The following is a 227,072-nucleotide window of genomic DNA, read 5'->3' as shown; positions in this document are numbered from 1 at the left end:
TCGGCCAACGAACGCCAGCTGTTCATGAAGCTGCGGCTGCCCTATGCGATGCCGTATATCTTCGCTGGACTGCGTATCGCAACGACGTTGTCGGTGCTCGGTGCGATCGTGGCGGAATGGCTCGCCGCTTCGAACGGCCTCGGCTACCTTGTCCTGTCCGGCAGCTTTAATTTCAACACCGCACGCTCGTTTGTCGCGATCATCGCGCTGGCCGTGATCGGCACCGCCTTCTTTGCCCTGATGTCGTGGATCGAGCGTCTTGTGTCCTGGAAACGGCATGGCGCCAACGACTCGACGACCACCATCTGACCACACGCCAAAACCGCTCGAAGCCGGGCAGCGACGATCATTTGACCTGGGCCAGCCGGCCAGTTGGAGGACGAAATATGTATTCTTTTCGTAACATCATCGTTGCCACGTCGATTGTCTCGGGAGCCATCTCGGGGGCGCAGACCATGGCACTCGCGGCCGACAAGGTCGTGATGCGGCTGAATTTCACGCCGTGGGCGATGCACGCGCAGTATTACGCGGGGATCGCGCAGGGCTTTTACGCCCAGGAAGGCATCGAGCTCGAAATCCGTCCGCCGTCCGGCGGCCAGCAAAACGAAGTGTTCATCGGCACCGGACGCGAGCAGTTCGGCGTCGCCAATGCCGACAGCTTCATCAAGGCGCGTGCCAGCGGGCTGCCGGTGATCGCGGTTATGGCCGACGAGCCCGACACGCCGTTCTCGGTGATCACACTGAAGAAAGATGGCTTCACCGATCCGAAGGAGCTCAAGGGCAAGAAGCTGAGCTGGTTCCAGACCAATGTGAAGGGCCTTCTCGATCCGATGCTGGCCCAGGCCAAGCTGACGCGCGACGATGTCGACTACGTCAATGTCGCGCGCGGCGCCGAAGTGCAGATGCTTGCCGCTGGCCAGGTCAACGCTGTGTTTGGCTACAGCTTCGGCCAGGCTCTGACGCTCGACGAGCGCGGCTTTCCGACCAAGGTGTTCGCGCTGAAGGACTATGGCGTGAAGTTCTACGGCACGGTGATCTACACCAATGAACAGTTGCTGAAGTCCAATCCGGACCTCGTGAAGCGCTACGTCCGCGCCACGCTGACGTCGCTGGCCTGGACGCGCGACAATATGGAGAAGGCCGTCACCGAGATGGTCAAGGTCTCGCCGGACCGCGACGTCAAGCTCGAGACCAAGAAGCTCGCCATCATCTATGAGCTCTATAACACGCCGGACTACGCCGCGCGCTTCGGCCTGATGAACGACGAGAAGTGGAAGTCCTCGATCGATATCCTCGGCGATTCCGGCGATCTGCCGAAGAAGCCCACGGCCGGTGAAATGTACACCAACGCCGTGATCGAGAGCCTCGACGAAGCCAAGACCCTGTCGGCCGCGATTAAGGCGCCCGCCAAGTGAGTCCGGCAGCAATGACAGCCACGGCGACCGGTCCGGCCTCGCGCGCAGTCGACGATGCGGGCGCGATCCGCATCGCCGACATCGGCGTGACCTACGGCGTCGGCGGCGACGAGCCGGTGACGGCACTGACGGACATCAATCTTGATATCCCTGCCGGCTCCTTCGTCTCGCTGGTCGGTCCCTCGGGTTGCGGCAAGTCGACTTTGCTGAAGGTCGTCGGCGACCTGATGAAGCCCACCAAAGGCAAGGTGACGATCGGCGGCGCAGCGCCGGCCACGTTGCGCCAGGAGGGCCGCATCGGCGTAGTGTTCCAGCAGGCCAATCTGATGCCGTGGCTGGACATCACCGCCAACATCGCGCTGTTGCGCGAACTCGTCGCCGGAAACGGCCACAAGCCGTCGGATGCCGGCGCCAATATTGCGGAACTGATCGACGTGGTCGGCCTCAAAGGGTTCGAGAACAAGCATCCGCACCAGCTTTCGGGCGGCATGCAGCAGCGCGCCGCGATCGCCCGCGCGCTGGCGCTCGATCCCGCCACTTTGCTGATGGACGAGCCGTTCTCGGCTCTCGATGAGATCACGCGCGACCGCATGGCGATTGAGCTGATGCGAATCTGGCAGGTCTATCGCAAGACCGTGCTCTTCGTGACCCATAGCCTTTCCGAAGCCGTATTCCTGTCCGACCGCGTCGTGCTGATGAGCGCGCGGCCCGGCCGCATTCATCGCGTCTTCGACATCGACCTGCCGCGCCCGCGCGACCGCGAGACGCGCCTCACCGAGCGCTTTCACCAGATTGTCAGCGAGATCAATCGCGAGCTTTATGTGGTGATGTCTTGATGCAATCTGCCTTTGATCCGACGGGGCTCACGAACAGCGCGCTGCTGCTTGTCGACATGAATCGCTCCCACCTCGATCATTCGATCGGCCACATGCTGGTCGCGAAGCCGGACGCCGACCGGATCATTGCCAATGCGGTGAAGCTGCGCGAGGCCTGGGCGAAGGCCGGTCTGCCGGTCATCTTCGTGCGGACGCATCATCGTCAGGACCCGCGCGACGGCAACATCGTCGACAACAAGAGCCCATTCTGGATGGCGCAGCATGGCGCGGTGGTGCCGGGCCTCGGCAAGCCGCGCAAATCGCTGGCGGTCGAAGGCGCGCCCGTCACCGAAATCGTCGCCGAACTGGCGCCGCGGCCAGGCGACTTCACGGTGTTCAAGCATCGCTACAGCCCGTTCGACAACACCGATCTGGAGCATCTGCTGCGCAATCTTGGCGTCAAGTCGCTGGTGATCGGCGGCGTCAACACCAACAATTGCGTGATGTGCGCCTGTTTCGAGGCCTTCAATCGCGACTATCGCGTGGTGCTGGCCGAAGATTTGTGCGCCTCGATGAACGGTCCTGATTATCACGAAGCCGCCGTCAAGCTGATCGGCGCGGCGCTGGGCTGGGTGGTGCAGTCCGGCGAGATCATACAGGCCTGCCGGCCGGCAACCGCCGGCGGCGTCCACGCTCAGGAAATGGAGACCCACTGATGGCGCAGCCCCCGACGATGATCCGCCGCGGCGGCCAGCAATGGGTCATGGACCAGTTGTTCCGGATCGCCGGTCACGACCTGCTGTTTCCCGGCGCGCTGGGTTTCCGGCTCGAGCGCGGCTATCGCTACGCCGAAGTCGAGCGCACGATGGCCCGCGTTAAGACCTTCCGGCAGAACGCCCGCGAATGGGCGCATACTGCGAGCCAGCTCGAGGACATGGCGAAGGACGCCGAGTCCCGCGGTCACAAGATCTCAGCGCGCGATTTCTACTATCGCGCCTCGATCTATTACGGTCGCGGTCAGTGGTCGATCAACCGCGACACCGACGTCAAGCGTGCGATGTACGACAAGTGCGTCGAATGCTTCGAAGGGTTGATCCGCCATGCGGACGGCTTGATCGAGCGCGTCGTGCTCGATGTCGAGGGCGAGAAGGTCTACGCCGTACTGCATCTGCCGCCGAACCGCATCGGCAAGGTGCCGGCGCTCTTGTTCTTTCCGGGCATGGACATGTTCAAGGAGGAATTCCCGAACGCGGAGAACAACCCGTTCGCGCGCCGCGGCATCGCCATGTTGACGCTCGACGGCCCAGGGCAGGGCGAGACCCGCGTCAAGGGCTGCACCGTCACCGACGAGAAGTACATCAAGGCCGGCAAGGCCGCGCTGGATTATCTCGAAAAGCGTCCGGAGATCGACGCCAGCCGTCTCGGCGTATCGGGCGCCAGCTTCGGTTCCTACTGGGCGCCGCAGCTCGCCGCCAATGACAGCCGCATCAAGGTCAATGCCGGGATCATGGGCATCCTCTATTCGATGAACGCGATCTTCGAGCTGGCGCCGCCGAGCTTCAAATCGACCTACATGTACATGTCCGGCATTTCGGACGAAGCGACATTCGACAAGATGGCGGCGACCATGGGCTTGGCTGGTATCGGCGCCAAGCTGACCTGCCCGACGCTGATCACGCAAGGCGAGAACGACTATCTCTGCCCGGTGGAAGGCGCCGATCGTTTCTACGACGAAGTCGTGGGGCCTAAGGAGATGTGGCTGTTCCACGACGAGTTTCATCCTCTCGGCGGCGTCATGCAGCATCTCATCCCGTGGCTCGCCGACTGGGTGATGGATGCCTTCGACGGCAAATTCGCACCCAGCTATGCCCGTCGCATCGAGCGCGAGGTGATGTAGTCCGCGACATTCAGCCGATACGACGCTGCATCTCCCATCGATGAGGCTTGACCATGCATCCTGAAATTCCAATCCCCCCGCAGCCGATTTCCGAGCGCCCGTTCTCGCAGATGGACAAACCGTTTCCGTGGCCGAACGGCGCGCGCTGCGCCGTCATGCTCACCTTTGATTTCGACGCCGAGACGTTGTGGTTTTCGCGCGATCCGGAAAACGCGCGCCGGCCGGGCATTCTGAGTCAGGGAATCTATGGCGGGCGGGTTGGCGTCCACAAGGTGATGGACCTGATGGCCGAGGAGCAGATCAAGGCAACGTTCTTTACGCCAGGCTGGACCGTGCAGCGCTATCCCGGAGCCGTCGAACGCATTCTCAAAGACGGCCACGAGCTCGGTCATCATGGCTATCTGCATGAATGGATCGACCCCGACTATCCCGACAAAGAGCGCGAGGCGATGGAGAAGGGTCTTGCGGCAATGCAGGAGGTCTCCGGCGTCAAGCCGAAAGGCTATCGATCGCCGGGCGGCGAGACCAGTCCGAACATGATCCGACTTCTGCATGAGAACGGCTTTCTCTACGATTCCACCCTGATGGACGGCATCGTGCCCTATCGCCACGAACTCGCCGACGGCACGCCCGGTCCGATCGAGATTCCGTGGCACTGGTCGATCGACGACGCGCCCTATGCGCTGTTCTCGATCAAAAATCCCCGGCCGATCATGCCCAACAGCCACGTGCTCGAGATCTGGCTCGACGAATTCCGCGAGATCTACCGCTGGGGCGGGCTCGTCGACGTCGTCATGCACCCGCAGATATCCGGGCGGCCTTCGCGCATCGCCGCGCTCCGCCAGTTCATCCACGAGGTGCGCAAATTTCCCAACGTGTGGTTCGCGACCGGCACCGAAGTCGCCGAAGCCTACGCCGCAGCAGAAGCAGGCCTGAAATGATCGACTACGTCATTAGAAATGCCCGCCTCGCCGGCCGGGACGGCTTGGTCGATATCGGTTTTGCCAAGGGGCGCATTCAGGCCGTCGAAGGCGGCCTCGTCTGCGATGCGCCGTCGCATGACGCTGGTGGCTGCCTGTGCTGCGCCGGCTTCATCGAGACCCATATCCATCTCGACAAGTCTCGCATCATCGATCGCTGCGCGCCCGAAACGCGCCGCATGGCGGATGCGGTGGTGCGCGTCAAGGACGTCAAGAAGACCTTTACGGTCGAGGACGTCTACACCCGCGCCAAGGCGACGCTCGAGGCCTGCCTGAAGAACGGCACGACACGGATGCGGACCCATGTCGAGGTCGATCCCGGCGTCGGCATGCGCGGCTTCGAGGGCGTGCAGGCGCTGGTCGAAGAATACAAATGGGCGATCGACATCGAGCTCTGCATATTCCCTCAGGAGGGATTGACCAACAACCCCGGCACCGACGAATTGCTGGTCGAGGGCCTGAAGCGCGGCGCGCGTGCCATCGGCGCGGCGCCCGGCTACGATACCGATCACGCCGGTCAGTTGCGGCGGGTGTTCGAACTCGCCCGCGAATACGATGTCGAAGTCGACATGCATGTCGACTTCGGCAACACGCCCGACGATCCCGACGCGATCCTGATCTGCGAACTGACCAAACAATACGGGCTCGGCGGTCGCGTCGCGATCGGCCATGCCACGAAACTCTCGACCATGCCGCCCGACGAGCAGAAGGCGATGGCCAAGCGCCTCGGCGACGCTGGCGTTGCCGTGACGATCCTGCCGGCGACCGATTTGTTCCTAATGGGCCGCGACCAGGATTACAACGTCAAGCGCGGGCTGGTGGACGCCAACCTGTTCGTCGAACAGGGGTGCAACTGCACGCTCTCGACCAACAACGTCATGAATCCGTTCACCCCGTTCGGCGACGGCTCGTTGCTGCGGATGGCGAACCTGCAGGCCAACGTCCTGCAGATCGGGCAGGCGGAGCGAATTGCGGAATGCTTCGAGATGATCACCAACCGCTCCGCCCGTCTGATGAACCTGAAGGACTACGGCATTGCGGCGGGCAACCCGGCCGATGTCGTCATCATCGACGCCGAGGATACCCGGCACGCCGTCGCCGAACTGCGCCAGCCGCTCGCGGCGTTCAAGAACGGCAAGCGGACACTGACGCGTCTTCGCGCCGAACTACATCATCCGGCCTGAGGACGCACAATGGCAACCAGATCGATCCGCATTCTGATGGACGGCGTCACCGGACGCCTCGGCCAGAACCAGCACCTGATCCGCTCGCTGCTGGCGATCCGCAACGAAGGCGGCCTTTCACTGAAGAACGGTGAACGGCTGGTGCCGGAGCCCGTGCTGCTCGGCCGCAACGCCGACAAGCTCGCGGCGCTTGCGTCGGCGCATGGAGGGCTGCCGTGGTCCACCGACGTCGAGGCCAGCCTGGCCGATCCCGCGGTCGAGATCTATTTCGATGTCGCGGTGACCGCGGGCCGCGTCGAACGGGCCAAGCGCGCCATCGCGGCCGGCAAACATATCTACCTTGAAAAGCCGATCGCCGGGTCTGCCGAGGACGCGCTGGAGCTGTACCGGGCCGCCAATGCGGCGGCTGTTAAGCACGGCGTGGTGCAGGACAAGGTGTTCCTCCCCGGCTTCCACAAGCTGCGCAAGGTGCGCGACGCAGGCTTCTTCGGCCGAATCCTGTCAGTGCGCCTTGAATTTGGCTGGTGGGTGTTCGACGGCGATCTCTATCCGTCGCAGCGTTCGAGCTGGAACTACAAGAAGCGCGAGGGCGGCGGGCTGATCCTCGATATGTTTCCGCACTGGCGCTACATTCTCGAGGGGATCGTCGGCAATATCGAAGCGGTGTCCTGTCGTAAGACCACAAAGATCCCGCGGCGCCGCGACGAGCGCGGCGAAGCATACGACGTCGATGTGGAGGACGAGGTGTTCGCCACCTTCCAGATCGAAGGCGGCATTCTTGCACAGGTGAACAGCTCCTGGGCCTCGCGCGTCCGGCGCGACGACATGCTGACCGTGCAGATCGACGGCACGCAGGGCTCGGCGGTGACGACGTTGCACCGCTGCTTCATCCAGCCGCTGGCGAGCACCCCGAAGCCGCCCTGGAACGTCGACGTGCTGCAAGGGACGGACTTCGACGCGCAGTGGCAGGAAGTGCCCGACGTCGACATCTACAAGAACAGCTATCGTTGCGGCTGGGAGCTGTTTCTTCGACACGTCGTCGAAGGCGCGCCGTTCCCGTCGCCGCTGCTGGCCGGCGCCAAGGGCGTGCAACTCGCGGAAGCCTGCTACCGCAGCGACGCCGAGCGCCGCTGGATCGATCTGCCGACGCTGTCCTGAATCCTTCGGCGCGTCGCCGCATCGGCAGGCGAAAAATTCTCAAATTAGTGAAGGCGCTACGCCATGACCCGCATCATCGACATGCACACCCACACCTTTTCGAAGGCTGCGGAGGAGCTGGTGCACGGCCTCTACGATCCCGTGACCAATCCCTATCGACGCGACATGTCGCCCGAGAGCCGCGAGACCGACGCCGGCAACAAGCTGCGCACCGCCTTGAAGCTCAACAGCGTCGAGCAGCGGCTCGCCGACATGGCGCGGATGCGCGTCGATATGCAGGTGATCGCGCCGGCGCCGGCGCAGCAGCACTATTGGGCGGAGCCGGAACTGCTCACCGCGCTGTCGGTGGCGCAGAACAACCATATCGCCGCGATGGTCGCCGCCGCGCCGGCGCGCTTCGCCGGCATGGGGACGCTGCCGCTGTCGGCGCCGGATCGCGCCGTCGACGAAGCGACGCGCGCCGTCGAGCACCTTGGGCTGCGCGGGTTCCAGATCGACTCCCGGGTCGTTGCTCGCGAGTTGTCGGACGCGGCCTTCGACCCGGTGTGGGCGCGGGTGGCAAAGCTCGGCGTGCCGATGTTCATCCATCCTCTTGGTTTCTCGGATGGCGCGCGGCTTAGCGCGTACTTCATGGTCAATACGGTCGGCCAGCCGCTCGAGGAAGTGATCGCCATCAACCATCTGATCTTCGGCGGCATCCTCGATCGCCATCCCGACCTGAAGGTGATCGTCGCTCATGGCGGCGGCTATTTCCCGTCCTATCTCGGGCGGATCGAGCACGCCTGGAAGGTGCGTCCCGAGGTGCATCGGCTTTGCGCCGACGCGCCATCCAGCTACATGCGGCGCATGTGGTTCGACACGTGCCTGTTCAATCCGGTCGAAGTGCAGGCGCTCGTCGCCCTGGCCGGCGCCGAACGCGTGATGCTCGGCTCGGACTATCCGTTCGACATGGGCGACGAGGATCCCGTCGGGCTGGTCGAGCGTTGCACCGGCCTCGATGCTGCGCGGCGTGATCTCGTTCTGGGCGCGACCGCCGCGCGGATATTTGGTCTGTGATCCATGCGTCTAATTGCTGCTTCAGCGCAGTTGGCGGAGCGACATGGGATGACCGTTTGTGGTGGCGGGTTCAACCGGTCAGCTCGACACTCCAATCTTCTAGCAAGGATGGAGTGTGGGCATGAAACAGAGGCGTCGCATTTATTACTCGGCCGCTCAGCGGTCTGAGATCTGGGATCGCTGGCAGGCCGGCGAGGCGATGAGTTCGATCGGACGCCGGTTTGACCGGGAGTCTTCATCGGTCTTCTCGGTCATTTCGTCAACAGGCGGTATCCGTCCGCCTGATCGACACCGTGCCAAACAAGCGCTCAGCCTCCCTGACCGAGAGGAGATCTCTCGATGGCTCAGCATGCGCCGTTCGTTGCGCTCTATCGCTCACCATCTGGGACGATCGCCGTCAACCATCAGCCGTGAGATACAGCGCAATGGCGGGGCCGATCGCTGTCGGTCTACGGGGGCCGATCAGGCCGCTTGGGATCGGGAGCGGCGCCCGAAGCTTTTTAAGCTGGCTTGCCGTCCGTTCCTGAGGCTCACAGTATCGGCGTTGCTGCGGCGGCAATGGTCACCAGAGCAGATTGCCGGCTGGCTAAAACGCACCTATCCGAAGGAGTCTGAAAAAGCAGGTGTCACACGAGACGATCTATCGCAGCCTGTTCATCCAGGCGCGCGGTATTCTAAAAAAGGAGCTTCTTGATTATCTGAGAGCGAGACGCACAGTCCGCCCCTCCTGTCACGCCACCATGAAACGCAGCGGACTCGGGCAGATCAAGAACGCTATATCCATCAGCGAACGGCCGCCGTCTGTTGAAGACCGTGCGGTCCCTGGCCATTAGGAAGGCGACTTGATCGGCGGGTCAGGGAACAGCTACATCGCAACGCTTAGCGCTCGAAGAGATCTCGACAGTGGCACAATTGATCGGTACAAAGGACGGATTAGCGGGTCGACTAAGCGGTTGAATTTGCTGGATTTACTGCCCTGGACCGACAATCCTTTCCTGGGCACCACACCCATTTCAAACCATTGGTTTGAAAGTAAATAAGCAAGGTCAGGGCCCGGTTCGGCCTGCCATCTGCGGTACTTCCCCGCGAGGCCTCTTGCCAGGCGACCGCCCCGCATCATCCCATCATCCTCTGCTACGACACACCGTTTTGCGGTGCCCCTGCGCTGCCGCGGCTGACATAACGTCCCGACGTGCCGCCCACGAGCGCGCCGTCGCGGACGATGAAGCGGCCGCACAGTAGCGTGGCGACCGGCCAGCCGGTGATCTCGATGCCCTCATAGGGCGTGTAGTCCGCGCCGTGGTGCAGGCCGGCTTGCGACAAAGTCGCCTTGCGCGCCGGATCCCACAGCGCGATGTCGGCGTCATAGCCGATCGCGATCGAGCCCTTGCCGGCGAGGCCATAGGTCCTGGCATGGTTGGTCGAAGTCAGCGCCACGAACTGGTTCAGCGTAATGCGGCCACGGCTGACGCCCTCCGAGAACAGGATCGGCAGCCGCGTCTCGATGCCGGGAATGCCGTTCGGGATCCAGCGGAAGCTGCTGCGCGCGTTCGGCGGCTGCTTGCCCTGGATGTCGTCGTAGCGGAACGGGCAGTGGTCCGACGAGAACAGCGTGAACACGCCCTGCTGCAGCCCCTCCCAGCACGCCTGCTGCGAGGCCAGATCGCGCGGCGGCGGCGAGCAGACATATTTGGCGCCTTCCATGCCGAGGTCTTTCAAATCCTCGGCGGTCAGCACCAGATATTGCGGGCAGGTCTCGCCGACGATTTTCAGCCCGCGTTGCTGCGCGCGGCAGATCTCTTCCATCGATTCGCGGTTCGAGACGTGGACCACCACGATCGGCACGTCGATCAGTTCGGCCAACGAGATCGCGCGGTGGGTGGCCTCGCGCTCCACCGCGATGGGGCGCGACTTCGCATGGAAATACGGCCCGGTATCGCCGGCGCGCTCCAGGCGGTCGGCGAGAAAGCGGATCGCATCATTATTCTCCGCATGGACCTGCACCAGCGCGCCGGTCTCGCGCGCCACTGCGAGCACGTCGAGGATCTGATAGTCGGACAGCGCCAGATCGGCATAGGTCATGAAGATTTTCAGCGACGTATAGCCATCCGCGACCAGCGCCGGCAGTTCCTGGCCGAGCACGGCCTCGGTGGGGTCGGCGATGATGAGGTGGAAGGAATGGTCGACGTAGCAGTTCTGCTCCGCCAGCGCGTGATAGTCCTTCAGCGCCTCGCGCAGGGGCTGTCCCTTGGCCTGCAGGCAATAGGGCATCACGAAAGTGTTGCCGCCGAATGCCGCCGCGCGTCGCGCTTTCGAAATCGTCGGCCATCACGATGCCGGGTCCCGACGGCTGCGAAATGTCGACGTGGCTGTCGATGCCGCCGGACAGCACCAGCAGGCCGCTGGCATCGACGACCTCATCCGCATCGGTGAGCGCCTCGCCGATCGCCACGATGCGGCCGTCGGTGATGCCGACATCCGCCTGGTAGGTGTCGCTGGCGGTGGCGATGGTGCCGTGGCGAATGACGGTGTCGAAGGCGGCCATGCCGGCTTTCTCCGTGAAGGGGAATATCCACCAAGGAGCGCGAAAATTCCGTCGCCTGTCAAATCCAACCGGTTTGACGGCTGCCTGCGTCTTGGGCGATGCGCGCACGCAAAACGTGCTTGGCGGGATTGCGGTCGATGGTCCAAACAGGGGCCCTGCGCCTCCCGCGGTTTTCGGATCGATTCATGCACATTCTGGTTTTCGGCGGCACCGGCTTTGTCGGTCTCAATATCGCAGCCACGATGCTCGCCCGCGGCCATGCCGTCACGCTGTATGACCGCGCCGGGCTGCCGCCGGCGGCGCAGCGCGCCTTTGCCGTCCATGGCGATCGGCTGAGGGTGCTGCAGGGCGACGTGCTCGACCGCGCGGCGGTGGAGGCGGCGATCGGCGCCGCCGTCGATGTGATCGTGATGGGGGCGGCGATCACCGCCAGCGCCGAACGCGATGCGGCCGACCCCGAGACGATTCTGCAGGTCAACCTGCTGGCGCAGGTGCCTATCCTCGTGGCAGCGCGACGTGCCGGCGTGCGGCGCGTCATCAACCTTTCGTCGGCCGGCGCCTATGGCGCAACCGCCTTTCGCCACGCGCTGCTCGACGAAGACATGCCCTGCGATCCCGTGTCGCTCTACGCCATCACGAAATTCGCCTCCGAGCGCGTCGCCGCACGGCTCGCGGCGCTGTGGTCGTTCGACCTCATCAGCGTCCGCCTCAGCGGCGTGTTCGGCCCGTGGGAGCGCGCCACCGGCGTGCGCGATACGCTGAGCCCACAGGTGCAGATTCTCGACGCGCTGCAGCAACGCCGCGAAGCGCTGCTGGCGCGCCCCGGCGTGCGCGACTGGGTCTATGCGCCGGATGTCGCCGACGCGGTGGCGCTGCTGGCCGAAGCGCCGAAGCTGCAGCATGCGCTCTACAATATTTCCAGCGGCCGGGAATGGTCGGCGCTGCAATGGGGCGAGGCGCAGGCGGCGCTGCATCCCGGCTTCATTTGCCGGCTTGCCAGCGACGGCGAGACGCCTACCATTAATCTGCACAGCGACACCGACCGCGCGCCGCTGTCGGTGGCGCGGCTGGCACAGGAATTCGGCTGGCGCGCGAAATTCGGTTGCGCCGATTCCGCCACCGATCTCACGACGTGGTCGGTGACCCATCAGGAAGGAAGCTGACATGAGACTGCAGGGACGCACGGCGATCGTCACCGGCGGCGGCTCCGGCATCGGCCGCGCCAGCGCGCTGTTGTTCGCGCGCGAAGGCGCTGTCGTCGCCGTGGTCGATCGTGACGAGGCGATGTTGCAGGAAACCGTCGCGGAGATCCGCGACGCCGGCGGCACCGCCTCGCTGCATGTCGGCGACGTCGGCGATGGCGATTACGCGCAGGCCACCGTCGATTACGTCGTCGGGCAGCACGGCCGGCTCGACATTCTCATGACTTCGGCCGGCTTCTCGGTCGGCGGCACCGTGCTGACCACCTCGCCGGCAGACTGGGACGCGGTATTCCGCACCAATGTCGGCGGCACCTGGCTGTGGGCGCGCGCGGCGATCCCGCAGATGCAGAAGCAGGGCAAGGGTTCGATCGTCACCGTGGCCTCGCAACTGGCGATCGCCGGCGGCAAGGGCAACGCGGCCTATATTGCCTCCAAGGGCGCGATCATCAGCCTGACCCAGACGATGGCGGTGGATTTTGCGACCGACGGCATTCGCGTCAACGCGATTGCGCCCGGCGCCATCGACACCCCGCTGCTGCGCCGCAGCTTCGCGCGCCACGCCGATCCCGATCCGGTCCGCGAAGCCTCGCGCAATCGCCACGCCATGAAGCGATTCGGCGAGGCGGTGGAAGTCGCCGAGGCCGCGTTGTTCCTGGCGAGCGACGCATCGTCCTTCACCACCGGCACGGTGCTACCCGTCGATGGCGGCTGGCTCGCGGCATGACCGACGCGCTCACCGCCCTCGAAGCACGGGTGCGCGACGATCTGTACAAGACCGCGCATCCCAACATGCCCTGGCTGAAGCCGAAGCAGGGCGCCAACGGCCAGCCCGCGCTCGATGTGCTGGTGGTCGGCGCCGGCCAGTCGGGCCTCGCCATCGGCTTCGGCCTGCTGCGCTCGCAGGTCACCAATTTCGTCGTGCTGGACAAGGCCGAGGAAGGCCAGGAGGGCCCGTGGCTGACTTACGCCCGGATGCCGACGCTGCGTAGCCCGAAGCATTTCACCGGCCCCGATCTGGATATTCCGAGCCTGACCTATCAGTCCTGGCACGAAGCCTCGTTCGGCAGAGCGAATTGGGAGCAACTCGACCGCATCCCGCGCGGCCACTGGTTCGACTATCTCACGTGGTTCAGGCGCATGGTCGATGTCCCGGTGCGCAACGGCTGCGACGTACTCGACATCGCGCCGGCCGAAAACGGGCTGCTCGCGGCCATCGTGCAAAGCGCCAGCGGCACCGAAACGCTTTATGCGCGAAAAATCGTGCTGGCGACCGGGCAGGAGGGCATGGGTAACTGGATCATGCCGGAGCCGCTTCGCCATCTGCCGTCGTCGCTGTGCGTGACCGGCAACCAGCCCGTGGACTTCGCCGCATTGCGTGGCAAGCGTGTGGTCGTGATCGGCGCCGGGGCATCCGCCTTCGACAATGCCGCCACCGCGCTGGAAGCCGGCGCCGAAGTGCATCTGCTGTGCCGGCGTGCCGAAGTGCAGACCGTGCAGCCGTATCACTGGCTGACCTTCCGCGGCTTCCTGCGGCATTTCAGCGATCTCGACGACGCCTGGCGCTGGCGCTTCATGAAGACCGTGCTGGAGATGCGCGAGGGTTTTCCGCAGCCGACCTGGGACCGTTGCGCGCGCCACGCCGGCTTTCATCTGCACGAGGGCTCGCCCGTCGAATCGGCGCGGCAGGTCGGCGACGCGGTTGCGCTGCAAACTCCGACCGGGGTTTACGAGGCAGACTTCGTGATCTGCGGCACCGGCATCGCGATGGATTTCGCCGGGCGGCGCGAGCTGCAGAACTGCGCCGGTAATATCGCCAGATGGAATGATCGCTACCTGCCGCCGGAAGATGAGCGCAACGCGCGCCTCGGTGAATTTCCGTATCTCGCCGACGATTACGCGCTGACCGAACGCGTCAAGGGCGCAACGCCGTGGATCGCCGACATCCATCTGTTCGCAATTGCGTCGAGCATGAGCTTCGGGGCGTCCGGCTCGTCGATCAACGCCATGACCACCGCCGTACCCAAACTGGTCCAAGGCTTGACGCGCGGATTTTTTCGAGCCGATATCGAGGATCACTGGTGCTCGTTTCAGGCCTATGACGTGAAGCAGGCCAAGATGACAAGGCCCGCTTGAAGGAGCTGCAGATTCTGGCGCACTATTTGCTTTAGGTTTCGAATAATTGGCGCGTCAGACCGCGCAATCTTCCGGGATATTTCCATTCAGAGGATCGAGCCATGACACTCTCGTTTTCGAAGCAGATGCTGGGCGCGGCAGCGGCGCTAGCCTTTTTTACGGCCGCCGTCCCGGCGCAGGCGCAGACCCGAGCGGAAACGCTGCGCTACGTGACCGGCGCGTCGGTCAATACGCTCGATCCCAACATTCCCGGCTCGACCCGCGAAGCTTTCGCCGTCAGCCTCTCCACCTATGACCGGCTGGTGTCGTTCGGCCGCAAGCAGCTCAACGGCAAATGGGTGTTCGATCTCGACACCGTCCGCGGCGAGCTCGCCGAATCCTACGACGTCAGCCCTGATGGCCTGAAGATCACCTTCAAGCTGCGCAAGGACGCCAAATTCCAGGACGGAACGCCGGTCACCGCCGACGATGTGAAATGGTCGCTCGACCGCGCCGTCACTGCCAAGATCCTCGGCAAGGCGCAGTTGCTGACGGGCTCGCTGACCGACGCCAGCCAGTTCAAGGTGATCGATCCGCACACATTCGAAGTGACGCTGCCGAAGCCCGACAAGCTGGCGCTGCCGAACCTCGCCACGGTCTATCCGATCATCATCAATTCGAAACTCGCCAAGTCGCACGCGACCGAGGAAGATCCCTGGGCGCAGGCCTGGCTGAAGGACAACACCGCCGGATCGGGCGCCTATATTATCGAGAGCTTCAAGCCCGGCGAGCAGGTCATCCTGAAGCGCAACGATGCCTGGAATCGCGGCGCCGGCGGCAAGCAGGCCGCCTTCAAGCGGCTGATCGTGCAGTCGGTGCCGGAAGCGGCGACCCGCGCCAATCTGGTCGAAAAGGGCGACGTCGATATCGTCATCGACCTGCAGGCCAGCGACGCGCAATCGCTCGAAGCAAAGGGCAAGCTGCAGGTGGTCTCGACGCCGCAGTATAACGCCATCACCTTCATCTCGATGAATAACCAGATGCCGCCCTTCGACAAGGCGGATGTGCGTCGCGCGGTCGCCTATGCGCTGCCCTATGACGATATGTTCAAGGCGGCTCTGTTCGGCCGCGGCGACCTGCTGGCGGGTGCGACCTGGACCGACGGCAAGCCGCCATCAGGCGCGTTCCCGATCAAGCAGCCGATCAAGCTCGATCTCGAAAAGGCCAAGGGTTACCTGAAGGCAGCGGGCTTTCCGGATGGCTTCTCCACCACCTTCAGCTTTAATGTCGGACAATCCGCGACCGCCGAGCCGATGGCCGCGCTGCTGAAGGAATCGCTGGCCAAGATCGGCATCAAGGTCGATATCCAGAAGCTGCCGGACGCGCAGATGTCGACGCAGATCACCGAGAAGAAGCTGCCGTTCTTCACCGAGGGCATCGTCGCCTGGTTGCCATCGACGGACTATTTCTACCGCAACTTCTACACTGGTAACCAGCGCTGGAACTACTCGTCGATCGACAATGCCGAACTGACCGCCATCGCGCAGGAAGCCCGCTTCGAAGCCGACAAGGCCAAGTACGAAGCCGCCGGCGTCAAGCTGAACGCGATCAACTTCGACCAGATTCCGCAGATCCCGCTGTGGCAGCCGAGCCAGGACGCCGTGATGGCGCCGACGCTGACCGGCTACACCTACCAGTTCCACCGTCAGGTCGACTATCGCGATCTCAGCCGGAAGTGATAGGGCTGCAACGGATCGAACCGCCAAGGCGCCGCTCGCGGCGCCTTGGGAATTTAGAGAATTCGCAATGACGGTTGTAGGCATTGCGATTCCATTCCACGCAACAGCTTAAGGCGAACTATTGGTGTTGATGAAGCTGGCCTCGACTGCGAAACGCGCCGCCCGGCGCTTTGCTTCGTCATTGCCGGCGCTGTTCGGTGTGCTGGTCTTTACTTTCCTGCTGATGCGCGTGCTGCCCGGCGATCCCGCGGTGTTCTTCGCCTCCGGCCCCAATGCCGGCAAGGAGGAGATCGAGACGATCCGCAAGCAGATGGGCCTCGACAAGCCGGTGCCGACCCAGCTCGTGCTGTATCTTTACGACGTCGGTCGCGGCAATCTCGGCCGCTCGCTGATGACGGGGCAGGCCGTCACCAAGGATCTGAAAGAGCGGCTGCCGGCCTCTCTGGAGCTCACCTTCTCGGCGCTGCTGATCGCGCTGGTGCTGGCGATCCCGCTCGGCATTCTCGCCGCCTTGCGCCCGGGATCCATGATCGATCACGGCGTGCGAATGTTCTGCGCGCTCGGGGTCTGCGTGCCGACCTTCGTGTCCGGCCTGCTGCTGATCTACGTGTTCTATTATCTGCTCGGCATCGCGCCCGATCCGACCGGTCGCGTCGATATTTTCATGACGCTGCCGCCGTCGCGCACCGGCTTTCTGTTGATCGACTTTGCGCTCGCCGGCGACTTCGACGGCTGGTGGGCGGCGTTCAAGCAATTGATCCTGCCGGCCTGTACCATGGCGCTGTTCGTGATCGCGCCTCTGGCGCGCATCACCCGCGCCTCGATGCTGGCGTCGCTGGGCAGCGATTTCGTCCGCACAGCGCGCTCGGTCGGGCTGTCGTGGTGGCGCATCGTCGTCACCTATGCGCTGCGCAACGCCATCCTGCCCGTCATCACCATCGCCGGCATCGTGTTCTCCACCATGCTCGGCGCCAACGTGCTGGTCGAAAAAGTGTTCTCGTGGCCCGGCGTCGCCTCTTATGCGCTCGATGCGCTGCTGTCGTCGGATTACGCGCCGGTGCAGGGCTTCGTCCTCCTGATGGCGTTCGTGTTCGTCATCGTCAATCTGGTCGTCGATGTGCTCTATGGCATCGCCGACCCCAGGATTTCCATCGGATGAACAGCGCCACCTTGCAACATGCCGCCTTCGTCCTGCGCGGCAATCCGATCACCGGCATCGCCGCCGTGGGCTCGACCCTGCTGATTCTGGTCGGCCTGTTCGCGCCGTGGCTCGCGCCCTACGATCCGATCGCCTCCGACGTCGCCAACGCGCTGCAGGCGCCGAGCGCGGCGCATTGGGCCGGCACCGATCAGCTCGGCCGCGACGTGTTCAGCCGCATTATCGTCGCCACCCAGCTCGATCTGGCGATTGCGGTCTCGGCGGTCAGCATCTCTTTCGTGCTGGGCGCGGTGATCGGCGCGCTGTGCGGCTACACCGGCGGTCGGCTCGACCGCTCGGTCGGCCGCTTCGTCGATGTGCTGATGGCGTTTCCGCTGTTCGTGCTGGCGATGGCCATGGTGGCGGCGCTCGGCAACCGCGTCGAGAACATCGTGATCGCAACCGCGATCATCAATTTGCCGTTCTACATCCGTTTCGCGCGGGCCGAAGTGAACGTCCGCCGAAATCTCGGCTGGGTCGAGGCCGCGCGCGCCAGCGGCGAGAGCCACGTCTCCGTCGTGTTGCGTTTCCTGCTGCCCAACGTGCTGCCGGCGATGGTGGTGCAGATGTCGCTCAATCTCGGCTGGGCGATCATCAACGCTGCCGGGCTTTCCTTCATCGGGCTCGGCGTCAAGCCGCCGACGCCGGAATGGGGTATCATGGTCGCCGAGGGCGCGCGCTTCATCTCCACCGGAAAATGGTGGCTGGTGGCGTTCCCCGGCCTGGCGCTGATGCTGGCCGTGCTGTGCTTCAACCTGCTCGGAGACGGGCTCCGCGACATCCTCGATCCCCGTCAGCGGACGTAAGTCAGCGCACATGACGCAGCCTTTGCTCGACATCGACAATCTGTACGTCACGTTTTCGACCCGGCGCGGCCCGGTCGAGGCGGTGCGCGGCGTCTCGCTCTCGCTCGCTGCGGGAGAAACGCTTGGCATCGTCGGCGAGAGCGGCTCCGGTAAGTCGGTCACCGGCTTTGCGGTGACGCGGCTGCTCGATACGTCCGGCAAGATCACCGCCGGCCGCATCACCTTCCGCGACCGTGACATCACCAAGATGTCCAGCGCCGGGCTGCGCGAGATGCACGGCGCGGCGATGGCGATGATCTTCCAGAACCCGCGCGGCGCGCTGAATCCGATCCGCGCCATCGGCCAGCAGATTGCCGACGCCATCTTGGCGCATCGGAAAATCTCGGCGAACGAAGCGCGTGCCGAAGCGCTCGACCTGTTGCGCGCCGTGCAGATCCGCGATCCGGAAAAGCGCATGAGTGCCTATCCGCATGAACTCTCCGGCGGGATGTGCCAGCGCGTGATGATCGCGATGGCGATCTCCAGCAATCCCGCGCTCCTGATCGCCGACGAGCCGACCACCGGCCTCGACGTCACCACGCAGAAGATCGTGATGGATCTGTTGGCGAGCATCGCCGCCGCCCGCGGCATGGCGACGATCCTGATCACCCACGACCTCGGCCTTGCCGCGCGCTACTGCCGTCGCGTGGTTGTGATGGAGCAGGGCAAGCTGGTCGAGCAGGCGGACGCGCTGACGCTGTTCCGCTCGCCGCAGCATCCGTACACGAAGCGGCTCGTGGCGGCGTCGCCGACCGCCACGTCGCGCGTCGAGGATCTCGTCACCGGCGACGAGAATCTGCTGGCGACCGTGCCGGCGTTGCCGCGCGCCGTGCCGGCGAATGGCGCGCCACCGCTGCTGGAGGTCCGCGATCTCGTCAAGCGTTTCGACGACGGCACCATTGGGCTGAAGAGCTTCTCGATGGTGATGGCCGCCGGCGAGAGCGTCGGGCTGGTCGGCGAGAGCGGCTCCGGCAAGAGCACGACCTCGCGCATGATCTGCCGGCTGCTCGACCAGAGCGAAGGCAGCATCAATTTCAACGGCGAATCGATCAGCCATATCCCGTCGCGCGACTTTCACCGCGCGCCGCAGCGCCGCGATATCCAGATCGTGTTTCAGGATCCCAACGACAGCCTCAATCCGCGCTTCACCGCCTTCGATTGCATCGCGCATCCCCTGATGCGCCTCGCCGGGATGCGTAACGGCGACGCTTTGCGCCAGCGCGTGCAGGAATGCGCGCATCGCGTAGGCCTCCCGGCCCATCTGCTCGAACGCTTCCCGCACCAGCTGTCCGGCGGCCAGAAAGCGCGCATCGGTATCGCTCGCGCGATCGCCTGCGAGCCGCGTCTGTTGGTGCTGGACGAGCCGACCGCCGCACTCGACGTTTCCGTTCAGGCGGTGGTGCTGCAACTGCTCGACAAACTGCGTCGCGAGGACGGGTTGGCCTTCCTGTTCGTCAGCCATGATCTCAACGTGGTTCGCATGATGTGCCAGCGCACCATCGTGCTGCGGCTCGGCGAGATCGTCGAGGAGGGCGAAAGCCACGCGCTGTTCGAAAATCCCCAGACGGCGTACACGCGCGAGCTGGTGGAAGCCGTGCCGAATATCGAGCTGCTCGAGGCGGCAGTCGCCGGTTAGTTGTCCGCACGCGAGCTTCGAAGGGCGATACTTCGTCCAACCATAGATTGTGCGTCAACTACACGCCGAAGTACGTTTGCTAGGCAATTGGCTGCCTCGCGGACGGGGCAGATGCCGGAACATTGATCTTGTAACCAAAGCTATCTTCTTCAGATTATCATCCGACCGCTAAGATAATGATTTCAAAGGGTGGAAGATGATTTCGGTCAATCGATTGACCTGTGTTGCATTGCTGACCGCCCCTTGGCGCGAACCTTGGTCTGGCGCTTCCCGCCGCCGCCGAAAAGACGCTGCGGATAGGCATGACGGCCAGCGACATTCCGAAGACCCACGGCCAGCCCGACCAGGCCTTCGAAGGCAACCGCCTCACCGGGTTGACGCTGTATGATGCGCTGACCGCCTGGGACTACGAGACCGGCACGAGCATCATGCCGATGCTCGCCACCGAATGGGCGGTGGATGCGACCGACAAAACCAAATCGCTGTTCAAGCTGCGCCCCGGCATCACCTTCAAGGACGGCTCGGCGTTCAACGCCGACGCCGTGGTATGGAACGTGCGCAAGGTGCTCGACAAGGCATCGCCGCACTACGATCCGAGCCAGGTGGGCTGGACTGCGCCGCGCATGCCGACGCTGCGCTCGGCGCGCAAGGTCGACGACATGACGGTGGAGTTCACGACCTCGGAGCCGGATTCGTTTCTGGCAATCAACCTCGTCAATCTGTTCATGGCGTCGCCGACACAGTGGCAGGCGAAGTTCGACAGGGTGGCCGGCGAAATCACCGATCCCGCGCAGCGCGCGGCCACGGCCTGGCGCGAGTTCAACGCCGACCCGTCGGGTACCGGCGCCTTCCATCTGGCGAAACTGGTGCCGCGCGGGCGGCTCGAACTGGTGCGCAACGACAAATACTGGGACAGCAAGCGCGTCGCGAAAATCGACCGTCTGGTGATGGTCCCGGTTCCGGAAGTCAACGCGCGCACCGCCGCGTTGCTCACCGGGCAGGTTGACCTCATCGAGGCGCCGGCGCCGGACGCGGTGGCCTCGATCCGCGCCCGCGGCTTCAAGATTGCGACCAGCCAGAGTTCGCATGTCTGGCCGTGGCAGCCGTCGATGCTGGACGGCTCGCCGTGGCAGGGCAAGCGCGTCCGCGAGGCCGCCAATCTGTGCTCCGACCGCAACGACCTCGTGGTGCTGAATGGCGGCCTCGCCGATCCCGCCTTCGGCATGATGCGGCCGAACCACCCCTGGTTCGGCAAGCCTGGCCTTAAGCTGCGCTTCGACGGCGACGAAGGCCGCAAGCTTATGAAGGCGGCCGGCTATTCCGAGCAGAAGCGCGCCACGGTGAAGATCCTGACCACCACGGTCGGCTCTGCGATGATGCAGCCGCTGCCGATGAACGAGACGCTGCAGCAGGCATTGGCTAAGTGCTACTTCGATGCCGAAGCCCGCGACGCGGCACTTGCCAAGGTGCATGAGCGGCTGGTCGACGAATCGATGTTCATCTACATGGTCCACGAAGTCGCCCCGCGGGCGCTGTCGCCGCGCATCAAGGATTTCTCGGCGCCGAACGGCTTCTACGTCGACTGGTCGCGGATCGACATGGCGTCGGACTAGGGGCTACAGCGAAGGCCGATCCGCATGGCGTGCGTCGTCACCTCGTGGCTGAACTCGCGCAGCGAGCAGGCCAGCATCTCGAAGGCCTCGGCGCCGAATTCGGCATGAACCAGATGGGTACTGACGCGGCGGTCGGCGATTCGGCGGCGCAAATGGTCGAGGCGCGCCGTCTGCTCGCTCCATAGCTGGTCGAGCAGCGCCAGCATCAGCGTGCGGAGCGCCTCGGCAAGCGGTACCTCTCCGAAGGCGACGATCTTGCCGGCCATCCATTCGTCCGCGGCCGAAACCAGCCGGCGGCGCAAGCGTGCCTGTTGGACGTCGTCGGCGATCGCTGGCGGAAATTCGATGGCGAGTGTCAGGATCGCGCGGACCTGCAGATCGAGGTTGATGAGATCCGGCGCCTGTCGTCCATTGGCAAATCGCTGCAGCAGGTCGTCGATCGTGTCGTCCCGCAAATCCCGTGCGAGGCCCAGCGGATCGGCGGTATCGCGGATGATGTCGCGCTGGGCGAGCATCGTTGCGCGCTGCTGCTCGACAATGCCGTCGAAGCGCATCAACGCGCGGCGATCGTCGAATTTTCGGCTGCCATTGCGCCGCTGCGCCGCCGCGATGGCGCGGTCGAGGCGCGGCTCGTGCGAGGCAGGCCCGCTCTCGCCGGGCTGGAGGATATCGTCGTCCCATGCGGCGTGCAGCACGGTTCGTCCCGGATCGCCTTGCCGTCCGGCCCGACCCAGCAACTGCCGGTCGAGCCGGCCGGTTTCATGCGGCTGCGTCGCGATGACCAGCAGCCCTCCCGCGGCGATCACCTGCTCGCGCTGCGCGGCGTCGCCGCCCAGCCTGATGTCGGTGCCGCGGCCGGCCATGGCCGTGGCGATGGTGACGGCGCCGGGCGCCCCGGCGCGGGCGATGATGCGCGCTTCGGCTTCGTGGTGCCGGGCGCTCAGGACCGCGAAATGCCGGTCGCCCGGCCGCAGGCTGGCGCGCCATCCGCGGGATTGCAGCGCCGAGGCCAGGCGCTCGGACTGGGCGATATCCGGCACGCCGACCAGAACCGGCTGCCCGCTGCGATGGGCATGCTCGAGCTGCGCGACGATGGCCGACAGCCTGTCGGCCTGTGTCGCATGGTCGACCCGCTCATCGATGCGGCGCGAAGGTCGGTGCGACGGAATCGGCAGCACGGTCAATCCATAGACTTCGCGATATTCTTCCGCATCCTCGACCGCGGTGCCGGTCATGCCGGCCAGCGAATCATATTTGCGAAAGAACGACTGGAAGGTGATGGATGCCAGCGTGCGCGTCTCCTCGCCGATCGCGCAATTCTCCTTGGCCTCCAGCGCCTGGTGCAGGCCATCATCGTAGCGACGACCTTCCAGCAGGCGGCCGGTCAGTTGATCGACAATGACGATGCCGCCGTCCTTGACGACATAGTCCCGGTCGCGAACCAGAATCGTGCGCGCACTCAATGCCTGGACGACGTGGTGCAGCAGGCTGATCGATTGCGGGACATGCAGCGACAGGTCGGGCTTCAGCAGGCCGGCCTGCTTGAGCCCCTCATCGATCCGGTCGTAACCGTGCTCGGTCAGCGCGACGCGGCGCCGTCCGTCGAGCTGGAAATCGCCTGCGGTCAACCGCGCGACATGCGCGTCGATGGTCCGGTAGAAATCAGAATGATCGCCGAGTGGCCCGAACAAAGCGAGCGGCATCGCCGCCTCGTCGATCAGCACCGCGTCCGCTTCGTCGATCAGCGCGAACCAGCGACCGCGCTGCACGGTCTCTGCGACGCCATATTTCATGTTGTCGCGGAGGTAGTCGAAGCCGAACTCGCTGGCCACGCCATAGGTGACGTCGCAGGCATAAGCATGCCGCCGGCCGTCGTCGTCCATCTCCGGATTGACCAGTCCGACGCTGAGACCGAGCGCTTCGTAGACCGGTCGCATCCAGGCGGCGTCACGCGCGCTCAGATAGTCGTTCGGCGACGCGATGTGCACGCCGCGCCCGGTCATGGCCCGCAGCGCGCAGGTCAACGTCGCGGCCAGGGTCTTGCCCTCGCCGGTCGCCAGCTCGGCGATGTAGCCGTCGTGCATCGCGAGGCCGGCTATGAGCTGGGTCGGCGTGTGCAATTCGCCGAGGGTGCGCCGGCTGGCTTCGCGCACCAGCGCAAAGGCGGGCGCGACGATGGCGTCGAGGCCGGTGCCATCGTCGATGTCCTGGCGCAAGGCCCGCGCGCGGTCGCGCAAGGATGCGGCCGGCAACGCGCGGTGCGCGGCCTCCTGGCGAAGGATCGTATCGACGATGTGTTGATAGCGACGTAGCGTCCGCTGGGATCGGGACGTAAACGCGCGCTTGGCGAAACGGAAGATCATCTGTGCTCTGGTGGCGCGCCGTCGGTCCGCTCGCAACGGCGCAGCGCACGGCTCGTCACTATGTCGATGGCGCGGCGTCGAGGGTCAAACAAAAAGTGAAATGCAAAATCTACAATCGATCTAAATCGGCGGCGATAAGCCGGTGCATCGTCCGTCCGGCCTCGCCAAAATAGAAGCTCTATAAACAGCGGCATCCGGCACGCCGGACCGATTGCTCCGTCGCATTCCGAAAGATAGTAACCCGACGGGGCGAGCGCGCGTCGTGTTGCGCCGTTGCGTGGAATGACGATCATGGGAAATATAGCGATGGGCATCAGTGCGGCAGGGTCAGTCGGTCGTAGCAAGGTGTACGGTGTTTCGAAGGCCGCCTGGAGCCGGACGACTGTCGGAATCGCGTCCGCGATGCTGATACCGAGTTCGGCGGATGCGCAGGCCGCGCCGCCGTCCACGCCGCAGGAGCTGCCGCCGGTGCGCATTACGGCCCCGCAGCGGCAGGCCGCCAAGCCTAGGCCTGCGCAGCGCGGTGCCGCATCAACCCTGCCAAGACCGGTGGCGGCCGCCGCTCCCCGAGGCGCTGTTGCATCGCCGATCATCGGTGATGGTGCCGGTATCTCCGGCTACATGACGCCGTCGCAGGCCGGCGTGTCGCGCTACTCGGTGCCGCTGCGCGACGTGCCGCAGACGGTGAATGTCGTCAGCCAGCAGCTGATGCAGGACCAGCGCACGACCTCGGTGGTCGAAGCGCTGCGCAACGTGCCCGGCATCACCTTCACCGCGGGCGAGGGCGGCGTGCAGGGCGACCAGATCAATATCCGCGGCTATACCGCGCGCAACGACATCTACCGCGACGGCATCCGCGACCCCGGCTGGTATGCCCGCGATGCGTTCAGCTTCGACCGCGTCGAAGTCTACAAGGGGCCGTCGTCCTTCGCGTTCGGTCGCGGCTCGACCGGCGGCGTCATCAACATCGTCTCCAAGCTGCCGCAGGCCCGTGACTTCTACGTGGTCGAAGGCACCGGCACCTCGGCGGCCGGTGGCCGCGCCACGGTCGATGTCAACAAGACGCTCGGCGACTGGGCGGTGCGGCTCTCCGCGCTGGCCTATGAGACCGACACCGCCGGTCGCGGCTTCGCTAACACCAAGCGATACGGCTTTGCACCTTCGATTTCGTACCAGATCAACGACAAGGCCAAGAACACGCTCAGCTACATCTACCAGAAGGACGACAACATCGCCGACCGCGGCATCCCGATGCTGCCCGGTTCCTATTTCGGGACCAGCTACCGCCAGCCCGCGCCGGTGCCGCGCAACACCTATTACGGGGTCGCAACGCCCGGCCAGGACGATGTCGAGAAGACCGAGGCGCACAATCTGATCAACAAGTTCGAATATGATGTCGTGCCGGGCCTGAAGTTCACCAACACCACCGGCTATTCCTATGTCGACCGCTTCAACCGCACCCGGCCGGTGCAGCTCAGCAACCTCAATACCGCGACGTCGAATCTGTGGAATGCCCCGAGCGGCGGCACGCAGCTCGCTACTCCGGGCAATCCGCTGACCAGCGCCACACCGCTGAGCAGCATCTGGATCGCCAACACCAATCATTTCCAGAATCAGACCAACAACGAACTGATCAGCAACGTCAGCGATCTCAACGCCAAGTTTGCGACGGGCTTCCTCGAGCATAATGTGCTGGCCGGCGTCGAGGTCAGCCACGAAAACCGCGAGCAGTACCGTTCCGAATTCGGCGACGGCTACCGCGTCAATGTTGCTGCTCCCAAGCCCTACGTTTCTGGCGCGCTGGATCCGAGGACAGGTGCCACGCTTTCCAGATCGGACACGGTGGGTGTCTATATTCAGGATCAGATCAAGGTCACGGAGTGGCTGGAGCTGCTCGGCGGCGTCCGCTTCGATAATTTCGAGGCCAACACCCGGGCCTACTCGTTCGACCGGGGCACGGGCGCCGTTGTTAGCAGCGGAACGTTCGTCAACGGCCGGGCCATTGCCGCCCCGACGAACCTGTCGTCCAACAACAGCTTCGTCACGTACCGCGCCGGCGCCGTTCTGCATCCGACGCCTAATTCGAGCGTCTATTACATGCATGGCACCTCGGCCAACCCGCCGGCCGAATTCCTGACGACCACCAATGGCCAGCAGTCGCTCGCTCCGGTGCTGTCCGAAACCGACGAGATCGGTACCAAGATCGACCTGCTGAACAACCGCCTCAACGTCAATGCGGCCGTGTTTCGCACCAAGAAGACCGGCGATTACGAGTCGGTCAGCACTTCGCCGCCCGCCTATGTCGCGATCGGCGATTCCCAGGTGACCGGCTTCGAAATCGGCGCCTCGGGCAAGCTGACGGACCTGTGGAGCATCTATGGCGGCTATGCCTATCTGAAGTCGGAGCTCGTGAGTTCGCTGACCACGGCCAACATCGGCCACGAACTGGCCAACACGCCGCAAAACTCGTTCTCGATCTGGTCGACTTACGACGTGACTCCGCTGTTCACGCTCGGCGGCGGCGCGGTATTCGTGGACTCGCGCTGGACCAGCGTCGCCAACGATGCCCGCGTTCCCAGCTACTGGCGGTTCGATGCCATGGCTGCCTACAAGGTTACGAAGAACTTCAAGCTGCAGCTCAACATCTACAACCTCACCGACGAGTACTATTTCGACTCGCTGGCGGGCGCTGGCTACGCGATCCCCGGTCAGGGCCGCTACGTTTCGCTGTCGGGCCGCGCGTCGTTCTGACGCCGATCCTGACCGTCGCAGCCGGCGCCGCGAGGCGCCGGCTGTAGTTTTCAAGGAATCCCCATGCTGGTCCATATCCCCGAAGTCTTGACGGCCGAGCAGGTCCGCTATTGCCGCGATCTGATGGCGCGCGCCAATTGGGTGGATGGCCGGATCACGGCCGGGCACCAGTCGGCGCAGGTCAAGCGCAACCTGCAACTGCCCGAGAACACGCCGGAGGCGCAGGAGCTTGCCGAGATCGTGCTCGACGCGCTGGGCCGCCATCCGCTGTTCATGTCGGCGGTTCTGCCGAAGAAGATCTTTCCGCCGCTGTTCAACCGCTACGATGCCGAAGGCGAAATGAACTTCGGCTCGCATGTCGACAACGCTATCCGCACCGTTCCCGGCACGTCGGTGCGGGTGCGGACCGACGTGTCATCGACGCTGTTCCTGTCGTCTCCGGAGGAATATGACGGCGGTGAGCTGATGGTCGAGGATACCTACGGCACCCATGCCGTGAAGCTACCGGCGGGCGACATGATCGTCTATCCCGGCACCAGCCTGCATCACGTCACCAAGGTGACGCGCGGATCGCGGATCGCGTCGTTCTTCTGGACCGAAAGCATGATCTCGGATGTGACGCGGCGGGCGATGATGTTCGATCTCGACATGTCGATCATCCGCCTGAATGGCGATCATCCCGAGCATCCCTCGGTGGTGTCGCTGACCTCGCTGTATCACAACCTGCTGCGGCAGTGGGCCGCGACCTGACTCAGTCCAGCATCGCCTGCAGTGCCGGCGACAGCCGCTCGTCGAGGGCGATCGTGTCGCGATGGAAACGGATGGCGGCGGCGAGCTTGTGCCGCGTGGCAAAGGCGATGCCGGCGTCAAAGCCCATCACCATTAGGGCCGTGGCATAGGCGTCCGCTGCCATGCACGATTGATGCAGCACGGTGGCGGTGACCATGGCGTTGTCGATCGGCACGCCGCTGCGCGGATCAATCGTATGCGACAGATGCCGGCCGGGGCCATCGTAGCCGCGCTCGCAGCCCGACGTGGCGATCGCCAGCCCGTGCAATGCGACGCGCAACGCAGGCACGCCGGACGACGCCGAAGGCCTATCGATATCGACCCACCACGGCGTGCCGTCCGGCTTGAGGCCGGCGCCGGCGAGTTCGCCGCCGATCTCCACCAGTGCATGGTGGATGCCGTGCTGACGCAGCGTCGTCATCGCGAGGTCGACGGCGAAGCCCTTGGCAATGCCGTTGAGGTCGATTCTACAGGCCGAGAGGCGGCGCAGTCGTCGTGATGATGCGTCGAATTCGAGTTGCCGCCAGCCGCAGATGCCGCGCTGCTGCGCGATGTCGGCGGCGGACGGCAAAGCCGGCGGTCGCCCCTGTGGCCCGAAGCCCCAGAGATCGACCAGCGGTCCCATCGTCGGGTCGAACGCGCCGTCGGATTCGCCGGCGATGCGAAGCGCTTCTGCCATCACCGTGGCGAACTCGCGCGGCAGCTCGTGCCACTCGCCCAAAGGTCCGTCGTTAAATTCGCTGAGCGCGGAACCGGCGTCCCACGGGCTCATCTGCATCACGACCCGTTCGAGCACGCCCACGATGGCCCGTCGCAGCGTCTGCGCCGCGGCGGCCGAGCCGACGAATTTCACCGACCATGACGTGCCCATCGTGCGGCCGGCAATATCCTGCAGCGGCGCCAGCAGCGGAGCGGCGCGGGAAAGCTGCAGGGGGATCGCCACCCGGGTCGGTGCCATCGTCGTCACCGCTACAGATCCGACCGCTTTATTGCGGCAGCACTTCGACCGTGGTGGTGTAGGCGGCGCGGCGCTTGGCGTCCTTGATCTTGCTCTTGCTGTCCTCGATGGAGGCATTCATCCAGTACATGCCGGGGCCCGGCCAGGTCACGGTGAAGGTGCCGGACTCGTCGGTGGTGGCCTTGAAGTCGTTCAGCTTGTCGCGATAGCGGATGCCGCCCGGCACGATCTCGATCGGCAGGCCTGCGGCGGGCTGGCCGTCCAGCACCATGCGGAACGTCGCTTTCTCGCCGGCCATCAGATTGTTCGGGTGGGTGACCGGCACCATTTCGAGGCCAACCCCGGTTGGCTTGAACGTGTCGGAAGATGGCTTGCCCGACGTGACGAAGATCTCGATCCGTCCCTGCGTTTCGGAGATTTTCACATCGGTGGCATTGGCCGGTATTTCTGTCGCGACCTGCTCGGCCTTGCCGCGCCAGCGCTTGTTCTGGCCGTCGAGCTTGTAGTTCGCGAACACGCCCTGGTTCAGCACCATCATCTTGTAGGTGCCGGGCTGGTCGAGCTTGACGTCGAACGTGCTGCGGTAGCGCCCCTTGGCCTGGTTCTGCACCGCGGCCGCCTTGCCGTCCGGGGCGAGCACCGAAAGGCCATCAAGCTGCAACGGGAAGTGTTCGAAGTAGAATAGGTCGTTGGACACCGCGCCATCCACAGTGACCCAGGCGTCGGTGCCGGACAGTACCGTGGCGGAGGGCAGCAGCCACTGCCGATGCGCTTGCGCTCCGACGGAGCCGAGCGTGATGGCGGAGGCGAGCAAAGCGAGCTTGAGATAGTTGTTCATGGCGATGTCCCTTGTCGTCGGTTGCTGCAATGTTCGATTCAGGGGGCTGCCGATCAAGGCACCAGTTTCAGCGTCACGACGCCAAGCTCGCTCTCGCCCTTGGCGTCGAGCGTCACCGGCGCCTTCGGCGGCCATTCGAAGGGGACGCGGAGCAGTTCGCGACCGCCGACTTCGCGCGCCGCCTCGACCACCAGGCTGTAGCTCCCCGGCGCCAGTTCGGTGAGCGGCTTGGCGTCGGCCTTGAAGCCGATCCGGTGCGTGCCCGGCGCCCGGGTCGGGCTGCTCAGGCCATCGACGGGCAGCGTCAGTTCGCGGCCCGTGCGCCGCCACCACTGCCGCATGTCCTTCAGCCATTTGCTGCCCTCATTGTCCTTGTGCTTGACGTCGTACCAGACCGCCAGATTGGTGACCTTGCCGCCATCGGCGCCTTCCAGCCAAAAGGCCACGTAGGGCTTGTGATACTCGACCACGTTGAGGCGGGGGATATCGATGCTGATGCTGGCTTCGCTGGCGATGGACGGGCCGGCGGCAAGGGTCGAGATGGCGGCAGTGACGACGAAACGCATCGATAACCTCTAGCGGTGGATGAAGATGACGAGCAGCAAAGCAGGGATCACGAAGCCGAGGCCGACCACCGGCCATGTCGCGGGGCGTTTGGTGGCGTGCAGTTGCAGCAGCAAGAGGCCGGTCAGGCAAAACACGATCGCCGCGCCGGCGAAAAGATCGAGAAACCAGCTCCAGACGCCCCCGGTATGGCGGCCCTTGTGCAGATCGTTGAGATAGGCGATCCAGCCGCGATCGGTGCGCTCATAGGCGATTGTGCCGTCATCGCGATCGATGCTCATCCAGGCATCGCCGCCAGGCCGTGGAAGCGCCACATAGACTTCCCTGGCCGACCATTCGGTGTCGCGGTCCGCCACGTTGATCCTCATGTCGCGCCGGATCCAGGTCGCGACCGATGCCGGAAGCGGCGCCTTGGCGACAGCGGGCTGCTGGCGAAGCGCGTACAGACCCTCCGCGGGCAACCGGCCTTCGCGCGTCACGACCGATGGAGACGATTCCATCTGTCCGGCATGATTGAGCGTGATCCCCGTCACGGCGAACAGCACCATTCCAATCAGGCACAATCCGGAGCTGATCCAGTGCCACTGATAGAGTTGCCTCAGAAAGAAAGCGCGCTGCTTCTTCTTGAAGGCGCTCGGCCGCCCATCCATCGACACAGTCCGCGATATTGATTCCGGTGAGCGGGACGCCTGGAGCGCAAGCCACTTCAAAAAATGTCTAACGGTAAAGACCAGGCTGCGCCACGGAAACAGTTTAGGTTAGTTCTAAATGCCGGGCGTCTGTTATCACGCCGCAACCATGTCCCATTCGACATGCCATGGGCTTGGATAATCGCGGGGCCGGCTTTGTTTGACAGGCGACAGGGCTCGCGGCGGCGGCGCGTCGCGCGCTCATGGGGTGAAGATCGCATCGCGAGTTCGATCGTTTCGGTCGGATGCCTCCCGTTGCAGGAAGACAATCAGGTACCCGCCGGGGCGCCGTCACGTCGGTGAACGGGGTGATCGCCCGCGACCCACGCTCCCTGAAGGCCCCACGAAAATGTGTACACGGATACCCCGCCACCGTCAGGTGGTATCGCGCGCTGCTTAGAAACGGGTTTCGTGGCCATGCTGCAGATGCGTCGAAATGGCCTCGAACCATCCACGGTCCTTCGCGTTGAGTGCCCTGTAAAGCGGACGGACTTGCCGTTTTCCGTCAACAGAGGTGTTTACCCATGGAGAAACCCGGTGACCTATCCATTTCACGGCGGGACCTTTTGATCGTGGCCGGGGCATCGGTCGCGGCAGGCGCGGCTCCGTCATCCGCACAGGCGCAGGGCAGCGCGCCGGCGGCAGCGACGGCGGGACCGACGTCCAAGGTGTCATTCAACGTCAACGGCGCGGCTCAGAATCTCGACGTCGATACGCGCACCACGCTGCTTGATGCCCTGCGCGAGCATCTGCATCTGACCGGCACCAAGAAGGGCTGCGACCACGGTCAGTGCGGCGCCTGCACGGTGATGGTCAACGGCCAGCGCATCAATTCCTGCCTCAGCCTCGCAGTGATGCACGAAGGCGACAAGGTCATCACCATCGAAGGGCTCGGCACGCCGGATAAACTGCATCCGATGCAGGCCGCCTTCATCAAGCATGACGGCTACCAGTGCGGCTATTGCACGCCAGGCCAGATCTGTTCGGCGGTCGCGGTTCTCGACGAAATCAAGGCGGGCCAGCCCAGCCATGTCAGCGCCGATCTGATGGAGCCGATGCAAGCGACCAACGAGGAAATGCGCGAACGCATGAGCGGCAACATCTGCCGTTGCGGCGCCTATTCCAATATCGCCGAAGCGATGACCGAAGTGTCCGGGAGGCCCGCATGAGACCGTTTACATACGAACGCGCGGCGTCACCGGCGGCTGCCGCCAAGGCCTCTGCCGGCAATGAAGCCGCCAAATTCATCGCCGGGGGCACGAATCTCCTCGACCTGATGAAGCTCGAGATCGAAACGCCGACGCATCTGATCGACGTCAATGGTCTCGGCTTCGACAAGATCGAACCGACCCCCGAAGGCGGTCTGCGCGTCGGCGCATTGGTGCGCAACACGGCGCTGGCGTCGGACGAGCGCGTGCGTCGCGATTACGGCCTGCTGTCGCGCGCACTTCTCGCCGGCGCGTCCGGTCAGCTGCGCAACAAGGCGACGACCGCCGGCAATCTGCTGCAGCGGACGCGATGCCCGTATTTTTATGACACCAATCTGCCGTGCAACAAGCGCACGCCGGGTAGCGGATGCTCGGCGATCGGGGGCGTCAGCCGGCAACTCGCCGTGGTCGGTTCCAGCGACGCCTGCATCGCGACACATCCGAGCGACATGGCGATCGCCATGCGCGCCCTCGATGCGACGGTGGAGACAGTGAAGCCGGATGGCCGGACCCGTGCGATTCCGATCGCCGACTTCCATCGCCTGCCGGGCGACACGCCGCATATCGAAACGACGCTGCAGCCGGGCGAGCTGATCACGGCCGTGATGCTGCCGAAGCCGGTCGGCGGCACGCATATCTATCGCAAGGTGCGCGACCGCGCGTCCTACGCCTTTGCGCTGATCTCGGTCGGCGCCATCGTGCAGAAGGACGGCAGCGGCCGGGTCGCCGTCGGCGGCGTGGCGCACAAGCCGTGGCGTGTCGAGGCCGCCGAGGCTGCCATGCCGAAGGGCGCCAAGGCTGTCGCGTCACGGCTTTTGGCCGATGCCAAGCCGACCCACGACAACGCATTCAAGCTTACGCTGGTCGAACGCACGCTGGCGTCGGTCCTCGCCGAAGCGAAAGGCTGAGCCATGAAATTCGACACACCCGCCACGACCAACCCGATCGACCAGCTCAAGGTGATCGGACATCCCGCTGACCGTATCGACGGTCCGCTGAAGACCACCGGCACGGCGCCTTATGCCTATGAGCGGCACGACGACGTACCCAACGCGGCCTATGGCTATGTCGTCGGATCGGCCATCGCCAAGGGCAAGATCATTTCGATGGATATCGCCCGGGCCAAGGCCGCGCCGGGGGTTCTGGCCATTGTCACGGCCGAGAACGCCGGCAAGCTCGGCAAGGGTAAGATGAACGTTGCGACGCTGCTCGGCGGCCCGGCCATCGAGCATTATCATCAGGCGGTCGCCGTTGTGGTCGCCGAGACCTTCGAGCAGGCCCGCGCCGCGGCGCAGCTGGTCAAGGTCAGCTACAGCCAGGAAAAAGGCTCCTACGATCTTGCCGCCGGCAAGGCCGGCGCCACCAAGCCGAAGGGCGAAGGTGAAGAGGCACCGGACTCGTCGTTCGGCGATTTCGCAGGCGAGTTTGCATCCGCGCCGGTCAGACTAGATACGACCTATTCGACGCCCGATCAGAGCCACGCGATGATGGAGCCACACGCGTCGACCGCGAAATGGGACGGCGACCGGCTGACGCTGTGGACGTCGAACCAGATGATCGCCTGGGGCGTCGGCGACGTCGCCAAGAACCTCGGCATCCCCAAGGAGAACGTACGCCTGATCTCGCCCTATATTGGCGGTGGTTTCGGCGGCAAGTTGTTCGTGCGCTCCGATGCGGTGCTCGCGGCACTCGGCGCGCGCGCGGCCGGCCGGCCCGTCAAGCTGACGCTGCAGCGGCCGTTGATCGCCAACAATACCACGCACCGTCCGGCGACCATCCAGCGCATCCGGATCGGCGCCGAGCGGGACGGCAAGATCACGGCGATCGCCCATGAAAGCTGGTCGGGCAATCTGCCGGGCGGCGACCCGGAAACGGCCGTGTTTCAGACGAGGCTGCTTTATGCCGGCGCGAACCGGATGACGGCGATGCGGCTTGCCGAGCTCGATCTGCCGGAAGGTAATGCGATGCGCGCACCGGGCGAAGCGCCGGGCCTGATGGCGCTGGAAATCGCGATGGATGAAATGGCCGAGCGTATCGGCATGGACCCGGTCGCGTTCCGCGCGCTCAATGATACGCAGGTGACGCCGGAGAAGCCGGAGCGGAAGTTTTCGCAGCGCCAGCTTAACGAGTGCATGAGGATCGGCGCCGAAAAATTCGGCTGGAGCGAACGCAACAAGGAGCCGGGACAGCGCCGTGACGGGCGCTGGCTGATTGGCACGGGCGTTGCCGCCGCCTTCCGCAACAATATGCTGATGAAATCCGGCGCGCGCGTGCGGCTCGATGGCAAGGGCATCGTCACCGTCGAGACGGACATGACCGATATCGGCACCGGCTCCTATACGATCATTGCGCAGACCGCCGCCGAGATGATGGGCGTCACGCTCGACAAGGTCGTGGTCAAGCTCGGCGATTCGTCGTTCCCGGTGTCCGCCGGATCGGGCGGGCAGTGGGGCGGCAATAACTCGACGTCCGGCGTCTATGCGGCCTGCGTGAAGCTGCGACAGGCCGTGGCGCAGAAACTCGGGTTCAATTCGGCCGATGCCACGTTCAGCGACGGCAAGGTGTCATCTGGCAACCGCAGCGCGCCGCTCGGACAGGCGGCATCTGATGCCGAAATCGTCGCGGAAGATTCCATCGAATACGGCGATCTTTCCAAGAAGGAGCAGCAATCAACCTTCGGCGCGCATTTCGTTGAAGTCGGCGTCGATATCGCGACGGCGGAGATTCGCGTCCGCCGCATGCTCGCGGTGTGCGCGGCCGGCCGCATCCTCAACCCGAAGACCGCACGTAGCCAGGTGATCGGCGCGATGACCATGGGCGTCGGTGCGGCCCTGATGGAAGAACTCTTCATCGACAAGCGGTACGGCATGTTCATCAATCATGATCTGGTAGGCTATGAGGTGCCCGTGCATGCCGATATCCCGCATCAGGAGGTGATCTTTCTCGACGAGACCGATCCGATGTCGTCGCCGATGAAAGCCAAGGGCGTCGGCGAACTCGGCATCTGCGGCGTCGCCGCCGCGGTGGCCAACGCCATCCATAATGCGACCGGCGTGCGGGTGCGGAATTATCCGATCACGCTGGACAAGCTGATCGATCAGATGCCCGCAGTGGGCTGATACGCAACGCGTTCAAAACGAGCCGGCGGCATGACATCCATGCCGCCAGCTTTTTCGTTTACGGCACAGCCAGTGCTGACTGACGCTCCAGCCACTGCGTGGCAACCGTCAGGTGCCGCGAGATCGTAACGCTTGCGGGCCTTGAGCGCGAAGTCCGCCAGCTCGTTGGCGCGACGGCGAACGTCGTCTTCGTCGAACACGCCCTCAGCAAGCCTGCGAAAGAAGCGCGGCATGCCGTGTTCCAGCACCTTGCCGCGCACCGACAGCAGCGATGCTCCCGGTGCGACCGCCTGGCCGAGCGGCAGCAGATCGTTCTCGTCGCCGCCGGTGCCGTGCAACAGCAGCAGGGGTGCAGCCTCGCGCCGGTTGCCCGGGGCGATGCGATGGATGTGGGACAGCTCGTTGCTCATGCGCGCTCCCTTTCCAGCGACGGCAATACCTTCTCGATTTCCGCGCGGTACTTCTCGAGGAAGGCCGGCAGCTTCAGGTGCTCGCCGAGCGATTCGACGGGCTCGTCCACATTGAACCCGGGGACATCGGTGGCGATCTCGAACAGGATGCCGCCAGGTTCGCGGAAGTACACCGAGCGGAAGTAGTTGCGGTCCTTCTGCTCGGTCGGATGCTGGCCGTGCGTCTCGATCAGCTTGCGCGACATCTCGGCCTGGTCGGCATCATCCACCGCGCGAAACGCGACGTGATGCACCGAGCCCGCGCCCTGACGTCCCGGCAGGAAGCCGCCGGCCTCGTAGATGTCGACGATGCCGCCATTCACCGCATCCGCCTTGAGCCGGATGATCGAGCCCTCGCGGCCGGTTTCCTCGAAGCCGAACACGTCGGTGAGGATCGCGCTGGTCTTCTCGGCCTTGTCGATCAGCAGCGTCACGCCGTGAAAGCCGCGGATCGCGTGTTCCGGCGGCACGTCGCCATTGCTCCAGCCGGCCTCGTCTTCCGCGCCGGGAACGCCGACCAGCGCCAGGCTCATGCCGTCCGGATCGGTGAACGGCAGCACGGATTCGCCAAAACGCTTCTCCAGCGCCTCATGCGCGATGCCCTTCTCGATGAAGCGGTGGGTCCAGTAGCCGAGCGAACGGGCCGGGACGCGAAACGCGGTCTGCTGGGTCTGGCCGACGCCGCCGCGGCCGGGCGCGGCATTCTCCCACGGGAAGAAGGTGAGGATGGTACCGGGGCTTCCGGCCTCGTCGCCGTAATAGAAGTGATAGGTGCCGGGATCGTCGAAATTGACGGTCTTCTTGACGAAGCGCAGGCCCAGGGCGCGGGTGTAAAAGTCGAAGTTCCGCAACGCGTTACCGGCGATCGCGGTGACATGATGGATACCTGACATGGTCGTTCTCCTGTTCGGCAGAGGCAGCTCGCCTTCCGTTGCAGGGATAATTGTGCAGGCGCCGAAATAAGACAATCCGGCCTTTCATGGCATCATTGTCTATGATTGGATGACAATCATGGACAAACTCAGCAGCCTCCGTGCCTTCGTCAAAGTGGTCGAGCTCGGCAGCTTCTCCGAGGCCGGGCGGCAATTGCGGCTGTCGCGCTCGGCGATCTCCAAATATGTCGGCGAACTCGAGCAGAGCCTCGGCGTGCAGCTGCTCAACCGCACCACGCGGCACGCCGCCCCGACCGAGAACGGCCAGGCCTATTTCGAACGCGCGCTGTCGGTGCTGGCCGATCTCGACGCCGCCGACCAGGCGGTGGCGCAGGCCCAGTCAACGCCGCGCGGGCTGCTGCGCGTGAACGCGCCGATGTCCTTTGGGACGCTGCAGCTCGGACCCGCGATTGCGGACTTCATGGCGCAATATCCCGAACTGCAGATCCATCTGGTGCTGTCGGACGACCAGGTCGACCCGACCCAGGGCGGCCATGACGTCACGCTGCGCATTGCCGACCTGGAATCGTCGAGTTTAATCGCGCGACGGATCGTCGGCATCGACCGCGTGATCTGCGCCGCGCCGGACTATCTCGCCCGGCATGGCACGCCCGCGACGCCCGCCGAACTGCGAAAACATTCGCTGCTGACTTATGGCTTCCTGCTCACCGGCAACCAGTGGAAGCTGACCGGCGCCGATGGCGATCACTGGATCCAGCCGAGCTGGAATCTGTGCGCCAACAATGCCGAAGTGCTGTGCGATGCCGCTGTCAAAGGTCGGGGCATCGCGTTGCTGCCGACCTTTATCGCCGGCCGCGCGATGCGTGACGGCTGGCTGCAAGCGTTTCTCGCCGACTACAAGGCGCCATCGCTGGCGCTCTATGCGATCTATCCGCCGACCCGCCATTTGGCGGTCAAGGTACGGCTGTTCATTGATTTCCTGGTGGCGCGCTTTGCTGCACAACAGGACTGGTGAAGCGGACGAGGTGATGCGGAGGCGGGCTAGCGCCGGCGTCGCGCCTGTCGCGAGGTCGGGTTGAGCGGATCCTCGGTCTGCTTCACCTTGACGTGTTCGCATTTCGGGCAGGCGAAGGTTTGTTTCTCCGTGCCGTTCGGCTGCGGCTCGCGCTTCTTCAGCACCATGCGGCCACGGCACATGGCGCAGCGTGGCGGCTTGATCTCGGTGGCATCGGCGGGGTCGGACATGGATCACCATCGGCGTGAACGTCGGCATAGCGCCGCTGAACGCTGCAACTCAAGTCAAACTTTCAGCCGCGCCCACAGCGCCTCCGCGGCGCGGCCCTGATGGGCGTGCGGACGGTACAGCCGGATCTCCACCGCGATGCGCGAGGCCCGGCCGCCGGCGGCGACCAGCCGGCCGTGATCGATGTCGTCCTGCGCGAGCGATTGCGGCAGCCACGCAATGCCGCGTCGCGCCAGCGCGAGCGAATGCAGCGTCGCCGCCAGCTGCGAGGTAAACACGTTGTCGAGCGCGCGCCGCTTCCTCGCCTTGTGGGCGGCGACGATGCGGCCAAGGCCGGATTCGGCGCTATAGGCGAGATATGGGATCGGCGCTTTCGTGGCCTCGTCGAGTGACCACAGCGCGCCGCCGTCCGGAGCCGGTGCGGCCAGCGGGATCAGCACGTCATGGCCGACCACCGCGCTGTCAAAGCCGTCGGCGTCGAGCCGGTTCGGGCTGTTGCGATGCGCGTGGCAGAGCAGGAACTGGGCGCGGCCGCGTTGCATGATCTGCTCGCAGGCCGCCATTGAGTCGGAGATCAGATTCAGCGTGCCGAGCGGCGCGGCGCGTTCCTGCTCGCGAATCCATTTCGGAAAGAAGGTGAAGGACAGCGCGTGGGTCGCGGTAAACGACAGCGCCGCGGTCTCGCGGCCGGCGACGTCGAGCGCTTCCGAGCGCAATTGCCGGATGTCGCGCGCCATCGCATCGGCCCGCGAGCGCAGATGCAAACCTGCCGCCGTCAGCGTCACGCCATGCGTGGAGCGGGCGAACAACGGCGTGCCGATCCATGATTCCAGCGCCTGGATGCGGCGGCTGAACGCCGGCTGGGTGACGTGGCGCGCCTCTGCCGCGCGGGAAAAATTCAGCCGCTCGGATAGCTCGATGAAGTCGTCCAGCCACGCCAGTTCCATGCTTATGCCGATCGTGCATGACAAGCCTCGATCATGGCATTGGCGCTTGGCTGCGTCCAGCCGTAGGAGTAGGGCAACTTCAGGAGAACATCATGCAGATCGTCGACGTCCGCGAAATCACCCAGCCGATCGCCTCGCCGATTCGCAATGCCTATATCGACTTCTCGAAGATGACGACCAGCCTGGTCGCCGTCGTCACCGACGTGATCAGGGACGGCCGCCGCGTGGTCGGCTACGGCTTCAATTCCAACGGCCGCTACGGTCAGGGCGGGTTGATCCGCGAGCGCTTCCAGAACCGCATCCTCGAGGCCGATCCGAAGAGCCTCATCAACGCCGCCGGCGACAATCTCGATCCGCACCGGATCTGGGCCGCGATGATGTCGAATGAGAAGCCGGGCGGCCATGGCGAGCGATCGGTGGCGGTCGGCACGCTGGACATGGCGATCTGGGACGCGACCGCAAAAATCGCCGGCAAGCCGCTGTTTCGCATGCTGGCCGAGAGCAAGGGCCGCGAGGCCGATCCGCGCGTGTTCGTCTATGCCGCCGGCGGCTATTACTATCCGGGCAAGGACGACTCGGCGCTGCAGGCGGAGATGCGCAGCTATCTCAACCGCGGTTACAATGTCGTCAAAATGAAGATCGGCGGGGCGCCGATCGACGAAGACCGCCGCCGCATCGAGGCGGTGCTGAAGGAAATCGGTTCTGAGGCGCGGCTCGCGGTCGACGCGAACGGCCGGCTCGATCTGGAGACCGCGATCGCTTATGCCAAGATGCTGCGCGACTATCCGCTGTTCTGGTACGAGGAAGTCGGCGACCCCCTTGATTATGCGCTACAGGCATCGCTGAGCGAATTCTATCCCGGCCCGATGGCGACCGGCGAGAATCTGTTCTCGCACCAGGACGCCCGCAACCTGCTGCGCTACGGCGGCATGCGCCCGGACCGCGACTGGCTGCAGTTCGACTGCGCGCTGTCCTATGGCCTGGTGGAATATCTGCGCACGCTCGACGTGCTCGAACAGTTCGGCTGGTCGCCGACGCGCTGCATTCCGCATGGCGGCCACCAGATGTCGCTCAACATTGCGGCCGGCCTGGGCCTTGGCGGCAACGAGAGCTATCCCGACCTGTTCCAGCCCTATGGCGGCTTTCCGGACAGCGTCAAGGTGATCGACGGCCACATCACCATGCCCGAACTGCCGGGCATCGGCTTCGAGGGCAAGTCGGACCTGATCAAGGTGATGCGGGAACTGGCGGAGTAATGTAGGAGGGTGGCGAGATGCAAAGCGGCTCTCGTCACCCCGGACAATCGGCGCTAAACCTCCTTTGAAACCCACGAATCGTGGCTACGAAGAGGTTGCCAACCCCATGACCATCCGCCTGCACCGCGGCGATCTGCCGGATTTGAGCCGCTATACCGATTCGGTGGCGATCGACACCGAGACCATGGGGCTCAATCCGCACCGCGACCGGCTTTGCGTGGTGCAGCTGTCGCCCGGCGACGGCAGCGCCGACGTGGTGCAGATCCCGGTCGGGCACACCGACGCGCCGAACCTGAAGAAGCTGCTCGGCGATCCCACGGTGACCAAGATCTTCCATTTCGCCCGCTTCGATCTCGCCGCACTCTATAACGGCCTCGGCGTGATGCCGTCTCCGGTCTATTGCACCAAGATCGCCTCGCGGCTGTGCCGCACCTATACCGACCGCCACGGCCTCAAGGATCTGGTCCGAGAAGTGCTGAATGTCGATCTGTCGAAGCAGCAGCAGTCCAGCGACTGGGGCCAGTCCAAGCTCAGCGATGCGCAATTGTCCTATGCCGCTTCCGACGTGCTGCATCTGCATGCCCTGCGCGAGCGGCTTAACGTCATGCTGGCGCGCGAGGGGCGTACCGAACTGGCGCAGGCCTGCTTCGACTTCCTGCCGACGCGGTCGAAACTCGACCTGTCGGGCTGGTCCGAACAGGATATCTTCGCGCATTCCTGATCGAAACCGGCGGCAGTGACCTCTCGACGCAGCAAGCGACGGGCTTCGCCCCGTTTCGGTCATAGTACTCGTTCTGGTGAGGGCTGCATTTCGGCGCATTTGGGCGTAGAATGCGCCTGCCAGGCCGGCGCGTTGGAGCAGCGGTGAATTCGGTTCAGATCCCGACCTATCAAGCCGGAATGGACGTCCGGTTCAGGGCCGCTGCACGCCATTCCAGGCTTGTGCGGCTGCTGCGCGTCGCCGTGCCGGCAGCCGTCGTGCTGTCGATGGCCATGATCGTCGGTATTTCGATCTTCAACCCGTTCCGGATGATCCTGTCGCGGCTGCCGGTCGACATGAGCAACCTGGTCGTGTCCGGCACCAAGATCACGATGGAAACGCCGCATCTGGCCGGCTTCTCGCCGGACGGTCGGCCCTATGAATTATGGGCCAAGACCGCCACGCAGGACCTCACCGACCCCGACAATGTCGAGCTCAATGTGCTGCGCGCCAAGGTGCTGATGGAAGACAAGTCGACCATGACGATGGACGCCCGCACCGGCTTCTTCAATTCCAAGACCCAGTTGCTCAAGCTGTACAAAGACATTTTCATGCAGACCTCGACCGGCTACGAAGCCCGTCTCAGCCAGGCCGTGATCGACATCGCGGCGGGGACGGTGACGTCCGACGAGCCGGTCGATGTGAAATTGCTGAACGGGACGCTGGTCGGCAAGCGGTTGCGGATTACCGAGAATGGCGAGTTGGTGCGCTTCGAGGGCGGTGTGGTGATGAATCTGGTGATGGACCAGCCGCCCGCTGTACCGGAGGCTGCGCCTGAGCCGGACGCCGTGCCCGCGCCGGCCCCTGCCAAGGCCAAGGCCTCCAAAGACAAGCGCGCCAACGCGAAATGAAATCGATGATGATGTCCCGCTTCAGTCTTCCTGACCGTGTTGCTGCGGCCTGCGCCGTGGTCGTGGTGCTGGCCGGTGCCGGCGCCGCGCTGGCGCAGAGCGCGGTGCAGGGCGTGCCCAATGCCATGCAGGGTTTTTCGCAGAACCGCGACCAGCCGATCCAGATCGAGGCCGCCTCGCTGGAAATGCGCGACAAGAAGAAGGAAGCCACCTTCACCGGCGATGTGAAGGTGGTGCAGGGCGACACCACGATGAAGTCGAAGAGCCTGGTGGTGTTCTATGACGGCGGCGGCGCGGCGACGCCGGCGCCCGGCGCCCCCGCTGCAAAGGGAGCGAAAGCGCCGATCAAGGCGGCGCAGCCCGGCCCGGGCGGCAGTTCGTCGATCCGGCGGCTCGAGGCGCGCGGCAGCGTCGTCGTCACCCAGAAGGACCAGGTCGTCACCGGCGAGACCGCGGTATTCGACACCAAGACCAACCTCGTCACCATGCTGGGCGGCGTTGTGCTGACACAGGGCAAGAACGTGCTGCGCGGCGACCGCCTTGTCGTGGACATGACAACGGGCACGTCACGGGTGGAATCCGACACCGGACGCGTGCAGGGCCTGTTTCAATCGTCGCCATCCACCCCGCCGGCCCCGGGCGGCGCCAAGCCGAAGTGACGATTCCGCCGCCGGCCCCGCCTTGGTTGAACTGCATCGCACAACCCGTTATCGCCATTGTTGTACCGTAGCGACGGGTATCCCGGCATTGGGCCGGGCAGGGATTATTGACATCTTCATGCTATTGATCCGGCACATCCAGCAGGCCGCGGGTTTGGCGCGGGCGGCAATCCAGGCTGAGCGAAACGCACATGGTTGATGTCCTCGGCATGTTCCGCCGGCGCGCCCCCAAGCGCGGCCCGAAAGGCTTCGCGCGCGCGGAGCCGGACATCACGGCGCTGTCCGGTGAGATGGGAGAGCTGTTGGCGCCGGTCCGTGAGGCGCCCGAGCTGCCGCGATCGGCCGCCCCGGTTGCCGTTACGCCCCGGCAGGAAGCGCCTGCACAGCCCCCCCGGCGCGCCGAAAAACAGGCCCGCCGCAAGGCGACCGCGCCGCAGATGGCCACCCATGCCGGTTATCTTGCCGTGCACAGCGTGGAAAAGAGCTTCGGCTCTCGCCAGGTGGTGCGCGGCGTCAGCATCTATGTGCGGCGCGGCGAGGCGGTCGGCCTGCTCGGCCCCAACGGCGCCGGCAAGACCACGGTGTTCTACATGATCACCGGTCTGATCAAGCCCGACCGTGGCGCCATCGAGCTCGACGGCCACGACGTCACCCGGCTGCCGATGTACCAGCGCGCCCGGCTCGGCATCGGCTATCTGCCGCAGGAAGCCTCGATTTTCCGGGGGCTTACGGTCGAGCAGAACATCCGCGCGGTGCTCGAGGTGATCGAGCCCAGCAAGAAGAAGCGCGAATACGAACTCGACGCCCTGCTCGACGAATTCAACGTGCAGAAACTGCGAAAATCGCCGTCGATCGCATTGTCCGGCGGCGAGCGTCGCCGCGTCGAGATCGCGCGCGCGCTGGCGACCCGGCCGAATTACATGCTGCTCGACGAACCGTTCGCCGGCATCGACCCGATCGCCGTGGGCGACATCCAGGATCTGGTGCGCCATCTCACCAACCGGGGTATCGGTGTACTCATCACCGACCACAACGTCCGCGAGACATTGGGGCTGACAGATCGCGCCTACATCGTCTATGCTGGTGAGATCCTGACCGAGGGATCTCCCGAGGAGATCGTGGCCAATCCGGATGTCCGCCGCCTGTATCTCGGCGAGGAATTCCGCCTCTAGTCCTAAATTACAATTCGTCAAGCCGTGTACATCGTCCCGCAAAAGGGATAAGCAAGAAACGGACCAACTTTTGGATCGGTTTTTGCCGCCATGGCGCTGACGCAGAGACTAGAGTTTCGTCAATCCCAGTCGCTGGTGATGACGCCGCAGCTGATGCAGGCGATCAAGCTGCTGCAGCTCTCTAACCTCGACCTCTCGACCTTTGTCGAGGATGAACTGGAGCGCAATCCGCTGCTGGAGCGCGCGAGCGATGGCAGCGAGCCCGCGATCGCCGGCGAGGCCGGGCCCGAGCGCGCCGAATTTACCGACCACGCTCGCGACGACAGCTTTTCCGGCCAGGAAGGCTCAGGCGATTCCTCAGATTTTTCCGACCGCGGCATCAGCGACGGCTTCGATGCTCCCGCGCCCGACGAGTGGATGAACAGGGAACTCGGCAGCCGCGCCGAGATCGAGCAGACCCTCGACACCGGCCTCGAGAACGTGTTTTCGGAGGAGCCGTCGGAAGCCGCGGCCCGCAATGCGCAGGATTCCGCACCGACTTCCTATACCGAATGGGGCGGCGGCGCCTCTTCCGACGACAGCTACAACCTGGAAGCCTTTGTCGCGGCCGAAGTGACGCTGGGCAGCCATCTCGCCGAGCAACTGGCGGTCGCCTTCACGTCGCCGCAGCTGCGCATGATCGGGCAATATCTGATCGATCTGGTTGATGAGGCCGGTTACCTGCCGCCGGACCTCGGTGACGTCGGCGAGCGGCTCGGCGCGTCGGCAGCTGATGTCGAGACCGTGATCGGCGTGCTGCAGAAATTCGATCCGCCCGGCGTTTGCGCGCGGAGCCTGAGCGAGTGCCTCGCCATCCAGTTGCGCGAACAGGACCGCTATGATCCCGCGATGCAGGCGCTGGTCGAGCATCTGGATCTGCTGGCCAAGCGGGACATCGCCAGCCTGCGCAAGATCTGCGGCGTCGACGACGCGGATCTGGCCGACATGATCGGCGAGATCCGGAGGCTCGATCCGAAGCCCGGCCTCAAATACGGCTCGGCGCGGACCCAGACCGTGGTGCCCGATGTCTATGTGCGGCCCGGCCCCGACGGCGGCTGGCATGTCGAGCTTAACAGCGACACGCTGCCGCGCGTGCTGGTCAACCAGGTGTATTATTCCGAACTGTCGAAGACGATCCGCAAGGACGGCGACAAGTCATACTTCACCGATTGCCTGCAGAACGCCACATGGCTGGTGCGCGCGCTCGACCAGCGCGCCCGCACCATTCTGAAAGTCGCGACCGAAATCGTCCGCCAGCAGGATGGTTTCTTCACGCAGGGCGTGGCGCATCTGCGGCCGCTGAATCTGAAAGCGGTGGCCGACGCGATCCAGATGCACGAATCGACGGTGTCGCGCGTTACCGCCAATAAATATATGGCGACCAATCGTGGCAGTTTTGAATTGAAATATTTCTTCACCGCCTCGATCGCCTCCGCCGACGGCGGCGAAGCGCATTCGGCGGAAGCCGTGCGGCATCACATCAAGCAATTGATCGATAATGAAAGCCCATCGGTCATCCTGTCGGATGATACCATCGTGGAGCGGCTGCGTGAGGTGGGCATCGATATTGCGCGCCGCACTGTGGCGAAATACCGCGAGGCGATGCGGATCCCTTCATCGGTGCAACGCCGGCGCGACAAGCAAAGCATGCTGGGAAATGCCCTGACGGCGCCTGCCTCCTCCTCTTCCGACCGTTCCCGCGACACCGCACCAGCTTGATTGCACTCGCGCGAAATCGGCATACTGTCTCAGTCGTACTCACGTCGAATCGAGGCATCAACATGACCCTCCGCATCTCGGGAAAAAGCATCAGTGTCGGCGACGCCTTGCGTGGCCGGGTTCATGAGCGAACCGACGAAGTGCTGCGAAAGTATTTCGATGGCAATTATTCCGGCCACATCACACTGAGCAAGGACGGCTTCGGCTTTCGTACCGATTGCGCGTTGCATCTGGATTCCGGAATTACGCTCGAGGCCGATTCGAATGCCGCAGATGCCTATGCCAGCGCCGACCAGGCGTTGCTGCAGATCGAGAAGCGCCTGCGCCGCTACAAGAGCCGGCTGAAGGATCGCTCGGCCCGCAAGACGCATGCCGAAGCTGTCGCCATCGCCGAACTGACGACGCCGACCTTGCACGCGCCGAGCTACGTCATCGAGGCGCCCGCCGGGGAAGACGAGCACGACGAGACCGGTTACGATCCGGTGATCATCGCCGAAGCCACAACCTCGCTGAAGCGGTTTTCGGTCAGCGAGGCGGTGATGGAACTGGACTTCACCGGCGCCGCCGTCGTGGTGTTCCTGCATGGCTCGAGCGGGCGCGTGAACATCGTGTATCGTCGCGCCGACGGCAATGTGGGTTGGGTTGACCCGCCGGTGGTTCAGACCTCCTGACGGCATTGACGGCCCGTTAGACCGAACCTATGGTCCGCCGCCTTCGATAGGCCGGGATTAGAAACCCGCCTATCGAAGCATTTCGCATGGGGCATTCCGGTGCTAGGATACTTCTGGGCGCACGCGCTTGGCGGTCTCTGACACAGGACGTCCCTTCCATTTTCTGACGCTGCCGGTCTACCCCTGTTTCACCTGCTGACGGTCAACATCCTCGGAACGATCCATGACGATTACCGATCTGGTGGCGCCCGAGGCGATTCTCTCGGCGTTGAAGGTCAACAGCAAGAAGCAGGCGCTGCAGGAATTATCCGCGCGCGCCGCGGTGCTGACCGGCCAAACCGAGCGTGCCATCTTCGAGGTGCTGCTGCAGCGTGAAAAGCTCGGCACCACTGCCGTCGGCTACGGCGTCGCCATTCCGCACGGCAAGCTGCCGACGCTGAACAAATTGTTCGGCATGTTTGCGCGGCTGGAGCGCCCGATCGATTTCGAGGCGATGGATGGTCAGCCGGTCGATCTCGTGTTCCTGCTGCTCGCCCCGGAAGGCGCCGGCGCCGATCATCTGAAGGCGCTGGCGCGAATAGCCCGGCTGCTGCGTGATCAGGACGTCGCCAAGAAGCTGCGCGCCTCGCGCGATGCCCAGGCGATCTACTCGGTACTGGCGCTGCCGCCGGCGACGGCCGCCTGACTCTCGGGACTGCGGCAGGCCGGCCATTCGGACAGCAAAATACGCGGGATGCTGCCCGCGTACTTCAACACCTCAGGCGGTCGTCGCGTTAGTGAACGCTGACGGCCTGCAATTCCTGGCTCCACGCATTGGCAATCGCGGCTTCCCTGCTGTCGGTCAGCATGATCGGCGTGCCATCGGCGGCGTGCAGGGCGAACAGCTTCAATCCGGGCGCAATATGCGGCGCCTGCGGAAACAGGCCCGGCACGTCCTCGGAGCGGATCTGCTTCACATAGGCGATCAGCCCATCGCCCAGATGAGCCAGCGTTTCGGCGGAGACATCCGCGACGTCAACAATATTCACTTCACTCATGGTCTCGACTCCTTACGGTTGACCAAGCGGTCGAGTCCGCTACTAGTTCCATTATTCGTGCTCATTGATAGCGATTGTCTTAACGACCCTTTCAGGCTCCGGCCTGGTGAGGTCGATCGACAACAACCCGTTCTTCAGATCCGCTCCCAATACCTGCATCCCCTCCGCCAGCACGAAGGTGCGCTGGAAGTGGCGTGCCGCAATACCGCGGTGGATGTACTGCCGGGACTTGTCGTCCTGCTGGCGACCCCGAATGACGAGCTGGTTTTCCTCGGTGGTGACATCGAGTTGATCGCGGGTGAACCCCGCCACCGCCAGCGTGATGCGCAGGCGTTCGGGCTGACCGCTGTTACGGTCGCACCGCTCGATATTGTACGGAGGATAGCCGTCGGCGCCTTTGACAACGCGGTCGAGCGCACGCTCGATCTCGTCGAAGCCCAACAGGAACGGACTGGATAACGAAGGAACACGAGACATAGATACAAAGCCCTCTCGAAGCGACTTTGGGTATCAGGGCCCTGACGGCGCCCTCTTCACCGACAGGCTGAGTGCCTGCCGATGCGTCCAATATGGGCATAGTACCGCCGGGTTCAAGAACCCCGGAATCGCCCGGTCTGCTTGGTCGCGCGTTGATTTCGGTCAGGTATCGATCCGGCTGCGGCCGTCGGCGCTGAACAGATGCAATTTGTCGCGGGGCGCGATGGCCCGGATTCGCTCGCCCACGGCGGGCGCAATCTGGCCGGGCACGCGGACGATGACTTCGCCCGCCGGCAATTCGCCCGGCGTGGTGCTGATGCCGTGCGCGCCGTCGCGGGCACCGTAGACGAAGGTTTCCGGGCCGACCCGCTCGATGGCTTCCACGGTCAGGTCCAGCGCGATGCCGCCGGTGGCGACCGCGTCGGGGGAGATCGTCAGGTCCTCGGGCCGGACGCCGAGAATGCCGGTTTCGGCCTGGCTACGGCTGTCGCCGGCGAATTGAAGGCCGATCTCGCCTGATCGCATCGGGATCAGGTTCATCGGCGGCGCGCCGATGAAGGAGGCGACGAAGGTGGTGGCGGGCTTGCGGTAGATTTCCAGCGGATTGCCGATCTGCTCGACCTCGCCGCCATTCATCACCACCAGGATATCGGCCAGCGTCATCGCCTCGAGCTGGTCGTGGGTGACGTAGATCGAGGTGGTCTTCAACCGGCGCTGCAATTTGCGGATCTCGACCCGCATCGCCACGCGCAGCTTGGCGTCGAGATTGGACAGCGGCTCGTCGAACAGAAACACTTTTGGCTGCCGCACGATGGCGCGGCCCATCGCGACGCGCTGGCGCTGGCCGCCGGAGAGTTGCCGCGGCTTGCGATCGAGCATGGCGCCGATTTCGAGAATCTTCGCGGCCTCGCGGACGCGGGCGTCGATCTCGGGCTCCTTCATGCCGCGATTGCGCAGGCCGTAGGCCATGTTGTTGTAGACGCTCATATGCGGATACAGTGCGTAGTTCTGGAACACCATCGCGATGTCGCGATCCGCCGGCTCGACCTCGTTGACGACGCGGCCGCCGATGTCGATCTCGCCTGAGGTAATGGTTTCCAGCCCCGCCACCATGCGCAGCAAGGTCGACTTGCCGCAGCCGGAGGGGCCGACCAGCACACAGAACTGCCCGTCAGCGATTTCGAAATTGACGCCCTTGATGGCCTCGAAGCCGCCGGGATAGGTCTTGCGCACATGGCGCAGCGAGACGTTCGACATGAAATTCCTACTTCTCGGTCTCGACCAGGCCGCGCACGAACAGGCGCTGCATGAACACAACCACCGCGACCGGCGGCAGCATCGCCAGCACCGCCGTGGCCATCGCGAGCTGCCATTCGGCAAGTTCGTCGGTGGTCGTCAGCATCTTCTTGATGCCGGTGACGATGGTCTGCATGGATTCCTGCGTGGTGATCAGCAGCGGCCACAAATATTGATTCCAGCCATAGATGAACTGGATCACGAACAGGGCCGCCATCGTGGTCACCGACAGCGGCAGCAGCGTATCCTTGAAGAACCGGAACGGCCCCGCGCCATCGATCCGCGACGCCTCCAGCAATTCGTCGGGAATCGTCATGAAGAACTGCCGGAACAGCAACGTGCCGGTGGCGGACGCGATGAGCGGCAGGATCAGCCCCGCATAGGTGTCCAGCATATGCAGATCGGCGATCACCTTGTAGGTCGGATAGATGCGCACCTCGACCGGCAGCATCAGGGTGACGAAGATGATCCAGAACGCCGTCTGGCGGAACGGAAAGCGGAAATAAACCACCGCATAGGCCGACAATACCGAAATGAAGATCTTGCCGATCGCGATGCCCGCCGCCGAGATGAAGGAATTCAGCAGCATCTGTCCGACCGGCTCGCGGCTCGCGCGCGCGCCGCCGACAAAAATCGCGCGGTAGTAATTCTCCAGGCCGTGTCCGCCCGGCAGCATCGGCATGTTGCCGTTGACCACCGTGGCCGCATCATGGGTCGAGGCGATGATTGCGACATAGACCGGAAACACGACGATGAACACGCCGAAGATCAGGATCGCGTAGGCCAGAATGTCGTTCCAGCGGCGGTGCTCGACCATCAGTACTGCACCTTGCGCTCGACATAGCGGAACTGGATCGCCGTCAGCGCGATCACGATGACCATCAGCACGACGGATTGCGCCGCCGAACTGCCGAGATCGCCGCCGAGCCGGCCGTCGGCATAGACCTTGTAGACCATCGTCGTCGTCGAGCCGGCCGGGCCGCCGCCCGTCACGGCGTCGATGATGCCGAATGTGTCGAAGAACACGTAGACGACGTTCACCACCAGCAGGAAGAACGTGGTCGGCGACAGCAGCGGGAAGGTGATGGTCCAGAACCGCCGCAGCGGCCCGGCGCCATCGATGGCGCCGGCCTCCAGCACGCTGCGCGGGATCGATTGCAACCCTGCAAGGAAGAACAGGAAGTTATAGGCGATCTGCTTCCACACGGCGGCCATCACGACCAGCGTCATCGCATGGTTGCCGTTGAGTAGCGGATTCCAGTTGAAGCCCATCAGGCGCAGCGGCCGCGCCATGGTGCCGAGCGTGGGATGGAAGATGAACAGCCACAGCACGCCGGCCACCGCCGGCGCCACCGCGTAGGGCCACAGCATCAGCATCTTGAATGCGGGCGCTGCCTTCAGATTCTTGTCGGCCTGGGTCGCGAACAGCAAAGCGATCGCCAGCGACAGCCCGGCCACCAGCGACGAGAACACCAGCGTCGTCAACATCGCCTTGTAGTATTCAGGCTGCGTGAACAGCGCCTGATAGTTCTCTAACCCGATGAATTCCGAGTTCAGGCCGAAGGCGTCCTCGCGCAGGAAGGATTGCCAGACGGCCTGCAGCGCGGGCCAGTAGAAAAAAACAGCCGTGATGACCAGCTGCGGCACCAGCAGCAGATAGGGCAGCAACCTGCCTTTGAAGACGGCGGACTTTTCCATCGCTTGTTATCGCGCCTCACGGCAGGGGCGTTCTGCCCCCTCCCCCGCAAGGGGGAGGGAACATGTCTGCCGTGCCTCGCCATGATGCGCTACGACGATCATGTTACTTCACCGTCTTCTCGAACGTTCGCAACATCGCGTTGCCGCGCGAGACCGCGGTGTCGAGCGCCTGCTGCGCAGTCTTCTGCCCGCCCAAAGCGGATTCCATCTCCTCCGCCCAGATGTCGCGTAGCTGCACCATGTTGCCGAAGCGCAGGCCGCGCGAGTTTTCGGTCGGCTCCTTGTTGGTGAGCTCCTTCAACGGCGTCTGCAGGATCGGATTCTTTTCATAAAAACCGTCGGCCTTGGTCTTTTCGTACGCTGCCTTGGTGATCGGCAGGTAGCCGGATTCCTGGTGCAGTTTGGCCTGGCGGTCGGTGTCGGACAGGAACGTGAAAAACTTGGCGATGCCCTTGTATTCGTCCGGCTTCTTGCCGCCCATCACCCACAGCGAGGCGCCGCCAATGATCGAGTTCTGCGGCGCGCCGGCCACGTCCGGGTAATACGGCATCGGCGCCGAGGTGAAGGCGAACTTCGCGGTGCCCTTGGCGGTCGCATAATAGCCCGACGATGTCAGGAATAGCGGGCACTCGCCGGAGCCGAACCGGCTCTCGCTGGCATTGGCGCGGCCGGAATAATCGTAGGTCTTGTCCTTCTGCAGTTCGATCAGCGTCTGCAGATGCTTGACCTGGAGCGGCGCGTTGAACTTGAGCTCGGTATCGAAGCCGTCCAGCCCGTTGGCCTTGGTGCCGATCGGCACGTTGTGCCACGCGGAGAACTGTTCGATGTGCGCCCACGTCGCCCAAGCATTGGAAAAGCCGCAGGTCGCATAGCCGGCGGCCTTGAGCTTCTTGGCGTCCTCGAAAACTTCCGGCCAGGTCTTCGGGATTTCCGCGATGTTCGCCTTCTTCAGCGCGTCGAGATTGACCCACATCACCATCGAGGACGAGTTGAACGGGAACGACAGCATCTCGCCCTTGGAGGTCGAGTAATAGCCGGTGATGGCGGGTAGATAATTGTTGGCGTCGAACGGCTCGCCCGCGTCCTTCATCAACTGGTACACCGGCTTGACGGCGCCCTTGGCGCTCATCATGGTTGCGGTGCCGACCTCGAAGACCTGCAGGATGTGCGGTGCGGTGCCGGCACGGAACGCAGCGATGCCGGCGTTCATCGTGTCGGGATAGGCGCCCTTGAAGGTCGTGACCACCTTGTAGTCGGACTGGCTGGCGTTGAAGTCGGCCGCGAGCTTGTTGACGATGTCGTTGTTGCCGCCGGTCATCGCGTGCCACCACTGGATCTCGGTCACCGCATAGGCCGGCGACGCGAGCACGAGGGTCGAGGCGAGCAGGGTGGCAAGGCGCAGTGGTCGGTTCATTCCAAGGTCTCCCGGTGGCCGTCATCATCGTTGCTGCGCCGGTAACAGCGCGGGATGACATTGGGATGACGGTATAGTCGAGCCGACGCCCGCGCGAAAGCGCGGATCATGGCAGCTGGAAGTTTAGTGAGGTCCGGGATGGGACCGCATCCCTGACCTTGCTGCTAGCGCTAGCGCTAGCGCTTGCGCTCCGGGCCGCTGACCGTGCCCCGGGCGACGAGATCGCCGATCTCTTCCGCCGAATAGCCGAACTCCTCGAGCACCTCGGTGGCATGCTCGCTGAACTTCGGCGGGACGTGGCGCAGGCTTGCTGGGGTGCGGTCGAAGCGCACCGGTGAAGCGACGCCCTTGTACCAGTCCTTCTCGATGATATCGCCGCGCGCAATCGTGTGTGGGTTGGCGAGCGCCTTGTCGATCGACTGCACCGGGCCTGCGGGCAGGCCGGCGGCGAGCAGGCGGCGGCATAGCGGTTCGCCGTCTTCCTGCGTGAGGATCGCTTCCAGCTCGGCGCGCAATTCGTCGCGGTTGACGACGCGGTCGCGGTTGCGGGCAAAGCGCGTGTCGGTGCCAAGCTCGGGCTTGCCGAGCTCCTTGCACAGCTTGCGATAGGTCGCGTCATTGCCGACGCCGACGAAGATGTCGCCATCGCGCGCCGCGAACACGGCATAGGGATACAGGTTGGGATGCTCGTTCCCGGTGCGCGCCGGCGGCTTGCCGCCATTCATGAAGTAGTTGGCGGTGTGCGGGTGCATGATCGCGAGACCCGTTTCGTACAAAGTCGCTTCCACGAACTGGCCAAGGCCGGATCTGGCGCGCTCCGCCAGCGCCATCAGAATGCCGACGCAGGCATACAGCCCGGTCGACATATCGACGAGGGCGACGCCAATCCGGGTCGGGCCGCTGTCCGCCGTGCCGGTGGCGGCCATCAGGCCGACCATCGACTGGATCACGGCGTCATAGCCGGGATGGCCGCCATGCGGGCCGTCGCCGCCGAAGCCGGAAATCCGGCAATGGATCAGTTTCGGAAATTTTGCGCGCAGCACATCATTGCCGATGCCCCATTTGTCGAGCGTGCCCGGCTTGAAGTTCTCGATCATCACGTCGGCGTCTTCGAGCATCCGCATCAACACGACGCGGCCGGCTTCCGAGGCGAGGTCGAGGCCGATCGAGCGCTTGTTGCGATTCGCGCCGATGAAATAGGCGGCGTCGTCCTCATGGAAGGGAGGTCCCCAGTCGCGGGTTTCGTCGCCGGCGGGCGGCTCGACCTTGACGACGTCGGCGCCGTGGTCGGCGAGGATCTGCGTGCAGTAGGGGCCACCGAGCACGCGCGACAGGTCGATCACGCGCAGTCCGGCGATGGCGCCGGGAGCAATATTGGGGATCATGAGGCGTTTCTGATGCTTTTGTTGTTGGTCGTGCGACCCATAAACCATCCAAACCGCGTCTTCGCAAACGCTGGCCGCCATGCGATTTCGGGTGTTGTCCCGAGGCAGCCAGCGTGGCTGGCCGATGCCCGCCCGCCACAGGCTGGCAGGCGGGCATCGGCGTTCGATCAGACGATCGCCGAGCGGACGTCGATATTGCCGCGGGTCGCATTGGAATACGGACAGATCTGGTGCGCCTTCTCCACCAGCGTTTCGGCCTCGTCCCGGGCCAGGCCCGGCAGCGACACCGCGAGTTCGACGTCGAGTCCGAAACCGCCTTCCGAGCGCGGGCCGATTCCCACCGTTGCCGTCACCGCAACATCGGACGGCACCTTCGGGCCGCCCTGCGACGCCACGAATTTCATCGCACCGATGAAGCAGGCCGCGTAACCCGCCGCGAACAGCTGCTCCGGATTGTTGCCCTCGCCACCCGCACCGCCGAGCTCCTTCGGGGTGGTGAGCTTGACGTCGAGCGTGCCGTCGAGGGTCGCGGCATGGCCGTCGCGGCCGCCGGTAGCCTTGGCACTGGTCTTGTAGAGGACGTTGACGGACATGACTGCTCTCCTGCGTGAAGCGATGTCGTCTATATGGCGTCCAATTAGATTGTGCACAATAAAAAATGAGGGTCGGACAATTCGATTGCGCTCAATTGATTGTGAGGCCGGAAGGCCCCACATGGCATCCTGACCGACCGGTCAGGTCCGAAAGGTGTGCGATGCCACGGAAGCATGCGGCGTATTCGCCGCTCAAGCTCGAGAACCAGATCTGCTTCGCGGTGTACTCCACCGCGCATGCCTTCAATCGGATCTACAAGCCGTTGCTGGACAGGCTTGGCCTGACCTATCCGCAATATCTGGTGATGCTGGTGCTGTGGGAGCGCGACGACGTTCCGGTGAAAGCGATCGGCGAGCGACTGTTTCTCGATTCGGGCACGCTGACGCCGCTGTTGAAGCGCCTCGAAGTGGCCGGGTTGATTCGCCGCACCCGCAGTGCTGCGGACGAGCGCCAGATGCTGATCGCGCTGACGCCGCGGGGGCATGATCTGCGCGAAAAGGCGAGAGCGGTGCCGCACGGCGTGCTGGCGGCCTCGGCGTGTTCGGTGGATGAGCTGGTATCGATGAAGAATGAGCTGGTCGCGCTGCGGGACAGGCTGAATGCGGCGCTGGGGGAGTAGGGCGCGGCTCAGGCGTTAGAGGCGTTTTTTCGCGAAGGCCCGGCCGGAGCCAGACTTCAAATATCTTTCGAAAGCGAAGGCCTGCTTTTCATCGCTGAAGGCAATGTAGGTTTTGATTCGCCACGGTCGATATTTCGACGTGTGTGTCACTTCGCCTGCGTTATGTTTCACAAGCCGCGCGCGGAGATCATCGGCGATGCCGATGTAGAAATGTTCGGTATCAAGGCTTTCAAGGATGTAGACATATTTCATGGCCTTGCGGATCCATGATGAGCGACCGTTACAAGCTGAGTAAAATTTAGTTGAGCATCGGCGGTCCGCCTACGCCCTTCGGGCTACGGCGTGACATCCTTCGCTCGCTTCGCCCCGATAGTCTGGCGTGGCTTGCCGAGCCGAAGCTCGCGAAGCGAGCGAAGGATGGTGGAGCCAGGCGGGATCGAACCGCCGACCTCTTGCATGCCATGCAAGCGCTCTCCCAGCTGAGCTATGGCCCCTTAACCTGGTAGTCCGACCTATCCGAAAAACTCAAATCGATTTCCGGGGCCGTACGAACCGCGCGCTGACTGGTCGTTAGCGCGCGGTGCATCTCAAAACACAGTTCGTGGCGAAGCTCAAGTCTCTTCGTCGCCGGAAACGTCACCAATGATGTCGGTGACGTCGTCATCACCATCTTCTTCATCGGCGATGAAGGTCGAATCATCGTCCTCATCGTCGTCGATGGTGTCATCGGCGTCGATATCGTCCTCGGATTCCAGCACGGCGGCCTTCTTGCCGGTGCCTTCCTCGGCGTCGGCTTCCTCGAGCGGAACCAATTCGTCCTCGGCATCCGCCACTTCCGGCTGTTCGGCCGCGGAAGCGGCAGCCGAAGCGGCTGCGGCGCGCGAGGCGGCGTCGGCGCGGGTGCGCGGCGGCGGGATCGGCGCAATCGGCACCACTTCGCCCGTATAGGGCGAAATCACCGGGGTCTTGCCGAGGTCGTAGAATTTTTTACCCGTCGTGGGGCAAATGCGCTTGGTTCCGAGATCGGATTTGGCCACGTGTGAATCCTAGGGATTTTTTTGAAAAACGGTGCTTCACTTGGCTAGTTGCCACGCTGCTGTCAATAGCTCTCTGCGCGTGGCGTGACGCGGTGCCGGCCATATGGTACGAGCCTGCCGCGCAAAGGAACACAATCTTGACTCATTCAGACGCCGCTTCCGACACCCCCGCGACCGTGCCCACGCCGCTCTCGGCGCACAAGAGCGCTGCGCTCGAGGGTCGCGAGCGCGTGCCCGGCGACAAGTCGATTTCGCACCGCGCCCTGATTCTTGGCGCGCTCGCGGTGGGTCAGACCCGCATCACCGGCCTCCTGGAGGGCGAGGACGTCCTCAATACCGCAAAAGCGATGCAGGCGCTGGGCGCGCAGGTCGAACGCACCGGCGAATTCGCCTGGACCGTGCGCGGCGTCGGCGTCGGCGGCTTCAAGGCGCCGCAGCAGCCGCTGGATTTCGGCAATTCCGGCACCGGCTGCCGGCTGGTGATGGGCGCGGTCGCCGGCTGCCCGATCGAGGCGACGTTCGATGGCGATGCGTCGTTGCGCAGCCGCCCGATGCGCCGCATCGTCGATCCGCTGGAATTGATGGGCGCCCGCGTCACCGCCAGCCAGGATGGTGGCCGGCTGCCGCTGACGCTGCAGGGCGCGCGCGACCCGCTGCCGATCGTCTACCGCACCCCAGTCGCCTCCGCCCAGATCAAGTCAGCGGTGCTGCTGGCGGGGCTGTCCGCCCCCGGCACGACCACCGTGATCGAGGCCGAAGCCAGCCGCGACCATACCGAACTGATGCTGAAGCATTTTGGCGCGCAGATCGTCTCCGAGAAGGAAGGCGTTCACGGCCGCAAGATCACGCTGACCGGCCAGCCGGAGCTGCGCGGCGCCGATGTCGTGGTGCCGGCCGATCCGTCCTCGGCCGCGTTCCCGATCGTTGCCGCGTTGATCGTGCCGGGATCCGACATCGTGCTGACCGACGTGATGACCAATCCGCTGCGCACCGGGCTGTTCACGACCTTGCGCGAGATGGGTGCCTCCATTGAGGAAAGCGACATCCGTGGCGACGCCGGCGAGCCGATGGCCGCGTTCCGTATCCGGGCGTCGAAGCTTGTTGGCGTCGAAGTACCGCCCGAGCGCGCGCCCTCGATGATCGACGAATATCTGGTGCTGGCAGTGGCGGCGTCGTTCGCGCAGGGCACCACCGTCATGCGCGGGCTGCAGGAATTGCGCGTCAAGGAATCCGACCGGCTGGAGGCGACGGCTTCGATGCTGCGCGTCAACGGCGTGAATGTTGAAATCGTGGGCGACGACCTGATCGTCCACGGCACCGGAAGCGTGTCCGGCGGCGGCCTCGTCGCCACCCATATGGACCACCGCATCGCGATGTCGGCGTTGGTGATGGGCCTGGCGTCGGAACAGCCGGTGACCATCGACGACACCACCTTCATCGCCACCAGTTTCCCGGATTTCATCCCGATGATGCAGCGGCTCGGCGCGGAGTTCGCATAGGCCGATCCGGCGTGGATATTTGGCATTCCGGGTGCTAAGCCGCGCCGAACCGAACGTAGACGAGTAGCTCCAAGCGCATGATTATCGCCATCGACGGACCGGCCGCATCCGGAAAAGGCACGCTGGGCAAGCGTCTGGCCCGGCATTACGGCTACCGTCATCTCGATACCGGCGTGATCTACCGCGCCGTTGCCTTTGCGTTGCTGGATTCCGGCATCGACCTGACGAACGAGGAAATGGCGGTCGCCACCGCGCTGGAGCTCGATCCCGAGAAATTCGGCAATCCGGCGCTCAAAACCCAGCAGATCGGCGACGCCGCCTCGGTGGTGTCGGCCTTTCCGCGGGTCCGCGAGGCGCTCTTGAGCTTCCAGCGTCGCTTCACCGAGGATCCGCCGGGCGCCGTGCTGGACGGTCGCGACATCGGCACGGTGATCTGCCCGGATGCCGACGTCAAAATCTTCGTCGTTGCCGATCCCGTCGTGCGGGCCCGGCGCCGGACGCTGGAGGCCAAGGCGCGCGGCGAGGTGGCCGACGAGGCCGCCGTGCTGGCCGACATCCTGCGCCGCGACGAACGCGACCAGAACCGCGTCACCGCGCCCTTGAAGCCAGCCGCAGATGCATACTTGCTGGATAACTCCAATTTGGACATCGAAGGCGGTGTCCAGGCCGCCATCGACATTGTCGAAGCCGTCCGGGCGGGCCGGATCAAGGCTTGAACTTCGGAGTTGAGGGCGTAATCTTTATCCCATGGCAGAACACGCGCAGATTGAACGCCTCACCCGGGAGATCGTCGATGCCAATACGGCACCGGGGAGCGTCGTGTCGGTTTCTGCCCGGGATTCGCTGGACTGGACCGGAGATCCCATCGTCAAGGTCAGCATCGTCATAAGCGACGAAAGTGCTCGAAAACTCCGTAATAAGGTGCCGCTTGATATATTGTCACAGTTGATGAATGGCTTGCAGGCCGCCGGGGAGACCCGGTTTCCGATCCTCGACTATGCGACGCCAGCAGAACTTTCTGCGGAAGTTTCGGCGACCTCAGATCATGGCGATTATTAATCCGTGGCAACTTTTCGATCAGGCAGACCGACTAATTGCCGAAGCCGGCGGACAACAAGTCGACCTCCGGCGCGCGGTCTCGGCTGCCTATTACGGCCTTTTTCATAGTGCGACCATCGCGGCTAGCGATTTTATCGTAAGTAAGAGCCGTAGGAATCATCGCGAATGGTCGCTTGTCAGTCGCAGTATTGACCACAAGGACCTCCGCGAACTGTGTAAAGCGCTTGATCAGCCGCCTGGAAAATACCGGCCGTTTATCCCTGCCATGGGATTCAGTGCCGAATTGAAGGATTATGCCAGAGCAGTTGTGGAGCTTCAGCAAAAGCGTCATGACGCTGATTACGACCCAATAGCGACTTTCCGGGTCTCCGATTGCAAGAGCCTCGTGGCTTCAGCTCGAAATGCGGCTACCCAGTTCAAGAGCATCAGCGTGGACGCTGACGAGTGGAGAATATTCATCTGCCTCCTCTTGTTCCCGCCGCGCTGACCGTGACGCAGATGCATACTTGCTGGATAACTCCAATTTGGATATAGAAGGCGGCGTCCGGGCCGCCATCGACATTGTCGAGGCCGTCCGAGCGGGCCGGCAACGGGTTTGAATTATCAGACTAAACCGTTGCCGTCATTGGAGGAAAGCCCGCTCCTGGTCTTGAACGTCGGCCTCGAGCCGACTGCCTTGGCACCGGATCATCAACGTCTCATGCGTGCAGTCATGCTGCCGGCCCGTTCCTGTGATTTCCCGCAGGGCGGTCGTTAGGGGTTGCGGACCCCCGACACTACGCGTTTGAGGCGCCCCTTCACCCGACTGCCGGCATACCCGCACCTGGAGAACAAATGGCTTCGACCGATACTTACAATCCTTCACGCGACGATTTCGCCGCGATGCTCGACGAGTCCTTCGCAGGTGGCAACCTGCAGGAAAGCTCCGTCATCAAGGGCATTGTCGTCGCGATTGAAAAGGACATGGCCGTCATCGACGTCGGCCTGAAGACGGAAGGCCGCGTGGCGCTGCGTGAATTCGCCGTGCCCGGCCGCGAAAACGAACTCAAGGTTGGCGACGAGGTCGAAGTATTCCTCGACCGGATCGAAAACGCACTGGGCGAAGCCGTGCTGTCGCGCGACAAGGCGCGCCGCGAAGAGAGCTGGGGCAAGCTCGAGAAGGCCTTCAACAACAACGAGAAGGTTCACGGCGTCATCTTCAACCAGGTCAAGGGTGGCTTCACCGTCGATCTGGATGGCGCAGTCGCCTTCCTGCCGCGTTCGCAGGTCGACATCCGCCCGATCCGCGACGTTGCTCCGCTGATGAACAACTCGCAGCCGTTCCAGATCCTCAAGATGGATCGCCGCCGCGGCAACATCGTCGTGTCGCGCCGCACGGTTCTCGAAGAGACCCGCGCCGAACAGCGCCAGGAACTGGTCCAGAACCTCGAAGAGGGTCAGGTCATTGACGGCGTCGTCAAGAACATCACCGACTACGGTGCGTTCGTGGATCTCGGCGGCATCGACGGCCTGCTGCATGTCACCGACATCGCATGGCGCCGCGTCAACCACCCGACCGAAGTGCTGACCATCGGTCAGACCGTCAAGGTCAAGATCATCAAGATCAACCACGAGACCCACCGTATCTCGCTCGGCATGAAGCAGCTGCTCGACGATCCGTGGCAGGGCATCGAGGCCAAGTACCCGCTGAACGCGCGCTTCTCGGGTCGCGTCACCAACATCACGGACTACGGCGCCTTCGTCGAACTGGAGCCGGGCATCGAAGGCCTGATCCACGTCTCGGAGATGTCCTGGACCAAGAAGAACATGCACCCCGGCAAGATCGTTTCGACCTCGCAGGAAGTCGACGTGCAGGTTCTCGAAGTCGATTCCGTCAAGCGCCGCATTTCGCTCGGTCTCAAGCAGACCATGCGCAATCCGTGGGAAGTGTTCGTCGAGAAGTATCCGGTCGGTGCCACCGTCGAAGGCGAAGTCAAGAACAAGACCGAGTTCGGCCTGTTCCTGGGTCTCGACGGCGAAGTGGACGGCATGGTCCATCTCTCCGACCTCGACTGGAAGCAGCCGGGTGAGCAGGTCATCGACAACTTCAAGAAGGGCGACATGGTCAAGGCCATCGTCCTCGATGTGGATGTCGAGAAGGAGCGCATCTCGCTCGGCGTCAAGCAGCTCGAAGGCGACCCCTTCGCCGAGCCGGGCGACGTCAAGAAGGGCGCTGTCGTTACCTGCGTCGTTCTCGAAGTGAAGGAATCCGGCATCGACGTGCAGATCGTCGACACCGATTTCACCAGCTTCATTAAGCGTTCGGAACTCGCGCGTGAGCGCGCCGACCAGCGCGCCGAACGTTTCGCCGTCGGCGAAAAGGTCGACGCCCGGGTGATCCAGTTCGACAAGAAGGCCCGCAAGGTCCAGGTGTCGATCAAGGCGCTCGAAGTCGCGGAAGAGAAGGAAGCCATCGAGCAGTACGGGTCTTCGAACTCGGGTGCGACGCTCGGCGACATTCTCGGCACCGCGCTCAAGCAGCGCACCGACAAGTAAGCTCAAGGCTTATTCGTCATATCAATTGGGGCCCCGGGAAACCGGGGCCCTTTTTGTTGGGAGAACCGTAGCCCGGATGCAGCGAAGCGAAATCCGGGGGAGCCGCTTCGGCGCATTGGCCGGCCCCGGATTGCGCTGCGCTGCATCCGGGCTACGCATTTGCGGCTGCGACCTTGTTTTCTTCATATTGCGTGGCAATTGATGTAATTCAGTGACGCGATGGCAAGCTTGCGTCCGCAAATACCATCCGCTGACTTATCGACGACCAGAGCCGTCCCGGGAGATTTTCGATGTCGCTTGATACCGATGTGATCGTCGATCGCCGCAGGATGCGGCGCAAGCTGACGTTCTGGCGCGCCCTCGCCGTGCTGGTGGCGATGGCCGCAGTGGTCAGCGTCGGCATCGTCGCCAACCGCTCGGGGACCAGCGCGCTGGCCTTCACCGGGTCGATCGCCCGAATCCATATCGATGGCCTGATCCGCAGCGACAATGATCGTGTCGAGGCCCTGGAGCGGCTGGAGAAATCCAATGCCGCCGCCGTGGTCGTCCATATCAATTCGCCGGGCGGCACCACCGCCGGCTCCGAGCAGCTCTACGACGCCTTGATGCGCTTGAAGGCGAAGAAGCCCATGGTCGTGGTCGTCGAGGGCCTCGCGGCCTCCGGTGGCTACATCGCGGCGATCGCGTCGGATCATATTGTGGCGCAGCAAAGTTCGCTGGTCGGGTCGATCGGCGTACTGTTCCAGTTTCCCAATTTCAGCGGGTTGATGAAGACCGTCGGCGTGCAGGTCGAGGAAGTGAAATCCTCGCCCTTGAAAGCCTCGCCGAACGGCTTCGAGCCGACCAGCCCGGAAGCCCGCGCCGCGCTGGAATCGCTGGTGAAGGATTCCTACGCCTGGTTTCGCGGCATGGTGCAGACCCGCCGCGGCATGGATGGCGCGCTGCTGGAGAAGGTCGCCGACGGCCGCGTCTTCACCGGCCGTCAGGCGGTCGATCTCAAGCTGGTCGACCAGCTCGGCGACGAGAAGACCGCGGTGGCCTGGCTGGTGGCCGAAAAGAAGGTCAAGAGCGACCTGCCGGTGCACGATTTCAAGCTGACGCCGAAATTCGGCGACCTCACTTTCTTGCGCGCGGCGGCGTCCGTCACGCTGCAGGCCGCGGGCCTGCATGGCATCGCGCAGCAGCTTGGCATGGGGGTGGCGCTGGAGCAGTTCAACCTCGACGGTATGCTGGCGCTGTGGCGGCCGGCCGGTTCGAATTGAGTTCAAGTCGGGAACGATGTGCGGTTGTCATCCGGCGAGCAGGCATGAAATATTTTTCCGGGCATTTGTTACGTAGTTTAGCGGGCCCGCGATTTGATTTAGCGTCTTGACAGATCACGCCTTTTTCACGGAAATGGTCCCCCCCGCACAGAGTCCAGCATCTCGATGATCAAATCCGAACTCGTCCAGCGCATCGCCGAGCACAATCCGCATTTGTACCAGCGGGATGTGGAGAACATCGTCAATGCGATCCTCGATGAGATCGTGGCGGCGCTGGCGCGCGGCGACCGGGTCGAATTGCGGGGCTTCGGGGCGTTTTCGGTGAAGCACCGTCCGGCCCGCGCCGGCCGTAACCCGCGTACCGGCGCGCATGTGCCGGTCGACCAGAAGAGCGTGCCGTTTTTCAAGACCGGCAAGGAAATGCGCGAGCGGCTGAACAAGGACTCCGGGACTTCCGAAGCCAGCGCGTGAAGCCGGTGCTGTCGCGCTGAAGCGAGAGACGATGATGCGCAAATTTTTCGCAGGCCTGATCCTGATCCCGCTCGCGGTGGTCTTTGTCGTCTTTGCGGTCGCGAACCGCCATGTGGTGACGGTGTCGTTCGACCCGTTCAACTCCGCCAATCCTTCGGTCGGCGCCAGCCTGCCGCTGTTCGTGATCATCATCGCGGTGGCGATGATGGGCGTCGTCGCAGGCAGTCTGGCGACCTGGATCCGGCAGGGCCATTGGCGACGCGCCGCCCGCCTGCACGAGGCCGAGGCGCGCCGCACCCGCGTCGAACTGTCCGACCTGCGCATTCACACGGCGAACGTCGCCCGAAACGCGCCGCCGCGTATGGTAGCACCGGTTCCCGCCCGTCTCGGCTTTGACACCTCGGAGCGAGACAAGACCGGCGCGACGTTGTAGAACCCGGCCAATTGCGCTCCTTATCCTGTGTCCGCCATCGGTCATTTGCACCATGTCCCTGATCGTCAAAATCTGTGGCCTTTCCACTCCGGCGACGCTCGACGCCGCGCTGGCGGCTGGCTCGGACATGGTCGGCTTCGTGTTCTTTCCAGCCTCGCCGCGCCATGTCGACCTCGATACCGCGCGCATCCTGGGCCGGCAGGCCAAGGGCCGTGCCGTCAAGGTGGCGTTGTCGGTCGATGCCGACGACGCGCTGCTCGCCAACAGCATCGACGCGCTGCAACCGCAGATCCTGCAGTTGCACGGCCAGGAGAGCGTGGCGCGTATCCGCGATATCAAGCAGAAGTTCGGCCTGCCGGTGATGAAGGCGCTTGCGGTGGCAACCAAAGCCGACCTGGCGACGTTGCCCGGCTACGCGGCGGTATGTGACCGCATCCTGTTCGATGCCAAGCCGCCGAAGGATGCGTCCCGTCCGGGCGGGCTCGGCGAGCCGTTCGACTGGCACTTGCTGGAAGGTCTGAATCTTGCTTTGCCCTTCCTGGTGTCCGGCGGTCTCGATGCCTCCAACGTCGCCGAAGCGTTGCGCATCACGCGCGCCGGTGGCGTCGATATCTCTTCCGGCGTGGAAAGTACGCCCGGTATCAAGGATCCCGACATGATCCGCGACTTCATCCGCGCTGCGCGCGTCACCGAAGAATTGATGACCTGATGAACCAGAACGCTCTGCCCAACTCCTATCGCACCGGTCCCGATGAAGGCGGCCATTTCGGCATTTTCGGCGGCCGCTTCGTGGCCGAAACGCTGATGCCGCTGATCCTCGATCTGCAGCAGGCCTATGACGACGCCAAGGCCGATCCGGCCTTCCAGGCCGAGATGAACGGCTATCTCAAGGATTATGTCGGCCGTCCGTCGCCGCTGTATTTTGCTGAACGCCTGACCGACCATCTCGGCGGCGCCAAGATCTATTTCAAGCGCGAGGAGCTGAACCACACCGGCTCGCACAAGGTCAATAACGTGCTTGGCCAGATCATGGTTGCGCGCCGCATGGGCAAGAAGCGCATCATCGCCGAGACCGGCGCCGGCCAGCATGGCGTTGCCACCGCGACGCTGTGCGCCCGGTTCGGGCTGGAATGCATCGTGTTCATGGGCGCGGTCGACGTCGCGCGCCAGCAGCCCAACGTGATCCGAATGGAGATGCTCGGCGCGACGGTGGTGCCGGTGCAGGCCGGCGCGCGCACGCTGAAGGACGCGATGAACGAGGCGATGCGCGACTGGGTGACCAATGTCAGCGACACCTTCTATTGCATCGGCACCGTGGCGGGCCCGCATCCCTATCCAATGATGGTGCGCGATTTCCAGTCGATCATCGGTACCGAGACCAAGGCGCAGATGCTGGAGGTGGAAGGCCGGCTGCCGGATTCGCTGATCGCCTGCATCGGCGGCGGCTCCAACGCGATGGGGTTGTTTCATCCCTTCCTCGATGATCCCACGGTCAAGATTTTCGGCGTCGAAGCCGCCGGCCACGGCCTTACCCAGCTGCACGCCGCCTCGATCGCCGGTGGCCGCCCCGGCGTGCTGCACGGCAACCGTACCTATCTGCTGATGGATAAGGACGGCCAGATCCAGGAAGGCCATTCGATCTCCGCGGGCCTCGATTACCCCGGCATCGGGCCGGAGCATTCCTGGCTGCACGAGAGCGGTCGCGTCACCTATCTCTCGGCCACCGACGACGAGGCCTTGGCCGCGTTCCAGCTTTTGTCGAAGCTCGAGGGCATCATCCCGGCGCTGGAGCCGGCGCATGCCATCGCCAAGGTGATGGATCTCGCGCCGACGCTGCCGAAGGATCATCTGATGGTCGTCAACATGTCCGGCCGCGGCGACAAGGACATCCCGCAGGTCGCGGAAATTCTGCGCGGAGTGAAGCTATGACCACCCGCATCGATACCCGTTTTGTTGCGCTGAAGGCCGAGGGACGCGCCGCGTTCGTCACCTTCCTGATGGCCGGCGACCCCGATCTCGACACCTCGCTCAAGCTGATCAAGGCGCTGCCCGCGGCCGGCGCCGATATCATCGAGATAGGCATGCCGTTCACCGATCCGATGGCCGACGGCCCGGTGATCCAGGCCGCCGGCCTGCGTGCGCTGAAAGCCGGCACCACGCTGCGCAAGACGCTGGCGATGATCCGCGAATTCCGCAACGGCGACGACGTCACGCCGATCGTGCTGATGGGCTACTACAATCCGATCTACATCTATGGCGTCGACAAGTTCCTGGTCGATGCCAAGGTCGCCGGAGTCGATGGCCTGATCATCGTCGACCTGCCGCCGGAGGAAGATGCCGAACTCTGTCTGCCGGCGATGAAGGCCGGGCTGAATTTCATTCGCCTGGCCACGCCGACCACCGACGACAAGCGGCTGCCGGCGGTGCTCGCGAATACGTCGGGCTTCGTCTATTATGTCTCCGTCACCGGCATCACCGGCGCAGCGAGCGCGGATGCTTCGGTGGTTGGTGCCGCCGTCGCGCGAATCAAGCGCTACACGGATCTGCCGGTCTGCGTCGGCTTCGGCATCCGCACCCCGCAGGCGGCACACGACATCGCGCAGCACGCCAATGGCGCGGTGGTCGGCTCGGCGCTGGTCGATGTGTTGAACGACACGCTGGACGCCGAGGGTCGGGCCACCGCCACCACGGTCAGCGCGGTCACCGATCTCGTCGCCGCGCTCGCCGAGGGCGTCCACGGCGCCAGACAGGCCGCAGAATAAGCCCAATTCGGCGACATAGACCCGCACGGCGGTTGCCGGTCCCGGCCCGCGCCGCCATATCAAGACCCTAGCGACGCCCCCTGAGCGACGCGGAGAACAAGATGAACTGGCTTACCAACGTCGTCCGGCCGAAGATTCGCAGCATTTTGCGCCGCGAAACGCCGGAAAATTTGTGGATCAAGTGCCCCGACACCGGGCAATTGGTGTTCTACAAGGACGTCGAACAGAACCAGTTCGTGATTCCCGGCTCGAACTATCACATGCGGATGGGCGCCGTGGCGCGGCTGAAGTCGATATTCGACAACGAGACCTGGTTCGACATCGCGGTGCCCGAAGTGACCGCCGATCCGCTGAAATTCCGCGACGAGCGGAAATATGCCGATCGCATCAAGGATGCGCGCGCCAAGACCAGCATGAAGGATTCGGTGAAGGTCGGTTACGGCAAGATCGAGGGCGCCGGCGCCGTCGTCGCCGTGCAAGATTTCGACTTCATGGGCGGCTCGCTCGGCATGGCGGCTGGCGAAGCGCTGGTGCGGGCGTTCGAGCTCGCCGTCGAAAAGAAAGCGCCGTGCATCGTGTTTGCGGCCTCCGGCGGCGCGCGGATGCAGGAAGGCATCCTGTCGCTGATGCAATTGCCGCGCTCGACCGTCGGCGTGCAGATGCTGCGCGATGCCGGGCTGCCCTACATCGTGGTGCTGACCAACCCGACCACCGGCGGTGTCACCGCCTCTTACGCGATGCTGGGCGACGTGCAGATCGCCGAGCCCGGCGCGCTGATCGGCTTTGCCGGCGCCCGCGTGATCGAGCAGACCATCCGCGAAAAGCTGCCGGAGGGCTTCCAGCGTGCGGAGTATCTCAAGGAGCACGGCATGATCGACATGGTCGTGCACCGCCACGACCTGAAGCCGACGCTGGCCCGGCTGTGCCGCATCCTGACGAAGTCGCCAGCGATCGACCTCGTGCCGCGCGTCGCGCCGGTCGATGAGCCTGCCGAGATCGAAATCAGCGCGGAAACGCCGGCCGCTCACGCGTGACCATGAACGCCGCGTCGCCGTCGCCGCTCGGTGACATCCTGACGCGGCTGTCGGCGCTGCACCCCCGCGCCATCGACCTGTCGCTCGACCGCATGACGCGGCTGCTGGCGCAACTCGATTACCCCGAACGACATCTGCCGCCGGTCATCCATGTCGCCGGCACCAATGGCAAGGGCTCGACCATCGCGTATCTGCGCGCGATCGCCGAGGCCGCCGGTCTGCGCGTCCATGTCTACGCCTCGCCGCCTCTGGTCCGCCTCAACGAGATGATTCGCCTGGCCGGCACGCTGGTCGGCGACGACGAATTGCTGGCGACGCTGCAGCAGGTCGAGCGCATCAATGCCGGCGCGCCGATCACGTTGTTCGAAGTCGAAACCGCCGCGGCGTTCCTGCTGTTTGCGAAACATCCTGCCGACGTCGTGCTGCTGGAGACCGGTCTCGGCGGAAGGCTGGACGCGACCAACGTCATCGACAGGCCTGCCGCCTGCGTGTTGACGCCGATTGGCATCGACCACACCGATTTTCTCGGGGACACGCTCGTGAAGATAGCGGCCGAGAAGGCCGGCATCCTCAAGCGCCGGGTGCCGGTGATCTCCGCCGAGCAGTTACCGGAAGCCGCCGCCGTGATCGAGCAGACCGCGCGACAACTGCACGCGCCGACGCATTTTGCCGGGCAGGAGTGGCATGTCAGCATCGAGCGCGGGCGTCTCGTCTATCAGGACGATCGCGGGTTGATGGATCTCGCCGCGCCAAAACTGTTCGGCCGCCACCAGTTCGGCAATGCCGGGCTGGCGATCGCGACCTTGCGCGCGATCGATCTGTTCAGGATCGACCATGCCGCGTTCGAGGCGGGTGTGGCGCGCGCCGAATGGCCGGCGCGGATGCAGCGGCTGTCAATGGGCCGGCTGGTGGAGATGGCGCCGCCGGACTCCGAAATCTGGCTGGACGGCGGCCACAATGTCGATGGCGGCCGCGTCGTCGCAGCAGCGCTCGGCGATCTCGAAGAGCGGGTGCCGCGCCCGCTGGTGGTGATCACCGGCATGATGGCCAACAAGGATGCGGCGGGCTTTCTCGGCAATTTCGCCGGGCTCACCCGGCATATCATCGCGGTGCCGATTCCCGAGCGCAGCGGCGCCATGACTCCGCAGGCGCTGGCCGATGCCGCGCGCAGCCTCGGCATGCGGGTCGAGATCGCAGCCGATGTGGCGTCGGCGCTGCACGCGCTGACCAGGCTTGCCTATGAGGTACCGCCGCGTATCCTGATTGCCGGCTCGCTGTATCTGGCCGGCCACGTGCTCGCCGACAACGGCACGCCGCCCACGTAAACTCAGGAGTACCGATGCGCTTTGCTGCGATCGCCGACGTGCACGGCAACTATCTCGCATTGGAAGCCGTGCTGGCGGATATCAAGGCGCAGGGCATCACCGACATCGTCAATCTCGGCGACATGGCGAGCGGCCCGCTCGACGCAAAACGCACCATCGACATCATGATGGCGATGGACGCGCCCTGCGTGCGCGGCAACCATGATCGCTATCTAACCGACTATGCGCTCGACGACATGTATCCGTCGGATCGCTTCTCACATGGCCAGCTCGAAGAAAAGCATCTCGACTGGCTGCGCGCGCTGCCGTTCAGCGTCGTGTATCGCGACGCCGTCTATCTGTGTCACGCCACGCCGGCCGACGACAACACCTACTGGCTGGAAGCGGTGACGCCGGACGGCGTGGTACACATGGCGGCGATCGAGGCGATCGAGGCAAAGGCCCACGGCATCGCGCAGTCGCTGATCCTGTGCGCGCATTCGCATATCCCGCGCACGGTGAAACTTCGCGACGGAAGGATGATCGTCAATCCCGGCAGCGTCGGCGGCCCCGGCTATCGCGACATAGCACCGTATCCGCATGCGGTGGAGACCGGCACGCCGGACGCGGCTTACGCGATCCTCGAGCAGCGCGGCGACGCCTGGCAGGTGACGTATCGTCAGGTGCCGTATGTCAACCAGGCGATGGCCGATCTCGCTTGCGCCAACGGCCGCGACGACTGGGCCAGCGCGCTGGCGACGGGTTGGATCAGATAGGGGCGGCGGCGCGCTGTTCACCTCTCCCGTAGGGAGAGGTCGGATGTGCGAGCGCAGCGAGTACATCCGGGTGAGGGGTTCCGGACTATCTGTGGAGCATAGCCCCGTCACCCGCCCGGCTTCGCCGGTCGACCTCTCCCCCGCGCGAAGCGAAGCTTCGCTAGAGGGGAGAGGTGAACAAACAAAACGGCCGGTGACATGGTCACCGGCCGTTAAAATCACGATCCAACCGAACGCATCAGGTTGCGGCGGTGATCCACTGTTGCAGCTTCTGCTTCGGCGCGGCGCCGACCTGGCGCGAGGCCATCTCGCCGTCCTTGAAGATCATCAGCGTCGGGATCGACATCACGCCATACTTCGAGGCGGTCTTCGGGTTCTCGTCGACATTCAGCTTCAGGATGGTGACCTTGTCGCCCAAAGCGGTGGAAATCTCGTCCAGCGCCGGCGCGATCATGCGGCAGGGGCCGCACCATTCGGCCCAGAAATCGACGACCACCGGGCCGGTCGCCTTGAGCACTTCCGCTTCGAAATCGGCGTCTGAAACCTTGCCAACGGCCATGATGGTCCTCGTGATGTCTGGAGAAAGCGCCGAAAGAATCGCGCTGGGACGATGCCATCCAACCTATGAACGCACCCCGGCCGGGTCAAGGCGCGCTCACTGCGAGATGATGCCGGCCAGCGCTGCGTCCAGCGCAGGTGCGGAAAGTTCCATGATTTCAGGGGTTTCGGTCCAGAGCAGCGCGGCGCGGACGGGCTTTGCCTTGTATAATTTCGCCAGCACCGCGCGATATAGCCCGAGCTGCCGGACATAGGCGTCCGGCGCCTCGTCCGCCCGCCGCGGCGGGGCGTGGTTGGTCTTGTAGTCGACGATCCAGACCTCTTTGGGCGTCACCACCAGCCGGTCGATCTGGCCGGACACGGTGACCGGCTCGCCGTGGCGCGTCAGCCGGCCGACGATCGAGACCTCGGCGCGGCTGCCGGGCGCAAAGAGGTCGGCAAAGCGGGGATCGCCGATCAGCCCCAGCACCCGCGCGGCCAGCGCGTCGCGGTCGGCATCGCTCCAGGTGCCGGCGTTGCGGGCCAGATAGCGCGCCGCCGCCTCCAGCCGGCGTTCGGCTACGAGATCGGGCAGCGATTGCAGCAGCCGGTGCACCAGCGTGCCGCGCTGCCGCGCACGGGCGCGGTCGGCGTCCGATTCGCCGGGGCGCATGCCATGGTCGTCGTCGGCGGGATCGGATGGCCGCAGAAAGTTTTGCCGGCGCGGTGACGCGGGCACCGACAGCCGTAGCCAAGGCGGCAACGCGACCGGCGCGACCGCTTCGGGCGTTGAGGCCACAGCCGCTTCCGGCACGCCGTCCTCAAGCCTCGTATAGCGCTTCACCACGCCGTCCGGCGGCGGCACGTTCTGCATCTGCAGGCCGGAATTCTCCAGCCCCTTGAGGATCAGGTCGTACCAACTGAGCGGCCGGACCTCGTTGCGATTGCCGGGCATGCAGCCGCCGACGATCAGCCGGTCGGCGGCGCGGGTCATCGCGACATAGAGCAGGCGGCGATATTCATCCTCGGTCTCGCCGACCATTTTGGCGCGCGCCTCGGCGACAACGGGCGGATCGTCGCCCTTGCGACCGGCCCATACCACCACGCCCGGCCCCTGCGGCGCCGCGTTGCCCTGTGGCAAATGGATCAGATTGAGCCGCTGGGTGTCGGAGGGCGACGATGTCGTATCGACCAGGAACACGACCGGCGCTTCCAGTCCCTTGGCGCCGTGCACGGTCATCACGCGGACTTCGTCGCGCGTGATCTCCATGTCGCGCTTCACCTCGGTATCGGCGGCGCGCAGCCAGGCGATGAAGCCCTGCAAGGACGCCGGCGCCTTCTGCTCAAAGCCCAGCGCCAGTTCGAGGAATTCGTCGAGCGCGTCATTGGCCTCATGGCCGAGCCGGCGCAGCATGTGCGCGCGGCCGCCATCGCCGCCAAGCAGCCAGGCGTAGAAGGCGAACGGCGTCTCGGCAAAGACGCGGCGCTCGCATTCCTGCAGCCGCGTCAGCGCGCCGGTGAGTTTCGCATCGCCCTCGGCCTGTTTATCCAGCGCGGCGCGAAGCGTGCTCTGGCGCTGGTAAGCCAGCTTGAACAGATCGTCATCGTCGAGCCCGAACAGCGGGCTCTTCAGCGCTACCGCGAGCGCCAGATCGTCCTGCGGCAGCAGCAGCGCGTCGGCGAGATGCATCAGGTCGATGATCGCGATGTGCTCGGTGAGCTTCAGCCGGTCCGCGCCGGCGACCGGAATGCCGGCGTGTTTCAGCGCCTGGATGATGGCGTTGAACGCCTTGCCGCGGCGCCGCACCAGCACCAGCACGTCGCCATAGCGCAACGCGCGACGCCGGCCCTTCGGGCCGGTCGGCGTACCGTCGGCGATCAGTGTTTTGATCTCGGCCTGTACGCGTCGCGCGAGCTGAACTTCGGGGCTGGTCTCGGCGACGTTGTCGAACGGCGCCTGCCAGCCCTCGATCGCGTCGCGCTTTTCCGGCTCCTGCAATTCCCACAGGTCGATCAGGCTCGGGCCGGCATCGTCCAAGGATTGGTGCACTGGATAGGCGCCGACATTGTGGATGCTGCGATAGATCGTTTCGTCGCGAAAGACGTGGTCGACCGATTGCAGGATCGCCGCCCCGGAGCGGAACGAATAGGTGAAGGCGACGGGATCGAAAGTGTGGCCGGCGCCCTTGAAGCGGCTCTCCAGCGCGCGGCGGCGCTCGTCGAATTCGCGGGGGGCGGCGCCCTGGAACGAGAAGATCGACTGCTTCTCGTCGCCGACCGCGAAGATGGTGCGCTTGGTGCCGTCGCGCGCGCCTTCGCCGGAGGTGAATTCCGAGATCAGATGGGTGACGATGTCCCACTGCCGCGGGCTGGTGTCCTGCGCCTCGTCGATCAGCACATGGTCGACGCCGCGGTCGAGCTTGTAATGCACCCAGGCGGACGAGACGTTGTCGAGCATGGACAGCGTCTTGTCGATCAGGTCGTCGTAATCGAGCAGGCCGCGCTCCTGTTTTTCGCGCGCGTAGCTGGCGGCGACGCCACCGGCGATCACCAGCAGCGCTCGCGTACGGTCGCGCATCAGCACGGCGCGGCGGCGCGCCAGCAGCGCGCTCAAGCGCTCGCATTCGCTCTTCAAGGAATATGTGAGGCCGGGATGGGCTTCGACGATCTTCTTGGTCGCCAGCGCCTTGCGCGGCTCCATCGTGCCGGTGAAGAACACCTGCAGGTACTTGTCGACCTGCGTGCTGCCGTTGAGGTCCAGCGCCTCGCGCAGCCGGTCGGCCTGGTCATTGTCGGTCTTGGTACCGGTGGCGAAAACCTCCGCCGCTTCCTTCCAGCGCCGCTGCGGCAGATGCGGGCCGTCGACCATTTCGAGCTCGATCGCCGCGGACGTGTCATTCGGCGTGACGCCGAGCGCGGCGGAGAGCTGCGCCATCGCGGCCTCCGTGCTGCCGGCGCGTCCCGTCCAGGCCAAAAACTGGTCGCGGTTCAAGGACGCCTCGCGCACCACGTCGCGGAAGGTGACGTCGGCGGCGGACGTCATGGCCAGCGCGAGAGCGCGGCCCTCCGCACTGTCGGGATCGGCGGCGGCCTTCAGCAGTACCGCCAGCGAGCCCCTTTCCATCATTTCGTTCTGGTCGCGGTCGTCGAGCACGCTGAACCGTGCCGGCACATTGGCCTCAAACGGAAACTGCTGCAGCAGCCGCGTGCACAGCGCATGGATGGTCTGCACCTTCAGTCCGCCCGGCGTCTCCAGCGCGCAGGCAAACAATTCGCGCGCCCGCATCCGCAATTTTTCATTCGGGTTCGGGATGCCGGCGTTGCGGATCGCGGTGTCGAGTTCGTCGTCTTTCAGCGTCACCCAGTGGCCGAGCGTGGTGAACACGCGCTCGGCCATGTTGGCGGCTGCGGCCTTGGTGAAGGTGACGCAGAGTATCTTTTCCGGCGGCACGTTGGCGAGCAGCAGCCGGATCACGCGGTTGACCAGCACATAGGTCTTGCCGGAGCCGGCATTCGCCGAAACGAACACCGAAGCGGTGGGATCGGACGCGCGGGTCTGCTTCAGTCGCGCTTCGTCGGGAATGAGGCGTGGGCCGCTCATGATTCCGCTCCCGCATCGCCGGCGGCCGACCATTCCTTGATCCGCGCCAGATCGTCATAGCTGCCGTAGCGGTTCGACCACATCGAGAGACTTAGCGAATTGTATGGCGTGGTCTCGTCCTCGAATTTCAGGATCAGCGTTTCCAGCTTCTGCCGCGCCTCGATTGCGGCGTCGTCGGGAAATTGCGCCTCGTCCTTGCGCTCGATCTTCAACTCAAGAATCTTCTCTTCGCCGGGCGGATTGTTGCCGCTGAGCCGCACGTAAGTGAGTTCGCTCACCGAGGATCCGGCCGGAATGGTATCGAAGCCGCCCTCGCGCAGGATCGCGGCTTCCAGCGTCAGCTGCGGCGACAGGCCCATGCGGACCTGCTTGCCGGTCGGCGGCTGGCCGGTCTTGTAGTCGAGGATCGCAAAGGTGCGGTCGGCGCGACGCTCGATGCGGTCGGCGCGCGCCGAGAGTTCGAAGATCCGGCCGCTGTCGAGCGGGATCTGGATCTTGCCTTGCTGCTCGGCGATGATGCCGGAGACGTCGCCGCGCCGCTCGATTTCCCAGTTGGCGAACCAGTCGGCAATGCGCAGGAAACGCGGCCACCAGAGCGCCTGCGCCTCCGGCCGCGTCATCAGCGGCAAAAAGTGCTTGCGGCCGATCTCGCGCAATTCGCGCGCGGGATGCTCGGGCAAAGCGGCACTGAATCTTTCCGTGAAATCGCCGAGCGCATTGTGGATCGCCGATCCCCTGTCGGCGGCCGACAGGGGCATGTCGACGGGGTCGAGCGGCGCCAGCCGCAAGATGTATTTCGCGTAGATCGTATAGGGATCGCGCAGCCAGTCCTCGATCGCTGTGACCGACAGCTTCAGCGGCCGTGCCGCGCGCGGCGGCCTTGGCGAAGGCTGCGCAATCGGCGTGACGGTCGCCGGGCGGTCGAGCTCATTGGCGTGGTCGATATATTTCTCACCGGCTTTCACCGCGGCGTCCCAGCGGTGCTGGCCGGCGACGGCTTCCAGCCGGTGCAGGAAGCGCGACGCCACCGCCGGCGCGCCGCCGACCTTGGCGGCATGGCTGAGGATCACGTCGTTTGCGCCGAGCAATTGCGCGAAGTCATGCGCGGACAGGCCGATGCGGCGCTCCGGCAGATCGAGCTTGAGTTCGTGACGCATCGGCCGGCTCAGCCACGGGTCGATCCGCGGCGCCGGCGGCCAGATGCCTTCGACGAGCCCGCCGATAATGATGCGGTCGTTCTGCGTCAGCCGCGCTTCGAGCGGGCCGTAGATCCGCAGTCTTGCGTGGGCGACTTCCGGCCGCCGCACGGTCTTGTCGCCGAACGCGGTGTGGAACACTTCGGCGTAGTCGTTGAGCGGCACCATCAGGCCGCTCTGCGTGATCTTGTCGTCGGCGCGATCGCCGAGCAGTTCGTCGAAGGCGCGGGTCAGGGCGATGCCCTGATGGCCGTCGAACGCGACGGCGAGTTCGGCGTCGATGCGCGACAGCGTCGCGATCACGGCCTGATGCCGAGCGGCAAGCTCGGCAAAGTCGTGCGGCTTGAAGCGGTCGAGGTTTTCCAGCGGCGCCAGCGCGGCCCGCAACTGCGCGATCAACTGCTGCGCGTCGTCGAGTCGCTGGTCATTGAGTCTGGCGCGCGGCTCGGACGGGTGCAGCGCGGAGGGACGACCGCCTTTCAACTCGGCGAGTTCATGACGATAGCGCGCAAAATCCTGCGCCAGGCCTGCGCTCTGCGCTTCCGGGCGGGTGCCGCGCAGCAGCGCCATTTCCAGCGTCTGGATCTCGTGGCGCCAGCCATCGGCGGCCCGGCCGAGCCGCAGCAGCGGATGCTTCAGCAGCGCCAGCAGGGTCGCGGGCTGCAGCCCTTCGGCGGCGGCTTCCGCGGCGAGGCGCGCGAAAATGCCATGCGGCGTATCCATCAGGGCGTCGCCGCCGGAATCGTCGAACTCCAGATTCCAGCGCCCGAGTGCGGCCATCACGCGGCGCGCCAGCGCGCGATCGGGCGTCACCAGCGCGGCGGAAAGGTCGAGTTCGCGCGCCTCGCGCATCGCCACCGCGATCGCCAGTGCTTCCATTTCGGGGTTGGCGGCGGCGATCACCGCGAGCCTCGTCATGCCGCTGTCGATCGCCTGCGCGACGGCCGGTTCGGCGAGCCGCTTGTGCCATTGTGCGGTCGCATTGGATGGCCGCATCAGTTCGGAGGCCAGCAACTCTCGGCCGGATGCAGCGCCGAGAATTTCGACGTCGCTCCGCTTGATACCGAAGCGGACGAGCAGGCCGTGCATCGCGAATTGCGGATGATTCGACGAGGGCGGCGCGTCGTCGGAGCCGCCGATCAACTGCCACGCGGCATCATCTAGATCGGTGTCCAGCCCCGGTAGCACCACGGCGCCGTTCGGCAGGTCGGCGATGGCGCGCAGAAACTTGGCGGTCGCCGGCATCGAGCCGGTCGAGCCGGCGGCGATCACCGGCCCCTGATGATGCGCCGTCAACCGCGCGGCTTCCGCTTCGATCAGGATGTCGCGCCGCGCTGCGGGCTCGATCTTGCCGTCGGCCTTCAGGATGTCCGGCCAGACTTCGCGGGCGATGTTGAGGAACTGCAGCGTCAGCTGCCAGTAGCGGTCGAGCGCGTCGGGCACGAGGCCGTCGAGCGCCGCCCAGTCGACCTTGCGCGTCACCATGTCGTCCATCAGCCGCGCGAGATCATCGGCGAGCTTCAGCGTCGAGGCCGGGCCGCCGACCACCAGCGGCGCCTGTGCGGGATTGTCGGGCGTGATGCGCTTCGCCCAGGCCGCGATTAGCTGCGCCAGCAGCAGGCGGCGCGGCAGGCCGTCGAGCGCGGGCAGCGCGTCGAGTTCGGCGAACCGGGTCTGCGGCGCTTCCTGCGCGAATTCGATCTCGTCTTCGTCGATGTCGTTGAAGGTGACGATGCGCGGCAGCACCACGGCGTCGGTGTCGAGCACGTCGAGAAAGATCTCGCGCGCCATGCGCCCGGCGCGGCGCGTGGGTAGATACAGCGTGGCACCAGCCAGCAGTTCCGGCTGCGCGCGCGGGGCAAAGCCATCGACCAGCCGGCCATCGACCAGCGCGGTGATCAGCGTGCGCAGGAACGGGCTTGAGGCGGGAATGGTGAATACGCGCATGAAACCCCTGATTCGCGGTCAGGCTGTATCATGACACGGGTAGCAGGGTGACGGGAGTTCTTACCTCTCCCCGGTGGGGAGAGGTGTCAGCGCGTCGTCGATCGAGTCGAGTTCGGGTTAGCTCTTCACGCCACGCTGGCCAAAAACGCTTCTTCAGCGGCCTGTACCGCATCCGGCGTGCCGACGTGCATCCACAAACCGTCCATGCGCAGGCCGAACAGGCGTTCCTGCTCGTTGGCGCGGTCGAACAGTTTGGTCAGCGAGAATTCCCCGGCGGGCGCGTCCACGAACAGTGCCGGCGACAGGATCGCGACGCCGGCATAGACGAACGGCACCACCTGGGCTTCCTTGCGGCGGCGCAGCGCGCCGTTCGGCAGCATCGCGTAGTCGCCGGTGCCGCCATAGCCGATGCTGTCGGCGGTCGGCGCCATCAGCAGCAATGCGTCCATGGTTTCGGGATCGAACGCCTCGGCGAGGCGCGAAAGGTTCGGCCGCACGCCGTCGATCCACATCGTATCGGCGTTGAGGTGATAGAACGGCGCCTGGCCCAGCAGAGGCAGCGCCTTGACGACAGCCCCGCCGGTGCCGAGCACCTGGTCGCGCTCGTCGGAAATCGTCACCTTCGGCTGTGAGCGTGCCGCGACATGGTCGATGATCTGCTCGCCGAGATAGTGCACGTTGACGACCGCATTCGTCACGCCGGCGTCGGCCAGCTTGTCGAGCACATGGTCGAGCAGGGCTGATCCCGCGACCTTCACCAGCGGCTTGGGCATGTGATCGGTGAGCGGTCGCATCCGCAGGCCGAGGCCGGCGGCAAGGACCATCGCTTGGGTGGGGGTCACGGGCATAATGAAACGGTCTCGGCGGGATAATCGGGTTCAAACATCAGCGAATCTAGCACAGGGCGGGCACGATGGCCTAAACGATCCAGCCATAGGGTTCTGGCATGACAAAGGCGCGACGCGCTTGTTCCCTCCCGCCGCTTTCAGACGGCGTCCTGGTTCTCCGGCCGTCGCGCGGCCATCTTCTTTTTCTCGGAAGGTTTCAGGAAATTGACGCCGATCTGGTCGCCATTGACCCAGGCCAGTTCGCAACGCCGATAGGCCAAGCCAGTCGAGGACAGCAGCAGGAAAAATTCTTTCAGATGCAGGCCTTCGACCGAGCTTGCCACCGTCAGTTTGGCGCCGGTTTCGGAGATGTCTTCCATGATGCAGGCGCGGCGCCAGGTGCCGTCGATGCCCATTATATGCGCGGGAAAGCCGCGCTCGAACACCACCCGTTCGCCTTTGCGCCGTTCCACCGCCATTGCCGCTGACCATCCCGATACAAAGCCGCCCGCTTGGCAGGCTGGTACCGTCAAACTACGGCCGCCTTGGCTAACGAATGGTAAAAGGAAGGGCTCAGCCCTGCGGCGGCGGCACATGGGCCGCGTACCAGCCGCGAAACGGCGCCAGCGTCGGATGCGCCAGCGAGCGGTTGAGGTAGGTCCACAGCCGCGGCTGGTGCTTCAGATAATGCGGCTTTCCGTCGCGGCGGTTGAGCCGCGCGAAGGTGCCGAGCAGCCGCGTGTTGCGCTGCGCCGACATGATGGCATAGAGCTCGGCAAAGCCGGCGGGGTCGAAGCCGGGCTCGGCTGCCAGCCGCGCCTTGATGTAGCGCGTCAGCATAGCGAGCTCGAGCGGCTCCGGCACGTCGATGCGGGCATCCTGCAGCAGCGACACGAGATCATAGGCGGCGGGACCGAGCACGGTGTCCTGGAAGTCGATCACCCCGACCCGGCGAGTGCCGTCGCGGTCCTCCAGCCAGATCAGGTTCGGCGAATGGAAGTCGCGCAGCACCCAGGTCCGCGGCGCCGCGGCGGGCTTCGCCAGCAGTTCGCGCCACATCGCGAAGAATTCGTCGCGCAATGCCGGCGTCGGCACCGCGTCGCGATCCGGCAGATACCATTCCGGCATCAGCCCGACCTCGATCAGCAGCGCCTCGGTATCGAATACCGGGATCGCGTAGTCCTGATGCGGCAGCAGCGGCAGCGTCTCCGGCAGTGGCTGCATGTGCAGTGCCGCCAGCATGTCGGTAGCGGCCTGGTAGCGCTCCGGGATGGGCGCCGGCGGCGTGCCCTCGATGAAGGCCGCGGTGCCGAAATCCTCGGTAATCAGGAAGCCCGTATCGAGATCTGCATGGTGGATCGCAGGCGCGGAAATGCCGTGCGCGCGCAGGCCGTTGGCGATCGCGACGAAGGGGCGGACGTCCTCCGCCAGATGCACCGCCGCGCTGTAGGATTTTCCGGCATAGATCGCGGCGCCATCCGGCCGCTTCGGCGCGTTCATCAGGATGAAGACGCCGTCGTCGCGGATCAGCCGCGCATAAGAGCGCGTCGAGGCGTCGCCGGCCATCCGCACGCGGCGATCGTCGAGATGGCGGGCGCCATCGAGAAATTCGCGTAAGCCCTGCAACCGCGCCACCACGGCAGCACCGGTGCCATAGCCGGTGATCTCGGCGGCGCGGGCGGAGGATCCCAGCGCCGGACGGTGGCTGAGCGCGATGTCGATGCGGTCTTCCGGCATCAGGGCGCTCGCGCGCTCCGGCCATTCGATCAGCACGACGACACCATCGGGCAGCGGCGACAGGCCGATCTCCTCGAGCTCACTGGGATCGTTGATGCGATAGAGGTCGGCATGCACCAGCGGGAACGACGGCAGCTCGTAGCTCTGCGCCAGCGTGAAGGTCGGGCTCGGCACTTCCAGCTCGTCGTCGCCGGCGAGGTAGCGGATCATCGCGCGCGCTGCCGCGGTCTTGCCGGCGCCGAGATCGCCCGACAGCGTGATGACGTCGCCGGCGCCGATCAGCAGCGCGAGATCGGCCATCAGATGCGCGGTGGCGGTCTCGTCGGCCAGCGCGACCAAAAAGGAGACGGGGGCGTTCATTCGGCAGCGTTGCGATGCGCGGTCTGGTCGAGCGGGAAGTCGCAGGTCACCGTGGTCCCTTTGCCGACGACCGAGTCGACGCGAACCTTGCCGCCGTGCAGTTCGACGAAGGAGCGCACCAGCGACAGGCCGAGACCGGCGCCGCGATGCCGCGAGCCGTTGGCGTGGCTCTCGAACCAGTCGAACACCTTGTCCTTGACCTCGGGCGGGATGCCGGGGCCGCGGTCGGTCACCATGAAGCGAACATTATGTTCGGTGCGCTCCGCCGTCAGCGTGATCACCGAATCCTGCGGCGAGAAGCCGACCGCATTGGCCAGCAGATTGTATAGCACCTGTACGACGCGGCGTTCGTCGCCGGTGAAGTTGCCGATGGTCGAATCGGCATTGACCTGCAGCGCGATGCGGTCGCGCGCCAGCCGGTCCTGAATGCCTTCGGCGGCGTCCTCGATGGTCTTGCGGATGTCGATCGGGCCCAGATTCAGCGTCATCGCGCCGGCGTCGATGGTGGCGAGATCGAGAATGTTATTGATGATCGCCAGCAGCGCGCCGGTCGAGGTGGTGATGTATTCGAGGTATTCCGCCTGCTTCGGCATCAAGGGGCCGGTGATCGGATCGCTCAAGAGATGAGCGAAGCCGATGATCGTAGTGAGCGGCGAGCGCAGTTCGTAGGAGACGTGGTGGACGAAATCCACCTTCATCTGGTCTGCGGCTTCCAGCGCCTCGTTGCGTTCGCGCAGCGCGCGCTCGACATTCTCGGCGTCCGAGATGTCCTGGAACGTCAGCATGGTGGCGCCGTCGGGCAGTGGCATGGTCATGCAGTCGAGCACGCTGCCGTCCTTGCGCTCCAGCTTGAGCGGCACCGCGACGCGGTTCTCGATCCCGGTGATGGCGCCGCGCAGCGCCTGCCAAGTCGGACCGTCGTCGAACAGCGGCCGGCACCAGGATTCAACCAGTTCGATATGCGGATGCTGCTGCATCGCCTCGTCGGACAATTTCCACATCCGTGCAAAGGCCGGATTGAACAATTGCGCGCGGCCGTTGCTGCCGAACACCGCGACGGCTTCGGCGAGGTTGTCGAGCGTCTCGCGCTGCACGCGGATCAGGCCGTCGAAGCGGCGCGCCAGTTCCAGGCTCTCGGTGACGTCGTCGAACAGATAGGTGACGCCGCCTTCGGGATTCGGCGTGGTGACGATGCTGAGGGCGCGGCCGTCCGGCAGGTACCAGATGTCCTTGGCCGGTTCGACGGCGCGATAGGCTTCGTGCAGCCGCGCCTTCCACTCGCGAAAATTCGGCTGTTCGGGAAGTTTTCGCGCGGCGCGCAGGCGATCCAGCACGCTGGAATCGTCCGGGTTGTTGTCGAGGAAGACACGGTCGAGGTCCCACAGCCGACGATAGGAGTCGTTGTAGAACGACAGCCGCCGCTGCGCGTCGAACACGGCTACGCCGGACGATAGCTGGTCGAGCGTGCGGCGATGCGCTTCCGCCATCCGCACCAGTGCAGCCGACAGCGCGGCGGCCTCGGAAGCGTCGATCGCCATGCCGGCGCTGGCGCCGGAGATGTTCAGTGCATGGACGTCATAGATCCGGCGCTCGCCGAAAATCACGATCGGCACGCGCGCCGAAAACGGCTGGTTGTCGTTCAGCGCGCGCGCGAGGTTGTTGCGGTCGTCGCTGTCGAGCAGTTCGAGATTGCGTTCGATGGCATCGCGCGGGCTGCTGGCCTCGGTGGCGCGGGCATAGGCGGCGTTGGCGAAGGTCAGCGTGCCTGCGCGCCTCGTCCAGATCGGCCAGGGGGCGGCGTTGGCGAAGCCGCGCAGCGTGTCGGTCTCCTCGGCCAGTTCCTTGTGGCGCAACGTCATCTCGGCGAGTTCGCGGCGCAGCCCGCTCAATTCGCGGATTCGCACGATGGCCTGGCCGCCGATTGCGCGGCCGACCGCCTCGATGGCCCGGCCGGTGGAGGTGGTGAGGTTGAGCAGGAAGCCCTCGCCGGCATCGAGCAGCGCATTGACGGCGTTGTCGAGCTGCAGCGCCGGTTCCGGCGGCAGCCAGGTTCCGAAAGCCAGGATGCGCTGCGGCTGATGGTTCTGCGGATCCTGCGACATCACCAGCGAGGAATCGCCGGATATTTCCGGCCGGCTGTCGCCGGCGGCCCAGGATATCAACACCTGCGGCTCGGCAAATAATAGCGCGCGAAAACGGTCGGCCTCCACCTGCAGCGTATGCAATTCGGTGCGTAATGTCGCTTCGGTGCGCGCCGCGCGAATCCGCGTCCGCATCAAGAGGATGGTGGCAAGAACGGAAAAGGCGAGAATGGCCGGCGCCAGCGTCAGCGCGGCGATTTCCTGGCGGTCGAGGTCGAGCAGCGCCGCCAGCGCGCCTTGCTGTTCCGCGGCGGCGGCCGTCGTGACCAGCAAGGCGGACGCGGACAGGCCCACGAGCCCGTCGCGTACCAGCGAGGTACATGACAGCAAAGTCCGACGCATCGCCGCGATCACGCCTGACATCAATAGCCCCAAACTACGTCTTCCCGATCGGCGCCCACCCACCGCGAATCGCCTGACCATAGCTGGTTCGGGAGTCGAGGGGTAAGAGTCCAGACCGTGAACGCAAAACGGCCGGGCTAAAAAACTGGAAGGTGTTTCAGATAGCGCTCGAACACCTCTCCCATAGGGAGAGGTCGGATGTGTGAGCGAAGCGAGGACATCCGGGTGAGGGGTCAGGAACATCTCGACGGAGCGCGGCCCCTCACCCGCCCGGCTTCGCTGCGCTACGCCGGTCGACCTCTCCCCGGTGGGGAGAGGTGACGGAGCGTCGCTGCCGCGCTCAAGCGTCGGCGATGCCTTCAGCCGATCACGCTATCTTCCCGTGGAGCCAAAGCCGCCGGCGCCGCGGTCGGTTTCGCCGAGCACGGTAACGGGCACCAGTTCCGCGCGCACGACGGCGGCGATCACCATCTGTGCGATGCGTTCGCCACGCTGGATCGTGAAGGCAGCGGGGCCGTGATTGATCAAGAGCACGCCGATCTCGCCGCGATAGTCGGCGTCGATCGTGCCGGGCGCATTCAGTACCGTGACGCCATGCTTGGCGGCGAGGCCGGAGCGCGGCCGGACCTGCGCCTCATAGCCTGCCGGCAAGGCAATCGTCAGCGCGGTCGGCACCATCGCGTACTTGCCGGATTCGAGTACCAGCGGCGCATTCTCCGGCACGGCGGCGAGCAGGTCGAGGCCGGCGGCCTGTGCGGTCTGGTAGGCGGGCAGTGCGAGGCCATGGCCATGCGGCAGCTGCTGGACGTCAAGGGTGATGGCACTCATGATCGGGCTTTCTCGAAGTGTTGGGTAATCCGCGCCACCAGCGCGGCTGCGACGCCGTCCTTGCTCATCGGCTGCCAGGATTCGACATCGATCTCGACGGCGATCTCCTGATCGTGGCGCGTCAGGAGATGCACGGTGTTGCTGTCGCCGCCCATGATGCCGGTGGAAGGCGAGACGTCGTTGGCGACGATCCAGTCGCAGCCCTTGCGCGCGATCTTGGCTTTCGCGTTGTCGATCAGGTGCTCGGTTTCGGCGGCGAAGCCGATCACCAGCGCCGGGCGATGCTCGGCGCGTTTCGAAATCGTCGCGAGGATGTCGGGATTTTCGGTGAGCTGCAGCGGCGGCAGCGCGCGGCCGTCCTTCTTCAATTTCTGCGCGCCCTCGCTGACGACGCGCCAGTCCGCCACCGCTGCGGCGAAGATCGCGATATCAACGGGCAGCGCCGCCTCGACCGCGGCCAGCATGTCGCGCGCGGCTTCGACGCGCTTCACGGTGACGCCTGGCGGATCTTTCAATTCGACCGGACCCGAGATGAGAATGACCTCTGCGCCGGCCGCCGCGGCTGCAGCGGCAATGGCAAAGCCCTGCTTGCCCGAGGAGCGGTTGGCGATATAGCGCACCGGATCGATCGGCTCGTGCGTCGGTCCGGCCGTGATCAGCACTCGCTTGCCGGCCAAGGATCGCCTCTGCGGCGCGCGCAGCAGGCCGAGCGCTGCGACCGCGATTTCGGTCGGCTCGGCCATGCGGCCGGTGCCGGCCTCGTTGCGCTCCGCCATCTCGCCGGCATTCGGACCGATCATCGCGACGCCGTCGCGTGCGAGCTGCGCGACGTTGCGGCGGGTGGCCGCGTTGTTCCACATCAGCGGGTTCATTGCCGGCGCGATGAGAATCGGTTTGTCCGACGCGAGAAGCACTGCGGTGGCCAGATCGTCGGCATGGCCGCCGGCCATCTTGGCCATCAGGTCGGCGGTGGCGGGGGCGACCACGATCAGGTCGCACTGCCGCGCTAGCCTGATATGGCCGGCGTCGAATTCGCTCTGCGGGTCGAACAGGTCGGTGTAGCAGCGCTCATTCGCCAGCGCGGACGCCGCCAGCGGCGTGACGAACTGCGTGGCGGCGCGGGTCAGCACGACGCGCACATGGACGCCGCGCTCCTTCAGGCGCCGGATCAGGTCGAGCGCCTTGTAGGCCGCAATGCCGCCGCCGATGATCAGCGTGACGCGCGGCTGGCCGGTGATGGCGTGAAGCGTTTCCCGCGGCACGTCGTCGGTCGGCGTCGCCGGCGAGACATCGGCCGAGGGTCGGTCGGGCCTCGAGGCCTCGCGTAAAATGGTGCGGACCTCGTCCTCGACCGAGCGGCCGTGGCGCGCGGCGCGCAGCCGCAATTCGTCGCGGATGGCGTCATCGAGCTTGCGGATCGTCAGGCTGGCCATGTCAGGCTCCGTCGAGGTGTGATTGCAATGCTAGCACATCATGCATGCATTGCAATCATGGCGTCATCGGACCGACAGCAGGATCCCGATGAAGGTCAGCGCGATCACCCAGATGCCGATGGTGCGCCAGCGCGATTGCCGGGCGCGGGCGCGTGCGATGGCGTCGATGGTCTGGGGATCCAGCCGGAGCCCGTTGCGGCTCATCTCCTCCAATTGCTCCAGCGCGGCCACCGCGCGCGTAGCAATCGCCGGCAGGCCGGAGACGATGCGGCCGAGTTCGCCGGCGCCGGAAAGCGCGCCTTGGATCTTGCCCAGCGGCCCGAGATTGCGCTCGATCCATTCGCGCACCACGGGCTCGGCGACCTTCCAGATGTCCAGCCTGGGATCGAACGAGCGCGCGACGCCCTCGACCACCACCATGGTCTTCTGCAGCAGGATCAGCTCCGGCCGGGTCCGCATGTCGAACAGGCCGGTGACCTCGAGCAGCAGCGTCAGCAGCTTGGCCATCGAGATTTCTTCGGCCGTGCGGTTGTGGATCGGCTCGCCGATCGCGCGGATCGCCTGCGCGAAATTTTCCACCGAATGATGCGCCGGGACGTAGCCCGCCTCGAAATGCACCTCGGCCACGCGGCGATAGTCGCGGGTGATGAAGCCGAGCAGGATTTCCGCCAGGAAGCGTCGCTCGTTGAGCCCGAGCCGGCCCATGATGCCGAAATCGACCGCGACGAGACGCCCGCTGTCGTCCAGGAACAGGTTGCCGGGGTGCATGTCGGCGTGGAAGAAGCCATCGCGCAGCGCGTGGCGCAGGAAGCTCTGGATCACCTTGCGGCCGAGATCGGGCAGGTCGACCTGCGCTTCGGCAAGGCGCTTGTGGTCGTTCAGCGCGATGCCGTCGATCCACTCCATCGTCAGCACATTGTGCGAGGTGCGGTCCCAGTCGACCTTGGGGACGCGGAAGTCCGGATCGTTCTGGATGTTCTCTGCCATCTCAGACAGCGCGGCGGCCTCAAGCCGCAGATCCATCTCCATCGCCACCGAGCGCGACATGATGTCGATGATCTCGATCACGCGGAGACGGCGGGCCTCGGCGGAGTATTGTTCGGCGTGAGCCGCGACGAACATGAAATCGCCGAGGTCGCGGCGGAACTGCGCGGAGACGTTGGGGCGCAGCACCTTGACGGCGACTTCGGTGCGCACGCCGTTTTTCTCGACTTCGGCGCGGTGTACCTGAGCGATCGAGGCGGCGGCGACCGGCGGGCTGAAGCTGGTATAAAGCTGCGCCATCGGGCGTTCCAGCGAGGCGGCGACGACGTCTTCCGCCTCGGTCATGGAGAACGGCGGCAGCCGGTCCTGCAGGCTTTCGAGATCGCGGGCCATCGCCACGCCGACCACGTCCGGCCGCGTCGCCAGGAACTGGCCGAGCTTGAGATAGGCGGGGCCAAGCCGCGTCAGCGCGGCCGACAGCCGCGCGCCGGACTTCACGCCGGGCCGTTCGATCAGCCGCGCCAGCCGCATCGCCAACTGGCCGCCGGGCGGCACCAAAGAGGGATCGACGACGCCGAACACGCCCTCGCGGGCAAACACGAAGCCGGCGCGGGCAAGCCGCGCCATGTGAGTAAGTGCTGAAATCACAAACGCCAGCCCGAATGCAGCGCGACGATGCCGCCGGTGAGCACCTGATGACTGACGCGCGAGAAGCCGGCGTCGCGGATCATGTCGGAGAACACCGCGGGGTTCGGAAACTGGCGGATCGATTCCACCAGATACTGGTAGGATTCGGCATCGCCGGTGACGGCCTTGCCCATCGGCGGGATCAGCCTGAACGAGAACGTATCGTAGATCTTGTCGAGACCGGGGACGTCCACCGTGGAGAATTCCAGGCACAGGAAGCGGCTGCCCGGTCTTAGCACGCGGTAGGCCTCGCTGAGCGCGCGGTCGATGCGCGGCACGTTGCGGATGCCGAAGGCGATGGTGTAGGCGTCGAAGCTCTTGTCGGCGAATTGCAGCGCCTCGGCATTGCCCTCGACGAAATCGACGCGGTCCTCGAGCTGGTGCTTGATGGCGCGTTCGCGGCCGACTTCCATCATGCCGGTGTTGATATCGCAGACGGTGGCGTGAAAGCCGTAGCCCGACGCTTTCGCCGCGCGGAACGAAATGTCGCCGGTACCGCCGGCGACGTCGAGTAGCGCGAACGGCGTATCCGCGCGCGGCGGGTTCAGCGCCTGGATCATGATCTCTTTCCAGACCCGGTGCAGACCCATCGACATCAGGTCGTTCATCAGGTCGTAGCGCTTGGCCACGCTGTGGAAGACGTCGTTGACCAGCGTCTGCTTGTCGTCGACGGGCACGTCCCGATAGCCGAAATGCGTGGTTTCGCCGGCCTGATCCATCGTTTTCATCTAAAAAACCTCTTCGGGCGGACCATAGCGTGGCCGCCGCAATGGCGCTATCACGTCAGCGCCTCAAGGTGAATGACATAGCACATGCCGGAACTGCCCGAAGTCGAGACCGTGCGCCGCGGATTGCAGCCGGCGATGGAGGGCGCCACCATTTTGCGCGCCGAAGCCCGCCGCCCGGACCTGCGTTTCCCGCTGCAGCCGGACTTTCTGGCGAGGCTGGACGGCCAGGTGGTCACCAGCCTGTCGCGGCGCGCAAAATATGTGCTAGCCGATCTCGGTTCCGGTGACGTTTTGTTGATGCATCTGGGGATGTCCGGCTCGTTCCGTGTGGTGTCCGACGGCACCGCGGCGATGCCCGGCGCCTTCCACCATCCGCGCAGTGACGACCGCACCCATGACCATGTCGTGTTCCACATGTCGTCGGGCACGAGCGTGATCTACAACGACCCGCGCCGCTTCGGCTTCATGAAGATCTTTGCCCGCGCCGATATCGACCACGAGCCGTTCCTGAAAGACATCGGCCCGGAGCCGCTCGGCAATGCCTTCGATGCCGCCTTGCTGGCGGGTGCGCTGGCCGGCAAGAAGACCAGCCTGAAGGCGGCGCTTCTCGACCAGCGCAATGTGGCGGGGCTCGGCAACATCTACGTTTGCGAGGCCCTGTTTCGGTCGCAGCTGTCGCCGCGAAGATTGGCGGCGACGTTGTCGACCAAGAAGGGCGAGCCGACCGACCGCGCCACGCGGCTGGTCGGCGCGATCCACGACGTGCTAAACCTTGCCATCAAGGCCGGCGGCTCGTCGCTGCGCGATCATCGCCAGACCGACGGCGAACTCGGCTACTTCCAGCATTCGTTTCAGGTCTATGACCGCGAGGGCGAGCCCTGCAAGACCGACGGCTGCGAGGGCGTCGTGAAACGCTTCGTGCAGAACGGGCGATCGACGTTCTGGTGTCCGAAGTGCCAAAGGTGAGGGGGCTTTCTTCCTTCTCCCCTTGTGGGAGAAGGTGGCGCGGCGCAGCCGCGACGGATGAAGGGTGGTCGCGGGGCTCAGAGTCTGTGGCGCCCCCTCACCTGTCTCGAACCGCTGCGCGGTTCGATCCACCCTCTCCCACCTAGCGAAGCGAAGCTTCGCGCGGGGGAGAGGGAAGAAAAAGCGCGCGCTGCCATCTGCAGTTATCTCACAGCCAGCCGTAGTGCCGAAACCGCAGATACAGAAATCCGCACACCGACGCGATGGTGCCGATCACCACGTAGTAGCCGTATTCCCATTTCAGCTCCGGCATGTGTTCGAAATTCATGCCGTAGATGCCGGCCAGGGCGGTCGGCACGGCGAGGATCGCCGCCCAGGCCGCCAGCTTCCTGGTGATCTCGTTCTGTTGCGACTGGCCCGACATCAGGCTGGCCTCGAACGCGAAGGCCAGCACTTCGCGCAGCGAATCGATATCCTCCAGCGCGCGCTTGATGTGATCGAGCACGTCGCGAAACAGCGGCCGCATCTCGGCATCGATCGGCAGCACCGCGGAGTGCTCCAGCCGGTTGCAGACGTCGACCAGGGGGCCTGCGGCGCGGCGCAGCTTGAGCAATTCGCGGCGCAGCTTGTAGAGCCGCTCGACCTCGTCATGATGCAGCACCCGCCGCAGCACGCGGTCCTCGAGCTGCTCGACCTCGGTTTGGATCACCTCGATCACGGGCAAATAGTTATCGACGATAAAATCGAGGATGGCATAGAGGATGTAGTCCTCGCCATTGGTCAGCACCGTCGGGCACGCCTCGCAGCGCGCGCGCACCGCGGCATAGGAGGCCGAGGCGCCGTGGCGCACCGAGACGACATAACCGCGGCCGACGAAGATGTGCGTCTCACCGAAGGCGATCGCGCCGTCGACCATCTGCGCGGTGCGCGCGACGACGAACAGCGCCTCGCCATATTGTTCGACCTTGGGGTGCTGGTGCGCCTTGCCGGCATCCTCGATCGCGAGGGGATGCAGGTCGAATTGGGCGCGCACGCGCTCCAGCAACTCGGCGCTGGGCTCAAACAGGCCGATCCACACGACATGGCCCGGCCTGGCGGCCCATTCCCGCGCCTCCTCGATCCCGACATCGGCGACCCGCCGGCCGCCGGCATAGACGCTGGAGGCGACGATGCCGCTCTCCAGCGGGATGGCTTCACGTAACTTGCTGCCGTGCACGGCTCACCTCGACCAAACGCGCGCGGTGGCGCGCTGCGATCAATAGACGCACCGGCCGCCAAAAAGTTGCGCCGCCGAGCCGTGCGATGTCAGCGAAACATCGAAGGCACACCGGGCAGCGGCGTGGCCCGGAATAGCACGCGGTCGGTATCGGGCGCCACCGGGCCGAGCTTGTTCGATACCCATTGCCACAGCCCGCGGATTTCATCGGCGGATTTTCCGCCAGGGGCATATTCGGTGACGGACAGGCCGATGCCGAGCGCGTCCTGATGATCGTTGCGCATCACGATGAAGGGCAATGCGACGTCGCCGCCGGCCTCGAAGGCTTCGCCTTCGCCGAGCGCCGTGGAGGCGTTGTCGATCCGCTGGCCGCGGACCGGAGTCTGGTTCAGCACGAAGCCGAACGCCGTATGGCAGGATCGCACAAGACTGAGCGTCGGGGCGGCGGCTTCGATGTCGGCGAGGCTCGGCCGTACCGGGATCAGGCACAGGTCGGCGGCGCGGATCGCCGCGGTGGTGACGGCGCTGGTGCCGCCGGCGGTGTCGATTACCGTCAGCGTCACGCCGTTGCGGCCGAAGATCTCGAGCCGCTGCTCGATCTCGCCGACGCCATCGACCGGCTCGACGCTGGGTTCGGCGTCATTGCGCCGCCGCTTCCAGTTCGACAGCGTGCCCTGCGGATCGGTCTCGATCAGCCTAACGGTATGGCCGTCCTGCATCGCCGCCAGAGCGAGCCCGATCGCGAGCGTGCTCTTGCCGCTGCCGCCTTTCTGGGTGGCGAGTACGATGGTTTGCATGATGTATTCCTGTCTGTTGCCGATGCGATGACCTTGGTCGCCAGTGCGATTCGACGCCGCTTGGTGCGGCGGACTATTCTTGGCTGGACGCATCGGTCGCGATCGGCAGGACAGTGCGGGATCGCAGCACGTCCGAATCAGCATTGCGGCAATCATGGGCCTATTGCGCGTGCAATGCCATTATTTGCGCCGGAGCGAACGCAATTACCGGGGGCAATGTGTAGTTCAACTTGAAAGTGTAGTTGCGCTGATGGGGCATGTGTTTTTGATGATGCCGCCGGTTACCGGTGATCTGATGTAGCAGCCTGTCGTCCCGGCAAGCTCGCGCGTCAGCGTGAGCGCAAGCCGGTACCCATACATGCTGGCGATCTGTTTTGGGCTGCTCTCGAAGCCGGCGTGTTAGCCGCGAGCGCGGAGGGTATCGGTCCCGGATCGGCGTTCGCTGCGCGAACTTGTCCGGGACGACATGAGCTACTTCCGCACGCAGATCACGCGCACGATAGACGCTTTCGCGTCGGTCGTGGCGTCGGAGGCGACCACGCCGTTGGCTTTCAGGAAATCTCGCGCGCTGTCGATCGGCAGCAGGGATGGTTGCAGCGTTGATGCCGCGGTTGGCAGGACGGCGACGATTTCCTTCAGTCGCAAAATGCCAAGCAGCTTGGCGTCTCCGCTGAAGAAGCCTGCGCCGGTGAAGCCCGTGCCGGGCGCCGGCGATAATACGAACTCGCCGCCCGCGCCGGTCGTCACTGCCGCCTTGACGACGCTGACGGCGGTCCCGCCATTCTGGCTCTGCGGATCGCTGATGCCAACCATGTCGCCGCTCTTCGGCGTACTGCTGCCAAGCCCCGCCGGCTTCAACCCGCGCGCGCCGTAGACGCGCAGCAGCGCGAGGTCGTGCATCTTGTCTTCGGCAGCCTTGTCGGCGTTGCCGTGGCCGGCGACCACGATGGACATGCAGCCATCGACTGCCTGGCGGTCGGTGACGATCGCGCCGTCGTCGCTGACGACGATGCCCGAGGCATATTCGACCTTCTTGCGCGGCGGCGGGCCTGCGGCCTGCGCCCCGGCGGGAAACGGATTGAACGCCGACGACATCGCGATCACCGCCGGCTCCATGGTGCCTTCCGTGGCCTGGTCGTAGAGGATGGTGAGGATACGCACCTCGTCGTCGCGGAAGGCGCCGCGGACGTAGAATTTCTTCAGTCCCTGCATGCCCGACAGCACGAAGAAATCCGGCTTGACCACGCTGTAATCGATGCGGCGGCCGGGCGGCTCCTTCTTCTCCTGATCGGCGAGCTTGGCGGTTGAGGGGGCGGCCTCTTTGCGGCGCGCGAGCTGAATCTGGATCGTGCCGCTGGCCGAACTCCATTTGCTGCCATTGGCGTCGCTGGCCTGTTGCGGCACCAGTTTCGTGGGCAGGCCGAGCCGGGCGCCGGTCACCATGTCGGTGACGATCTTCCAGCCGGCATTTTCCTGCCGCTTTTTCGCCGCCGCTCGCAGCAGCTCGCGTTCCTGTGGATTGAGCACGCCGGTCTGCTTGGCATTGTTGTATTTCTGGAACGTCTTGATTGCGCCGACCATGCGCTCCGAGACCTCGCCATTGATGGCGCCGTTATATTCGCCGGCCCAGGCGAGGTCCGACTGGATCGCCAGCCGCTCGGCCTGCGCCATCGCATTGGCGGTGTCGGCGGGGGTTTGCAGCGCCGGCCGGACCGGCACGGTGGCGACCGGCTTCGGCTTTGCGGCGGTTGCGGCGGGCGGCGCGGTCTGTGCCTGGGCCGCGGAGGCCGCCGCGATCATCCATGTTGCCGTCAGCCACGATCTCATGACATGTCCCAGGGAGATTGATCCGGCAGAATTGAAGCACATCTGCTGGGTCGGCAACAGCCGCGCGATGGTTCAACCCCCGTCATTGCGAGGAGCCCTTGCGACGAAGCAATCCAGTTCTTGCCGAGCTTGTGGCTTTCTGGATTGCCGCGTCGCTTCGCTAAGGGGAAAGCCAATTGGCTTTCCTTGACCTCGCAATGACGGCGGAGACGGCGGTGAGGAACATAAGGACGCAAGACACCATGTTGAGTGCCGACGAACTCGAACGCTATGCCCGCCACATCGTGTTGCGCGAGATCGGCGGCCAGGGCCAGGCCGCCTTGCAGCAGGCCAAGGTGCTGGTGATCGGCGCCGGCGGGCTAGGCGCGCCGGTGCTGATGTATCTGGCCGCGGCCGGTGTCGGCACGCTCGGCGTGGTCGATGACGACATTGTGTCGCTGTCCAACCTGCAGCGCCAGATCATCCACGCCACGCCGGATATCGGCGCCCGCAAGGTCGACAGCGCGGCGGCAAAAATTCATGCGCTCAATCCGAACGTGACATTCGTCGGCCACGGCGTCCGGCTCGATGCCGCCAATGCGATGGAGCTGCTGTCAGCCTACGATCTGATTCTCGATGGCTCGGACAATTTCGCGACGCGCTATCTGGCGTCGGATGCCTGCTATCTGGCGAAGAAGCCGCTGATCTCGGCGGCGCTCGGCACCTTCGACGGCTCGCTGACCACGCTTCGGCCGCACGAGACGAACGCGAGTGGCGTGCCGAATCCGACCTATCGCTGCCTGTTTCCCGAAGCGCCGCCTGATGGCACCGTGCCGAGCTGCCAGGAGGCCGGCGTGATGGGCGCGCTGGCCGGCGTGCTCGGCTCGATGATGGCGCTGGAGGCGATCCGCGAGATCACCGGGTTCGGCGAAGGGCTCGTCGGCCGCCTCCTGATGATGGACGCCCGCGCGATGCGGTTCGAGACGCTGCGCTACGCCCGCGATCCCGCCAATCCCCTCAATGGTGATTCGCCGACGATTCTTGATTTGAGCGCGTATCGCTGAGATCGCGTACGCGGTTCATACGCAGCCCTTCACCACGTCGCCCAATGCGGCAAAGTCGGCTTTCCGCGGCGAGGTCTTGCGGAACACCAGGCCGATGCTGCGGCCGGGCTGCGGGTTCTCCATGCGCAAAAATTTCACGCGCTCGTCGCGCTGCTCGACGTCGGCGGCGATCTGCGGGATCAGCGTGACGCCGTAGCCGGACGCCACCATCTGCATCACGGTCGAGAGGCTCGACGCCGCGAACGCCATGCCGGCCGCGCTGTTGCCGCTACCGCGCGCGGCCGTGGCGCAGAACGCCAGCGCCTGGTCGCGCAGGCAGTGACCGTCTTCCAGCAGGATCAGTCGGCCTTGGTCGATGTCGGCGGCCTTGATGCGGCGGTCGGCCGGGCGCGGATCGTCCGCCGGCACCGCCAGCAGGAACAGGTCGTCGAACAGTTTCAGCGTCTCGATCTCGGGCTCGCCGAGCGGCAGCGCCAGTATCGCCGCGTCCAGCCGGCCGCTCTTGATGTCGTCGATCAATTGCTTCGTCTGCGTCTCGCGTAATTCCAGCCGCAATTCGGGAAACTGTTTCTGCAGCACCGGCAGGATGCGCGGCAGCAGGTACGGCGCCAGCGACGGGATTACGCCGAGCGTCAGCCGCCCGGTCAGCACGCCGCCGCGGTGCCTCGCAAAATCCACCAGATCGCGCGACGCCGCCAGCACGTCCTCGCCGCGCCGCGCCACTTCGCGGCCGACATCGGTCAGCATCACGTCGCCGGGGCGACGCTCCACCACCTTGACCCCCAGCGTGCGCTCCAGATCCCGTATCTGCATCGAAAGCGCCGGCTGGGTGACGGCGCAGGCCTCCGCCGCACGGCCGAAATGGCCGTGTTTGGCGAGCGCGGCGAGGTAGCGAAGCTGGCGAAGCGTGATCATGTACGATAAGATAAACTGATCGAAGGTCGGAGACAAATCGACTGGACCTGATGTTAGATTTGTTCCAAGTTAATGTCACGAGCTCCGGCTAGGGTGACCATACGGTCTGCCCCCAATAGTTCGCTGCAAATTGCAAACACAGAGTTTTTGGACATCTGGCGTTGTCGTTACGGAGACGCGGCCTGCCGCCGTCGCCCGACAGTGCTTCCGCTTCAAATCGCCCGAAGGAGAGAACCATGGACCAGAAAACAGACGACGCCGGCAAGTGCCCGGTACCGCACGGCGCCGCGAGCAAGGGACCGAAGAGCAAGGCCTATCGCAACATGGACTGGTGGCCGGAGCATCTCGATATCGGCGTGCTGCACGCCATCCATCCGTCCGCCGATCCGCTCGGCGGCAACTTCAACTACGCCGAGGCATTCAAGACCCTCGACCTCGACGCCGTCATCAAGGACCTGCATGCCCTGATGACCGATTCGAAGGAGTGGTGGCCGGCCGATTTCGGTCACTACGGCGGGCTGTTCATTCGTCTGGCCTGGCACAGCGCCGGCACCTATCGCACCACCGACGGCCGTGGCGGCGCCGGTGGCGGCCAGCAGCGCTTCGCACCGCTGAATTCGTGGCCTGACAACGTCAATCTCGACAAGGCGCGTCGCCTGTTGTGGCCGATCAAGCAGAAGTACGGTAACAAGCTATCCTGGGCCGATCTGTTCGTGCTGGTCGGCAACGTCTCGCTGGAATCGATGGGCTTCAAGACCTTCGGCTTCGCCGGCGGCCGCGCCGACACCTGGGAGCCGGAAGAGCTGTACTGGGGTCCCGAAGGCAGCTGGCTCGGCGACGAGCGCTACAGCGGCGAGCGCGAACTGGCGGAGCCGCTCGGCGCCGTGCAGATGGGCCTGATCTACGTCAATCCGGAAGGCCCGAACGGCAATCCCGATGCGCTGGCGTCGGCCAAGGACATCCGCGAGACCTTCGCCCGCATGGCGATGAACGATGAAGAGACCGTGGCGCTGGTTGCCGGCGGCCACACCTTCGGCAAGACCCACGGCGCGGGCGATCCGTCCTTCGTCGGCGTCGATCCGGAATCCGGCGCGCTTGAGGATCAGGGCCTTGGCTGGAAGAGCAGCCATGGCACCGGCGTGGGCGCCGACGCCATCGGCAGCGCCCTGGAAGTGACCTGGACGCAGACCCCGACGCAGTGGAGCAACCACTACTTCGACAACCTGTTCAAATTCGAATGGGAGCTGACCAAGAGCCCCGGCGGCGCGCATCAGTGGGTGGCGAAGAATGCTGTTGCGGACATTCCGGATGCCTTCGATCCGTCGAAGAAGCATCTGCCGACCATGCTGACCTCGGATCTCGCGCTGCGCGTCGATCCGATCTACGAGAAGATCTCGCGCCGCTTCTACGAGAACCCCGACCAGTTCGCCGATGCCTTTGCGCGGGCCTGGTTCAAGCTGACCCATCGCGACATGGGCCCGGTCGCGCGTTATCTCGGCCCGCTGGTGCCCAAGGAAGTGCTGATCTGGCAGGACCCGATCCCGGCCGTCGATCATGAGCTGATCAACGACGCGGACATTGCGGATCTGAAGGCGAAGATCCTCGCCTCCGGCCTCAGCGTGCCGCAGCTCGTTTCGACCGCCTGGGCCTCGGCCTCGACGTTCCGCGGCTCCGACAAGCGCGGCGGCGCCAATGGCGCGCGCATCCGCCTCGCTCCGCAGAAGGACTGGGAGGTCAATCAGCCGGCCCAGCTCGCCACCGTGCTCGCCAAGCTGGAAGAGATCCAGAAGGCGTTCGGCAAGAAGGTGTCGCTGGCCGATCTGATCGTGCTCGGCGGCTCTGCCGCGATCGAGAAGGCCGCAAAGGATGCCGGCCAGAGCGTGACCGTGCCGTTCACGCCGGGCCGCATGGATGCGTCTGCGGAGCACACCGACGCGGCGTCGTTCGCGCCGCTCGAGCCGCGCGCCGATGCGTTCCGCAACTACGTCCACAGCAGCAAGAAGCAGTTCATGAAGCCTGAAGAGGCCATGATCGACCGTGCCCAGCTGATGAAGCTGACGGCGCCGGAAATGACGGTGCTGATCGGCGGGTTGCGCGTGCTCGGCGCCAATGCGGCGGATGCCAAACACGGCGTGTTCACCGGCAAGCCCGGCGTGTTGAGCAACGACTTCTTCGCCAACCTGCTCGACATCGACACCGTGTGGGCGAAGGCTGCCGGCCAGGACGGCATCTACGAAGGCAAGAAGCGCAACAGCAGCGAGGTCAAGTGGACGGCGACTGCCGTCGACCTGATCTTCGGCGCGCATTCGCAGCTCCGCGCGCTGGCCGAAGTCTATGCTTCGAGCGACGCCAAGGCGAAGTTCGTCAAGGACTTCGTCAAGGCCTGGACCAAGGTGATGAATGCCGATCGCTTCGAAGTGAAGGCAGAGCCGATGCTGCAGGCGGCGGAGTAGTTTTTTCTGCTGCTTGAGCGATGAGTGAAAAGCCCCCGCGAGAAATCGCGGGGGCTTTTTTCTTTTTCTTCCTTCTCCCCTTGTGGGAGAAGGTGGCCGCGCGAAGCGCGGTCGGATGAGGGGTAGTCAAGAGCTCGGAGCTTGCGGCACCCCCTCACCCGTCTCGACCGCTTCGCTGACCTTCTTCCCTCTCCCACAAGGGGAGAGGGAAGAAGGTCAGCGCGCGACCGCATCCCCGCCTTGCACCTCCCCCCGAATCTCCGCACAACTACGCCAGACCTCACCGGAGCCTTGCCATGATGAAACTCTACTGGTCGCCGCGCTCGCGCTCCTTCACCGCGCTGTGGCTGATGGAAGAAACCGGTGTGCCGTACGAGCGCGTGCTGACCGACATCTCCACCGGTGCACAGCGTTCGCTGGAATTTCTCACCGTCAATCCGATGGGCAAGGTGCCGGCACTGCAGGACGGCGAGGCGACGATGGCGGAAGCCGCGGCGATCTGTACTTACGTCGCGGAGCGCTATCCCGAGGCTAATCTCGCCCCGCCGCTTGGCGACATCCATCGCGCGAAATATCTCTACTGGCTGTTTTTCGCGCCGAGCTGCATCGAGCCGGCGATCGCGCAGCTCGCGGCCAAGTTCGAGATGAACTCGGTCGCCGCCGGCTGGGGCGACGCCAAGCGGGTGTTCGACGTGCTGGAAGCGGCCCTCGAGGAGGGACCGTGGATCCTCGGCGAAAAATTTTCCGCGGCCGACATCGCCATCGGATCCAGCCTCAGTTTCGCGGTGCGCCAGTTCAAGATGATCCAGCCACGGCCGTCGTTCGACCGCTATCTCGATCGCTGCGAGGCACGTCCAGCATTCCAAAGGGCGCAGGAATTTGCGTCGGGGCAGAAGCTGTAATTGCTCTTCCTTCCTTCTCCCCTTGTGGGAGAAGGTGGCGCGGACGAAGTCCGCGTCGGATGAGGGAGTACTGGGCGACGGCGTTTGTGGCACCCCTCACCCGTCCGCGCTGACGCGCGGCCACCCTCTCCCACCTAGCGAAGCTTCGCTTCGCGCGGGGGAGAGGGAAAGAAACAGCGTACCTACTCCGTCACATCCGCCTTCAGCGCGTCGGGATGCGGCATCGAGATGATATTGTAGCCGGAATCCACATAATGGATTTCGCCGGTGACGCCGCCGGACAGTTCCGAGAGCAGATACAGCGCGGTGCCGCCGAGCTCGTCCAGCGTGACGCCGCGGCCGAGCGGCGAGTGCTTCTGCTGGAACGCGAACATCGCGCGGGAATCGCCGATGCCGGAGCCGGCCAGCGTGCGGACCGGGCCCGCCGAGATCGCATTGACGCGGATGCCCTGGTGGCCGAAATCGACGGCGAGATAGCGCGTCGCGGCTTCCAGTGCTGCTTTCGCCACGCCCATCACATTGTAGTTCGGCATCACGCGGGTTGAGCCGCCAAATGTCAGCGTGATCATCGCGCCGCCCGGCTTCATCATCTCGGAGGCGCGCTTGGCGACTTCGGTGAAGGAGAAGCAGGAGATCACCATGGTGCGCGAGAAATTCGCGCGCGTGGTGTCGGCGTAGCGGCCCTTCAACTCGTTCTTGTCGGAGAAGCCGATCGCGTGGACGATGAAGTCGAGTTCGCCCCACTTTTCCTTCAGGGTGGCGAACACGGCGTCCACGCTGTCGATGTCCTCGACGTCGCAGGGCAGCACCAGTTCGGACTTCAGGGATTCCGCGAGCGGCCGCACGCGCTTGCCGAGGCCTTCGCCCTGATAGGTGAAGGCGAGCTCGGCGCCGTGGGCGTGCAGCGTTTTCGCAATGCCCCATGCGATCGAATGATCGTTGGCGACGCCCATGATGAGCCCGCGCTTGCCCTGCATTAGATTCGACATGTTGGCTACCGGCTCCGCGCCTTGCGCTGTAGGCCACCTCGCCCCGCGCTTGCGGGGGGAGGGTGGGGGTGAGGGGCTCTTCGAGCCGAAATATCAAAACCGTGAGGTGGGCATCGTGCCTCGCCCCTCACCCGGCACGCCGCTGGCGCGGCATGCTGACCTCTCCCCGCAAAGCGTGGGGAGAGGTCAGCGATCACGCATCGACGTGTTTGAAGACCAGCGTGGCGTTGGTGCCGCCGAAGCCGAACGAGTTCGACAGCACAGCGCCGAGTTTCGCATTGTCGATCCGCTTGCGCACGATCGGCATGTCGGCGAACACCGGATCCAGCTCGGTGATGTTGCCGCTCTCGCAGATGAAGCCGTTCTGCATCATCAGGAGCGAATAGATCGCCTCCTGGACGCTGGTGGCGCCCAGCGAGTGGCCGGTCAGCGCCTTGGTGGCGGAGATCGGTGGGCAGGCGTCACCGACGCCGAACACCTTGCGGATGGCCTGGATCTCCGGCGGATCGCCGGCCGGCGTCGAAGTGGCGTGCGGGTTGATATAGTCGATCTTGATGCCGCCGGTGGTGGCCAGCGCCATCTTCATGCAGCGCTCCGCGCCTTCGCCCGAGGGCGCGACCATGTCGTAGCCGTCCGAGGTCGCGCCGTAGCCGATGATCTCGCCGTAGATTTTCGCGCCGCGCGCTTTCGCGTGCTCGTATTCTTCCAGAACGATCACGCCGGCGCCGCCGGCGATGACGAAGCCGTCGCGGCTGATGTCATAGGGGCGTGAAGCGGTGGAGGGGGTGTCGTTATATTTCGACGACATCGCGCCCATCGCGTCGAACAAGACCGACAGCGACCAGTCGAGCTCCTCGCAGCCGCCGGCGAACACGATGTCCTGCTTGCCCCACTGGATCATCTCGTAGCCATTGCCGATGCAATGGTTGGAGGTCGCGCAGGCCGAGGAGATCGAATAGTTGACGCCCTTGATCTTGAACCAGGTGGCGAGCGTGGCGGAGGCCGTCGACGACATCGCCTTCGGCACCGCGAACGGGCCGACGCGCTTCGGCCCCTTGGTGCGGGTGATGTCGGCGGCTTCGACGATGGTGCGGGCGGAGGGACCCCCCGAGCCCATGATGATGCCGGTGCGCTCGTTGGAGACGTCAGAGGCTTCGAGGCCGGAATCCAGAATCGCCTGTTCCATCGCGACGTGATTCCACGCCGCGCCCTCACCGAGGAAACGCATTGCGCGGCGATCGATCATCTCCGACGCATTCAGCGTCGGCGCGCCCTGCACCTGCGAGCGGAAACCGAGCTCCGCGTACTTGTCGGCGCGCGTGATGCCCGACTTTGCCTCATGGAGGCTCGCAAGCACTTCCTGAGTGTTGTTTCCGATAGATGAGACAATGCCCATCCCCGTGACGACAACCCGCCTCATGATCGTCCCGCCCTCTAAAATCCGTGTTGTTGACTGGCCGTCGCCGATCGGTGACGGCCGTTGTGCAGCGCTGACTAGACTACGTTCCCGGCTGCAATGCGGCAGCAGCCTCCTGCTTGAACAGGCCGACCTTCAGGTCCTTGGCACGATAGATAATCTCGCCATCTGCCGAAAGCGAGCCATCGGCAATGCCCAACCACAATTTTGAGCGCATCACCCGCTTGACGTCGATGGTGTAGACCACCTTCTTGACGTTCGGGAGAACCTGGCCGGAAAACTTCAGCTCGCCGAGGCCGAGCGCGCGGCCGGGGCCGATGCCGCCGGACCAGCCGAGGAAAAAGCCGACCATCTGCCACATCGCGTCGAGACCGAGGCAGCCCGGCATTACCGGGTCGCCCTTGAAGTGGCAGGCAAAGAACCAGAGTTCCGGCGTGACGTCGAGTTCGGCGCGGATCAGGCCCTTGCCGAATTCGCCGCCATTGTCGTTGATCTCGGTGATGCGGTCGAACATCAGCATCGGTGGCAGCGGCAGTTGCGCATTGCCGGGGCCGAACAATTCGCCACGGCCGCAGGCCAGCAGATCCTCGTACTCGTAACTGCTGCGCTTGTCCTGAATCATGCCTTGGCTTTCCAACGTCGGTATCTGCATCCTGCGAACCCGCCGGGGTGGCCGGGACACGCAGAACTGGTTCAAATCAGGCAGTTATCGCCGGACCTGTCGCGCGCTCTCTATCATAGGCTTGGGGGGCGGCAAAGCGGCGGTTTCGGCGGCCGGATGGTACTGGCGGGGCGGGCCGACCCGATCGAGCTTCCCGGTCAGCGCATGGCTCCAGTTGCGAAAACCTTGCATCTGACGGCAGCCGGGCCTATAGAGAGAGGGCAGAGTGCGTGTTGGGCGCCGCAACGGCAGGGATCACCGACGTGGACATGAGTGACATTGCTTCGAACGGCAATACGTCGAGCGTCAGCAGTGACGCTGCTGCGGTTGCGGAAATCAACCGCGGTCGCCAGCCGGCGCTGACCGGCTGCCCTTGGCATGACGTCAATGAGATGCTGCAGTCGGTGGGCTTGCGCCCGACCCGCCAGCGCATGGCGCTGGGCTGGCTGTTGTTCGGCAAGGGCGCCCGCCATCTGACCGCGGAAATGCTCTACGAGGAAGCCTCCCTCGCCAAGGTCCCGGTATCGCTCGCCACGGTTTACAACACGCTGAACCAGCTCACCGATTCCGGCCTGCTCCGGCAGGTCAGCGTGGACGGCACCAAGACCTACTTCGACACCAACGTCACCGCGCATCACCATTATTACCTCGAGAACAACCACGAGCTGGTCGACATTCCCGATCCGCACATGGTGCTGCAGAAAATGCCCGACGTTCCCGAGGGCTACGAGATCAGCCGCATCGACATGGTCGTCCGGCTGCGCAAGAAGCGCTGAGCATCTCTGTCGTCCCGGCGAACGCCGGGACCCATAGACACCGTGATCTGTAATTTGAAGCGCCGTTAGCCGCGGCGCCTGTGCGCGTCTTTTTTCCTTCCTTCTCCCCTTGTGGGAGAAGGTGGCGCCGACGAAGTCGGCGACGGATGAGGGGTTTCTGGGCGACGGAGCTTGCGGCTACCCCTCACCCGTCTCGAACGCTTCGCGTTCGATCCACCCTCTCCCACAAGGGGAGAGGGAAGATCAGAGCCTGCTAAGTTCCCTCAATCGACCTTCTCGTCGGCATAGACGCCCCATAGCCGCTGCTGTTCGATCCAGCCGTCGAAGCCGGCGCCCATCACGCGGCACCAGCTGTTCTTGCAGCGCTTGACCTGTGCCACCACGCCGGCCTGCAGCCTGGCGGCCACCGGGCTGGTGGCATCCGGACTGTCATAGATCGAGGCAAGGTCATCCTTGTTCTTCATCGTCACCACCGCGGTGCGGCGGCCCGACAGCAGCGAGTGGTAGACCCAGCCCTCGGCGCCTTCAGAATCGCGCACCCGGCGCCAGTTCTCATATTCGGCGGTGATCTCCACCGGCAGGCCGGATTTGGTATAGACCCAGGCCACGTCATTGTCCTTGGTCGGGCCGGCGCGGACGTTCACATGGTCGGACTTCAGGCTGACATAGCGCGGCACCGGCAGCCCGCTGCCGCCCACCGGCACGTTGTTGGCCGCGTCCCGGGCGGCATCCCGCGCCGCCGAACCCGGTTGCACCGAAAGGCCGAGGCAAGCTGCCCCCAGCAACGCCGCACCCACCACACGCCTGAACGCCATTCGCCAACCTCAACCGATTCTATCCGCGTCGCCTCGTCATTGTCCTGGGTTCTTGTTTTGGCTCGGCCTTCTGCTAGAGAGGTCGAACGCCCAAGATGAAGCCCGGGACGCCAGAAGGCGTCCGGGGAACCCGGAGGAAACGGTGAGATCGCGCGGTCTCGGCAGTTTCGATCAACCGGGTTAATGCGGACTGAACAGCCGGGCCAAAGCGCGAGTGAGCAGCACATGTCGGTCAAGAAAAAACCCCTGGTCGTGGTCACCCGCAAGCTGCCGGACAGCATCGAGACGCGGATGCGCGAACTGTTCGACGCCCGCATCAATCTCGACGACACGCCGCTGACGGAAGCGCAATTGCTCGACGCGATGCGAACTGCCGACGTGCTGGTCCCGACCGTCACCGACGAGATCACCAAGGAACTGCTCGAACAGCCCGACCTCAAGGTCAAGCTGATCGCCAATTTCGGCAATGGCGTCGATAATATCGACGTCATCGCGGCGCAGGCGCGCGGCATCATCGTCACCAATACGCCGAAGGTGCTGACCGAAGACACCGCGGACATGACGATGGGCCTGATCCTCGCGGTGCCGCGGCGCCTGATCGAGGGCGCCTCGATCCTCACCGAAGGCAAGGACTGGCCGGGCTGGTCGCCGACCTGGATGCTCGGCCGCAGGCTCGGCGGCAAGCGGCTGGGGATCATCGGCATGGGCCGGATCGGCCAGGCGGTGGCGCGCCGCGCCCGCGCCTTCGGGCTGCAGATCCACTACCACAACCGCAAGCCGGTGGCCCCGGTGATCGCCGACGAGCTCGGCGCGACCTACTGGGATTCGCTCGACCAGATGCTGGCGCGAATGGACATCATCTCGGTGAACTGCCCGCACACGCCGGCCACCTTCCATCTGCTGTCGGCGCGACGCCTCAAGCTAGTGCGCAAGGACGCCTATATCGTCAACACTGCGCGCGGCGAGGTAATCGACGAGGAGACGCTGACCAAGCTGATCGAGTCGGGCGACATTGCAGGCGCCGGCCTCGACGTGTTCGAGCACGAGCCCGCGGTCAATCCGAAGCTGCTGCGGCTGGCGAAAGCCGGCAAGGTCGTGCTGCTGCCGCATATGGGATCGGCCACGATCGAGGGCCGCGTCGAGATGGGCGAGAAGGTCATCATCAACATCCGCGCGTTCCTCGACGGCCACAAGCCACGGGACCGGGTGTTTCCGGCGATGTTGTAGCTTTCAGTTGACGCAGCGACGCTGCAGCTCCTCCCGTTCGGCAAGGAGCTGCAGGTCCTTAAGTTGTTGCGACGTCAGACGCCCAGCGTGCCGGCCTTGGCCATCGCATAGCGATCGCCGATCACCTTCCAGTTCACCGTGTTCCACCACGCCTTGAGATAGTCGGCGCGGCGGTTCTGGTAGTTCAGGTAATAAGCGTGCTCCCAGACGTCGTTGCCCATCAAGGCGCGCTTGCCGTCCATCGCCGGATTGTCCTGGTTGGGACGGTTCTCGATCGCGAGCTTGCCGGCCTTGTCGACGGTCACGAACACCCAGCCCGAACCGAACTGGCGGCCGCCGGCGGCGTTGAAGTCGGTCTGGAATTTCTCCATGCCGCCGAGGTCGCGTTCGATCGCGGCGAGCACTTCACCTTCCGGCTTGCCGCCGTTCGGTCCCATGATCTGCCAGAACATGGTGTGGTTGGCGTGGCCGCCAAGATTGTTGCGGACGCCGGTGCGGATCGCTTCCGGCACGTCGCCGAGCTTGCCGAGCACATCGACGATGGGCGTTGATGCGATCTGCGGCGCGTCCTTGGCAAACGCGTTCATATTCGCGACGTAGGCGGCGTGGTGCTTGTCGTGATGGATCTCCATGGTCTTCGCATCGATATGCGGTTCCAGGGCGGCGACCGGATAGGTCAGCGGCGGCAGCACGAAAGGGGTTGCAGCGGCGGGCGCTGCGGCCTGGGCGAAGGCAAAGCGCGGCGCTGCGGCAATGGCGGCGGCGCCGGCGGCGGCCAGCATCAGATGGCGGCGGGACATCATGGTCATCGGAATTCTCCGTGGTGATTAAGTCGAATCGGCCAAACGCGACGATGCTAGCCGGACTGAGTGGCAATAGTGCGAACAACTACGCAACGCCGTGGCGGCTGGTTTCGCGAAAGGCATTGTGACGCAGCGGCGCGATCGCGCTGCGGGACCGCTGGTTTCCTTTCCCTCCCCGCCGCGCGAAGCTTCGCTTCGCTCGGGGTGAGGGATATCGCTCGGCCGTCGCAAAACATTCTCAAACAAAAAGGGCGGCCTTTCGGCCGCCCTTTCCGCATTCGCGAATTGCGAAATTTACTCTGCCGCAGCGGTGCCTTCTTCGGCCTTCTGCTTGGCTTCGAGGTCTTCGCCGGTGGTCTGGTCGACGACCTTCATCGACAGGCGGGTCTTGCCGCGATCGTCGAAGCCGAGCAGCTTGACCTTGACCTTGTCGCCTTCCTTGACGACGTCGGAGGTCTTCTGCACGCGGCCGGACGCGAGCTGGCTGATGTGAACCAGGCCGTCCTTGGCGCCGAAGAAGTTCACGAACGCACCGAACTCCATGACCTTGACGACGGTGCCGTCATAGATCGCGTTGAGTTCCGGGTCGCTTGCGATCGACTTGATCCACTTGATCGCGGCCTTGATCGACTCGCCATCGGAGGACGCCACCTTGACGGTGCCGTCATCGTCGATGTTCACCTTGGCGCCGGTCTTTTCCACGATCTCGCGGATCACCTTGCCGCCGGTGCCGATCACTTCACGGATCTTGTCGGTCGGGATCTTGAACGTCTCGATGCGCGGCGCGTATTCGCCGAGCTCGGCACGGGCATTGTTGAGCGCCTTCGACATCTCACCGAGAATGTGAATGCGGCCTTCCTTGGCCTGGCCGAGCGCGACCTTCATGATCTCTTCGGTGATGCCGGCGATCTTGATGTCCATCTGCAGCGAGGTGATGCCGGCGTCGGTGCCGGCGACCTTGAAGTCCATGTCGCCGAGATGATCTTCATCACCCAGGATGTCCGACAGGACCGCAAAGCGCTCGCCCTCGAGAATGAGGCCCATCGCGATACCCGCGGTCGGCCGCTTCAGGGGGACGCCCGCATCCATCAGCGCGAGAGACGCGCCGCAGACCGAAGCCATCGAGGACGAGCCGTTCGACTCGGTGATCTCCGACACCACGCGGATGGTGTAGGGGAATTCGTGATGACCCGGCAGCACCGGATGCACCGCGCGCCAGGCAAGCTTGCCGTGGCCGATTTCGCGACGCTTGGTGCCGCCCATGCGGCCGGTTTCGCCGACCGAGTAGGGAGGAAAGTTGTAGTGCAGCAGGAACGTCTCTTTGTACGTGCCCGACAGCGAGTCGATGTACTGCTCGTCTTCGCCGGTGCCGAGGGTGGTGACGACGAGAGCCTGCGTTTCACCGCGGGTGAACAGCGCCGAACCGTGCGCACGCGGCAGCACGCCGACTTCGCAGACGATCGGACGGACCGTGGTCAGGTCGCGGCCGTCGATGCGCTTCTTGGTGTCGAGGATGTTCCAGCGAACGATCTTCGATTCCAGTTCCTTGAACACGCCGGCAATGCGCAGCTTGTCGTATTTGGGCTCTTCGCCTTCCGGGAAGTAGTGCGCCATCGCCTTCTTCTTGACGGCGCCGACGGCAGCGTAACGCTCCTGCTTGATCGGCAGCGAGTAGGCCGAGCGCAGCTCGGTCTCGACCATGCCGAGCATTTCCTTTTCGAGCGCGCTGTCGTCGATGGTGACGACTTCGCGCGGCTCCTTGGCGGCCTTCTCGGCGAGCTCGATGATCGCCTTGATAACCGGCTGGAAGTGGCGGTGACCGAACATCACGGCGCCGAGCATGACGTCTTCGTTGAGTTCCTTGGCTTCCGATTCGACCATCAGGACGGCGTCCTGGGTGCCGGCGACGACCAGGTCGAGCTGGGTGTCGGCCATTTCGTCGAGCGTCGGGTTGAGCACGAATTCATCGTTGATGAAGCCGACGCGGGCCGCACCGATCGGGCCCTGGAACGGGGCGCCGGAAATCGTCAGGGCAGCCGAGGTGGCGATCAGCGCCAGGATGTCCGGATCGTTTTCCATGTCGTGCGACAGCACGGTGACGACGACCTGGGTCTCGTTGCGCCAGCCGTCGACGAACAGCGGGCGGATCGGACGGTCGATCAGGCGGGAGACCAGGGTCTCCTTCTCGGTCGGACGGCCTTCGCGCTTGAAGTAGCCACCCGGGATGCGGCCGGCGGCGTAGGTCTTCTCGATGTAGTCGACGGTCAAGGGCAGGAAGTCGATGCCATCCTTGGCGGTCTTGGCGGCGACCACGGTGGCGATGACGACGGTCTCGCCATAGGTGGCGATGACGGCGCCGTCGGCTTGACGGGCGACCTTGCCGGTTTCGAGCTTGAGCGGACGACCGCCCCAATCGATTTCGACGGTATGAATATTAAACATGGACGTTTTCTTTCATGGGTTCACGAAAGCATGGCGCTGAAAACACGAAAGCCAGAACCTGAAAGTCCCGTGCAAGACGGCAAGAGGCTGTTCGCGATATCCGCGAAACCAGCGTCCGGCGATCCTGCCGAGTCTTCCAGAATCCTGGCTCGAGCATTCTGAATGGCGTCCATCCTTCCGATGGTCGCGGGGGTCCCGATGGACCTTGCCGCGCGACGGGCACCTTGCCCGTCATCGTCCAGCCGCCGGAGTGCTGCTGGACGTTATCGTGCGGCCCGTGGTGGCCCGCACTACGTGAATACAAAAACGCGCGCAGGAATATGCGCGCGTGATTTGTTAGCGACGGATGTTGTGCTTTTCGAGCATCGCCTTGTAGCGCGGCTCGTCCTTGCGCTTGATGTAATCAAGCAGCGAACGACGCGTCGAGACGAGCTTCAGCAGGCCACGGCGGGAGTGGTTGTCCTTGACGTGGGTCTTGAAGTGCGCGGTCAGGTTGGTGATCCGCTCGGTGAGGATCGCGATCTGAACCTCCGGCGAGCCGGTATCGGTGGCCTTGTTGGCGTTGGTCTTGATGACTTCCGCTTTGCGTTCTGCGGTAATCGACATCGTCAGTTACTTTCTTTGCGTGCCGAACTGGTGAGTCCGGTCAGGTTGAACACGCGCTTGGGGATGAGTTCGCCATTGGCAATCTCGGCGAGGGCCAGAAGTCGGCCTGCCACCGTGACATAAACTGTGCCGCTACTATCGGGCGCATCCCGTCCGCGCAACAAAACGGCCTGGCCCCGGTGGAGCCTTGCCGCATCCGCCCGTGTGACGGCCAGTGCCGGGATGTCGTCCAGCGCGGTCTCAACGGGCAGTAACGCGTCGGCGAGGTTGCCCTCACCAGACGCGGCTCTATCGCACAAAGCCTCCAACTGTTCCAGCGGAATCATGTCGGCTTCGGCAAATGGGCCGACCAGCGTGCGGCGCAGCGCACTGATATGGCCGTAGCAACCGAGCAGACGGCCCATGTCGCGGGCCAGCGCCCGGACGTAGGTACCCTTGCCGCATTCGGCCTCGAACACCGAATGACCGCCATCCTGTTGTTCGACCAGCACAAAATCGTGAATCACGACGGGCCGGGGAACCAGCGGCACGACCTCGCCGTCGCGCGCCAGGTCATAGGCGCGCTCGCCGGCGATCTTGATCGCGGAATATTGCGGCGGAGTCTGCTCGATATTGCCGATGAACTGCGGCAGCAGGGCACGGATCTGCTCAGGCGTAGGCCGGGCCTCGCTGGTGAACGTCACCTTGCCCTCGGTGTCGTCGGTATCGCGCTCCTCACCCCAGGTGACGGTGAAGCGGTAGCGCTTGCGGCCGTCCATCACGAAGGGAACCGTCTTGGTGGCCTCGCCCATCGCGATCGGCAGGCCGCCGGAGGCCAAGGGGTCCAGCGTACCGGCGTGGCCGGCGCGCTTGGCCTGGAACAGCCGCTTCACCACGGCGACGGCATGCGTCGAGGTCATGCCGATCGGCTTGTCGAGCACCACCCAGCCGTGGACGTCGCGCTTGTCGCGCCGCACTTGGCCCTGCTGGCGCGACTGCTTGCCGCGCGGATCGTTGTTGCCGCGCGGATGCTGCGCCGGCGCAAACTCCGCGCCGCCGACATGGGTGGTCGGCAATTCATCGCCAGCTTCATTGGGCGCGATCGGTGCAAATTTTTTTTCATCCGCGGCGTTCGATTCATCGATTCGCGAATCGATCGCGCGGTTGGCGGAGGTGTCGGTCATTCTTTTTCGTCCGAATCTTGTTGCAGGTCGCGCTGTACCGCGGGTGTTCTCAGTAGCTTCTCGATACGTTCCGCTTCGTCGAATCGCTCATCGATGCGGAAGCGAAGATCAGGTGCGAATTTCAGATTAACGCGGCGCGCCGCCTCGGTGCGCAGGAAGCCCTTGTTGGCGGCGAGCGCCTTCAGCACCAGCTCGGTGTTCTTGCCGCCGAGCGGCATCACATAGACGGTCGCCAGTTTCAGGTCCGGCGACATCTTCACTTCCGGCACCGTGATGAGGTTGGTCTCGAGCACCGGATCGTGCACGCCGCCTTGCGAAAGAATGTCGGCGATCGCGTGCCGCATGATTTCGCCGACGCGGAGCTGGCGCTGCGCGCCTGATGCGGACGAACCTTTTTGGTGATGCTTGGGCATCGTTGATTTCCCGATGGATCACGGATCAGGACGCGCAGAAACAGACTGCGCTCCCGCCATGATGGTTCCAAAAAAGGCCTTCGGCGTGAGGCGGCTGAAAACGCCGGCTCACGCCATCAGGCAGACAGAACGCGCTGCAAGACTTGGACTTACAACGATATCTGGACTTACAACGAGCGCTGGATGGTTTCGACGCGATAACACTCGATAACATCGCCGGCGCGCATGTCGCCGTAGGTTTCGAACGCCATGCCGCATTCCTGACCGGATGCGACTTCCTTCACTTCGTCCTTGAAGCGCTTCAGGGTCGACAGCTTGCCTTCGTGCACGACGACGTTGTCGCGGATCAGACGCACATTGGCGCCGCGTTCCACGGTGCCGTCGGTGACGCGGCAACCCGCGACCTTGCCGACCTTGGAGATGTTGAACACTTCCAGGATCAGGGCATTGCCGAGCATGGTTTCGCGCAAGGTCGGCGCGAGCAGGCCGGACATCGCCTTCTTCACGTCATCCACGAGGTCGTAGATGATGTTGTAGTAGCGGATCTCGATGCCGTTGCGCTTGGCGGCCGCGGTGGCTTCCTTGTTGGCACGGACCGAGAAGCCGATGATGGCGGCGTTGAAGCCTTCCGCCAGCGTGACGTCGGATTCCGAGATGCCGCCGACGCCTGCATGCAGGATGCGTGCGGTGACTTCGTCGGTGCCGAGCTTCTCCAGCGAGCCCAGGATCGCTTCGAGCGAGCCCTGCACGTCGGCCTTGATGATCAGCGGGAAGTCCTTGCGACCCGTCGTCTTCAGCTGGCTCATCATCTGCTCGAGCGAGCCGCGCATGCCGGAGATGGCGGAGGCGGACTTCTCGCGCTTCTGATGCGCGCGGTAGCTGGTGACTTCGCGGGCACGGGCTTCGTTCTCGACCACGGCGACGCGATCGCCGGCTTCCGGCGGACCGTTGAAGCCGAGCACTTCGACCGGCACCGAGGGGCCGGCTTCGGTGACGGTTTCGCCCTGATCGTTGATCAGCGCGCGGACGCGGCCCATTTCGGCGCCGGCGACGATGATGTCGCCCACGCGCAGCGTGCCGCGCTGAACCAGCACGGTGGCAACCGGACCCCGGCCGCGATCGAGCTTGGCTTCGATCACGGTACCTTCGGCCGGACGGTCGGTGTTGGTCTTGAGGTCGAGCAGGTCGGCCTGCAGCGCCACCATTTCCAGGAGCTTGTCGAGGTTGGTCTTGTTCTTGGCGGACACTTCGACGTCGACGACGTCGCCGCCGAAGGATTCGACCTGCACTTCGTACTGCAACAGTTCGGTGCGGACGCGCTCGGCCTTGGCGTCGGGCTTGTCCATCTTGTTGATCGCCACGATCATCGGCACCTTGGCCGCCTTGGCGTGGTTGATCGCCTCGATGGTCTGCGGCATCACGCCGTCATCGGCGGCGACGACCAGGATCACGATGTCCGTGACCTTGGCGCCGCGGGCGCGCATCGCGGTGAACGCGGCGTGGCCCGGCGTATCGATGAAGGTGATCTTCTTGCCGCTTTCGGGCGAGGTGACCTGATAGGCGCCGATATGCTGGGTGATGCCGCCGGCTTCGCCGGACACCACGTTGGCATGGCGGAGCGCGTCGAGCAGCGAGGTCTTGCCGTGATCGACGTGGCCCATGACGGTGACGACGGGCGAGCGCGGCTCGACGTCGGCGGCATCTTCCACCTTGTCGAACAGACCTTCTTCCACGTCGGATTCCGCCACGCGCTTGACGGTGTGGCCGAGTTCTTCGGCGATCAGCTGGGCGGTGTCGGCGTCGATCACGTCGGTGATCTTGACCATCTGGCCCTGCTTCATCAGCATCCGGATCACGTCCACGGCGCGCTCGGCCATGCGGTTGGCGAGCTCCTGGATGGTGATCGCTTCCGGAATGACGACTTCGCGGATGAGCTTTTCCTTCGGCTCGTTCGACTGGTGACCCTTGAGGCGCTGGGTACGGCGACGGAACGAGGCGATCGAACGCTCGCGGACGTCGCCGGCGGACAGAGCGGTGACCAGCGTCAGGCGGCCGCGCTGCTTGGCAGGGGCCGGCTTGGCGGTGGTTTTCGGCGGAACGACGGGGCGCGCAGCGCCGCCGGGACCGCGGCGGATCTGGCGCGGACCTTCATCCTCGTCGGTGGCGTCGGCGGCAACGCCCGGCGCACGCGGCGGCGGCAGGCCGGCGGCCTTGGCGGTCGCGGCGGCAGCCGCAGCATTCTTGGCCTCGGCCTCGCCAAAACGCTTCTTGGCTTCGCGCTCGGCCTTGGCCTTGACCTCTTCCTCGATCCGGTGACGCTCGTCCTCGGCCTTCTTGCGGGCTTCGGCGGCTTCACGCTCGGCCTGGGCAATACCTTCCTTGGAATTGCGGCGGGCCAGTTCGATTTCGGCGAGGCGGCGCTCCTCGGCATCGCGCACGCGCGCATCGGCCAGCGCCGAGGCGCGGGCGTTGCGCTCTTCTTCGGTCAGGGTGCGCAGCACGACGCCGGAACCGCTGCGGGTCTGCGGCGATGACGAGCGCATCGGCGCGCGCGCCGGCGGCGCCGGCGGGGCGTGGCGGGTTGGCGGCGCGGAGGACCGGCCGGAGGATGGCGACGCCGGGCGCGGTGCCGGACGCGGTGCTGCAGGGGTCGGCGCGGCGGCAATGGGCGCCGGCGGCTTCGGGGCGGCCACGGCGGCCACGGCGGGCGCGGGCGCAGCCGCTGCAACCGGCGTCGGCGCCGCGGCCGGCTTGGGAGCCGCGGGGGTCGGTGCAGGAGCGGCAGCCGCCGGCTGGGCGGCTACGGGAGCCGGGGTCGGCGCAGGCGCTGGCGTCGGCGCGGGGCTCAGCGCGACGGGCGCGGTCGGCACATCAGCGGCCACCCGGCGCTTGCCGCGCTTTTCCACCACGACGACGTTGGTACGTCCGTGGCTGAAGCTCTGGCGCACGGTGCCCTGCTCGACGCGTGGCTTCAGCGTCAAGGTCTTGGAGGGAACACTCAGTGTCTTGTCGCCAGGCGATTTCGTATCAACCATTCAGCAGTCCTAATCCTGTTGCGTGGTGCGCGTCCGCACCGTCTCTTCAAGCGAATTCTTGTTCACTGCCGTTGCCGGCACATCCTGTGGCGTCGAAGCCAGATCCTGTTTCGGCGAAACTTTGGCGCTGGCGTTGTCGTCGTCGTCAGCCATCCGGTATCGGACCAGGGTCTGGCTGCGTGACAGGAACGTTTTGCCCGCCGGGCCTGTAAGCACGGCAGCATGTATCACATTTGACCGGCCTAATGCCAAATCCAATTCATCGCAGCTCAAAACCGTAATAATCGGCAAAAGCTGCGGATTGTCGCCGAATTCGGCATTCTGGCGGGCAATGCCGTCCAGTTTGCGGATTCCGTCGGCCGCGCCGTCGGAAGCGTGCAGCAGGGCCATCGCATTCTGGCGCTTCAGCACATCCTCGACCTTGGTGAAGCCGGACACCACGGCGCCGGCCTTGGCGGTCATCGCCAGGGCTTCGATGCAGCCTCGCACCATCAATTTGTCGGTGTCGTCGGCCAGCGTCGGCGATGCCTTGATGGTTTTCTTGAAGCCCCTGGCGAAAACATTGCGCCTGACGGCCTCCGCCACGGTCTTGCGGTTGGCCGTGACCCACAGGCCGCGGCCGGGAAGCTTGCGCTTCAGATCGGGGATTGCCTCGCCCGTGGGCGCGACGACAAAGCGGATCAGTTCATCGATCGGGCGCACAGCCCGCGTGACCGCGCACATCCGCTCGGTCCCGGATTTGGTGCTCCGGGGTCCCTTGTCGAGATCTGCTTGGTCAGCAATGGCGAGCATGCGCGTGACACGTTCCTTACGCTTCTTCGGAGGCGTCGGCTTCGGCGCCCTTGTCGAGGTCGGCCTGGGTGATCCAGCCGGCGATAACGCGTGCCTGCATGATCAGCGCCTCGGCGTCCTCGCGCGAAACTTCGCTGGCATCGAGCACGCCAGGGTGTTTGACCGGCTCGGAGCCTTCCTTGCGTTCGGTCCAGCCGACCAGATCGTCGGTCGCGCAGCCGGCCAGGTCTTCGACGGTCTTGATCTCGTTTTCGCCGAACTTGACCATCATCTTGAGGGTCACGCCGGGCACCGTCTTCAATGCGTCTTCCACGCCTAGTTCCTTACGTTTGTTTTCCAGCTCCGATTCGAGCTGTTCCAGATATTCCCGCGCCCGGCTTTGCAGCTCGGCGGCGGTCTCGTCGTCAAAACCTTCGATGGAAGCCAGTTCCTGCCCGTCGACCATTGCCAGTTCTTCAACCGACGTGAAGCCTTCGGTCGCCAGCAACTGCCCGACCACTTCGTCGACGTTCAGCGCTTCCATGAACACGCGGGTGGAATTCTCGAAGTCGGCCTGACGGCGCTCGGATTCTTCCGTCTCGGTGAGGATGTCGATATCCCAGCCGGTCAGCTGCGAGGCCAGACGCACGTTCTGGCCGCGACGGCCGATCGCAAGGGATAGCTGGTTATTCGTATCGGGAACGACAACCTCGATTCGCTCACGATCTTCATCAATCACGACTTTCGAGACTTCCGCCGGCGCCAGCGCATTGACGACGAAGGTCGCGATATCCGGCGACCACGGGATGATGTCGATCTTCTCGCCCTGCAGCTCGTTGACCACGGCCTGCACGCGCGAACCGCGCATGCCGACGCAGGCGCCGACCGGATCCACCGAGGAATCCCGCGAAATCACGCCGATTTTCGCGCGCGATCCGGGATCGCGGGCGACCGCTTTGATCTCGACGATGCCGTCGTAGATTTCCGGCACTTCCTGCGCGAACAATTTCACCATGAACTGCGGATGGGTGCGCGACAGGAAGATCTGCGGCCCGCGGGTCTCGCGGCGAACGTCGAAGATGTAGGCGCGGACGCGGTCGCCGTTGCGGAACACTTCGCGCGGCAGCATCTCGTCGCGGCGCACGATGGCTTCGCCGCGGCCGAGATCGACGATCACCGAGCCGTATTCGACGCGCTTGACGATGCCGTTGACGATGTCGCCGATGCGGTCCTTGAATTCCTGGAACTGGCGGTCACGCTCGGCTTCGCGCACCTTCTGCACGATCACCTGCTTGGCGGACTGTGCGGCGATGCGGCCGTATTCCAGCGGCGGCAGGGTGTCGGCAATGGTGTCGCCGATCTGCGCACCCGGATTGGCGCGTTCGGCATCGAACAGCGAAATCTGGTTGGACGAATTCTCGACGTCCTCGACCACCAGCATGTGGCGGGTGAGCTGCAGCTGGCCGGTCTTCGGATTGATCTCGGCGTGCACGTCGGTTTCGGAGCCGTAGCGCGCCCGCGCCGCCTTCGCGATCGCGTCTTCCATCGCCTCGATCACGATCGAGCGGTCGATCGATTTCTCCCGTGCAACCGCATCCGCAATCTGAAGCAATTCGAGTTTATTGGCGCTGACAGCGGCCATGTCTCAGTCTCCTTCGGTGGGGTCGAGGCCCAGACGCTGTCTTTCAGCGGCGAGGCGGTGTTCCTTGGTATTCTTCGGGGCAGGCTTCGCAGCCGCCTTCTTGGCCGCCTTGAGCTTCGGCTTGGGCGCAAAGCTCTTGGTGGGATCGCTGCGCTTGGCGTGCGGCGGCGGCGCCGGCCGGACGCCGAGCTCCTGCTTCATGTCGCGCTCGGCCTGCTTGCCGCGGCGCATCGATTCGGCGATCAACTCGTCGGTCAGCACCAGATTGGCGTTGGAAATGTCGTCCAGCGGCAAGCGGGTAATGGGATCTTCGCCGTCGCGGGCACCTTCCCGATCGATCAGCACGACGTCGCCCTCGATGGCGCCGAGCAGGCCGCGAAACCGCTTGCGGCCGCCGACCGGTACCGCCATCTCGATCTTGACCAGATAGCCTTGGTAGCGCTCGAAATCGGTGCGGCGGACCAGCGGCCGGTCGATGCCGGGCGACGACACTTCCAGGCGGTAGGCGCGCTCGATCGGGTCGGACACGTCCAGCACCGGCGACAGTGCGTGCGAAATCGCCTCGCAATCCTCGACCAGCATGGTGCCGTCCGGCCGCTCGGCCATGATCTGCACGGTGCAGCCGAGTTCGCCGGAAATCTTGATGCGGACCAGCCGGTAGCCCATGCCCTGCAGCACCGGACCGGCGATTGCGGATACGCGCGCGGCAGCACCCGGTTCAATGACCAGGCGAGGCTCGGAGAGCAGTTCGAGATCCACGGGTTCTGTGGTCGGTTCGGTCATCGTGAGGGTCAATTTGGTCGGCTGACGGGATGGGGTCGGGCTTCAGCCCGGCCGTTGGACCCGGACAAACCCCGCCGTGTCGGCAGCCGGGGCCCATTCAGGTAATAAAAAAGAGCGGGTCCCGAGGGGCCCACTCTCAAACGCGATCGTATGAGAAACCATAAGTTATCGCGGATATAGCCGTTTTGCGACGGCCCGGCAAGGCCCGCGAGCCGCCGCTGTCTAAATTTCGCCGGCGGAAATCCGTGTCAGGCCGGCTAACCCTTCTTTCACGAACCCAACCTAGGGTGCGGAGGCCGGTATAGGGCAAAGTATGAGAGTTTTCGATGGCGGTGATGGATTCCTTGATTCCCGGGCTCGAGGAGATTGTCCAGCATGGCGATCCCCGTCGACGCAGCGATGCCGTGCGAAAAATCTCCGAATTGTTTCTGGCCGGCGCCTCGCAATTCCAGCCGGCCCATATCGATCTGTTCGACGGCATCCTCACCAGCCTGGTTCCGCAGACCGAAATTGAAGCGCGCAGCGCGCTTTCCGAGCAGCTTTCCGCGCTGACCAACGCGCCGCCGCAATTGGTGGCGCTGCTGGTGCGCGACGACGAAATCATGATCGCCGGCCCATTGTTGCGCCGGTCGCCTGTCATCGACGAGATCACACTGGTCGAACTGGCCAGGCTCAAGGGCCAGCCGCATCTGATGGCGATCTCGGACCGGTCGATGCTGTCGCCTCCGATCACCGACGTTATCGTGCGCCGCGGTGACCGCGACGTGGTGCGCCGGGTCGCCGGCAATGCCGGCGCCAATTTCTCCCATCTCGGCTATGCCGGTCTGATCCGCCGCGCCGGCGATGACGGCGTGCTGGCCGTCACGGTCGGCCAGCGCCGCGACCTGTCGCCGCCGCAGCTCAAAGACCTCCTGGCCCGTTCGGTCGAAGTGGTGCGCCGCCGCCTGTTCGAGGCCGTGCCGGAGACACAGCGCGCCGCGATCAGCCGGGCGATAGCGGAAATCTCGGGCACGCCGAAACATCTGGCGATCACCAGTGATTTCGCCGCGGCGCAGCGCATGGTGCAGAAGCTGCACCATGCCGACGAACTCAACGAAGGCGCGCTGCTGCGCTTTGCCAGGGCGCATCAGTATGAGGAAACCGTGGCGGCACTGTCGGCGATGTCCGGCGTCCGCATCGCCACCGTCGACCTGCTGCTGAAGGGCGACCGCGACGATCCGATCCTGATACTCGGCAAGTCGATCGGGATTTCCTGGGCGACGGTCCGCGCCCTGATGGCGCTGCGCCTTGGTCCCGGCCGCACCGCGGCTGCGTTGGACGTCGAGGAGGCCCGGCATAATTTCGAGCGCCTGGTGCCGGCGACCGCGCAGCGCGTGCTGACCTTCTGGCAGACCCGCGAGCCCACCGCGCCGATGCCGGTGTAGCTGTAGCCCGGATGACAATCCGGGGCCTGCCTGTCCACACTATCGGCCTCCCCGGATTACGTCGCCGCCGCTACGCGCCGCCGACTTCGTCCGGGCTACGAGATTTTCTTTGAAATGATATACGCCGCCTGGCGGCCTTCCCGCGTGGCTTTGCGGCCATAGCGGGTCATGGTGTAGTTCGGCCATGGCAGCCGCCAGTCGTCGGCGCGCTCCGCGGTCCAGGCAAAATGCGGCGAGCGCATCAGGTGCCACAGCGTCCAGGCCACGTAGTCCGGGATGTCGTGCACGAATCGGAATTCACCGGACGGTACCAGCACCCGCGCCATCTCGGCCAGCGTCGCATCCTGCACGAAGCGTCGCTTCCAGTGCCGGCGCTTCGGCCAGGGGTCGGGATGGATCAGGTCGATCCGCGTAAAGGACGCCGCCGGCGCCCAGGCCAGCAATTCGGCGGCGTCGCCGGCATAGAGCCGGATGTTGCCGACGCCGCTGTCCTCGATGTCCGTCAGGATCTTGGCCATGCCGTTGATGTAGGGCTCGCAGCCGATAAATCCGATGTGCGGAAAAGCCAGCGCCTCCGCCACCAGATGCTCGCCGCTGCCGAAGCCGATCTCGACGCGGACGGCCTCGACGGCTGGCGCAAACAGCGTGCGCAGATCCGCCGGCGCTTTCGCCTTGATGTCGAACGACAGCCGCGGCAGCAGCGTCTTGAACAACTCGGCCTGGTTCAGCTTCAGCTTGTGGCCCTTGCGGCGTCCGAAGAACGAGCCGCGATAAAAGCCGTCATCGGCCGGCGCGGCGGCGTCATCGCGCGCTGCAAGTGTGTCGTCGGAATGTGGATCGGGCTGGTTCATGGCGCGCGAGTGATACAGCCAGAATTGCCCGGGCGCTACCGATCGCGAAGGAATTCAGCGTTCGTCCGGCGCCTCGCGGGCGGCGATCTGCTCGACCATGTCGACGATGCTGCGGCGAAGCTTGGCATCGGTGATGCGGGTGAAGGCGCGGGTCAGCGCCAAGCCCTCGGAGGTGGCGAGGAAATCCGACACGTAGGCCGGCGAGGAGGCTTCGCTGAACCCGTCGGCGTGCAGGATGGCGCCGGGGCCACCTTCGAACAGGAACGACACCGGCACCTGCAGGATTTCGGAAATCTGCTGCAGCCGGCTGGCGCCGACGCGGTTGGTGCCCTTCTCGTATTTCTGCACCTGCTGGAAGGTGAGGCCGAGCGCTTCGCCAAGTTTTTCCTGGCTCATGCCGAGCATGATGCGCCGCATCCGCACACGGCTGCCAACATATTTGTCAACCGGATTGGGCGTTTTGGCCGACATTCCAATTCACTCCCAGTTTAGTTCAGATTGCCTGCTCGGAAGATGTTCAACATGCGACCCAAGCCGATCCGTCGCATGCCCGGGTTTGCGGCAACCGAGCCCGCAAATCGAACGTGATTATACTGTTCCCGCAGATCTTCCTAAGCGAAAAGTTTGTACAGCAGGCCGGGCTTTTCTCAGAAGGTGAGAAAGCAGCCGTCGAAACATGCTCAAATATTATCCGGCCGGCGCAGGCGGGCTCCGCGACGCAGGTCTATGCCCGCGCCGCCGTGCGCCGTCGCACTGCAACGAGGATGCCGAGAGCTACAAATATCAAAGCTGGAATATCTCTCATCCGCGCGTAAAGCGTCGGTGCGATGGCAGCCGGCAGACCAGCGTCGAGCACGCCTTCGACACCGAGGTCGAGTTTCGCTGTGATGCGGCCGACCGGATCGATCACCGCCGAGATGCCGGTGTTCGCTGCTCGAACGATCGGCAGGCCTTCTTCGACCGCGCGCATCCGCGTCTGTTGCAGATGCTGATAGGGGCCTGTGGAAATGCCGAACCAGCCGTCATTGGTGAGGTTGACGATCCAGCCCGGGCGGTCGTCGGGCGAGGTGATATCATTGGGGAAGATCGCTTCGTAGCAGATCAGCGGCAGCATGCGCGGGGCGCCGGGAATCTCGAGGGATCGCCGGCGCGTGCCGGGGATGAATCCGCCGACCTGCTTGGTGAGTTGCTGGAGACCGATCTTTTCGGCAAATTCCTGAAACGGCAGATATTCGCCGAACGGCACCAGATGTAGTTTGTCATAGGCCGAAACGATGCTGCCTTCGTCATCGATCACGAAGATCGAATTATAGGCCCGCGTCACCCTTGTGCCGGGCGGCTGGTCGGGCGGGCGCACGGCGCCGGTGACCAGCGTGGTGCCTTTCGGCAGCAAGGCTGCGATCTGTGCCATCGCGTCCGCCTCGCGCGTGAGGAAGAACGGAAAGGCCGATTCCGGCCAGATCAGGATGCTGGCGTCGCCGACGCCGCTGGAATCCGGCCCGGTGGCGCGGTCCGACAGCGCGAGATATTGCTTCATCACCTCCGCCTTGGCGGCATAGTTGAAGCGGACGTCCTGCGCGAGATTCGGTTGCATGATGCGCAGCTTGACGCCCGCGACCAGTTGCGTCGGCGTGCGCGACAGCCGGATCACGCCGAACGTGCCCATCCCGACCAGCAGCGCCACGGCGAGCGCCAGCGGCAGCCAGGGCCGCGCCGTCCGCGAGGGGCCGTCGATCAGGATCGCGGGTGCGGCGAAGATCGCCACTGCTACAAACGTCATGCCCCACAGCCCGATCAGCGACGCGATCTGCGCCAGCGCCAGCGGTTCGCTGAGGGCATAGCCGAAACTGTTCCAGGGGAAGCCGGTCAGCACATGGCCACGCAGCCATTCACCAATGGTCAGGCTGGCGGCCAGCGCCAGCACGCGGGTGGCATCTTTCGTCCACAACAGCCGCGCCAATGCAAAACCTGCCGCGGTGAACAGCGCGAGATAAGCGGGCAGGCCGCCGATGGCCGCCGGCAGCAGCCAGGCGAAGGTGTCGGCATCGACCAGGAAGGCGTAGCCGATCCAGTACAGGCCGGGCACGAAATAACCGAAGCCGAACCACCAGCCGGCCATCGCCGCGGCGGGAACGCCCTGCATCCGGCCGGCGGCGGAGCCGTCGATCAGCCAGACCACGATCGGGAACGTCAAGAACAGCACCGGCCAGGCGTTGAACGGCGCCATTGCCAGCGACGACACGATGCCGGCGAGAAGCGCAATGCCGGCGCGCTTCCAGCCCCAGGCCAGGATGATCGACAGAGCGAGGTTGCGCAGCGGACGGGGGATCACGGTGAACCCGCGCTGTCGCCCGGCCGCGCTGTGGAATTGTCATTGGCCTGCGGCGGGCTCGCTGCGTCATTGCCGCTGTCGCGACGACCCCGCGGCCGCACCACCGGGCGCTCCTTGCGCGGCCCGATACGCAGCTTCTTGACGCGGCGCGGATCGGCGTCGAGCACTTCGATCTCGAAATTGCCGGGCCCGGAGATCACCTCGCCGCGCACCGGCAGCCGGCCGACATGGGTGACCAGGTAGCCGCCCAGCGTATCGACCTCCTCGCCGGCTTCGCCGGTGTCGAAATCCTCGCCGACCATGGCGACGACGTCCTCGAGGCTGGCGCGCGCGTCGGCGATGAAGCTGTCGCCCTGTTTGACGATCGAGGGGGGCTCGTCGCTGTCGTGCTCGTCGTCGATCTCGCCGACGATCTGCTCGACGATGTCCTCGATCGAGACCAGGCCGTCGGTGCCGCCATATTCATCGACCACCAGCGCCAGATGAATCCGCGCCGCCTGCATCTGGGCCAGAAGATCGATCGCACGCATCGACGGCGGCACGTAGAGCAATTTGCGGATGATGCCGGTTTCGGAAACCTTCTGCGCCAGATCGATCGAGCGCAGGTCGAGCCCCGCGGTCGTCGGCTTCTTGCGCTTGGCCGTCGAGGGCACGACCGTGCGCGCCTTCTCGGTCATGAAGGCCAAGAGGTCGCGGATGTGGACGATGCCGACGGGGTCGTCGAGCGTCTCGTCATAGACCACGAGGCGCGAATGCGCGGCGCTCTCGAACAGGCCCATCAATTCGCCGAGCGGAATGTCCTGCTTCACGGCGACGATGTCGGCGCGATGAATCATGACGTCGGCGATGCGGCGTTCGTGCAGGCCGAGGATGTTGCGCAGCATGGTGCGCTCGATGGTCGAGAAGCCGGTCTCGTCGGGCGTCGAGGCATCGAGCACCACCTGCAGGTCGTCGCGCACCGAGCCGGGCTTCCAGCCGAACAGCGAGCGGATCGCGCGGGTCAGCCAGCCTTCGGCGGAGGGGCGCATCACCTCGCCGGTGTGGATCACCGCAGGCAGATTGCTGATGATCGTGGTGTCGCTACTGTCGCCGTCGGGCATCTCAGGTCACCCGGTCCTGGCTGGCAACGGGCTCCCGATCCGCATAGGGATCGGCAATGCCGAGTTGCGCCAGGATCTCGCGCTCCAGCGCTTCCATCGCCTCGGCTTGATCGTCGTTCTCGTGATCGTAGCCGATCAGATGCAGGAAGCCGTGCACGGCGAGATGGCTGAGGTGATGCTCGAACGTCTTTTCTTCCCCGTCGGCTTCGCGCCGCGTCGTCTCATAGGCGATCGCGATGTCGCCGAGCATGCGCGGCGTGTCGGTGTCATCCGGCTCGACGCCGGACGGCGGCTGCACCGCCGGGAAAGAGAGCACGTTGGTCGGCTTGTCGATGCCGCGCCAGTTCTTGTTCAGCGTCTGGATGCCGGCGTCGTCGGTCAGCATGATGGCCAGTTCGGCGTCGCCGGTTTCGGCGTCGACATGAGCGGCCGCGGCTTCGATCGCGCGAAAGATCACCGCTTCGGCGTCGGCCTCGGCGTTCCAGCAATCGGCGACGATCATGACTTCGGTCGCGGGCAGTGTGGGGGTCGTCATCGGTAGTAAACTTCTTTCGCAGGCCAACCCGACATCGGGTCGGCCCATTCTGTTATAGGGCATCAGGCCTTCTTGGGTACCGCGGGCTTTTGCGGAATTCCCTCATAGGCAGCGACGATCCGCGCCACCAGTTCGTGGCGGATCACGTCTTCGGCGGAGAATTTGACCTGCGCGATGCCCTGCACGCCGTCGAGCAGCCGCGCGGCCTCCGCCAGGCCCGAGGTCTGGCCGGGCGGCAGATCGACCTGGCTGGGATCGCCGGTAATGATCATGCGGCTGTTTTCGCCAAGCCGGGTCAGAAACATCTTCATCTGCATCGAGGTGGTATTCTGTGCCTCGTCGAGAATGATCGCTGCATTGGTCAGCGTGCGCCCGCGCATGAAGGCGAGCGGCGCGATCTCGATCTCGCCGGTCTGCAACGCGCGCTCGACGATGCGCGAATCCATCAGGTCATAGAGCGCGTCGTAGATCGGGCGCAGATAGGGATCGACCTTTTCGCGGAGATCGCCCGGCAAAAAGCCGAGCCGTTCGCCGGCTTCCACCGCCGGGCGCGACAGGATGATGCGGTCGACTTCCTTGCGCTCGAACAGCGCGGCGGCCTGCGCCACCGCGAGCCAGGTCTTGCCGGTGCCGGCAGGGCCGATGCCGAACACCAGCTCATGGCTCTTCAGCGCCTGGATGTACGTATCCTGCGCGGCCGTGCGGGCGCGCACCGGGCGCTTGCGCAGATTGATGGCCTCGAAGGTCGAGGCCTTGGCCTTCGGGTCGAAGGCGAACAGCGAGCCCTGCGCCAGCGTGGCGCGGATTGCACCTTCGACTTCGCCCGGCGCGAGGTCGTGGCCCTGCACCGCCTGGGCGTACAGCGTCTCGAGCACGCGGCGGGCGGCATCGCAGGCATCGCGCGTGCCGGTCAGGGTGATGTGGTTGCCGCGGGAATCCACCACGACGTTCAGTCGTCGTTCGACGATGGCGAGGTTCTGGCCGTAGGGCCCGACCAGCGAGGAGGCCGCGCGGTTGTCGTCGAAGTCGATGACGACCTGCGTCTCGGGCTGGGGCAGCGTTTCAATCTTGCGGGCGGCGAGCGAGGGCAGATCCGATGCGCTTTTGGCCAAGAATTCAGGCTCCCATAACGGTGTGAGGCAAAACGGACAACGCTTGGACTGGAGATGTGGCGAGGTGGCCGAGCAGGCTGTAGCGCTCGAGGCTGGTGACGGTGACGGGCAAAACCTTGCCGATAATGTCCTCGGAGGCCATCACATGGGCCGGCTGCAGCCAGGGCGTGCGGCCAACGATCTGGCCGGGATTGCGCGCGGCGCGTTCGAACAGCACGTCAACGGTCTGGCCAATCGTCGCCGCGTTGAAGGCCGACTGCTGGCTGTCGATCAGTTCCTGAAGTCGCACCAAGCGCTCATCCATCACTGCCGCTGACACCGTTCCCGGCATTTCCGCAGCGGGCGTGCCCGGCCGCGGTGAATACTTGAACGAATAGGCACCAGCGTAACCGATTTGCGTGACAAGCGCGAGCGTCGCCTGGAAATCTTCCTCGGTTTCGCCGGGAAAGCCGACGATGAAATCGGAAGTAAAAGCAATGTCTTGGCGCGCGCCGCGAAAACGTTCGATGACTTCCAGATAATCTTTGGCAGTGTGCTTACGATTCATCAGGCCGAGAATGCGGTCGGAGCCCGACTGCACCGGCAGATGCACATAGGGCATCAGCTCCGGCAAATCGCGGTGCGCCTCGATCAGGCTGTCCTCGACGTCGCGCGGATGGCTGGTGGAATAGCGCAGGCGCACGATGCCCGGAATCTCGGCCAGCCGGCGAAGCAGCGTGCCAAGCGGCCACGGTCGTCCGTCCGGGCCTTCGCCGTGATAGCCGTTGACGTTCTGGCCGATCAGCGTGATTTCGCAGACGCCATTGTCGGCGAGGCGCATGACGTCATCGACGATCTTGCCGACGGGGCGCGAGACTTCGGCGCCGCGCGTATAGGGCACCACGCAGAACGTGCAGAACTTGTCGCAGCCTTCCTGCACGGTGACGAATGAGGAAATGCCGCGCGCGCGGATCGCCGCCGGCTTCGGCGCCGGCAGGAAGCCGAACTTGTCATCGATGGGGAATTCGGTGTCCAGCGCGCGGCCGCCGGCCTTTGCCTTGGCCAGTAGTTGCGGCAGGTTGTGATAGCTCTGCGGCCCCACCACCACGTCGACCACCGGCGCGCGACGGATGATCTCCTGGCCCTCGGCCTGCGCGACGCAGCCGGCGACGACAATGTTCATCTGCCGTCCGCCCTGTGCGGCGGCGTCCTTGGCGACGCGCAGCCGTCCGAGTTCGGAATAAACCTTCTCGGAGGCCTTCTCGCGGATGTGGCAGGTATTGAGAATCACGAGATCGGCGTCATCGACGCTCGATGTCTCGACAAAGCCTTCGGGCGCCAGCGTATCGACCATGCGCTGGGCATCGTAGACGTTCATCTGGCAGCCGTAGGACTTGATATGCAGCTTGCGCGGCGCGGTCATGGAACCTGAATGTTCGAAGCTAGCAGCGCAGGCTGCGCAGCGCTCAATATGCAGCGCTCAATATAGTGTATTGCCCGGGAAATCCAGCACGGGTAGGAAATGTCAGGTTTAACAGAGGCTTAACCGGGCATATCCGCTTCGGCGCGGGCCTGCAGCCCGGCAATCAGTGCCGGCAACAGCCGCATGTCGTCGAATGTCGCCGTCGCGCCCGCTTCCGTCAGCGTTGCCGCGGTGTCCGGGCCGCAATGGGCGCCGCCGTGGAAGCCGAGCACGGCCATGCCGGCGGCGCGCGCCGCTTTGACGCCGGGCAGGCTGTCCTCGATCACCAGGCAGCGCGATGGCGCCACGGCCATCTGCGCGGCGGCGAACATAAACAGGTCCGGCGCCGGCTTGCCGCGCTCGACCTGGCTCGCGGAAAACAGGTGGGGCGCGAAGCGGTCGATCAGGCCGGTGGTGGTGAGACTGCTGACGATACGCGTCGGCGTGCCCGAAGAGGCCACGCAGACGCGCTGGGTCAGTTTCGACAGCGTCGCGGCGATATGCGGGACCGGGGTGAGTTGCTCGCCGAACACCTGGTCGATCGTCGCCTTCAATTGCACCGTATATTCATCGGGCAGCACGCGGCCCATTTCGGTCTCGACCTCGAACCGCGCCTCGCGCGACGAGCGGCCGAGGAAGCGTTCATGCACCTGCTCCGGCGTGATCGCATAGCCATGCGCCGTAAGCACCTCGGCATGGACCACGCAGGCCAGTGCCTCGCTGTCCACCAGCACGCCGTCGCAATCGAAAATGACGAGATCGAAATTCACGATGTCGATTTGTCGTCGTCGAGCGGCACGCAATACAGTTCCAGGCGGTGATCGACCAGTCTGTAGCCGAGCCGGGCAGCGACCTCGGCTTGCAGCTTCTCGATTTCCTCGGAGGTGAACTCGATCACGGTGCCGTCGCGCAAATTGATCAGGTGATCGTGGTGGCTGTCGCGCATCTGCTCGTAGCGCGCACGGCCCTCGCGAAAATCATGGCGCTCGATGATGCCGGCGTCCTCGAACAATTTGACGGTGCGATACACCGTCGAGATCGAGATCTTGTCATCGACCGCGATGCAGCGGCGATACAATTCCTCGACGTCGGGATGATCCAGCGAATCGGCCAATACGCGGGCGATGACGCGGCGCTGTTCGGTCATCCGCATGCCGGTCGCGGCGCAACGCGCCTCGATTCCGGTGGCCTTCGGCGAAGGCGATGTCTTGAAGGCGGTCATGATTGAGGTTCCGGTAGCGAGCCGTCTTTTGCCACTCCGCGCCGGTCAGGACAAGTCGCGGCGCATCACCAGGGCGTTCAATTCGACCCCGCCGGCCTCCTTGTAATAACGCTCGCGGCGTCCGGCGACGGCGAATCCGGCGCGTTCGTACAATTTTCGCGCCGGCTGATTGTTCTCCTCGACCTCGAGGAACACGGTGTGCACCCCGCGTCCCGCCAGATGGCCGAGATGGGTCAGGAACAGGTCGCGTGACAGTCCGCGGCCGCGATGGCTCGGTGCCACGGCGATCGAGAGAATTTCCGCCTCGTCGGCGGCAAGCCGCGACACCGCAAAGCCGATCACGCGGCCACCCTGCCGGAGCCGGTGCAGCAATGTGTTTTGCTCGCGCAGCATCTGCTCGAATTCGCCTTCGCCCCAGCCGCGGTGGAAGGACGCCGCATGCAGTTGCGCCAGCCGACGGACATCGCGCAACGTGGCGGGTTCGACGACCGGCGTGCCGCCGCCGAACCAGCGCGCCCACCAGCCGGTCATGGTGCGGCAGCTTCGTTCGGCACAACGGCGTGCGGCACCGCGCCAAGCTGCGGCTTGGCGTCGGGCGCGCGAAGGTAATAGGGCCGTGCCAGCGCGGTCTCGGGATCGACGGCGACGCCAAGCCAGGCCAGCCAGTCAATCTCTGGCGCAGGCTGGGTATCGATCTGCACCGGTGGTGGCGTATCGGCCGGCCAGCGCGCGGCCAGAATGCCGGCGGCATTGCCGACGATGTGCGGCGCTCCGAATTGCGCAGCTTCCAGCGCCTCGTCGATCGGGGCGACCCTCGGCGGCACCAGCGAGCCGCCGTCGCTGCTCACCACCTGGTAATAGACATGGTCGTGCCGCGCATCGATCGCGGAGATCACGGGATGGCCGGCGTCGCGGCTCACGACGGGGGCGGCAAAGGCCGTCAGGGTCGTCACGCCGACGACGGGCTTGCCGGCGGCAAGGCCAATGCCGCGGGCGGCAGCCAGGCCGACGCGCAGCCCGGTGAAGCTGCCGGGGCCGGTGGTCACTGCAACGCGGTCGAGATCGGCAAAGCCGATGCCGGAGCTGGCCATCACCCGCGCGATCAGCGGCATCAAGGCTTCGGCATGGCCGCGCTTCATCGCAAGCGATTCGTGCGCGATCAGCCGGCTGGAGCGGGTGTCGAGGATGCCGGCGGCGCAGGCGTCGAGGGCGGTGTCGATGGCGAGAATGAACATGCGCAAGTTCTACCATGGCCGGGCGTCGAATGGGTACCGTCAGGGCCGGTCGGTTGCAGCCATCCTGGCGTGCATGCTGGCCGGATTCGAGCTTTCGTCACCGCCGTTGAATCCAGCATGATCCGAAGCAAGGTGTGTACACTTCGGCCCTAAAGTCCGGTAACAGACCGTCCCGTTAAGCTGTTGATTCGGCTGCAAAGCGTTATCGAGACACAACGATTCCGCGTGGTACCTGGGAACTCCCGTACCACTACGGATCATCCGCTTAACAAATATTTGTCGGCCGCCGCCCATTCTGCATCCAGTCGAGCATGTTCCTGGATCGGGCATGTATTTCATGACGGGCATCTGATCCAAGCAAATTCTCCCGCAATTCCAAGTTTGGATATTCAAGCATGTTCAGTCGCCGCCCCGCCCAATTTGAGCGCGCCAGATTTATGGCGATGGATGCCCTGACCGCCAGCGTGATGGTCGTGGATGCCGGTTTCAAGATCGTCTACCTCAACGAGGCGATCATGAGTCTCTTGCGGGCGGCCGAAGCCGATATCGCCAAAGAGCTGCCGGGCTTCAATGTGGCGGGGCTGATCGGCAGCAGGATCGATGTGTTCCAGAAAAATCCTGCGCATCAGCGCGAGATGATCGAAAGCCTGACCAAGACGCGTCGGACCTTGATCCATGTCGGCGGGCAATCCTTCGACCTCGTCGCCACCCCCCTCAAGGACAAGGACGCCAAAGCAGCAGGATCGACCATCGAATGGTCGGACGCGACGCTGCGGCTGCAAAACCTGGAGTCCATGGCGAAGGTTGTCGCCATCGGCAGGGCGCAGGCGGTGATCGAATTCGATATGGACGGGACGATCCTCACCGCCAACGATAATTTCCTCAAGGCGCTCGGATATTCGCTGTCGGAGATCCAAGGCCAGAAACATAGCATGTTCGTTGAACCGGCGATGCGCGACAGCGCCGCCTATCGCGAGTTCTGGGCCGGCCTCAAGCGCGGCGAGTTTCTGGTTGCCGAGTACAAGCGGATCGCCAAGGGCGGCCGCGAAGTCTGGATCCAGGCCACCTACAATCCGATCCTCGACAGCAACGGCAAGCCGATCAAAGTGGTCAAGTTCGCAACGGACGTAACCCAACAGAAACTCACCACTGCCGATCTCGCCGGCCAGATCGCAGCGATCGGAAAATCGCAGGCGGTGATCGAATTCGACATGAGCGGCCGTGTGCTCACGGCCAACAACAATCTCCTGCATGCGATGGGTTATTCGCTGGGCGAGATCCAGGGCAAGCACCACAGCCTGTTCGTGCAGCCCTCCGAGCGCGACAGCGCGGCCTATCGCGAATTCTGGGCCAGCCTCAAGCGCGGCGAATATCAGGCAGCCGAGTACAAGCGGATCGGCAAGGGCGGTCGCGAAGTCTGGATCCAGGCATCCTACAATCCGATTCTCGATCTCAACGGCAAGCCGTTCAAGGTGGTCAAATATGCGACGGTCACCACCGATCAGGTAATCGCCCGCATGAAGAGCGAGCGCGTCCGCGGCATGATGGAATCCGTCGCGGCCGGCGCCGAAGAGTTGAACGCATCGGTGCGCGAGATCTCCGAGGCGATGATGAAGTCCAAGAACACGGCGCTCTCCGCGGTGCAGAAGGTCGAACAGGCCGACGAGCAGGCGCAGCGACTGAACGCCGCCGCGCAGGCGATGAGCGGCATCGTCGAACTGATCGGAAACATCACCGGCCAGATCAACCTGCTGGCGCTCAACGCGACCATCGAATCGGCGCGCGCCGGCGAGGCGGGCCGCGGCTTTGCGGTGGTGGCGTCGGAGGTTAAAAACCTGGCCAACCAGGCCAAGCAGGCGACCGACAAGATCGGTGCCGAGATCGGCAGCCTCAATGGCATTTCCGGCGACGTGGTCGCAGCGCTGGAAGCCATCAAGCAGGAGATCCAGAACGTCAGCGAATACGTCACGGCGACGGCCGCGGCAATCGAGGAGCAGAACACGGTGACGAATGAAATGTCATCGAGCATGCAGCGCGCGGCGGAAGAAGCCTCCAGCATTGGCCAGGCGGCATAGCTGTAGAGTGGGCAAAAGCGCTCTTCGCGCTGTGCCCACCACCTACTACTGCATCACGCGTTGGTGAGCGCACCCCGCCGCGCTTTGCGCGGCCGGGGCTTTTACCCACCCTGCGATGGTTAGATCGGGCGGACTTCGACGACTCCCGGAACGAAGTGCTTGAGCAGGTTCTGGATGCCGTGCTGCAGCGTTGCGGTAGAGGACGGGCAGCCGGAGCAGGCGCCCTTCATGGCGAGATAGACGATGCCGTCCTTGAAGCCGCGGAAGGTGATGTCGCCGCCGTCGGCGGCCACCGCGGGGCGCACCCTCGTCTCGATCAGGTCCTTGATGATGTCGACGGTCTCGGCGTCGGTCTCGGCGAAGAATTCCTCGTCGCCTTCCTCCATCACGTCGCCCTTGACGCTGCCGTCGGCCATCAACGGCGCGCCGGACATGTAGTGCTCCATGATCGCGCCGAGGATCGCCGGCTTCATGTGCTGCCAGTCGCTGTCGTTCTTGGTCACGGTGACGAAGTCGGAGCCGTAGAACACGCCGGTGACGCCGGGCACGTCGAACAGCTTTTCGGCGAGCGGCGATTTCGCGGCGGCGTCGCGGCTGGTGAATTCCATCGTGCCGGAATCGAGCACGTCGCGGCCGGGAATGAATTTCAGGGTGGCGGGATTGGGGGTGGCTTCGGTCTGGATGAACATGGCTTTCTCCGTCGTCGCCGGTTCAAGGCCGGCGCGTGGGGTATTCCTAGCAGATGGCGACGGCAAACGCACGATCAAGGGACGAACTGACTGTCGTTCCGGGGTGAGAGCGCGTCAGCGCGAGCGAACCTCAGCCGCTCCGCTTGGAGCGGCGGGGAACCTCGATATGTTCATCGTCCCACCTCGAGATTCCGGGTTCGCGCCCGGCTGGCGCCGTCCGCGCCCCGGAATGACAGTTTTGGCCCTACGACAGCGCGTCGATATCGGCGTCCGTCAGGGCGCCCGAGACGATGGTCACCGGGATCGGGAAGGTGCCGACCAGCTTGGCCATCGTGGTGACGATCGGACCCGGTCCTTCCGGCCCGCCGGAGGCGGCCAGCACCAGCATCGCGATGTCCTCGTCCTTGTCGATCACGTCGAGGATCTGCTCGGTCGGGTCGCCCTCGCGGATCACCCGTTCCGGGGTGATCGCGGCAAGCCCGTTGGCGCGGCCGGAGGCGCGGTCGAGCGCCAGATTGGCGCCTTCCTCGGCCTCGGCACGCATGATGTCAGCGACGCCCAGCCATTGCTGGTTGTGGTCCTCGGTCTCGATCACGCGCAGCATCACCACGCCGCCGCCGACCCGGACCGCCCAGCGGCTGGCATAATACACCGCGCGGTCCCATTCCTCGCTGTCGTCGACCACGACCAGGCATTTCGGCTTGTGGCCGCTCTCATAGCTTCTTCGCTGGGTGCTCATGGATGTCCCGATACCGAGCCGCGCGACCGAACGCAACCATGCTGCCATGCGGCGGCCGGTTCCGACAAGGGCGCGGCGTCAATCGCGCGACAGCGCCGCCAGCGGATCGAGGAACGAGGCGTGCCGGGCCGGCAGATAGCCGAAGATGATCCCAATCCCTGTCGAACAGAGGAAGGCGGCAACGACCGAGGTCATGGAGAAGCCGAGCTGGAACGCCGGAACCAGCGCGTTGAACAGCGCCGCCAGGCCAAACGCGAGACTGACGCCGAGCGCGCCGCCGATCACGCAGACCATCACCGCCTCGATCAGGAACTGCTGCAGGATGTCGCTGCGCCGCGCGCCGACCGCCATTCGCACGCCGATCTCGCCGATCCGCTCGGACACCGATACCAGCATGATGTTCATCACGCCGATGCCGCCCACCACCAGCGAGATCACCGCGATGGCGGCGATCATCAGCGTCAGCGTCTCGGTGGTGCGGGTGATGGTCTTGCGGATGTCGTCGGTGTTGAGAATGACGAAATCCTTGATCCGGTGGCGCTGCGTCAGGAACCGCGTCACGTCGCGCTCCGCCGCGTCGGTGGCGGTGTCGTCATTGACCCGCAAGAGGATGCTGCGCAGCGAGGCGTTGCCGAGGAAGCGTGCCTGCACGGTGGTGTAGGGCAGATAGACCGACAGGTTTTGGCTGGAGCCGAAGCCGCCCTGCTGCTGCTGCGTGACGCCGATGATCCGGCACGGCACGCGCCCGACCAGGATCACCTTGCCGATCGGCCCATCTGGCTCGTTGCTGAAAAACGTCTGCCGGGTCTTTTCGTCGATCACCACGTCCTGCTGCCGGTCGCGCAAGCCCGCCGCATCGAAGAAGGTGCCGGCCGACAGCTTGGTGCCCTTGACGGCGAAATACTGCTCGCCGACGCCATTGACCAGCGCGGTGGCTTCCAGCGGGCCGTAGCGCAGCGTGCTTGAAGTCGACACCGTCGGCGTCACGCCGTCGATATAAGGCTGCTGCTGCAGCGCGCGGGCGTCGGCGATCACCAGCGTCTTGATTTTGGACGAGCGGATATCGCCGAGATCCTTGCCGGGAAAGATCTCGATCGTGTTGGTGCCGAGCGTGCTGATATCGGCCAGCACCTTGCGCTTGGCGGCGTCGCCGAGCGCCACCACGGACACTACCGAGGCGATCCCGATGATGATGCCGAGCATGGTAAGGAACGTGCGCAGCCGGTGCGCCGCCATCGCCAGCATCGCCATGCGGAACGCCTCGCGGGTGCGGTCCAGCAGGCTCTGCCAGCGCCACCGCGACGTCTCCGGCCGCGCCGTCGCTGCAGACGCAGCCGCGCCGGCGGTCGTATCGGTTCTGCGGTCGGAAACGACCACGCCGTCGCTCAGCTCGATGATGCGGCGGGCGCGGGCCGCCACGCCGGCATCATGGGTGACGATGATGACCGTCTTGCCCTCTTCGTGCAGCTCGTCGAGAATCCGCAGCACCTCGTCGCCGCTGCGGCGGTCGAGCGCGCCGGTCGGCTCGTCGGCGAGGATGACGTTGGCGCCGTTCATCAGCGCGCGGGCGATCGAGACGCGCTGCTGCTGCCCGCCGGACAACTGGTTCGGCCGGTGGCCGGCGCGGTCGGCGATGCCGAGCCGCTGCAGCAGCGCATAAGCGCGGGCGCGGCGCTGCTCGCGCGGCTGGCCGGCATAGATCGCGGGGATCTCCACATTGCCGGCGGCGGACAGCTCCGGCAGCAGATGATAGCGCTGGAAGATGAAGCCGAAATGCTCGCGGCGTAGGGCAGCGAGGTCGTCGGCGGCGATGGTCGCGGCCTCGCGGCCGTCGATCAGGTAGCTCCCCGAACTCGGCCGGTCGAGGCAGCCGAGGATGTTCATCAGCGTGGATTTGCCGGAGCCCGACGTGCCCATGATGGCGACCATCTCGCCGGCCTCGATGGTCAAATCGAGGTCGTCGAGCGCCACCACCGTGCCCTCGCCGGAAGGAAACTCGCGGCGCAATTTTCGTAACACGATCATCGGGCCGGCCATCGCTACGTTCCCGGCGGTGGCGGACCGGACGGCGCGCCGGCCTCAGCGATGCCCTTGCGCACCACCACCTGCTCGCCCTCGGTGAGGCCGGACAATACCTGCGCGGTGAGCTTGTTGTTGATGCCGATTTTCACCGGGCGCGACGACAGCGCGCCGGCGGCGTCGGCCACCTGCACCGGATAGCTGCCGTCACCCTGGCGCTGCCCGAGTGCTGCGGAGGGAATCGTCAGCGTGTCCTTTGCTTCGGCGACCACGACATGGACTTCCGCGGTCATGTAGGTCAGCAGCCGCCCGTCGGCATTCGGCGCGCTGAAGGTGCCGTTATAATAGATCGCCGAACTCGTGGCCGAGGACGACGTACTGCTCGAACTGACGGTCGAGGAGCTGAAGCTGCTGTCGCTCTTGATCGATTCCGGGGCCGGCTCGATCGAGACGAGCGACGCCGTGTAGCGACGGTCGGGATCGCCGAGGATATTGAAATAGACGTTCTGGCCGGGGCGGACCTTGATGACGTCGACTTCGGAGATTTCGGCGCGGATCGCCATTATCGCGAGCTGGCCGAGGATCACGATGGTCGGCGCCGACTGCACCGCATTGACGGTCTGGCCTTCCTGCGTGACCACCGCCAGCACGGTGCCGTCGATCGGTGCCGTGATCCTGGTGTAATCGAGATTGACGCGGGCGGTATCGACCGAGACCTGCGCCTGCATGATCTGCGCGTCGAGCGCGGAGATCTGCGCGCGGGTCTGTTTGACGGTGGCGTCCGCGGTCTCGAAGTCGGCGCGCGACGAGGCCTTTTGCGCGAAGGTGACCTGCTGTCGGCTCAGTGCGGCTTCCGCCAGCGCCAGGGTCGCTTCTTTCTCGGCGCGCTGCGCGCGGCTGTTCTGCAACGCGGCTTCCGCGGTGCGCAGGTCGTTCTGCCGGGTGACCGGATCGATCTGGGCGATCAGGTCGCCTCGTTTGACGATGTTGCCGACACTGACCTTGAGCGAGGTCACCCGTCCGGACACCTGCGCGCCGACCGCGACCATCTTGATCGGCTTCAGGGTGCCCGAGGCCAGCACGGTCTCCTCGATATCGCCGCGCTTCACCGGCGCCGTCACGGCGCTCGGCGCCTTGGCCGGAAACAGCCTGTTCTTGAGCGCCCAGCCGGCAATGGCGACAACGATCACGGTGCCGATCACCGCGAGGCGTCGAAGGTTGGTCATGGGGGTTTGGTCCGAACCGGATGAAGGATGCGTCCGCACCTTTCACGGGATGAGCATCCGGCTGTCAACCATCAGCGTGTTTGCCGCGATGTCCGCGACAACAAACCGCCACAATGCAAGGCGGCGCGGCTACCGCTTGCGCACCATGCCGACGATGTCCTTCACCGCGTCGATCGTCTCGGACGCGATTGCATGCGCCCGCTCGCCGCCGTCGATCAGTACCTGATCGACATAGCCCTCGTCCGCAGTCAGCCGCTTCATCTCGGCCGCGATCGGCGCCAGCTTGCTGACGGCGAGTTCGGCGAGGCTGGATTTGAAGCCGGAGAACTGCGCGCCGCCGAACTCGCGCAGCACCTCGGATTTCGGCTTGTCGGCGAGTGCGGCATAGATGCCGACCAGATTGTCGGCTTCGGGGCGCGGCTTCAGGCCCTCTTCTTCCGACGGCAGCGGCTCCGGATCGGTCTTGGCGCGCTTGATCTTCTGCGCGATGGTGTCGGCGTCGTCGGTGAGATTGATGCGCGAATTGTCGGAGGCGTCCGATTTCGACATCTTCTTGGTGCCGTCGCGCAGGCTCATCACCCGCGTCGCGGGACCGGTGGTCACCGGCTCCGGCATCGGGAAGTAGTTCCCGTCATGGCCCTGGGCGGCGATCGATTCCGAGAAATCGTTGTTGAATTTCTGCGCGATGTCGCGGCACAGCTCGAGATGCTGCTTCTGGTCCTCTCCGACCGGCACATGGGTGGCGCGGTAGAGCAAAATGTCGGCGGCCATCAGCACCGGATAGTCGTACAGGCCGACGGACGCGTTCTCGCGATCCTTGCCGGCCTTTTCCTTGAACTGCGTCATGCGGTTCAGCCAGCCGAGGCGGGCGACGCAATTGAAGATCCAGGCGAGCTCGGCATGGCCCGGCACCTGGCTCTGGTTGAAGATGATCTGTTTCTTGGGGTCGATGCCGGAGGCGATGAAGGCCGCGGTGACCTCGCGGGTGTTGCGACGCAGCTCGTCGGGGCCGCCCCACACGTTGATGGGAACGGTGATCGCGTGCATGTCGACCACGCAATACAGGCAGTTATGCGTCTCCTGCAGTTTGACGAAATTGACGATGGCGCCGAGGTAGTTGCCGAGGTGCAGATTGCCGGTCGGCTGGACGCCTGAAAAAACCCGTTCCGTGATCGCCATGTTCGTTTTCCTGCTGCGTGCCGATATGGACTCGGCGCTATGCGGGGGTGCTTGCCATGCGAGGCCTAGCCGCGCAAGTCGCCGCTATGGGATTGCTGGATGGCGCGCCTGATATCGGCCGGGGTGACGACGCCGAAAATCGCCAGCAGGGCGGCGTAGATCAGCAGCCCGCCGGCGATCAGCAGGCCGAGCAGGGCCGCCTGCGCCATCCCGTGCGCCTGCGCCGCCCACGGCCATACGAAACCTGCCTTCAGCCACAGCAGCGCGCCCATCGCGAAAGCGGCAAGGACGATCCGCGGCAGCCGCCGCCGGGCATTGCCGTCGAGCGAAAAGCCGAACGTGGCCGTGCTCCGCGCGATCAGCACGGCCGCGCTGCTCCACGCCGCCAGCGCGATCGCCGCGGCGATCCCGGCGGCGCCGAACCGCCGGAGTGCCAGGGCTGCGACGATCGCCACGGCGAGCCCGATGAGCGTTGCCCACAGCGGGGTCATGGTGTCGTCGCGGGCGAAGAACGCCGGCGACAGCGCCTTGACCAGCACATGGGCGGGCAGGCCGAGCGCCAGCCAGAGCAGGGCCTGCGCCGTAGCGGCGGTATCGGTGGCGTCGAACGCGCCGTGCTCGAACAAAAGCTGCACGATCGGCTGGCTCAGCACCATCAGCCCGAGCGTCGCCGGCAGCGCCAGGCCGACCGCCAGTTCGAGGCCGCGCGATTCCGCGTGGCCGATGGCGGCGTTGTCGTCGGATCGCACCGCGCGAGTCAGCTCCGGCACCAGCACGGTGCCCATCGCGGTGCCGACGATACCGAGCGGCAGTTCGATCAGCCGGTTGGCGAAATACAACCACGACACCACCGAAGGCGAATGCGAGGCGATCACGGCGCCGGCGACGATCAAAAGCTGCGGCCCGGAACTGGCGACCATGCCGGGCAGCGCCTGGCGCAGGAAGCCGCGCATCTCGGCATCGAACACGACGCGCAGCGGCGTCGCCAAATCCGGGCCGCGGCGCAGCAGCATCGCGAGTTGCAGCAGTCCGGCGATGCCGACGGTGGCGGCGATCAGCAGTGCTGCGGTGGCCGCGTCCTGTCGCCACGCCAGCAGCGAAGTCATCACGGCGATCAGCGCGATGTTGAACAGCAGCGGAGAGAAGGCGGTGAGCGCAAAGCGGTGCTGCGCATTGAGCAGCCCCATCATCACCGTCACCGGTCCGGCGAAAGCCAGATAGGGCAGCATCAAGCGGGCGTCATCGACGGCCATCTGCAGCGTGGCTTCGCCGACAAAGCCCGGCGCCAGCAGCGCGATCACCACCGGCATCGCAAAGCCGATCAATAACGTCACGGCGACCAGCGCGACGCTGATCGTGCCGAGCACGCGTCCGGCAAAGGCCGCGGCCGCGATCTCGCCTTGCGCGGCGCGCACCCTCAGCCAGCCGGGGATCAGCGCCGCGTTCAACGCGCCCTCGGTGAGCAGCCGGCGGATCACATTGACCATCTGGAACGCGACCAGGAAGGCGTCCGCCACGGGGCCAGCGCCCAGCAGGGCTGCGACCATCGCGTCGCGGGCAAAGCCGAGCAGCCGCGAGGCTAGCGTGCCGGTCGAGACGGTCAGGAGCGCACGGATCATACAGGCATCTTCAAGCGGCGTCCTTGCTGGCCCGGCCGGGATCATGATAGGTCGCTGCACCTTTCAAGGCGCAGCAGAAACCCCGAGTTGAATCGGATTTGCCGCGCCCTCGCAATCGCCGCAACGGGAAAATCTTCATGACCTCAGTCAAATACGACGTGCTCGGCATCGGCAACGCGATCTACGACGTGCTGGTGCAGACCGACGAGGCGTTTCTGGTGTCGCATGGCATGGTCAAGGGCGGCATGGCGCTGATCGACGAGGCCCGCGCCACGGCGATCTACACCAATATGGGGTCGGCCACGGAAATGTCCGGCGGCTCGGCCGCCAATACCATCGTCGGCCTGGCCTCGCTCGGCGCGCGCGCCGCTTACGTCGGCAAGGTCCGCAGCGACACCATCGGCAACAAATATACCCACGACATCCGGGCCGCCGGCGTCGCTTTCGACACGGCGCCCGCTGCGTCCGGTCCGGCCACCGGCTGCTCCTACATTCTGGTGACGCCGGACGGCGAGCGCACCATGAACACCTATCTCGGCGCCGCGCAGGATCTCACCCCGGCCGACATCGACGAGGCGGCGGTAGCCGCTTCCGGCTTCGTCTATCTCGAGGGCTATCTGTGGGATCCCGTCAGCGCCAAGGAAGCCTTCGTCAAGGCCTCGAAGATCGCGCACGGCGCCGGCCGCCAGGTGGCGCTGACGCTGTCGGATGCGTTCTGCGTCAGCCGCTATCGCGATGAATTCCTGCAATTGATGCGCGACGGCACCTGCGACCTGGTGTTCGCCAATGAGTCCGAGCTGCACGCGCTGTACGAGACCGCCGACACCGACACCGCGCTTGGCCAGCTCCGCAAGGATGTCGCGCTCGGCGTCGTCACCCGTTCCGAGAAGGGCTGCATGATCGCCTCGCGCTCCGGTGTGATCGAGGTGCCGGCCTTCCCGATCGACACGCTGATCGACACCACCGGCGCCGGCGATCTGTTCGCCGCGGGCTTCCTGTTCGGCCTGGTGCGCGGCGTCGATCACAAGGTCTGCGGCCAGCTCGCCGCGCTGGCGGCGGCCGAAGTGATCCAGCACATCGGCGCCCGGCCGCAGGTGTCGCTGAAAGAACTGGCGCAGAAGCACGGCCTGCCGGTCTAGGCGTATTGACGACTGTCTCTTTGACCCTCCCCTTTTGAGGGGGAGGGTCGTCGTGCAGCATGCGAAGCATGATGCGCGGCGGGGTGGCGTGACAGCGCCCGTGGAGACCCTGTACTGCGCCATGAGCGCCGTCACCCCACCCCGACCGCGCCGATGGCGCAGTCGGCCCTCCCCCTCAAAAGGGGAGGGTGAAGCTAAGCGCCTCGCTTTGAACCTGACACTCTCCATCCGCGACGAACCATCACGCCGCCGGAAACGTGATCGCAGTACCGGGCGATTCGGCAGCAATGGCTCGGTCCAGACGGGCAATGCCGCCACCGGCGACCTAGATGGTCAATCGTGGCACCGCTTCGCAGTGCGTTGTGGATTCGGAACGATTCGCCGGTGTTCGGGTTCAATTGCAGTGTGCCGCTAAGTGCATTCATTTATCGATGAAATTTATACAGCCTGGGGCTGTGGAGAAAGACGATGACGACCGGCTGGAGCGACTGGAAACATTATCCGCGGGTGGCACGCGGCGAGACCATCGAAGCGCCGATCGGTCCCGGCATTTTCGAAGTTCGTCATGCGGCCTCCGGCGCGCTGTTTGCCTTCGATGCCGCCGATAGCCTGGTTCAGGCGCTGGCCAAACTCTCGACCCCGAAATCGCTGGTGTCGTGGTTCGGCAAGCGCGCCCCGGTCAATCTCCCGGGTCTGGAATATCGCACTCTCTCGACCACCACGCCCGCCAATGCCCGCATTGCCGCGGCGCGGATGATCGACCGCCGCGAAACCTATCTGCGCGGCGCGGCGTAATGCCTCTGCCGCGATAGCAGCCATTCGCATCAGGATAGTGCCAAAACGCCAATAATCTCCTACAAGTCGCCCGACACTTGAGGAGAATGCCATGACCCCGACCGCTGCTGCCCGCCCGACCTCTGCACCCTCGCTGCGCGACCGCCTCAAGGATCCGTCCTTGCTGCGCGAGCAATGCTATATCGACGGCGCCTGGACCGGCACCGGCGCGACCGCGGTCACCAACCCCGTCAATGACGTCCAGCTCGGCTCCGTGCCGAACATGGGCGCCAGGGAAACCACCCAGGCGGTCGAAGCCGCCGAGCGCGCCTTTCCGCTGTGGGCCAAGTTCACCGCCAAGCAGCGCTCCAACATCTTGCGAAAATGGTTCGAGCTGATCATCGCCAATCGCGAGGATCTGGCGCTGATCCTGACCACCGAGCAGGGCAAGCCGCTGGCCGAAGCGCTCGGCGAAGTCGATATCGGCGCGGCCTATATCGAGTTCTTCGCCGAGGAAGCCCGCCGGGTCTATGGCGAGACGATCCCGACCCAGCGCGCCGACGCGCGCCTGCTCGCCATCAAGCAGCCGATCGGCGTCTGCGGCGCGATTACGCCGTGGAATTTTCCCAATTCGATGATTACGCGAAAGGTGTCGCCGGCGCTGGCCGCGGGCTGCACCGTGGTGCTGAAGCCGGCCAACGAGACGCCGTTCTCTGCGCTGGCGCTCGCCGAACTCGCCGAGCGCGCCGGCGTGCCGAAGGGCGTGCTCAACATCGTCACCGGCGATGCCGCCGCGATCGGCCTGGTGCTGTGCGAACATCCGGCGGTGCGCTTCGTCGGCTTCACCGGCTCCACCGCGGTCGGCAAGATTCTCTACAAGCAGGCCTCGGTCGGCGTGAAGCGGCTCGGGCTCGAGCTCGGCGGCAATGCGCCGTTCGTGGTGTTCGACGATGCCGATATCGATGCCGCCGTCGATGGCGCGATGGTCTCGAAATATCGCAACATGGGCCAGACCTGTGTCTGCGCCAACCGGCTCTACGCGCAGGACGGCATCTACGACCAGTTCGTCGAGAAGCTGGCCAGGAAAGTGTCGGCGATGAAGATCGGCGACGGCACCGAGGCCGGCGTGACGCAGGGGCCGCTGATCAACGAGAAGGCCGTCGAGAAGGTCGAGCGCCACATCGCGGATGCGGTAACGGGCGGCGCCAGGATCGTCACCGGCGGCAAGCGCCATGCGCTCGGTGGCACCTTCTTCGAGCCGACCGTGCTGTCGAATGTGAGTCCGGATGCGCTGGTCTCGCAGGAAGAGACCTTCGGCCCGCTGGCGGCGGTGTTCCGCTTCAAGGACGAGGCCGACGTGATCGCGATGTGCAATGCCTCGCCGTTCGGGCTGGCGTCGTACTTCTATTCGCGCGATCTTGGCCGCGTCTGGCGCGTCGCCGAGGCGCTGGAATCCGGCATGGTCGGCGTCAACACCGGCCTGATCACCACCGAAGTGGCGCCGTTCGGCGGCGTCAAGGAGAGCGGCTTGGGACGCGAGGGATCGCATCACGGCATGGAAGAATATGTCGAGATCAAATACATCATGATGTCAGGGATCTGAGATTCTCGTTTCTTCCCTCTCCCCTTGTGGGAGAGGGTGGACGCGCGATAGCGCGGCCGGGTGAGGGGTGGCCACAAACTCCGAGCCCAGAGCTACTCTTCATCCGACGCGGCTGCGACGCGCCACCGTCCCCCACAAGGGGAGAAGGAAAAGGAGCGCTCGGGTCTGCTGCCTCCGAGCAATTTGACCTGCCTCAATACCACGGCAACACAAGCGTGATCTGCTGGTGCCATGGCGGGATATATCAGGTCCTTTCTCGAAATCGGTCTGGGCGACGTCGCATCGGTCGGCGGCAAGACCGCGTCGTTAGGTGAACTTTATTCGGTGCTCGCAGCCGAAGGAGTTGCCGTCCCAGATGGGTTTGCGATCACGGCTGACGCTTATCGCACTGCACTATCGCAGGGCGATGTCGCGGACCATCTGCACCGGCTGCTTGACGGCATCGACAAGAGCAACATCCGGCAGCTTGCCAGCAAGGCCGCCAAGGCCCGTGCGATCGTCTACGCGGCTATGGACACGGCGCCGCTCCGCGCGCAGATCATGGAAGCGTATCGTCGGCTCGAACAGCAGGCGGGGCCCGGCGTCGCGGTGGCGGTGCGAAGCTCCGCGACCGCAGAGGATCTGCCGACGGCGAGTTTCGCCGGCCAGCACGAGAGCTTTCTAAATGTGCGCGGCGCCAACGATCTGTTCGAAGCGTGCCGGCGCTGCTTTGCTTCCATCTTCACCGATCGCGCGATCTCTTATCGGATCGACAATGGTTTCGATCATTTCAAGGTGGCACTGTCCGTCGCCGTAATGAAGATGGTGCGCTCCGATCTCGCGGCCAGCGGCGTGATCTTTACCCTCGATACCGAATCCGGGTTTCGCGACGTGGTGTTCGTCACCGGATGCTACGGCCTCGGCGAAACCATCGTGCAGGGCCAGGTCGATCCCGACGAGTTCTATGTCCACAAGCCGACGCTGGCGCTGGGATTTCGCCGCGTGCTGCGGCGCAAGCTGGGCGCCAAACAGGTTCGCATGATCTACGGCAAACGCGGCGGAACCCATGCGACGCTGACCCGCAATGTGCCGGCTGCCGAGCGGCAAAAATTCTGCATTTCCGATGCCGAGGTGCTCAGCCTCGCGGACAATGCGGTGCGCATCGAGGCGCATTATTCGAAACATGCCGGCGGCGCGATGCCGATGGACATCGAATGGGCCAAGGACGGCGCCGACGGCAAGCTCTACATCATTCAGGCGCGGCCCGAGACGGTTGCCTCGCAGCGCTCGGCAGACTTTTACGAAAGCTACAGCCTGACGGGGCGCGGCGAGGCCATCGTTACTGGGCGCGCGGTCGGCGAGAAGATCGCCACCGGGCGCGTGCGCCGCATCGCGACGGCGCGCGATCTGTCGGCGTTCAAGCCGGGTGAGATCCTGGTGGCGCCGGCCACCAGCCCCGACTGGGAGCCGGTGATGAAAATTGCCGCCGGCATCGTCACCGATAAGGGCGGCCGGACCTGCCACGCGGCCATTGTCGCGCGGGAGCTCGGTATTCCGGCGGTGGTCGGCGCCACGCACGCGACCGACAGGCTGAAGACCGGGGCAAGCGTCACCGTCTGCTGCGCCGAAGGCGATGTCGGCAGCGTCTATCCGGGAATCGTGCCGTTCGACGTGACGCGAACGCCGCTAAGCGACCTCACGCCGCCGCGTACCGCCATCATGGTGAATGTCGGCACCCCCGAAATGGCGTTTCGGACGGCGATGCAGCCGCAGTCCGGTGTTGGCCTTGCGCGCATGGAGTTCATCATCAGCGAACATATTGGCGTGCACCCCATGGCGCTGCTCCAGCCTGACAGGATTGCGTCCGCCAGGGAGCGGACCGCGATCGCCCGCCTGGTCAAAGACTACCAAAGCCCGTCCGAGTTCTTTGTCCAGAAATTGTCGGAAGGCGTTGGCACCATCGCCGCGGCGTTCTACCCCAAGCCGGTGATCGTACGGCTCTCCGACTTCAAGACCAACGAATATGCCAGCCTGCTGGGCGGCCAGGCGTTCGAGTCGAAGGAGGAAAACCCGATGCTGGGATTCCGCGGCGCCTCCCGCTACAGCCATCCGGCTTACGCCGAGGGTTTTGCGCTGGAGTGCGCGGCGTTGCGTCGGGTGCGCGATGACATGGGACTGTCCAATCTGCGCGTCATGGTGCCGTTCTGCCGGACCGTTGCGGAGGGCCGGCGAGTGATCGCGACCATGGCGGCCAACGGGCTGACCCGCGGCGAAGGTGGTCTTGAAGTCTATGTCATGTGCGAGATCCCGAACAACGTGATCCAGATCGACGCGTTTGCCGAACTGTTCGACGGCTTCTCGATCGGCTCCAACGACCTCACCCAGCTGACCCTGGGTGTCGACCGGGACTCGGATATCGTTGCTTTCGATTTCGATGAACGCGATCCTGGTATGCTGGAGATGTTCCGGCAGGCGGTGGCCGGCGCCAAGCGCAGCGGTCGACATGTCGGCATTTGCGGCGAGGCGCCTGCGAACTATCCGGAGATCGCGCGCTATCTGACCGGTCTCGGCATCGACTCCATCAGCGTCAATCCGGGCAGCGTGTTTCGCACCATGGAAGTGGTGCGTGCGGCCGAAGCCGACAGGGCCGCACAGAAGCCCTGACGCCGCCGACGGCGAAGGTCAGATGTCCGCGGGCACGGCCGTTGCGTGGATCTGCTCGGCGGCGGCGTTGATCCTGGTCATCGTATCGGTCAATTCGGTATACACCTCGTCCTCGATGGTCACCGTTCCGAAATTCGAATTCTCGCCATCGAAGCGCCCTTCGGCCGGCTGATCGGCATGTTCGAACCAGTGATAGCCCACGATTGAAGGCTTGCTTAAAGCCGCCGTCACGTAGCGCTCGAAACATCGCGCGCGCTCGGTCTGGCTGGCCACACGCGGCCCGGCGCCGCGGGTATTGGGCAGGCCCGAATCGTCGCCGCGGAAGGCGAATTCGGAAATCAGGCATGGTTTTCCGGCAGCAACAGCATAGGCGTCGATCACCGCACTGGCATCGACGTCGTAGCAATTGAAGGACACCACATCGAGGTGCCGTCCGGCGGCGGCGATCACATGGGTTTGCGGCTGATAGCCGAACCGCGACCCGATCACTAGGTGGTTCGGATCGACGGCCCTGATCGCCGAGGCGCATAATTCGAAATAGATGTCGGCGACGACCGCGCTGAAGGCATCGCAGTCTGCGGAAAATTGTGCGCGAACAGGATTGTCGCGATTGGCCTTCGCCTCCAGCGCATCGTTGAGCCCGCCGGGCGGCATCCGGAAGAACGGCGCGTCGATATGGGAAATCCGGCCAAGCTGCTCCCATGATTGCGCCGGCGTGCGCCAGATCGCATTGAACTGGGAAAACTCCCGATAATGATGCTGCATGCGCGCTATGGCGGCGACGCGGCCGGGGCGATGCGAGGGCAGGTTGAGAAAGATGGTCAGCAGTTCGTCGGCGCCCCGCCAGTCCGGCGACCAGTACAATTCATTGTCGATGAACGTGCCGAGCAGGCCCGGATCGTCGCGCCATCTCGTGCAGCGATCCCTGGCGCTTTTACGGATATGCGCGGCGAATCCGGCGTCGAAGACATCGGGAAAAATCTGGTCGCGGCGGTGCAGCCGGAATGTGGCGCCGAGCGCCGTGGTCGGCGTCATCGCGAGCCGTTGCGATCCCGCATCCGCCACAAGCTCGTCGGACCAGCAGCCGACGGTATTGAAATTCCAGCTCGCAAGACGGTCGGATATTGCCGCGCGCCAGACATTCTCATTGCCGTATTTGCTCCGGCAGGCGTCGGCATAGGGCGCGCGGTCGGTGCCGATGATGCGGTCCTGGTCGAAGCGCACATTGTTGACACCCTTGGAGATGAAGCGGCCGCCATCCGGATCCACAAGCCAGGACACGCCGAGATGTTCGGCGACACGGAAGAAGCCGCTGCCCTGGAAGCAGTCGTCGGCGATTCCACCCCATTTTGTTCTTCGCAACAGAATCTCCGGCGACCGAACAGCGCGATATCCTTGTCACATCGCTCAAGTCGACCATTCTTGATCTGGCTCAAGTGCGGCCGTCGTCGGCCTGACTATGGCTATCAACGGTCAGATCGTCCGGCCGGGATCGTAACGTTCGAACCTGGCTGGACGGACTGCGAAATCAGGGTGGTCAACCATGGCGACGCCGGAGCTTCCTGACATCGCCAGCCTTCGGCCGGATCTCATCTGGGGGGTCTCGACGTCGAGCTTCCAGATCGAAGGTGCGACGCAGGAGGGTGGTCGCGGCCCGAGCGTCTGGGACGTCTATGGTCACACCGATGAACTCAAGAATCGCGACAGCGGCGATGTCGCCTGCGATCACTACCATCGTTATCCCGAGGATGTCGCCTTGATGAAGGCGCTGGGCGTTCAGGCGTACCGGTTCTCGGTGGCCTGGCCGCGCGTACTGCCGCAGGGTCGCGGGTCGGCAAATGAAGCGGGCCTCGCGTTCTACGACCGGTTGCTCGATGAATTGCTGGCCGCCGGTATCGAACCCTGGCTGTGCCTGTATCACTGGGATCTGCCGCAGGCGCTGGAGGATTCCGGCGGCTGGCTGAATCGTGAGTCGGTGGCATGGTTCACCGACTACACGACACTCGTCGCCGGACGTTACGGCGATCGCGTCAAGCGCTTCGCGACCTTCAACGAACCTTCGATCTTCAGCCTGTTCAGCCGTTCGCTCGGGCAGAAAGGCCGCAGCGCTGAGGACGATCTGCATCGCATGATTCACCACGTCAATCTGGCGCACGGCGCCGCGGTGGATGTGTTGCGCGACAAGGTTCGTAATGTATCGATCGGATGCATCCACAACTATCAGCCATGCAGGCCTTCGAGCGATCGCGCAGCCGATGCCGTGGCGGCTGCGCACTTGAGCACGTACTGGAATAATGCCTTCCCGGATCCGCAATGCCTGGGCGAGTATCCCGCCGCAATGCGTTCTGCCGTGGCGCCGCACGTCGAGGCGGGTGATCTTGCGCGGATCTGTCGTCCGCTCGACTGGTTCGGGCTCAACCACTACAGCCCGGTCTATGTCGCCGCCAAGCCCGGAGCGTTGCTGGGCTACGATTTCGGCGACAAGCCGTCCGGCTGCGCCCTGACGCCGATCGGATGGCCGATCGAGCCCGCAGCCTTTGCAGACACGCTGCGTATCGTCCACGCGCGCTATGCTTTGCCCGTCTATGTCATGGAAAATGGCTACGGCGATGCCATGCAGCCCGACGAAACCGGCGCGGTGATCGATAGCGGGCGGATGGCGTTCCTGCGGGCCTATATCGAGGCGATGAATGCCGCCGCTGCCGATGGCGTCGACATTCGCGGCTATTTCATCTGGTCGCTGCTCGACAATTTCGAATGGGACTCCGGCTACAGCAAGAGGTTCGGCCTGACCTACATCGACTACGCGTCGCAGCGGCGAATTCCGAAAGCGTCGTTCGACTGGTACGCAAGGCTGATCAGGGCGGCACGCCAGCCATGAAAGCCCGCGCCTCGCACCCCCCGCATCCCGTGCTGCTCGCCGACATCGGCGGCACCAATGCGCGGTTTGCCGTCCTCGCCGATGGCGCAATGAGTGCGGTGGCTCACATGGCCGTCAGCGACTACGGTGATTTCAACGCAGCGCTGGCCGCCTATCTCGGTGGTCTGGCCGACGCCGGAAGCATCCGGTCCGCGATCCTGGCGGCGTCCGGTGCGGTCCGGGACAACCGCTGTGCGCTGACCAACAACGACTGGGTGATCGATGCTGCGGCGTTGCGATCGGCGTACGGATTATCCAGCGTCCGTCTGATCAATGATTTCGAGGCGGTGGCGTGGTCGCTGCGCCGTCTGTCGCCGGACAGGCTGCTCGCGCTGGGCGGTCAGGTGCCGTCGGCGGAAGCGCCGTGTGCGGCACTCGGCCCCGGCACCGGTCTCGGCATGGCGGTCAGCATTCCGCACGCGGCCGGCCAGATCGTGCTGTCGAGCGAGGGCGGCCATGCCAGCATAGCCGGCGACTCGCTGCGCGAGGATGCCGTCATCGCGCATCTGCGGCAGCGATACGGACATATGTCGGCGGAACGCGTGTTGTCGGGCCGCGGGCTCGAAAATCTTTACGCCGCTCTCGCCGCGCTGGACGGCGTCGCTGTACCGGAACGCCGCGCCGCCGATGTCATGCAGACCGGAATCGAGGGGAGTTGCGCGGTGAGCCGCGCGGCTGTCGACATGTTCTGTGCGATGCTGGGCTCGGTTGCCGGCAATCTGGCGCTTACCTTTGGTGCCAAGGGCGGCGTCTATATCGGCGGGGGCATTTTGCGTCGCGTCCCCGACTATCTGGCCCGCTCCGAATTCCGGGAGCGCTTCGAAGACAAAGGGCGGTTCAGAAAATATCTCGCGCCGATACCGGCGTGGCTCATTCTCGACGAGGATGCCGCGTTCGTCGGGCTCCGCGCTCTGGCTGAGGTCGAAGCCGTTGGCTGACATGGCCGCGCCTGGGATCGTCACCCTCACCATCAATCCGGCCGTCGACATTTCGACGTCGGTGAAGGAAATGTTGCCTTTCACCAAGATGCGTTGCGCGCCGCCACATCGCGATCCGGGCGGCGGCGGCATCAACGTCGCAAGGGTTCTGAAGCGGCTCGGCGTCGAAGCGACCGCGGTCTATCCCGCCGGCGGCGCCACCGGGCAAACCCTGGCCGCATTGCTCGAAGGCGAAGGCGTGCCGAGCCTCGTGATCCCGACCCTGAACGACACACGGGAGGACATCACCATCCATGACGAATCAAGCCGGGAGCAGTTTCGGCTGGTGTTCCCGGGCGCCGTTCTGAGCGAGTTTGAATGGCAGCAATCCATCGATGCCATTGCGCGCCTGGCGCCGGAGGCGGCTTTTGTCATTGCCAGCGGCAGCCTGCCCGCCGGCGTACCTGCCGACTTCTACGGCAGGGTTGTTCGGGCAGCCCACGGAGCCGGCAAGGTCATCGTGGATACGTCCGGTGCCTCCCTCAGATCGGCCCTGGAGGAGGGCGTTTATCTGATCAAGCCGAACCTGCACGAATTTCAGGACCTTGCAGGCGTGTCATCCGCTGACGATGCGTCGCTCGTTGCAGCAGGCCGCCACCTGTTCGGTCGCTACCGCATCGAAGTCATCGCGCTGTCCATGGGAGCCGAAGGCGCCCTGCTCATGACGCGCGACGCTATATTGCGCGCGAACGGTTTTCCTATCGAGCCAGCCAGCGTGTCCGGCGCCGGCGACAGTTTCCTGGGGGCGATGGTCTGGAGCCTGACCCGCGATGGCAGTCTTGAATCGGCTCTACGCTATGGGGTGGCCGGCGGGTCGGCAGCACTGCTCAATCCCGGCACCGAGCTTTGCCGCGCCGCCGACGTCCATCGGCTTGCGGCGGAGGTGACCATCAGGTCGCTCGTCGAGGGGGGTGGCTAGTCTTGCCGGCTTGACGCAGGTCAAGCCGGCTCTGTTCGAGGTTGCCTAACGTCGACTAGATTACAGTCTGACGGAGCCATTTTGCGCCGCCGCATGGCAAGTGCCTGACATATCAGCATGCTGAAGCCCGCTTATCTTGCGCCCGACGAGAGGCACCTGCTGGCCCGGTTCTGGCGGAGCGCGTCGGGATTCTGGCGCGGACCACAGGCGTGGCGGGCCTGGTTGCTGGCGGTGCTGCTGGTGGCGACGATGCTGCTGCAACTGGTTACCCAATACGGGCTGAATTTCTGGAACCGCGATTTCTTCAATGCGATCGGGCGCAAGGACGGTGCGGAGCTTGTCGCCCAGGCGCTGCGTTTCATCCCGCTGGCTGCCGCGAGCCTGTCTCTCACCGTGCTGTCGGTGTGGGCCCGCATGACCATGCAACGCACCTGGCGTGCCTGGCTAAGCAATCACCTGTACGATTACTGGCTGGATAACGATCGCTATACCCGGCTGCGGTTCGTGATCGGCGACCACGAGGCACCGGAGTTTCGCATTGCCGAGGATGCCAGGCTGGCGACCGACCTGCCGGTCGATCTCGCCCTCGGGCTGCTCAATTCGCTGCTCACGGTGATCACCTTCATTGGCGTGCTGTGGTCGGTGGGCGACAGCCTTGCGATCCAGATCGACGGCGTCAGCCTGATCGTTCCCGGTTACCTGGTCATCGCGGTGATCGCCTATTCGCTGCTGCTGTCGGCGACGACGATCCTGATCGCTAGTCATCTGACGAGGGTGATGCAGGAAAACAAGCGCGCCGAAGCCGAGCTGCGCACGATCGGCACCCATCTGCGCGAGAGCGGCGAGGGCCTTGCGCAGCCCGATCTCCGCAAGAGCGGGCGGCATACGATCGGCGCGGCCCTGAAGGCGGTAATCGCCATCTGGCGCATCTACTGCTGGCAGCTTATGCGCCTCACTTTGGTGACCTATACCAGCCTGCTGGTGACCCCGGTCATCGGCCTACTGCTGTGTTTGCCGAAATATCTTGCGGGCACGATGACGCTGGGGGAGGTGGTGCAGGCCGCGGCGGCCTTTGTCGTGGTGCAGAGCGCCTTCAACTGGTTCACCGAAAATTACGCGAAGCTGGCCGAGTGGGCGTCCTCCGCCAACCGCGTTGCCTCACTGCTGCTGGCGCTGGACGCGGTCGATGCATCCGGGCCGGCATCGGATCACGACAGCTCCGTGGCGGCACATGGCTCGAATGAGCCGCCCCGGATCGCAGGCCAGACGTCTGGCGCGGATCAGCCGACGACCAGCTCCTCGCCGGTCAGCCGCCGATAGGCCTCAAGATAGCGCTTGCTGGTGGCGTCGATGACGTCCGCAGGCAGCGGCGGCGGCGGGGCTTCGCCGTTCCAGCGGCCGGCGCGGCGTTCGATGTCGAGATAGTCGCGCAGCGGCTGCTTGTCGAACGAGGGTTGCGGCTGGCCGGGTGTGTAGACGTCGGCGGCCCAGAACCGCGAACTGTCGGGCGTCATCACCTCGTCGATCAGGATGATGCGGCCGTCGGCGTCGCGGCCGAATTCGAACTTGGTATCGGCGATGATGATGCCCTGCTCGCGGGCGATCTCTTCGCCCTGGGTGTAGACGGCGCGGGTCATGCTCTCGAGCGTAAAAGTGTCCTCCTCGCCGAGGATCTCGCGCATCCGTGCGATCGTGATGTTCTCGTCATGGCCGGTCGCGGCCTTGGTCGCGGGGCTGAAGATCGCGGGTTCGAGCTTGTCGCTTTCCTTCAGGCCCGCATCCAGCTTCTCGCCGGCCAGCGTGCCCGACGCGGCATATTCCTTCCATGCCGACCCCGACAGATAGCCGCGCACCACGCATTCGATCGGAAACACCGTGGTGCGCTTGCACAGCATCGCGCGACCGGCGAGCGAGGCGCGGTGCGCTGCCAGTTCGGGCACCTCGGCAATGATCGCATCGGCGTCGGCGGCGATCATGTGGTGCGGCACCACGCCGCCGAGCTGGTTGAACCACCAGGCGCTGATCTGCGTCAGCACCGCGCCCTTCATCGGGATGGTCTCGTTCATCACCACGTCGAACGCGCTGATGCGGTCGGTGGTCAGCAGCAGCACGCGGTCGTCACCGACGGCATAGACCTCGCGCACCTTGCCGCGGGCGAGCAGAGGAAGCGGCAGGTCGCTGGCGGACATCGGGGTGGTCGTCATGAGTGTCTTTCTTGATTTAAGCAACTAGGTTTCAGCCGTCATTGCGAGGTCAAGGAAAGCCGATTGGCTTTGCCCTAAGCGAAGCGACGCGGCAATCCAGAAAGCCACAAGCAAAGACTGGATTGCTTCGTCGCAACGGCTCCTCGCAATGACGTAGGAGGAGACGGTGCATTATTCCGGCAGCGGGATGAATTCGTGTTCCTCGGGGACGTGGGCAAAACGGCCGGTCTTCCAGTCTTGCTTGGCCTGCTCGATGCGCTCCTTGCTGGAGGACACGAAATTCCACCACAGGTGCCGCGGCCCTTCCAGCGCGTCGCCGCCGAGGAACATCATGCGGGTGTTCTGCAGCGCCTTGACGGTGATCGCGTCGCCGGGGCGGAAGATCAGCAGCTTGGGGCCTTCGTGGCGGTCGCCGGCGATCTCGATCTCGCCATCGACGACATAGATCGCGCGTTCCTCATGGTCGGGATCGAGCGGCACGCTTGTGCCGGCCTCTACCGATACTTCGGCATAGAACCACGGCGACACCATCGCCACCGGGGACGCCGCGCCAAAAGCGGAGCCCGCGATGATGCGCGCGGTGAAGCCGGCGTCCTGAATGACCGGCAGGCTGTCGGCGCCGTAATGCTGGAACGACGGCGCGATCTCCTCGGAGCCCTTGGGCAGCGCGATCCAGCTCTGCAGCCCGAGCATCTTCTGCCCATTGGCGCGCGGCACGTCCGGCGTGCGCTCGGAATGCGCGATGCCGCGGCCGGCGGTCATCAGGTTCATCGCGCCGGGCTGGATCTCGCGGACATTGCCCTCGCTGTCGCGGTGCATGATCGAGCCGTCGAACAGATAGGTGACGGTGGCCAGGCCGATATGCGGATGCGGGCGCACATCCATGCCGTGGCCGGCGATGAACTGCATCGGCCCGAAATGGTCGAAGAAGATGAAGGGGCCTACCATCTGCCGCTTGCCGTGCGGCAGCGCCCGGCGGACCATGAAGCCGTCGCCGATGTCGCGCGTGCGCGGCACGATCGCCAATTCCAGCGCGTCGCAGGAGGCGGCGTCGCCGAGGATCGGATCGTTGCTAGGCTGCCAGCTCATGGGGTCTCCGTGTGTTCGGAGACAGTCTAGCAGCCCGCTCCGGAGCCGTCATCCCGACTGGCCCGCGTCGCCCGGATGGAGCGAAGCGTAATCCGGGGAAAGTCGGACCGGTTGCGCCGCCGGCCCCTGATTCCGCTTCGCTCCATCCGGGCTACAGAGCCTCGGAGCCTACAGCGGCTTGATCTGCACCTTGCGGAATTTGACCACGCCGGAGCCGTATTGCAGGGCGATCGGGCCGTCGGCGAACTTGCTGTCTTCGATATCGGCGGTCTTTTCACCGTTCAGGATCACGGTGAGTTTCGGCCCCTTGGCGGTGATCTCATAGGTGTTCCACTTGCCCGCGGCCTTGGGCATCGGGTTGACCTTGGCGAAATCCACGATCGCGCCCGTGCCGTAGGACGGGTCGGGCCGTTTGTCGAAGATGTTGACCTCGTAGCAGGTATTGGCGCCGATCACCTTCGGGTTGGCGCAGCGGATGAAGATGCCGGAGTTGGCCGCTTCATCCGTCCAGAACTCGGCGCGGATCTGGAAATCCTTGTACGACGTCTTGCTGACGAGGTAAGCGGGATCCTTGCCGGCGAGCTTGTCGGCGACCAGGGCGCCGTCCTTCATCTCCCAATTGGCATCGGCGACGCGGTCCCAGTCGCCCATCTTGCTGCTGTCGAGCAGCGTGACCCAGCCGTCCGATTGGCTCAGGGCCGGCTGGATGAAAGCCGCTAGCCCAAGAAAAATTCCGGCCGCAATCGTTGTCTGCCGCATCGTCGTCTCCCCCTGTTGTTTGTTACCGTGATGATAGTCATGGGAGGAAGGGCGTGTAAACGATCTGGCGCAAGGATTTATGGTTGCAGTGCGGTCATCGTCCCAGGGCCGTCGCCACCCCATCGAATCATTGCCGTGACAGGATCGCGTCCGCGGCGACCGACACGCTGCGCGCTATGCCTTGCGCTTGGTCGGCGTGCGGCCGGTCGCGCGTGAAGCCCGCAGCACCTGCTGCAGCGCCAGGACATTCGGCGACGCGGCGCCCTTGCGCCAGATCAGCACGGTCTCGGCGCGATTTTCGCCGGCCGGCAACCGGTGCACAAGGAGCCTCTCGCTTTCGGGAAACGTCGACAACACGCTTTCCGGCAACAGCGCAACGCCCATGCCGGCGACGACGCAGCCGAGCATGGCGTGATAGGAGCCGAGCTCGATGGTGCGCTCGGGCAGCTCGCCACGCTTCGCATACCAGTCTTCCAGCCGCTTGCGATGCGGGCAGCCGTTCTCGAACACCAGCACCGCGCGCGGCGCGCTGCCCTTGCGACCGATCGGTGGGTGGCTGGCGGACGACACGATCACCGGGACCTCATCGAAAGCATGCACGCGATCGAACGGTGCGGCGGCGATCGGTTCGGCGACGAAGGCCGCGTCGAGGTCGCCGGCGAGAATTCCCTGCGCCAGCGTCTGCGGATTGCCGATGCGCAATTCGAGCTGCACGTCGGGATGGCGTCGGTGAAATTCGTGGAGCGGGCCGGGCAGCCGCACCGCAGCGGTGCTTTCCATGGCGCCGAGGCGCAGCACGCCGCGCGGCCGCGGATCCTGCACCGCGTCGCGCGCCTCGTCGGCCAAAGCCAGCAGTCGGTCGGCATAGCCGAGCAACGTCTGGCCCACCGGCGTCAAATGCAGCCGCTTGCCTTCGCGGACGAATAGCTGTGTGCCGAGATCGTCCTCGAGCTGGCGCACGCGCGTCGTCACGTTGGACTGCACGCGGTGCAGGCGCTCGGCGGCGCGCGTGATCCCGCCCTCGCGCACCACGGCGCGGAAGATGCGCAGTTCAGCCAGGTCCATGCATCTCTCCGGAAGATCGTAATGATCTCGATTATTCATTTTATAGGATGAATCAGCGCGGGTAAACCACAAGCAGCGGGCATGGGCCGGACAGCAGGGGCGGAAGATGGCGGACGAATTCCTTCCCCGCATTGGTGATGAACGCCGCCTCACGGCGTCGCAATGGACGGCGCTTCGGCAGGCCATCACGCGCAGCGTTCATATCGAGCGCGGCCGGATGATCCGTTCCGCCGTCGCGGCTGGCCTTGCGGCGGTTGGGGCAGGCTGGCGTCGCTTGTGCGAGCGGCAGCAGGCCCGCGCCGCGCTGCAAGCCATGCGCGACGTCGAATTGCGCGATATCGGCGTCACCCGCGCCGGCATCGAGGCCGCGATCCGCTGCCGCGACACCACGGCGTAACCCGCGCCGCATGATCTCATCACAACTGGAGAACTACCATGTCGAAAGCCTACTGGATCGTCCGCGTCTCGGTGCGCGATGAAGCGCGTTATCCCGACTATCTCGCCGCGGCGAAGCCGGCATTCGAAAAATTTGGAGCGAAGTTCATCGTTCGCGGCGGCGCCTTCGAGGCGATAGAAGGCAACGCGCGCGATCGCAACGTCGTGGTCGAATTCGCCGACCGCGCCACCGCGACGGCGTGCTATCGCAGTCCCGAATATGACGCCGCCAAGGCGATCCGGCAGAAATACGCCGAGGCCGACTTCATAATCATCGACGGCGCCTAGCCGCCGTCAGCGCCCCAGCGCCGTGGCTGTACTGACGCGGTCATAACGCTCCAGCGACAGGATGGCGTCGGCAAATCTCTCGGCGCCGCCGTTCAGCACCGGCCGCGCCAACTGCAGGAACTTCTGCGCCATCGCCTGTGCGTCGGGAAACGACGACGGCTCGCCGGACGGGTCCGCATAGATCCGCTCGTGCACGCCGTCCTCGGTGGTGATCGAGACGCGGCCTCCGAACGGATGGCGCTGGCCCTCCAGCCGTTCGTCCTGGACGACATCGAAGCGGTCGGCCAGCGCGTCGATAGCGGCATCGCCGAGCCGCTTGTAGTCGTCCCAGCCGAAACTGCCCTGGTCGAGCGCCAGCGCGCCGGTAAAGAACATCGAGAACTGGCCGCCGACGATCGAGGTCGGGTGACGCTTGGTGGCGGCGTCGCCGGTCAGCGTGATGCCGTTGCGGTGCAGCCCGATCTCGACGCGTGTGACCTGATCCGGCGTCAGATTGTGCTCGCGGCGCATCGCGATAATGGCGTCGATCGCGGCATGGGTATAGCGGCAGCTCGGATACGGCTTCACGCCGATCTTCATGGTCTCATAGACCGTGCCGAGTCCGGCGGTGGCCTTTTCCGGATGGGCGTCGTCGCTGTAGCCGACCAGCAGGCCGTGTTTGCCCTCGACCGATTCGGTGGCGCCAAGAAAATCGTTTTTGGCCAGCGTCGCGGCGATCACGCCGTTCATCGCGGCGGCACCCACCTGGTAACGCTTGTTCCAGGCGCCGTTGACGAGAAACTGCAGCGAGCCGGCGGCCTGGCTGCCGGACACGCCGAACGCCGAGATCAACTGCTCCTTCGACAGGCCGAGCAATTTGCCGGCCGCGGCGGCGGCGCCATAGGTCCCCGCGGTTGCGGTCGGATGGAATCCCCGCGCGTAATGCGAGGTCGGGTCGAGCGCATTGCCGAGCCGGCAGCACACTTCATAGCCGGCGACGATCGCGGTCAGCACCTGTTCGCCGGAGGCGCCGACCATCTCGCCGACAGCGAAGGCGGCGGGCACCACCGGGGCGCTCGGATGCAGCGAGGAATCGGCATGGGTATCGTCGAAATCCAGCGAATGGCCGAGCGCGCCGTTGAGCAGGGCCGCGACCGCTGGTGTCCACTTCTTGCTGTCGCCGAATACGGTGGCTTCGCCGGCGCCGTCGAGCGACAGCGCCTGCAGCATGTTCAGCAGAGCCGGCGTCGATTCAGCTTCCTGACGCGCGCGGATCGTGCTGCCGAGGTAATCTAGCGTCAGAACCTTGGCGCGCTCCCGCACGTCCTGTGGGATGTCGTCAAACTTCAAATCCGCTACATAGGCAGCAAGCGTCGCGGTCTCGTTGGCCATTGTGTTTCCTCACTCTTGTTGAAAACAGCGTAAGCGGGCTGAATCGGCGTTTCAAGCGCGTCCCGCGCACGCAGCCATGCGCCGCGACGCTGCCTGCAACAGATGGATCACATGATTGCATTGCTGAAACGGATCTGGGCCTTCCTTGTCACGCACAAGGTCGAATTGGGGCTCGGCGTCCGCGTCACCGTGGCGGCGATGAGCGCGCTGGCGATTGCGACGGCCTTCGGGCTCAAGCTGCCGCTATGGGCGGTGCTGACCGCGATCATCGTCACCCAGATGAGCGTCGGCCGCTCGCTGAAGGCGACGCGGGATTACCTGGTCGGCACGATCGGCGGCGCCATCTATGGCGGCGCGGTGGCGATCCTGATCCCGCACACGGGCGAGGGCGCGCTGCTCGGCGTGCTGGTGCTGGCGGTGCTTCCCCTGTCCTTCATTGCCGCGATCAATCCCAGCCTGAATGTCGCAACCGTCACCGCCATTATCGTGCTGCTGCTGCCGACCATGAACCACGTCACGCCGCTGGAATCGGCCATCGATCGCGTGCTCGAGGTTGCGGTGGGTGCCATCACCGGACTGCTGGTGTCGTTTCTGGTGTTGCCCTCGCGCGCGCACTCCCACATTCGCGCCGGTGCGGTGAAGGCGCTCGAACTGATCGCCTCGGCGCTCGGCGAACTCTTGGCGGCAGCCACCCGCGGCCGTGACAATGACGAGTTGCACCGGCTGCAGCACGGCATCGGCGCGGCCCTGACCGGGCTCGACGTCACCGGCGCGGAGGCCGAGCGCGAGCGCGCCGCGCATCTGTCCTCGGGGCCGGATACCGGACCGTTGCTGCGCACCATCCTGCGGCTGCGGCACGATCTGGTGATGATCGGCCGCGCCACCGTGGTGCCGCTGCCGGCCGAATTGCAGAAGCGGCTGGCCGGGCCGCTGGCGCGGGTCAGCGCCGCGATCGTCTCTTATCTGCGGGCCATCGCCGAAGCCTTGCGCAGCGGCACCGGCGCGCCGGCGATCTGGCCGGTGCAGGTGGCGCTGCAGGCCTATAGCGCCGAAGTCGCCGCCTTGCGCAGCGAAGGATTGACGCGCGGGATGCCCAGCGATGTCACCGAACGTTTTTTCGCGATCGGCTTTTCGCTCGAGCAGATGCGACAGAATCTGCGGGATCTGGAGCGCTGCGTCGCCGAGTGGGCCGACAAGGTGCCGGAATTGCCGACAAAGGCAGAGCTCCCGTAGCCCGGATGCCAATCCGGGGCCGGTCGATCCCCCATCGCTGCCCCCGGATTGCGTCGCCGCTGGCTACGCCAGCGCCGGCTTCATCCGGGCTACGGGTCAGCGTGTTTTCAACGCCTCCATCGCGTGCAGATGCAGCTTTTCCGGATCGCGTTCGCCGCGCGACGCCGCGTCGAGGATGCTGGTGGACAGCAATTTCAGCGCGTCGGAGGGAATGCGCAGCGGCAGCACGTCGAGGCAGCGCTCCAGCGCCGCCGTCATCGCCGCCACCGTTTCCGGCGTAAAGGCATGACCGCCCTCATCCTGCCAGGGTTGCTGCGCCAGCTCGGGAGTTGGCTCCTTGCCGGGCTGCCGGCTCAGCCGGGCGGCGGCGCTGAGTACCCGGAGATAGATCAGCCCGGCCTCGCCGAGCGCGTCCTCGTCGGTCTGGCCGGATTTCGCCAGGGTCACGATGCGCGACGCCAGCCGGCGCCGGTTCTCGATTGTATCGGCGGCCTCGCCCTCCGCGGCGATGAAAGGCTGCCAGGCATTGTCGAAAGCCCGCGCAAGCGCGGCCTTGGATTCGTCGCTGGTCGGATTGATTTCAGAAAATGTCACGCCGGGTAACCGGCATGGCCAGTCGAAGTTCCCGCCGGCCCGGCAAATTCAGTTTTCAGTCCGGCGGGCACTCTGAGCTAAATCAACTCCATGGCGCAGAAGTTCTGTAGGGTCGCGGCAGAAAAACCACAGCGGGAGATCAGGGAATGGCGATCACGGATGTATTGCTGGTATTGCGGACCTATCCCGAGCCCACGCCGCTGCAGGTCGTCGAGGATGCGGACGCCATCGCCGGCTTGCTGGGCGCGCATCTGGCCGCCGTCGCCTGCGAGACGATCGTCGATGTCCCCGGCAGCATGTTGCCGACGTTGCTCATCAGTATTCCCGGGCTGATCGCCGACGAGGCGCGCAAGAGCCGGAAAAACGCCGAGGATCTGCTGGCAGCCTGCGAGGCCGCTGCCGGCCGGCGACAAGGCGCGTCCGTGGAGATCATCTTGGGGCGTGGCATCGCCGCCGAGGTGCCTGAAATCATGGTGCAGCATGCGCGGCTGCGCGACCTCACCATCGTGTCCGTGCCGGACAGCGATGATCCCTGGTATGCGGAAGCACTCATCTTCGGCTCGGGCCGACCGACTTTGGTGCTGCCGGAGCGACCGCGGACCCGACCCCTCGCGCTGGACACCATCCTGGTGGCGTGGGATTTCAGCCGCGCTGCGGCGCGCGCCGTTGCGGATGCGCTTCCGATCCTCGAAAAGGCCAAGCAGGTCCGCATCGTCACCGTCGGTGACGAGAAGCCGATCGACACCCCTCACTCGGCATCCGAACTGGCCAGAAACCTGGCGCGCCACGGCATCGACGTGGTGCTGGACGAGGTCAGTGCGGCCGATCGGGCCATCGGCGACGTTCTCGCCGCGCACGCGCAGTCGTGCTCGGCGGACATGATGGTGATGGGGGCCTACGGTCATTCGCGGTTCCGCCAGTTTATCCTCGGCGGCGCCACCCTGAGCATGCTCGCAGGCCCGCCGCTGCCGATCCTGTTCTCGCATTGACGCGCCTTTTGCATCATCGCGGGTGTGCCTCGGGCATTTTGTCGGCATAGTAGGGCGGACTCACACGGGAGATCTGCCTTGTCCTATGACCGTTCCACCGTCGAGACGGTGATCCAGCACTATTTCGACGGCCTCTATGAAGGCGACGCCGACAAGCTCGCCGCGATCTTTCATCCCACGGCGGATCTGCGCTGGGTGTCGAAGGGGCAGTTGCAGGTGCTGACGGTGCCGGACTGGATGGCGCTGGTGAAGCAGCGCGCCTCCGCCAAGTCGGAAGGCAAAGCGCGTGAGGATTTCATCGTCACGGTGGATCGCTCCGACGAGAACACCGCCTTCGTCAAGGTGCGCTGTCAGCTCCCGCCGCGCTATTTCACCGATTATCTGGTGGCGATGAAGCTCAGCGACGGCTGGCAGATCGTCTCCAAGGCCTATCGTTGCGATACGAGGGAATAGCTACGCTACGTGGCCTCGGCGAAAGCCGTTATACATCGCGGTGGCGGCGCCTGAGGTCAGCACCGGAAGATAGCGCGTGTCCTGGTAATTGCCGTTCAGCGAGACCCGCGGCAGCGCGGTGATCTGTTCGGCGTTGTCGGCGAAGATCACCCCGGGGCGCGTCGTCACCGCCGTGGCATAGCCAGCCTGCTGCGCCAGCGCGAATTCGCGCGGGCCCGCGGCGCAGCGATCGCCATAGGGATAGGCCAGATGAACCGCGGGGCGCTGCAACTCGGCCTCGATCCGGGTGCGGCTGCCGATCAGCTCATGCAGCGCATCGGGCTGGCTCTGCTTGGCGAGGTTGCCATGGCTGACGCTGTGGCCTCCGATCGTCACCAAGGGGTCGGCGGCAAACGGCTTCAACTCGTCCCACGACATGCACAATTCGCCGCTGATGGCGTCCTCATTGACGCCATGGGCGGCGCATAATGCCGTCATCTGGCGGCGAAGCTCCGGATCGCTCAATCCGCGCAACCAGCCATGCAGCCGGTCGAACGCCATTTCCTTGCCCGGCAGCGTCGAGGTGTCGAGCCGGACCATGTCGCCATCGATCGGCGCCTCGATGGCGGAAGCCCCGGCGATCACCCGTTCCAGGGCGATCCACCACAGCCGGCCGGTGCCCTGCGCGAAGTCGCTGGTGACGTAGACCGCAAGCGGGGCATCGAAATCCTGCATCGCCGGCAGCGCGAAATCGCGGTTGTCGCGGTAGCCGTCATCGCAGGTGAAGCAGGCGAAGCGACGCGAAAAGTCCTGTTCCGCCAGCCGTCGCTGCAATTCGTCGGGCGTGACGATGTCGATGTCGGAAGCCCGGATATAAGCCAGCGTCGCGCGCAGGAAGTCGGGGGTGATCTCGAGATGGCGGTTCGGCTGGAACAGGCCGGCATGCGCCGGGCGGACATGATGCAGCATGAAAATGTTGCCGACGCCGCCGAAGATCGGCTTCAGGACCCGATGGGCGCCACTGAAATACAGCGCGTCCAGACCGGCGCGGATCATCGTATTCCGGATCTGCTTCATCATATGACCGAGCAATTGATGCTATCCAGTGACACAAACAGAAACAATTGAATAAAGCGTTATCCCGGTACCCCTTATCCTACCCTCGACCGCGCGGGAATACAGTTTGACAGTCGCGCAAGGGTTTGTTTTCACTCTGTTTCCAGACCCCCCACAGGACTTCGAATGCACGGACTTTTCAAGTGGAGCAACAAATGGTGGCCTGGCCTGGTTCCGCTTGCCGTTCTGTGGGTTGCGGCAGCCTGGGTTAGCACAGTTCTGCTGGAAGCCGACATCGCCGCGCGCAGCACGGTGGCGCTGAAAAACACCGTCCTCGACAAGACCCGGATCGCGGTGGCCGGCCGCGACGTTTCGCTGGCGGCCGAGGCGTTTTCCGAAGATGGCCGCCGCAGCGCGCTGTCGTCCGTCGAGGCCGCACCGATGGTCAGGCTGGTCAATGACGGAACCCGGCTGGTCCAGCAGGCCAAGCCCTTCGTCTGGGTAGCCGAACGCGACAATGTCCGGGTGACGCTGTGGGGGACCGCCCCGCTGCCCGCCAGCAAGGCGCGCATCGCCGAGGCTGCCCGCGCCGCATTGTCCGGCACCGAAGTGTCCGATCGCATGGGGTTGGCGCGCGGCGCGCCTTCGCGCTTCGATGCCGCGGTGTTGCTGCTGATCGACCAGATCGCCAAGCTGAAGGACGGCAAGATCGTGGTGTCCGACAACAGTGTCAGCCTGTCCGGCATGGCCCGCGATCTCGGCGGCCGCGAGGCGATCGCGGCGGCGCTGAAGAACCTGCCGGAGGGCTTCTCGGTCGCCACCAACGACGTCAAGGCTCCGCCTTACATCTTCCAGGCTAACAAGGACCCGGTCGCGGTAACGCTGACGTTGAGCGGTTATGTGCCGGACAACAATGTGCACGCCGTGCTGGCCGCGACCGCGGGCCGCAAATTCGCCAATGAGAAGATCATCGACAATCTGAAGGCCAGCATCGGCGCGCCCAGCGGCTTTTCGGCCGCGGTCACCTCGGCGCTGGCCGCGCTGTCGCGGCTGTCCACCGGCACGCTGGTGGTGTCCGACCGCGAGGTCCGCCTGTCCGGCGACGCGCTGTTCGAAATTGCGGCCAGCCAGATCCGCTCCGGGCTGGCGCAGGAACTGCCGCAGGGCTGGACGGTCAAGCCGGAAGTCTCGGTCAAGCCGGCGGCGTCGCCGGTGGATTCGACGGTGTGCCAGCAATTGTTCACCCAGAACCTGACCAAGGGCCGGATCCGGTTCGAGGCCTCCAGCGCCAGCATCAACGCCGATTCGGCGGGGCTGCTGGACCGCCTGATTGAAACCGCGATGCGTTGTCCGGCGGCCAATATCGACATCATCGGCCACACCGATGGCGACGGCGACCCCGGCTTCAACCAGACCCTGTCCGAAAAGCGGGCCGCGGCGGTGCGGGACTATCTGGTCCGTGCCGGCCTGCCGGCGGAGCGTTTCACCACCCAGGGCTACGGCGCGAGCCAGCCGATCGCGGTCAACAATACCGAGCAAGGCAAGTCGCAGAACCGCCGTATCGAATTCATGGTGAAACAATAATGATCGATCTGGCATATTTTCTGTGGGGCTGGCTGCTCGGCGCCGCAGCGCTCGGTTTCTGCATGGGCTGGATTGCCGTCATCACCCGCACCCGGCCGGTGCCGCGGCGCTGGGTGCAGGGCCTGGCGGTGCTCGCGGTGGTGATCGTCGGTATCGCGCTGGCCAGGCTGCTGCCGGGCCGGTTCGGCTATTGGCTCGATCTAGGCCTGGCGCTGTTCGCCTGCTATCTGGTCGGCTGCGCGATCGGTTCGTGGCTGCGCGATGGCGTCGTGGCCCGGCAGATGCGGGCATCCTCGGCGTAGCGATGAGCCTCCTTGCCCATTACCGGATGTTCGGGCGGTACAACGCCTGGGCCAATGCCCGGCTCTATCAGGCCGTGGCGTTGCTCGGTGCCGAACAGTTCAGCGCCGACCGGGGCGCCTTCTTCAAATCGGTCAAGGGAACGCTCAACCATCTGCTGGTGACCGACCGGATCTGGCAGCAGCGCTTCACCGGCGAAGGCGACGCGCCGGACCGGCTCGATGCCATCCTGTTCGAGCGTTTCGACGAGCTGCGGGCGGCACGGAGCGCCGAAGACGCCCGCATCGTCCGCTATGTCGATGGTCTCGACGAGGATCGCCTGGCCGGCGTCATCCGTTATCGGCGGGTATCGTCGCCTGAAACGTTCGAACAGCCGCTCGCCCCCGCGCTGGCGCACTGGTTCAACCACCAGACCCACCATCGCGGTCAGGCCCACGCGGTGCTGACGGGGCTGATCGGGGCGGCCCCCGAACTCGATCTGTTGTTTTACCAGCGTCTTGCCGACAAACCGGCGGGATAGAACTACGAAAGCTTCACGGCCGCATGCGTGGTCGTTGTGCTGCGATCGGCCGGTCGTCAATATGCCGCAGCGACTTGCGCAAATTCCGTCTGGGGTTTGGTAATTCGTACCTAATATATTGATGCAGCGGGTTTTTTGTTCAATTCCACTTTGCCGCAAAACACGCTAGGACAGGTTGTCCCGGCAGCGACGGCGGCAACGCCGAGGTTTGCCTGATTTCCCGGACGCGGGATCGCATTCGAGGTTGAGATGCTGGAAGCAATACGCAGGGCGATCTCGTTTCTGCGCCACAAGCAGATCCTGAAGAAGCTCGGTGTCCTGTTAAGCGTCGCGGTGATCGTGTTCGCCTGCTACATGCTCTATCACGAGCTGCGCAACATCAATATGGCCGCCGTCTACGAGGCGATGATCGGCACGGAACCGCGGCTGATCGGCCTCGCCGCGCTGTCGGTGGCGGCCGGCTATTTCACGCTGACATTCTATGACTGGTTCGCCGTGCGGGCGATCGGCCACGGCCATATCCCGTACCGCATCAACGCGCTTGCCGCCTTCTCCAGCTATGCGATCGGTCACAATGTCGGCGCCAGCGTCTTCACGGGCGGAGCGGTGCGCTACCGCATCTATTCGGCCTGGGGGCTGAACGCGGTCGACGTCGCCAAGATCTGCTTTCTCGCCGGGCTTACGTTCTGGCTCGGCAACGCCGCCGTGCTCGGCATGGGCATTGCCTATCATCCGGAGGCCGCCTCGGCGATCGACCAGCTACCGCCCTGGGTCAACCGCGTGATGGCCTTCGTACTGCTCGGCGGTCTTGCCGGGTACGTCGCGTGGGTCTGGGTCAAGCCGCGCAGCGTCGGCCACGGCACCTGGTCGGTACAGTTGCCGGGCGGACCGCTGACGCTGCTGCAGATCGCGATCGGGATCATCGATCTCGGTTTCTGCGCGCTGGCGATGTACATGCTGGTGCCGGACGAGCCCAACCTCGGCTTCGTCGTGGTGGCGGTGATTTTCGTCTCCGCCACCCTGCTTGGTTTTGCCAGCCATTCGCCGGGCGGGCTGGGCGTGTTCGATGCCGCGATGCTGGTCGGGCTGTGGCAGATGGACAAGGAAGAGCTGCTGGCCGGCATGCTGCTGTTTCGCGTGCTGTATTATCTGGCGCCGTTTTTTATCTCTGTCATCCTGCTGACGTGCCGTGAAATTATCATGGGCGCGCGCTCGAAGCGTTTATTGTCTCTTGAGACAGACGCGCCCGCGGTCCCCGTCGGACGACCGCTCAAGGAACATGGCGGCTCCGGCGCCTGAACTTCAATCCGGAGCAGGAAAAGAACCCGCCAGATGGTTGTTGAAGCTTCGCCCCCGAGCGTGTTTTCGCCGTGGCCAGACCGGTTGCGGCATGCCGCGATCATCCTGCTTGTGGCCGGGCTGGCGCTCGTGGCTCTCGTGCTGTTCGGCGAATTGTCGGCGCAGCGCGCGGTGATTGCCTTCGTCTGCATCACCGGCGCGGCGCTGGTGCCGTGGCGGCTGCACGACAAGACCACCTCGCGCGAAGAGGTACTGAGCGTCAATCCGGTGGAAGCGCCGGCGGTGCGCGCCATCGTCGCCGGCATGCCCGATCCGGCCGTGCTGCTCGATCGCGCCGGGCGCGTGTTGCATTTCAATTCCGCGGCCGGGCAATTGGCACCGGCCCTGCGCCGCAATGAGCTCGCACAATTCGCGCTGCGCTCGCCCGAGATCGTCACCGCTTTGCGCGAAGCCATCGCCACCACCGAGCCGCGCCGCGCCACCTATCTCGACCACGTCCCGGTGGACCGCTGGATGGAACTGCTGATCACCCCGGTTCCGGTGCCGACGCATTTCGGCGGCACCGACACCTGCATGCTGATGACGTTTCATGACCAGACGCCGTTGCGCCGGGTCGAGGAAATGCGCGCCGACTTCGTCGCCAATGCCAGCCATGAGCTGCGCACGCCGCTGGCCGCTCTGTCCGGCTTCATCGAAACGCTGCAGGGCCCCGCCAAGGACGACGCCAAAGCGCGCGAGCGTTTCCTCGGCATCATGCATACGCAGGCGAAGCGGATGGCGCGGCTGATCGACGATCTGCTGTCATTGTCGCGTGTCGAACTCACCGCGCATGTGCGGCCCGACATGCTGGTCGATATCCTGCCGATCATCCGCCAGGTCGGCGACGGTCTCGAACCGCTGGCGGCCGAACGCCAGGTCCGGATCGAGATGGAATTGCCGGATGCGCCGGTCATGATCGCCGGCGACCGCGAGGAACTGCTGCGCCTGTTCGAAAACCTGATCGAAAACGCGCTGAAGTACGGCGCCTCCGGCGGGCGCGTGCAGGTGTCGCTTGCGGCGTCGAACAATCTGGAAGGGGCCCCGGAAATCCGCGTCGCGGTACGCGATTTCGGTCCCGGCATTGCGCCGGAACATCTGCCGCGCTTGACCGAACGCTTCTACCGCGTCGATGTCGGCGACAGCCGCGCGCAGGGCGGTACCGGGCTCGGGCTTTCCCTGGTGAAACACATCCTCAACCGCCACCGCGGCCGGCTGCTGATCGAAAGCGTGCCGAAGAACGGCGCGACGTTCACGGCGGCATTCCCGCAACTGAAGGCGCCGCAGGCTTAGAGCCGAACTGTGTTGTGAGTTTGTCGCCATCTCCCCCGTCATCTTGAGGTGCCGTCGCTCTTGCGACGGCCTTGAAGGATGGACGTGGGCTGCGGCGCCTGTGGTCGCATCCTTCGAGGCTCGCCCAATGGGCGAGCGCCTCAGGATGACGGCGGTGGAATGCACGGAGAGATTATCCGGGCGCTGCGGGTCGCCGCAACGCCTTCACGTCAGCGCAGCGGCTTCGGTGCCTGACGGCGGCGGTCGCTGGCCGGCTGGTAGGCGATACGCGAGTGATGCGCGCAATAGGGCAGGCTCTGCAGGGCCTTGCCGCCGCAGAAGTAGAATTCCGAGCTCGACGGATCGCCGATCGGCCAATGGCAGGTCGCCTCGTTCAGCTCGACCAGCGTCAGACGCTGGCTCATCGGCACCACGTTGTCATAGGTGACCGGATCCGGTTCCATCTCGACTTCGTAATTCTGCGCCAGAGCGGTGTTGCCGCGCGCCACCGGGCGCGACATCCGCACCATCTGCTGGGCGACGGGGCGCGTCTTGCGCGGGCGCGGCGCGGCCGAAGACGGGCTCTTGGCACGACCGGACAGGCCGAGGCGATGCACCTTGCCGATCACGGCATTGCGCGTCACATTGCCGAGCTCGGCTGCGATCTGGCTGGCGGACAAGCCGCCTTCCCAGAGTTTTTTCAATTGCTCGACGCGGTCGTCGGTCCATGTCATTACCGTCATCGCAAATTCCCTTCGTGTCGCGCCGGGCCGATTAGGCTCGGCGCTGCGACTCCAGACTCAAAAACCCCTGCTGTCAGAATCCCTTAGCGCTCGCCGGGCGCAGAATTTTGCGACCAGGCGTTTTACGCCGCGTACAAGACTAAAGGATCAACCGCCGCACGAGATGTCGTATCCGACAGCGCAAAAGCTACAATATGCCGTGACTCGCGCGCAAGAGTCCGCCGAGGCGCGTCCACATGCTTCTGCCAGTAAAGCAGCAAAATCGGCTTTTTTGACGACTTCGGGTGGCCTCTGGACACCACTGCCAGGTTGACAGTCATCATGGCACACATAGAATAATGCACACGTGCCGCCTGCGAAAGGCGGCACGTTTCGTTTTGGGGTCCGTTGTCGGTCTCGGCGCCTTGGCCACCGACCACACCTTGAGCTTTTTCGATCGGACTGGTTATGACCAACAGCGCACCGTCTCATCTGCTTCCCGTATTCGCCAGGGCGGACGTCGCCTTCGAGCGCGGAGAAGGTGCATGGCTGATCTCGACCGAAGGCGAGCGCTATCTCGATTTCACCAGCGGCGTTGCGGTCAATGCGCTCGGCCACTGCCACCCGCATCTGGTGACGGCGCTGCAGGAGCAGGCGACGAAGCTCTGGCACATGTCGAACCTGTTCAAGAGCCCGGACGGCGAGCGTCTCGCAGCCAGGCTCTGCGAGCAGAGCTTCGCGGATTACGTGTTCTTCGCCAATTCGGGCGCCGAGGCGATGGAATGCGCGCTCAAAGTGACGCGGCACTATCACTTCTCCAAGGGGCATCCCGAGCGCAGCCGCATCATCACCTTTGAAGGCGCGTTCCATGGCCGCACGCTCGGCACGCTGGCCGCGACCGGCGCCGCCAAATATCTCGAAGGCTATGGCGAGCCGCTCTCCGGTTTCGACCAGGTTCCGCTCGGCGATATCGATGCCGTCAAGAACGCGATCGGCCTGAACACCGCCGGCATCCTGATTGAGCCGCTACAGGGCGAGGGCGGCGTGCGGGCGCCGTCGAACGCATTCTTTGGCCAGTTGCGCGACCTGTGCGACGAGCACGACATCCTCCTGGTTTTCGACGAAGTGCAAACCGGCATGGGCCGCACCGGCGAGTTGTTCGCCTATCAGCGCATCGGCGTCACGCCGGATGTGATGTCGCTGGCCAAGGCGCTCGGCGGCGGCTTCCCTATCGGTGCTTGCCTGGTGTCCGCGGAAGCGGCCAAGGGCATGGCGCCGGGCTCGCACGGCTCGACCTTCGGCGGCAATCCGCTGGCGATCGCGGCCGCGGGCGCGGTGCTCGACGTGATGTTGAAGCCGGGTTTCTTCGACCATGTAAAGAAAATGTCGCTGCTCCTGAAGCAGAAGCTGGCCTCGGCGGTCGATCGCTATCCGTCGGTGCTCAGCGAGGTGCGTGGCGAGGGCCTGTTGATCGGTCTCAAGGCCGTGGTGCCATCGGGCAATCTGGTCGCCGCGCTGCGCGATGCCAAACTGCTCAGCGTCGGCGCCGGCGACAATGTCGTACGCTTCCTGCCGCCCCTGATCGTCACCGAAGCGGAGATCGAGGAATCCGTGCAACGGCTGGAGCAGGCTTGCCTCGCGCTGTCGCCGGAACGCAAGCAGGGAGCCGCGTGATGAGCACCGCCCTGCGCCACTTCCTCGACCTCAATCTGATGCCGGCGGCCGAACTGCGCGGCATTCTCGACGCCAGCGTCGTGATGAAGAAGAAGCTGAAAGCCCATGCGAAGCCGGACCGGCCGCTGGAAAACAAGACGCTGGCGATGATCTTCGAGAAGCCCTCGACGCGCACCCGCGTCTCGTTCGAGGTCGGCATGCGCCAGCTCGGCGGCGAGGTCGTGATGCTGACCGGCGCCGAGATGCAGCTCGGCCGCGGCGAGACCATCGCGGACACCGCGCGCGTGCTGTCGCGCTTCGTCGATGCGATCATGATCCGCATCCTCAACCATGAATCGCTGATGGAGCTGGCAGCGAACGCCACGGTGCCTGTCATCAATGGCCTGACGCGGATCTCGCATCCGTGCCAGGTGATGGCCGACGTGATGACCTTCGAGGAACATCGCGGTCCGATCAAGGGCCGCACGGTGGCCTGGACCGGCGACGACAACAATGTGCTGATGTCATGGGCGCACGCCGCCGAGCGCTTCCAGTTCAAGCTCAACGTCGCGACGCCGCCGGAGCTGGCGCCGAAGAAATCGTTCCGCGACTGGATCAAGGCCAGCAACGCGCCGATCGTGCTTGGCACCGATGCCGATGCTGCGGTGCGCGATGCCGATTGCGTGGTCACCGACACCTGGTTCTCGATGGGCGACAAGGACGGCGAGACCCGGCACAATCTGCTGAAACCGTATCAGGTCAATGCCAGGCTGATGGGCCTGGCGCGACCCGACGCGCTGTTCATGCACTGCCTGCCGGCACATCGCGGCGACGAGGTTACCGACGAGGTGATCGACGGCCCGCAGTCGGTGGTGTTCGACGAGGCCGAAAACCGCCTGCACGCGCAGAAGGGGATTCTCGCCTGGTGCTTCGACGCGGTGGCGTAAAATCGACGCGACGCGCGGAAGCTGATGGATGCCCTCCCCCTTGCGGGGAGGGTAGGCCGAACGAGTGATGATGCGATAGCATCATCGGGCGTGGAGGCCGGGGTGGGGGTAGCCACAAACTCCGACGCTTGTGGTTACCCCCACCCGACCCGGCTTCGCTGCGCTACGCCGGGCCACCCATGGCGGACGAATTCGTCCGCCCGCCCCCGCAAGGGGGAGGGGAAGCAAGAGCCGCACTTTTCCCTCACCCCGGCCTTTCGGTTTCCGCCCGCCGCCCCCAGATAGGTCCGCATGACCACACATTTTCCAGATCCCGACGTTCCGCCCGATCTCCCCATCCGCGCGCCCTCGGCGGTGCCGATCGATGACGCCGTGCTGCCGTTCGAGGTGTCGCCGCTCGACCTGCGCGGACGGCTGACGAGGCTTGGCCCCGCACTCGACGAACTGCTCGACAAGCACGATTACCCCGCGCCGGTCGCCAAGCTGCTCGGCGAAGCGATCGTGCTGACAACGCTGCTCGGTTCCGCGCTGAAATTCGACGGCCGCTTCATCCTGCAGACCCAGACCGATGGTCCGGTGTCGCTGATGATCGTCGATTTCCAGGCGCCCGACCGCATGCGCGCCTATGCGCGCTTCGACGCCGAGAAACTCACGCCCGGCCTCACCACCGCGCAGTTGCTCGGCCGCGGCCACATGGCGATGACCGTGGACCAGGGTCCGGACATGAGCCGCTACCAGGGCCTCGTGGCGCTGGACGGTGGCAATCTGGAAGACGCCGCGCATGAATATTTTGCGCGCTCGGAGCAGATCCCGACCCGCGTGCGGCTCGCCGTCGGCGAGGAATGGCGCACAAGCGAGAACGGCCCGCAGCATCGCTGGCGCGCCGGCGGCATGCTGCTGCAATTCCTGCCCAAGGCGCCGGAGCGCGCGCAGCGCGACATCTCGGGCGGTGACGCGCCGGAGGGCGTCGAGCTCGACGTGCCGCCGGAAGACGACGCCTGGCTGGAAGGCCAGTCGCTGATCGCGACGGTGGAAGACCTAGAGCTGATCGATCCCGACCTGTCCGGCGAGCGATTGTTGTTCCGGCTATTCAACGAACGCGGCGTGCGGGTGTTCTCGTCGCTGCCGTTGCAGGCGAAATGCTCCTGCTCGCGCGAGGCGGTCTCGGCGATGCTAAACAATTTCGCCGCGCAGGACCGCGCCGACATGGTCAAGGACGACAAGGTCGAAGTCACCTGCGAGTTCTGCAGCTCGGTCTACGAGTTCACGCCGCAAGAGGCCGGCGTCGAATAGCGCGGCGCCACACTCTCCGCCGTCATTGCGAGGAGCCCTTTGCGACGAAGCAATCCAGTCTTCAGCTGCGGCCCTTTGGATTGCAGCGTCGCTTCGCTCCTCGCAATGACGGGGATGGGACGCAGCCCAGCCAAGTGCCAGGGTCTGTTTACATTCGCAGCGTTTCCGCTTTTGCTTGCGGAAAAGCTCCGGAGGAAACATGACCACTGTCCCTGCAGGCCCGTCCCACGCCGCGGAATTCGACTACGTCATCGTCGGCGCGGGCTCCGCCGGCTGCGTGCTGGCGAACCGGCTCAGTGCCTCGGGCAAGCATTCCGTGCTGCTGCTGGAGGCAGGTCCCAAGGATCGCAACATCTGGATCCATGTGCCGCTCGGCTACGGCAAATTATTCAAGGCGAAGGCCGTCAACTGGATGTACCAGACCGAGCCGGAGCCCGGGCTCGACGGACGCAGCATCTTCCAGCCGCGCGGCAAGACGCTCGGCGGCTCCTCCTCGATCAACGGCCTGCTCTATGTGCGCGGTCAGCACGAGGATTACGATCGCTGGCGCCAGCTCGGCAATACCGGCTGGGGCTTTGATGACGTGCTGCCCTATTTCAAGAAAGCCGAGGACCAGCAGCGCGGCGGCGACGACTATCACGGCAGCGGCGGCCCGTTGCCGGTGTCCGACACGCGACATCCCGATCCACTTTCCGATGCGTTCATTGCCGCGGCGGTCGAGAGCGGGCTGCCGTTCAATCCGGATTTCAACGGTGCCGCGCAGGAAGGCGTCGGCCTGTTCCAGACCACGACGCGGCACGGCCGCCGCGCCTCCACGGCGGTGGCGTACCTGCGCCCGGCCTTGCGGCGCGGACAGGTGCGCGTCGAGACGGCGGCGCTGGCGCAGCGCGTATTGTTCGAGGGCCGTCGAGCCATCGGCGTCGAATACAAGCAGCATGGCGTCACCCATGTTGCGCGCGCCCGCCGCGAAGTGCTGGTCTGCAGCGGCGCCTTCAACACCCCGCAACTGCTGCAACTGTCCGGCATCGGCCCGGCCGCGCTGCTGCAGCAGCACGGCGTCGATCTGGTTATGGATGCGCCTGGCGTCGGAAACGACCTGCAGGACCACATGCAGGTCCGCATCGTGATGCGCTGCGCCCAGAAAATCACGCTGAACGACATCGTCAACCATCCCGTTCGCAAGGCGATGATGGCGCTGCAATATGCGGCGTTCCGCACCGGCCCGCTGACGATCGCGGCCGGCACCGCGGGGGCGTTCTTCAGGACCGATCCGCGGCTGGCGACGCCGGATATCCAGGTGCACTTCCTGCCGTTCTCAACGGACAAGATGGGGGAAGCGCTACATTCTTATTCCGGGTTCTCGGCCTCTGTGTGCCAGCTGCGCCCGGAGAGCCGCGGCTCGCTGCGCATTCGCAGCGCCGATCCTTCGGTGCCGCCGGAAATCCGCGTCAACTATCTTGCCACGCAGACCGACCGCACAGCGAATATCGAAGGATTGAAAATCCTGCGCAAGATGCTGAATGCGCCGGCGCTAAAGCCGTTCGTGGTGGAGGAGCTTGAGCCAGGCCTGAAGGTGGCAAGCGATGCGGATCTCTTGGCCTACTGCCGGCAGCGCGGCAGCACGATCTATCATCCGACCTCGACCTGCCGGATGGGCAATGATGCGATGGCCGTGGTCGACCAGCGCCTGCGCGTGCGCGGTATCGACGGCCTGCGCGTGGTCGATGGCTCGGTGATGCCGGATCTGGTGTCGGGCAATACCAACGCGCCGATAATCATGATTGCGGAGAAGGCGTCGGAGATGATCCTGCAGGATGCGAGGTAAGAAAAAGTCGGGCTGCGTCCTCACAGCTGTCGTCCCCGCGAACGCGGGACCCATAACCTCCGACATCGTAGTTCAAACGCAGAACGACGTTGCTCGCGCTTCACCTATCTCTCCAGCATGTATGGGTCCCCGTTTTCGCGGGGACGACGTGGAGAAAGTGGCGCGTCACACCACCTTCTTCACCCACACCTTGTTGTCGTGAAACGCCGCGCCGCCGTAGGGTGCTACGGCTTCTCCGCCGGTGAGCATGTTGATGCCCTGGCTGCCGATGTGGGACTTGTTGGGGTGCACTGATTCCGCGATTAGTACGCCGCGGCGCAGCCCCGGGAAGATCCGCGCGGTCAGCGTGGTCTCGCCGCGCGGATTGCCCAGCGTGACGGCGTCGCCATCGACAATTGAGAGGCCGGCCGCGTCGTCCGGATGCATCATCACGCAGGGCGCGCCCTCGCGGGCCTGCGACGACGGCGTCTCGTTGAAGCTGGTGTTGAGGAAGCTGCGCGACGGGCTGGTGGCGAGGCGAAACGGATGCGCATCGTCGGCCGCTTCCGTCACCGCCCAGTGGTCCGGAAAAGACGGCATCGCATCCCAGGCGCCCATCAGCCCGGCATTGGGCATCGGCACCGCGCTCCAGTCGGCCTTGAAGTGGAATTTGCCATCGGCGTGCGCGAAGCCGTCGAGATAATGCGAGGCGCGGAAGTCCGGCTGGATGTCGCGCCACAGCTCGGCCTGCAAGGCATCGATGCTGCCGCGGCCGCTGACCACAAGCGTCTCGTCGATGATCTCGCGCGGCGTCATGTCGAACGCGCGGTGGTTGGCGCCTAGCCGTGACGCCAGCCCTTGCAGCACCGCGTGGTTGGAGCGGCATTCGCCGGGCGCGTCGATCAGCTTCGCGCCGACCGAGATGTGCTGGTGACCACCGCCGTAATAGAGGTCGTCATGCTCCATGAACATCGTCGCGGGCAGCACGATGTCGGCCATCAGCGCCGTCTCGGTCATGAACTGCTCGTGCACCGCGACGAACAGGTCTTCGCGGGCAAAGCCTTCGCGCACCTTGGCCTGCTCAGGCGCTACCGTCATCGGATTGGTGTTCTGGATCAGCATCGCCTTCACCGGCGGGCCGTTCTTCAGCGCTTCTGCGTCGCCCGTCAGGATGCGGCCGATCTTCGACTGGTCGAGTCGGCGCGTCGCGGGGTCGAGCACGTCGAGACCCTCGATCAGCGTCTTGTCGAACTTCCAGATCGCGGCATTGTTGAAGAACGCGCCGCCGCCCTCATATTGCCAGGCGCCGGTGATGGTCGGGATACACAACGCCGCGTGCATCTGCGCGGCGCCATTGCGGCTGCGGGTGAAGCCGTAGCCGAGCCGGAAATACGAGCGCGGGGTTTCGCCCACCAGTCTGGCAAAGGCCTCGATCTCCGCGACGGGCACGCCACAGATGTCGGAAGCCCATTGCGGCGTGCGCGACGAAAGATGCGCTTCCAGTTCCGGCGAGGCATCGGTGTACTTCGCCAGATAGGCGCGGTCGGCCAACCCGTCGCGGAACAGCACATGCATCACGCCGGCCGCAAAGGCGCCGTCGGTGCCGGGCCGAAGCAGGATCTTGATGTCGGCCTGCTTCATGGTGTCGTTGTCGTAGATATCGACAACGGCGAGTTTGGCGCCGTGGTCCTTGCGGGCGCGGGCGACGTGGGTCATCACGTTGACCTGGGTGTTGACCGGGTTGGTGCCCCACACCACGATCAGATCGGACTTCGCCATCTCGCGCGGATCGACGCCGGCAACGCGGCCGGTGCCGGCCGAGAAGCCCGCCCAGGCGATGGTCGCGCAGATCGTGCTGTAGAAACGCGAGTATTTCTTTACATTGGCAAGGCGGTTGATGCCGTCGCGCATCACCAGCCCCATCGTGCCGGCGTAGAAATAGGGCCAAACCGATTCCGCGCCGAACGCGCGTTCGGCCTCACTGAACTTCGCGGCGATCTCGTCGAGCGCCTCGTCCCAGGAGATTTGCGCGAACTGCCCGGAGCCTTTCGGACCCGTGCGGCGCATCGGATGCATCAGCCGTTCGGGATGATGGATGCGCTCGGCATAGCGCGCGACCTTGGCGCAGATCACGCCGGCGGTGTAGCTCTGCTGTTTGGAGCCGCGCACCCGGCCGATCGTGGTGCCTCCGACCACCTCGATGTCGAGGGCGCAGGCGGAGGGACAGTCATGCGGGCAGGTCGAGTGCCGGATGTCGATTCTTGTATCGTCGGTGGCGTCGATCGCGGTCTGGATGTTCATGCCGCGAGATTATCATGGCGCAGCGCCATGGGAAGTCGTGGTTTGGCGTATTCGCGCGGCACGATACCGCCTGCATGGGCATGCAGGCGGCCCGATGCTATTTTTTCAAGGCGTCGCGCTGCGCGGTCAGCTTGTCAAGTTCCTCGTTCTGCTGGGTCAGACGATCGGCAATGCGTGACTCGGTCTGTTCGCCGGAAGCCGCCGCGGCCTGCTCGATCAATTGCCGGATGTTGTCACGCAGCACGGCAATACGATCGTCGAGTTCGGCGGCGGAAAAGGTAGGGTCCATGGTCGTCATGCTCCTGGCCCGAGGCGGGCGTTGCCACAGGACTCTACCGCGGGCGACGGCACCTTCCTACCGAATAATCGCGGGTCCCCCGGCGTCATCCGGCAGACGCGGCCTGTTGCCCTGTCGCAGGTTTCGTCGTACGCGAACCCGCATGAATGGTGAGATCAAGCCCACCCCGTCCGCCGAAAATAGCCCGCCGCGCGTCGGCATCGCTTTGATCGCCGCTATGGTGATCCTTACCTGCGGGCATGTGCTGTCGAACCTGCTGCGTACCACGCCGGCGGTGGCGATCGACGTGATGGCGGCCGACCTGCATTCCACCGCGCAGCGGCTGGCGGCGCTGACCGCGGCCTATCATTTCTCCTTCGCGTTGTTCCAGATTCCGATCGGCGTGGCGCTCGATCGTTACAGCATCCGCAACGTGTCGCTGGTGCTGTTCGGCGCCACGCTGCTCGGTGCGTGCATCGCGGCATTATCGCAGGGGCCGGCGAGCTTCCTGCTGGCGCAGATCATCATGGGGATGGCGACGTCGGGCATGCTGCTATGCCCGATGGCGCTGGCGGCCAAGCGGCTGTCGCCGGTGCAGTTCGGCCTGTGGTCCGGGCTGATCCTGTCGCTCGGCAATGGCGGCATGCTGCTGTCATCGGCGCCGCTGGCGTGGGTGGTCGAGCATTGGGGCTGGCGCAGCGGCTTCTGGCTGAGCGCCGCCGCCGCCTGCGTGGTGGCGCTGCTGGTGCTGCTGTTCGTGCCTAACGACAAGCCGTCGGCATCGACGCGCCGCGCGCTGCTGACCGAGATGATCACGGTGCTGCGGCTCGGCCTGTCACCGGCGTTGCGCGGCATCGTGATCCTGGCCTTCGTGTCGCTGGCAGTACAGCTCGTGTTGCGCGGGCTGTGGGCCGGGCCGTGGCTGATGGATATCAAGGGCCTGTCGCGGATCGCGGCCGGCAATGTGCTGCTGCTGTTCACGCTGGCATTGGTGCTGGCACCGACGCTGAGCGGCGTGGTCGATCGCCGGCTCGGCCATCGCCGCGGTCTGCTGCTCGGCTCGCAATTGCTCGCCGCCGCCCTGTTCGTGCTGATGGCGTGGGGCGGACCCGGCCAGCCGCTGTCCTCGCTGTTCGGCGTCGCGGTGATGCCGGTGTCGTTCGATATCGGCGCGCTGGTGCTGATCGGCCTCTTGGTCTGCGTGCAGCCGCTGATCTATGCGATGACGCGGCAGATGGTGCCGTCGGAGCATGTCGGCAAGGCGCTGTCGGCGGTTAACCTGTCATTCTTCCTCGGCACCGCCGTGATGCAGTCGGCGACCAGCCCGATCGCCGCGGCCTTTGGCCTGCCGGTAGTGCTGATGGCGATGGCTGGCATGCTAACGTGCGGTACGATGCTGTTCTTCGTCCTGACCCGCCCTGTTGCCCGCGCAAGCGCATGATAGTACCCGCGAGATCACGTCGGCAAGTTGCTGGAATTCGGCGCACGCCTGTGATCTGATGTGCATAACGACGCAATGCAAAATATCGCGCGCCGTTCTTGCAAGGAGACCATCGAATGCCTTTTCTCGTCAAAGGGACCGATACGTCGGGAATGATATCGCTCCGCCGCGACAGCGCCGAAGCGGCCTTGAAGAAAGCCCGCGAACTCACCGAAGATGGCTGCTGGGACGTCGAGATCACCGGGCCGGATGGTCAGACGCAAGACGCCGCGGCGTTCGAAGCGAATTACAGCGTGACGGCGGATCGCACGGGTTGAGCTTTGCTGCATTAGCTTCTGCATCCACATCCGGCTGATCTGCACCATCATCGGCGCGCTTGGCGTGTCGCCATGTCACCGCTACTCTCCTACCGCGTCGGCAGTACGGCCGGGCGGCAAGGAGGCGTCATGGTCTATCTGCTCGGATTGCCAATGGGCATTGTCGCCGGCCTGCGCGCGATGATGCCGGCGGCCGCTCTGAGCTGGGCTGCTTATCTAGGGCTGCTGAAACTCGACGGCACCTGGCTTTGGTTTCTCGGCTCCATCTGGACCGTCATCCTCTTCACCATCCTCGCCATCGGCGAATTGATCACCGACCAGTTGCTGTCGACGCCGAGCCGCAAGGTTCCGCCGCAATTTGGCGGTCGCGTCGTAATCGGCGCCCTGGCCGGCGTCGCCATCGCCGGGCCGGCGAACTGGATGCCAGGTGCACTGGCCGGCATCGTCGGCGCGGTGATCGGCACGCTCGGCGGCGCTGAACTGCGCGGCCGGCTCGCGGCGCATTTCGGCCGTGATCAGCCCGCTGCCTTCATCGAAGACGCCATCGCCATCGTCGGCGCGGCGCTGATCGTGCTGGCGCTGAAATGACCCGCGCATTCGATGCCATCATCGTCGGCGCCGGGCAGGCCGGCCCCGCGCTTGCCGGCCGGCTGACCGCCGCCGGCATGAAGGTGGCCATCGTCGAGCGCCATCTGTTCGGCGGCACCTGCGTCAATACCGGCTGCAAGCCGACCAAGACGCTGGTCGCCAGCGCCTATGCCGCGCATCTGGCGCGCCGCGGCGCCGAGTACGGCGTGATGATCGACGCGGTGCGTATCGACATGGCCCGTGTCAAGGCGCGCGCCGACAAGGTGACGCTGGATTCACGGGAAGGTGTCGAGCACTGGCTGCGCGGCATGAAGAACTGCACGGTGATCGACGGCCACGCGCGCTTCGAATCGCCCACCACGCTGCGCGTCGGCGCCGAGCTGCTGAGTGCACCGAAGATCTTCCTAAATGTGGGTGGTCGCGCCGCGCTGCCGGATATGCCGGGCATCCACGACATCACCTATCTCACTAACACCGGCATGCTGCAGCTCGATCGCGTGCCGAAGCATCTGGTGGTGATCGGCGGCAGCTATATCGGGCTGGAATTCGCGCAGATGTTCCGCCGCTTCGGCGCCGAGGTGACGGTGGTGGAGAAAAGCGCGCATCTGGTGGCGCGTGAGGATGTGGAAATCTCGGAAGCCATTCGCGAGATCCTGCTCGCGGAGGGGATCAACGTCCGCACCGGCGCGGAATGTATCAGTTTTCATCGGCATGCCGATGGTGTGGGAGTCGGCGTCGAATGCCGTGAGGGCGAACCGCAGATCGTCGGCTCCGACGTGCTGCTGGCTGTCGGCCGCCGTCCCAACACCGACGATCTCTGCCTCGACACAGCGGGCGTCGAACTGGATGCGCGCGGCTACATCAAGGTTGATGACGGCCTCGAGACCAACGTGTCCGGCATCTTCGCGATGGGCGACTGCAATGGCCGTGGTGCCTTTACGCACACCGCCTATAATGATTTCGAGATTATCGCCGCCAACCTGCTCGATGGCGCCAGCCGCAAGGTCAGCGACCGCATTGCCGGCTACGCGCTTTATATCGATCCGCCGCTCGGCCGCGTCGGCCTGACGCTGACGCAGGCGCGCGCCACCGGAAAGAAGCTGCTGGTCGGCTCCAGGCCGATGACCCATGTCGGGCGTGCCGTGGAGAAGGGCGAGACCGCGGGCCTGATGCAGGTGGTGGTGGATGCCGAAACGAAAAAGATCCTGGGCGCTGCAATCCTCGGCACGTCCGGTGACGAGGCCATCCACGGCCTGCTCGACGCCATGAATCTCGGCGCGGAATATACCAGGCTGCAATGGGTGGTGCCGATCCATCCCACGGTGTCGGAACTGATCCCGACACTGCTGGCTGGCATGAAGCCGGATAAAAGCTAGAAGCGCTTCACGATCATCAGCGTCAGCAAAATCGTGCCGCAGGTCGCCATCACCACCGCCATGTTGAGCAGGTTGCGCGCGGCGACCGCGACGGCGGAGGTCGGATAGACCGCCTGCGCAGCCTTGGCCCGCTTGCGCGGGGCGGATTGTTTCTTGCTGGTCATGTGGTCTCCAAAGAGGAGGGCCAGACCGCTGTGCGGCCCGGCCCTGACGCCTTCCCTGCCGGGGTTCGCCCCCGATCGATGAACCACCATCGCATGAACCGCGGCTGGATTGCTTAAGCGGAATAGTGAATCGAATCCGACCGGTATCGATGGTTTACGAAACGATGCCGCCTGATACGGGCCGGCCGCGGAGTCGACCGCGACATCCCGGCCGCTGTGCGGGCTGTTCTGGTTCGCCGGACCGTTGATTGCCGTTAGTGCGGCGTTAACCGCACCCTATAATACCGCAAGCCTATTCACATACCTTAACCGGTTCCCGCCTAGAATTTGTTCCATGTTCGCCCTGCATCCCATGAAGATCTCCGAAGATGTTGCTGTGGCCGCGACCGGGGACACGTCTCTGCAGTCGCGGATACGGGGCGACCAGTTGCTCGCGGTGCGTCGCACCGTGCTGATGTCGATCCCGGTGAATGTCATGCTCGGGATTGCGTCGGTGCTGGTGGCCTGGCATGCCGGCCTCGGCGCGGAAGGCCTGGCCTGGTTCGCCGCCTCCAGTTCCGTCAACCTGCTGCGCGCGGTCCTGGCGCGGATGCCATTGCCATCAGAGCTCGACGGGCGAGGCTGGTCGGTCGATCAGCACCTGCTGGCGCACTGGGTGATGGCGCTGTCGGGCGGATCGGTCTGGGCGCTGATTGCGATCCTGTGCGACGGCTACACCTCGCCGCAGACCCTGTTCTATATCGCGATCCAGTGCGGCATCACCGCCGGCTCCGTGACCCATGGCTTTGCCTATTCGCCGATTCCGATCTCCTTCATCACGCCACCCTTGCTGGGCGCCATCGGCGGCCTGCTTTATGCCGGCGGCTTCGATCGCAACTGTCTCGCCGCCACGATACTCTTGTATCTGTTCGCGCTGATCCGCTCGTCGCGCGACAGCGAGACGGCCTTTATCGAAAACAGCCGGCTGAAGAATCAGGCGACGGCGATTTCACGTTCGCTGGAGATCGCCAATGACCAGGCGACCGGCGTCGCCGAAGAGATGCGCCACCGCGCCTCGCACGATGCGTTGACCGGCTTGCTCAATCGCAGCGGTTTTCTCGACGAGGCGCGCGGCTGCACCCACGACAATGCGCTAGGCTTCTGTTTGATGCTGCTCGATCTCGATGGCTTCAAGTCGATCAACGATGCCTTCGGCCATCGCGCCGGCGACAATTTGCTGATCGAGGTCGCAGCCAGGCTGCGCCAGGATCTGTCGGCCCGCTTCCTGGTGGCGCGACTCGGCGGCGATGAATTTGCGATGTTGTTTCCGATCGCGGTTGCCGATGAGGCGGAGGCGCTGGCGGCCCGGCTGATCGGCATCATTGCCGGCCCGTTCTCGGCGCTCGACAAGGGGCGCGTTGGAATCAGCATCGGGCTCTGTGCGCAGCCGCGCGTCGATATCGACGAGATGCTGGTATGCGCCGACGCGGCGCTCTATGCCGCCAAGAGCGGTGGACGCAACCGCTACCATGTGTTCGACGACGGGCTGCGTGCCCGTCTGGACATGCGCCGCGACGTCGAACGGGATCTCGGCAAGGCGTTGGCGGACGACGCGCTCGAGGTCTGGTATCAGCCGATTCTCGGCGATGGGGGCCGCAGTCTGAACAGTTTCGAGGCGCTGGTGCGCTGGAAACATCCCAAGCTGGGCTGGATTCCGCCGCAGGAAATCGTCGCGGTCGCCTCGCTGGCGGGGCTGTCCGAGCCGCTGATTCGCTTCATCCTGAAAGAGGTCTGCGGCATGATGCGAGCCTTGCAGGCGATGGGATTGCCCCATGTCCGGCTGGCGATGAACGTCTCGCCCCGCGAAATGCTGCAGGTGGATATCGACGAACTGGTGCTGGCGAAACTCAGCAAGGACGAGCTGCCGCCGGCGATGCTGGAGATCGAGATTACCGAAGAGACCGCCATGAACGTCCAGGCCGTACAAGGCAAGCTCGGTGCACTGTCCGCCGCCGGCGTGCAGATTACGATCGACGATTTCGGCGTCGGCTATTCCTCGCTCGGTGCCCTCAGGCAGTTGCACGTCAATCGCGTCAAGATCGACCGCGGCTTCGTGACCGGCATTTCCGGCTCTGCGGAAAACCAGGCGCTGGTGCAGGCGGTGCTCAATCTCGCGCAGTCGTTCAAGTTCGAGGTGGTGGCGGAAGGCATCGAGAGCGCGGAAGACCTGCGCAAGCTGCAGGACCTTGGCTGCCCGTTGATGCAGGGCTACTTCCTCAGCCGTCCGATGGCCGCGCACGACGCCATCGAATGGATCGGCCTGACGCAGCCGGCGGCCGTCACCGCGCGCACGGCTGGCTTCGCGGGTCGGCCATTGATCGAGGAAGCCCGGTTGACGCTGCAATAGGATGCCGCGCCGGAACCATCCGCGATCCCGGCGATTCATCCGCTCCAGGAGGAGCCGATCAGATGCCGAGCCCTGCAAAAAACACCGCGAAGTCGTCCGTCAAACCCGTCGGCCGCAAGCCTGCTCCCAGGAAGGCGGGACAGCCCGAATCACCGGATGTCTGGGCAACCCGCATCCTGCTGCACAGCCACGCCATTTCGCCGTGCGCCGAGCACGGCTTCATGCGATTGCGATTTCACCATGCCGCGATCGACTATGCCCACGCGCTGGCCGCCGCCGATCCGCTGCTCGGCAAGAGCAAGGCAAAATCCGTCGAAGCGCTGGATGAATTTCTCGATGGCCTCAACGACGACTGCCCGGCGTGTTGATGGCGGGATTTGTTGCGCAGCATCGTCGGATCGACAGGAAGTTTTAACCTCTCGACCTCACGAAAATACCGTCCCCTGTTCGTTCCGGAAGAACAAAGCAGCATTCTTCGGCACGGCGTCGAGCTTTGCCGTCATGCGGGATTGGGGCTGCCCCGTAGCCCTGGGCAGCAATGCAAGGTTGGCTCTCGGGCGACCGGCCGCCTAGTTCAGCGTGCGCCTGCTGTCCGGGCCGTCCAGTGAAAACGCGGGGACGTCAATATTGAAGGGTTCGCCGCTATCGGTGACCATCTGGTAGGTGCCCTCCATGAAGCCGGAGGCGGTCGGCAGCGGCACGCCGGAGGTGTATTCGAAGCGTTCGCCGGGGGCCAGCACGGGCTGTTCGCCCACCACGCCTTCGCCGCGGATCTCCTGCATCCGGCCGGCGGCATCGGTGATCAGCCAGTGCCGGGTCTTGAGCTGCACAGTCTCGGCGCCGGAATTGGTGATGACCACCGTGTAGGACCAGAAAAACTGACGCTTCTCCAGCGACGAACGTTCCGGCAGGAAGTTCGGCTCGACGGTGACTTCGATGTGGCGGGTTATGGCGCGGTACATGGCAATGTCTTCGTCCAGATGATTGGCGGATCAGATCATGCCCCGCGGCGTGGTGTAGCTTCTTGATGGCCACCCCGATTGCCGGCCACGGCCGGGCTGGTCAGGTTGCCACTGCGGGCAGCCCGACGATCGGATTATCGCTGATCGGGGCGATGGTTTCCAGCGTCATGTAGCGGGCACGCTGAACCGCCCATTCATCGTTTTGTTCAAGCAGGATGGCACCGACGAGACGTCGGATGGCAGCCTCGTTGGGGAAGATGCCGACGACCTCGGTGCGGCGCTTGATCTCGCCATTGAGGCGCTCGATCGGATTGGTGGAGTGCAGCTTGGCGCGATGCGTCGCCGGAAAGCCCATGAAGGCCAGCACGTCGGGCTCGGCCTCGTGCATCAGTCTGGCCAGCTTCGGGATGGTCGGCTGCAACTGGTCGGCGACCTTGCGCCATTGCACCCTTGCGGCTTCGGCGTCGTCCTGGGCGAAGGCGGTGGCAATGAAGGCGGAGACCACGCGCCGCCCGCTCTTGCCGGCATGGGCCAGCGCATTGCGCATGAAGTGGACGCGGCAGCGCTGCCAGCTGGCGGTCAGCACCTTCGACACCGTGGCCTTGATGCCCTCGTGGGCGTCGGAGATGACCAGCTTGACGCCGCGCAATCCGCGGCGGGCGAGCTTGCGCACGAACGCGGTCCAGAATGTTTCGGCCTCGGAGGGCCCAATGTCCATGCCGAGAATCTCGCGCCGGCCGTCATTGTTGACGCCGACCGCGATGATCGCCGCTACCGGGACGATGCGGCCATTCTGCCGGACCTTCACATAGGTGGCGTCGATCCACAGATACGGCCAGTCGCCCTCGATCGGCCGCTCCAGGAATGCATTGACGCGTTCGTCAATCTCCTCGCACAGCCGCGACACCTGGCTCTTGGAGACGCAGCTCATTCCCATCGCCTTGACCAGGTCATCGACGGAGCGGGTCGAGATGCCCTGGATGTAGGCCTCTTGAATCACCGCAGTAAGCGCCTTCTCGGCCATCCGGCGCGGCTCCAGAAAGCCCGGAAAATATGAGCCCTTGCGCAGCTTCGGGATCCGCAGCTCGACCGTGCCGGCCCGGGTCTCCCAGTCGCGTTCGCGGTAGCCGTTGCGCTGCACCAGCCGCTCCGCGCTCTTCTCGCCGTGGCCGGCACCGGTCAACGCGGCCACCTCCAGTTCCATCAGCCGCTCGGCGGCGAAGCCGATCATCTGGCGCAAAATATCCGCGTCGGGGGTCTTCTCCACGAGCGCACGAAGGTTCATCATCTCGCTGGTCATCGGTGGTTCCTCGGTTGCATTGCGTGTTGCAACCCGATCCTACCGGCGAACCGCCGGTGACCAACACATGCCGCTCGCTCGCTACAGCGCCATTTGAAAGCGCGCTTCGCGAGCGGCATAAGATCAGAAACCTACACCACCACGCGGGACACGATCGCGGATCATAGCGAAAACCAAGGGCCGCGCCAAATCGACCGCATCCGGCATCGCCGTTTTAACATAGTTCGACAATACCGTGTCTTGCTGCGCGAAAGAGCGGAGGCAGCCTTACCGCGCGAGTAATTGACTTGCATACTGCGGTCCTGCCTTCCAGTGATGACCAACGCCAAAGCGAGTCGAACCCGTTGAGCCCTGCCTGATGACCTCTATTGCCGAGCCTATCGCCGCGGAACCGGCGCGGACTTCCGAAACGGTCAAACATCGTGCAGACGCGGTGTCTTTCCCGGTCGCCGGCGAACGCGAGCTTCGGCTCGATTTGTTCCGCGGGCTGGCGCTGTGGCTGATTTTCATCGACCATCTGCCGCCGAACATCCTGACCTGGTTCACGATCCGCAATTACGGCTTCTCGGACGCCACCGAGATCTTCATCTTCATCTCCGGCTACACCGCGGCCTTCGTCTATGGCCGCGCGATGCTGGAGCAGGGCACGGTGGTGGCCTCGGCGCGGATCCTGAAGCGGGTCTGGCAGATCTATGTCGCGCACGTCTTTCTGTTCACGATCTTCCTGGCCGAGATCTCCTACGTCGCGACCCACTTCGAGAACCCGCTTTATTCCGAGGAAATGGGCATTCTCGACTTCCTCAAGCAGCCGGATGTGACCATCGTTCAGGCGCTGCTGCTGAAATTTCGTCCGGTGAACATGGACGTATTGCCGCTATATATCGTGTTGATGCTGTTCCTGCCGCCCATTTTATGGCTGATGCAGCGCCGGGCGGACCTCACGCTGGCGCTCTCGGTGGTGCTGTATGCCTTGACCTGGGAGTTCGACCTCTATCTGTCGGCCTATCCGAACGGGGTGTGGGCGTTCAACCCGTTCGCCTGGCAGCTTTTGTTCGTGTTCGGCGCCTGGTGCGCGCTCGGCGGCGCCAGGCGGATGTCCAGAATTCTGTCCTCGCAGGTCACGCTGTGGATATGCGTCGCCTATCTGCTGGCGGCATTCTGGGTGACGTTGACCTGGTACATCCCGCAGATCCATCATCTGCTGCCCCGTTTCATCGAGCGGTGGATGTACCCGATCAACAAGACCGACCTCGACGTGCTCCGCTTCGCACACTTCCTGGCGCTCGCAGCCATTACCGTTCGCTTCCTGAAGAAGGACTGGCCGGGGCTGAAATCGCGCTGGCTGCGGCCGATGGTATTGTGCGGGCAGCATTCGCTGGAGATTTTTTGCATCGGCGTGTTCCTAGCCTTTGCGGGCCACTTCGTGCTCGCCGAGGTTGCGGGAGGTCCCTGGATGCATCTGATGGTCAGTATTCTCGGCATTGTCATCATGTCGGGCGCTGCCTGGGTGTTTTCGTGGTACAAGCACGTTGCAGGCAAGGGCGGAAAGCGCGCGAAAAGCGCCGACGCGGATTTTGCGGGAGGCGGCGCATGAGGCCGATCTGGCTTACGATGCTGGCCGGCCTATTGGCCGCAGCCCCCCTGCGCGCCGAAGATGCGGCCCCGGCGGCGCCTTCCTGCGACGTGCCCGCCTATCTTCTGACCTCGGAAAGCGGTCTGCCGAAAGTCGCCAGCGCGATCAAGCCCGGCGGCCGGCTGAATATTCTGGTGGTCGGTAGCCGCTCCTCGGTGGTGGGTGCGACGGATGCCGCCGCAGGCTATCCGGGCCGGCTGCAGGTGGCTCTGCGCGAAAGGCTGCCGAGCGTCGAAACCAATGTCACGCTGGAACTGCAAGTCAAGAAAACCGCCGAGGAACTGGCGCCGACGCTGGGTCCCCTCGTTGCAAAGCGCAAGCCGGATCTGGTGGTCTGGCAGACCGGTACCTATGACGCGATGCGCTCGGTCGACGCCGAAGACTTCCGCAACGCCCTCGACGAAGGGGTGGCGGCGATCAGGGCTGCCGGAGCCGACGTTGTTTTAATGAATTTGCAGTACAGTCCACGGACCGAGACGATGATTTCCGGCTCGGCGTACCTAGATAATATGAGGGTGGTGGCGCAGCAGCACGACACTCCGCTGTTCGATCGCTTCGCCATCATGCGGCAATGGAACGAGTCGGGTGATTTTGATCTGTTCAGCGCGTCGCCCGGCCTCGCAATGGCCAAACGTGTCCATGAATGCCTGGCGCGCGCGCTATCGACCTTTGTGATCGAGGCTGCCCAGATCAAGCCAGCGGAGTTGAGGATTCAGCGTTAATGTTTGAGTTAGGCCATTTTCCCCGTCACGCGATTGCCCCTCTCGTCGTGTTCTCGCTTTTGCTGTCGACCCCGCTGTCGCCCGTGCTGGCCGAAGGCGCGTCCGCGGCGACGATCGCGTCCAATGAGCCCGACGCAGTAAAAAAAGGCATCGCGGCCAAAGCGGTCGACAAGGTCAAGAAAGTCGCAAAGTCGGCGACCGACATATTCAGCCGTGTGCCCTGCCGCGCGCCGAAGGGCGGGGCGCAGGCCATAGGCGCGCTGCCGCATGTCGCCGGCAAGCTGGCGTTTGGCGAGCCGGTGGTGATCGTGGCCTTCGGCTCGTCCTCCACCGAGGGCTATGGCTCGACGGCGCCGGAATTTACCTATCCGAACCGGCTGGCGGCGCAGTTGAAGCGCGCCTATCCCGACGCCGACATCACGGTGCTGAATCGCGGCAAGGGCGGCGAAGACGCACCCGAGATGATGGCGCGGCTGCAGGCCGAGGTCATCAATGCCAAGCCGGACCTGGTGATCTGGCAGGTCGGGACCAATGCGGTGCTGCGCAATCTCGATCCCGGCGAGACCGCCAAGATGATCGAGGACGGCATCGGCCGCATCCAGGCCAGCGGCGCCGATCTGGTGCTGGTTGACCCGCAATACTCACCGGCGGTGAATGCCAAGCCGGAAAGCGCCAGCAAGATGATCGCGCTGCTCAACAAGGTGGCCGCGCTTCGCCATGTCGGCGTCTTCCCGCGGTTCGAGGTGATGCGCGAATGGCATGAAGGCCAGTCGATGGCGTTCGACAGCTTCGTCATCGCCGACGGGCTGCACATGAACGACTGGGGCTATGCCTGCTTTGCGCAGTTGCTCGGCGACAACATCATCAAGTCCGTCGGCCAGATCAAGTACGGCGTCAATGTACCCGCCAACACCCAGCAGGCGCAGAAGCCGCTGTAGTTATCCTCGTTGTCGTCCCGGCTCGGCGTTCGCGTTGCTCGCTTGGCCGGGATGACAGAGTGTTGCCGCCTCACGCCTTCTTGAGCGCAGCTTCCATGTCTTCGAGCAGATCGTCCTTGTGCTCGAGCCCCGTCGAGAATCGCACGAACCCTTCGCTGATCCCCAGTTCGGCGCGCGCCTCGATCGGCAGCCGCTGATGCGTGGTGGTGGCGGGGTGCGTGATCAGGCTCTTGGCATCGCCGAGATTGTTGGAAATCCGCGTCAGCTTCAGCTCGTTGAGAAAGCGGAACGCCGCCGCCTTGCCGCCGTCGATTTCGAAACCTATCAGCGTCGAGCCGGCGCGCATCTGCTTCTTCACCGAAGCGGCCTGCGGATGATCGGCGCGGCCGGGATAGATCAGCCGGGTGATTTTCGGATGCGCAACCAGCGCATCGGCGAGGGCGCCTGCGGTCTCGGTCTGCTGCCTGACGCGGATCGACAGCGTCTCCAGCCCCTTCACCAGTACCCAGGCGTTGAACGGCGACATCGAGGGGCCGGTCTGGCGCAGGTAGTTGTGGATGTGCTCGGCGATGAAGTCCTTCGAGCCGAGGATGATGCCGCCGAGGCATCTTCCCTGGCCGTCGATGTGCTTGGTCGCGGAATACACCACGACATCGGCGCCGAGCGACAGCGGGCTCTGCCAGATCGGCGTCGCGAACACGTTGTCGACGATCAGCCGCGCGCCACCGGCATGCGCTATCGCGGCAATGGCGGGAATGTCGAGCACGTCGAGCGTCGGATTGGTCGGGCTCTCAAGAAAACAGGTCTTGGTATTCGGGCGCATCGCCTTTTGCCAGGCGTCGAGGTCGAGCCCGTCGACCAGCGTGAACTCGATGCCGTAGCGCGGCAGCAGGTCCTCGATGACGTAGCGGCACGAGCCGAACAGCTGCTTCGAGGCGACGACGTGATCGCCGATGCGCAGTGGCGCGAGAACGGCCGCCGTGACCGCGGCCATGCCGGTGGCGGTGGCGCGGGCGGCCTCGGCGCCCTCCAGGTCGATCATGCGACTCTCGAACATCGAGATGTTCGGGTTGGAAAACCGCGCATAGATGAAGCCGGGCTCCTCGCCCTTGAAGCGCGCCTCGCATTGTTCGGCGGTGTCGTAGACGAAGCCCTGGGTCAGGAACAGCGCTTCTGAGGTCTCGCCGAATTGCGAACGCAGCATGCCGGCATGGACCAGCCGGGTCTCTGGGCGATAAGCGGGCGATTTCGTCTCAGACATGTGACCTCCAGTTATGGCCGTGAAAACAGCCACAAAAAAACCGGCCTGGACAAAGGTCCAACGGCCGGGATCACATGTTAACAAGGACATGGGTCCCCGGCCTGTTTAGCGACTTGTTTAACGTGGCTGCAAGCCGGCCGGCTCAAATCACCACGGGATAATCTTGCTGATATTCCGGTCGGCCCTTTCCGTCAAGCCGGGGGTGGGATAACCGATGAAATTGCGTTTTTCTCTGCGTTCCCCATCGCGATGCGACAAGGATGAGTTCTGTGCCCTTCACGCTGCCTGTTGATGCCGACGGTATTCTGCCCGACCGCATGATCGCGGCGATGGCCGATGCCGGCCTGATCCTGCCGGCGTATCCGTTCGTGGAAAGCCAGATCCAGCCGGCCTCGCTCGACCTGCGGCTCGGCGACATTGCCTACCGCGTCCGTGCCAGCTTTCTGCCGGGGCCGAATACCACCGTTGCGCAGCGCATCGACGAATTGAAGCTGCACGAGATCGACCTGTCCGACGGCGCGGTACTGGAAACCAACTGCGTCTACATCGTGCCGCTGATCGAGAGCCTGGCGCTGCCGCCTTCGATCTTCGCCTCGGCCAATCCGAAGAGCTCGACCGGCCGCCTCGATGTCTTCACCCGCGTGATTGCGGATGGCACCCGCCGCTTCGACGTGATCGGCGCCGGCTATCACGGTCCGCTATACGCCGAGATCAGCCCGAAGACTTTCCCGGTGCTGCTGCGCGAGGGTTCGCGGCTGTCGCAGGTCCGCTTTCGCGTCGGCGACGCGCTGCTCGACAACGAGGCGCTGGAAGACCTCCATGCGATGGAGCCGCTGGTGGACAGCGAGGACGCCGACCTCAACAACGGTGTGGCGCTCTCGGTCGATCTGTCCGGCGACAACGAGACCGGCTTCGTGGGCTACCGCGCCAAGCGCCACACCGGCGTGGTCGATATCGACCGTCGTGCCGGCTATGCGGCGAACGAGTTCTGGGAGCCGATCGCGGCGCGGCCCGACGGCACGCTGATCCTCGATCCCGGCGAGTTCTACATCCTCGCCTCCAAGGAAGCCGTCCAGGTGCCGCCGGACTATGCCGCTGAGATGGTGCCGTTCGATCCCTTGGTCGGCGAGTTCCGCGTGCATTACGCAGGCTTCTTCGATCCCGGCTTCGGCCATGACGGCGCCGGGGGCAAGGGCTCGCGCGCCGTGCTGGAAGTGCGTTCGCGCGAGGTGCCGTTCATCCTGGAGCACGGCCAGATCGTCGGCCGTCTGGTCTATGAGCGGATGCTGTCGCGCCCCGACGCGCTCTATGGCCAGCGCATCGGCTCGAACTATCAGGGCCAGAGCCTGAAACTGTCGAAGCATTTCAAGGTCTAGCCGCCGGGTGCTTGCCGACCGCTTTGCCACCGTCAGGCCCGATGTCATCGAAACATGAGGGCAAACCGCGCTCCAATTTTGCTTCGTCCTTGAGAGTGTGTGGACCGGTTCCATTTTAATTTGAACCGCGACCGGTCTCGCGCGTTACACCCGCACAACCTCATTCAAGGAATTCGATATGACCGGCACCGCAGGCATCAAAGAGCACATGGAAGTAATCGGCGCCGACGGCGTTCACGTCGGCACCGTGGATCATTTCGAGGGCGGCCGCATCAAGCTGACCAGGAAGGACAGCGGCGAAGGCCACCACAAGGGTCATCATCACTTCATCGACGGCAGCCTGGTGGCCGAGGTCGAGGGCGACAAGGTCCGCCTGTCCGCCAATGCCGATGTGGCCGTGACCATGGAACAAGAGAAGTAAGCTTCGCTTATTGTGCGATCTGAAACGCGGCGGACCGAAAGGTTCGCCGCGTTTGCGTTATGAGGCGCTTATCGGCCTTCTCCGTCGTGCCATAGCGCTGCCAGTCCATCGCGATAGCTCGGAAAGGCGAGTTCCACGCCCAGCTCCTGCTTCATCCTGATATTCGAGACCCGGTTATTGGTGGCGTAGAAGCTGCGCGCCATCGGGCTCATCTCCGCGTCGTCGAACGCCAGTCCCGGCGGCGGAACAATCCCCATCAGCTCGGCAGCATAGGCAATGACATCCTGCGGCGGGCCCGGCTGGTCGTCGCAGACGTTCCAGATCCCGGCCTGATCCTTCGCGAACGCCGCATCGATGGCGCGCGCAATATCCTCGACATGAATGCGGTTGAACACCTGGCCGGGCTTGACGATGCGCCGCGCGGTGCCGGCCTTGAGGTTGAGCAGCGCATTGCGGCCGGGACCGTAGATGCCGGCGAGCCGCAGCGACGTGGTTGGTGCGCCCGGCTGAGCCAGCCACGCCGCCTCGGCGTCGATCCGCTGCCGCCGCCGCCCGTCGCCGGACATCGCCGCGCTCTCGTCGATCCAGTCGCCGCCATGGTCGGCATAGACGCCGATAGTCGAGAGATAGACGACCCGTTGCAAGCTGCTTGCTGCAATCTGCGGGCCGTAGGCGGCAAGCACCGGGTCGCCGGATGCGCCGGGCGGCACGGAAACCAGTAGAGCATCGGCAGCGGCGAGGTGTTCGGCAATGGCCGGATCGGCATGGTCGCCGCTGAACAGCAGCGGCGTGCAGCGTGAGCCGCGCAGCGCATCCCGCTTTTCCGCCGTCCGAACCGTGCCCGAAATCGTCGTGAAACGCTGTGCGTGACGATCGATGAAATGCTGCACGCTGTAGCCAAGTCCGAACACGAAAAGACGCACGTCAACTCCTGATATTCGCCTTGCGATGGCACGATGTCGTCCCCGGCAGCATACAGCGAGCTGCCGGGTGCAAAAAGGCCCTCCAGAACGTGAAGGGCCTCGATGGATGTCGAGCCTTGATGCTTTACTCCGCCGACGCCGCTTTGGCGGCTGTCGGCGTCACCCGCCACACCACATTGCCGACGTCGTCAGCGACCAGCAGCGCGCCCTTGCCGTCGAGCCTGAGGCCGACCGGGCGGCCCTGCGCCTCGCCCTCTTTATTGACGAAGCCGGTCAGCACGTCCTGCGGCTTGCCGGCAGGCTTGCCGTTTTCGAACGGCACGAAGATCACCTTGTAGCCGCTGCGCGGCTTGCGATTCCATGAGCCGTGCTGGCCGATGAAGGCGCCGTTCTTCATGCTGGCGGGAAAGATGTCGCTGGTGTTGAACGCCAGGCCCAGAGACGCGGTATGCGCGCCCAGCGCATAGTCCGGCACGATCGCCTTGGCGACCAGATCGGGTCGCTGCTCCTTGACGCGGACATCGACGTGCTGGCCATACCAGCTATAGGGCCAGCCGTAGAATCCGCCATCCTTCACCGAAGTCATGTAGTCCGGCACCATGTCGCTGCCGATCTCGTCACGCTCGTTGACGACGACCCATAATTCGCCGGTCTGCGGCTGCCAGGCGGGACCGTTCGGATTGCGCAAGCCGGAGGCGAACACGCGCGATTGGCCGGTAACGCGGTCGATCTCCAGAATGCCGGCGCGGTCCTTCTCCGCCTCCATGCCGTTTTCCGCAACATTGCTGTTGGAGCCGACGGTGGCATAGAGCTTGCGGCCGTCCGGGCTGGCGATGAGGTCCTTGGTCCAGTGGTGGTTGAGCGGGCCGCCCGGCAGGTCGGCGACCTTTACGGCTGGCGCGGGGATCCTGGTGTCGCCCGTCTTGTATGGGAATTTCACGACCGCGTCGGCGTTGGCGACGAAGAACTCATCGCCAACCAGCGCCATGCCGAACGGCGAATTCAAACCTTCGAGAAATGCCGTTTTGGTTTCTGCCACGCCGTCGCCATCGGTGTCGCGCAACAGCGAGATGCGGTTGGCGCTGGGCACGCCGGCGCCGGCGCGCTTCATGATCATCCCTGCCACCCAGCCTTTGATGCTCATGCTGCCCGCCGGCTTCGGCGGCGCGTTGGTCTCCGTGACCAGCACGTCGCCATTCGGTAGCGTGTAGAGCGTGCGGGGATGATCGAGCCCGGTGGCGAAGGCGTTGACGGTCATCCCGCTGGCGGCGGCAGGCTTGGCGCCCTGCGGCCAGCCGGTTGCGGTGGCGATACTGACCGTCGGGACCAGCGACTTGACCGGTTCGACGAGTTTTGGCGCAGCGCCAAAATCCTCGCCAGCCGTCTGGGTGGCTTGCTCGCAGGCCGCCAACGGCAGCGCCAGAGCGACCAGACAGGCGGATAGAACGTATTTGTTGCGCATCGGGTTCCCTCTGATCGCGCTGAGAAAATGCGGCACCTGCGAGATCGTTCAGATCGCATCATGAACTTGGCGTGAGCCAGAATTCTGTCGGCGCGCGGAATGCGCTGGTCGCGGCCGGCCCATGCGCGGCGCAGGCATGGCATCGGTCCCGATCGATGCTAGGAACAGGTGCGCTCGGCCGTCAAGCGCGGGTCGCACGGGGAAACGCATGTCCGAGATCGCCGTTGCCGGTTTGGCCGTGCCGGGCGCTGAAGCGCCGTTGTCAGACCTCGCGGCGCCTGCCAGAAATCCGCTGCTCGGTCACGCGATCCTGCCGACCTTGCTGCGTCTGTCATGGCCTAATGTCGTGGCGCTGTCGGCCGGCACGCTCGTGGTGATCGCCGAGACCTCCTATATCGGCCGTCTCGGCACCGAGGCGCTGGCCGCGATGGCGCTGGTATTTCCGTTCGTGATCCTGACCATGACGATGTCCGGCGGCGCGATGGGCGGCGGCGTATCGTCGGCGATTGCGCGCGCGCTGGGCGCTGGCGACCGTGACCGGGCCTCGACGCTGGCGGCGCATGCGCTGCTGATCGGAATCAGCCTTGGCCTGGTCTTCACCGTCGGCATGCTCACCTTTGGCACGACGTTGCTGGAGCTGCTCGGCGGTCGCGGGCAGGTGCTGTCGCAGGCCGCGGGCTATATCGCGATCTTCTTTGCCGGCGGCGTGATCCCGTGGCTGATGAATACCTTTGCCGCCATCCTGCGCGGCACCGGCAACATGAAGCTGCCCTCGGCCATCACGCTGAACTCCGCAGTGCTGCAGATCATCCTCGGCGGCGTGCTGGGTCTCGGCCTCGGACCGGTGCCGTCGTTCGGCATGCCGGGCGTCGCCGCGGGCTCGCTGATCGCCTACAGCATCGGCGCCGTCATCATGGGCTGGTACGTGTTCTCCGGCCGCGCGCGGGTGCGGCCGCAGCTCGCGGGCTTCCGCATCCAGCGCGGCATGTTCTTCGACATCCTGAAAGTCGGCGCCATCGCCTGCTTCTCGCCGCTGCAGTCGGTGCTGACGATCACGATCTTCACCCACATGCTGGCGCGCTACGGCACCGAGGTGCTGGCCGGCTACGGCGTCGGCGCGCGACTGGAATTTCTGCTGGTGACGCTGGCCTTCGCGGTCGGTGTCGCGTCGGTGCCGATGATCGGCATGGCGATCGGCGCCGGTCGCGTGGCCCGCGCGCGCCGCGTCGCCTGGACCGCGGCGGCGATCTCGTTCGCCGCCGTCGGCGGCCTCGGCACGCTGATCGCGATCTTTCCGGACCTCTGGGTCAATTTGTTCACGCGCGACGCCGCCGTCCGCGCCGCCAGCCAGCAATATCTCGCCATTGCCGCGCCGATGTACGCCTTCATCGGCCTGGCGACCGCAACCTACTTCTCCTCGCAGGGCGCCGCAAAAGTGCTCGGCCCGGTGCTGGCGCAGACCGCGCGGCTGGTCTTCATCGCTGTCGGCGGCTGGTACCTGCTGTTGATCGACGCCGGCAGTCTCGGCCTGTTCTGGCTGGCGGCGGCCTCGATGGTGCTGCTCGGCGTGCTGTCCGCGCTCAGCGTGCTGCTGACGCCGTGGGGGCCGAAGCCGGGTCCGCTGCCCGAGGTGCGCCCGGTTGTGTCGTAAAGTTAGCCCGGCGCGCGCGGCGGCGCGGCGCTCAGCAGTGCGTCGAACAGGTTCGGACGGCGATCGTCCAGCGCACCCTCGATGCCGAGCAGCCGCGACCGCGTGACGATGCCGGCATTGCCGGCGAAGCCCGAGGTATGGCCGGCGGTGACCAGCGTGCGGTGGCACGGCACCAGGATGGCGAACGGGTTGCGGTTGATCGCCTGGCCGACCGCATGCACGGCACTGCCGGCGCCGAGCCGTGCCGCCAGTTCGGCAAAGGTACGGGTCTGGCCGAACGGGATCAGCCGGACGGTGTCGTAGACCCGGCGATGGAATGGCGACACGCCGGCCATGTCGAGCGGTGCGTCGGAGAGGTCGCAGGGCGTGCCGGCGAGCAGCGTGGCGATGCCCTCGATGGCCTGCTCTATATCCTCCGGTGGCCGGGTCTCGCGGACCTCGGGAAACTGCAGCAGCAGCAGCCGCCGTGTCTCGATCTCGCGGACTTCGGGCAGGCGCACGCCGACAATCCCGATCCGGCCCCATGCGATCCCGCAGCGGCCCACCGACGTGTCAAAGATACTGTATGCGCGCGCTGCCATTCCAAGATCGATGCTAGAGCATCGGTAAGGCTGTCGTCATCTGGAATCTGGCGGTCCGGTTAACCGGTGTTGCCGCTGTCCACCCCTCTCTCGGCCGTCATGGCGAGGAGCCCTTACGACGAAGCAATCCAGCTCTTTTCGCGCGTGCGGCCGTCCCACCATCAAGTGACTTGGCGGATCGTCCGGTCTCGGCTAGATCATGGGACGCGAGATGCGGGCGTAGTTCAATGGTAGAACGGCAGCTTCCCAAGCTGCATACGAGGGTTCGATTCCCTCCGTCCGCTCCAGCACTTAGCTAAATTCATCGAGACAGTTTTGCCGGTGGTTTTGCAGGTTCTGTTCGCCGTTTGGCCTCCATTTTCTCGATTCTAGCGTTGATAGCCGCACCCCGGCCAACGTACCGGCGGATGATTTTTTCGACGGACTCCTCCTCCCATGCCAACGTCTCTGCGATCTCACGCATGGTAAATCCGGCGATGTAAAACTTCGTCGCTGCCGTTCCTCTCAGGTCGTTGAAATTAAGATCACGGTCAGATAGGCCAGCGTCGATCTTCGCAGTGTTAAACGAGCTGCCAAAACCGTTTGAGGTCCATGGTCGTCTTCGGCTGCTCGTAAGGACCGTAGTCGAATGTTTCGGAATACGGGCGAGGAGGTCTCGGAGTTCGCTGTATAGAGGGATCATTGCCTCTCGACGATGTCGGCTTTTACCCGTTGAAATGATGATCGCATCTACGCCAACGTGGGACCACGCAAGCCGAAGCAGATCGCTTAGTCGCAACCCAGTGTACCTGGCAAGGTCGATGGCATTGGAAATTTCCGCAGAACAATTCCTTTGGATATGCGTCACGTCAGCATCAGTCCAAATAATTTCCGAGCGGTCATTTTCGTATAGCCGTCTGATACCCTCGCAAGGGTTGCGTGCAACCAACCCAGCATCGACAGCGTGAGCAATGACACGAGAAAGTACCTGCATTCCATAGTCCGCAGTTCGTGGCTTCCCTTGCCATTTGTTGCGCCAGTTTCTGATGATAGGCCGGATTTTATCTAGCCGATCAAATTGCGCTATGCGTAGGTCTCCGAAATGATCGCTGATCTGATCAAGCCATTTGCCCCACCGGTAACGGGTAGAATCGGCTAATTTTTTATAATCACCACTTGCCTTGTAGTTGACCACGACAAAGCGAAAACACTTCTTGTCGGGTGAACGGTGTGCTTCCACCGCCTCATTATAGGACGCCACAAACTCCGGCGTGCCTGGAAGTCCACGCAAGCGAGGGCCACCACGCCAGGCGTAATGATACGTTTTGCCTTTGGCTCGTACCGTCGCAATCCCCTTCAGCTCAAATTTCACAATGCTTCTCCGTGAACATCTTTAGTTCTGCATCGAGTTCGTAGTCGGTTGCGCTGAGTGAAAGGGGTGTCGCTGCCGACTCGATCACGACCGAGCCGTTCGGATGATAAACTATGCGTGGCGAGATGCCCTGCTCGGTGAAGAACCGGAGAGCAAAGTTGAAGTTAGATTGATTCGGGCGGCTTTTTCGGCGGGACATTGCAAGACTCATGCTTCAGCGACGCCCCAACAAGCAACGAGCCGGGGTAGTTGTCAATCGGCAGAAATGCGAGAAGTGCCTGTGCCACAGGGCTAACTTGTTTTCAAAACAAATCGGATCTCTGAACGAAACTTTGAAATAACGATTTTGGCGCTCAGCCAAAATGCATTTCGATCAATGTTTGCAGGCATATTTAGAAACGTGACGAAACGTCCAAAACGCACTTATTTTGATAACAATCGCTGTATCTCAAAATAATGCCAATCAAGCTGCCTGAAAAATATTTTCAGGGCGTGGACGGCCCAGCGCAAACGCCCGCATCAGGACAATGTCAACCAAAGTCTTGACAAATGCTCCGATATACTGTAGTATCTTGATCATCAGCCGAACCGCTAGTTCTTGTATCCGCATTTAGCGGAGCTGACACCGCTCGTCTTTTCTGGACGATGCCAAAGTCGCCTCACATCGCAATCGATGCCTGGCGCAAATCACCCAAGCTGCACCAAACCGATAGTCATCATCATCATCATCATCATTTCAAGGAGACATCTATGTTAAATGCCGAATCGTCGCTCAATCAAGGGGCAACAACAGAATGAGCGTAATCAGCTTTCGTGACTTGCCGCTGTCCCATGAAGTGACTCACCGGATGGCAGCGATCTATCAGTCGAAATTGCAAAACCCAGAACAGGGATCGGCTCTGCTTTCTCTTCTGCGGTCGGTCGCCGTCGATAAGAGCCGGGGTATCTATTGTGCGATGTCGGATAGTGTCGAAATTCCCAAGAAGCTGCCGTTCAGACTGATCGATAAATCGAGTGCCGGTGATGATACGGCGGCTTATTGCTATTTCCTGAATCCGCTACTGATGCCTGAAAAACTAGGCAGTGCCGAGTTCAATATCGGCAGCGCAACAAAAGCTAACTTGCGGCGGACGAACGGTGGATTTCTCGTCGTCACGATTGAACAGGACTGCGCAAGACCCGAACAACTCGATGCGATCATCAGGTTTACGAAGCCAGGAGATACTATCACCAAATTGGACGATTCCCTGCGAATTTTCAAGGATTATAGAGGATGCACGGCTGTCTTTAGCGGTAACAGGTCCGTACATTTTCATTTCGTCTTTGACACACGCCACCTGCTAAATGTTCCCCATGACCATGTATGGATGCAAAGGCTTGCAGATCATCCGGTTCAATCGGCGTTCATGGCGAACGTTCATAATATTTATTGGGACCTGGTAGCCAAAACCTTCTCTGAGGTCGCAAGCATCGAGGTAGAGGTCGATAAAGAACTGCGGAATTTCTCTCAATGGCGTCGTGGCCCTTGGGGACTCAGGCTCGTTGATTCGAGTGAGAATCTTCTCCGGCTGGAGATCGGTCAGCATGTTCCGCAGATCGTTCTATTTGAGAAACTGCGGACAGTCCGTGCCCCTAAAGGCAGCGGATCGTTTGCTGTTGATCCGTCATACGCCCTGCCCCTCAGTCCGACATCAAGCCGCAAATTGGTTTCTCATGTTCCGTCATTCTTCACTGATGATGTGGTACAAAAACTGCTCCCAGAATTTACCGAACGGTGCAGGTCTGAATGGGGCCGTGATTATCCCATGCCAGTATCGCTTGGTCAGGATAACGGGGAATGGATTTTCAACTTCAAGAACCACGAAGGCGATCTAAATCCGTCAACGGTCGTTCGGGGCAACCACTCACGGCTGCTAATCCAAGGCGGAGTTCTTGATGGTACGTTCATTCTACCCGGATCGCTGACGGCTCAGGAAACCGCAAATGACCTTGCTTTGCGGTTCGGCCTCATTTCAGAAAGCCTCAAAATGCCAGACGACACGGGGTTGGTGGAACCCCTGACTCTTCAGCAAAAACTGAAGCGGGGCGTGCCGATGAAGGATCAAATCGAGTCGATAGCAGCCAAATCAATGCTGATCCCGGTCTCAACACGGCCCGTTGACGAATTGAAGTTGCTTTATCGTAATAATTTAAACCATGCCCTTGCACGTGTGGCGGGACTGGACAGAGATGAGCTGGTGGTATCAGGCGAAGGCATCGGGAAGAGTTCATATATTGCTCGGCAGTTCGCCAATGACGCTCTTGATACGGCGATGAGTTTCACGGACGAACGACAAAGGTTCTTTTGCTTTGCATACCGCAGCGTCGCCCAAGCGCAAGAGAAGGCAGCAGATTTCAGCAGCCCGACACGTTTTGCAATCGTCATTCAGTCGTTCTGGAAGCATTACAGGGCGGCATGTGCACAATGCGGCGTTGATCCGTTACAGGCGGATAAATTTGATCGGCCGTCAGACATCAACTCCGTGCTACGCACGATTCTGCATCAGAAGAAGGACGTGTACGATACGCTAGAAAGTGTGCGGCAAAACTTGTGGATGCGAGACGGGGTACTTCGGTTTGATGCTGGAAAAACATTCATCTTCACGTCGCATCAGACCGTGAAAACGTGGACGACATCACGTCTAACAAAGACTTGGTACCATCCGGAGTTTAGGTCGCTTGATGACACCCAAGATAATGAGGCGTTGCGCAGAGAGATGTTACTACAACACGTCGCTTACGACGATCCCGAAGCCACCGATTTGTTGCACGTCATTCCCGGTGCGTTGTTTGACCACCTGCGCTCTTCCGAAGGAAGCGCATGGCGCAATTTATCGACGGTCCAAAAGAGGAGCCAATATCGAAGCGCCGTCCGCAAGAACATTTTAACTGACGAGACGTTTAAGACCTACGACGGGCTGCGGCATCTGAACTTGGCGGGCTTCGATCAATACGCTGTCGATTACGAGGCTATGCCCTTCGGTCACGAAAACTCGCCTGAGTCAATTTACAGGGGCCAACACGGCGAGCGGTATTTTATTCGAACGCAGGATTGGGCGTTCAACTCTCGGGTCCAGTGGACGTTTTTGACCACGGAACCGTTGGTGGCCGAAATGATCTCGGCGGCATACCGCAAGCGTAACAGGACGTTGATGCGTTTTCAGTTGGACAATCTGCCCGGTGTCTATCCACTCCGCATCCCGCTGTCCTACGATAACCGTGCCAAAGCAACGTCGGTCACTGAGCTGGCGGCTGAGATCAACGAGCGTGATCCTAATGCGGTCGTTATCGCTGATGGCCTTGGCAAAATGAAGGGTGCGAGAGCGATGTCGTTCCAAGCGATGAAGGGGCTCAATAGCCTCGCACATAACAATATCGCAGTTATCGTGCAGCACTTGGCTCCGGAGGTGTAGCGCGTCAATCTGGATGGGAAGCGCGACAATCAGGATGGCAATTTAGCGGTCGCGGCGTGGGGATGATTGTCGCGGCCTGACGATAACGCAAGTGATAATTGCGTGTCGTGGAGTTGATTGTCGTGGAGCGACAATCAGGATGACGCTTTGATTGTCGCGCGCGTTGGCGGCCTTCCGGCTCCGCGGGCTTTGTCGACAGCCTCTTTTCGGCGATAGCTGTCGACATTCATTTCGAGGATCGTGGCGTGGTGGACGAGGCGGTCGATCGCCGCCAGCGTCATGGCTTGGTCCGGGAAGATTTTTCCCCATTCACCGAATGGCTGATTGGCGGTGATGAGCATTGAGCGGCGTTCGTAGCGGGCGCTGATCAGTTCGAACAGAACGCTGGTCTCGGCTTGATCTTTGGTCACATAGGCGAGATCGTCGAGGATCAGCAGATGATATTTGTCGAGCTTGGCTATCGCGGCTTCGAGCGTGAGGTCGCGGCGCGCGATCTGGAGCTTTTGCACGAGATCGGTGGTTCTGGTGAACAACACGCGCCAACCCTTTTCGATCAGGGACATGCCGAGCGCCGCTGCCAGATGCGATTTGCCGCCGCCAGGCGGGCCAAAACACAACAGATTGGCGCCCCTGTCGAGCCACGCGTCACCGGCGGCGAGAGCCTGCACCTGCGCCTTTGAGATCATCGGCACTGCATCGAAGTCGAATGCAGCGAGGGTCTTGCCCGGCGGCAGGCGGGCTTCATCCAGATGACGTTCGAAGCGACGACGGTTTCGCTCCACCATCTCCTGTTCAGCCAGGGCCGCCAGGAAGCGGGCGGCGGGCCAGCCTTCCTTATCGGCGGTTTCCGCCAGGGCGGCCCAGATCAGCTTGATGCCGGGCAGACGCAGTTCGCTGAGCAGCAATTCGACACGGGCGGCGTCGATCTTGACGGTCGCGTTCATGCGGCTTCTCCCACAGCCGCGGCAATCTGGTCGTAGATAGCGAGCGAGGGCAGCGTGACGACGACGACCGGTAGTGCCATGCCCTTCGGTCGGAAGCGTTCGATCAGCGCCTTGAGATCCGGCAGGATGCCGTCGTCGAGCGTGGCTTGCAGCACGGCACCGAGCTCCGCCTCGCAGGCCCGTTCATGTGCGAGCGCCAGAAGCCCGACCATGGCACGGCAGGCTGGTCTTTCGCCAATGCCGGCGAGCAAGGCGTCGAACGCACGGGCGTAGACGCGGCGGGGGAACAACTGGTCGCGATAGACCAGATTGAGCAGCGCCATCGGTTTGCGGCGCAGCGAATGGATGACATGGCGATAGTCGATGACGTGGCCGTGTTTGCCGTTGGGCTGGGTTCGCCCGCGTCGCAAGGTGATGATGTGCGTGGCGCCCTGGAAGCATTCGAGCCGGTCGTCATAAAGACGTACGCGCAGCCGGTGACCGATCAGGCGGGATGGGACCGAGTAAAACACCTTGCGCAACGTGAAGGCGCTGGAGGTCGTGACGTCGACGTTGACCTCCTCATAATCGGCGGTCTTGCGCACCGGCAGTTTCTTCAGCGCCGTCCGCTCCTGATCGATACGCTTGGCATTGCGCGCGTTGCCGCGGCCAACGATCTCGTCGACAAAACCCCGCCAGGCCGCAAGATCGTCGAAGTCGCGTGAGGCACGCAGCAGCAGGGCATCGGCCAGCGCTCTCTTGAGATGGCCATGCGCACTTTCGATCGAGCCGTTCTCATGCGATACGCCGGGATTGTTGCGGGTCGGCGTCATGCCGTAATGGCCGCAGAACGCCTCATAGCGCGTCGTCAAATCCTCCTTGGCATCGGCTCCGAGATTGCGGAACGCGGCCGACAGGCTGTCGCTGCGGTGCTGCTCCGGAACCCCGCCCAGCGACCACAGCGCGTTCTGCAAGCCTTCCGCCAGCGCGACAAAGCTTTCGCCACCGAGCACGACGTGGGCGTGTTCGAAGCCGGAGAAAGGCAGCCGGAAGTGATAGAGCCGGCAGTCCAGCAACTGGCCCGCAATGGTGACGCCGAGATCGGCGACCTCGGTGAAGTCCGACAACCCCATGCGACCCGGCGGATGTTCCTGACGGAAGATCACCTCCCGATCCGGCCCGTTCACCGCCCGCCATGCCCGAATGCGCCGCTCGAGCGTCCGCCGCGTTCCAGAACCCAGTTCCGGATGCCGCCGGCATAGTTCCTCGAACACGGCGATCGGCCGCAATCCGGGGGCGGCCCTCAGTATCGGCAGAACTTCGTTCTCCCAAACGTCGATGAACGGATCAGCGCGGCGGCGTTCGCGGGGCGACTTCTTCTGGGTGGGAAGTCGGGGATCCTTTTCGAACCGGTAGGCGGCGGAGGTGCTGAAACCAGCCTTTGCAGCGGCGACGGCTGGCGAATGGTTGCGACGCAAGCTCATGAAAAGCCTCATTTGTTGATCGGTGACATGCCGGCCGGCCAAAGAATTGGTCCTCTCAAAGGAGAAACCCGATCTTTGACCAGCCGCCGTTACCGCCAAATGAGGCCCGTTCGGGCGACACGCCGCTGCTGGGCTGCCTCCGGTCGGGCTACGCCCTCCCTTCGTCACCCCAGCAGCGGCGCATTCTCATCCTGATTGTCGCGGGATTCTCATCCTGATTGTCGCGCTACACCGGAGGTGTACGCCAAGCTGAATGTTCTTGGGCAATGGGCCGAGCAACCGTATGCAATCGCCATGCATTATGCAGGCATTATGAATCAGGCGGTCGGACGAAATGCGGGATTCCGGCAGAAAGACGGGACTAAAACCGTTATGTTTGCCACGACCGGACTGATAAACCTGATCGGCTCGGATTTGGAAGCCGTCAATCACCGGATGATCCTTTATCCCACCGCAGAAAAGTATTGGTGATCCGGTAGCGGCTCGGCGCAACACCCGTTCACGCCCCCCCCCCTCCTGATAAGGTTGAGTCCTTATATCTTATTAAGCGGAAGCCTTATGGGTGGGGGGTATGGGATCGGGTGACTTCATGTTGCGCCGGACAGCGTCCGCCCGGTGACGGATCGGGCGGTCCCAGACACCGGGACCGAGGCTGGGACGGAAAACACGCTACGGCAGCTTGCAGGCCAATGTGGACGCTACCCCGTCCAAGCGCGCCTCAGAGAGTTCTACGGCCTCCTACGTGGCTCCTAGGCCGTCCCAGGCTGCATTAAAATCGAAAAAACGGAATGCAGCCCGTTGTTGCGAACCCATCTAACCTGACGGCGTAAAAATTTCTGGCTCATTGAGACTTCGAAAAGCTGTCGGCCTACTCGGCAACTCGTGTTAGACGACTCACTACCCTAATACCTCTTTTGGGCCGACCATCTTGATTGAGGTCCGAGCCTTAGAATCATATTACGGAAGACTTTCAGCGGGCCGTTTGGCAAGCCGATGAGCGCAGCGTCCGACCATCTCCTGACGGCGCAACCAGTTTCGTCGTCAGAACTCCGATGGAACTCGCCGACTTATCAATTGTTATTGAGCGTTGGAACAACATCAGGAGGAAGCAATGATTTCGAAGGTACTAGGGTCCGGACCCAATAACTGGATTCCCATGATCGTTCGTTCGTGATTCACTGCCTCATCGAGGAGGCAATGAGATGGCGGATTTCTTTTGGTTTTCCGATACGCAGTGGGCTCGGATCGAGCCGCTGCTTCCAACCGACGTGCGCGGTAAGCCCCGGGTAGATGATCGTCGTGTGCTGAGTGGCATCGTCCATGCCCTTCGCTGCGGCGGCCGTTGGGTCGATTGCGCCGACGTCTATGGTCCGAAGAAAACGCTCTATAACCGGTTCGTCCGCTGGTCAGAACGCGGCATTTGGGAAGGCATATTCAGCGCGTTGGCGGGAGCGGCAGATGTGCCGGGCCGGCTGTTCATCGACAGCAGTTGTATCAAGGTCCACCGCTGTGCGGGCGGCGGAAAAGGGGGGCCTTGGCTCATGGTATCGGCCGCACGAAAGGCGGACGAAACACGAAGCTCCATGCCGTCTGCGACGAGAAGGGCCGCCCCTGCGTCCTGCTCCTGACGCCCGGAAACGTGCACGATTGCAAGGTCGCGCAGCTCTGCATCGGAGCGATGCCACCCTCTGCGGAACTCGTCGCTGACAAGGGGTACGATAGCCAGGCACTGCGGGAATGGCTGGCCGAGCGTGGCACCGAGCCCGTCATTCCGCCCCGCAAGAACCGCAAGATCCAATACGAATATGACCGCGCGATCTACAAGCAGCGCAACGTCGTCGAGCGCATGTTCTGCCGCTTCAAAGATTGGCGACGCATCGCAACCCGCTTCGATCGGAACATCAAAAACTTCATGGGAGCCATCAGTCTCGCCGCCGCAGTCATCTGGTGGCTGTAGTGAGTCCGGACCCTAGCAAGTGCATTGCTCGGAACGGTCCTTTTTACCTCCGCTGCCGGTGCGCAAACCGTAAATAAAGATCAGTCAGACAAGACAGTCTCATCCCATAAGGACGGAGAGTGGCGCTCTTCGAAAGTCATCGGCCTGAACGTATATAATGACGCCAAGGAAAAGGTTGGCGAGATCGAGGAAATCATCATCGACAAATCCGGTCGTGTGGCGAACGTGGTCCTGGGCGTCGGTGGCTTTCTTGGGATGGGCGAGCATTATGTCGCCGTCCCGATGGACAAACTGAAATGGGTGAACGAGGCGGTTAGCAACACCAACACGGCCGCCACTTCCACAGTTGCGGAAAACAAGCCGACCGTCGGGACGACCGACAAGGGTACGGTCACGGGCGAGGTCAACCGTTCCAACCGGCCGATGCGGGCCGGAAACGAAATGTGGTACCCAGATCATGCTATTTACAATGTGAGCAAGGACGAACTGAAAAAGATGCCCCAGTTCAAGTACAACTAACGAAGGACGCCCTACTTAATGTAGGGCGTTTCCTTTATGGCTATGTTCTGGGAACGATAGGATCAGGCCAAGGGCAAGTTCACGTTGGTTGGCGGAATAATGAATTCGATGCTGCAACGTTTCAGGGATTGGCTGACGACGCTCAGCCCTTATCAATCGCTGGTCGCAGTATCCCTGCCGCTCATGATTGTCTAGCCGCTGAAAATCGTCGCACTGATCTTGCGGGAAAAGGTCACTGGTTGGTGGGAACTGCCATCATGATCAGCATGCACGGAGCGAGTCTCTTCGTTGTTGATAGGCTCTTTAATGTCGTGAAGCCTCAATTGCTCTGCCTGAAATGGCTTGCCATACTTTGGGAAAGGTGGCTTGCCGTTCGCCAATGGATCATTTCTGTCGCAAGTACGTCTCGTTAAGACCCCCTCGGCGCACCTCGTGTAGAATGATGGCTCATCAACAAAATGTCATTATCATCCCATGCTCTCTGGGCACCCCTTTCGTTCTGACCGAACGAGTAGGCTCGGGCACTATGAAACGGCATGAGCGTTGCGTGGCCGGACGTGGGGATAATTTCGGATGGGGTTATCTTCGTGTCTATTCTGCTCAAATTCCGCATATACCGAGCATGTCGAACAAAGCTAGAAAAAATCCCCCGGTTATTGGCCCGGGGGATTCTTATTATCTGCTAGGCCGGTACGTATTCGATCCAAACATCCGTGACAATGACATCTGTTGCTGGATACCAGTAGTAGATCACTTCTGTACCCGTATCGAACCCATAGCCATAATAGTAGACATCAACCTGTGCGACCTGAAAGTCCCCGTTCGCCGCAAGCTTCACGTTTCCGCTTTCGAGACCAGCCATTTTCTTTTTTGTTTTTACTTTTTGGACGGGCAAGCTCCCTGCACTCATGTTCACAACTTTTCCGTTGTTGACCTCTGCGATGGCAGTTTCTTTGCCGACCTTTCCAACCTCGTGCTTTCCGTTTTGCTTCAGTTTGGCCCCTAGCGCATCGTGCGCATTGACGTGCTTATGCGGGCCTTTCGCTATCGCAACGCCCCCAATTGCTAGGACACCAACGACCGCAAGAACTGACATAAGTGTGCGACGACTGAACATTTTATTCTCCCAATACCGAATCAGCAGCGGCTTCTGCTGTTGAGGGGTAATCCGAAAATTGGCTATTATTGAGGCTCCAAAAGGCGGAGGCGCTCTGACCGGCTGACCGGCGTTCGTTCTCAAGGAATCTAGGGCGACCGATTGTCGTCGCTGGTCCCCGTTTGGATATGCGTTGATAAAATTCCGACAATGGATGCTCGGGAGCATTGCGGCCATCGACACTTTCTCGAAAGCTGCAATCCAGGGTAAAGGCTCTGACAGCTAGAAGTCGAGCGTTCACTTCGTGATTGGCCCGTGTCCACTTTCCGGATACAATTTAAATATGGAACAAACCCGTCCGATTTCTGGGCTTTTAGCTACCCTTGGCCTCGTAACGAGTGCTGGGGCGGTGTTTGCCGCCTCGTGCTGTGTGTTGCCGCTGGTCCTGGGCAGTCTCGGCGCTTCGGCCAGCATATTCACGGCGCTGGAGGTGCTGACCGATTACCGAAAGCCGGTCCTTTTTTTGGGGGCCAGCCTAGTCGCTCTTGCGTGGGTTATCTATTTTCGAAGGAGCGGAGCTAAAGCAACAGCGATTGCTCTGACCAGTGCATCTCTTCTGATTGCAACGGCGGCAAGCTGGGACTTCATAGAACGCCCTCTGCTCAAGATCGTCAGGACGTATCGCTAATGCAGCTAGAAAGCCAGATCAGTTGTCCTATTTGCGGTCACCAGGCGACAGAGATAATGCCGACGGATGCCTGCCAATTTTTTTACGACTGTAAGGGCTGCGGCGAGCGACTCAAACCTAGGTCGGGCGATTGCTGCGTTTTCTGTTCTTACGGCACTGTGCCTTGCCCGCCGATACAGGCTGGGCACACGTGCTGCGATTGAGTTGAATCGACTGATGGTCAAACCTTGACGAGCTTATCTTAGAAGCAGCGGGCTCCCAGGCCCTGACTTTCGAAAGCCTTCGTCGGCGATCTATTGCTGGCGCAGCATACAGCCACCTGAGCTTTTACGCTTTTCGGCAGCGCCATATTCGCAGCGCCTAACCGAAGACGCCGGAGCTTCCTTTGACCGATCCGTTGTGCTGCATATGCACGCAAGTGGTATGAGGAAGTAAAGCTGAGGCACGGGATGGCCGGATTGCACGATCATTGATCTCGGAAGGCAATGCCAATTCGGTTTTCTTTTCTCCAAACAATTCGACACCGCTGAGGACAGCGAGCCCCGCCCATGATCAGGTTGAATTTCGACGGGATACCGACGACGCTCTGAACCGAAAGTGCAGCGCCAGTTTCGGAAAAGTTGCGCACTGTGCAATCTATTGCGCCGCCGCCGAACTCGATCACTCCCCCTTTGAGGACACGCCTGCGCAATGGTGATCGATTTTCATCCATAGGCGGCTTTATACGTGTCGGCCGTTAAAGTGTTCTTACGCACTCGAAATCATCCAAACGGATGAGTTTCGACGGCCCGTCACAGTGTCGATCCGTCTAGACTACCACGCAAAACATCGGACTATCAGATACCTCCAAGGCTGGCCGCAGGAGGTGTCGCAAGGCGGCCAGCCTGCGGAGTCACTGTGATGCCTCACCGTTTATCGGCGAGGCCATAGTCTCGGCCTGTATAAGTCCCTATCCATCTATCCGATTTTATGCGAGCGACATGCTGCCGAGAGCGACGTTAGTTTGCAGATATGCATACTGGCTACAATGTAATCTGCGTTCCAACTTCGACAGCTCGGCCAGACGGAATATGAAAATATCGGCTCGCATCGTCGGCAGACCGAGCAAGACTTATAAAAAGATTATCTTGCCACATAGGCATTACGGAATTTTCCGAAGGGCGAAGTGACCGTCGTGAAAGAAAAAACGACGTGCTCATCACATCAAATTTCAGACCAAGCCGCCGACATGCCACGAGTTCTTTTGGTATGTTCGGGCTTTCCATATAACCAAAACGCAAGGTAATCCTCGTGAAACGATCTGACACCGCTTCAAAAGCAATCCGATCATTGATGTCTGCCCGAGGTGTGTCTTGCGTAATGACATTCAAGATCAAGTTGTGTTCGTGGAGGACCTTATTGTGTTTTAAGTTGTGAAGCAAAGCTGTCGGAGTCGAGTCCGGATGCCCAGTGAGGAATACGGCTAAGCCGGGCACTCTCGCAACAGAGGTTGAGTTTACAATTCTCTGAATGAAACTTTTAAGCGGCACCTCGTCTCTTCTCGTTTTATCGCTGAGTACAGACGTTCCTTTTCGCCACGTTATCATGACGATCATCAGGATTGAACCGATTGCTAATGGAATCCATCCACCATCTGCAATCTTCAACATATTTGCCAACAGGAAGACGGCTTCAACAAGAATGAAGGGCGTAATGATGAGAGCCGCTGTGAGGGGCCTCCATTTCCAGCATTTCCACATTACGAAAAATGCCATTACGCTCGTGATCACCATAGTTCCGGTTACGGCGATGCCATATGCTGACGCTAATGCGCTTGATGTTTTAAAGGCGAATACCAGGTAAAGAACGGCTATCAGCAGAAGCCAGTTTACCCTCGGGATGTAAATCTGCCCCTTTTCAGTTTCCGACGTTTTCCTGATTTCCATTCGAGGCAACAAGCCGAGCTGTATTGCTTGTTGCGTGAGAGAAAAGGCCCCGGAAATTACTGCCTGACTCGCAATAATTGTAGCCATTGTTGCCAACACCACCATTGGCAGTAATGCCCAATCCGGGAATAGCAGGAAGAACGGATTTTCCAGCTTTTCTGGATGCAAAAGTAGCAGGGCACCTTGCCCGAGATAGTTTAGTATCAAGGCCGGGAAAACCACAAAAAGCCAAGCCATTTGGATCGGCTTTCTGCCAAAGTGACCCATGTCAGCATAGAGTGCTTCAGCGCCTGTCACGGTTAAGAAGACGGCACCCAGTGCTAGTAGCCCGGCATGACCATGGTTCAATAAGAAATTAAAACCATAGAGCGGATTGAGTGCCGCTAAGACGCTGAGATCATCTAACAGATTTATTGAACCGCCGATTGCTATTACGATAAACCATATGAGAGTTATCGGCCCGAACCAAGCTGCTACAACTGCGGTCCCTCGGCTCTGAGCTAAAAATAAGCCGACCAGAATAGTCATGCTGAGCGGGAGTATGAATGCGTCAAATCCAGGCGCAACCAGTTTAAGCCCTTCTACCGCCGAGAGCACAGATATTGCCGGCGTGATAATTGCGTCTCCATAGAATAAAGCTGCCCCGGCCATTCCCATAAACGATATGATCAGAAAATTGCGCCCCATAACGCCTTGCAGAAGCGCCATCAACGTAAGGGTGCCACCCTCTCCGTGATTGTCAGCCCGCATGATGATCAAGACATATTTGAGCGTCACGATGACCGTCAGCGCCCAAAGCATAAGGGATAGGACTCCTAAAATCATCTCAGGAGTTGCTGTGCCTCCTGCGGCGGCTGCTGTCAGGCTCTCCTTTAAAGCATAAAGCGGACTTGTTCCGATATCACCATAAACAACACCAATTGAACCAAGGGATAAGGTCCAAAAAGCATTTTGGTGGGGAGGATGCGCAGCATCCGGCGTGATATCGGACAAAGATAATATCCCTTTATTTAAACGCTGTGGGCCTAGCCGCTGATAATCAGACGAAAAACGCTAGATTGTTTTTGGGCCTTTGACGGAGTTATAATCGATAGAACCACTTCCGTTTCGGTCAATGCGGGATCAAAGATCAGCGTGGCTGTTTAGGCTGCGAAGAAATGGCGGTGGAGTTTTCATTTTGTAATGTAAGCTCATGATGAGCTACAGAGAGAATTACTGAAGAGCAAGTATGCAGCTTTTAGCAAGCAAGTTCATAATCGGCTCGTTCGAGTTTCAATATTGGATGCCTGTATTTTTGGGGATCGTAATCGTAGCGGTAATTTTGACCCACTGGCTTAACCGAACGCACTGATGTTGCGTTTCGGGGTGATTGATCAGCTCGCATACAATGTAAGCGTGTCTTAGGACTGGGCCTCATTTGGGTATACCGTTGCGAAGCACACGCATGAGACACAATTATTGTCTCAATAGGGTTTACTTATAGATTGCGAGACGTTATGGATCGATAGTCTAGACTCTAATGAGACGCAACGAGGCCAATCGTGACCATTATCGGATACGCCCGTGTCAGCACCGTAGATCAAGACCTTTCGATTCAGGTGGCTGCCCTCAAGGCGGCAGGCTGTGAGGTCGTCCGCTCCGAGAAACGCTCAGGGACGACCACCAAGGGCCGCCAGGAGCTAGAAACAATCCTGGCGTTCCTGGGGGCCGGTGACGTGCTGATCGTGACACGTATTGATCGGCTCGCCCGCTCTATCGGCGATCTTCAAGACATAGTGCGGGCTGTTCGAGCCAAGGGCGCAAGTCTGAAAGCCACCGAGCAGCCAATTGATACAACCACAGCGGCAGGCAAAGCTTTTCTCGACATGCTGGGCGTGTTCGCAGAATTCGAAACAAACCTCCGCAAGGAACGCCAGATGGAGGGAATCGCCAAGGCGAAAGCCGAAGGCGTCTACAAGGGTCGGAAGCCAAGCATTGATCGAGCTGTGGTTCTCGAACTGAAAGCTAAGGGCTTGGGGCCATCGGCAATTGCTAAACAGCTCAAAATCGGACGTGCATCCGTCTACAGGGCGTTCGGCGCTGTGAGCTAGATAAGTACACGATGCTACCGACTACTTCCACGTAATTCATACGTGAAAACCTTTATGAAATCATTTTGAGCGAGGGAATAAGGTGCTTCGGGCCAACGTTTGCCGTAACTACACTGCCAACGACAATGCGGTTCCGACCAGAATTCTTTGCTGCATACAATGCTTGATCGGCTTGCCAGAGTAGGTCTTCTGAGGAAAGTTCTTCCAAGGGGACCTCCGTGACTACGCCAATGCTCACAGTCACATAGGGGTCTGTTTCTGCTCCACCGTGGCAAAGCTTACGTTGCGCCAGTGCGCTGCGCAGCCGATCCGCAACCAACCGAGCCCCTTCGTGGTCGGTCTCCGGCAGTATTATAGCGAATTCTTCACCGCCATAGCGAGCAGCCAAATCCGCAGGACGAAGAGCAATCTGCTCCATGAGGGACGCAACAGTACGAAGACATTCATCCCCTTGTTGATGGCCGTGGAGGTCATTGTACAATTTGAAATGATCGACATCAGCGAAAATGAGTGACAATGGTTTCTTAGTCCGCATGCCCCGAGACCATTCCATAGCAAGCGTCTGATCGAAGCAACGTCGATTTGCCAGCCCAGTTAGTCCGTCGCTGGACGCCAATGTCCTCAAAGCGATCTCAGCCCGCTTGTGATCAGTCATGTCACGTAATGTTTCGACCACGGCTACCAGGTTGCCGTGATCGTCGTGAATTGGCCCAGCATCAATAGCCAGATAAAGCTGGTTGCCCAATCGAGGCATCACGCACCAGTTCTCAGCACTGAAACCAGAGCCTCCTTCAGACACAGTATGTTCGGGATAATGACTGGCCAATTCATCGGGACGCCCAAGAGCCACTAGGTCGGCGAGACAATATCGTGAGGCATCGTAAAATGCTCGCCAGTGTTCTTTGGTACCCAGAACATCTTTGGCTGCTACCCCTGTTAGGCGCTCACACGCACGGTTCCAAATAACGACCTCACGCTTCGGATTTAGTACGAAAGTCGGGACAACGAGATGCTGCATCAGCCGCACGGCATAGGCTTGTGCGATATCCATACTCTTTGGAACCATAGCGGCGTTCCTCAATACCCTTATTCGCAGAAGGTGAAACCTAACCTACAAAGACAATACAGGCGGTTTAGAGGTTTGGTTAAAAGAGGGTAAGGACGTATCTTCGACAATGCATTCCTTTGGTCGCACCGAACCATGCGCCAACAGTTCCCGGCGCTCGAGCCTTTCCTATACCACCAACATAAAGCTAAGGGCGGGAATGATCACGCCCCAGCCCGTAGTCAATTTATTGACGGGAAGGAATAACTAGAATCCAAAGAAGTGCTAAGGAAGAGGAGTTGTATTAGTCAGGTTATTTATTGGCCCTGGCTGTACCTTCCAGAAAAACCACCGGCGTCCCTTTACTGGCCATCGCAGCCAGCCGTTCGACATCCCAATTCGTCAAACGGACACAGCCATGAGATTCGGTCTTGCTAACCTTTGATGGCTCTGGCGTCCCATGAATCCCGTAGCCTTGAGCATTTAGACCGATCCATTCGATTCCAACAGGATTGTTCGGTCCGGGACCGATAACGAACGGCTTCTTCGATTTTACCCCCTTGAATTTGTAATCAGGATTATATCGGTACGTAGGGTTCCGATCTATCGAAACGACTTTCAAGGTGCCGGAGGGTGTTGGCTTTTCGTCACTCCCCACCGTTGCCGGATAGAACGCAACGACGGCACCAGCCTTGTCGAGAGCCTTCACCGTCTGTGCGTCCTTATCAACTTCGATACGGGATATCCTTTCCTTTTTTCCGTCGTTGGTCGACCTTAAGACATTTGCCACCACAAGTTTCTGACCGGCACTATCAAACTTCGTGTCCGGATTGAGGACAACTAGTAATCCCTCACTCATATGAAATCGTTCTGCGATTTCCTCTCGGACGTTTCGATAACTTAGGGCCTTCAGACCCTTCATATCGTCCAATTTTGCGGGGATCTTTTCGAGGAAGGGGCCTTGGACATCTTTGTCCGTCAAGACGTAGTCCGTCAAAACAGGCTGCGTATCGGATAATAGCTTTGCCCAAAGGTCAGCAGTTAGCTCCTTTCCAACCGGAAGATTCCGTGAAGCGGAGTAGGCCGTTAGCGCCTTTTCCAAATTTTCTCCAAGCTTGCCATCAATCTCACCGGGAGAAAATTTAGCCCTATCGAGAAAGACCTGAACCTTTACTGCGATGGGGTCGACCGTATCAGTCGGAGCAAGCTTCTTGGTGAACTGAGCGTTTTCAATAGTAATGGCATCAATACGTTCTGAGGCAAACGAAGACCTAATCGGCCCGATGATTAGCAGGATGACAAGCCCGGCATTTCGAAAGGTACAATTATTCATGGGATTCCCGCAGAGCGGGTGTGGTCACCTGAGAGGTCTCATAGACCGTCAATGCTTCGGACCCGCCAACATTTTAAACATGTCATTCGAATGCTGCCCAATAAGGCGTCCTTGTTCTTTGTAAAATTCGCTCGCTGCTACGATGATATCTTGAGGTGTTTTTGCCGTCGAACAATGTTTGGCGAAATTTGAAGCGCAGATCGTATTCGCTTGGGCGATTTCAAAAAGCTTTGCAGAAAAATCCCACAGTGTCGGATTGGCCGACAGTCCCCCATAAGACGCTGGCTCTGGTGCATCCGCACAAGCGGCACCTGGCACGGACGGGGCCATACACTCTTGTGCAATCTTTTCTGGAATCGCCGCTACGGCCTCAAGGGGATCAGGATCGGAAACAGTGCCCGTCGTCGAAACAGAAGTAACAAAAATGGTTTCGGGGTGCGTCTGCTTCTTCGAAATAACTTCGGCCGGGGTATCCGTAGGCCGAGACAACATTGTCGACCTTTTCAAACCAGATGATTTAGATCGTTTGCTCATTTAGATGTTCGCTCTGAGTCAATGATGTCGTCGCTACCAATTCAACGTTTCGCCATTAGTTCCATGATTCGCTGTTCAGTTATTCCTGCGAGCGGCAGACAGACCCACAGCGCCGTGGTTTATCTGTGCATGTGTCGTATCTCAGGTAAGCCCTGGCATGGGCTTACCTTCATCTCGTTTTTCTACGATAATAACCGGTTTTCTCGTTCGATGCAGCCGTCTTTGCCGAGGCCATCATGTCGCCGCCCAATTGTTTCATTTGCTCCTGAGCAGTCGTGAACTGCGTTTTCAGATAATCACTCTGAATCTGCATGAAGTGTTGAAGATCAGTTGCGTGAAGTAGGTTGCGGGCGTGATCGAACGCCGTCTTCATGTTTTGCTCCGTCAATGACAGCGTCTTCTTTGAGATATCTGTTGCCGGGTGGGGGACCATATCGACCGACTTGTGCGCCGCTTCGATAAACGTGGTGAAGGCTTTCTCGGCCTGTTCGACGGTGCTTTCAGCCAGCTCTTTTACTTGTGCAGGCACTTGCATCTTCATATATTCGCTCAAGGTAGCTCTCTTTTGTTCGAGATTTATTCTTATAACACGAGCTTCGAATTAATAGCGGCATTATCAGGGTGTCCGATGAGAGGCATAGAGCATCGGTACTTGATCCGTTCGAGATATTTATAAGCCGTTCACCCTTCGAAGCTGCGGACTCACGAACTCTGACAAGAATTTTGCACGCCTGTAGAGCAGAGAAGGTAAGGGCGTCGCTGCAACTGATCCTTTGGATTCTGGAAAACATCTGGTTTAATAAACCCTAGGCTGCATGAAACAGAGATTTTGCTGAGGACGCAGACGATGAATCAAGAGAAGCGCAGCGTCCGTCATTTAGCTGCTATAGTTGCTGCCGATGTAGCAGGCTACTCTCGGTTAACAAGCTTAAATGAGACTCTTACCTTGCGGACATTGGCCGCACATCGCAAGATATTCGATAAGGCAATCCTCAAGTTCGGCGGACGAATTGCTAACACGGCTGGTGACAGCGTCCTCGCAGAATTCCCAAGCGTCGTGGATGCGCTTGATTGCTGCATTCAGGTGCAGCGTCAATTAGAAAAAGCCACAGAGGGTCAGTCTGAAGAAGAGGCCGTTAGATTTCGGATCGGCATCCATATTGGAGATGTCGTCGTCAACGGCACTGATCTCTTGGGCGATGCGGTAAACATTGCAGCGAGACTTGAAAGCGTCGCCGATCCGGGCGGAATTTGCGTCTCAAGTTCTGTAGTCGATCAGGCTGATGGAAAGATAGAGTTGCAATTCGAGCCTAGGGGACTTCAGAAGTTTAAAAACATCAACAGGCTCGTGGATGTACACGCAGTTGCGCTGGCGATGTCCAAAAAAGCAAGCGTGTCGGATCGAGGATCATCAGGCCAGGTAACCCAGACCATTCGATATTGTCGATCAGCAGATGACGTTCGGCTTGCCTATTCTGTCGTGGGGTCAGGACCACCACTGGTGAAAACTGCTAATTGGCTCAATCATCTTGAACTAGACTGGGAGCTGCCGCTTATAGCCCATTGGCTTTTTGGGCTGTCAAAGCACAATAGCCTTTTGCGATATGATGCTCGTGGCAACGGACTATCTGATTGGGATGTGAAAGACGTTTCCCTCGATGCTTGGGTCAACGACTTAGAAGCCGTGGTGAATGCGGCTAACATCGATCGATTTCCTTTACTTGGCCTTTCTCAAGGCTGTGCCGTCTCAATCGCATTTGCGGTTAGGCACCCGGAACGGGTGTCTCGTTTGATCTTATTTGGTGGATTTGCGCAGGGACGACTGAAAAGGGTCTCATTAACGCAAGATGGCAGAGCCCGAATTGAAGCCGTGGGCACTCTCATGAGGCTAGGATGGGGCAACGACGATCCCACCTTTCGTCAACTGATGACATCTCAGCTAATGCCGACAGCGTCAACCGAACAGAACAAAGCTTTCAATGAACTCCAGCGACGAAGCGCATCGCCTGATTGCGCAGTCCGCTATTGGAATGCCGTCAATAATTTCGACGTGCTCGATCTTTTGCCGATGGTGAAAGTGCCGACTTTGGTCATTCACTTCCGTGACGATTTGATGGTACCTGCGTCTAATGGACGCCTTCTTGCCGACACCATTCCGGGAGCGAAATTTGTCTCATTGCCTGGTCGTAATCATGTCCCATTGGAGCACGATCCAGGGATGCCTCAATTCTTCGAAGAGGTAGCAGCATTCCTGCATCCTGCTCATTAGCTTTGACTAAAGTTTTGTTTGTCTAACGTAACCTGTTGATGCAACTGGAGACCGACGCAGCGGTTTTGTAGCTAACCTATTGACAAATCCTGGAAACTAACAGCTTCCCAAGCTGCATACGAGGGTTCGATTCCCTCCGTCCGCTCCAGTTTTTGCGCGCGGTTATCCCACCGCCTTCGCCGCCGCACGTCCCGCATTGCGGCCCGAGAACAAACATCCTCCCAGAAACGTGCCTTCCAGCGAACGGTAGCCGTGCATGCCGCCGCCGAAGCCTGAGGCTTCGCCGGCCGCGTACAGCCCCGGCATGATCTCGCCTTGCTGGCCGAACACGCGGCCGTCGAGATCGGTCTCGAAACCGCCCAGCGTCTTGCGGGTGAGGATGTTGAGGCGCACCGCGATCAGCGGGCCGTGCGCGGGGTCGAGGATGCGGTGCGGCCTGGCGGTGCGGATCAGGCGGTCGCCGATATATTTTCGCGCGTTGTGGATGTTCATCATCTGCGTGTCCTTGACGTAAGGGTTCGCCATGCTGCGGTCGCGCGCCTCGATCTGCGTGCGGATCTCGCGGACGTCGAGCAGGTGATCGCCGGTCAGGCCGTTCATCGCCGCGACGAGGTCGTCGAGATTGTCGCGCACGATGAAGTCGACGCCGTTGTCCTTGAACGCCTCGACCGGCGCCGGGGCGCCCTTGTTGATGGCGCGGCGCGCCGTCATCAGCCAGTCCTTGCCGGTGAGGTCGGGGTTCTGCTCGGAGCCCGACAGCGCGAACTCCTTCTTGATGATCGCCTGCGTCAGGATGAACCAGGAATAGTCATGGCCGGTAGACTGGATGTACTGCAGCTGGCCGAGCGTGTCGGAGCCCGGGAACAGCGGCGACGGCAGCCGCCGGCCGGTGGCGTCGAACCACATCGACGACGGCCCCGGCAGGATGCGGATGCCATGCATCGGCCAGATCGGATTCCAGTTCTCGATGCCCTCGACATAATGCCACATCCGGTCGCGGTTGATCAGCCGCGCGCCGGCCGCCTCGGTGATGCCGATCATGCGGCCGTCGACATGTTCGGGCACGCCGGAGATCATCCGCTTCGGCGGGGGGCCGAGCCGCTCCGGCCAGTTCTGCCGCACCAACGCGTGGTTTCCGCCGATGCCGCCGGACGCGATCAGGATCGCGCCCGCCTGCAGCGCGAACTCGCCAACGCCATGGCGCGAACTGCTGACGCCGCGAGCCACCTCCGTTGGCTCCAGGATCGCACCGCTGACGCCATGCACCGTGCCGCCGGTGACGCAGAGGGCATCGACGCGGTGGCGGAATTTAAAGGTCAGCAATCTCCGCGCTTCGGCCTCGCGGGCGCGGCGTACGAACGGCTCCAGCAGGCCGGGCCCGGTGCCCCAGGTGACATGGAAGCGCGGCACCGAATTGCCGTGGCCAATCGCGCGCAGCCAGTCGCGCTTTTCGCCGGCGGCGAAGCCGACATAGGCTTCGGCCCAGCGCCGCGGCCAGTGATCGTCGGCGCGGTCGAAGCCGGCGGCGCCGCTCCAGTCCTGCATCGCGAGGTCATAGGAGTCCCTGATGCCGAGCCGGCGCTGCTCCGGCGAATCGACCAGGAACAATCCGCCGAACGACCAGAACGCCTGGCCGCCGAGGTTCTGTTCACCCTCTTGGTCGAGCACGATGACGCGCTTTCCCGCGTCGGCGATTTCGGTGGCGGCGACCAGCCCGGCCAGCCCGCCGCCGACCACGATGACATCGGCATCGTCAGCCATTCGCTTCCCCCAATTTATTAATGGAGATTGAAGCCCGCGGCGGTTCCGATCGTCAAATGGTATTGCGCGCGACAATGTGATGTTCCCGTTCGGGACCTCGCGATGCGAAGTGCATCTTGCGTGCAACACTCGATCTGAATTGAGTGGCGGGCGCCCCGCCCATCTGGACAAAAAACCGATCTGGCAACACGCTGACGATGGTCTGCTTCGCTTGGCAGGACAGGATCAGATTGTCGAACTGGGGCTGGTCATGAAGTTCGTTACGGGGGTGCTCGCGGCCGTCCTGTTGCTCGCCGGCGTGGGGGCCAGCCACGCCGTGGTCCGGATCTCGGACGACCGCGGCGGCCGCATCGGAACCTATGTCGACAAGTATCAGGGGCTGCGCAGCTCCGGCGAGACCGTGGTGATCGACGGGCTGTGCGCTTCGGCCTGCACCATCGTGCTCGGCGCCGTGCCGCATGACCGGATCTGCGTCACCTCCAACGCCAATCTCGGGTTCCATGCGGCCTGGGATGTCGGCCGCAACGGCCGCGCCGTCACCAATCGCGAGGCGACGCAGATGCTCTACGCGATGTATCCGACCGCGATCAAACGCTGGATCTCGAACCGCGGCGGCCTGACGCCGAACATGATCTTCCTGCGCGGTCGCCAGCTGATGGGCATGTACAAGCCCTGCTATATGAACGCCGAGGCGTCCGCCACGCGCTGAGCGCGTCCCCCGATCATGCCGAAATGATCGCGGCCCCGGCTGTGGCGCTTGCTCGTCTCTGCATATAGCCCTATCTGACGGGCAGGGCACGGGGCTCTGGCCGGGAACATTTGATGTCGGATCGTTTGACAAGACCGCTGGTCGTGATCGCGGCGTTCGCCGGGAGTCTCGCGGCAGGCTTGCTGGTGGTGCTGTGGCTCACGGGCGGCTTTCGTGGCGCCACCGTTGCGGCCTCGATCGGCGGCGCGTTCCAGCTCACCGACCAGTCCGGCCAGACCGTCACCGAGAAGGATCTCAAGGGCAAGCCGACGCTGATCTTCTTCGGCTTCACGCATTGCCCGGACATCTGCCCGACATCGCTGTTCGAGATTTCCGAAGTGCTGCGCGCAATGGGCAAGGACGCCGACCGCGTCAATGCCTGGTTCGTCTCCGTCGATCCCGAACGCGACACTGCTGCCGCGATGAAGGACTATCTGTCGAGCTTCGATCCGCATCTGAAGGGCCTCACCGGTGACCAGGCTTCGGTGGCCAAGGTGATTTCCAGCTTCCGGGTCTACGCCAAGAAGGTCTCGCTCAAGGACGGCGACTATACGATGGACCATACCGCGCTGATCTATCTGATGGACCGCGACGGCAATTTCATCGCGCCGTTCAACCTGAAGCGCAAGCCGGAACAGGCGGCCGAGGACCTCAAGCGCTATCTGTGAGGCTGGCGCTGCGATCGCCGAGCGGACAGGCGCGGCGCCGGGTCGGTTGTGCGTCGCGTTGCGAGACCGTGTTCGGTCTTTTCCCAGTGATACGGCTTCCAGATAAACTGCCACACCGCACGCCACGCGGCGGTGGACAGGCAAATCCAGTACAGCGGTGTCAGCCCCAGGATCCATCCGTCCCGCAGCCTTCGCCTTCGCATCATGCCGAGCCCGCCCAGCGCGACGGTCGAGATACATCCGGCGGCGAAGGCCGCGACATGTAATGCGGTTGCCCAGTCGATCGACCGCTCCGACCGGCTGAACACCATGTGATCGATTACCGCATACAGCATGATCGGGTAGGCCAGCGCAGTGACCACATTGCCCCCGGCGACGATGTTCAGCGTGAAGAAAGCGCGACCGCCGGCCTCGCGCCATAGCCGCACGGGGTGGCACATATGGACGCACCAGGTTTGCAGCCAGCCCTTCATCCAGCGCGAGCGCTGCCGCAGCCAGGCGTCGAGATGGAGCGGCGCTTCCTCGAAGGTCGTCGACGGGAACGCAACCGAGCGATAGCCGAAGCGGGCGAGGCGAAACCCGAGGTCGGCGTCTTCCGTCACGTTGTAGGCATCCCAGGCCCCAACCGTGCGCAGCATCGCCGTTCGAAAATGGTTCGACGAGCCGCCGAGCGGCAGCGGCAGACCCATCGCCGTCATGCCGGGTAACATGACGTCGAAATGCCCGGCATATTCGACGGTAAACATGCGCGACAGCAGGCTGTGCGTTTCGTTGTCGATGCACAGGCTGGCCTGGGCGCAGGCGACCTCGCGGCCATGCGCGCGAAACGCTTTCAGCGCGGCACGAAGCTGGCCCGGTTCGGGGCGGTCCTCCGCGTCATAGACCGCGGTGAAGCTGCCGCGCGCGAAGGGTAGCGCCCAGTTCAGCGCTTTCGGCTTGGTCTGCGGCGCCACGGCAGGCGCGACCAGCATCCTCAGATGCGGTTTCGTGCCGAGCCGGGCGATCGCGGCGCGGGTCTGCAGATCGTCCGGCTCAACCACTAGAATGATGTCGAGCTTTTCGCGGGGATAGTCGAGGGCTTCCAGCGCCAGAACGAGCGGCGCAACCGAACTCGCTTCGCGGTATAGCGCCACGATGACGCTGTAGTTCGGCAACTGATCATCCAGCACTGGTGCGGCGGCGTGACGTTGCCGCAGAAAGGCGCAGGTCGCCAGCCTCAGCGCGGTAAAAGCCAGGAACCAGACGGCCAGCATCGCGCCCCATATTGCAGGGAATAGAAATGGCGGCAGCGTTGCTATCGCGAAGACCGCGGCGCCTCGCTTGAACCGTCCGCGCCACGGGCGCGCGGCAGCAAAAGCAGGCGCGGCCGACATCGCGGGATCGTGGAGGCCGAGCCCGCGCGTGGACTCCTCGATCAACGGTGCGGCCGCTTCCTGCAGCAGAAACCGCCGCAGCGCGTAGTCGGAGGTCAGGCGGAAGTCGATATTGATGCTGCGCTTCGCCCGGCAGATGGCACGGGCGCTGTAGTTGCGCGGCGCAATCACCATAATGCGTTCGCCGTCCCTGTGGAGCGGCACCAGGCCGGACGCCGCGGCGTAGGTGATCTGGTCGTCGCGTAACATTACGTCGCTGCGGTCGCACTCCGAGAGGTCATCGATGGCCATGCCGGTGTGGCGCGAAAGCAGCCGCAGATAGGCGGCCTCGTCGATCATGCCCAGCCGGATCAGGACCTGATCGGCGCCGATGCCGAGCTCCCGTGCCCGGATCTCGGCCTGTTGCAGCAGCCTCGGCGCAAGCACGCCGCGAAGGCAATCCAGCTCGTCCGCCGCGCCCTCGTCGAACCCGTGATGACAATTGTCGTTGTCTGGAGCGCGGGGTGCCGCAGCCATTGAACTGGGCAGAGGTCTTTCGCCGCGCGGGCGCTGCGAAATCTGTGCCGGCCTGCTTTCAACATGGTCCCCCGGATCTATGCAACGCCCCACGCCACAAACGCCGCTCGCCTCCCGTGCCGGATCGTCTATAAGTCCGGCCAGTCGGAACCGCTGGCCCATGCAACCACAAAACAAATTGACCATCAACCGAAGATTGCCGGCATGGCTCGGTGTCGCCGTATGCGTGCTGGGTTTGGTGTGCCTCGTCCCGGCGCGGTCAGCCCATGCCCAGACCGCCGCCCCCGTGGTTCAGCCCGGGCCGCAGGCGGTGCCGGGGTTCTGGGATCCGCGGCGCCGGCCCGACCGGCCGGACCTGACGCGCCTTACCGTAATCCGCTTCCTGACCGAGACCGATTATCCTCCGTTCAACTTCACCGGGCCGGACGGCAATCCCGCCGGCTTCAATGTCGATCTGGCGAGACTCCTGTGCGAGGAGATCAAGGTCACCTGCACGGTGCAGATGCGCCGTTTCGAGACGCTGCTCGATGCGATTTCCAGTAACCGCGGCGACGCCATCATCGCCTCGATCGCGGTCACGCCGCAGATCCGAACCCGGGTCGATTTCACCGATCCGTATTACCGCGCGCCGGCGCGCTTCGTGTCGCGCAAGAACGTGGGGCTGGCGGAGATCCGGCCGGAATATCTCGAAGGCAAGAAGGTCGGTGCCATCGCGGGCTCGTCGCACGAGGCGTATCTCAAGGCAATGTTCACCGACGCCGTGCTGCTGCCGTACCCGAACGACGAGGCGTTGCGCCAGGCGCTGCGCAAGAGCGAGGTGGATTACATCTTCGGCGACGCGATCTCGCTGGCGTTCTGGATCAATGGCACCGACTCCGCCGATTGCTGCGCCTTCAGCGGCGGCCCCTTCGTGGAAAGTCGCTATTTCGGCGAGGGCATCGGAATCGCGGTCCGCAAAGGCAACGACACGCTGCGCCAGGCGCTGAACTGGGCGCTGTTCCGGGTCTGGGAAAAAGGCAAATACACCGACTTGTGGCTGCGGTATTTTTCCGTCAACCCGTTCTGAAATCATCGACCTGCGGTTTGGCATTTGGATGCGGAGCCGCTAGGTTCCGCGGCCCGGAGGCCCACATGTCCACGATAGATTTACCCAGCCAAAGCGACCTGCGTTCGCTTGCCGAAAATTCCAACGCCTGGCCGTTCGAGCAGGCCAAGGCGCTGGTGGCGCGGCTGAAGAAGAAGCCGAAAGAGGAAGTGCTGTTCGAGACCGGTTACGGTCCAAGCGGCCTGCCGCATATCGGCACCTTCGGAGAAGTGGCGCGCACCACCATGGTGCGCCACGCCTTCCGCGTGCTCACCGACGACAAGATCAAGACCCGGCTGATCGCATTTTCCGACGACATGGACGGCCTGCGAAAGGTGCCGGACAACGTGCCGAACAAGGAGATGCTGACCGCGCATCTGGGCAAGCCGCTGTCGCGAATCCCGGATCCGTTCTCCAACGAATATCCGTCGTTCGGCGCCGCCAACAATGCACGGCTGCGCGCCTTCCTCGATCATTTCGGCTTCGACTACGAATTCGCCTCGTCGACCGACTACTACACGTCCGGCCGGTTCGACGCGACGCTGCTGAAGATGCTGGCTGTCTACGACAAGGTCATGGACGTCATCCTGCCGACGCTCGGCCCGGACCGCCGCGCGACCTATTCACCGTTCCTGCCGATCAGCAAGACCACGGGCGTGGTGCTGCAGGTGCCGATGATCCGCCGCGACATTGATGCTGGCACCATCACCTATGTCGATCCCGACACGCATGAGGAAGTCGAGACGCCGGTGACCGGCGGCGCCGTCAAGTGCCAGTGGAAGGCCGACTGGGCGATGCGCTGGGCCGCGCTCGGTATCGACTATGAAATGGCCGGCAAGGACCTGATCGATTCCGTCAAGCTGTCGAGCAAGATCTGTTCGGCGCTGGGTGGCACGCCGCCGGAGAGCTTCATCTACGAGCTGTTCCTCGACGACAAGGGCGGCAAGATTTCGAAGTCGAAGGGCAACGGCCTGACGATCGACGAATGGCTGCGCTACGCCTCGCCGGAATCGCTGTCGCTCTTCATGTACCGCGAGCCGAAGGCGGCGAAGCGATTGTTCTTCGACGTCATTCCGCGCAATGTCGACGAGTACCAGCAATTCGTCGAAGGCTATGCGAAGCAGGATGGCAAGCAGCGGCTGACCAATCCGGCCTGGCACATCCATGCCGGTGATCCGCCGGTGGCCGAGATGCCGGTGACTTTCCAGCTTCTGCTGACGCTGGTGTCGTCGTCGAACGCCGAGAATGCCGAGACGTTGTGGGGCTTCATTCGCCGCTACCGGCCGGGCGTGACCGCGCAGACCCATCCCCGACTGGACGCGATGGTCGGCTACGCCATCAACTACTATCGGGATTTTGTGGCGCCGACCAAGACGTTCCGCCAGCCGAGCGAGGTCGAGCGCGTGGCGTTGCAGGATCTGCGCGACGCGCTGTCGCAACTGCCGGCAGAGGCGACGCCGGAAGATATCCAGAACGCGGTCTACGAAATCGGCCGCCGCGAGCCGTTCCTCGATCACAAGAAACTGGCGAAGGACGGCCGCCCCGGCGTGTCGCTCGACTGGTTCAACATGCTGTACCAGGTGCTGCTCGGCCAGGAAAAGGGCCCGCGCTTCGGCTCGTTCGTCGCGGTCTACGGCGTCAGCAATGCGATCGCGATGATCGACGGGGCATTGGCGAGAAGCGCTTCATAGCGCTGCGCTCTCTTCCTTCCCTCTCCCCTTGTGGGAGAGGGTGGATCGAACGCGAAGCGTTCGAGACGGGTGAGGGGGTGCCAAAAGCTCCGAGCCCAGCCCCCCCCATCCGTCACGGCCTTCGGCCGCGACACCTTCTCCCACAAGGGGAGAAGGAAGAAAGAGTTACTGGCTCGCCCATACGATCCGGGCGATCCACTCGATGTCGCCCGCTGCAAAGTTGCGATCGACGTGATTGGGGTTCAGCGATTGCAGCTCCAGCAGCTTGGCGGTGCGGCGCTTCAACTCCTTGACCATCACCTCGCCGTCTTTGGTGCGGACCACGACGCGGTCGCCCTTGCGGATCTGGGCGCCGGGCGAAACCACGATGGTGTCGCCGTCGCGATAGGCGGGCTTCATCGAATCGCCGGAAATCTTCAGCGCGTAAGCGTGCTCGTCATTGACCGAGGGCAGGCCGATCTCTTCCCAGCCGCTGCTGCCGACCGGAAAGCCGGCATCGTCGAAATAGCCGCCGCGCCCGGCCTGCGCGAAGCCGAGCAGCGGCACCGATTGCGTGGTGCGGCTGGTGCCCTCGATCAGCGCCACGAAACGGTCGATGGTGACATTGGTCGCCGCCAGCGCCTTCGACACCGATTCGGTCGAGGGCCAGCGCTGGCGGCCGTCATTGGTAATGCGCTTGGACTTGTTGAAGGTGGTGGAGTCGAGCCCGGCCTTCTTAGCCAGGCCGGAGGCCGACATGCCGTTGCGTTCGGCAAGCTTGTCCAGGGCACCCCAGATCTGGGCATGTGAAAGCATGGCGTTGGTCCCTCGGTGAAACGCTCGATGGCCCCTTGGCGAGCCTCGTGGCGGAGCGGCCGGGCGATAAATAAGGCGAATTCTAGGAATTATTGCCCGAAGGACGTGAATTTCGCAATAGGATTCTTGAAAATCCGAGCGGCCTTGAAGTGCGGGGGGGCGGTCGATACGGTCAGCCGCAGACGGCCAAGCTGGCGGATGCGCGGCGCCGTCGACAACAGCAGAAAGTCCAGGCGGTGCGTCCCATCTATAAAATCTGTCCCGCCTCGCCATGGCGCGAGGCCGAGCGGCAGGGCTCGTACCGCGGCAGCGCCGATGACGCGCGCGACGGCTTCATCCATTTCTCCAGCGCCGAACAACTCGCCGGCACGTTGCAGAAGCACTACGCCCGCCAGAGCGGGCTGTTGCTGATCGCGATCGACGGCGATCGGCTCGGCGATGCCCTGCGCTGGGAGCCGTCGCGCGATGGCGCCCTGTTTCCACACCTCTATGGCGAACTCGACATGGGCGCCGTAACCGCCGTGACGGAACTGCGGTTGCGTCCCGATGGCGGCCATGACCTTCCGGAGCTGCCCCTGTGATTCGTGCCTTTGATGCCATTTCGCTTCCGATGCTGCGCTGGCTCGATGCCGAGGATGCACACAGCCTGGCGATCCGCGGCCTGAAGATGCTGCCGCCGGGAAAGCCGCAAGCCGACGATCCGAAACTCGCGGTGCGCGCCTTCGGGTTGAACTTTCCCAATCCGATCGGCATGGCCGCCGGCTTCGACAAGAATGCCGAGGTCTCGGATGCGCTGCTGCGGCTCGGCTTCGGCTTTACCGAAGTCGGCACCGTGACGCCCAAGCCGCAGGCCGGCAACGCCCGGCCGCGCATCATCCGACTGGAGCGAGACGAGGCGATCATCAACCGGCTCGGTTTCAACAATGACGGCGCCGATGCCGTGCTGCGCCGGCTGGCGGCGCGCGCCCAGCGCGGCGGCATCGTCGGCGTCAATGTCGGGGCCAACAAGGATTCCGCCGATCGCACCGAGGACTATGTCCGGCTGATCGAAACCTTCGCGCCGGTGGCGAGCTACTTTACCGTCAACGTATCGTCGCCGAATACGCCGGGACTGCGCAACCTGCAGCAGGCCGCCGCGCTCGACGATCTCCTGGCGCGGGTGATCGACGCCCGCGAGCGCGTCCGGCAGAACGCCGGCGATTCGCCGGTGCTGCTGAAGATCGCGCCCGACCTCAGCCTCACCGATCTCGACGACGCCGTGCACATTGCGCGCTCGCGCGGCGTCGATGGCATGATCGTCGCCAACACCACGCTGGCGCGCTTTCCGACCTTGCGCGATCAGGCCAAGGTGCATGAGCAGGGCGGCCTGTCCGGCCGGCCGCTGTTCCGGCTGTCGACGCGGATGGTGGCGGAGACCTTCGTCCGGGTCGAAGGCGCGTTCCCGCTGATCGGCTGCGGCGGCATCGATTCCGGCGGCGCCGCGCTGACCAAGATCCGCGCCGGCGCCAGCCTGATCCAGCTTTATACGTCGCTGGTCTACAAGGGCCTCGGCCTGGTCGAGCGGATCAAGGCCGATCTGGTCTCGATCCTGCTGCGCACCGGCCGCGATTCATTGTCGGAAATCGTCGGCGCCGATGCGGCAACGATCACCGCGGAAGACTGGCCGGTGTAGCCGTCATTGCGAGGAGCCCTTGCGACGAAGCAATCCAGTTCTTGCAGAGTTCGTGGCTCTGGATTGCCGCGTCGCTTCGCTCCTCGCAATGACGAGCCTTACGGAAACGATTTGCCTATCAGCGCCGTATAGCGAACCGCCTGCAATACGCCGCGCGCGAGCAGGAAGATCAGGAACGCGCTCCACAGCCCGGCATTGCCGAACGGCGTCAGCATATAGAACGAGGCAAAGTAGGTCGCCAGCGCCACCAGCATCAGATTGCGCATGTCGCGCGCCCAGGACGCGCCGATATAGATGCCGTCATAGACATAGGCCAGCACGCCGCACGCCGGCGCCAGCGCCGCCAGCCACATGAATTCGCGGGCCGCGAGCCGCACTTCCGGGCTGGTGGTGATGAGGTCGATCAGCGTGTCGCCGGCGACCATGAACAGCAGCGTCACCGCGACGCCGAACGCCGTGCTCCAGCCCAGCACCAGTTTCACGGCGCGGTTGAATTCGGCGCGGTTGCGGGCGCCAAAGCTCTGGCCGCAGAGCTGCTCGGCGGCATTCGCCAGCCCGTCGAGAAAGAACGAGCCGATCATCAGAAAGTTGTTGAGCACGGCGTTGGCCGCCAGCGTCAGGTCGCCGGCGCGGGCGCCCTGCGCGGTGAAGAACAGGAAGGCGGCGATCAGCGCGGCGGTGCGGATCATGATGTCGCGGTTGACGGCGAACATCCGCAGCAGGCGTTCGCGATCGAAAAGGATGTGGCTGGGTACGCTGAAGTTGCCCGACAACAGCACGGATATCGCGATCATTCCGCCGATGAAGCCGAGGCCTTCCGCGGTCACCGTCGCCAGCGCGGCGCCCTTGACGCCGAAGCCGGCGGACAGCACGAGAAACGCCGTCAGCGCCATGTTGATCAGGTTGATGCCGACCTGCAGCGCCAGCGCGATGCCGGTGCGGGCCTGGCCGACCAGCCAGCCGAGGATGACGTAATTGCCGAGCATGAGCGGCGCCGACCACAGCCGGATGAAGAAATAGTCGCGCGCCGCGGACGTCACCGCGTCAGAGCCGCTCATGATGCCGAACACCGCCGCCGCCAGCGGCGTGCGCAGCGCGATCAGCGTCAGGCCGATCAACGCGCCGAGCATCAGCGCGCGGAGCAGGATGGCGCGTAACTCGAGGCGGTCGCCTGCGCCGAGCGCCTGCGCGGTGAACGACACCGTCGCCATCCGCAGAAAGCCGAAAAGCCAGAAGATGCAGTCGAACGCCACCGAGGCCAAAGCCACGCCGCCGAGCAGATGCGGATCGCCAAGCCGGCCGATCGCGGCGGTGGCGACGATGCCGAGCAGCGGCGTGGTGAGATTGGCCAGCATGGCCGGCCCGGCGATGGCGAAGACGCGCGCGTGGGTGACGCGAAGTACGGCAGACATTCCGGGAGTCTAGCGGCCGCGCGGCGCGCTGAACATCCGCGAGATCAGCCAGATCGGCACCACGATGACGGCGCCGAGCAGGAAGTAACGCCACAGTCCGTTGATGGCATCGAAGCCGAGGTCATAGACCCACTGGAACAGGCGGCGGATGCTGGTGACGATGTTCCAGGGATCGAAGCCGATCGCCGCCAGCACGATGCCGACCAGGATCGACAGCAGCACGAGCCGACCCAGCACCGCCAGCGGCGAACCGCCGAGAAAGCGCGACAGGCCGTCCTGCTGGCGCACCGGGTCGTCCCGGACATCGTTCTGCATCATCGTCTCCTGGGCGTAAATCGCGTGTCGATCATAGGCCGTTCAGGCGCGATGGGAAACCAGTATGCGGGTCAGGCACTTCGTACATCACGCCGGCTCCGCCTTCAGCATCCGCTCCAGCGTTTCCAGCCGGTCGGCTTCGGCGGGCGGTTTGTCCCAGCGCAGCCGGCTGATCCGCGGAAATCGCATCGCCACGCCGGATTTGTGTCGCGGCGAGCGTGCCAGCCCCTCGAAGGCGACTTCCAGCACCAGTCCCTTGTCCGGCTCGTGCGTGACGTGGCGCACCGGGCCGAATTTCTCGGTGGTATTGCGGCGAACGAATTTGTCGATCTGCAGCAACTCCTCGTCGGTAAAGCCGAAATAGGCCTTGCCGACCGGCACCAGCCGGTCGACGCCGTCGGTCGCGGTCCAGACGCCGAAGGTGTAGTCGGAATAATAGGACGAGCGCTTGCCGTGGCCGCGCTGCGCATACATCAGCACGGCGTCGATGATGTGCGGGTCGCGCTTCCATTTCCACCACTGGCCCTTAGGCCGTCCCGGCAGGTAGGCCGAATCGCGCCGCTTCAGCACCACGCCCTCGACGGCGTCGGCATCTTCGCCGGCGCCCGCACTGACCGGATCGGCGCGCGCGGCGGCGAGCGTCTGCCAGTCGGCGAACGGGACCTGCTCGGACAGGTCGATGCGCGGATCGTCGAGCTGTTTGACGTGGGCTTCGAGTTTCGCGCGGCGCTGTTCGAACGGTAACTCACGCAGATCGTCGGTGCCATCATGCAGCAGATCATAGGCGCGCAGATGGATCGGATAGTCCTTCATCAGCTTCGTCGACACGACTTTCCGATTGAGCCGCTGCTGCAGCACGTTGAAGGACTGCACGCGCTGTTCGCGCAACACCAGGAGTTCGCCGTCGATCGCGCCGGGCAGCCGCAGGCTTGGCACCAGGTCGGGAAATGCGCCGGTGATGTCCTCGCCGCTGCGCGAATACAGTCGCGTGACGATGCCGCCGTCGTCGCCCAGGCCGCTGTTCGCCTGGATGCGGATGCCGTCCCATTTCCATTCGGCGACGAAATCATCGGCGTTCAGATTGGCGAAGTCGCTATCCTCGATGGCATGCGCCAGCATCACCGGCCGGAACGGCGCCGGGTCGAGATTGACCGGCTTGTCGGCGCGGCCCTCCAGCCAGTCGAACATCTCGAGATAAGGTGGCGCGAGGCCCGGCCACATCAGCTCGACGTCGTGCGGGTCCTTGTCGCCCAGCGCCGCGGCGGCGGTCTTGGCGAGCCGCGCCGAGACGCCGATCCGCATGCTGCCTGTGACCAGTTTCAGCAGCGCCCAGCGCCCGGTCTCGTCGAGCTCATCGAGCCATCGCGTGAGCTGCGCCGGCAGCTCGGCCTTGCCAAGCGTTCGCAGCGTGTCGACGACTTCGGTCAGCGTTGGTGGCGGCGGGTTGTTGTGGCGTGTGGTAATGCCGCGCGCACTTTCTCCACCTCTCCCCGTTGGGGAGAGATCGGCGCGCGTCAGCGCGGCGGGTGAGGGGGCCTCATCAGAAAGTTCCGAGCCCGCCCCCTCACCCGCCGAATGCCTGACGGCATTCGACGACCTCTCCCCAACGGGGAGAGGTGAAGGGGAGAGCGGCGTTGTCGGCCACATCAGCGCGACGGTCTCCGAGAGATCGCCGACGTAGTCGTATGACAGCTCGAACAGCACCGGATCGGTGCGCGAGGCGATCAGCTCACGGATCATGCCGGCCTTGGCGTGCTTGAACGACAGCGCGCCGGTCAGCGCCGCCAGCGCATAGCCGCGGTCGGGATCGCTTGTCTCGCGAAAATAATTCGTCACCAGCCGGAGCTTGTTGTTGCGGCCGGGCTCGTAAGCGAGGCGATCGAGCAGTTCGGCGAAGCGGTTCATGCGTCCGCGCTCTCGCCGGGAGGCAGCGCCTCCTCCTCTTCCTCGTCGCCATAGCCGACCAAAGCCAGCGGTCGCGCGGTCAGGCCTTTGGTCTGGCACCAGTGCACCAGCGCATCCTCCTGGCCGTGCGTAACCCAGATCTCGCCGGCGCCGGTGGCGCCGATGGTGGCGCAGAGGCCGTCCCAGTCGGCGTGATCGGAGACGATCAGCGGCAGCTCGACGCCGCGCTGCCGGGCGCGGGCACGGACCGTCATCCAGCCGGAGGCAAACGCCGTGACCGGATCGGGAAATCGCCGCGTCCACACGTCGGTGGTGGCCGAGGGCGGCGCCAGCGTGATGGTGCCGGCGAGGTCGGCCTTCCTGACGCCCTTGGCCATGCGGAGGTCGCCGAGATCGATACCGCGGCTTTCGTAATAGCGCGTGATCTTCTCCATCGCGCCGTGCAAATAGATCGGCGCGTCATAGCCGGCCATGCGGATCAGCTTGATGACGCGCTGCGCCTTCCCGAGCGAATAGGCCCCGACCAGATGCGCGCGCTCAGGGAACAGCGCTACGGAGGCCAGGAGCTTCTTCACCTCGAGCGCCGCGTCGCCATGGCGGAACACCGGCAGGCCGAAGGTCGCCTCGGTGATGAACACGTCGCACGGCACCACCTCGAGCGGCGTGCAGGTCGGGTCATAGGCGTCCTTGTAATCGCCGGACGCCACGATGCAGATATCTTCGCAGGTCACCGCCATCTGCGCCGAGCCCAGCACATGGCCGGCCGGATGACATTTGACGGTGACGTCGCCGATCTTGAGCGTCTCGCCATAGGCGATCGTCTGCGTCGAGCCGGCAAAATTCTCGCCGTAGCGAAGCCGCATCATGTCGAGCGTTTCCTGCGTCGCCAGCACGTGGCCGTGGCCGGGGCGGGCGTGGTCGGAATGGCCGTGGGTGATTACGGCGCGATCGACCGGGCGGACCGGGTCGATATGAAAGCCGCCGGGCTTGCAGCACAGGCCGGAGGGAACCGGGATTAGAATATCTTGTGGACGCATCTCAGCTATATAGGTCCCCTTGGGGTTCATTCGAGCCTTGGCAAGTTCGTGATCGCGACTCTTGCGAATGCCCCTCGGGGCGATCGGTTCCCGGCATGCCCGCGCGCTTGTTCATGTCATCCGGCGATATGAACGCCGACCGCCGCTTCGATTATGCCCGCGACCTGCAGGTGCAGGGCAATTTGGTCGCCGCGGAGGACCTGTTCGTGCAGGCCACCGATCTGGCGCCGGGCTTTGCCACCGCCTGGTTCACGCTCGGCGAGGTGCGCGAGGCGCTGGGCGATCTGCCCGGCGCGATCGTGGCGTTCGGCCATGCCAGGGATACTGACGCCGGCGACCGCAACGGCGCCGGCCTGCGCCTGATGCGGCTCGGTGCCGGGCCGTTGGCGAGCATGCCGCCGACCTATGTCACGGCGCTGTTCGACCAATATGCGCCGAAATTCGAAAGCGCTTTGGTGGAGAAGCTGGGCTATCGCGGGCCGGCTGTGCTGTTCAAGGCGGTGCTCGCCGTCTGCGCCGCCACCGAGCGCGCGATGCGTTTCCGCCGTGGCATCGATCTCGGCTGCGGTACCGGCCTTGCCGGCGCAGCCTTTGCCGCCACCACCGGCGCGATGACCGGCATCGACCTGTCGCCGCGGATGGTCGAACGCGCCCGCGCCACGGGCCACTATGCCGAGCTGGAAGTCGCCGAGATCATTGACGGCCTGGGCCGCCAGAGTGCGGCCAGCGCCGATCTGGTGGTCGCTGCCGACGTGCTGATCTATCTGCACGACCTCGCCCCGGTGCTGGCGCAGGTGATGCGCGTGCTGGCGCCCGGCGGCCTCCTGGCTTTCACCGCCGAGAGCCATGGCGGGGTTGGCGTCATCCTTGGCGCCGGCCTGCGCTACGCCTATAGCGAAAGCTACGTGCGGGCATCGATCGCCGCGTCCGGCCTGTCGCTGTGCCGGCTCGACCACATCTCGACGCGCAACGAGGGCAACGTCCCCGTGCCGGTGATGGTGGTGGTGGCGATCAAGACGTAGCGGGCCGTAGCCCGGATGGAGGCAACGTGGCGCGTAGCGCCGCGATGCCGCAATCCGGGGAAAGCGTCTCTATGGACGGGCCGGCCCCGGATTACGCCTGTGCCTTTCGCTCTGCGAGCTCAAGGCAAAGGCTTCATCCGGGCTACGCCAAACACGCTCCAAACAAAAACCCCGGCCGCGAGGCCGGGGTTTTCGTTATCAGCGATGTTGCGAGGCTTAGTACTTGGCAACGATCGGGGAGTTGAAGTGGTAGTTCACGCCGGTGCGGAAGATGTGTTCCGTGACCTTGGTGGTCGAGGTGTAGCCCGTGGTGCCGACCAGGTCGGTGCTGGAGCCGAGATCGACGTAAAGATATTCGGTCTTGGTGGTCCACTGCGGCCCGAACAGGCCGAGCAGTTTGAACGGGGTCTCGATGCCGCCGCCGACGGCGTAGCCGTCCTGGGTCTTGGACAGGCTGTTCGAGGTGCCGGCCACGTTGATCTTGGTCTTCACGCTGCCGTAGGCGTAACCGCCGGTGGCGTAGAACAGGGTCTGACCGACCGAGTAGCCGAGACGGCCGCGAACGGTGCCGAAC

205 protein-coding genes, 2 tRNA genes, 3 pseudogenes and 1 riboswitch (2 of these 211 cut by a window edge) are annotated in these 227,072 nt (G+C 63.7%); of the genes and pseudogenes, 106 read left to right on the top strand and 104 right to left on the bottom strand.

Translation table 11 applies throughout. The features are described from left to right. From FNL56_RS01245 to FNL56_RS01200, 10 genes are all read left to right on the top strand, one after another. Positions 1–309 carry the end of an ABC transporter permease gene (locus tag FNL56_RS01245; protein ID WP_143577371.1) on the top strand. Its footprint begins 528 nt before the window's first position, so only the last 309 of its 837 coding nucleotides appear in the window; its start codon lies beyond the left edge, outside the window; its stop codon occupies positions 307–309. Positions 310–386: 77 nt separating this feature from the next. Beyond that, positions 387–1,415 carry an ABC transporter substrate-binding protein gene (locus FNL56_RS01240; RefSeq protein WP_143577370.1) on the top strand — a complete coding sequence of 343 codons (1,029 nt, stop codon included), beginning with the start codon at positions 387–389 and terminating at the stop codon, positions 1,413–1,415. 11 nt (positions 1,416–1,426) lie between these two features. Next, positions 1,427–2,251, top strand: a complete 825-nt coding sequence (locus FNL56_RS01235) for an ABC transporter ATP-binding protein (RefSeq protein ID WP_143577369.1) — start codon at positions 1,427–1,429, stop codon at positions 2,249–2,251. Continuing rightward, entirely contained in the window at positions 2,251–2,946 is a 696-nt protein-coding gene (locus FNL56_RS01230; protein ID WP_143577368.1) for a cysteine hydrolase family protein, read from the top strand. The genes FNL56_RS01235 and FNL56_RS01230 overlap by 1 nt, the downstream gene beginning before the upstream one ends. Then, positions 2,946–4,127, top strand: coding sequence for an alpha/beta hydrolase family protein (locus FNL56_RS01225; RefSeq protein WP_143577367.1), 1,182 nt, complete (start codon positions 2,946–2,948; stop codon positions 4,125–4,127). The genes FNL56_RS01230 and FNL56_RS01225 overlap by 1 nt, the downstream gene beginning before the upstream one ends. 53 nt (positions 4,128–4,180) lie before the next feature. Next, a complete protein-coding gene (locus FNL56_RS01220) occupies positions 4,181–5,068 on the top strand; it encodes a polysaccharide deacetylase family protein (RefSeq protein ID WP_246661494.1) in 888 nt (295 codons plus the stop codon). Beyond that, positions 5,065–6,291: an amidohydrolase family protein gene (locus FNL56_RS01215; RefSeq protein ID WP_368039326.1), complete on the top strand. Its 1,227-nt coding sequence runs from the start codon at positions 5,065–5,067 to the stop codon at positions 6,289–6,291. Before FNL56_RS01220 ends, FNL56_RS01215 begins: the two co-directional genes overlap by 4 nt. Before the next feature lie 9 nt (positions 6,292–6,300). Further along, positions 6,301–7,449 carry a Gfo/Idh/MocA family protein gene (locus FNL56_RS01210; protein WP_143577366.1) on the top strand — a complete coding sequence of 383 codons (1,149 nt, stop codon included), beginning with the start codon at positions 6,301–6,303 and terminating at the stop codon, positions 7,447–7,449. Between the two features lie 63 nt (positions 7,450–7,512). Next, on the top strand, positions 7,513–8,505 hold the full coding sequence (locus FNL56_RS01205; RefSeq protein ID WP_143577365.1) for an amidohydrolase family protein: 993 nt from the start codon (positions 7,513–7,515) through the stop codon (positions 8,503–8,505). A 121-nt stretch (positions 8,506–8,626) separates the two neighbouring features. Continuing rightward, on the top strand, positions 8,627–9,199 hold the full coding sequence (locus tag FNL56_RS01200; RefSeq protein ID WP_210245452.1) for a helix-turn-helix domain-containing protein: 573 nt from the start codon (positions 8,627–8,629) through the stop codon (positions 9,197–9,199). 440 nt (positions 9,200–9,639) lie between these two features. Here FNL56_RS01200 and hydA read toward each other — a convergent pair. Beyond that, a pseudogene (gene hydA / locus FNL56_RS01195) lies at positions 9,640–11,050 on the bottom strand (dihydropyrimidinase). A gap of 185 nt (positions 11,051–11,235) precedes the next feature. Between hydA and FNL56_RS01190 the strand changes: the two are divergent. From FNL56_RS01190 to FNL56_RS01155, 8 genes are all read left to right on the top strand, one after another. Next, the gene (locus FNL56_RS01190; protein ID WP_143571269.1) at positions 11,236–12,213 is read left to right on the top strand and encodes an NAD-dependent epimerase/dehydratase family protein; all 978 of its coding nucleotides are present in this window, start codon (positions 11,236–11,238) and stop codon (positions 12,211–12,213) included. A 1-nt stretch (position 12,214) separates the two neighbouring features. Then, complete coding sequence (locus FNL56_RS01185; RefSeq protein ID WP_143571268.1) at positions 12,215–12,976, top strand: SDR family oxidoreductase; 762 nt, start codon at positions 12,215–12,217, stop codon at positions 12,974–12,976. Next, positions 12,973–14,385, top strand: a complete 1,413-nt coding sequence (locus FNL56_RS01180; RefSeq protein WP_143577364.1) for an NAD(P)-binding domain-containing protein — start codon at positions 12,973–12,975, stop codon at positions 14,383–14,385. Before FNL56_RS01185 ends, FNL56_RS01180 begins: the two co-directional genes overlap by 4 nt. 101 nt (positions 14,386–14,486) lie before the next feature. Continuing rightward, positions 14,487–16,103: an ABC transporter substrate-binding protein gene (locus FNL56_RS01175; RefSeq protein ID WP_143571266.1), complete on the top strand. Its 1,617-nt coding sequence runs from the start codon at positions 14,487–14,489 to the stop codon at positions 16,101–16,103. A gap of 130 nt (positions 16,104–16,233) precedes the next feature. Then, positions 16,234–17,262 (top strand): ABC transporter permease, encoded by a 1,029-nt coding sequence (locus FNL56_RS01170; RefSeq protein ID WP_143575974.1) that lies wholly within the window; start codon positions 16,234–16,236, stop codon positions 17,260–17,262. Further along, positions 17,259–18,107 (top strand): ABC transporter permease, encoded by an 849-nt coding sequence (locus FNL56_RS01165; protein WP_143571265.1) that lies wholly within the window; start codon positions 17,259–17,261, stop codon positions 18,105–18,107. Before FNL56_RS01170 ends, FNL56_RS01165 begins: the two co-directional genes overlap by 4 nt. Positions 18,108–18,117: 10 nt before the next feature. Then, complete coding sequence (gene nikE / locus FNL56_RS01160; protein ID WP_143571264.1) at positions 18,118–19,782, top strand: nickel ABC transporter ATP-binding protein NikE; 1,665 nt, start codon at positions 18,118–18,120, stop codon at positions 19,780–19,782. A gap of 260 nt (positions 19,783–20,042) precedes the next feature. Then, the gene (locus tag FNL56_RS01155) at positions 20,043–21,395 is read left to right on the top strand and encodes an ABC transporter substrate-binding protein (protein ID WP_441351322.1); all 1,353 of its coding nucleotides are present in this window, start codon (positions 20,043–20,045) and stop codon (positions 21,393–21,395) included. Here the strand turns inward: FNL56_RS01155 and FNL56_RS01150 are convergent. Further along, complete coding sequence (locus FNL56_RS01150; protein WP_143571262.1) at positions 21,392–23,758, bottom strand: preprotein translocase subunit SecA; 2,367 nt, start codon at positions 23,756–23,758, stop codon at positions 21,392–21,394. The two genes, FNL56_RS01155 and FNL56_RS01150, sit on opposite strands and share 4 nt — an antisense overlap. A gap of 402 nt (positions 23,759–24,160) precedes the next feature. On the opposite strand from FNL56_RS01150, the gene FNL56_RS01145 reads away from it, so the two are divergent. Together FNL56_RS01145 and FNL56_RS01140 are read left to right on the top strand one after the other, a co-directional pair. Beyond that, a complete protein-coding gene (locus FNL56_RS01145) occupies positions 24,161–26,509 on the top strand; it encodes a TonB-dependent receptor (protein ID WP_168202826.1) in 2,349 nt (782 codons plus the stop codon). Positions 26,510–26,572: 63 nt separating this feature from the next. After that, entirely contained in the window at positions 26,573–27,259 is a 687-nt protein-coding gene (locus FNL56_RS01140) for a Fe2+-dependent dioxygenase (protein WP_143571260.1), read from the top strand. Between the two features lies 1 nt (position 27,260). Here the strand turns inward: FNL56_RS01140 and FNL56_RS01135 are convergent, their stop codons facing one another. The 4 genes from FNL56_RS01135 to FNL56_RS01120 are packed head-to-tail and all read right to left on the bottom strand — an operon-like array spanning position 27,261 to position 30,308. After that, on the bottom strand, positions 27,261–28,256 hold the full coding sequence (locus FNL56_RS01135; protein ID WP_143575973.1) for an FAD:protein FMN transferase: 996 nt from the start codon (positions 28,254–28,256) through the stop codon (positions 27,261–27,263). 28 nt (positions 28,257–28,284) lie between these two features. After that, entirely contained in the window at positions 28,285–29,094 is an 810-nt protein-coding gene (locus tag FNL56_RS01130; RefSeq protein WP_143571259.1) for a DUF4198 domain-containing protein, read from the bottom strand. 53 nt (positions 29,095–29,147) lie between these two features. Continuing rightward, entirely contained in the window at positions 29,148–29,660 is a 513-nt protein-coding gene (locus tag FNL56_RS01125) for a DUF2271 domain-containing protein (RefSeq protein WP_143571258.1), read from the bottom strand. Positions 29,661–29,669: 9 nt separating this feature from the next. Further along, positions 29,670–30,308, bottom strand: coding sequence for a PepSY-associated TM helix domain-containing protein (locus FNL56_RS01120; RefSeq protein ID WP_143581724.1), 639 nt, complete (start codon positions 30,306–30,308; stop codon positions 29,670–29,672). Between the two features lie 563 nt (positions 30,309–30,871). On the opposite strand from FNL56_RS01120, the gene paoA reads away from it, so the two are divergent. From paoA to paoC, 3 genes are read left to right on the top strand one after another with little or no spacing between them, the layout of a single operon-like run. Next, a complete protein-coding gene (gene paoA / locus FNL56_RS01115) occupies positions 30,872–31,516 on the top strand; it encodes an aldehyde dehydrogenase iron-sulfur subunit PaoA (protein ID WP_143571256.1) in 645 nt (214 codons plus the stop codon). Beyond that, positions 31,513–32,463, top strand: coding sequence for an FAD binding domain-containing protein (locus tag FNL56_RS01110; RefSeq protein ID WP_143571255.1), 951 nt, complete (start codon positions 31,513–31,515; stop codon positions 32,461–32,463). Before paoA ends, FNL56_RS01110 begins: the two co-directional genes overlap by 4 nt. Before the next feature lie 3 nt (positions 32,464–32,466). Next, a complete protein-coding gene (gene paoC, locus FNL56_RS01105; protein WP_143571254.1) occupies positions 32,467–34,674 on the top strand; it encodes an aldehyde oxidoreductase molybdenum-binding subunit PaoC in 2,208 nt (735 codons plus the stop codon). A 74-nt stretch (positions 34,675–34,748) separates the two neighbouring features. Here the strand turns inward: paoC and FNL56_RS01100 are convergent. Then, positions 34,749–35,084 (bottom strand): annotated as a pseudogene (locus FNL56_RS01100) (alpha/beta hydrolase); the annotation flags it as partial. Beyond that, entirely contained in the window at positions 35,081–36,016 is a 936-nt protein-coding gene (locus tag FNL56_RS01095) for a ring-cleaving dioxygenase (RefSeq protein ID WP_143571253.1), read from the bottom strand. The pseudogene FNL56_RS01100 and the gene FNL56_RS01095, both read right to left, overlap by 4 nt. 118 nt (positions 36,017–36,134) lie before the next feature. Between FNL56_RS01095 and FNL56_RS01090 the strand changes: the two genes are divergently transcribed. Next, positions 36,135–37,031, top strand: coding sequence for a LysR family transcriptional regulator (locus FNL56_RS01090; RefSeq protein WP_143571252.1), 897 nt, complete (start codon positions 36,135–36,137; stop codon positions 37,029–37,031). A 26-nt stretch (positions 37,032–37,057) separates the two neighbouring features. On the opposite strand, the gene FNL56_RS01085 is transcribed toward FNL56_RS01090, so the two are convergent. After that, complete coding sequence (locus FNL56_RS01085; RefSeq protein WP_143571251.1) at positions 37,058–37,261, bottom strand: hypothetical protein; 204 nt, start codon at positions 37,259–37,261, stop codon at positions 37,058–37,060. 54 nt (positions 37,262–37,315) lie between these two features. After that, positions 37,316–38,206, bottom strand: coding sequence for a LysR family transcriptional regulator (locus FNL56_RS01080; RefSeq protein ID WP_143571250.1), 891 nt, complete (start codon positions 38,204–38,206; stop codon positions 37,316–37,318). A 92-nt stretch (positions 38,207–38,298) separates the two neighbouring features. Here FNL56_RS01080 and FNL56_RS01075 point away from each other — a divergent pair, with 92 nt between their 5' ends. From FNL56_RS01075 to ptsN, 8 genes are all read left to right on the top strand, one after another. After that, on the top strand, positions 38,299–39,462 hold the full coding sequence (locus tag FNL56_RS01075; RefSeq protein WP_143571249.1) for a mandelate racemase/muconate lactonizing enzyme family protein: 1,164 nt from the start codon (positions 38,299–38,301) through the stop codon (positions 39,460–39,462). A gap of 106 nt (positions 39,463–39,568) precedes the next feature. Beyond that, on the top strand, positions 39,569–40,183 hold the full coding sequence (locus FNL56_RS01070) for a ribonuclease D (protein WP_143571248.1): 615 nt from the start codon (positions 39,569–39,571) through the stop codon (positions 40,181–40,183). Between the two features lie 143 nt (positions 40,184–40,326). Beyond that, on the top strand, positions 40,327–41,073 hold the full coding sequence (lptC, locus tag FNL56_RS01065) for an LPS export ABC transporter periplasmic protein LptC (RefSeq protein WP_143571247.1): 747 nt from the start codon (positions 40,327–40,329) through the stop codon (positions 41,071–41,073). An 11-nt stretch (positions 41,074–41,084) separates the two neighbouring features. After that, complete coding sequence (locus tag FNL56_RS01060) at positions 41,085–41,732, top strand: LptA/OstA family protein (protein WP_168203055.1); 648 nt, start codon at positions 41,085–41,087, stop codon at positions 41,730–41,732. Positions 41,733–41,923: 191 nt separating this feature from the next. Then, positions 41,924–42,904 carry an LPS export ABC transporter ATP-binding protein gene (gene lptB, locus FNL56_RS01055; protein ID WP_143571245.1) on the top strand — a complete coding sequence of 327 codons (981 nt, stop codon included), beginning with the start codon at positions 41,924–41,926 and terminating at the stop codon, positions 42,902–42,904. A gap of 90 nt (positions 42,905–42,994) precedes the next feature. Next, the gene (gene rpoN / locus FNL56_RS01050; RefSeq protein WP_143571244.1) at positions 42,995–44,662 is read left to right on the top strand and encodes an RNA polymerase factor sigma-54; all 1,668 of its coding nucleotides are present in this window, start codon (positions 42,995–42,997) and stop codon (positions 44,660–44,662) included. Between the two features lie 62 nt (positions 44,663–44,724). Further along, positions 44,725–45,333 (top strand): ribosome hibernation-promoting factor, HPF/YfiA family, encoded by a 609-nt coding sequence (gene hpf, locus FNL56_RS01045; protein ID WP_143571243.1) that lies wholly within the window; start codon positions 44,725–44,727, stop codon positions 45,331–45,333. 223 nt (positions 45,334–45,556) lie between these two features. Further along, positions 45,557–46,018 (top strand): PTS IIA-like nitrogen regulatory protein PtsN, encoded by a 462-nt coding sequence (ptsN, locus tag FNL56_RS01040; protein WP_143571242.1) that lies wholly within the window; start codon positions 45,557–45,559, stop codon positions 46,016–46,018. A gap of 88 nt (positions 46,019–46,106) precedes the next feature. Here the strand turns inward: ptsN and FNL56_RS01035 are convergent, their stop codons facing one another. From FNL56_RS01035 to FNL56_RS01000, 8 genes are all read right to left on the bottom strand, one after another. Continuing rightward, entirely contained in the window at positions 46,107–46,370 is a 264-nt protein-coding gene (locus FNL56_RS01035; RefSeq protein WP_143571241.1) for a DUF1150 family protein, read from the bottom strand. A 51-nt stretch (positions 46,371–46,421) separates the two neighbouring features. Continuing rightward, positions 46,422–46,847, bottom strand: a complete 426-nt coding sequence (locus FNL56_RS01030; RefSeq protein WP_143571240.1) for an Hsp20 family protein — start codon at positions 46,845–46,847, stop codon at positions 46,422–46,424. Between the two features lie 162 nt (positions 46,848–47,009). Then, complete coding sequence (locus FNL56_RS01025) at positions 47,010–48,104, bottom strand: sn-glycerol-3-phosphate import ATP-binding protein UgpC (protein ID WP_143571239.1); 1,095 nt, start codon at positions 48,102–48,104, stop codon at positions 47,010–47,012. A gap of 7 nt (positions 48,105–48,111) precedes the next feature. Further along, on the bottom strand, positions 48,112–48,960 hold the full coding sequence (gene ugpE / locus FNL56_RS01020) for a sn-glycerol-3-phosphate ABC transporter permease UgpE (protein WP_143571238.1): 849 nt from the start codon (positions 48,958–48,960) through the stop codon (positions 48,112–48,114). Next, a complete protein-coding gene (ugpA, locus tag FNL56_RS01015; protein ID WP_143571237.1) occupies positions 48,960–49,841 on the bottom strand; it encodes a sn-glycerol-3-phosphate ABC transporter permease UgpA in 882 nt (293 codons plus the stop codon). The genes ugpE and ugpA overlap by 1 nt, the downstream gene beginning before the upstream one ends. A gap of 103 nt (positions 49,842–49,944) precedes the next feature. Continuing rightward, entirely contained in the window at positions 49,945–51,255 is a 1,311-nt protein-coding gene (ugpB, locus tag FNL56_RS01010) for a sn-glycerol-3-phosphate ABC transporter substrate-binding protein UgpB (protein ID WP_143571236.1), read from the bottom strand. Positions 51,256–51,431: 176 nt separating this feature from the next. Continuing rightward, complete coding sequence (locus FNL56_RS01005; protein WP_143571235.1) at positions 51,432–52,640, bottom strand: CaiB/BaiF CoA transferase family protein; 1,209 nt, start codon at positions 52,638–52,640, stop codon at positions 51,432–51,434. Positions 52,641–52,807: 167 nt separating this feature from the next. Further along, the gene (locus tag FNL56_RS01000; RefSeq protein WP_143571234.1) at positions 52,808–53,233 is read right to left on the bottom strand and encodes an organic hydroperoxide resistance protein; all 426 of its coding nucleotides are present in this window, start codon (positions 53,231–53,233) and stop codon (positions 52,808–52,810) included. Between the two features lie 161 nt (positions 53,234–53,394). On the opposite strand from FNL56_RS01000, the gene FNL56_RS00995 reads away from it, so the two are divergent. Further along, positions 53,395–53,853 (top strand): MarR family winged helix-turn-helix transcriptional regulator, encoded by a 459-nt coding sequence (locus tag FNL56_RS00995; RefSeq protein ID WP_143571233.1) that lies wholly within the window; start codon positions 53,395–53,397, stop codon positions 53,851–53,853. A gap of 15 nt (positions 53,854–53,868) precedes the next feature. Here FNL56_RS00995 and FNL56_RS00990 read toward each other — a convergent pair whose 3' ends face one another. From FNL56_RS00990 to FNL56_RS00980, 3 genes are all read right to left on the bottom strand, one after another. Then, a complete protein-coding gene (locus FNL56_RS00990) occupies positions 53,869–54,105 on the bottom strand; it encodes a GIY-YIG nuclease family protein (RefSeq protein ID WP_143571232.1) in 237 nt (78 codons plus the stop codon). 166 nt (positions 54,106–54,271) lie between these two features. Beyond that, positions 54,272–54,347, bottom strand: a tRNA-Ala gene (locus FNL56_RS00985). 117 nt (positions 54,348–54,464) lie between these two features. Beyond that, positions 54,465–54,890: a TIGR02300 family protein gene (locus FNL56_RS00980; RefSeq protein ID WP_143571231.1), complete on the bottom strand. Its 426-nt coding sequence runs from the start codon at positions 54,888–54,890 to the stop codon at positions 54,465–54,467. A gap of 137 nt (positions 54,891–55,027) precedes the next feature. On the opposite strand from FNL56_RS00980, the gene aroA reads away from it, so the two are divergent. The 15 genes and pseudogenes from aroA (at position 55,028) to FNL56_RS00910 (ending at position 68,025) form a co-directional block, all read left to right on the top strand. Next, positions 55,028–56,389: a 3-phosphoshikimate 1-carboxyvinyltransferase gene (aroA, locus tag FNL56_RS00975; protein WP_441351262.1), complete on the top strand. Its 1,362-nt coding sequence runs from the start codon at positions 55,028–55,030 to the stop codon at positions 56,387–56,389. Positions 56,390–56,466: 77 nt separating this feature from the next. Beyond that, positions 56,467–57,105, top strand: coding sequence for a (d)CMP kinase (gene cmk, locus FNL56_RS00970; RefSeq protein ID WP_143571230.1), 639 nt, complete (start codon positions 56,467–56,469; stop codon positions 57,103–57,105). A 31-nt stretch (positions 57,106–57,136) separates the two neighbouring features. Beyond that, positions 57,137–57,448 (top strand): hypothetical protein, encoded by a 312-nt coding sequence (locus tag FNL56_RS00965; protein WP_143571229.1) that lies wholly within the window; start codon positions 57,137–57,139, stop codon positions 57,446–57,448. Beyond that, positions 57,435–57,935 carry a hypothetical protein gene (locus FNL56_RS27515; RefSeq protein WP_168202806.1) on the top strand — a complete coding sequence of 167 codons (501 nt, stop codon included), beginning with the start codon at positions 57,435–57,437 and terminating at the stop codon, positions 57,933–57,935. Before FNL56_RS00965 ends, FNL56_RS27515 begins: the two co-directional genes overlap by 14 nt. A 10-nt stretch (positions 57,936–57,945) precedes the next feature. Continuing rightward, positions 57,946–58,047: pseudogene (locus tag FNL56_RS00960) on the top strand (cytidylate kinase); the annotation flags it as partial. A gap of 235 nt (positions 58,048–58,282) precedes the next feature. Beyond that, positions 58,283–59,983: a 30S ribosomal protein S1 gene (gene rpsA, locus FNL56_RS00955; protein ID WP_143571228.1), complete on the top strand. Its 1,701-nt coding sequence runs from the start codon at positions 58,283–58,285 to the stop codon at positions 59,981–59,983. 290 nt (positions 59,984–60,273) lie between these two features. After that, positions 60,274–61,245 carry a signal peptide peptidase SppA gene (gene sppA / locus FNL56_RS00950; protein ID WP_143571227.1) on the top strand — a complete coding sequence of 324 codons (972 nt, stop codon included), beginning with the start codon at positions 60,274–60,276 and terminating at the stop codon, positions 61,243–61,245. A gap of 165 nt (positions 61,246–61,410) precedes the next feature. After that, positions 61,411–61,716: an integration host factor subunit beta gene (locus FNL56_RS00945; RefSeq protein ID WP_143571226.1), complete on the top strand. Its 306-nt coding sequence runs from the start codon at positions 61,411–61,413 to the stop codon at positions 61,714–61,716. 31 nt (positions 61,717–61,747) lie between these two features. Then, on the top strand, positions 61,748–62,149 hold the full coding sequence (locus tag FNL56_RS00940; protein ID WP_143571225.1) for a LapA family protein: 402 nt from the start codon (positions 61,748–61,750) through the stop codon (positions 62,147–62,149). Positions 62,150–62,201: 52 nt separating this feature from the next. Continuing rightward, a complete protein-coding gene (locus FNL56_RS00935) occupies positions 62,202–62,858 on the top strand; it encodes a phosphoribosylanthranilate isomerase (RefSeq protein WP_143571224.1) in 657 nt (218 codons plus the stop codon). Continuing rightward, positions 62,858–64,078, top strand: coding sequence for a tryptophan synthase subunit beta (trpB, locus tag FNL56_RS00930; protein ID WP_143571223.1), 1,221 nt, complete (start codon positions 62,858–62,860; stop codon positions 64,076–64,078). The genes FNL56_RS00935 and trpB overlap by 1 nt, the downstream gene beginning before the upstream one ends. After that, on the top strand, positions 64,075–64,911 hold the full coding sequence (gene trpA, locus FNL56_RS00925) for a tryptophan synthase subunit alpha (RefSeq protein ID WP_143571222.1): 837 nt from the start codon (positions 64,075–64,077) through the stop codon (positions 64,909–64,911). Before trpB ends, trpA begins: the two co-directional genes overlap by 4 nt. Before the next feature lie 101 nt (positions 64,912–65,012). Next, entirely contained in the window at positions 65,013–65,945 is a 933-nt protein-coding gene (gene accD / locus FNL56_RS00920; protein ID WP_143571221.1) for an acetyl-CoA carboxylase, carboxyltransferase subunit beta, read from the top strand. 2 nt (positions 65,946–65,947) lie between these two features. Next, positions 65,948–67,270, top strand: a complete 1,323-nt coding sequence (locus tag FNL56_RS00915; protein WP_143575971.1) for a bifunctional folylpolyglutamate synthase/dihydrofolate synthase — start codon at positions 65,948–65,950, stop codon at positions 67,268–67,270. A gap of 14 nt (positions 67,271–67,284) precedes the next feature. Next, positions 67,285–68,025 carry a metallophosphoesterase family protein gene (locus FNL56_RS00910; RefSeq protein WP_143571220.1) on the top strand — a complete coding sequence of 247 codons (741 nt, stop codon included), beginning with the start codon at positions 67,285–67,287 and terminating at the stop codon, positions 68,023–68,025. Positions 68,026–68,263: 238 nt separating this feature from the next. Here the strand turns inward: FNL56_RS00910 and trxA are convergent, their stop codons facing one another. The 11 genes from trxA to ubiE all read right to left on the bottom strand — a co-directional run bounded on the left by trxA (position 68,264) and on the right by ubiE (position 85,364). Then, a complete protein-coding gene (gene trxA, locus FNL56_RS00905; protein ID WP_143571219.1) occupies positions 68,264–68,584 on the bottom strand; it encodes a thioredoxin in 321 nt (106 codons plus the stop codon). A gap of 96 nt (positions 68,585–68,680) precedes the next feature. Then, positions 68,681–72,163: a double-strand break repair helicase AddA gene (gene addA / locus FNL56_RS00900; RefSeq protein ID WP_143571218.1), complete on the bottom strand. Its 3,483-nt coding sequence runs from the start codon at positions 72,161–72,163 to the stop codon at positions 68,681–68,683. Next, positions 72,160–75,306, bottom strand: a complete 3,147-nt coding sequence (gene addB, locus FNL56_RS00895) for a double-strand break repair protein AddB (protein WP_143581723.1) — start codon at positions 75,304–75,306, stop codon at positions 72,160–72,162. Before addB ends, addA begins: the two co-directional genes overlap by 4 nt. 125 nt (positions 75,307–75,431) lie before the next feature. Further along, a complete protein-coding gene (locus tag FNL56_RS00890) occupies positions 75,432–76,154 on the bottom strand; it encodes a nucleotidyltransferase family protein (RefSeq protein ID WP_143571216.1) in 723 nt (240 codons plus the stop codon). A gap of 137 nt (positions 76,155–76,291) precedes the next feature. Continuing rightward, a complete protein-coding gene (locus tag FNL56_RS00885; protein ID WP_143571215.1) occupies positions 76,292–76,612 on the bottom strand; it encodes a PilZ domain-containing protein in 321 nt (106 codons plus the stop codon). A 94-nt stretch (positions 76,613–76,706) separates the two neighbouring features. Next, positions 76,707–78,230: a tRNA (adenosine(37)-N6)-threonylcarbamoyltransferase complex ATPase subunit type 1 TsaE gene (gene tsaE / locus FNL56_RS00880; protein ID WP_143577357.1), complete on the bottom strand. Its 1,524-nt coding sequence runs from the start codon at positions 78,228–78,230 to the stop codon at positions 76,707–76,709. Further along, positions 78,227–80,734: a sensor histidine kinase gene (locus FNL56_RS00875; RefSeq protein WP_143571213.1), complete on the bottom strand. Its 2,508-nt coding sequence runs from the start codon at positions 80,732–80,734 to the stop codon at positions 78,227–78,229. The genes tsaE and FNL56_RS00875 overlap by 4 nt, the downstream gene beginning before the upstream one ends. Positions 80,735–81,085: 351 nt before the next feature. Then, a complete protein-coding gene (gene dut, locus FNL56_RS00870) occupies positions 81,086–81,541 on the bottom strand; it encodes a dUTP diphosphatase (protein ID WP_441351261.1) in 456 nt (151 codons plus the stop codon). Further along, positions 81,538–82,974, bottom strand: a complete 1,437-nt coding sequence (coaBC, locus tag FNL56_RS00865; RefSeq protein ID WP_143577356.1) for a bifunctional phosphopantothenoylcysteine decarboxylase/phosphopantothenate--cysteine ligase CoaBC — start codon at positions 82,972–82,974, stop codon at positions 81,538–81,540. Before coaBC ends, dut begins: the two co-directional genes overlap by 4 nt. A gap of 63 nt (positions 82,975–83,037) precedes the next feature. Continuing rightward, complete coding sequence (gene ubiB / locus FNL56_RS00860; RefSeq protein WP_143571210.1) at positions 83,038–84,606, bottom strand: 2-polyprenylphenol 6-hydroxylase; 1,569 nt, start codon at positions 84,604–84,606, stop codon at positions 83,038–83,040. Then, entirely contained in the window at positions 84,603–85,364 is a 762-nt protein-coding gene (gene ubiE / locus FNL56_RS00855) for a bifunctional demethylmenaquinone methyltransferase/2-methoxy-6-polyprenyl-1,4-benzoquinol methylase UbiE (RefSeq protein WP_143575970.1), read from the bottom strand. Before ubiE ends, ubiB begins: the two co-directional genes overlap by 4 nt. A gap of 93 nt (positions 85,365–85,457) precedes the next feature. On the opposite strand from ubiE, the gene mutM reads away from it, so the two are divergent. Then, positions 85,458–86,339, top strand: a complete 882-nt coding sequence (gene mutM, locus FNL56_RS00850; protein WP_143581722.1) for a bifunctional DNA-formamidopyrimidine glycosylase/DNA-(apurinic or apyrimidinic site) lyase — start codon at positions 85,458–85,460, stop codon at positions 86,337–86,339. A 208-nt stretch (positions 86,340–86,547) separates the two neighbouring features. Here mutM and corA read toward each other — a convergent pair whose 3' ends face one another. The 3 genes from corA to FNL56_RS00835 form a co-directional block, all read right to left on the bottom strand. Then, the gene (corA, locus tag FNL56_RS00845) at positions 86,548–87,555 is read right to left on the bottom strand and encodes a magnesium/cobalt transporter CorA (RefSeq protein WP_143571208.1); all 1,008 of its coding nucleotides are present in this window, start codon (positions 87,553–87,555) and stop codon (positions 86,548–86,550) included. 89 nt (positions 87,556–87,644) lie between these two features. Then, positions 87,645–88,352: a ParA family protein gene (locus FNL56_RS00840; protein ID WP_143571207.1), complete on the bottom strand. Its 708-nt coding sequence runs from the start codon at positions 88,350–88,352 to the stop codon at positions 87,645–87,647. A 471-nt stretch (positions 88,353–88,823) separates the two neighbouring features. Then, a complete protein-coding gene (locus FNL56_RS00835; RefSeq protein ID WP_143571206.1) occupies positions 88,824–90,179 on the bottom strand; it encodes a serine protease in 1,356 nt (451 codons plus the stop codon). Between the two features lie 242 nt (positions 90,180–90,421). On the opposite strand from FNL56_RS00835, the gene FNL56_RS00825 reads away from it, so the two are divergent. Continuing rightward, positions 90,422–91,222 carry a HesA/MoeB/ThiF family protein gene (locus FNL56_RS00825; RefSeq protein WP_143571204.1) on the top strand — a complete coding sequence of 267 codons (801 nt, stop codon included), beginning with the start codon at positions 90,422–90,424 and terminating at the stop codon, positions 91,220–91,222. 15 nt (positions 91,223–91,237) lie between these two features. On the opposite strand, the gene FNL56_RS00820 is transcribed toward FNL56_RS00825, so the two are convergent. Beyond that, positions 91,238–92,137, bottom strand: coding sequence for a LysR substrate-binding domain-containing protein (locus FNL56_RS00820; RefSeq protein WP_143571203.1), 900 nt, complete (start codon positions 92,135–92,137; stop codon positions 91,238–91,240). A gap of 236 nt (positions 92,138–92,373) precedes the next feature. On the opposite strand from FNL56_RS00820, the gene katG reads away from it, so the two are divergent. Further along, entirely contained in the window at positions 92,374–94,590 is a 2,217-nt protein-coding gene (gene katG / locus FNL56_RS00815; RefSeq protein ID WP_143571202.1) for a catalase/peroxidase HPI, read from the top strand. Positions 94,591–94,886: 296 nt separating this feature from the next. Continuing rightward, on the top strand, positions 94,887–95,492 hold the full coding sequence (locus FNL56_RS00810) for a glutathione S-transferase family protein (RefSeq protein WP_143571201.1): 606 nt from the start codon (positions 94,887–94,889) through the stop codon (positions 95,490–95,492). A gap of 182 nt (positions 95,493–95,674) precedes the next feature. Here FNL56_RS00810 and fabI read toward each other — a convergent pair whose 3' ends face one another. From fabI to fabA, 3 genes are all read right to left on the bottom strand, one after another. Further along, positions 95,675–96,481 carry an enoyl-ACP reductase FabI gene (gene fabI, locus FNL56_RS00805; protein WP_143571200.1) on the bottom strand — a complete coding sequence of 269 codons (807 nt, stop codon included), beginning with the start codon at positions 96,479–96,481 and terminating at the stop codon, positions 95,675–95,677. Positions 96,482–96,674: 193 nt separating this feature from the next. After that, positions 96,675–97,901 carry a beta-ketoacyl-ACP synthase I gene (gene fabB / locus FNL56_RS00800; RefSeq protein WP_143571199.1) on the bottom strand — a complete coding sequence of 409 codons (1,227 nt, stop codon included), beginning with the start codon at positions 97,899–97,901 and terminating at the stop codon, positions 96,675–96,677. A 79-nt stretch (positions 97,902–97,980) separates the two neighbouring features. Next, a complete protein-coding gene (gene fabA, locus FNL56_RS00795; protein ID WP_143575969.1) occupies positions 97,981–98,517 on the bottom strand; it encodes a 3-hydroxyacyl-[acyl-carrier-protein] dehydratase FabA in 537 nt (178 codons plus the stop codon). A gap of 311 nt (positions 98,518–98,828) precedes the next feature. Between fabA and irrA the strand changes: the two genes are divergently transcribed. Continuing rightward, positions 98,829–99,335, top strand: coding sequence for an iron response transcriptional regulator IrrA (irrA, locus tag FNL56_RS00790; RefSeq protein ID WP_294941631.1), 507 nt, complete (start codon positions 98,829–98,831; stop codon positions 99,333–99,335). A gap of 263 nt (positions 99,336–99,598) precedes the next feature. Here irrA and FNL56_RS00785 read toward each other — a convergent pair whose 3' ends face one another. After that, entirely contained in the window at positions 99,599–100,150 is a 552-nt protein-coding gene (locus FNL56_RS00785; RefSeq protein WP_143571198.1) for an SH3 domain-containing protein, read from the bottom strand. Between the two features lie 225 nt (positions 100,151–100,375). On the opposite strand from FNL56_RS00785, the gene FNL56_RS00780 reads away from it, so the two are divergent. Beyond that, positions 100,376–101,377 (top strand): 2-hydroxyacid dehydrogenase, encoded by a 1,002-nt coding sequence (locus tag FNL56_RS00780; protein ID WP_143571197.1) that lies wholly within the window; start codon positions 100,376–100,378, stop codon positions 101,375–101,377. A gap of 74 nt (positions 101,378–101,451) precedes the next feature. Here FNL56_RS00780 and FNL56_RS00775 read toward each other — a convergent pair whose 3' ends face one another. From FNL56_RS00775 to rimP, 9 genes are all read right to left on the bottom strand, one after another. After that, positions 101,452–102,186 (bottom strand): superoxide dismutase, encoded by a 735-nt coding sequence (locus tag FNL56_RS00775; protein ID WP_143571196.1) that lies wholly within the window; start codon positions 102,184–102,186, stop codon positions 101,452–101,454. A gap of 288 nt (positions 102,187–102,474) precedes the next feature. Then, the gene (gene pnp / locus FNL56_RS00770; RefSeq protein WP_143571195.1) at positions 102,475–104,622 is read right to left on the bottom strand and encodes a polyribonucleotide nucleotidyltransferase; all 2,148 of its coding nucleotides are present in this window, start codon (positions 104,620–104,622) and stop codon (positions 102,475–102,477) included. A 336-nt stretch (positions 104,623–104,958) separates the two neighbouring features. Further along, positions 104,959–105,228 carry a 30S ribosomal protein S15 gene (rpsO, locus tag FNL56_RS00765; RefSeq protein WP_143571194.1) on the bottom strand — a complete coding sequence of 90 codons (270 nt, stop codon included), beginning with the start codon at positions 105,226–105,228 and terminating at the stop codon, positions 104,959–104,961. Between the two features lie 2 nt (positions 105,229–105,230). Next, complete coding sequence (gene truB, locus FNL56_RS00760; RefSeq protein WP_143571193.1) at positions 105,231–106,391, bottom strand: tRNA pseudouridine(55) synthase TruB; 1,161 nt, start codon at positions 106,389–106,391, stop codon at positions 105,231–105,233. Further along, positions 106,388–106,804 (bottom strand): 30S ribosome-binding factor RbfA, encoded by a 417-nt coding sequence (gene rbfA / locus FNL56_RS00755; RefSeq protein ID WP_143571192.1) that lies wholly within the window; start codon positions 106,802–106,804, stop codon positions 106,388–106,390. Before rbfA ends, truB begins: the two co-directional genes overlap by 4 nt. Positions 106,805–106,971: 167 nt before the next feature. Further along, positions 106,972–109,839, bottom strand: coding sequence for a translation initiation factor IF-2 (infB, locus tag FNL56_RS00750; RefSeq protein WP_143571191.1), 2,868 nt, complete (start codon positions 109,837–109,839; stop codon positions 106,972–106,974). Positions 109,840–109,848: 9 nt separating this feature from the next. After that, on the bottom strand, positions 109,849–110,631 hold the full coding sequence (locus FNL56_RS00745) for an RNA-binding protein (RefSeq protein WP_143581721.1): 783 nt from the start codon (positions 110,629–110,631) through the stop codon (positions 109,849–109,851). A gap of 16 nt (positions 110,632–110,647) precedes the next feature. Beyond that, positions 110,648–112,252 (bottom strand): transcription termination factor NusA, encoded by a 1,605-nt coding sequence (gene nusA / locus FNL56_RS00740; protein WP_143571190.1) that lies wholly within the window; start codon positions 112,250–112,252, stop codon positions 110,648–110,650. Between the two features lie 3 nt (positions 112,253–112,255). Beyond that, positions 112,256–113,035 (bottom strand): ribosome maturation factor RimP, encoded by a 780-nt coding sequence (gene rimP / locus FNL56_RS00735; protein ID WP_143571189.1) that lies wholly within the window; start codon positions 113,033–113,035, stop codon positions 112,256–112,258. A 326-nt stretch (positions 113,036–113,361) separates the two neighbouring features. Here rimP and FNL56_RS00730 point away from each other — a divergent pair, with 326 nt between their 5' ends. Beyond that, positions 113,362–114,459 (top strand): DUF2336 domain-containing protein, encoded by a 1,098-nt coding sequence (locus tag FNL56_RS00730; protein WP_143571188.1) that lies wholly within the window; start codon positions 113,362–113,364, stop codon positions 114,457–114,459. Between the two features lie 95 nt (positions 114,460–114,554). Here the strand turns inward: FNL56_RS00730 and FNL56_RS00725 are convergent, their stop codons facing one another. The 11 genes from FNL56_RS00725 to tsaB form a co-directional block, all read right to left on the bottom strand. Further along, entirely contained in the window at positions 114,555–115,310 is a 756-nt protein-coding gene (locus FNL56_RS00725; protein WP_143571187.1) for a tRNA (guanine(46)-N(7))-methyltransferase TrmB, read from the bottom strand. Between the two features lie 54 nt (positions 115,311–115,364). Continuing rightward, a complete protein-coding gene (locus tag FNL56_RS00720; RefSeq protein ID WP_143571186.1) occupies positions 115,365–115,781 on the bottom strand; it encodes a helix-turn-helix domain-containing protein in 417 nt (138 codons plus the stop codon). A 253-nt stretch (positions 115,782–116,034) separates the two neighbouring features. Further along, positions 116,035–117,642, bottom strand: a complete 1,608-nt coding sequence (gene lnt / locus FNL56_RS00715; RefSeq protein WP_246660829.1) for an apolipoprotein N-acyltransferase — start codon at positions 117,640–117,642, stop codon at positions 116,035–116,037. Beyond that, the gene (locus FNL56_RS00710) at positions 117,639–118,742 is read right to left on the bottom strand and encodes a hemolysin family protein (RefSeq protein ID WP_143571185.1); all 1,104 of its coding nucleotides are present in this window, start codon (positions 118,740–118,742) and stop codon (positions 117,639–117,641) included. The genes lnt and FNL56_RS00710 overlap by 4 nt, the downstream gene beginning before the upstream one ends. A gap of 1 nt (position 118,743) precedes the next feature. Then, a complete protein-coding gene (gene ybeY / locus FNL56_RS00705) occupies positions 118,744–119,277 on the bottom strand; it encodes an rRNA maturation RNase YbeY (protein ID WP_143571184.1) in 534 nt (177 codons plus the stop codon). Between the two features lie 62 nt (positions 119,278–119,339). Next, positions 119,340–120,389, bottom strand: coding sequence for a PhoH family protein (locus FNL56_RS00700; RefSeq protein WP_143571183.1), 1,050 nt, complete (start codon positions 120,387–120,389; stop codon positions 119,340–119,342). 4 nt (positions 120,390–120,393) lie between these two features. Continuing rightward, positions 120,394–121,791, bottom strand: a complete 1,398-nt coding sequence (gene miaB / locus FNL56_RS00695) for a tRNA (N6-isopentenyl adenosine(37)-C2)-methylthiotransferase MiaB (protein WP_143571182.1) — start codon at positions 121,789–121,791, stop codon at positions 120,394–120,396. A gap of 119 nt (positions 121,792–121,910) precedes the next feature. Beyond that, positions 121,911–122,600: an HAD family hydrolase gene (locus tag FNL56_RS00690; protein ID WP_143571181.1), complete on the bottom strand. Its 690-nt coding sequence runs from the start codon at positions 122,598–122,600 to the stop codon at positions 121,911–121,913. Then, positions 122,597–123,052, bottom strand: coding sequence for a Fur family transcriptional regulator (locus FNL56_RS00685; protein ID WP_143571180.1), 456 nt, complete (start codon positions 123,050–123,052; stop codon positions 122,597–122,599). The genes FNL56_RS00690 and FNL56_RS00685 overlap by 4 nt, the downstream gene beginning before the upstream one ends. A gap of 45 nt (positions 123,053–123,097) precedes the next feature. Next, positions 123,098–123,583, bottom strand: coding sequence for a ribosomal protein S18-alanine N-acetyltransferase (gene rimI / locus FNL56_RS00680; protein ID WP_143571179.1), 486 nt, complete (start codon positions 123,581–123,583; stop codon positions 123,098–123,100). Beyond that, on the bottom strand, positions 123,580–124,287 hold the full coding sequence (gene tsaB, locus FNL56_RS00675) for a tRNA (adenosine(37)-N6)-threonylcarbamoyltransferase complex dimerization subunit type 1 TsaB (protein ID WP_143571178.1): 708 nt from the start codon (positions 124,285–124,287) through the stop codon (positions 123,580–123,582). Before tsaB ends, rimI begins: the two co-directional genes overlap by 4 nt. Before the next feature lie 395 nt (positions 124,288–124,682). On the opposite strand from tsaB, the gene FNL56_RS00670 reads away from it, so the two are divergent. Then, the gene (locus tag FNL56_RS00670; RefSeq protein WP_143571177.1) at positions 124,683–126,362 is read left to right on the top strand and encodes a methyl-accepting chemotaxis protein; all 1,680 of its coding nucleotides are present in this window, start codon (positions 124,683–124,685) and stop codon (positions 126,360–126,362) included. A 119-nt stretch (positions 126,363–126,481) separates the two neighbouring features. Here the strand turns inward: FNL56_RS00670 and FNL56_RS00665 are convergent, their stop codons facing one another. From FNL56_RS00665 to murJ, 6 genes are all read right to left on the bottom strand, one after another. Continuing rightward, complete coding sequence (locus FNL56_RS00665; RefSeq protein ID WP_143571176.1) at positions 126,482–127,051, bottom strand: NifU family protein; 570 nt, start codon at positions 127,049–127,051, stop codon at positions 126,482–126,484. Positions 127,052–127,295: 244 nt separating this feature from the next. After that, positions 127,296–127,790, bottom strand: a complete 495-nt coding sequence (locus FNL56_RS00660; RefSeq protein WP_143571175.1) for a universal stress protein — start codon at positions 127,788–127,790, stop codon at positions 127,296–127,298. A 78-nt stretch (positions 127,791–127,868) separates the two neighbouring features. Further along, complete coding sequence (locus FNL56_RS00655; protein WP_143571174.1) at positions 127,869–129,827, bottom strand: MacB family efflux pump subunit; 1,959 nt, start codon at positions 129,825–129,827, stop codon at positions 127,869–127,871. A gap of 2 nt (positions 129,828–129,829) precedes the next feature. Beyond that, the gene (locus FNL56_RS00650) at positions 129,830–131,035 is read right to left on the bottom strand and encodes an efflux RND transporter periplasmic adaptor subunit (RefSeq protein ID WP_143571173.1); all 1,206 of its coding nucleotides are present in this window, start codon (positions 131,033–131,035) and stop codon (positions 129,830–129,832) included. 129 nt (positions 131,036–131,164) lie between these two features. Further along, positions 131,165–132,214: a tryptophan--tRNA ligase gene (trpS, locus tag FNL56_RS00645; protein ID WP_143571172.1), complete on the bottom strand. Its 1,050-nt coding sequence runs from the start codon at positions 132,212–132,214 to the stop codon at positions 131,165–131,167. A gap of 65 nt (positions 132,215–132,279) precedes the next feature. Continuing rightward, positions 132,280–133,833: a murein biosynthesis integral membrane protein MurJ gene (gene murJ, locus FNL56_RS00640; RefSeq protein ID WP_143571171.1), complete on the bottom strand. Its 1,554-nt coding sequence runs from the start codon at positions 133,831–133,833 to the stop codon at positions 132,280–132,282. Positions 133,834–133,970: 137 nt separating this feature from the next. On the opposite strand from murJ, the gene FNL56_RS00635 reads away from it, so the two are divergent. The 4 genes from FNL56_RS00635 (at position 133,971) to ppsA (ending at position 139,992) form a co-directional block, all read left to right on the top strand. Next, the gene (locus FNL56_RS00635; protein ID WP_143571170.1) at positions 133,971–134,972 is read left to right on the top strand and encodes an adenosine kinase; all 1,002 of its coding nucleotides are present in this window, start codon (positions 133,971–133,973) and stop codon (positions 134,970–134,972) included. Between the two features lie 468 nt (positions 134,973–135,440). Continuing rightward, positions 135,441–135,767 (top strand): hypothetical protein, encoded by a 327-nt coding sequence (locus FNL56_RS00630; RefSeq protein WP_143571169.1) that lies wholly within the window; start codon positions 135,441–135,443, stop codon positions 135,765–135,767. 91 nt (positions 135,768–135,858) lie between these two features. After that, entirely contained in the window at positions 135,859–137,349 is a 1,491-nt protein-coding gene (locus tag FNL56_RS00625) for an NAD-dependent succinate-semialdehyde dehydrogenase (protein ID WP_143571168.1), read from the top strand. A gap of 231 nt (positions 137,350–137,580) precedes the next feature. After that, positions 137,581–139,992: a phosphoenolpyruvate synthase gene (gene ppsA, locus FNL56_RS00620; protein ID WP_143577349.1), complete on the top strand. Its 2,412-nt coding sequence runs from the start codon at positions 137,581–137,583 to the stop codon at positions 139,990–139,992. A gap of 18 nt (positions 139,993–140,010) precedes the next feature. Here the strand turns inward: ppsA and FNL56_RS00615 are convergent, their stop codons facing one another. After that, a complete protein-coding gene (locus FNL56_RS00615; protein WP_143571166.1) occupies positions 140,011–141,354 on the bottom strand; it encodes an agarase in 1,344 nt (447 codons plus the stop codon). Between the two features lie 181 nt (positions 141,355–141,535). Between FNL56_RS00615 and FNL56_RS00610 the strand changes: the two genes are divergently transcribed. The 4 genes from FNL56_RS00610 (at position 141,536) to FNL56_RS00595 (ending at position 146,128) form a co-directional block, all read left to right on the top strand. After that, entirely contained in the window at positions 141,536–142,873 is a 1,338-nt protein-coding gene (locus FNL56_RS00610; protein ID WP_143571165.1) for a GH1 family beta-glucosidase, read from the top strand. Next, positions 142,870–143,850 carry a glucokinase gene (gene glk / locus FNL56_RS00605; protein ID WP_143581720.1) on the top strand — a complete coding sequence of 327 codons (981 nt, stop codon included), beginning with the start codon at positions 142,870–142,872 and terminating at the stop codon, positions 143,848–143,850. The genes FNL56_RS00610 and glk overlap by 4 nt, the downstream gene beginning before the upstream one ends. A 1-nt stretch (position 143,851) precedes the next feature. Continuing rightward, complete coding sequence (locus tag FNL56_RS00600; protein WP_143575966.1) at positions 143,852–144,808, top strand: 1-phosphofructokinase family hexose kinase; 957 nt, start codon at positions 143,852–143,854, stop codon at positions 144,806–144,808. Between the two features lie 117 nt (positions 144,809–144,925). Then, the gene (locus tag FNL56_RS00595; RefSeq protein ID WP_143581719.1) at positions 144,926–146,128 is read left to right on the top strand and encodes an SbmA/BacA-like family transporter; all 1,203 of its coding nucleotides are present in this window, start codon (positions 144,926–144,928) and stop codon (positions 146,126–146,128) included. Here FNL56_RS00595 and FNL56_RS00590 read toward each other — a convergent pair. The 4 genes from FNL56_RS00590 to FNL56_RS00575 form a co-directional block, all read right to left on the bottom strand. After that, positions 146,089–147,012 carry a phosphoribosylaminoimidazolesuccinocarboxamide synthase gene (locus FNL56_RS00590; RefSeq protein WP_246660828.1) on the bottom strand — a complete coding sequence of 308 codons (924 nt, stop codon included), beginning with the start codon at positions 147,010–147,012 and terminating at the stop codon, positions 146,089–146,091. The two genes, FNL56_RS00595 and FNL56_RS00590, sit on opposite strands and share 40 nt — an antisense overlap. A 171-nt stretch (positions 147,013–147,183) precedes the next feature. Further along, positions 147,184–148,101: a pirin family protein gene (locus tag FNL56_RS00585; protein ID WP_143571162.1), complete on the bottom strand. Its 918-nt coding sequence runs from the start codon at positions 148,099–148,101 to the stop codon at positions 147,184–147,186. Positions 148,102–148,269: 168 nt separating this feature from the next. Beyond that, complete coding sequence (locus tag FNL56_RS00580) at positions 148,270–148,860, bottom strand: 3-keto-disaccharide hydrolase (protein ID WP_143571161.1); 591 nt, start codon at positions 148,858–148,860, stop codon at positions 148,270–148,272. Between the two features lie 174 nt (positions 148,861–149,034). Then, positions 149,035–149,925, bottom strand: coding sequence for a LysR substrate-binding domain-containing protein (locus FNL56_RS00575; protein WP_143581718.1), 891 nt, complete (start codon positions 149,923–149,925; stop codon positions 149,035–149,037). Positions 149,926–150,031: 106 nt separating this feature from the next. On the opposite strand from FNL56_RS00575, the gene FNL56_RS00570 reads away from it, so the two are divergent. Both FNL56_RS00570 and FNL56_RS00565 read left to right on the top strand, forming a co-directional pair. Continuing rightward, positions 150,032–150,322, top strand: coding sequence for a DUF1127 domain-containing protein (locus FNL56_RS00570; protein ID WP_143571159.1), 291 nt, complete (start codon positions 150,032–150,034; stop codon positions 150,320–150,322). A 38-nt stretch (positions 150,323–150,360) separates the two neighbouring features. Beyond that, positions 150,361–150,648, top strand: a complete 288-nt coding sequence (locus tag FNL56_RS00565; RefSeq protein ID WP_143571158.1) for a DUF1330 domain-containing protein — start codon at positions 150,361–150,363, stop codon at positions 150,646–150,648. A gap of 6 nt (positions 150,649–150,654) precedes the next feature. Here FNL56_RS00565 and FNL56_RS00560 read toward each other — a convergent pair whose 3' ends face one another. Next, complete coding sequence (locus FNL56_RS00560; RefSeq protein WP_143571157.1) at positions 150,655–152,019, bottom strand: MmgE/PrpD family protein; 1,365 nt, start codon at positions 152,017–152,019, stop codon at positions 150,655–150,657. Positions 152,020–152,130: 111 nt separating this feature from the next. On the opposite strand from FNL56_RS00560, the gene FNL56_RS00555 reads away from it, so the two are divergent. Beyond that, the gene (locus FNL56_RS00555) at positions 152,131–153,252 is read left to right on the top strand and encodes an FUSC family protein (protein WP_143571156.1); all 1,122 of its coding nucleotides are present in this window, start codon (positions 152,131–152,133) and stop codon (positions 153,250–153,252) included. A gap of 96 nt (positions 153,253–153,348) precedes the next feature. Here the strand turns inward: FNL56_RS00555 and FNL56_RS00550 are convergent, their stop codons facing one another. Then, positions 153,349–153,846: a hypothetical protein gene (locus tag FNL56_RS00550; protein ID WP_143571155.1), complete on the bottom strand. Its 498-nt coding sequence runs from the start codon at positions 153,844–153,846 to the stop codon at positions 153,349–153,351. 146 nt (positions 153,847–153,992) lie between these two features. Between FNL56_RS00550 and FNL56_RS00545 the strand changes: the two genes are divergently transcribed. Both FNL56_RS00545 and FNL56_RS00540 read left to right on the top strand, forming a co-directional pair. Further along, positions 153,993–154,835 carry a universal stress protein gene (locus FNL56_RS00545; RefSeq protein ID WP_143571154.1) on the top strand — a complete coding sequence of 281 codons (843 nt, stop codon included), beginning with the start codon at positions 153,993–153,995 and terminating at the stop codon, positions 154,833–154,835. A 78-nt stretch (positions 154,836–154,913) separates the two neighbouring features. Then, on the top strand, positions 154,914–155,288 hold the full coding sequence (locus FNL56_RS00540; RefSeq protein ID WP_143571153.1) for a nuclear transport factor 2 family protein: 375 nt from the start codon (positions 154,914–154,916) through the stop codon (positions 155,286–155,288). On the opposite strand, the gene FNL56_RS00535 is transcribed toward FNL56_RS00540, so the two are convergent. Further along, positions 155,289–156,344 carry a polysaccharide deacetylase family protein gene (locus tag FNL56_RS00535; RefSeq protein WP_143575964.1) on the bottom strand — a complete coding sequence of 352 codons (1,056 nt, stop codon included), beginning with the start codon at positions 156,342–156,344 and terminating at the stop codon, positions 155,289–155,291. A 165-nt stretch (positions 156,345–156,509) separates the two neighbouring features. On the opposite strand from FNL56_RS00535, the gene FNL56_RS00530 reads away from it, so the two are divergent. The 5 genes from FNL56_RS00530 to FNL56_RS00510 all read left to right on the top strand — a co-directional run bounded on the left by FNL56_RS00530 (position 156,510) and on the right by FNL56_RS00510 (position 161,355). Beyond that, positions 156,510–157,907 (top strand): OmpA family protein, encoded by a 1,398-nt coding sequence (locus FNL56_RS00530; protein ID WP_143571152.1) that lies wholly within the window; start codon positions 156,510–156,512, stop codon positions 157,905–157,907. Further along, the gene (locus FNL56_RS00525; protein ID WP_143571151.1) at positions 157,907–158,209 is read left to right on the top strand and encodes a hypothetical protein; all 303 of its coding nucleotides are present in this window, start codon (positions 157,907–157,909) and stop codon (positions 158,207–158,209) included. Before FNL56_RS00530 ends, FNL56_RS00525 begins: the two co-directional genes overlap by 1 nt. 2 nt (positions 158,210–158,211) lie before the next feature. After that, entirely contained in the window at positions 158,212–158,727 is a 516-nt protein-coding gene (locus FNL56_RS00520) for a DinB family protein (protein ID WP_143571150.1), read from the top strand. Between the two features lie 249 nt (positions 158,728–158,976). Next, positions 158,977–160,026: a lysylphosphatidylglycerol synthase domain-containing protein gene (locus FNL56_RS00515; RefSeq protein WP_143571149.1), complete on the top strand. Its 1,050-nt coding sequence runs from the start codon at positions 158,977–158,979 to the stop codon at positions 160,024–160,026. 33 nt (positions 160,027–160,059) lie between these two features. Further along, a complete protein-coding gene (locus tag FNL56_RS00510) occupies positions 160,060–161,355 on the top strand; it encodes an ATP-binding protein (protein ID WP_143571148.1) in 1,296 nt (431 codons plus the stop codon). A gap of 209 nt (positions 161,356–161,564) precedes the next feature. Here the strand turns inward: FNL56_RS00510 and FNL56_RS00505 are convergent, their stop codons facing one another. Beyond that, the gene (locus tag FNL56_RS00505; RefSeq protein ID WP_143571147.1) at positions 161,565–162,077 is read right to left on the bottom strand and encodes a GcrA family cell cycle regulator; all 513 of its coding nucleotides are present in this window, start codon (positions 162,075–162,077) and stop codon (positions 161,565–161,567) included. Positions 162,078–162,524: 447 nt separating this feature from the next. On the opposite strand from FNL56_RS00505, the gene FNL56_RS00500 reads away from it, so the two are divergent. From FNL56_RS00500 to FNL56_RS00485, 4 genes are all read left to right on the top strand, one after another. Then, entirely contained in the window at positions 162,525–163,730 is a 1,206-nt protein-coding gene (locus FNL56_RS00500) for an aspartate aminotransferase family protein (protein WP_143571146.1), read from the top strand. Beyond that, positions 163,730–164,656 (top strand): ornithine carbamoyltransferase, encoded by a 927-nt coding sequence (argF, locus tag FNL56_RS00495; RefSeq protein WP_143571145.1) that lies wholly within the window; start codon positions 163,730–163,732, stop codon positions 164,654–164,656. Before FNL56_RS00500 ends, argF begins: the two co-directional genes overlap by 1 nt. 291 nt (positions 164,657–164,947) lie before the next feature. Next, positions 164,948–165,949, top strand: a complete 1,002-nt coding sequence (locus FNL56_RS00490; protein ID WP_143571144.1) for an Hsp33 family molecular chaperone — start codon at positions 164,948–164,950, stop codon at positions 165,947–165,949. Positions 165,950–166,148: 199 nt separating this feature from the next. Beyond that, complete coding sequence (locus FNL56_RS00485; protein ID WP_143571143.1) at positions 166,149–167,774, top strand: GMC family oxidoreductase; 1,626 nt, start codon at positions 166,149–166,151, stop codon at positions 167,772–167,774. A 165-nt stretch (positions 167,775–167,939) separates the two neighbouring features. On the opposite strand, the gene FNL56_RS00480 is transcribed toward FNL56_RS00485, so the two are convergent. Further along, entirely contained in the window at positions 167,940–170,054 is a 2,115-nt protein-coding gene (locus FNL56_RS00480) for a molybdopterin-dependent oxidoreductase (RefSeq protein WP_143581716.1), read from the bottom strand. 97 nt (positions 170,055–170,151) lie between these two features. After that, positions 170,152–170,352 carry a hypothetical protein gene (locus tag FNL56_RS00475; RefSeq protein WP_168202825.1) on the bottom strand — a complete coding sequence of 67 codons (201 nt, stop codon included), beginning with the start codon at positions 170,350–170,352 and terminating at the stop codon, positions 170,152–170,154. A 142-nt stretch (positions 170,353–170,494) separates the two neighbouring features. Here FNL56_RS00475 and FNL56_RS00470 point away from each other — a divergent pair, with 142 nt between their 5' ends. The 4 genes from FNL56_RS00470 (at position 170,495) to FNL56_RS00455 (ending at position 174,053) form a co-directional block, all read left to right on the top strand. Then, on the top strand, positions 170,495–171,772 hold the full coding sequence (locus FNL56_RS00470) for an MFS transporter (RefSeq protein ID WP_143571140.1): 1,278 nt from the start codon (positions 170,495–170,497) through the stop codon (positions 171,770–171,772). A 116-nt stretch (positions 171,773–171,888) separates the two neighbouring features. After that, entirely contained in the window at positions 171,889–172,089 is a 201-nt protein-coding gene (locus FNL56_RS00465) for a hypothetical protein (RefSeq protein ID WP_143571139.1), read from the top strand. Positions 172,090–172,218: 129 nt separating this feature from the next. After that, the gene (locus FNL56_RS00460; protein WP_143571138.1) at positions 172,219–172,677 is read left to right on the top strand and encodes a DUF4126 domain-containing protein; all 459 of its coding nucleotides are present in this window, start codon (positions 172,219–172,221) and stop codon (positions 172,675–172,677) included. Further along, a complete protein-coding gene (locus FNL56_RS00455) occupies positions 172,674–174,053 on the top strand; it encodes an FAD-containing oxidoreductase (protein WP_143571137.1) in 1,380 nt (459 codons plus the stop codon). Before FNL56_RS00460 ends, FNL56_RS00455 begins: the two co-directional genes overlap by 4 nt. Here the strand turns inward: FNL56_RS00455 and FNL56_RS27510 are convergent. Further along, a complete protein-coding gene (locus FNL56_RS27510; RefSeq protein WP_168202824.1) occupies positions 174,050–174,217 on the bottom strand; it encodes a hypothetical protein in 168 nt (55 codons plus the stop codon). The genes FNL56_RS00455 and FNL56_RS27510 overlap by 4 nt on opposite strands. Before the next feature lie 334 nt (positions 174,218–174,551). On the opposite strand from FNL56_RS27510, the gene FNL56_RS00450 reads away from it, so the two are divergent. Further along, the gene (locus FNL56_RS00450; protein ID WP_246660827.1) at positions 174,552–176,603 is read left to right on the top strand and encodes a putative bifunctional diguanylate cyclase/phosphodiesterase; all 2,052 of its coding nucleotides are present in this window, start codon (positions 174,552–174,554) and stop codon (positions 176,601–176,603) included. A 62-nt stretch (positions 176,604–176,665) separates the two neighbouring features. Continuing rightward, on the top strand, positions 176,666–176,971 hold the full coding sequence (locus FNL56_RS00445) for a hypothetical protein (RefSeq protein WP_143571136.1): 306 nt from the start codon (positions 176,666–176,668) through the stop codon (positions 176,969–176,971). Positions 176,972–177,172: 201 nt separating this feature from the next. On the opposite strand, the gene apaG is transcribed toward FNL56_RS00445, so the two are convergent. Together apaG and FNL56_RS00435 are read right to left on the bottom strand one after the other, a co-directional pair. Then, positions 177,173–177,565, bottom strand: coding sequence for a Co2+/Mg2+ efflux protein ApaG (gene apaG / locus FNL56_RS00440; protein ID WP_143571135.1), 393 nt, complete (start codon positions 177,563–177,565; stop codon positions 177,173–177,175). Positions 177,566–177,665: 100 nt separating this feature from the next. Beyond that, positions 177,666–178,865, bottom strand: coding sequence for an IS256 family transposase (locus FNL56_RS00435; protein ID WP_143581715.1), 1,200 nt, complete (start codon positions 178,863–178,865; stop codon positions 177,666–177,668). 358 nt (positions 178,866–179,223) lie between these two features. Between FNL56_RS00435 and FNL56_RS00430 the strand changes: the two genes are divergently transcribed. From FNL56_RS00430 to FNL56_RS00420, 3 genes are read left to right on the top strand one after another with little or no spacing between them, the layout of a single operon-like run. Beyond that, the gene (locus FNL56_RS00430) at positions 179,224–180,459 is read left to right on the top strand and encodes an OpgC domain-containing protein (protein ID WP_143571134.1); all 1,236 of its coding nucleotides are present in this window, start codon (positions 179,224–179,226) and stop codon (positions 180,457–180,459) included. A gap of 17 nt (positions 180,460–180,476) precedes the next feature. Continuing rightward, entirely contained in the window at positions 180,477–181,220 is a 744-nt protein-coding gene (locus FNL56_RS00425) for an SGNH/GDSL hydrolase family protein (RefSeq protein WP_441351260.1), read from the top strand. Further along, the gene (locus FNL56_RS00420) at positions 181,220–182,158 is read left to right on the top strand and encodes an SGNH/GDSL hydrolase family protein (RefSeq protein WP_143581714.1); all 939 of its coding nucleotides are present in this window, start codon (positions 181,220–181,222) and stop codon (positions 182,156–182,158) included. Before FNL56_RS00425 ends, FNL56_RS00420 begins: the two co-directional genes overlap by 1 nt. A gap of 70 nt (positions 182,159–182,228) precedes the next feature. On the opposite strand, the gene FNL56_RS00415 is transcribed toward FNL56_RS00420, so the two are convergent. After that, positions 182,229–183,419 carry an O-succinylhomoserine sulfhydrylase gene (locus FNL56_RS00415; RefSeq protein ID WP_143571131.1) on the bottom strand — a complete coding sequence of 397 codons (1,191 nt, stop codon included), beginning with the start codon at positions 183,417–183,419 and terminating at the stop codon, positions 182,229–182,231. 84 nt (positions 183,420–183,503) lie between these two features. Continuing rightward, positions 183,504–183,583: riboswitch (SAM riboswitch) on the bottom strand. A 105-nt stretch (positions 183,584–183,688) separates the two neighbouring features. Here FNL56_RS00415 and FNL56_RS00410 point away from each other — a divergent pair. Both FNL56_RS00410 and FNL56_RS00405 read left to right on the top strand, forming a co-directional pair. Further along, a complete protein-coding gene (locus tag FNL56_RS00410; protein ID WP_143575962.1) occupies positions 183,689–184,795 on the top strand; it encodes a 2'-deoxycytidine 5'-triphosphate deaminase in 1,107 nt (368 codons plus the stop codon). A 178-nt stretch (positions 184,796–184,973) separates the two neighbouring features. Beyond that, on the top strand, positions 184,974–185,216 hold the full coding sequence (locus tag FNL56_RS00405; protein ID WP_143571130.1) for a DUF2171 domain-containing protein: 243 nt from the start codon (positions 184,974–184,976) through the stop codon (positions 185,214–185,216). Between the two features lie 68 nt (positions 185,217–185,284). Here FNL56_RS00405 and FNL56_RS00400 read toward each other — a convergent pair whose 3' ends face one another. Next, positions 185,285–186,139 (bottom strand): SDR family oxidoreductase, encoded by an 855-nt coding sequence (locus FNL56_RS00400; protein ID WP_143571129.1) that lies wholly within the window; start codon positions 186,137–186,139, stop codon positions 185,285–185,287. Between the two features lie 124 nt (positions 186,140–186,263). After that, positions 186,264–187,601, bottom strand: coding sequence for a PQQ-dependent sugar dehydrogenase (locus FNL56_RS00395; protein ID WP_143571128.1), 1,338 nt, complete (start codon positions 187,599–187,601; stop codon positions 186,264–186,266). Positions 187,602–187,809: 208 nt separating this feature from the next. Here FNL56_RS00395 and FNL56_RS00390 point away from each other — a divergent pair, with 208 nt between their 5' ends. Continuing rightward, positions 187,810–189,252, top strand: coding sequence for an MATE family efflux transporter (locus tag FNL56_RS00390; protein ID WP_143577344.1), 1,443 nt, complete (start codon positions 187,810–187,812; stop codon positions 189,250–189,252). Between the two features lie 2 nt (positions 189,253–189,254). On the opposite strand, the gene FNL56_RS00385 is transcribed toward FNL56_RS00390, so the two are convergent. After that, the gene (locus FNL56_RS00385) at positions 189,255–189,752 is read right to left on the bottom strand and encodes a methylated-DNA--[protein]-cysteine S-methyltransferase (protein WP_368039325.1); all 498 of its coding nucleotides are present in this window, start codon (positions 189,750–189,752) and stop codon (positions 189,255–189,257) included. Between the two features lie 294 nt (positions 189,753–190,046). Here FNL56_RS00385 and FNL56_RS00380 point away from each other — a divergent pair. Continuing rightward, positions 190,047–190,120, top strand: a tRNA-Gly gene (locus FNL56_RS00380). A gap of 14 nt (positions 190,121–190,134) precedes the next feature. On the opposite strand, the gene FNL56_RS00375 is transcribed toward FNL56_RS00380, so the two are convergent. Further along, entirely contained in the window at positions 190,135–191,187 is a 1,053-nt protein-coding gene (locus FNL56_RS00375) for a tyrosine-type recombinase/integrase (RefSeq protein WP_143577322.1), read from the bottom strand. Continuing rightward, entirely contained in the window at positions 191,174–191,383 is a 210-nt protein-coding gene (locus tag FNL56_RS00370; RefSeq protein ID WP_143577321.1) for a hypothetical protein, read from the bottom strand. The genes FNL56_RS00375 and FNL56_RS00370 overlap by 14 nt, the downstream gene beginning before the upstream one ends. A 595-nt stretch (positions 191,384–191,978) precedes the next feature. On the opposite strand from FNL56_RS00370, the gene FNL56_RS00365 reads away from it, so the two are divergent. After that, entirely contained in the window at positions 191,979–194,636 is a 2,658-nt protein-coding gene (locus FNL56_RS00365) for a hypothetical protein (RefSeq protein ID WP_143581713.1), read from the top strand. Between the two features lie 134 nt (positions 194,637–194,770). Here FNL56_RS00365 and istB read toward each other — a convergent pair whose 3' ends face one another. Together istB and istA are read right to left on the bottom strand one after the other, a co-directional pair. Further along, on the bottom strand, positions 194,771–195,580 hold the full coding sequence (gene istB / locus FNL56_RS00360) for an IS21-like element helper ATPase IstB (protein ID WP_143581712.1): 810 nt from the start codon (positions 195,578–195,580) through the stop codon (positions 194,771–194,773). After that, positions 195,577–197,085, bottom strand: a complete 1,509-nt coding sequence (gene istA / locus FNL56_RS00355; RefSeq protein ID WP_143581710.1) for an IS21 family transposase — start codon at positions 197,083–197,085, stop codon at positions 195,577–195,579. The genes istB and istA overlap by 4 nt, the downstream gene beginning before the upstream one ends. Positions 197,086–197,280: 195 nt before the next feature. On the opposite strand from istA, the gene FNL56_RS00350 reads away from it, so the two are divergent. Then, a complete protein-coding gene (locus FNL56_RS00350; protein WP_143581709.1) occupies positions 197,281–197,514 on the top strand; it encodes a hypothetical protein in 234 nt (77 codons plus the stop codon). A gap of 704 nt (positions 197,515–198,218) precedes the next feature. Here the strand turns inward: FNL56_RS00350 and FNL56_RS28090 are convergent. Next, positions 198,219–198,365 (bottom strand): hypothetical protein, encoded by a 147-nt coding sequence (locus FNL56_RS28090; protein WP_246661574.1) that lies wholly within the window; start codon positions 198,363–198,365, stop codon positions 198,219–198,221. On the opposite strand from FNL56_RS28090, the gene FNL56_RS00345 reads away from it, so the two are divergent. After that, positions 198,297–199,000 (top strand): IS5 family transposase gene (locus FNL56_RS00345; protein WP_441351309.1). Its coding sequence is split into 2 segments (ribosomal slippage): positions 198,297–198,578 and positions 198,581–199,000, totalling 702 coding nucleotides; the frame shifts between segments, so codons are not numbered across the junction. The genes FNL56_RS28090 and FNL56_RS00345 overlap by 69 nt on opposite strands. A 24-nt stretch (positions 199,001–199,024) precedes the next feature. Beyond that, a complete protein-coding gene (locus tag FNL56_RS00340) occupies positions 199,025–199,519 on the top strand; it encodes a PRC-barrel domain-containing protein (RefSeq protein ID WP_143581707.1) in 495 nt (164 codons plus the stop codon). 682 nt (positions 199,520–200,201) lie between these two features. On the opposite strand, the gene FNL56_RS00335 is transcribed toward FNL56_RS00340, so the two are convergent. After that, a complete protein-coding gene (locus FNL56_RS00335; RefSeq protein WP_143577316.1) occupies positions 200,202–200,636 on the bottom strand; it encodes a hypothetical protein in 435 nt (144 codons plus the stop codon). A gap of 322 nt (positions 200,637–200,958) precedes the next feature. Here FNL56_RS00335 and FNL56_RS00330 point away from each other — a divergent pair, with 322 nt between their 5' ends. Further along, positions 200,959–201,303: a hypothetical protein gene (locus FNL56_RS00330; protein WP_143577315.1), complete on the top strand. Its 345-nt coding sequence runs from the start codon at positions 200,959–200,961 to the stop codon at positions 201,301–201,303. Then, positions 201,303–201,506: a GDCCVxC domain-containing (seleno)protein gene (locus tag FNL56_RS28085; RefSeq protein WP_143577314.1), complete on the top strand. Its 204-nt coding sequence runs from the start codon at positions 201,303–201,305 to the stop codon at positions 201,504–201,506. Before FNL56_RS00330 ends, FNL56_RS28085 begins: the two co-directional genes overlap by 1 nt. Positions 201,507–201,769: 263 nt before the next feature. Here the strand turns inward: FNL56_RS28085 and FNL56_RS00320 are convergent, their stop codons facing one another. Together FNL56_RS00320 and FNL56_RS00315 are read right to left on the bottom strand one after the other, a co-directional pair. Then, the gene (locus FNL56_RS00320) at positions 201,770–202,015 is read right to left on the bottom strand and encodes a PilZ domain-containing protein (protein WP_143577313.1); all 246 of its coding nucleotides are present in this window, start codon (positions 202,013–202,015) and stop codon (positions 201,770–201,772) included. 310 nt (positions 202,016–202,325) lie between these two features. Beyond that, positions 202,326–204,230 (bottom strand): potassium transporter Kup, encoded by a 1,905-nt coding sequence (locus FNL56_RS00315; RefSeq protein WP_143577312.1) that lies wholly within the window; start codon positions 204,228–204,230, stop codon positions 202,326–202,328. Positions 204,231–204,769: 539 nt separating this feature from the next. Here FNL56_RS00315 and FNL56_RS00310 point away from each other — a divergent pair. Beyond that, positions 204,770–205,318 (top strand): recombinase family protein, encoded by a 549-nt coding sequence (locus FNL56_RS00310; RefSeq protein WP_143577311.1) that lies wholly within the window; start codon positions 204,770–204,772, stop codon positions 205,316–205,318. A 52-nt stretch (positions 205,319–205,370) separates the two neighbouring features. Here the strand turns inward: FNL56_RS00310 and FNL56_RS00305 are convergent, their stop codons facing one another. The 4 genes from FNL56_RS00305 to FNL56_RS00290 form a co-directional block, all read right to left on the bottom strand. Beyond that, positions 205,371–206,384 carry a sensor domain-containing diguanylate cyclase gene (locus FNL56_RS00305; RefSeq protein ID WP_143577310.1) on the bottom strand — a complete coding sequence of 338 codons (1,014 nt, stop codon included), beginning with the start codon at positions 206,382–206,384 and terminating at the stop codon, positions 205,371–205,373. 292 nt (positions 206,385–206,676) lie between these two features. Beyond that, complete coding sequence (locus FNL56_RS00300) at positions 206,677–207,696, bottom strand: L,D-transpeptidase family protein (RefSeq protein ID WP_143577309.1); 1,020 nt, start codon at positions 207,694–207,696, stop codon at positions 206,677–206,679. Positions 207,697–207,744: 48 nt separating this feature from the next. Then, the gene (locus FNL56_RS00295) at positions 207,745–208,230 is read right to left on the bottom strand and encodes a hypothetical protein (RefSeq protein WP_143581706.1); all 486 of its coding nucleotides are present in this window, start codon (positions 208,228–208,230) and stop codon (positions 207,745–207,747) included. 169 nt (positions 208,231–208,399) lie between these two features. After that, positions 208,400–208,771 (bottom strand): phasin, encoded by a 372-nt coding sequence (locus FNL56_RS00290; protein WP_143582518.1) that lies wholly within the window; start codon positions 208,769–208,771, stop codon positions 208,400–208,402. 306 nt (positions 208,772–209,077) lie between these two features. On the opposite strand from FNL56_RS00290, the gene FNL56_RS00285 reads away from it, so the two are divergent. Next, positions 209,078–210,499 (top strand): alpha/beta fold hydrolase, encoded by a 1,422-nt coding sequence (locus FNL56_RS00285; RefSeq protein ID WP_143577307.1) that lies wholly within the window; start codon positions 209,078–209,080, stop codon positions 210,497–210,499. Positions 210,500–210,661: 162 nt separating this feature from the next. On the opposite strand, the gene FNL56_RS00280 is transcribed toward FNL56_RS00285, so the two are convergent. Next, a complete protein-coding gene (locus FNL56_RS00280; protein ID WP_143581705.1) occupies positions 210,662–212,260 on the bottom strand; it encodes an FAD-binding dehydrogenase in 1,599 nt (532 codons plus the stop codon). Between the two features lie 250 nt (positions 212,261–212,510). Between FNL56_RS00280 and FNL56_RS00275 the strand changes: the two genes are divergently transcribed. After that, positions 212,511–212,969 carry a hypothetical protein gene (locus FNL56_RS00275; protein WP_143571124.1) on the top strand — a complete coding sequence of 153 codons (459 nt, stop codon included), beginning with the start codon at positions 212,511–212,513 and terminating at the stop codon, positions 212,967–212,969. Between the two features lie 113 nt (positions 212,970–213,082). Beyond that, the gene (locus FNL56_RS00270; protein WP_143571123.1) at positions 213,083–213,676 is read left to right on the top strand and encodes an SCO family protein; all 594 of its coding nucleotides are present in this window, start codon (positions 213,083–213,085) and stop codon (positions 213,674–213,676) included. Here the strand turns inward: FNL56_RS00270 and FNL56_RS00265 are convergent. Then, positions 213,667–215,475 carry a glycosyltransferase family 2 protein gene (locus FNL56_RS00265; RefSeq protein ID WP_246660826.1) on the bottom strand — a complete coding sequence of 603 codons (1,809 nt, stop codon included), beginning with the start codon at positions 215,473–215,475 and terminating at the stop codon, positions 213,667–213,669. The genes FNL56_RS00270 and FNL56_RS00265 overlap by 10 nt on opposite strands. Positions 215,476–215,725: 250 nt before the next feature. On the opposite strand from FNL56_RS00265, the gene FNL56_RS00260 reads away from it, so the two are divergent. Both FNL56_RS00260 and FNL56_RS00255 read left to right on the top strand, forming a co-directional pair. Beyond that, the gene (locus FNL56_RS00260) at positions 215,726–216,631 is read left to right on the top strand and encodes a transporter substrate-binding domain-containing protein (protein WP_143571121.1); all 906 of its coding nucleotides are present in this window, start codon (positions 215,726–215,728) and stop codon (positions 216,629–216,631) included. A gap of 65 nt (positions 216,632–216,696) precedes the next feature. After that, a complete protein-coding gene (locus FNL56_RS00255; RefSeq protein ID WP_143571120.1) occupies positions 216,697–218,340 on the top strand; it encodes a lysine--tRNA ligase in 1,644 nt (547 codons plus the stop codon). Positions 218,341–218,505: 165 nt separating this feature from the next. On the opposite strand, the gene FNL56_RS00250 is transcribed toward FNL56_RS00255, so the two are convergent. Continuing rightward, a complete protein-coding gene (locus FNL56_RS00250; protein WP_143571119.1) occupies positions 218,506–219,135 on the bottom strand; it encodes a S24 family peptidase in 630 nt (209 codons plus the stop codon). Between the two features lie 236 nt (positions 219,136–219,371). On the opposite strand from FNL56_RS00250, the gene FNL56_RS00245 reads away from it, so the two are divergent. Together FNL56_RS00245 and FNL56_RS00240 are read left to right on the top strand one after the other, a co-directional pair. After that, entirely contained in the window at positions 219,372–219,716 is a 345-nt protein-coding gene (locus tag FNL56_RS00245; RefSeq protein WP_143577305.1) for a DUF952 domain-containing protein, read from the top strand. Then, on the top strand, positions 219,713–220,807 hold the full coding sequence (locus tag FNL56_RS00240; protein WP_143581702.1) for a quinone-dependent dihydroorotate dehydrogenase: 1,095 nt from the start codon (positions 219,713–219,715) through the stop codon (positions 220,805–220,807). The genes FNL56_RS00245 and FNL56_RS00240 overlap by 4 nt, the downstream gene beginning before the upstream one ends. A gap of 98 nt (positions 220,808–220,905) precedes the next feature. Here the strand turns inward: FNL56_RS00240 and FNL56_RS00235 are convergent, their stop codons facing one another. From FNL56_RS00235 to FNL56_RS00220, 4 genes are all read right to left on the bottom strand, one after another. Next, positions 220,906–222,219, bottom strand: a complete 1,314-nt coding sequence (locus FNL56_RS00235) for an MATE family efflux transporter (protein ID WP_143571116.1) — start codon at positions 222,217–222,219, stop codon at positions 220,906–220,908. Between the two features lie 9 nt (positions 222,220–222,228). Continuing rightward, positions 222,229–222,534 (bottom strand): DUF6460 domain-containing protein, encoded by a 306-nt coding sequence (locus tag FNL56_RS00230; RefSeq protein WP_143571115.1) that lies wholly within the window; start codon positions 222,532–222,534, stop codon positions 222,229–222,231. A gap of 87 nt (positions 222,535–222,621) precedes the next feature. Continuing rightward, the gene (locus FNL56_RS00225) at positions 222,622–224,439 is read right to left on the bottom strand and encodes an ATP-dependent DNA ligase (RefSeq protein ID WP_143571114.1); all 1,818 of its coding nucleotides are present in this window, start codon (positions 224,437–224,439) and stop codon (positions 222,622–222,624) included. Further along, positions 224,436–225,476: a ligase-associated DNA damage response exonuclease gene (locus FNL56_RS00220; RefSeq protein ID WP_143571113.1), complete on the bottom strand. Its 1,041-nt coding sequence runs from the start codon at positions 225,474–225,476 to the stop codon at positions 224,436–224,438. The genes FNL56_RS00225 and FNL56_RS00220 overlap by 4 nt, the downstream gene beginning before the upstream one ends. Positions 225,477–225,571: 95 nt before the next feature. Between FNL56_RS00220 and FNL56_RS00215 the strand changes: the two genes are divergently transcribed. Then, on the top strand, positions 225,572–226,498 hold the full coding sequence (locus FNL56_RS00215; RefSeq protein ID WP_143577303.1) for a methyltransferase domain-containing protein: 927 nt from the start codon (positions 225,572–225,574) through the stop codon (positions 226,496–226,498). Positions 226,499–226,714: 216 nt separating this feature from the next. Here the strand turns inward: FNL56_RS00215 and FNL56_RS00210 are convergent, their stop codons facing one another. After that, positions 226,715–227,072, bottom strand: the final stretch of a protein-coding gene (locus FNL56_RS00210) for an outer membrane protein (protein ID WP_143577302.1). The gene runs 1,001 nt beyond the window's last position; 358 of the gene's 1,359 nt are visible here — the last part of the coding sequence; its start codon lies off the right edge, out of view; the stop codon is at positions 226,715–226,717.

The sequence above is a fragment of the Tardiphaga sp. vice304 genome (assembly GCF_007018905.1).
GTDB lineage: Bacteria > Pseudomonadota > Alphaproteobacteria > Rhizobiales > Xanthobacteraceae > Tardiphaga.
Note: the sequence above shows the minus strand (reverse complement) of the source record. Positions and strands in the feature narration are given on the sequence as shown.

What these genes read in the sequence shown, in the direction of transcription:
- FNL56_RS00610 (WP_143571165.1), top strand. Translation starts at nt 141,536, where the DNA reads ATGGCGACGCCGGAGCTTCCTGACATCGCCAGCCTTCGGCCGGATCTC.
- FNL56_RS00575 (WP_143581718.1), bottom strand. Translation starts at nt 149,925, where the DNA reads ATGGACCTGGCTGAACTGCGCATCTTCCGCGCCGTGGTGCGCGAGGGC.
- FNL56_RS01145 (WP_168202826.1), top strand. Translation starts at nt 24,161, where the DNA reads ATGCTGATACCGAGTTCGGCGGATGCGCAGGCCGCGCCGCCGTCCACG.
- FNL56_RS00270 (WP_143571123.1), top strand. Translation starts at nt 213,083, where the DNA reads ATGTCGGATCGTTTGACAAGACCGCTGGTCGTGATCGCGGCGTTCGCC.
- FNL56_RS00670 (WP_143571177.1), top strand. Translation starts at nt 124,683, where the DNA reads ATGTTCAGTCGCCGCCCCGCCCAATTTGAGCGCGCCAGATTTATGGCG.
- FNL56_RS00590 (WP_246660828.1), bottom strand. Translation starts at nt 147,012, where the DNA reads ATGACGACCACCCCGATGTCCGCCAGCGACCTGCCGCTTCCTCTGCTC.
- FNL56_RS01130 (WP_143571259.1), bottom strand. Translation starts at nt 29,094, where the DNA reads ATGAACAACTATCTCAAGCTCGCTTTGCTCGCCTCCGCCATCACGCTC.
- FNL56_RS00990 (WP_143571232.1), bottom strand. Translation starts at nt 54,105, where the DNA reads ATGAAATATGTCTACATCCTTGAAAGCCTTGATACCGAACATTTCTAC.
- FNL56_RS00745 (WP_143581721.1), bottom strand. Translation starts at nt 110,631, where the DNA reads ATGCTCGCCATTGCTGACCAAGCAGATCTCGACAAGGGACCCCGGAGC.
- FNL56_RS00320 (WP_143577313.1), bottom strand. Translation starts at nt 202,015, where the DNA reads ATGGATGAAAATCGATCACCATTGCGCAGGCGTGTCCTCAAAGGGGGA.
- FNL56_RS00215 (WP_143577303.1), top strand. Translation starts at nt 225,572, where the DNA reads ATGCCCGCGCGCTTGTTCATGTCATCCGGCGATATGAACGCCGACCGC.
- FNL56_RS01185 (WP_143571268.1), top strand. Translation starts at nt 12,215, where the DNA reads ATGAGACTGCAGGGACGCACGGCGATCGTCACCGGCGGCGGCTCCGGC.
- FNL56_RS01175 (WP_143571266.1), top strand. Translation starts at nt 14,487, where the DNA reads ATGACACTCTCGTTTTCGAAGCAGATGCTGGGCGCGGCAGCGGCGCTA.
- FNL56_RS00580 (WP_143571161.1), bottom strand. Translation starts at nt 148,860, where the DNA reads ATGCGGCAGACAACGATTGCGGCCGGAATTTTTCTTGGGCTAGCGGCT.
- ubiE (WP_143575970.1), bottom strand. Translation starts at nt 85,364, where the DNA reads ATGGATCAGGCCGGCGAAACCACGCATTTCGGCTATCGGGACGTGCCC.
- trpA (WP_143571222.1), top strand. Translation starts at nt 64,075, where the DNA reads ATGACCACCCGCATCGATACCCGTTTTGTTGCGCTGAAGGCCGAGGGA.
- dut (WP_441351261.1), bottom strand. Translation starts at nt 81,541, where the DNA reads ATGAGTGCCATCACCCTTGACGTCCAGCAGCTGCCGCATGGCCATGGC.
- mutM (WP_143581722.1), top strand. Translation starts at nt 85,458, where the DNA reads ATGCCGGAACTGCCCGAAGTCGAGACCGTGCGCCGCGGATTGCAGCCG.
- FNL56_RS00890 (WP_143571216.1), bottom strand. Translation starts at nt 76,154, where the DNA reads ATGCCCGTGACCCCCACCCAAGCGATGGTCCTTGCCGCCGGCCTCGGC.
- tsaE (WP_143577357.1), bottom strand. Translation starts at nt 78,230, where the DNA reads ATGAACGCCCCCGTCTCCTTTTTGGTCGCGCTGGCCGACGAGACCGCC.
- FNL56_RS00570 (WP_143571159.1), top strand. Translation starts at nt 150,032, where the DNA reads ATGGCGGACGAATTCCTTCCCCGCATTGGTGATGAACGCCGCCTCACG.
- rbfA (WP_143571192.1), bottom strand. Translation starts at nt 106,804, where the DNA reads ATGCCCAAGCATCACCAAAAAGGTTCGTCCGCATCAGGCGCGCAGCGC.
- FNL56_RS28090 (WP_246661574.1), bottom strand. Translation starts at nt 198,365, where the DNA reads ATGGACGATGCCACTCAGCACACGACGATCATCTACCCGGGGCTTACC.
- FNL56_RS00685 (WP_143571180.1), bottom strand. Translation starts at nt 123,052, where the DNA reads ATGACCGCCTTCAAGACATCGCCTTCGCCGAAGGCCACCGGAATCGAG.
- FNL56_RS01110 (WP_143571255.1), top strand. Translation starts at nt 31,513, where the DNA reads ATGAGACCGTTTACATACGAACGCGCGGCGTCACCGGCGGCTGCCGCC.
- FNL56_RS00475 (WP_168202825.1), bottom strand. Translation starts at nt 170,352, where the DNA reads ATGACGACCATGGACCCTACCTTTTCCGCCGCCGAACTCGACGATCGT.
- FNL56_RS00840 (WP_143571207.1), bottom strand. Translation starts at nt 88,352, where the DNA reads ATGCAAACCATCGTACTCGCCACCCAGAAAGGCGGCAGCGGCAAGAGC.
- FNL56_RS01240 (WP_143577370.1), top strand. Translation starts at nt 387, where the DNA reads ATGTATTCTTTTCGTAACATCATCGTTGCCACGTCGATTGTCTCGGGA.
- FNL56_RS00710 (WP_143571185.1), bottom strand. Translation starts at nt 118,742, where the DNA reads ATGCCCGACGGCGACAGTAGCGACACCACGATCATCAGCAATCTGCCT.
- FNL56_RS28085 (WP_143577314.1), top strand. Translation starts at nt 201,303, where the DNA reads ATGCAGCTAGAAAGCCAGATCAGTTGTCCTATTTGCGGTCACCAGGCG.
- FNL56_RS00630 (WP_143571169.1), top strand. Translation starts at nt 135,441, where the DNA reads ATGACGACCGGCTGGAGCGACTGGAAACATTATCCGCGGGTGGCACGC.
- FNL56_RS00595 (WP_143581719.1), top strand. Translation starts at nt 144,926, where the DNA reads ATGCTGAAGCCCGCTTATCTTGCGCCCGACGAGAGGCACCTGCTGGCC.
- FNL56_RS00430 (WP_143571134.1), top strand. Translation starts at nt 179,224, where the DNA reads ATGACCTCTATTGCCGAGCCTATCGCCGCGGAACCGGCGCGGACTTCC.
- FNL56_RS00585 (WP_143571162.1), bottom strand. Translation starts at nt 148,101, where the DNA reads ATGAGCTGGCAGCCTAGCAACGATCCGATCCTCGGCGACGCCGCCTCC.
- fabI (WP_143571200.1), bottom strand. Translation starts at nt 96,481, where the DNA reads ATGTCGAATCTAATGCAGGGCAAGCGCGGGCTCATCATGGGCGTCGCC.
- murJ (WP_143571171.1), bottom strand. Translation starts at nt 133,833, where the DNA reads ATGATCCGTGCGCTCCTGACCGTCTCGACCGGCACGCTAGCCTCGCGG.
- cmk (WP_143571230.1), top strand. Translation starts at nt 56,467, where the DNA reads ATGATTATCGCCATCGACGGACCGGCCGCATCCGGAAAAGGCACGCTG.
- ugpA (WP_143571237.1), bottom strand. Translation starts at nt 49,841, where the DNA reads ATGGAAAAGTCCGCCGTCTTCAAAGGCAGGTTGCTGCCCTATCTGCTG.
- irrA (WP_294941631.1), top strand. Translation starts at nt 98,829, where the DNA reads ATGAGTGACATTGCTTCGAACGGCAATACGTCGAGCGTCAGCAGTGAC.
- FNL56_RS00490 (WP_143571144.1), top strand. Translation starts at nt 164,948, where the DNA reads ATGACCACACATTTTCCAGATCCCGACGTTCCGCCCGATCTCCCCATC.
- FNL56_RS00335 (WP_143577316.1), bottom strand. Translation starts at nt 200,636, where the DNA reads ATGTTCAGTCGTCGCACACTTATGTCAGTTCTTGCGGTCGTTGGTGTC.
- FNL56_RS01060 (WP_168203055.1), top strand. Translation starts at nt 41,085, where the DNA reads ATGTCCCGCTTCAGTCTTCCTGACCGTGTTGCTGCGGCCTGCGCCGTG.
- FNL56_RS01170 (WP_143575974.1), top strand. Translation starts at nt 16,234, where the DNA reads ATGAAGCTGGCCTCGACTGCGAAACGCGCCGCCCGGCGCTTTGCTTCG.
- FNL56_RS01215 (WP_368039326.1), top strand. Translation starts at nt 5,065, where the DNA reads ATGATCGACTACGTCATTAGAAATGCCCGCCTCGCCGGCCGGGACGGC.
- FNL56_RS00285 (WP_143577307.1), top strand. Translation starts at nt 209,078, where the DNA reads ATGAATCAAGAGAAGCGCAGCGTCCGTCATTTAGCTGCTATAGTTGCT.
- rpoN (WP_143571244.1), top strand. Translation starts at nt 42,995, where the DNA reads ATGGCGCTGACGCAGAGACTAGAGTTTCGTCAATCCCAGTCGCTGGTG.
- rpsO (WP_143571194.1), bottom strand. Translation starts at nt 105,228, where the DNA reads ATGTCGATTACCGCAGAACGCAAAGCGGAAGTCATCAAGACCAACGCC.
- FNL56_RS01090 (WP_143571252.1), top strand. Translation starts at nt 36,135, where the DNA reads ATGGACAAACTCAGCAGCCTCCGTGCCTTCGTCAAAGTGGTCGAGCTC.
- FNL56_RS00230 (WP_143571115.1), bottom strand. Translation starts at nt 222,534, where the DNA reads ATGCAGAACGATGTCCGGGACGACCCGGTGCGCCAGCAGGACGGCCTG.
- ptsN (WP_143571242.1), top strand. Translation starts at nt 45,557, where the DNA reads ATGACGATTACCGATCTGGTGGCGCCCGAGGCGATTCTCTCGGCGTTG.
- FNL56_RS00945 (WP_143571226.1), top strand. Translation starts at nt 61,411, where the DNA reads ATGATCAAATCCGAACTCGTCCAGCGCATCGCCGAGCACAATCCGCAT.
- FNL56_RS00825 (WP_143571204.1), top strand. Translation starts at nt 90,422, where the DNA reads ATGTTGAGTGCCGACGAACTCGAACGCTATGCCCGCCACATCGTGTTG.
- FNL56_RS00505 (WP_143571147.1), bottom strand. Translation starts at nt 162,077, where the DNA reads ATGACGGTAATGACATGGACCGACGACCGCGTCGAGCAATTGAAAAAA.
- FNL56_RS00485 (WP_143571143.1), top strand. Translation starts at nt 166,149, where the DNA reads ATGACCACTGTCCCTGCAGGCCCGTCCCACGCCGCGGAATTCGACTAC.
- FNL56_RS00780 (WP_143571197.1), top strand. Translation starts at nt 100,376, where the DNA reads ATGTCGGTCAAGAAAAAACCCCTGGTCGTGGTCACCCGCAAGCTGCCG.
- FNL56_RS00235 (WP_143571116.1), bottom strand. Translation starts at nt 222,219, where the DNA reads ATGTCTGCCGTACTTCGCGTCACCCACGCGCGCGTCTTCGCCATCGCC.
- rimP (WP_143571189.1), bottom strand. Translation starts at nt 113,035, where the DNA reads ATGACCGAACCGACCACAGAACCCGTGGATCTCGAACTGCTCTCCGAG.
- FNL56_RS00420 (WP_143581714.1), top strand. Translation starts at nt 181,220, where the DNA reads ATGTTTGAGTTAGGCCATTTTCCCCGTCACGCGATTGCCCCTCTCGTC.
- FNL56_RS01200 (WP_210245452.1), top strand. Translation starts at nt 8,627, where the DNA reads ATGAAACAGAGGCGTCGCATTTATTACTCGGCCGCTCAGCGGTCTGAG.
- FNL56_RS00720 (WP_143571186.1), bottom strand. Translation starts at nt 115,781, where the DNA reads ATGTCGGCCAAAACGCCCAATCCGGTTGACAAATATGTTGGCAGCCGT.
- FNL56_RS01000 (WP_143571234.1), bottom strand. Translation starts at nt 53,233, where the DNA reads ATGTCCGTCAACGTCCTCTACAAGACCAGTGCCAAGGCTACCGGCGGC.
- FNL56_RS00875 (WP_143571213.1), bottom strand. Translation starts at nt 80,734, where the DNA reads ATGTCAGGCGTGATCGCGGCGATGCGTCGGACTTTGCTGTCATGTACC.
- FNL56_RS00370 (WP_143577321.1), bottom strand. Translation starts at nt 191,383, where the DNA reads ATGTCCCGCCGAAAAAGCCGCCCGAATCAATCTAACTTCAACTTTGCT.
- FNL56_RS27510 (WP_168202824.1), bottom strand. Translation starts at nt 174,217, where the DNA reads ATGACCAGCAAGAAACAATCCGCCCCGCGCAAGCGGGCCAAGGCTGCG.
- accD (WP_143571221.1), top strand. Translation starts at nt 65,013, where the DNA reads ATGAACTGGCTTACCAACGTCGTCCGGCCGAAGATTCGCAGCATTTTG.
- FNL56_RS00940 (WP_143571225.1), top strand. Translation starts at nt 61,748, where the DNA reads ATGATGCGCAAATTTTTCGCAGGCCTGATCCTGATCCCGCTCGCGGTG.
- coaBC (WP_143577356.1), bottom strand. Translation starts at nt 82,974, where the DNA reads ATGGCCAGCCTGACGATCCGCAAGCTCGATGACGCCATCCGCGACGAA.
- FNL56_RS27515 (WP_168202806.1), top strand. Translation starts at nt 57,435, where the DNA reads ATGGCGATTATTAATCCGTGGCAACTTTTCGATCAGGCAGACCGACTA.
- addB (WP_143581723.1), bottom strand. Translation starts at nt 75,306, where the DNA reads ATGCGCGTATTCACCATTCCCGCCTCAAGCCCGTTCCTGCGCACGCTG.
- FNL56_RS00820 (WP_143571203.1), bottom strand. Translation starts at nt 92,137, where the DNA reads ATGATCACGCTTCGCCAGCTTCGCTACCTCGCCGCGCTCGCCAAACAC.
- FNL56_RS00885 (WP_143571215.1), bottom strand. Translation starts at nt 76,612, where the DNA reads ATGGCGGTGGAACGGCGCAAAGGCGAACGGGTGGTGTTCGAGCGCGGC.
- FNL56_RS01125 (WP_143571258.1), bottom strand. Translation starts at nt 29,660, where the DNA reads ATGCGTTTCGTCGTCACTGCCGCCATCTCGACCCTTGCCGCCGGCCCG.
- FNL56_RS00405 (WP_143571130.1), top strand. Translation starts at nt 184,974, where the DNA reads ATGACCGGCACCGCAGGCATCAAAGAGCACATGGAAGTAATCGGCGCC.
- ugpB (WP_143571236.1), bottom strand. Translation starts at nt 51,255, where the DNA reads ATGAACCGACCACTGCGCCTTGCCACCCTGCTCGCCTCGACCCTCGTG.
- FNL56_RS00730 (WP_143571188.1), top strand. Translation starts at nt 113,362, where the DNA reads ATGGCGGTGATGGATTCCTTGATTCCCGGGCTCGAGGAGATTGTCCAG.
- FNL56_RS00465 (WP_143571139.1), top strand. Translation starts at nt 171,889, where the DNA reads ATGCCTTTTCTCGTCAAAGGGACCGATACGTCGGGAATGATATCGCTC.
- trpS (WP_143571172.1), bottom strand. Translation starts at nt 132,214, where the DNA reads ATGGCGATCACGGAACGGGTTTTTTCAGGCGTCCAGCCGACCGGCAAT.
- FNL56_RS01150 (WP_143571262.1), bottom strand. Translation starts at nt 23,758, where the DNA reads ATGATCTTCCGTTTCGCCAAGCGCGCGTTTACGTCCCGATCCCAGCGG.
- FNL56_RS00255 (WP_143571120.1), top strand. Translation starts at nt 216,697, where the DNA reads ATGTCCACGATAGATTTACCCAGCCAAAGCGACCTGCGTTCGCTTGCC.
- FNL56_RS00395 (WP_143571128.1), bottom strand. Translation starts at nt 187,601, where the DNA reads ATGCGCAACAAATACGTTCTATCCGCCTGTCTGGTCGCTCTGGCGCTG.
- pnp (WP_143571195.1), bottom strand. Translation starts at nt 104,622, where the DNA reads ATGTTTAATATTCATACCGTCGAAATCGATTGGGGCGGTCGTCCGCTC.
- truB (WP_143571193.1), bottom strand. Translation starts at nt 106,391, where the DNA reads ATGACCGACACCTCCGCCAACCGCGCGATCGATTCGCGAATCGATGAA.
- FNL56_RS00445 (WP_143571136.1), top strand. Translation starts at nt 176,666, where the DNA reads ATGCCGAGCCCTGCAAAAAACACCGCGAAGTCGTCCGTCAAACCCGTC.
- trpB (WP_143571223.1), top strand. Translation starts at nt 62,858, where the DNA reads ATGAACCAGAACGCTCTGCCCAACTCCTATCGCACCGGTCCCGATGAA.
- addA (WP_143571218.1), bottom strand. Translation starts at nt 72,163, where the DNA reads ATGAGCGGCCCACGCCTCATTCCCGACGAAGCGCGACTGAAGCAGACC.
- FNL56_RS00725 (WP_143571187.1), bottom strand. Translation starts at nt 115,310, where the DNA reads ATGAACCAGCCCGATCCACATTCCGACGACACACTTGCAGCGCGCGAT.
- argF (WP_143571145.1), top strand. Translation starts at nt 163,730, where the DNA reads ATGAGCACCGCCCTGCGCCACTTCCTCGACCTCAATCTGATGCCGGCG.
- paoC (WP_143571254.1), top strand. Translation starts at nt 32,467, where the DNA reads ATGAAATTCGACACACCCGCCACGACCAACCCGATCGACCAGCTCAAG.
- FNL56_RS01135 (WP_143575973.1), bottom strand. Translation starts at nt 28,256, where the DNA reads ATGGCACCGACCCGGGTGGCGATCCCCCTGCAGCTTTCCCGCGCCGCT.
- FNL56_RS00480 (WP_143581716.1), bottom strand. Translation starts at nt 170,054, where the DNA reads ATGAACATCCAGACCGCGATCGACGCCACCGACGATACAAGAATCGAC.
- FNL56_RS00600 (WP_143575966.1), top strand. Translation starts at nt 143,852, where the DNA reads ATGGCCGCGCCTGGGATCGTCACCCTCACCATCAATCCGGCCGTCGAC.
- FNL56_RS00435 (WP_143581715.1), bottom strand. Translation starts at nt 178,865, where the DNA reads ATGACCAGCGAGATGATGAACCTTCGTGCGCTCGTGGAGAAGACCCCC.
- FNL56_RS00415 (WP_143571131.1), bottom strand. Translation starts at nt 183,419, where the DNA reads ATGTCTGAGACGAAATCGCCCGCTTATCGCCCAGAGACCCGGCTGGTC.
- FNL56_RS00915 (WP_143575971.1), top strand. Translation starts at nt 65,948, where the DNA reads ATGAACGCCGCGTCGCCGTCGCCGCTCGGTGACATCCTGACGCGGCTG.
- FNL56_RS00545 (WP_143571154.1), top strand. Translation starts at nt 153,993, where the DNA reads ATGGCGATCACGGATGTATTGCTGGTATTGCGGACCTATCCCGAGCCC.
- FNL56_RS00810 (WP_143571201.1), top strand. Translation starts at nt 94,887, where the DNA reads ATGATGAAACTCTACTGGTCGCCGCGCTCGCGCTCCTTCACCGCGCTG.
- FNL56_RS01095 (WP_143571253.1), bottom strand. Translation starts at nt 36,016, where the DNA reads ATGTCAGGTATCCATCATGTCACCGCGATCGCCGGTAACGCGTTGCGG.
- FNL56_RS00565 (WP_143571158.1), top strand. Translation starts at nt 150,361, where the DNA reads ATGTCGAAAGCCTACTGGATCGTCCGCGTCTCGGTGCGCGATGAAGCG.
- FNL56_RS00220 (WP_143571113.1), bottom strand. Translation starts at nt 225,476, where the DNA reads ATGCGTCCACAAGATATTCTAATCCCGGTTCCCTCCGGCCTGTGCTGC.
- FNL56_RS01140 (WP_143571260.1), top strand. Translation starts at nt 26,573, where the DNA reads ATGCTGGTCCATATCCCCGAAGTCTTGACGGCCGAGCAGGTCCGCTAT.
- FNL56_RS00635 (WP_143571170.1), top strand. Translation starts at nt 133,971, where the DNA reads ATGACCTCAGTCAAATACGACGTGCTCGGCATCGGCAACGCGATCTAC.
- FNL56_RS01025 (WP_143571239.1), bottom strand. Translation starts at nt 48,104, where the DNA reads ATGTCGAACGTCTCGCTGCGCCATGTGCGCAAGACCTATCCCGGCGGC.
- FNL56_RS01210 (WP_143577366.1), top strand. Translation starts at nt 6,301, where the DNA reads ATGGCAACCAGATCGATCCGCATTCTGATGGACGGCGTCACCGGACGC.
- FNL56_RS00305 (WP_143577310.1), bottom strand. Translation starts at nt 206,384, where the DNA reads ATGGTTCCAAAGAGTATGGATATCGCACAAGCCTATGCCGTGCGGCTG.
- miaB (WP_143571182.1), bottom strand. Translation starts at nt 121,791, where the DNA reads ATGACCGCGCCGCGCAAGCTGCATATCAAGTCCTACGGCTGCCAGATG.
- FNL56_RS01035 (WP_143571241.1), bottom strand. Translation starts at nt 46,370, where the DNA reads ATGAGTGAAGTGAATATTGTTGACGTCGCGGATGTCTCCGCCGAAACG.
- FNL56_RS00250 (WP_143571119.1), bottom strand. Translation starts at nt 219,135, where the DNA reads ATGCTTTCACATGCCCAGATCTGGGGTGCCCTGGACAAGCTTGCCGAA.
- FNL56_RS01120 (WP_143581724.1), bottom strand. Translation starts at nt 30,308, where the DNA reads ATGGATGGGCGGCCGAGCGCCTTCAAGAAGAAGCAGCGCGCTTTCTTT.
- FNL56_RS00650 (WP_143571173.1), bottom strand. Translation starts at nt 131,035, where the DNA reads ATGACCAACCTTCGACGCCTCGCGGTGATCGGCACCGTGATCGTTGTC.
- FNL56_RS00470 (WP_143571140.1), top strand. Translation starts at nt 170,495, where the DNA reads ATGAATGGTGAGATCAAGCCCACCCCGTCCGCCGAAAATAGCCCGCCG.
- FNL56_RS01070 (WP_143571248.1), top strand. Translation starts at nt 39,569, where the DNA reads ATGACCATCCGCCTGCACCGCGGCGATCTGCCGGATTTGAGCCGCTAT.
- FNL56_RS00910 (WP_143571220.1), top strand. Translation starts at nt 67,285, where the DNA reads ATGCGCTTTGCTGCGATCGCCGACGTGCACGGCAACTATCTCGCATTG.
- rpsA (WP_143571228.1), top strand. Translation starts at nt 58,283, where the DNA reads ATGGCTTCGACCGATACTTACAATCCTTCACGCGACGATTTCGCCGCG.
- FNL56_RS00260 (WP_143571121.1), top strand. Translation starts at nt 215,726, where the DNA reads ATGCAACCACAAAACAAATTGACCATCAACCGAAGATTGCCGGCATGG.
- FNL56_RS01080 (WP_143571250.1), bottom strand. Translation starts at nt 38,206, where the DNA reads ATGGAACTGGCGTGGCTGGACGACTTCATCGAGCTATCCGAGCGGCTG.
- istB (WP_143581712.1), bottom strand. Translation starts at nt 195,580, where the DNA reads ATGAACGCGACCGTCAAGATCGACGCCGCCCGTGTCGAATTGCTGCTC.
- ppsA (WP_143577349.1), top strand. Translation starts at nt 137,581, where the DNA reads ATGGCGGGATATATCAGGTCCTTTCTCGAAATCGGTCTGGGCGACGTC.
- FNL56_RS01190 (WP_143571269.1), top strand. Translation starts at nt 11,236, where the DNA reads ATGCACATTCTGGTTTTCGGCGGCACCGGCTTTGTCGGTCTCAATATC.
- lptB (WP_143571245.1), top strand. Translation starts at nt 41,924, where the DNA reads ATGGTTGATGTCCTCGGCATGTTCCGCCGGCGCGCCCCCAAGCGCGGC.
- FNL56_RS00425 (WP_441351260.1), top strand. Translation starts at nt 180,477, where the DNA reads ATGCTGGCCGGCCTATTGGCCGCAGCCCCCCTGCGCGCCGAAGATGCG.
- FNL56_RS01005 (WP_143571235.1), bottom strand. Translation starts at nt 52,640, where the DNA reads ATGATCCCCAATATTGCTCCCGGCGCCATCGCCGGACTGCGCGTGATC.
- trxA (WP_143571219.1), bottom strand. Translation starts at nt 68,584, where the DNA reads ATGGCCGTTGGCAAGGTTTCAGACGCCGATTTCGAAGCGGAAGTGCTC.
- hpf (WP_143571243.1), top strand. Translation starts at nt 44,725, where the DNA reads ATGACCCTCCGCATCTCGGGAAAAAGCATCAGTGTCGGCGACGCCTTG.
- FNL56_RS00455 (WP_143571137.1), top strand. Translation starts at nt 172,674, where the DNA reads ATGACCCGCGCATTCGATGCCATCATCGTCGGCGCCGGGCAGGCCGGC.
- FNL56_RS00555 (WP_143571156.1), top strand. Translation starts at nt 152,131, where the DNA reads ATGATTGCATTGCTGAAACGGATCTGGGCCTTCCTTGTCACGCACAAG.
- FNL56_RS01230 (WP_143577368.1), top strand. Translation starts at nt 2,251, where the DNA reads ATGCAATCTGCCTTTGATCCGACGGGGCTCACGAACAGCGCGCTGCTG.
- FNL56_RS01165 (WP_143571265.1), top strand. Translation starts at nt 17,259, where the DNA reads ATGAACAGCGCCACCTTGCAACATGCCGCCTTCGTCCTGCGCGGCAAT.
- FNL56_RS01075 (WP_143571249.1), top strand. Translation starts at nt 38,299, where the DNA reads ATGCAGATCGTCGACGTCCGCGAAATCACCCAGCCGATCGCCTCGCCG.
- FNL56_RS00625 (WP_143571168.1), top strand. Translation starts at nt 135,859, where the DNA reads ATGACCCCGACCGCTGCTGCCCGCCCGACCTCTGCACCCTCGCTGCGC.
- FNL56_RS00775 (WP_143571196.1), bottom strand. Translation starts at nt 102,186, where the DNA reads ATGACCATGATGTCCCGCCGCCATCTGATGCTGGCCGCCGCCGGCGCC.
- FNL56_RS00530 (WP_143571152.1), top strand. Translation starts at nt 156,510, where the DNA reads ATGCACGGACTTTTCAAGTGGAGCAACAAATGGTGGCCTGGCCTGGTT.
- FNL56_RS00520 (WP_143571150.1), top strand. Translation starts at nt 158,212, where the DNA reads ATGAGCCTCCTTGCCCATTACCGGATGTTCGGGCGGTACAACGCCTGG.
- fabB (WP_143571199.1), bottom strand. Translation starts at nt 97,901, where the DNA reads ATGAGGCGGGTTGTCGTCACGGGGATGGGCATTGTCTCATCTATCGGA.
- nusA (WP_143571190.1), bottom strand. Translation starts at nt 112,252, where the DNA reads ATGGCCGCTGTCAGCGCCAATAAACTCGAATTGCTTCAGATTGCGGAT.
- FNL56_RS01205 (WP_143577365.1), top strand. Translation starts at nt 7,513, where the DNA reads ATGACCCGCATCATCGACATGCACACCCACACCTTTTCGAAGGCTGCG.
- FNL56_RS00300 (WP_143577309.1), bottom strand. Translation starts at nt 207,696, where the DNA reads ATGAATAATTGTACCTTTCGAAATGCCGGGCTTGTCATCCTGCTAATC.
- FNL56_RS00785 (WP_143571198.1), bottom strand. Translation starts at nt 100,150, where the DNA reads ATGGCGTTCAGGCGTGTGGTGGGTGCGGCGTTGCTGGGGGCAGCTTGC.
- FNL56_RS00390 (WP_143577344.1), top strand. Translation starts at nt 187,810, where the DNA reads ATGTCCGAGATCGCCGTTGCCGGTTTGGCCGTGCCGGGCGCTGAAGCG.
- ybeY (WP_143571184.1), bottom strand. Translation starts at nt 119,277, where the DNA reads ATGACGACCCCCACACTGCCCGCGACCGAAGTCATGATCGTCGCCGAT.
- FNL56_RS01220 (WP_246661494.1), top strand. Translation starts at nt 4,181, where the DNA reads ATGCATCCTGAAATTCCAATCCCCCCGCAGCCGATTTCCGAGCGCCCG.
- paoA (WP_143571256.1), top strand. Translation starts at nt 30,872, where the DNA reads ATGGAGAAACCCGGTGACCTATCCATTTCACGGCGGGACCTTTTGATC.
- FNL56_RS00280 (WP_143581705.1), bottom strand. Translation starts at nt 212,260, where the DNA reads ATGGCTGACGATGCCGATGTCATCGTGGTCGGCGGCGGGCTGGCCGGG.
- sppA (WP_143571227.1), top strand. Translation starts at nt 60,274, where the DNA reads ATGTCGCTTGATACCGATGTGATCGTCGATCGCCGCAGGATGCGGCGC.
- FNL56_RS00365 (WP_143581713.1), top strand. Translation starts at nt 191,979, where the DNA reads ATGAGCGTAATCAGCTTTCGTGACTTGCCGCTGTCCCATGAAGTGACT.
- FNL56_RS00835 (WP_143571206.1), bottom strand. Translation starts at nt 90,179, where the DNA reads ATGAGATCGTGGCTGACGGCAACATGGATGATCGCGGCGGCCTCCGCG.
- ugpE (WP_143571238.1), bottom strand. Translation starts at nt 48,960, where the DNA reads ATGGTCGAGCACCGCCGCTGGAACGACATTCTGGCCTACGCGATCCTG.
- FNL56_RS00965 (WP_143571229.1), top strand. Translation starts at nt 57,137, where the DNA reads ATGGCAGAACACGCGCAGATTGAACGCCTCACCCGGGAGATCGTCGAT.
- FNL56_RS00225 (WP_143571114.1), bottom strand. Translation starts at nt 224,439, where the DNA reads ATGAACCGCTTCGCCGAACTGCTCGATCGCCTCGCTTACGAGCCCGGC.
- FNL56_RS00295 (WP_143581706.1), bottom strand. Translation starts at nt 208,230, where the DNA reads ATGAGCAAACGATCTAAATCATCTGGTTTGAAAAGGTCGACAATGTTG.
- FNL56_RS00275 (WP_143571124.1), top strand. Translation starts at nt 212,511, where the DNA reads ATGAAGTTCGTTACGGGGGTGCTCGCGGCCGTCCTGTTGCTCGCCGGC.
- glk (WP_143581720.1), top strand. Translation starts at nt 142,870, where the DNA reads ATGAAAGCCCGCGCCTCGCACCCCCCGCATCCCGTGCTGCTCGCCGAC.
- FNL56_RS00515 (WP_143571149.1), top strand. Translation starts at nt 158,977, where the DNA reads ATGCTGGAAGCAATACGCAGGGCGATCTCGTTTCTGCGCCACAAGCAG.
- FNL56_RS00935 (WP_143571224.1), top strand. Translation starts at nt 62,202, where the DNA reads ATGTCCCTGATCGTCAAAATCTGTGGCCTTTCCACTCCGGCGACGCTC.
- FNL56_RS01180 (WP_143577364.1), top strand. Translation starts at nt 12,973, where the DNA reads ATGACCGACGCGCTCACCGCCCTCGAAGCACGGGTGCGCGACGATCTG.
- FNL56_RS01085 (WP_143571251.1), bottom strand. Translation starts at nt 37,261, where the DNA reads ATGTCCGACCCCGCCGATGCCACCGAGATCAAGCCGCCACGCTGCGCC.
- FNL56_RS01225 (WP_143577367.1), top strand. Translation starts at nt 2,946, where the DNA reads ATGGCGCAGCCCCCGACGATGATCCGCCGCGGCGGCCAGCAATGGGTC.
- FNL56_RS00995 (WP_143571233.1), top strand. Translation starts at nt 53,395, where the DNA reads ATGCCACGGAAGCATGCGGCGTATTCGCCGCTCAAGCTCGAGAACCAG.
- FNL56_RS00525 (WP_143571151.1), top strand. Translation starts at nt 157,907, where the DNA reads ATGATCGATCTGGCATATTTTCTGTGGGGCTGGCTGCTCGGCGCCGCA.
- FNL56_RS00510 (WP_143571148.1), top strand. Translation starts at nt 160,060, where the DNA reads ATGGTTGTTGAAGCTTCGCCCCCGAGCGTGTTTTCGCCGTGGCCAGAC.
- FNL56_RS00660 (WP_143571175.1), bottom strand. Translation starts at nt 127,790, where the DNA reads ATGAGCACCCAGCGAAGAAGCTATGAGAGCGGCCACAAGCCGAAATGC.
- katG (WP_143571202.1), top strand. Translation starts at nt 92,374, where the DNA reads ATGGACCAGAAAACAGACGACGCCGGCAAGTGCCCGGTACCGCACGGC.
- FNL56_RS00560 (WP_143571157.1), bottom strand. Translation starts at nt 152,019, where the DNA reads ATGGCCAACGAGACCGCGACGCTTGCTGCCTATGTAGCGGATTTGAAG.
- tsaB (WP_143571178.1), bottom strand. Translation starts at nt 124,287, where the DNA reads ATGTTCATTCTCGCCATCGACACCGCCCTCGACGCCTGCGCCGCCGGC.
- FNL56_RS00665 (WP_143571176.1), bottom strand. Translation starts at nt 127,051, where the DNA reads ATGTTCATCCAGACCGAAGCCACCCCCAATCCCGCCACCCTGAAATTC.
- FNL56_RS01030 (WP_143571240.1), bottom strand. Translation starts at nt 46,847, where the DNA reads ATGTCTCGTGTTCCTTCGTTATCCAGTCCGTTCCTGTTGGGCTTCGAC.
- FNL56_RS00330 (WP_143577315.1), top strand. Translation starts at nt 200,959, where the DNA reads ATGGAACAAACCCGTCCGATTTCTGGGCTTTTAGCTACCCTTGGCCTC.
- FNL56_RS01235 (WP_143577369.1), top strand. Translation starts at nt 1,427, where the DNA reads ATGACAGCCACGGCGACCGGTCCGGCCTCGCGCGCAGTCGACGATGCG.
- FNL56_RS00500 (WP_143571146.1), top strand. Translation starts at nt 162,525, where the DNA reads ATGACCAACAGCGCACCGTCTCATCTGCTTCCCGTATTCGCCAGGGCG.
- FNL56_RS00450 (WP_246660827.1), top strand. Translation starts at nt 174,552, where the DNA reads ATGTTCGCCCTGCATCCCATGAAGATCTCCGAAGATGTTGCTGTGGCC.
- rimI (WP_143571179.1), bottom strand. Translation starts at nt 123,583, where the DNA reads ATGACCGGCTGGTGGGCGCGCTGGTTCGGCGGCGGCACGCCGGTCGTC.
- FNL56_RS00460 (WP_143571138.1), top strand. Translation starts at nt 172,219, where the DNA reads ATGGTCTATCTGCTCGGATTGCCAATGGGCATTGTCGCCGGCCTGCGC.
- nikE (WP_143571264.1), top strand. Translation starts at nt 18,118, where the DNA reads ATGACGCAGCCTTTGCTCGACATCGACAATCTGTACGTCACGTTTTCG.
- FNL56_RS00655 (WP_143571174.1), bottom strand. Translation starts at nt 129,827, where the DNA reads ATGGCCGGCCCGATGATCGTGTTACGAAAATTGCGCCGCGAGTTTCCT.
- FNL56_RS00290 (WP_143582518.1), bottom strand. Translation starts at nt 208,771, where the DNA reads ATGAAGATGCAAGTGCCTGCACAAGTAAAAGAGCTGGCTGAAAGCACC.
- FNL56_RS00535 (WP_143575964.1), bottom strand. Translation starts at nt 156,344, where the DNA reads ATGAAGCAGATCCGGAATACGATGATCCGCGCCGGTCTGGACGCGCTG.
- apaG (WP_143571135.1), bottom strand. Translation starts at nt 177,565, where the DNA reads ATGTACCGCGCCATAACCCGCCACATCGAAGTCACCGTCGAGCCGAAC.
- infB (WP_143571191.1), bottom strand. Translation starts at nt 109,839, where the DNA reads ATGGTTGATACGAAATCGCCTGGCGACAAGACACTGAGTGTTCCCTCC.